This is a genomic window from Aminobacterium mobile DSM 12262, from assembly GCF_000526395.1.
Lineage (GTDB): Bacteria > Synergistota > Synergistia > Synergistales > Aminobacteriaceae > Aminobacterium > Aminobacterium mobile.
In genome coordinates this window covers 173,774-404,459 of sequence record NZ_JAFZ01000002.1, presented here as the reverse complement: position 1 = coordinate 404,459, position 230,686 = coordinate 173,774, and the positions used below count along the sequence as shown (strand labels likewise).

The window sequence follows — 230,686 nt, the reverse complement described above, 5'->3', positions numbered from 1 at the left end:
GAGCCGTGACTGGAAAAACCACTTCCGTTTTTATGATGGAGGCCTGCTTTCTCAGCTTCTTTCTTTGGACGGTTTTGATGTTACCCTCGTCCCGTGTGCTTTAGACGCGTCATGGGTAGAAAATAGCGAGCGGGGAGAGTTTAAATGGAAAATTTCTGGAATTGAAGCTCTGATCCCATCTCAAATTTTGGGAAGTCTTTCCACTTCTCGATGGGATTATCGAATGATTATTCCTGAGCCTCTTGTTTTTGCCGCAGGGATTAATCTTCCTAACATGGAGGGGCTCCCTATAGAAGAAGAGATCTTAAGTGAAATATCAGCAGATTTCCCTCTAACACAGCAAGAACTATTCTCCTTGCTGAAAGGTCCAGTTTCTTTAACTGTAGGGGGAAACAGCAAAATCCTCTTTTTCACCCTCCCTGGTTTTCTTGTCCAATTCCCAGAGCGAGGTGCGGTAGGGCAAAAATTAGCAGAAGCATTTTGGGATCAGGAATGGAGAATGCTTGTTCCCTCTGTTCATCCTCTTGAAGGATTCCCCGCAGGGGGAACTACAGACATTCCCTTTACTATTGTAGGAGTGGCAAATGATAATTTGGCAGCCTTTGGTGTGATCCAGAAAAATGATGTTAAGGAAGGGAGAAAGGCAAGTATTGTAATCCCTTCCCTCAAAGGGACTTCTGAAGCTTTTGCGTGGTTATATGGCGACGGTCAACGTTTGGCAGAAGCTTTGGAAATGATAGCAAGGGCTTCCGCTTTAGCGGGGAAAATGGGAAGTGAAGTAGGGCATAGTGCTGAAGAGCTTGCTCAGATTGCTGCAAACCTTCGAAAAGTAGGTGAAATATCTATAGTTATGCCAAATATTCACGAGGGGCATGTACGATGGTCGTTCCCCGCGAAGAGCGAAACGCTTGAGAACGACTCAAATATATAAAGGAAGTATAGGAGGAAAAGTGCAATGGAAAATGCTTTCCACGTTCTTCAGGAACGGGGTCTAATCGAATGGAGCAGTCATCCAGAAGAATTGGAAGACTTGTTTAATAGTAAAGAGATGCTCACGGCATATGTGGGTTTCGATCCTACGGCAGACAGTCTTCACGTAGGCCATTTGATCCCTATTATGACATTGAGCTGGCTTCAACGCTTAGGCCATCGCCCGATCTGTCTTGCTGGTGGTGGGACAGGTATGATTGGAGATCCTTCAGGAAAAAGCAAGGAACGTAATCTCCTTTCTCCCGATATGGTGAGAAAAAACATAGAGGGTGTACGGAAACAACTCGAACATTTTATGAATTTTGATTGTGGCGAGAATTCGGCAATTATCGTAAATAACTACGATTGGCTGCAGCATATAACTGTCCTTGATTTCCTGCGAGACGTGGGAAAATATTTTTCTGTTAATTATATGATTAACAAAGAACATGTGAAATCAAGATTGGCGGACCCAGAAAAAAGTATCTCCTACACAGAGTTTTCTTATACACTTCTGCAAGCTTACGATTTTATGCATCTTCTAAAGACCTACAAGTGTCGTGTGCAAATGGGCGGGAACGATCAGCAGGGGAATATCGTTTCAGGTATTGATTTAATTCGAAAATGTACAGGAGACCAGGTTTTTGGTTGGACGAACCCCTTACTATTGAATTCCTCGGGAACCAAGTTTGGTAAAACAGAGGGCGGTGCGGTATGGCTTGACCCGAAGCGAACGTCCCCATACCGTTTCTACCAGTTCTGGATCAATACCGAGGACGAAATGGTAGATCGTCTGTTACGGTTCTTTACTTTCCTTCCTCTAGAAGAGATTCATGACATCATGAAGAAGCATGAACAGTCACCAGAGCAGCGGGAGGCTCAGAAAAGGCTAGCATGGGAAGTAACCTCTCTTGTCCACGGCACTCACGCAGCAGAAACTGTTCGTCAAGCCAGTGAGATTCTCTTTGGTGGAGATGTGTCCCACGATGAAATGACGGGAGAGCTTATGGAGATGCTGGCAGGAGAAGTTCCTAGCAGCATGATAACGGAAAGGTTGCCACTTTCTCTTGTTGATGTTTTGGCTTCTTCTGGAGCATGTCAAAGCAAGGGAGAAGTTAGACGTCTTATTCGAGGTGGAGGAGTCTACCTTAATGGAGAACGAGTTTCTGACGAAAACACCGTAATAGATGAGGAGCATCTTATAGCAGAGCGTTTTGTTTTTGTGAGACTTGGCAAGAAGCGATTCCATCTTCTGGAAGTGAAACATTAGCTTCGGCGGTGTTGCGTGTGAACATGTGTGGGGACTCTCTTGTTTGGCTTCTTACAAGCTCTCTGCCTGTTTGGGAATTGGCAGTCATTGGTTCCCTTGTGAGAGAGCTTCGGGGGCGTTTACCTTACTTCAGGTTCTTTGCTCTTAAAAATGACCAATGGTTAGATTTCTCAACGCCAGAATTATGGTCCTCTCTCTCATGGAGAGATAAAGCGTTGCTGTTTGCGACGAAGGGAAGGATTTGGCATGTATGGGGGACACCACCTCCCTGGTGGCCTCTTGTTGGTGTCCACGCCAAAACGATTCAGAGCACGAGCGGATTGAAGGCCTCTTACCGGGGGCTTTCCCAAAAAAGTTTTTTTATACCACCTGCTTTTGAATCAAAAATTTCATGGGCTTTAGCTGAAGAGGGTTTTAAATGTAGCGGGGCACCGGCTCTTTTTATAGCCGGCGTCCCTAATGAAGCAACTGGCTATTGGTTATCTATCCTCTTGAACCAAAATATGCCCATTTTTAAAGTGCCATTTCCCAAACAGCAAGAGTGGCCTGGAAAAACTCTTTCTCACTCTTCATATATATTGCCGCTTATGGGTCAGAGAGGGGGAGTGTTGTTGCTTTTATCAGATCACCCCTCTTTGGCTTTGCTGGCAGCACAAGCTTCTATTCTCGGTGTTCCCGTTTTGAGCCCCCCTTCTGCCTTTCTCGACCGACTTTTAGGCTCTGAAGGGTATGTGAGGGTTCAGAAATCTTCTGACGGCCCTCTTTTGTTTGAAGAAATTCTTTTCTCTTCTTTCTCTTCTCAGGGGAAAAACACGGCTGTAAAAGCCCGAAATTGCCTTCTTAACGTGTGGACGCCTCAAGAGAGTGTGGACGCCCTTCTTAAAATTTACTCTCAACTGGATGGTGCATTGAAGTGAGCTCTGGTTCTATTTTGTTAAAAATATTTCAAAAGTGCGCTGCCCCAGGCTGGCGTGCCACAGCGATGGCCAAACTAGTTCATCGTCTCTTGTGTTCTATTGCCCCTCGAAAGGGAGTAGCACTTTCTAATATGGAAAATTCCTCTTTCCCGTCATCAGAAAGCTGGCGTAATGAAACTCTTTCAGGTGTGTACAATCATATAGCCTGGATGCTTTCGGAGTATCTTGTATTGGTAGATAACCCCCGTCAGGCTCTTGATTGGGTTGTAGATATAGAAGGAGAAAGTATCCTCCAAGACTTGTTCATGCGGCAAAAAGGAGCGGTCATTCTTACAGCTCATTTGGGAAACTGGGAGTTGTTGGCTGCATGGCTTTGTCAGCGAGGATACCCTCTCTATGCGGTGGTACGAGATCCCGATGATAGTGATATTGCAGATTTAATTGAAGAATACCGCTCTCGCGTAGGACTTCGAACCCTTAAAAAGAGATTCATAATGAAAGAGGCTGTGAGATTAGTGCAATCGGGGGCTTTTCTTGGTCTTCTTGCCGATCAGGATGGCGGTCCTTCCGGCATTTCTTCAACGTTCTTAGGGAAAAAATGCTCTACTGTCAACGGACCGGCTGCTATTTCTCTTATGGCTGACGTTCCCATTGTGCCTGTTATTTCTTATCGCATTGCTCCCTTTCACCATCAAATCATTGTCTCTCCTCCGCTGCTTCTTCCAGAGGAAGGGAAGCGTAAAGAAAGAATAGAAGCTATTACCCTTACTGCCGATACCGTCATAGAGAAGATGGTATATCGCCATCCGGAGCAGTGGCTCTGGCTCCATCGACGTTGGCACACCTCTTTACCTTGATAAGATTATTCCCTCGTGGTATGCTTTTTAGAGAAAGGAGGGGGTAATAGTGATCTATGAGCTGATGTCTTCGGGCAACATCGTCAGGCTTCCGGATACGATGACAGTGCCTGGTCTTCCAAAAACTGATGCTCCACGGGTCGTTCTCCTCCTGCCATATAATAGGATCCTTATTGGATCTTCCTCTATCCTTAACGATGAAAAATGGGTATGGGGCAAATTAGGGGATGTGGAGATGACTGAGGTCTTTTTGTACCAAAATAAACCCCTTTCTCTGGCTGTAGAGAGCCTTCATACTATTTTTCTTAGTGCGGAGATAGTGTCCGAGCTTCGGAGGAGCTTGTTAGGGCAGATGGAACCTCCTGGCGAGCATGTACCAGCGATACTCATTCTTAAAGGGTTGCTTCGTAACGACATGGTCGATCTTTTAACAGAAGAAACCTTGCAAGATGAACATTTTATTCTAGAACTTATAGAAAGAGACCAATCTGTCAAACAGGCCTATTGGGGTGTTCGTTTCGCTTTAGCTCGAAATGATTATTCCTCAGTAGCGCGAATTAAGACATGGCTTAAGAGTGCTGGAGGTGCTTTTAGCGATCAGAGTCATCAACCCCAGATCTGGTTTTCTCTTACAGATTTGCCGGGAGGAAAGGATATGGCTGAGCTTGAAACACTCTCTTTCACTCTTGATGATCTACAGCGCATGACGTCTCAACGTTCTCGCCCGGTAGTTCTCTTTAGTCGAACTGGATACCTTATTTTATCGGAACAATCTTTGGATAAAACTGAAACCATCTTCCGTGTGTGGCTTTATCTGCCCTTGCCTTTGTGGAATGAGCTGAGGGAAAAAGGAAAGTTGTCAATACGGGAGATTATATCTGCGTCGTGGGGGTATTTAGAAGCTCGGGAAGCGATGAGGGAAATGGAGTATTATGGCAGAAAAAGACAGGCTACTACGTATCCGAACTAAACAAAATAGGGGAAGGAATTGCAATGTTCCTTCCCCTATTTTATCTCTTATCGGACTTGCCAGCGTTTCTCCAAAAACTGGAGACCCAGGCTTGTAAAGCTGGTGAGGAAAAGGTAGATAAGACCTACCATTATAAATGTCTCAAAAGATGCATACGTAACGCTTCGAACTTGTTGCCCTACCATGGTCAAATCGGCGATGGCCAATGTAGATAGAAGTGACGATTCTTTTATAAGTGTTACGAATTCATTCCCGAAAGCTGGAAGCATATTCCGTATGGCTTGAGGCAGAATAATATAGCGCATAGTCCCCAGATAAGAAAGACCTAATACTTTTGCTGCTTCCCATTGTCCCTTGGGGACTGCCTCTATCCCACCTCGAACAATTTCTCCAACATATCCTGCAGAGTTGATGGAGAGTCCAATAATCCCGGCAGCAAAAGCGGGTAAATTAATGCCAAGGGAGGGTAATCCAAAATAGATGAGGAAAAGCTGAATTAAAAGGGGTGTTCCTCGTATTACATAAATATAGGCTGCTGCTAAAGATTTTAAGGGTGTGAAGGGTACAACCCGTAAAGCTCCTACAAACACGCCTATAATGGCTCCAAAGATCACAGCTAACATAGAAGCTTTTACCGTGATGGATGCCCCCGTCAAAAACATGTGCCAATATGGAGTAATAGCCGTAAAATCCAGGGTCATTAACATTCGCCTCCCCGTTCAGGTATTTCTTCTCCGAAATGGGCAAGCATGCGCTGTAAAAATGCTTGCGTCCTTGGGTGAGAAGGCCTCGTCATAATATCACTGGGGGTTCCCTCTTCCACTATATTCCCATCAGCCATGAAGACAATTTTATCAGAGACCTCTTTGGCAAATGTCATTTCATGGGTAATAATCATCATAGTCATTCCTGTCTCGGCGAGCTGTGCTATAACATCAAGCACTTCGCCTACAAGCTCAGGGTCAAGAGCACTGGTAGGTTCATCAAAAAGCATAATTTTAGGCTGCATAGCCAGAGCCCTAGCTATGGCTACCCGTTGTTGTTGCCCTCCAGAAAGCTGTGCAGGTTTGGCTTGAACTTTATCTCCGAGCCCTACTCGTTCCAGAAGACGAACAGCCAGTTCCTCTGCATCGCTTTTTTTCATCCCCTTGATTTGAATAGGACATAGTGTAATATTATCAAGAACTGAAAGGTGGGGAAAGAGGTTAAACTGCTGGAAGATCATTCCCACAAGACTCGCTAATTCTTTATTCGAGTGTTTCCCTCCGTCGACACGTTGCCCATAAAGGTAAATCTCTCCTTCATTGATATCTTCGAGACGACAAATACACCGGGCCAACGTACTCTTCCCTGAGCCGCTCGGGCCGATGACAGATACGACCTCTCCTTCACTAACAGACATGGAGACTCCTTGCAACACATGAAGGTCTCCGAAGGATTTATGTAAATTTTTTACTTCTATTGCAGTTTGCAATAATCTTCACCTCCTGTTTAACGCGGGCATTATAACTCAACTTTAGGTTACTAGCAAACGTTTTTCTGAAAAAAAATTGAAAAACATGTACTCAAGAATGAAGAAAGGCATAAAAAATGGGGCCTCAAGGCCCCTCCTGTTTGTAAAAACACGAAAAAACAAGCTATGAACTATGAATCGTATCGGCACCGATATAATTCATGATTAAGATCTACCATAGCGTTGGCAAAAGCATCTGTCTGTTCGTTACGCTGTTTTACATGTCCGCTCTTTATGGCTTTTTTCAGTTTTTTGCTATCCATTCTACGCACCTCCTGAAATAGCCCTTTCGAACCATCTATGATTTATTTTTTATTGGTTCGAACCATTAGCTAGAACATTCTAGCATGGAGAAAAGAAAAAGCAAAGTATTAGAATATACTCGAAAGGAGGTTTTATATCTTATGGAGATACGAGAATTGACAGCGCAGAGTTGCTTTATCCCAGGGCGAGTGAATATAGGGTTATGGAAAGATGGGAATGGCGGTTGTTTCCTTATAGATAGTGGGGGGGATGAGACATCTGGGCGAAGATTATTTAAATTATTGCAAGAGCATAATTTGACGCTCCATGGAATTATTAATACTCACTCCAATGCTGACCACATAGGAGGGAATGCTTATCTCCAGAAAAAAACTTCTTGCGCTATTATAACAAGCTCTCTTGAAAATGTTTTGACACAAAATCCTTATCTCGAACCTTTTCTTTTATGGGGAGCGTACCCATTTAATGCTATTCGAGGAAAATTCCTTGAAGCAGAGCCGTCGAAGGTCACTCATGTTATTCACCCTGGTGAAATGGTTCCTGGCACAGAGCTTGAGGTTGTGGGGCTTCCAGGTCATTTTCTCAATATGGTAGGATTAAAGTCGAGAGACGGAGTTTTTTATGTAGCCGATAGCGTCTTTTCCCAAGAGATTATAGAGAAATATCGTTTTATAGTCTCTATGGACGTAGAAGGGGTTCTTCGAACGCTAGATATGCTTCAGATGTCAGAAGCTAATTGGTTTGTACCAAGCCATGCCAAGCCGGTTCAAAATATTACCTCTTTGGTGGAAGCCAATCGAAAGGGCGTTAAATATTTAAGTGAGGCTGTATTGAATCTTTGTAAAACTCCTCATTCCAGAGAGGAGATTCTTGCAGCATTGGCCAGAGAATGGGGCATAGAAATGGATTCTATTCAATATGTGCTGAACAGCGCTACTATTGCTGCCTATTTATCTTTTCTTGAGAGAAAGGGATGTATCGTTCCTTATATAAACGAAGGCTATTTATTGTGGAAAGAGAAAGTTTAAAAAAGGAAAGGGCATGAAAAATGCCCTTTCCTTTTTCAAATTAGTACGTCCACTGAAAATCGGAAACTCCTACTGCTATCATGCGTTTTTTCATGTCTTGCGTAATAAAGTCCAGATCTTCTTTTGTCTTGCCCTCGCATCTTGTCACTAACACGGGCTGGGTGTTAGAAGCCCTTACCAAACCCCATCCCTGAGGATATAAAATTCGTACTCCATCGATAGTGATAGCTTTGTACTCTTTAAGAGCTTCCTCTTTAATTTTTTCGATGACTTGAAATTTCTTATTATCGGGACAGTCTACTCTAATCTCTGCAGTACTGTAATAAATGGGATAATCTACAAGCATGTCAGACAGAGTTCGGCGATCATTTGAGAGGATGCGCAGGAGGCGGCCAGCTGCGTAGAAAGAGTCATCAAAGCCATAAAACTCGTCGGCAAAGAACATATGTCCAGACAACTCGCCTGCGAAAAGAGCTCCTATCTCTTTCATTTTCGCCTTAATAAGGGAATGCCCAGCTTTATAATAAAGAGGTTTTCCTCCTAAGCGACGGATCTCGTCTTCAAGGGCTTGAGAGCATTTTACTTCTATGATAGCATCAGCTCCTGGATGTTTAGGCAAGATTTCTCTCCAGTATAAGGCCATGAGTGTGTCTCCCCATACTACAGAACCCTTCTCATCGACAACTCCTATTCGGTCGGAATCCCCATCAAAGGCGAAACCTACATCGGCTTTTTCTCGTTTTACTGTCTCAATGAGGGAGACGAGATTTTCACGTTTCAGAGGATCTGGGTGGTGGTTGGGAAAGTTCCCATCAGGTTGGCAGAACAGAGGGACAACACGGCAGCCTAACCCTTCTAAAAATTTTTGGATAAAGAGCCCTGCTGTTCCATTCCCAGCATCAGCAACTACTTTGAGTTTTCGTGGCCCCAATTTTATTTTCGACAAGAGCATCTGGATATAGCCAGACCAAATATCTTCTCTTTTTACAGAGCCCAATGTTTGCCCAGGTACCATATCATCTTTTTCAATCATATTTAAAATAGATTGAATCTGCTCTCCATACATAGTACTTTTCCCTAAAGCCAGTTTTAAGCCGTTCATGTCTTTAGGGTTATGACTTCCTGTGACCATAACTGCTCCATCAAAGTTAAAATGGAACTGGCTCCAATACAGAAGAGGCGTAGTTACCACCCCTAAATCTATTACGTTAACGCCGGCCCATATGACCCCGTCGATAATATTTTGTCGAATTCTTTCTGTTGAAAGTCTCACATCTCCTCCTATTGTTATAGTGGAGATTCCTTCTCTGCGAAGCAAGGTCCCATAGGCTTTCCCGATAGCTGTTACTACATATGCAGTGAGCTCTGTATCGGCTACGCCACGAATATCATATTCTCTAAATATATGTGACGGAACTTGCATCAGGTGTCATCACCTTCCTCTTTTATCATTTCATAATCATTATATAACAAAGCACCTTTTATAGTATTGAAGAGATATAATAGTTTGTTAAACAGAGAGGAGAGATCGGTTGTGGGCTGCTTTTTTATTGTTCTTCCCATCGTTACTATTATATCTATTGGTTGGTTCATTCGCCAACGAGGTTTTGTCAAAGAAGAAGCTTTTGTTGGAATGCACTTTATTCTTTACTGGATCGCCCTTCCATCTCTGCTTTTTCGGGTTACCTATGGGGCAGATGTAAAGGTACTGATGGGGGGAAACTTTGTGAAAGCTGTTTACGCGTCTTTGCTTCTTACTCCCTTATTAGCATGGAGTTTTGGGCGCTTTTTTTGTAAAGAGCGCGGGAAAGTGGCAGTGATCGCCATGACGTCCATTCGCTCCAACAATATTTTTATGGGGGTACCGGCGGTATCAGTTGCTATGGGGGAGAGTGGTCTTCAGGCCCTTTCTTTATATCTCGCTGTCGTTATGGCAGGATATCAACTAATCTCTGTGGGGTGGGGGCAAGTTGTGTTGTCGGGAAGTTTAAGTTTACATGCTCTTAAAGATACGTTTAAAAAACTTTTTACGAACCCCCTTATTATAGCCTGCATATCCGGGCTTTCCTGTGCTATCGTAGGGGCTCCTGCATTGCCTTTATGGCTTGACGAAGCCCTTAAGGTGTTGGGAAACGTGGGAAATGGTCTCGCTCTTTTGTCTCTCGGAGCTTCTCTTAATTTTAATCGAACGTTTGCGGCATTGAGAGATACATGGGAGGTCATCTTATTTAAACTTATTCTTTTTCCCCTTATTGTGATGGGGTTTATCTCTCTCTGGCCTGTAGAGAGTATATTGGCTAAAACAACGATCCTTGTTTCAGCCATGCCTATAGCGGTTAACTCTTTTGTTGTTGCCAAGGGGATGGGAATGGATCAAGTCTATACAGCTGAAGCTATAGCTGCAACCACGCTCTGTTCCATTATCACCATACCGCTCTGGGCCGCATTCCTTGGCGTTGTGTCTTGATTTTCTTTAAATGGTAGAGTAACATATTTTTAAAATAATAGACCTCCGAGCCCAAAAACCTAAAGAAAATTCCATGGTTCAGGGCCGTTAGGGTTTCCTCGGAAACGGGAAAGCCTTCCGTGTTTGAAAAGGAGGAACAAAAGCTCTTTTTATAGTATGTGAAAGAGGCTGTTTCTCCTTGTGAGCAATCGCCTCTTTTTTGTGTGATCTATTTCCCGTTCTATTCTGTAATAGATCAGCCGGGGGATCTGCACGGAGCAGATCCCCTCCCCCAACTTCCTTGTGCTTTTTATTAAAAAGGGTCGAAAGTACCAGTAAAATACAGGCCTTGCCGAAGCGAGCCTCTGATATGCCTATGTTAATATACACTTTGTCTGAGTACTTTATTTATCTGAAGTTGCAGAGGACAGGATAATAATATGCCACTTATTGTCACAAGCGACCATCTTAAGCCTGGAATGCGCCTAGCTAAGTCGGTATGGGCCTGCGAAGGACAGCAGTTATTGCTTAGTAAGGGAGTTATTTTTAACAATCAGCTTATCACCCGTCTTGTACGACGGGGAATAGAGGCATGTTTTGTCTATCTTCCCGGGGAAAATGCAGTGGAAGATGATTTTTTGTGTTCTGTTGTTCCTGAACATTTGGAACGACAGGTTCGTGCTGATGTTGCATAACGCGTTCCCGGAGAGCCACGAGCGCGCAGTAATGAGTGCAACCTGCGCGGGGCATTTAGAGCCATCGGCGCGCAGGTCGGGAGCCACCTCTCTCTAGTGAGAAATGACTCCGCCTGACAATCGGTTATCTAGATCAGTTTACGCATGGAATCCTTCCCTTTGATGATGATTTTGTAGGCCTTGGATGCTAAACGATCGGTCACGGCTTCGGCGGCAACCGGAATGGGGATCTGGTCGAGCCACTCAGCCGGTTCATACTGAGACGCAATAATCGTGGCCTTGTGATTATGTCTCCGGTCAATAATCCAGAGCAACTGCTCCGTATCGGCTTCGCTGATCGGAAACAAAAGCCACTCGTCGATAATGAGAAGGTCATACTTGATGAACTGTTTGCGCAGCCGCAGCAACGCTTCAGGCCCTTTTGATCTGGCCAGACTGAGTTCGTCAAATAAATCGGACAAATGAATATACCGTGTGGAAAGCAAGCGCCGGCAGGCAGCCTGTCCGAAAGCCTGGGCCAGATACGATTTTCCAGCTCCGGTCGGACCGACAATGATGACATTTTCAGCATGCGGAATATAGTTGCAGGATGCCAGCTCAAGAATGAGGTTGCGATCCAGATGCCGGTCCTGCAGATAGTTGATATCTTCAACACAGGCTGACGAGTTCTGGAATTTGGCCGCATGAATAAGCCGTTGCAGACGATTATGCTGACGCCGGCTGAATTCCCGGTCGACCAGAAGACCCAGCCGTTCGCTAAAGCCCAGCTCCTGAAAAACAGATTCATCTTCCTGCTGCTGCAATGCATCGACCATACCGTTCAATTTCATCTGTTTAAGTTTGTTGACGGTTTCATGATTCAACATGGCTGGCACCTCCAAAATAGTCTGCACCACGCTGGAATCCACGTCTGGCAGGTTTTTCAGATGCTTTTGTCTCTTTTTGTGGTTTGGGAACATCCATATTTTTATCAAGGATGCTCTTGAGCTGACGATAGGTCGGAGCGGACGTATGCGAGAGAATGACCTGACTGGCTTTCTCCAGTCGATTCGCGCTGTATGTGTCATGCAGATTCAGAACACCGAAGCACGATCGGTAGGCCTGTTGTTCAATAACCGCACGGTCAAGGATCGCGGCAATAACTTTTTTTGTCGCTGGTCCGATTGTGTCAGCCCAAGCAAGAAACCGGTCCCGGTTCCAGTCTGCGAAGAAGAGCTTATCCGGCGGCATGTGCTCGACAATCGTTGCATAATCGGACTGACCCCACAGCCTTCGATGTGACGCGATCCGCTGATGGTGATAGAATATTTCTATCGTCTGCTGAGTTGCCCGGACATCGATTTCTTCGCCCAGATACTCAAATGGGACAGAATAGTATTTACGCTGATAAGCAATATGGCAATTCGGCTGCACCTTGGCTTTACTCCATTGAGCCAGTTCATAGGGGGACGCGGGAAGCGGGAGCATATAGTCCTTTTCTTCGGCAAGATAGGATGACCATCGGCTCTCGTTTTTCCCTGTCAGGGGTGCTTCATTAACCTGATTCAAGGCGATCTGGACACGTTGCTGCAGATCCTGAAACGACAGGATTTGCACATTGCGCAGCTTGGCCATGATTTTTCGGGACGCAATCAGGACACTGTTTTCAACCGAGGCCTTATCCTTTGGTTTTCTTACCCGTGCCGGTAAAATCACGGTTCCGTAGTGAGCGGCCATTTCCTGATAGGTGTGATTGAGTTCCGGTTCGTAAAATCCGGATTGCCTGACTCCGGTCTTCAAGTTATCTGGGACCAGTGTTTTGGGAACACCGGCGAAATAATGAAAAGCATGAACATGGCCGGCGATCCATGACGGCATCTTTTCATCCCGAAACGGCTGAGCGTAGATGAGCTGACTGCAGGGCAAAACGGCAACAAACAACGAGGCTTCTGCCAGTTTTCCCATTTCAGTGTCAAAAAATCCAAGCTTCGTGCCGGCCCAGTCGACCTCCATCGACAGCGCAGGTTTATGTTCCAGTCGGATAGTGGCTTTGTGGACTCGGGCGAATTTGTGATAGTACTGTCGGAACTGTGTCTCCATGTAAAACCGTTCGCCGTTTTGCTGGCAGGCTTCGACATATTCCTCCCAGAGCAGTTTCAGCGTGACATGGGGTTTGGCCAGTTCCTGATGCACGTACTCATAATCCGGCATTGTGAATGTCACATCACGCGTCGAACTCGCTGTTTTATTCAGCTTTTCTGATATGGCGGCATTATCCACAGATTCCAGGTCGTCCAGGGTCAGCCATCCACTGGCTTTTGCTTGTCGGACAAGAAGCGCTACGGTATTTCTTGATACCTTATGGGTCGCTGCCACTTGTCGCTGGCTGAGTCCACTGTACACAGCCCTGATGATTGTTACATAGTCGGTCATTCTCTTTCCTCCTGAGATGAATTCTACCTGACGGCAGTAATTCAATTCTACAGAAGTATAGTGAGAATGGCTCTCGCTATCCGCGGCGGGTGGCTCTACAGTCGCGCGCTGATTGCTCTAAGCCTCCGCGCAGGTGGTTCTGATTCGCCGCGTTTCGCACTGATGTGGCACATATTGTAGAATGTGTAGCTCAGAACAGGTCTCTCCGCAACAGTTTATTTCAAAATCTCCAAGAAAGTGTCTCTAGCATTATTTCTGTTATTTTTGAAGACACCACTGCTTTCCATTATGGTTTAAAGAATATCAGCAAACATGACGAGTATACTTACGAGCATATGATCGGTGTAATGACGGTTTCATTGCTCATCGCAAAGGAAGGTGAAGATACAGGACTTTTTTCTTTTTCTTTTCAAGATAAAATTAATTTGGGCCTCGGCGCTCTTTTTCACGATATTGGAAAACTAATGTTACCTTCCTCTCTTCTGAATAAGAAAGGTCCCCTGAACGAAAAAGAGTGGGAGCTAATGAGCAAACATCCCTACGATGGCTTTAAGATAGTGCGGCAATTCCCATGTATGAACCCTATGGCTAGGGCCATCGTGTTAAATCACCATCAATATTGGAACGGCGAAGGTTATGGGCGAGAGGCGGCTGGCGGACTTGCCGGAGAAACCATCCCTCTTTTAGTACGTATCGTTTCAGTAGCTGATACATACGATGCTCTTGTAAGCGATCGTCCCTATCGCCGAGCATTTTTGCCAATAGAGGCTTTAAAAATTGTTCAAAACGAGTCTGGAGTCAAGTTTGATCCCTCTTTAGTAGAATTTCTCCCCCAAATAATTGATCCGTACCCTATAGGAAGTGTTTTGTTCCTTTCTGATTGGACTCTTGCCGCAGTTACATCCATCTCTTTGGGAGAACCCCAGGCCATGGTGCTTGCAACATTCCGCAAAGAAGACGCAAATAAAGTGGGGAATGTATTTCCCCTCCAAAAACATGGAGCCCATATCGTAATAGGTGCTCCTTCGCTAGATCACCTAGCCGAAAAATCAGCAGAGATACTAGCATCCCCAAGTAAAAATGATAGCCCTCTCCGCCATTTCCTAAGCAGTCTGTGTACTGCTTTCGTAGAAAAGCGAGCTGACCTCAATACCGTCCCTTGTTGGGAATCGTTAATAAAAAAAGGGTTTTTCCCCTCTTTGTTAGAAAGCCTTCGAGTTCAGGGAAGTTAAGACGTGGCCTCTTTCTTTTTTTCTTTGGAGCGTCTGAGGCGGAAGTCTAGCCACCACACACATACAGCGGTGGTAATAGGTATCGTAAGAAGTAATCCAATTGTACCAGCTACGCTTCGGACGAGTTCCTGTGCAATATAAGGATCGTTTATAAGAGCCAGTGGATCAGCTCCAGAACTTGTAATAAGAATAGTGAGAGGAAGAGCACTTCCCAAATAGGCAAGAATAAGAGTGTTAATCATGCTTCCCAATACCTCTCGCCCTACGCCAATGCCAGCCTGCCACAGTCGAGGCCCTGGAATTTTAGGATCATAGGAGAACATTTCGGCGAGGGTAGACGTGACTGAGACGGCAACATCAAGGACTGCCCCTATGGAGCCGATCATAACAGCAGACAGAAGAAGCCCTTCCATTGAAAGATTAGGTATTGTTGAGGCAAGGAGGCTAGCACTATCGCTAGCAAGCCCAGAGAGTTCCCATAGAGTCACCATAGACCACCCTACAGTGGAGGCGGCGATAGCTCCTCCAAGAGCTCCAAGAAAAGCTACGATCCAAAAAGCCGGCCTTCGTACCACCAATAGTACTGTAACGCTGGATACGGCTCCTATAGCCAGGATAGCGAAAGGTACGGGAGGTATTCCATTTGCTAAGGCAGGTATATACCAACCTAAAAGCACGGCTAGCGAGAGGAGTAAACCTGCCAAAGCCCGGACTCCTGCTTTTCCAGCCGAAGCGATGAGCCCAGCGCAAGCTAAAATGAGGAAAGCGACAACCCAAGGAACTCGATAGCGATCGCTGATGGAATATTGTATAGTATTATCTTCAAAACGATCAGAGACGAGAAGATACCTCCTTTTAGGATGGAGCTCCAGAGAAGAAGTGGACAGCTGCGTAATAAGAAGGTCTTTGCTTGTCCCTTTATCATCGCCATTTAAAAAGGTTACCGTTACATCTATATATTCCGTCAGCCACGGTGCTTCTTCTGGCGAGGTTTCCTGAGAGGGGGATTCCTGTTCTCCTCCGTTAAAGCCCAAAGGAGCTTCGGTACTTCGTATCGAACCAACGCGATCTATACGGACAATTACAGATTCTTCCGTGTTCCATGAATTTAAAACAATCTTATCGGCAGAAAAAGCCGTTATAATAGCAAAAAGAGGTACTAAAATGAAAGTAAGACAGTACATCCGCACATTGTGAGTCATTGTTCTTAACTCGTCCTTTCTTTCAAAAATTACCTATCTGTAGTATTGTCTTTCATTTCCTCTTTTTGGTCCAGTGACACAGGAGGTTCTTCTAGAGCGATTCCATCGAGAAGAGTTTTATAGACTCGTGCTACGTGGTTGCTCATACAACGACGAACTTTTTTTATATCTCTGGAGAGAATAGCTTGATAAATTTGGTTATGTTCCTTTAAAAAAAGTTCTTTATCATCAAGGAGAGAGTATATACGCTCGTGAGTTGCCATAATAAGATTAAAAGTTATTTTTACTATATTGACAAAAATAAAGTTGTGGGTTGCTTCAGCGAGGAGAAGGTGAAAATCATAGTCGCATTGAGCACGATGTTCCAGAGACTCTACATCTTTGCTGGTAAGGGTTAGAATTTTTCTAATTCGCGTAAGATCTGAAGGATCAGCGTGTTTGGTCGCCTCTACTGCTATGGCAGGCTCTAGGATCATTCTCGCCTCTACCAATTCTAATATAGCTTCATCTTGTAGTGGCATGTGGGCGTGATTGGATTCCAAGCGTGACTTGCGAACAAAACGTCCTTTCCCAGGGATACATTCTATAAGCCCTACTAGCTCTAAAATGCGAAAGGCTTCCCGCAGGGAACTTCGACTTACGTCGAGCTTCTCTATAAGCTGTCGTTCCGGAGGTAAAGGGTCTCCCTGCTGGAGTTCACCTTGTGCGATGAGGACTTTGAGCTTTTCTGCCACTTGCTCATAAATTTTTGTAGATTTTGTCTTCGACATATTTCTACTCTGCCCTCTCTTTAATTATAGGTCTCCGTAGGAGTTTTGACGGGACATTATAAGAATATAGTATCATTAGCATATTATATATACAAAAGTAAATGGCATTTGCTTTTTTGTAAAGGAAGAGGTGAGGTTTAATGCCATTCAATGTCCAGATCAAAGGGTATAAAAATTGCTCGTGTTCTAGTCCTGTAACAGGGAAGGATGTTCTTTCTATTGCAGATATAGACGGGGCTTCCCAAATAGTGGCTTGGAGAGTTAATAATTATCTAAGACCACTAGGATGGGTTGTTGATGATGACGCGGAAGTAGAATTTGTCGATACTTCCTCTTTTGAGGGAATGGAAGTTTATCGTAGATCTTTAAGTTTTTTACTTGTTTTAGCTGCGCAAAGAGTGTTTAAAAAAAATATTCTTATCAGACACTCTATTAGTGATGGATATTATTGGGAGATTTCGGATAGAGATGTTACGGAAGAAGATGTGGAACGGATAAGTAAAGCTCTTCGAGATCTTGTTAGCCGAGATGTTCCAATTTCCAGAGAGATCATTCCTCTTGATAAGGCTCGAAGAATTTTTGAGAGGCAGGGGAATTCTGAAAGTGCACGACTTTTTATGTGGGCAGCAGAAGATCCTGTGGAACTTTATAGATGTGAGGATAGCTACGGTTTTTATTATGCCCCGCTGGCCCCTTCTACGGGATATCTGAAGTTTTTTGAGCTCAAACATTTCCCACCAGGGATGGTATTGCAATTTCCTACAGTTTCTTATCCAGACAGTATCCCCCCTTTCCGAGCTTCAAAAAAACTTTCGGAAGTTTTTCTTGATTATGCGAAGTGGTTGGATGTTCTTGGCCTCAGCACTATGGATAGTTTTCACGCTAAAATTGCCCAAGGGAAAGGCTTGGAGCTCGTGCTTGTGTCTGAAGCCTTTCATGCTCAGCGGCTGAGCCGAATAGCTGAGGAAATATGGGGGAGAAAAGGCGTTAAGGTTATTGTCATCGCAGGGCCATCAGGGTCAGGAAAGACCACTGTAGCCAAACGTCTTAAGATTCAGCTGCAAGTGTGTGGTATGAATCCTACCATTATTTCTTTGGATAATTACTTTGTAGATCGAGAGAGAACACCTCGGGATGAACATGGGAATTACGATTTTGAAGTGTTAGAGGCAATTGATTTGGATTTGTTGGAAAATCACCTTTCACTTCTTCTCAAAGGGAAAGAAGTGAAGATTCCGGAATTTGACTTCATTAAGGGGAAAAAATTCCCTGGTCCTACGTTGCATCTTAACGATAGAGATGTTCTGATTTTAGAGGGGATTCACGGCTTAAACGAAAAAGTAACGGAAGTGGTTCCAGAGGCTATGAAGTTTGGAATTTTTGTCTCTCCACTCACGGGCATCAATCTGGATCAACACAATAGAACAAGTACTACTGATAACCGTTTGTTGCGACGGATGATTAGAGATTTTCGAACGAGAGGGCATTCAGCAGAAAGAACTCTCGACCTTTGGCCTTCTGTAATTAGAGGTGCCCGAGAGTATATATTTCCCTATCAGAGTCGAGCCGATGCTATGTTCAATTCGTCCCTGCCGTATGAATTGGCGGTTCTCAAGGGATATGTATTGCCTCTCTTACATACAGTTTCCGAAAATTCTCCTATGTACGGAGAGGCCCGTCGGCTTCTTTCTATGTTGAAGTTTGTCCCTCACCTCCCTTCAGAATATGTTTCATCGAATTCTATTTTGAGAGAGTTCATAGGTGGCGGATGTTACGAAAAGTAGTACTTCATAAGGGGATGTGCCGATAGTGAAGGTTAAAATGGAAGATGTAGCGAAATTGGCAGGCGTCAATAAAGCTACAGTAAGCAGAGCTTTAAAAGGAGACTCTCGAATTTCTTCTGCTACGAGGGAAAAAGTTTGGGAGGCTGCCAGATCTCTTGGATATCAACCGGATGCAGTGGCGAGAGGCCTTTCCAGTAATCGAACAGGTCTTTTGGGGATTGTTTTTGAAGATCTGACAAGTCCTTGGACAGGCGAATTTCTTGGTGGTGTTGACCGCGTCGTTTCAAAACAGCATTATAGCTTGCTCGTAAAATGTTCGGGAAAAACAGAAGCCCAACGTCTATTGGTAGCCAGGGATTTAGCCTCTCGAAATGTAGATGGGATTATCTGGATTGGCCGTCCATTTTTTCCTATCGCTATAGACGGGCCTCTTGTGGTGGTAGATAGCGATCCTATAGACGTGGAAGGAATTCACGTTGTTGTTGATGTAAAGCGTGGAGCTGAAAAGATTTTAAAGATAGCTGAAGGAAAAAGGTGTGAAGTGGAGGAGGGAGAAAAGTCTTTCTTTAAGGGGTTGGCCCCCCTGTTGAAAGGTAACGAATCTCTTTCTGATTCGTCGTTGCCTTTTCGTATTATAAATTCTTTAAACCTGACAACTATAAAAGGGTGCCAAAAGGATGTGCTTCTTTGTGGTTACCCTCATCTTGCCCGTTTACTCGGGTACTATTGTCTTGATTGGCCAGCTTTTGAGCTGGGAGCCGTAGCAGGGCGTCTCTCCCTCAACGTTATTCAGGGGAAAGGAGTTCGACCAGAAAAAATAGTGGTTGTTCCTCCTCTTTATAGCCCTGAAGGGGATGTTATTTCCCTTTAATACGATGTGTTCGGCAAGCTTTGCGTCTTTTTGTTTCTGCCTGAAGGGAAAACTAGAGTTGGATAGGAAAGATTACAAGAGGGTCTTGTACCGAACAATTAAATAGAGACTGCACAGGCTCAGCGCAATAAAGACACTGAACATGCCTGTTTTCAAAAAATCTTTGAAAGAAATAGGGTGTCCGAACCGCCCTGCTACGTCAGCTACTACAACGTTAGCAGCTGCCCCGAGAAAGCTTCCGTTGCCGCCAAAACAGGCTCCCATGGCCAGTGCCCAGAAAAGGGGTTCCGGCGATATGCCTACCTGTTTTGCCAGCTCATCGATAACGAAAACAAAGGTCGCAGTGAAACCGATGTTGTTTACAAAGGAACAGGTAAGGCCAGAGAACCATAGCACGGCCAGCATGGCACCCAAGGGATGTCCTTGGAGATGTTTTCCTAAAAATAGCGCCAGCTGAGAAATAACCCCGTTTTCTTTAAGAGCTCCAACAATAATAAAAAGCCCGGCAAAAAATACGAGCGTAGGCCACTCGATGTCTTTATGAATAATCTCATCTCCGTCCTCAGGAATGACAGCGAGAAGAGCGGCAGCTCCAGCAAGCGCCACAACGGCGGCTTCTATATGTAAAATTCCATGAGCGAAGAACCCGACCATAATACATCCCATAACGAACAATGCTTTTTTAAGCGTGGGAATATCTTTAATGGCAGCATTTTCATCGACTTTCAATATTTTTTCGTACTCTTCTTTGCGAATTTTAAAAGAGTTAGGATCTATAAGTACCAAAAGGGCAATGGTGAACACAAACACCACTATAGTAATAGGCGTCAGATTGATAATAAAATCTATAAAAGAAAAGTTTGCATGGGAACCGATAATAATGTTTGGGGGATCACCTATCAAAGTAGCGGTTCCTCCAATATTTGACGAAATAGCTTCTGCTATTAGTAAGGGGACTGGGTTAAAGTCCATAATATCGGCGAGAGACAAAATAATGGGGCTGACTAAAAGCACAGTAGTCACGTTGTCGAGTACTCCTGATAGTATTGCTGTTGTGGCTGTAATAGCAAAAACAGTGACGACCCAATTCCCTCCCGTCATTTTCAGACTTCGGATCGCTACATACTGAAATACTCCAGTTTTCGAAAGAACCCCCACAACAATCATCATCCCCATAAGAAGGCCGATGGTGTTAAAGTCGATAAAACGGACGGCTATTTCTGCGGGAAGAATCTGAAAAGACATCAGGAAGGCTGCTCCAAGAAGGGCGGCGACGCCTCGAGCTATTTTACCCATACCTATAGCTATCAATGTAAATGTAAATACACAAAGGGTTATCCAGCCTTGATATGCCATATCTATCGCCTCCAAAGAGACTTTAAACTATACAACGATTCGTGAATGTAGACAAGAGAGATGTTCGACTTGACGCTCATATACGTGAAGAGTATAAAGAAAGAGCTTGAAATCTGGTAGGGGAGGATTCATGAATGGTAGATGAGATGTGCTCTCATGAAGCGTGCGGTAAATCTTCTTGTGAAGGCTGCAGCGGATGCGCAAAAAAGAAAAAAAACGTTAAGCATGTAATAGCAGTTGGCAGCGGTAAGGGAGGAGTGGGAAAAAGTTCCATATCTTCTCTTTTGGCTGTAGCTCTTGCACAAAAAGGTTATTCAGTAGGAGTTTTGGATGCTGACATCACAGGGCCGTCGATCCCCAAACTTTTTGGCATAACGGATACTCCGCTTGGACGCCCTGAAGGTATAATTCCTCCAGCCTCTCCGGTTTTTGATGTACGAGTTATGTCCATCAATCTTCTTCTTGATGATCCCACAAAACCTGTTGTATGGCGAGGCCCAATAATAGGGAATGTCATCAAACAATTTTGGGAAGAAGTGGCATGGGACGATAGGGATTTTGTAATAGTGGATCTTCCTCCTGGAACTGCTGATGCTCCTCTTACAGTAATGCAGACTATAGATCTGGATGGATTCCTTGTTGTTACATCCCCTCAGGAACTTTCTGTAATGGTAGTGGAAAAAGCTCTCAATATGACCCAAATGATGGAAGTCCCCCTTTTGGGAGTAGTGGAGAACATGAGCTATCTTACATGCCCTGACTGCGGAAAGGTCCTGGATATTTTCGGACCCAGCCATGTGGAAGAAATAGGTGAAAAATATCAGATCCCAGTGATTGGCCGTTTCCCTCTTGATCCTGAACTCGGACAATTAGCTGATAGTGGGCGTATAGAAGAGTATAAAAACCATCTTTTACTGGAGACTCTTGCTGAAGGAGTGCTCGAAAGGCTCAAAACAGCAGTGCATTCTTAACGTTTCGCCAAGAGGGTCTTTAAAAAGACCCTCTTGGCGTTTTTATGCAAGATGAGCATAAAGAGATTGGATGAAGTCCTGACTTGTAATCTTTTCGTTTCCACTGAAAAAAGAAATTCCGAAATGTATATGCGCCTTATCGGCCATAACATGGTCGCTCCCGGCATCCTTGCCGTACCTCGATAGGCGTAAAGCGAGTTCTTTTGCGCCGTTCTGAGGTGTCTCTGGCATAAGAACAATAATCTCTTTTGCTCCCATACGCATACATAGATCGCATTCCCTCACGTTTTCTATAACGTATGTGCCGAAAGAATCTAAAAAATCTTTTTCGTTTTCTTCCATATCCATAACATTATTGCTTCCATAGTGGAAATCTAACTTAAATAAAGCTGCAGATAACCAGCGTCTATATCGTTGGGCCCTGTCCAGTTCTTCGGCTAAACGCCTCTCTCCAAAACTCTTTGTATAAAGCCCCGTAGCTGGATCTAGAATAGAAGAAATAGGATCTGAAGTAGAGGTTTGTTTATATTCAGTATTTTCTTCCGTGAGAAAAAAGAAGAAGAGGTCGTCTCCTCCCTGTTTTTGTTGAATATCCCAGCTTTTCCCCCCAAGAGCTACAGTATCGCTATTGAGAGGAAGTGTCTCTGAAATACTTTCTCCGATTACTTTCTTCGATGATTCTGGAGGCATGAGAGACAAAAAAGGATCATTTGCCGAGAGGACCGTCCCTTTGCTGTTTGCGATGAGAGAAGGAAGGGGAAGGCGGCTTATATCTGGAATAGAATGGCTTTCTTCAGTTGTTTTTGAAGACTGAACAGGTGCTGCAATAGGAGTTTGGCGATCCGATTGTGAAAACATGTATTGATTAAAAAACAAAAGGATTCCTACTGTAGCCATGGCTATTCCTACCCAGTTGAGGAAAGCTGGATTTCCGAAATGTTGTGTTAGGAAAAGTATCAGCGTTCCCTGAGCTATGAGATGGAGGGAGAAAAATCCCTTTTCAATCCTCCTTACAATAGAGACAGCATAGAGGAGGGTGAGAACAGAATACATCACAATAAATAAAGCCCAGAAAGGAGGGCTAATGATATGCTTCTCATCCCCACTCGCCAATAATGCAGAAAAGATAAGGATAGGGATAGATACGAAAGGGGGCAGAGTAGACCACGGCAGCATTTTATATCTCCAACGAGAAACCAGCAGGAGCCCAGTCTACGTTATTTAATGTCTCTCCAAGAATAAAAGCAGCCTTAAAGCCAGTACAATGACATGGCCTCCACAATTTTACTGAAAATCGGGTGGAAAGTTCGTGAGCAGAACGCTCTAAAAATTCCCTGCTTTGTCCTCGGAAATGCATCCCTCCCATAACAGTGTAAAACTCTCTGGTTTTACAGAGAGCGGCAGCCCGTTCCATAATATTGACAACCCCTGCATGGGCACACCCTAAAATGACGCTATAGCCGTTAATTCCGTGAAGGAGGAGAGAGAGGTCATCTTCCATAGAGTCCTCTTGAAAAAGATCGCCTTTTACTGCGATGAGGTCTGGTGTAGAAGGAACGAATTTTGAATCCCGAAGACGGCAAGGCACAGTGAAAGCCTGTACTCCCTCTATAATTTTTGAACACTCCTCTACTGGGTGAAAGTCAAGATTTTCTTTTCGAAGTAGCGATCCGGCCATAAATTTCTTTCCCCCAGTTACACTATATCGTGGCATATCGAAAAGGGGGGAGGCCCAAACAGGGAGATTTCCTTCCCGTCTGAGAATCTCTGGCAATCCCCATGTATGGTCGAAGTGTCCATGGCTTAATACAATCCCATCTACGTTCCCTATGGGAATTCCCATAGCATTTGCGTTAGGATAGAGAGCTTCTCCTCGCCCTGTATCGAAAAGTAACCGCCCCCTCGGAGTTTCTATAAACATACTTAATCCATGTTCTCCCAGGAGTTTAGAGCCACCACAATAATCATCTACTAAAACGGTAACATACATATTTATGTCACTCCTGTCTAATGTTCTAAGAACCAGATTTCTTTATCGGCTGGATAGGATATTTGATAAAGAACGGTTATCTTTTTTTGTTCTCCAGGTTTTAACGCTATTTTCCACGATAGAAGACCTTTAGCTTGATCTTTTTCAGTAGGGGCGGGATCTACAGTCCCTACCTCCACTGTTATCTTTTCTTGAGCTGAAACAGGAATCCGGTCTTTAACAACGATCTCTTCAGTTGTGGGAAGACCATTGGTGAGAGTGATCGTATATCCTTTTGCGACCCTCCCTTTCCCGACCCAATTGCTTCCCCCTTTAGAGATTACGTCTTCTCGTTTTGCCGTGATCGAAGGAGTTTGTCCAAATGCGGTAGTTATTTTTTCTCCTCTCGATACCGCGCGCATAAAGGTCTGCCCCGACGGCAGGTCATCAACAAAAAGGGAAGCCTGTCCGCCCAGAAGAGGTTCTTGAACTTCATCTGTAGTGACGATTATCCACCCTTGAGGTGAAAGAGATGGAATGCTCTCTATAGTAACAGAAACGGGAAAAGAGAGTGCCGCCACTTCAAGATTGACTGGAATATTGTCTCCATCGACGCGTCCTTGCGCTTTTAATACCTGATCGGTGAGGGTTTCTTCCATTGGAAATACCGAAGAAGTTTTATCGAAGGTGATGCGTTTTCCCATTGTCATATTAATGGCCTGTGAACGAAGTTCCTCTTCTCTGTAGTCCACCACGAGAGGAGGGAGTTCCGGTGTAGTTACGGTACTTATAGGTTGGGCTGTGTGAAGATATAGGGGGCCGTTCCATGGTATGCCTGTATTTTGACTGACCTTCCCTGTCATCTTTCCCGATAGAAGATGGTCTTTTGTTGAGAGATACAGATAATATTCCGGAGCCCACCATGCTCTATCTGTCCAGGCATCAACAAACAGCTCCCCTTCTCCTTCTGTTTCATAGGTGATCGCTATAACTTTCCCATCTGTTTGAGGCATTTTTTCTGCTAATTCTTTTTCTAAGTCGGCAATGGTTTGTTTTAGCTCTTCTATCCCTTTTTTTAATATCGCTTTTTCTGTCTCTTTAGCCCTTCGCATATCTTCTGCGGACTGCAAATATTTTTCCATATTATTAATGGTAAGGTCGGAAGGAGTTGTACTCTCCATAACAGTTGACCACTGCTCCAAGGCTGCTAATTGAGCCTCCATAGAGATGAGCTCTTCTTTTTTGTCTTTTATAAGTCCCTGCAGAACGTGGAATGCGGGAGGAACCCAGTCCGAACGAGTCTGCCGAGATATTTGGGCTCTTTTGAGGGTTATTCCCTTGCTGGGCACAAGTTGTATCTTGCTAGCATCGAAAGTGCCAGGAAGCACGATTGTATTATGCCCTAAGGAAGGGGCTTTTATGCGTACTTGAGCTCCGTTGGGATAAATATGGGCAGAATCGAACTCTATTTCGTCACCATAGAGCGGAGATGTCAGCATGAATGCCCCAATAAGGATCATTGCCCAAAGATAGAGAAATCTTTTCATAACAAAGAACCTCCTTCTCTAATTTGCGGTTGGCACCGCGGTATAATACGATTATAATCCATGCGCGCTATAGATACAGAATGAACGAACAGGAGGAATGTCCTCATGCTAAAGTGTGGAATAGTCGGGCTGCCTCTTTGCGGGAAAAGCACGATTTTTAACGTTATTACTCGAGCTGGAGCGGAGGTTAAGCCCTACGCCAGTGGAAAAACAGATCCGAACCGTGCCATGGTTCCAGTTCCAGATCTGCGGTTTGATCACCTTGTGCAGGTCTTTGAGCCGAAAAAACAGTCGCCAGCTACAGTGGAATTTGTAGACTTGGCGGGACTCTCTAAAAATGCCAGCAAAGGAGAGGGCCTTGGTAATGCCTTTCTTTCTTTTGTGGCGGAGTCCGATGCTCTGGTTCATGTTATTCGGGCCTTCGATAATCCCGATGTCCCTCACCCAGAGGAAACTATAGATCCTGCGCGAGATTGGCAGATTGTGGAAATGGAGCTTATTTATCGTGATTTGAGCGTTATCGATAACAGGCTCTCCCGTTTGGCAGCAAAAAAACGCCTGTTGCCAGAAGAAGAGGAAGAGAAAGAGGTTCTTGAAGGATGTCAATCGTGCCTCATGGATGAAAAACCCCTTCGAGAATATACTTTATCGGAGGAAGAGAAAAAACAGTTAAGTGGTTTTGCCTTTCTAACTCTTAAGCCTGAGATGATCGTTCTCAACCTCGATGAAACTCAGACAGGCCCTAATGTGCCGGGATATAAGGAGCTCTCCTCTATTGCCCAAGAGCGAGGATTAGGGCTGGTGGAAGTTTTTGGACGTATGGAGATGGATATGGCAGAACTTTCTTTAGAAGAACAAAATGAATTCATGGCAGATCTCGGTATTAAAGAAGCTGGGCGAGACAGGCTTATTCGTAAAGCTTACGGTCTGCTGGGCCTCATTTCCTTCTTCACAACAGGAAAAGATGAAGTAAAAGCATGGACACTGAAGAAAGATGCGACTGCCGTAGATGCTGCAGGGGCTATTCATACCGACCTAGCCAGGGGATTTATTCGGGCGCAGGTAGTCCACTACAAAGATTTTGTCGCTTGTGGAAATTCTATGGCGGTGTGTCGTGAAAAAGGTGTTTTACGATTGGAAGGGAAAGAATATAGAGTAGAAGATGGCGATATGATTGAAATTCGGTTCAATATTTAGCCTTTTTATAAGAATTCAATGTGTGTTAGAATAAAAAATTGAATTTGATTTGTAGAGAGGGGGATTTATGTTATGCCCATGCAGATAAGTCTTGACGAGCTTTTAAGTGTCTTATTGGCTCGAGTTGATAGTATGGCCATGAATGAAGAAAACCTTAAAAGCCGTTTCAATATTATGTTCAGAGTGCTTTATAAGAAAGGGCTTATTTCTGATGACGACATTATGGAGTCTATTCGTGACGAGCACCGTCTATTGAAAGAGCTTGGACTTATGAAAGAGGAACCTAGCGACGATATTGTAAATTCTATTGCTGAAGGTATTCTTCTCTGGATCAAGGGAGACGCAAAAAAACTTAAGGAACAGATAAAAGAATACGAACAGAAGATGAAAGAAATGGCCGCAGAAGAGGCAAAGAAGCCCAAAATTGATGTGGCCTCTCCAGCAGTGCTTCAGCAGCTTGATCAGCTTGGCGGTCCATCTCGTCAGGGTGGCGGACGTAAAATTATTATTTAGCAACGATAGAGGGAAAAACAAGAATTTCCCTTCATTCCTTTTATCTTAAAAACGAATCCCAGCTATTTTCTCAGTAGCTGGGATTCGTTATATAGATCGTATGGAGAACCTTTCCTGCGGAAAGGGCCCTTTATTTTGCCTCTTTAATAAGCTTATTAAGAGCCTGGATCAAAGGCTGTATTTTTGCACTCGATGCTCGACGATCGAGGGCCTGAGCCGCTGTTATAGTTTTCCCCCAATACACATGGTTGGCGTTGTCATCTACATTCACCGCTGCCCCTTCTAAAGACATGCCTGCAAAAAGTCCTTTTGCTATGGAGTAGCTATAAATAGAAGCTTTTAATTTAATATCTGTTCCGAGCTCTCCGCGCCGTCCAACTGGGCCTGCGGCTACGCCAATATCTCCCCCAAGCTTAAAATTGTTCCCCTTGAAACCTTCAAGTCCGCGCTCGTTGGTGATGACGAGGACCAGACCTATGGATTCAGCCCCTATCTGAAGTCCCCACGATGCTCCGGCGATAGTGGCAAAACTAGGGCCGTACCATCTTCCCGAAGCAGTATCTCTTCGAAGAACCAAGCCTTCACCATATTTCCCGCCAAAAACGAATCCTGCTTTAATAACGGAGGGGAAAATAGCCACCCCTTTTGCTTGTTCCAGTAGATCAGCCATAGTTCCTACATCAGATTGTTCCTGCATTTCATGAAGCAGTTTTACAGCTCCAGATATGCGCTGCTCTGGTGTTTTAGCCAAGGCCTGTTGCGGAGCACATATTCCACTCCATAGAAGGAACGCTAATGTGACTATAATTGAAATGCCGTATCGTGCATGTTTTTCCCGCAAATTCATCTTCATCTCTCCTTTCGACGTGAGCTATATATTATTGTATCTTAAGCTGATATAAACTATCGTGCAAGATGTTCCATAATTGACGGAGATCTACTTTTTCGCTTAAACTGTTTGAACAAAAGCTAACAGTATTTATTTGAAATTGGGAGGAGCCTATATGTCGTATTCAGAATCAGAAATAGAACGAATAGAGGAATTACTTGATAGAGCGTATCAAAGTGAGGATCTAGAGGAGATAGCTTCTTTCGCACGGCAAATTCTTGAGATGGATTCAGATAACCCAGAAGCTCTCATTCTGCTTGCAGATTCACTAGACTACTCAGAAGAGAAACTTGAGCTTCTGCAAAAAGCCCGTGGTCCGCTTCGGCAGGCAGTTGAAGAAGCTGGTCTTTTGGGGAGCGAGTCTCTTATGGACGAAGAAGAGGGCATTCTTTATATTGGTCTGCTTCAACGACTTGGCTTTGCTCTTCTATCTGAGGCTAGGACGGAAGAAGCTTTAGAAGTAGCACAAGACATAGTTTCTTACGATTCCGAAAACCTCACTCTAGGAAAAACTCTTGTATATCGTTGCCTTATAGATCTTCAACGTTTTGGAGAAGTTCTGGAACAAGCTATGGGCGATGATGAAGTGACTCCAGCCAGACAACATGCTGTTGCGATATCTACGTTTATGCTATCTGGTGCAAACCGTGCTTCTTACAAAGCATTATGGGATGCGTTTAAAGTTGGTCCTAACATCCCTTTTTATATCCTTGGCTATATTCCTGAGCCAGACCCGGAAGAGATGAGTGAGGAAGAAGAGGAAGATTTCAATTTCTCCATTCTTTTCGAGGATGCATGGACCCTGAGCAGAGAGCTTTTTAACTGGTTCTCCTCGGCGACCATTCTTTTTGGTCTTCTTACCGATCGTTTCCTTGAAGAGGATAAAGAGAGCTTTTTTGTCCTTCTCGGCTCTCTCAACATTCGTTCTTATTATGAAGATGCCCTTCAAAAAATTGGGCCCCATGATAGATATACAGACGCAGAAGTTCTTGATGAAGAGGTCCTTTCCGTTCTTCGTGCCGGAACTTTTCTTCCGCTGGACTAGACAGGGAGGAATTTTCGTTGTTGGAAGATTTTTCCCAACATCTTCTGGATATAGCCGAGAATAGTATGAACGCTGGAGCGTCCATAGTGGAGATACTATTGACAGAAGATCGTTGTGGGGGGTGGTTTTATTTCGAAGTTCGAGATAACGGGAAAGGCATGAGTGCGGATGTTTTGCAAATGGTGGCAGATCCTTTTTTCACGAGTCGCACAACGCGTCGGGTAGGATTTGGTCTCCCCTTTCTAAAACAGTTGGCAGAACTTTGTGAAGGAGAGATGGAGGTACAGTCAGAACCTGGAAAAGGGACCAGGGTCTGGGCTTCTTTTCGGTATGATCATATCGATCGTCCGCCGTTGGGGAATATTCCTGCCTCTCTGGTATCTCTTCTCGTTGCTCATCCAGAGGTTCGACTCATCTATCACCATCGTATTAACGAAGAAGAATTTACCTTTGATAGTAGTGAGTTGGCTCGAGTATTAGAGGATCCCGGGGAAGTTCAAAAACCAAAGATAGCTCGCTGGCTTCAGGAATATTTCAGCGAAAATCTGAAAGCCCTCAATCAAACGACGGAATAAGAGATCTTTTGAGGAGGGATTTTTGTATGGACTATAAAACGCCTTTTGAACTGGCTAAAACAGCATGTACTGCATCGCAGACAAAAGTATCATGGTCAATTTCTCAGATGCTTTTGCTCGGCATTCTCGCCGGAGCCTATATTGCTTTTGGTGGATGGCTTATGGTATCGGTTACATACGATGTTCCAGGAGGATTGGGGAAGTTCTTGGCAGGGGTAGTATTTAGTGTCGGTCTTATATTAGTGGTTATAGCTGGCGGAGAGCTTTTTACCGGTAACTGCATGATGCCCTTAGGCGCTCTGGTAGGATGTACTCCAATGAAAAATATCATGAGGGCGTGGTTTTGGGTGTATATAGCAAACCTTATAGGGGCCACTCTCGTTGCTTACTTGCTCTATTTTACAGCTCTCTGGAATGGTCCTATCGGAGCTAAAACCCTTTCCATTGCGGCGGGGAAGATGGGGCTTCCCTTTGGACAGGCCTTTGTTCGGGGTATTTTATGTAACTGGCTTGTAGTTCTTGCTGTATGGCTGAGTATGGCAGCTACAGATATTACAGGTAAAATATGGGCGATCTTTTTTCCCATAATGGCCTTTGTCGCATCTGGCTTTGAACACTCTGTAGCAAACATGTACTTTATGGCCATGGGGCTCCTATTAAAAAAATCTCCAGAAATGATCCAAATGGCGGGGCTTTCTGATGCACAGCTCCAATTTGTGAGTATCGGAGGATATATACATAATCTTGTTCCAGTTACTCTAGGCAATATTGTAGGGGGCGCCCTATTTGTGGCCACTTTCTATTATTGGATCTTTAAAAAGAAATTGAAAGAGGCAGACCTGTAGGCATCTGGCTTTGAGGTGAGAAGCGCCTATATTTATGCTATAATATGCATAGGAAAAGTAAAAACGACCCTGCGGTGTACGTGATCATGCACTTAGTCTTGAGCCAACACTCGATCTTAGTGGGGTCGGAAGTTCGAGCCGGCAAAGAAGACGGGAAACCGTCATCAAAGCTAAGGCACGACAGACCTCAAGATATTAGGACCGGGTCAAGACAACCATGACACGGCATTGCGGGGAGGTTGTGAGGGACGCAAGGTTTTTCTTGCGTCCCTTTTTTCTTATTGCTATAAAGATAAAGAGGCTAATGCCCTATGAGGAGGCTAAAGATCATGAATAAAATTCAACCTCCACATTGGCATCCTGTCCAATGTGCAGGATTTATTCTTGATTGGGATGGAGTCTTAGCAGATACAAAGCTTGATTTTTCAGAGATACGATCAAAATATTTTCAAGGTCGTCCAGTTCCTCTCCTTGAAGGGATGGCCATGTTTTCAGAGAAAGAAAAGAGCGAACTTTGGCATGATATTTACGAGCTGGAGATGAACGGAGCAGAACAGGCTACACCTGTTCAATATGCTATGGATTTTGTAGAATGGCTTAATCAAAAGAGTATCCCGTGGGTAGTTGTTTCTCGAAATTGCGGAGATTCCATTCGTCTGGCAGCAAAAAAAATCAACTTTCCTCTCCCCGATAAAGTTTTTTGCAGAGACGCAGGGCCTGTGAAGCCGGATCCGAAAGCCTTATGGCTTGCAGCGAAAGAATTAAACTTGGAAGCTCAACAGTGTGCGATGGTCGGAGACTATGTTTACGATCTTGTCGGTGCTCGCAGAGCTGGAATGAGAGCCCTTTTAGTGCAGAGGCCACAAGCAGAGTGGCGACATTGGGCTGATGCCGTTTTTCCTACAATGAAAGATCTCCTGGAAGCCTTGCAATCTCCGTTGCCTCTCATTCCCTGGGAATATACATCGTTGGTGGAGCAAAAGGGAGAGAGATGGCTGATAAAAGCATGGCTCCTTTCACTTCAGATTCCTGACGATGCCCCTGATATCGGCTCTCTATGCGAGGAAGCTGCCCGTCTTGGCGCAGGTTCTCTCGTGATTTCTCCATCCGTTAGCTTATCTCCTGCCCAGTGGAAAAATTGGCCGGGTCTTTCGCCTGTCTATCTTGGCATGGAGCAGGGGGCTGTTATTCGGGAGGTTCTCAAAAAGAGGTTCCCCCTCATCTCTATCCGCGAAGGGACAGATGGTGTCCTTCTTTCTGGTGTGCCTCATCTCGTGGAAAGGGAGATGGAGGCACTCTTAAAATGATGAAGAACACTTTATGGGAACGGCCACTTGCTGATCGCATGCGCCCTGTTACACTCGATGATTTTATAGGGCAAGAGCATCTTCTTGGACCGGGGATGCCCTTGCGGCAGCTTTTAGAAAAGGGGAACGTGCCAAGTTGTATCTTGTACGGGCCTCCTGGTGTGGGAAAAACAACTCTTGTTCGTCTTATGGCTACAGTTACCGGAAGAAGCCTTCTCGAGATCAACGCTGTTTCTGCTAAAGTTTCGGAACTTCGTGATCTCGTAGAAGAAGCTGGTAATTTAAAGGCCTTGGGGGGATTTGCCGCTATTGCTTTTGTAGATGAAATTTATCATTTTAATAAGAGCCAGCAGAATACCCTTCTTCCCTCTGTGGAGAAGGGAGATATTATTCTTGTAGGAACTACGACAGAAAACCCATGGTTTGAGATCAATAAAACATTGCTTTCCCGTCTCATTGTTTTTCAATTGAACCCCTTAACAGAAGAGAGTTTGGTACACATCCTTTCTCGTTCTTTCTCTGATAAAGAGAAGGGGTTGGGAATGTTAAACCTCACCGCTACAGAAGAAGTTTTCCATGTTCTAGCTCGCCTTGCGGGAGGGGACGCCCGCCAGGCTCTGACTCGTCTTGAAATATTGGCGACTTCTGCGGCTACTGCCGGTTCTCAAAAGCTGACTCTCGACCATATTGAGCGCCTCGTTCCATCGGCATCCATTCGTTTTGATGCAAAGGCAGACGATCACTATGCTATTATCTCGGCTCTCATTAAAAGTATGCGAGGCTCTGACCCTGATGCAGCCGTCTATTGGCTGTCCCGCCTCTTAGAGGGAGGAGAGGACCTTCGTTTCATTTGTCGCCGCCTTTTGATTTTTGCTGCTGAGGATGTTGGATTAGCTGATCCTCAGGCATTGCAAGTAGCTGCCGCGGCTTCCTATGCTTCAGATATGACAGGAATGCCTGAGGCACGTATCATTCTTTCAGAAGCGGTTTTGTATCTTGCTTCCGCCCCAAAGAGCAACAGCGCATATATGGCTGTGGATAACGCCATGCAGTCCATTCGAAAAGGGAATCTTCAAGAAGTGCCTGAACACCTTAAACCTGGTGGGAAGGGATATATCTATCCTCACAGTGACCCGCGACATTGGGTTCCCCAGAAATATGTATTAAAGCCCCAACGTTTCTATTTTCCAGGTACTCTTGGTAAGGAACGAAGTATTTTAGAAAGGTTGAAACGTTTCTGGAGGCGTTTCTCCTCAGACAAAGAAGAATAGTTAGGGGCCGCCTGTATATAAATCGGCCCCTTCTATTATCAATATCAGGTTGTTTAAATACTATTCGCCGGTGAAATCTCCAGGATTTTGCTTTAGGAAGGAAAGAAGACTGACTTTCGTGTCTTCAATATGATGAGCCATTTCTTCTTTTGCTTTCTCACAGTTGTGTGCCAGCACGGCATCAATAATAGCAAGGTGCCCTTTTAAGAAGAGGCTCATGACTGTGGGTTCAGATCGCATAGAGTAGGGACGACATAAGTTGATGAGATCTACTATGTTGTTAAGGGTTTTATGAAGATAAATATTCCCACTTGCTTCATAAAGAAAAAGGTGGAAACGCCGATCTTCAGAAAGATATTCTTCGTGGGGAGTGGCGCTTGTCATTCCGCCAAAAATCTCTCTAAAAAGTTTAAGTTCTTTCTTAGGTGGATTCTGACAGACATTTTCAATAGCTATTACTTCCAGAGCTTGTCGCAGCACGTAAAGATCCGCCGCATCCTTAAGGGAGGGGAGCGTTACATAGGCACCTCTACGGGGGGTTAAAGTAATAAGCCCTGTCTGGCTTAGCTGTCGTATGGCCTCGCGGACAGGAGTCCGCGAAACAGCCAACTGCTCCGCTAGCTCGATTTCAGATAACTTTGCCCCAGGTTTAAAAGCTCCGCTAACAATGGCTTCTTTTAATTTTTCGTAGACAATCTGCCTCAACCCCTGGTTGGTAGCCGGGGTTAGTGGTTGTTGGTTCATATTCACAATCCTCCTCAAAAGCGAGCACTTTGCACCCATTATACAACTTAAAGGGATTCTTCATTCCTTATTGCGTGGTCATACCATAAAGAAAGGGCATATATAGCATCAGAGAGACGGTTGATATACGTATAGCCTTCTAGAGGAAGTTCTTTTGTACGATATAGCTTAAGAGCCACGCGTTCTGCTCTTCTTGCCACAGTCCGCGCTACATGTAAAGCGGCACCTGTTTTAGAATCGCCGGGGCGTATGAAACGAAATTTTTGACCTGTTATGGTTCCCACCTTTTCCACTATTTCCTCTAGAGCGTTTACATCCGGGCAAGAGAGTCCAGGATAGAGGGAAATATACCCCATCAAAAGCCCTAATTGCTCTTCCATCCAATATAAAGTATCATAAATTTCCTTAAGCTCACAAAAAGCCCTCGCCATGCCGACATGGGCCTGGCATTCATCAAGAGTGCCGTATACTTCCACTCTCAAATCATCTTTAGGGACTCGCTTACCGTTCCCCAAACTTGTTTCTCCAAAATCCCCACTTTTTGTAGTGATCCACACCTTCGACATAAGCCACATTCCCCCCCTTCTTTTCATATTATGAACACATTATACACAACATCGTGAAAGGTGTAACTCAAAATTGTTTGCTGAACGCTATGCTTTTTGCTACATTCTTTTTTTTCCTTCTATTGACCGCTTCTTTGAACTCATTTATTGTAAGATAAGAAAAATTGCTGGAGGGACTATCCTTATGTTTGGCTTGCACCGCAATTTGCCATCGAACCAATCAATGTTTTTCCAATCATCTCTTTTTAAAGATATGTGGATTTTGACACTGGGAAATTCAATAGGCCAGATAGCTTTGCTCGCAGTGATGCCTTTTGCATCCAGGCTTTATTCCCCTTCAGATTATGGTGCGTTAGCCCTCTATACGTCGGTGCTGCTTACTGGCGTAAGTCTTGCGGGGCTGGCGTATCATCAGGCTATACCTGTCCCCTCTAAAGATGGCGATGGCACTGCGCTTCTGATACTAAGCCTTTTCATTGAAATTCTTCTGATCGGTACGGTAAGTGGTGTTGTTTGGATAGGAACACGTTTTGTTCCACCTCTTGCCTTTCTGGGGACCTTCCCCATAAGCTTTTGGCTTTTTCCCCTCGGAATTCTCTGGGCAGGTATTTATAAAATACTCATAAGCTGGTGTACTCGAGCAGGGCGTTTCACAGAACTCGCCCTATCAAAAGGAGTTCAGGGAATAGGGAGTGCTTTTGTAACAGTGGCCATGGGAATGGCTGGTTTTCGTCCCCTCGGGCTTATTGCAGGGTATATAGTGAGCCAGAGCTTGGGAGTCGTGTATATTCTTCAAAAAACCATTTCCTTTCGTCAGGTTCAAGCAGCTTCCCCTTTGCGTCTTCTGCATGTGGCAAAAAAGTATCGCCGATTTCCTCTCTACAACACGTGGTCAGATCTTATGAACACCTTAAGTAGTCAGTTAACACCTATTATTCTCGCTTCTCTCTATGACCCTCGCACCACTGGTTTTTTTGCGCTTTCTTTTCAGGTTATCAACCTTCCTATGCAGTTTATTGGCATGGCTATTCAACAAGTGTTCTTTCAAAAAGCCAGTCAGGCTTACTACCATAACTCCCTTGATGAACTGACACGATCAACTTTCGCTCTCTTGGTTAGGATAGGTTTTTTGCCTTTCCTTTATCTCACCTTAGTGGGGCCAGAGCTTTTTGCGTTCTTATTTGGAGAGCGATGGCATATGGCAGGTATTTATACACAATGGATGTCTCCCTGGCTTTTTACAGTTTTCTGTGTGGCTCCTCTCTATTCCATCCTTTATATTCTGGAAAGACAAAAGCAAAATACTCTCTTTCAAGCCTTTATCCTTCTATCTCGTGTTGGAGCACTCTACTTTGGAGCATGGTGTGGGGGGGCGTTATGGTCCATTGCCCTTTTTGGAGGCGTAGGCCTCGTTTTGTGGATTTTTCTTTTAACATGGATCATGTGCCTGAGTGGCAATATTCCAACAGCGGCAGCAGAAATACTCTTTCGTGAAGCAAAAAGGTGCGCACCTGTAGTTGTAGCCCTTCTTATAGTCAAATTTTCATTTCAATCTTACGGCGTCATAACTCTTCTTTCGTTACTCTGCGTGGCGGCCTTTGCATTTCATAGTTTCGAAAGAAAAGAACACTCCTTAAAAACGTAGCGGCATACATGCTTTAGATAGGGTACGTTTGACTCTGAAACCTCGAAGGGGGATAAGGGGTTATAGTTTCCTCACTGGTAATGCGATATTCTCGATAATTATTGAAATTGTCTATCGCATCATTTGACTATAATAATTTGAACTGGTTTTTGTGAAAAAATAGAATACCATCATCTCTAAGTTTTGAAAGTTCTGCTGACATGGCGCTGCGTTCGACGGAAAGATAGTCTGCAAGTTCCTGACGGTTAAATGGAATCGAAAAACGGCTGCTCCCCGATTTCTTCGCTTCAGCCGAAAGATAGGCCAAAAGCTTTTCACGGGTGGTACGTTTCGAGGTGATTTCGATTTTTTGAGTCAAAAATATATTTTTCATTGATACGATATCCAGCATGTTTTGAATAAGCTTGCCATGAAAGCCGCATGCCTTGCCGCACGGGGAAGCAAGTTTGTGACAGCCGATAAAGAGAAGCTCGCTTCCTGTTGTCGCGATTACACTCACTGGAAGCGTGTTTATTTTCGCACAGGCAAAGGATTCCCCAAACAGACCCCCTGTGTCAATTTTTGCAAGAATACTTCTGTTCCCATAATAGTCATCTTGAATGATCTGAACTTGCCCCGACAAAACGATACCGAATTGCTCGATGCTCTCTCCACTGAAAAATACAGTTTGGCCTTTTTCGTAATGATTTGACTTTGCAGATAGACACGACAAAAGACGAAGCAGATCTGATTCGTCTATGTCTCTGAATAAATTTGCTGTTTTTAGTACATCCAAATATTTCTCCATAAAATCCTCTTTTGTTGGAATTCCAACAGACTTATTATTTTAATAATAGTAAACTTGAAATGTAAAGTCAATAATAAAGATAAACAACTCACTCAAAGAAAAGATGGGCAAAATATTCTCTGTTGCGGAGGGTGGGAGAACGCCGTTGAAAAGGCACCCGCTCCAAAAAGTTGAGAAGGGGAAAATACTGTGAATGTAAGGAGGAATCAAAATGGGTATGTTTTGTTATCAGTGTCAGGAAACAGCAAAAAATACCGGTTGTACAATTAAAGGTATATGTGGGAAGAATGAAGAAGTTGCAAAACTTCAGGATCTTCTTATTTACACACTCAAAGGAATTTCAGATATTGTTATAAAAGGAAAAGTCGATATAAGTGAAATTGATGTGACTAACTATGAGGTTCTCAGTAGTTTATTTATGACCATCACAAATGCGAATTTTGATGATGTTTCAATTGAAAAACAGATTACAAAAGTGCTCACTCTTAGAGATGCACTTAAAAAGTCTTCTTCTGTTAGTAATTTACATGATGCTGCAAGCTTTACTGTTAATTCAAGAGAGTCTATGCTTAAAAAAGCTAATTTCGTTAACGTATTGGCCACAGAGAATGAGGATATTCGTTCTTTGCGAGAAATGATAACGTATGGTCTTAAGGGTATGGCAGCTTACGCTGAGCATGCAAAAAATATAGGCAAAGAGGATCTTGGTATTAATCATTTTATTTACGAGGCACTCGCAGCGACCTTAGACGATTCTCTTACAGCAGATGATTTGGTAGATCTGACACTTAAAACTGGTGAATATGGCGTGAAGGTTATGGCTCTTCTTGATGAGGCGAATACTACCAGATTCGGAAATCCAGAAATCACAAAAGTTAATATTGGTGTTAGAAAGAACCCTGCTATACTCATTTCCGGACATGATTTGACTGATTTAGAACAGTTATTGGAACAGACCAAGGGAACTGGTGTTGATGTATATACACATGGAGAGATGTTACCTGCTCATTACTATCCAGCTTTTAAAAAATACGATAATTTTGCGGGCAACTATGGCAATGCCTGGTGGAAGCAAATTGATGAATTTGGCCCCTTCCATGGCCCTATCCTGTTTACCACTAACTGCATTGTTCCGCCCAGAAGTGAAGAGATCAGACGTAGAATTTTTACTACAGGGTCTACAGGTTTCCCTGGTTGCAAACATATTAAGCCCGATGAAAATGGGAAAAAGGACTTCTCTGAAATTATCGCACTTGCTAAAACACTTCCCGCACCTGAAGAAATAGAGACGGGGAATATTGTTGGCGGCTTTGCTCATAATCAGGTAATTGCTCTAGCAGATAAAATTGTTGATGCTGTTAAATCCGGGGCGATTAAAAGGTTCTTTGTCATGGCCGGTTGCGATGGGCGCATGAAATCAAGGGAGTATTACACAGAATTTGCCAAAAAGCTACCGGAGGATACCGTCATTCTCACTGCTGGCTGTGCAAAATATCGGTATAATAAACTGGATCTTGGCGATATTGGCGGGATTCCGAGAGTGCTTGATGCCGGGCAATGTAACGACTCTTATTCATTGGCGGTTATTGCTCTGAAGTTCAAGGATGTGTTTGGCCTTGATGACATCAACAAACTTCCAATCGCCTATAATATTGCCTGGTACGAACAGAAGGCTGTCATTGTGCTTCTTGCGTTATTGTATTTGGGCGTGAGAAATATTCACCTTGGTCCTACGCTGCCAGGGTTTTTATCACCTAATGTGGCAAAAGTTTTAGTTGAAAAATTTGGAATTGCGGGCATAGGAACAGTTGACGATGATATAAAACTGTTCATGAATGCTTAATATAAGAAGGGGGTTAACATATGAAAGCAACTATAGATAAAGAAGGTTGTATTTCCTGCGGATTATGCGCATCGATTTGTCCACAGGTATTTCGTATGGGTGAAGATGGTCGCGCCGAGGTTTATGTAGACCCTATTCCTGAATCTGTGGAAGATGCGGCAATGGAAGCACGAGATAATTGCCCTGTCTCTGTTATTACTATAAAATGAACAACTTGCGCCCTTCTGAAAGTCAGAAGGGCGCTTCTTCAGTAGATGGGGCGGTCCATCTACATGGAAATACGTTAAATCGCTGGACATCATCCCCTTTCTGTGATAAAAATATTGGCGTTGCCGGAGTGGCGGAATGGTAGACGCAGCGGACTCAAAATCCGCCGGGCCTTGGGTCTGTGGGAGTTCGAGTCTCCCCTCCGGCACCATATAAGAAAGAGTAAGGGACTTCAATGCTTTGATGTGTTTGAAGTCCTTTTTTTATTGTGGCTAAAATGGTAGAAGTTTGCCAAAGGTAAAGATAAAGCCCTTCGAAGAACATTCTGCGGAATATTGTTGAGGGGGAAGAGTCTATGGATTATAGTGTCGATCGATTTACTCTCTTGAGCCGAGATTTTGAGCCAGCATATCTTTCTCTTTTGTATAGTGGAGAATTAAAGCGACGAGCGGAACGGGCTCTAGCTGATCTCGAAAGTTGTACCCTTTGTCCCCGTTGTTGTGAAGCGAACCGTCTGGCAGGCGAGACAGGAATATGTAAAACAGGACTACTTGCACGAGTTTCAAGCCACTTTGCACATTTTGGAGAAGAGGATTGTTTACGTGGGCAAAATGGGAGTGGCACGATTTTTTTTGCTTTCTGCAATTTAAATTGTGTTTTTTGTCAGAACTATGAAATATCCCATTTGGGAAATGGTGTTGAAATTACTCCAGAACAGCTTGCTGCCTTTATGTTAGAGTTGCAACTTGCTGACTGCCACAATATAAATGTAGTAACTCCATCTCATGTGGTTCCACAGATTATTTCAGCGGTGTCAATTGCTGCTGAAAAAGGGCTTCGCCTGCCAATCGTTTACAATACTTCAGCCTATGATTCACTCTATAGCCTGCGACTTCTTGATGGGATCATTGATATTTATATGCCAGACTTCAAAATATGGAGCGCCGCTCAGGCTTTTCGTTATCTCACGGCTGCTGATTATCCAGAAGTTGCGTGCGAGGCAATTATGGAAATGAATCGCCAAGTGGGAGATTTGAAGCTCGACGAACATGGTTTGGCGAAACGAGGTCTCCTTGTGCGCCATTTAGTTATGCCTGGAGAAGTTGCTGGCAGTGAGGCCATTCTCCGTTTCCTTGCAGAGAAAGTTTCTCCTTATACCTATGTTAATGTAATGTCTCAGTATCATCCCGCGGGAGAGGTATCGTCCGATACTTTTCAAGAGATAAACCGTTGCCCAACTCATGCTGAATATCTCAAAGTTATCCACATTGCCCATAATCTTAAACTACGGCTTGATGTTTGCCGTCAAATGTAACTATTGCCTAATAGACTCAATTTTTTCAGGCTACGTGTGCCTTCTTTATTCTTCAGGAATAAATTTCAAAGCAGCTGAGTTTATGCAATATCGCATTCCAGTAGGTTCAGGCCCGTCTGGAAAAAGATGTCCTAAGTGAGCGTCACAGCGGGCGCAAAGAACTTCTGTTCGTTCCATTCCGAAAGAGAAATCTTGTCTTGCTGTTATAGGAGCATCTTTTACGGTTGCCCAGAAGCTTGGCCAACCTGAGCCCGAATCAAATTTTTCTTCTGAAGAAAAAAGCCAAGCTCCACAACAAGCACAAACATACGTTCCTTTTTCGTGTGAGTTCCAATATGCTCCTGAGAAAGGAGGTTCTGTCCCCTTTTTTCTGGTGATAGCGTATTGTTCCGGCGTGAGGATGGCTTCCCACTCATCATCGCTCTTTTCCTCTCTTTTTATGGTTGCGGCATACGTTTGTGTTGCCATGAAAAATATAATCGATCCAACAAGCAATGACAGCAACGTACATCTCATAATGTCACCCTCTTTTTTCTCTACCATACTTTTTCATCATAAGTATAGATATCTCTCAGTATAACGAAAAGATGAGAGTAAAAATAGTTTTTAAATTTTAACATGGTGCAAAAGCAAATTAGGAACGTTATTATTATATTGTTCAACGAAAATAAATATTATATAATAATTTAAACTGTTATTCATGGAGGTGGTGTTTTGAGAGGCAAATTCAGGTTTAATGATGATTATGTTTACAAAATGCCGGTACATTTTGGAGGATATCCTTTTTATCCGGTGAGAACAGAGTATGGAGATATGACGAGTATCAGTGTGAAGTATGAAACAGAACAAGAGGCTTTACTACAACTTATTCCGGAGGACTTTGAGCTTCGACAGCCTTTGGTAAGTGTTCAATTTGCAAACTGTCGTGATGTAGATTGGATGGCAGGTGGGGAATATCGCCTCATACAAGTTACAGCACCTGTTCGATATTTGGGTAATTCAGAAGGGCTTGTTGGTGAATATGTGTTTGTAATTTGGGAAAATCACGCCTGCGCCATTATTGGGGGGCGCGAAGAGGACGGTATGCCTAAAGTTTTTGCTGATATTTCTGCCGAACATCATGTTGGTAGCCATTGGTATACGAGTGCAAGCTATGAAAATAATAATTTCCTCAAGGTTGATTTTCTAAGAAAAAGCGAACTTTGCGAAAAGGATGTTAATGAAATAAACAAAGATTACAAAACAAATTACTTTGGATGGCGTTATTTGCCCAATCTTGGCAAAGGTGGCGCTACGTTGAGTCACGCAACTCTTTATCCACAAGAGATGATGGCGAAGCGGGTTTGGGCGTGTGAAGGCGGAATTCAATGGACAAAACTCACTCAGGAGCAGCATCCGCTACAGTTCAAGATTATCAGTACTCTTGCAGATTTGCCAATATTAAAACATGTTAGCGTGGCAATGGCAAAAGGTACTGCTAGGCTCAACGTTGGCGATTCAAGAATTTTGCCGTAGAGGATAAATGGGGTGTGATATGAGTGGATATTTTGAAAATAAAGTAGCAGTGGTAACAGGAGCTGCTTCTGGCATAGGCTTGGGAATAGCAGAGCATTTGCTTGCAAGGGGCGCTATGGCAGTCTTTATGGGGGATGTAAACGAGACAAATCTTGAAAGGGAATCTAGACGGTTGGGTCTCGCATATCAAGGAAAAGTTTTTCCTCAACTTGTAGATGTTACAAATCTCGAGCATGTTACGAAACTTATTAGCGCAGCAAAAGCCTTTGATGGACACCTTGATTTCGTATTCAACAATGCAGGAATGGGGATGACACTTCCTACAGAGAAGATAACCTTCGATATTTGGAGATTTATTATTGACTTAAATTTAATGGGTGTTGTTTACGGAACATATGCTGCGATACCTCTTATGCGAGAGCAGGGGTTCGGACACATTATAAACGCGGGGTCCATAACAGGGCGAATTCCTGTCCCTTATCAAGCGGTATATGCTGCAAGTAAAAGCGCCGTTATCTCTATGACCGAGAGCCTACAATATGAGCTGGAAGCTGATGGTCTGCAATTTAGTGTATTTTGTCCTGGCAATGTTCGTACGCCAATATTTGGGGAATTAACACCGCCCCCAGATTCTATCAGTGTAGATGATGCAGTTGACTATATTTTTGAGGAAATGGAGAATAAGTCTCTTGTAATTATTTTCCCTCAAATTATGCGCGATGTAGATGCTCTTTATAGGGGGAACAGAGAAGAATTTGACAAGACCATTCGCAACCTGGCACGTGAGCGTCGTGAAAACTATCGTACAAAGGGGACTTATTTTTAGGGTGGTTAGTTGGTACCCTCTGCCCTTATCTTATCGATAAGAGACAATATATGTAATAAATATAAAAGGATGCATCCATTTGCAGTAAGGATCACGCCAATAATTTGTCCTGGAATCAGGTGGGAAACAAACATCGATACACCAAAAAGAATAGCCACTAGATTCATCGCTAGTTGAGTTACATAAAGTTTCACCAGAATTCGAGGCGTAGGGAGATGTGGATTCCTTCCTTTTTTGAAGAGGGGAAGACATGTTTTCCCTAATGTTGTGATGCCACCAATTATGTTAAGGGCTCCGATGAGCACTGTTAATGGCGAGACTAAAATTTCAGGAATAATGCAGGATATAATTCCGAGTGCAGCAAATATAAAGCCGAATAAAATCATGAGCCATGAACGGAAGAATGGCCCGATTGGTGTATTTCCGAATGCTAGCATTTGTACTGCAAAAATAACCATCAGAAGTCCAAGTTGTGCACTTCCGGAAAAAGGAAGCAACCCCCAATTTACCGGAATCAGCAGTATTCCAAGAAGCTGCATAAAAATAGCTGTCACTAAAATCATAGCTTTATCTGAAGAAAGATCTATATCCCCCTCACGTGATTTTTCTGCTTCTGGATACATGCGATATATTCGTCGAAGAGTTTCTGCAAGATAGACAATTGCTACCCCATAAATCAGAATGGTTACGGCTGTTATAGACGTTGAAAATAGGCTGTGATCCCAAATAAGCATTCCAATCAACATGGATAATAGATACACTGCTCCGCACCCGAAAATGAGGTGGTGGAAACTTCTTCCATATTGTAACCATGGTCGGAGTTTTTCTTTGGAAAAGACCATTTGTATAAGAAGCAAAACCCCCCCCGGGCCAAAGCAGAGGGACAACAGTATGCGGGGAATTGGGTTGAAGATATCAGGAATAAAGCATGTGACAATACCTATTGATGCAATTACTACGCCGATAATAAGTAAAAGCTTTGATTGGCGCATTTCTCGAAAAGGTGTTTTCCCAAGGGTGATCATCTGTAAAGCAAAAATGAACAGCAGCAATCCATACAAGCCATTTTCATAGTAAGGGAGTATTCCCGCAGATACTGGGAAAAGCAATGTACCAGTAATCAACATTATCATCCCGATAATGAATAAAATTATTACATCAAGAGAAACATCTGCCTTATTAAGCATACTGTATTTGGCCATATCATGAGACCTCTCTAGATATCGTTTTCGCAGCACTTCCTAGATTATGTTTTCTAATGTTTTACGTGCTTCAAAATATCCCTTTTCAATGAGGGCTTCTGTTTGTCCTGTATCGATCATATTGAAAGCAAAAAGATCTGGTTTAATGAGGATATCGGCTTCTTCAGTCTGTAACTTTGTGGCTGTTTTCAATGCAATATCGAAAGATCTCAGTAACACTTCAATAATATTCTCAGGTCTTTTTTCTCCGTGTTTAGCGTTAAGATCGACACCAATAATCAAATCAGCTCCCATCTCTTTTAGTGGAGTTATAGGGACATTTTCAACTATCCCGCCATCCACAAGAAGTTGATTATTTATCTCCACAGGCACGAAAACACCTGGAATGCATGTACTTGCCGTTACGGCAGTTGCCACATCCCCTTTTTTAAGCACAACTTTTTCTCCACTTGTAATGTCTGCTGCTACCATAGCTACGGGAATATGAGCCTCGTCGAAAGTAACGTTCCCAAGATTTTCAATAATGAGTTTACCTAGTTTTTTATTTGAAAGCAATCCAAATTGTGATAGGGATATTCCTGAGATATCAAGCCAATTCAAACCTCTTGCAATTTCCCTAATTTCTTCCCATCTCTTGCCAAAAGCAAAAAAAGCGGAGATGAACGCTCCAATACTTGTTCCAGCTATATAACTTACGGGGATGTTACATTCTTCAAATGCTTTTAATACTCCTATATGGGCAGCACCAAGAACAGCCCCACCTCCAAGGGCGAGTCCAATTTTTTTGTTCCCAATGAATGTTTTCATTGCATTTAATTTCTCCTCAATCTGTGAGTTCTTTAACTTTTACATCCTTTAGAACTATCATTGTTATGTATTTTCTTTTGTTCGTCAATTGTGTAAGAATCTATTTGGGATAAGATGTTAGGGAAAATGCCAGCGCCGGCCACAACAACTTCCATTTCAATGTCAAGTTCATAATTGATGTCAAGACTGCGATGTATTCCCAGCGCTGGAAGGATGTCCTCAAAATTACGGAGTGTCAATAGGAGGAATATTTTTTGTAAGACAGAGGTATTCCCAAATGTAATCTTTTTGTTTTATTATTATGTTTACGGTTTATTAAGATACAGTGTTTGGGCGGTAAGCAGGATCTGTGGGAAGTAAAATTATTTTATATGTGAGGAGGAGTTTCGAAATGGCCTATCAGTTTTTGAGTATTGCTCCTTGCGTGGTAGATGATATTAATAATTTCCTTTCCGACCCTCGAAACGATGCCGTGTCTGACTTGAGCAGGGTAGTTGCAAAGTATGGAACAGTAGACGAAATCAACAAAAAAGCGCATGAAGCGGGGAAAGTAGAAAACCATATGAAAAAGCTAGAGCGAATAAGATCTCCCTACATAAAAGATTTGGAATGGCTTCAGAATGCCAAAGATAGCGGAAGTTTTATTTCTCTTTCAGAATATCGTTCCCGAGTTGCCCCAGATCGCCCGATATGGGACTATGACGAAACAAAGGCCCCAACTTTAGAGATCAGTGCCCTCCAATATTTTCCGTGGCTCGTAGCAGAAGTTAAGCAGGCTATTGAAAAAGGGGAAGTTCTTCCTGGACGGTTTATTCGCGTGAGAAAAATGAAGGAACAAGAAGCTGAAAACGAAGATTTGCCCGCAGTGCGGGCTGCTATAAAAATTTTAGGTGCAAGTTGCGTAGAAACTCTTGATACGAAAGGGACTGATGGTTCTAACATCCACCTTGGAGGCCCGAGCACTATTACGGGATATTTTGGTGGAATCGGGCAACCTAACAGCCATCCCTTACGGTGGATTGATGAATTCCTTTATTACTATGTAAATTACGGTGTTGATGAAGTTCTTAATATTAATCCAGGGACGGTTTTTTTGGGGTACCTTCTTTATCGCTTAGGGGTGAATATTAAGTTTAAAATCTCAGTTTTTATGGGGAACGATAATCCGTATGCCGTTTTATGGACATTGCTTGCTGCTCGGCTTTTTGCACGGGAGGATGGATCTACGCCTCTGGCTGGATTTAATCTGTCTAACTCTATTGATGCCGAACATCTTGCCCAAGCAGCAGCTATTCGCAAGGAGCTTAAACTAGAAAACCAAGTCCGTATAGAACATCATATTACGGAAACATGGAAGAGTATTGTTCAGCAGCCTTATAACCGAAGAGATGACTTGTTAGAACTCGTAAAAACGATACCTAATATTTCAGCGAAACATGAAGGTGGAAATCCAGAGGATGAGCAGCAACTTGCCCATCCCTCGGATATTCTTGATTATTTTAGAGATAAAAAGGAAATAGAGGCTTCTGGAGATTGGGACGCCCTTTCTCGTAATTATCTTTTGAAACATAAGGCTGTAAATAGCACTGCCGAAGCTCTTACTAAGGCTGGATTTTCTTTTATTGCGGCAGGAGTGCACCGTCTTTAACCAGCTTTGTTACAATAACAAAATTTGCGTTTCTTTCAATAACTTTACTGCCCTGTCTGTTATTTTGTTTTTTGCACGTGGTGTTCCTATGAGCAGGGGAGAAGAAGGGGTGTGAAGTTGTATGTTTTTGTAAACAGTCTCATCGCTTGTGTTGGCATAACAATAGAGGCAGCCGTGAGAGCAGCTATTGTATGCTCCTATATCGATGCTTTCCATGCACCCACATTCGGGGCGCTGATTTTTGTCGTTTGTCCCTTTGAGAGGGTATCCTGTAATTTTTTCTATAGTTCTCTTATCAATGCATGAAGCATGTTGTATGCCATACTGACTCAAGGGGATTTTTTCGGAACATGTCTCAAGCGAAATATTCCATTCTTTTGCAATTTCAGAGAAACCGTAAGCAATTTTATGCATATTTTGAATGCCGATCTCTCCTACTATTTCTTGTGCTCTTCGTTTTATTTTGGCATATAGATCTACGTAACTAAAAATACATTTGGACGTATAGCCAGAAAGCAGCTTGCTCAGTTTGTAAAATGAGCGAAGATGATGTTCAATGAAAAGGTTGTTATTGATGATAACAGGGTCATAGCGCCAGATAACCCTTTCTTTCCCGATTGTATCGCTTAACTTTTTAAATCCTTTTATAATTTCTTTTTTGTCGCCTACTCTTTTTTCGATGCTGTTATCATAAGGATTGAGGGTGAAGAGAAAATAATATCTGAACCCCATGCGATTTATAGCGTCAAGATGGCTTATCAGAGGAATTGCGTTTTTTGTCCAAAAAACAATACAATCGACGACTTCTTTATTGAGTGGAATGTTGCTGATTTGTTTGAGGTTCATAGGGTTTTGCACATAAACGAATCCCTCTTTCAAGCGAGTTATGAACCACGTGGCATAAAAAGCTGGTATGTCTGTACGTCTACTGGCACTTATAATCACAGCACTGCCCCCTGAGACTCATTCACTAAATTAAAAGTATCCAGAGTTTTCCCTAGTATAATTTTTTAACTTTCGGTTATAAAAAAGATGGACATTTAGAAGCGGTCTTATGTATTTTACGTTATAGCGACGCTTATGTGGAGAGTAGCTTTTTTAGGTTGAATACGAAGAGTTGCTATGATAGGTTAGCCATATCAAGGGAGGGAATGGCATGGGGTTTCGTTTTACGAGACGCTTTAGAGTTGCTCCTGGTATTTCCATTAATTTGAGTAAATCGGGAGCTTCTGTTTCTGTAGGGGCAAGAGGTGCGAAGGTAACGGTAGGTCCTCGCGGAGTAAGGAAGACAGTAGGTATTCCTGGGACGGGTCTTTATTACACGACTATGAGCTCCTGGAAAAAAGGTTCAGGCTTAAAAGAATCAGGTTCGCGTTCTATTGCGACGCGGGAGGAAATTATAAAAAAGAAACTCTCTCCTGGCTTTTTTAGAAGATTTTTCCTGTCGCAATCAGAAGAAAACTTTATAGATGGCTTGAGGGCGTATTTAGAGTCTAACGAAGACAAAGCTTTAATTTGCTTTTGCCAATCTCTAAATATAGCAGATTCAGCCTTTATGGCTGGGCTTATAAGCCTTAGCGGGAATAATCCTCAGCAGGCGGTTGTTGCTTTTCGTCAAGCGAAGGAACAAAAGAATTCTCTAGGTTCCCTTTTTAAGAAATTAGGTGTCTGCATGTCGCTTCACTTACCTCTTTCCGAAGAAGTAAACGTGGAAATATGGCCAGATGAAAAGGGAGTTTCCCTTGCTTTAGTAGAAGCCCTGCAGCAAGTGGAGGAGTATGACGAAGCTGTTGTTATACTTAGAGAGCTTATGACAGAAAGTCCCCACGATGTGTCTCTTCGCCTTTCTTTAGCGGAGCTGCTTATAGAAATATCGAAAAATATCCCTGATGAGGCAGTTGCTCTTAAAGAAGTGATAGAGATCAGTGAGGGTATAAATAACGAAACAGCTCTTCATAGCGCTTTGTTGTTATATAGGGGCAAAGCTCTTAGAAAACTCGGCTATTTCTCTGCTGCACGCGATGTGTTGACTGCGGCGTTACGTCGAAAGAAAGATAGACCGACAGATTTGCTTTCAACCATTCGATATGAACGAGCCTGTGTGTATGAAGAGTTAGGGCAGAAGAAAAGGGCTAAAGATGAAATTGAGATCGCAACGGCTGAGAAAGGGGCTTTAGTATAAAGCAATTATTCTTGTTTTTAAGTGCCTATTGCCCTTTCAGCAACGCTATAAGAGATCCTGTCAGTACTAAAATTCCACCAAAATATTGCGAAAAGCTCAGATGTTCTCGAAAAAAGACAATAGAGAGGATAACGGTTACAAGTGGTTCTGTCATGCTAAGAATGGCAGCGATTGCGGGAGTCGTTAGTTTTACACCAAGGAAAAAAGAGAGGAAACCAGAAACGGAAACAAAAGAAATGAAACAGAAAATAAGCCACACAGATGGAGTATGAGAAAGCAACAGATTATGAGTAGTTACGCCAGCTATTAGAAAAGACAAAGCAGAAAAGGAACAGACATAGGCGACAATAATCTGGTATGAGATATTTTTCATAAGAGAGTTCCCGTAAAGAATATATGAGGTGTAAGAAAAAGAAGCGACTCCAGCTAAAAACACTCCTTTTATACTAATTGAATAGATGATGTCCCCTGTAAGAAAAAAAAGGCCTGCCGATGACAAAATAATGGAGGCGAGGAGCATTTGAGTAATAGGTTCCCTATTTATGTATACTGTTACGATGGCAACGACAGCAGGGTATGAATAAAAAATGAGAGTAGCCATGGACGCTGGTATATATTGAAAGCTTGAAAAATAGCTAAAACTAGTAAGAGTAAAGAGAATGCCTCCAAGTACAAACATATGCAGGAAGTCTTTTTTCCCCAATAAAAAGCATTGGTAACCTTTTTTGCGGAAGAGCAAGGCGAAAAGAGCAATGGAAGCAAGAGTGAACCGAATAAAATGAAATGTTATTACATTAACCCCTTCTTTATAGGCATATATAGCGAGGATAGGGATAAAACCAAATAAAAAAGCGGACAAGAGAGCAAAAAATGTCCCTTTCACATAGTTGTCAGAAATAGATTGCTGGTTTTCTCGAGGTGTCTTCATTTTAACTAAGCCTCTCTTTCCATATAATGGCTCTAAGATACATTATTCCCTTGAGACAAACTAGTCTTTGTTTTTTTATTTTTGTATATATTTTGTATATATTAATTTTTTAGTTTTTATGCTCTCATAAAAGCGCTGCTGAGTTTTTGTAAAGGAGAAGTCGCCCAAAAGGTAGTTCTTCCTTTTATTAAGGGGGTATGAAAAATGATCGGCGGATACCGTGTCTTTTTATAAAGTCTTAACGGGAGAGATCAAATACCCCTGCAGGAATTACGAGAGTTTCCGATAGTTTACCTTGAGAAACGTTGTGAAATATTCAGATCTGATGATGGGAAATATCACTTTTTATTAGGGGAAGAGAGTTATTTTAACTGACAGAGACTGTATAATTTACAAGAAGGCCTTGGATTTCTATTTTTTGCTATATTAAAGCACGACGAAAAGTTAAGGAGGGAAGCTGTGGAGGAGAGAAAGGACTTTTTTAACTTATACAATCATAATTTTGTACGTGTTGCTGCGTGTATTCCCGAACTAAAGGTAAGTGACCCTGAATACAATGGGGGCAAGACTATAGATTTGGCTCGGAAAGCTTATGACCAACACGCGATTTTAGCTGCTTTCCCAGAGTTGGGATTGTCCAGTTATACGAATGAAGACCTGTTTTTTCAGGATGCATTGCAAAAATCAGCGTTGTCCAGCCTTGGTATGGTCCTTGAGGCCACTGCTTCAATGGACATGATTGTGATTGTAGGCGCACCTCTTAAAGTTGTGAATGGGCTTTTCAATTGTGCTGTAGTCATACTTAAAGGGGTAATCCTTGGCATTGCTGTCAAGAGCTTTTTGCCAAACTATCGAGAGTTCTATGAGCTGCGCCATTTTCGTCAAGCGAGTGAACTTTTAGTAAATTCCATAGATATTTTAGGACAGAGGAATGTTCCCATAGGGACGGACCTGATATTTGAAGCGGTAAATATTCCAGACTTTAGGCTTTTCTGTGAAATATGCGAAGATCTGTGGACACCTATTCCTCCCTCTAGCTATGCTGCCTTGAATGGTGCTACTATTATCGCCAATTTGTCAGCTTCTAACGTTACTATTGGTAAAGAAGAATATCGTCGCTCCCTAGCGTCCAACCAATCGGCTCGGTGTATTTCTGCCTATATATACACAGCGTCGGGGCCAGGGGAATCCACTACAGATCTCGCTTGGGATGGACATGCCATGATCTATGAAAATGGGGAGCTTATGGCAGAATCGAAGCGATTTTCTTGGGATCCCCAAGTTGTAATGGCAGATGTGGATCTTGGCCGTCTTGCTAAAGATCGAATGATCATGACAAGTTTTGTGGAGAAGAGGACGATGAAGGGGGGAAATAGTGAACCTTTTAGAAGAATTAAATTTTCACTGAAAGTTCCTTCAGGAAAAATTACTCCTGTTCGTACGATTCCCCGATTCCCTTATGTTCCTATGGATGTGGAGCTTCGAGATAAACGTTGTTATGAGATTTTTAATATTCAGGCTCAGGGGCTTGCTAAGAGGATGAAAGCTGCAGGGCTTACAAATCTTGTAATTGGGGTATCGGGAGGGCTTGATTCGACTCATGCTCTCTTGATATGTGCAAAGACGGTGGACATGCTAGGACTATCGAGAGAAAATGTGAAAGCGTATACTTTGCCAGGCTTTGCGACGTCTGAAAAAACCTTGAAGAATGCTTATAATCTTATGAATTCTCTTGGAGTGCAGATTGGGACGATCGATATACGTCCGAGTTGTCTTCAGATGTTAAAGGATATTGGTCACCCGTATGCTGCGGGAGAAAATCTGTACGACGTAACTTTTGAGAATGTTCAAGCCGGGCAGAGAACTTCGATTCTCTTTAGGCTTGCAAATTGTCACCGCGGAATGGTAGTGGGAACTGGGGATTTGAGTGAGCTAGCCCTCGGATGGTGTACGTACGGGGTGGGAGATCACATGTCTCACTATAACGTAAATGCAAGCCTGCCTAAAACTTTAATTCAATATATTATTCACTGGGTTGCATCTAGAAAGCTTTTAGGCGCGGATGTTTCTGTTTTTCTTGAAGATATTTTGAATACGGAGATAAGCCCTGAACTTATTCCAGGACAAAAAGGGGATCAACCTGGTCAAAGGACGGAAGCGGTTATTGGTCCCTATGAGCTTCAAGATTTTAATATATTCTACATAACACGTTATGGTTTTCTCCCTTCTAAAGTAGCGTTTCTTTCTTGGTGTGCATGGCATGATGTTACACTAGGAGAGTGGCCTGATATTTCATTAGAGAAAAGGCACCAATATACTTTGTCTGAAATCAAATATTGGCTAGAGATTTTTATTCATCGTTTTTATAAAACGAGCCAATATAAGCGGTCATGCGTTCCAAATTCTCCCAAGGTAGGGTCAGGAGGTTCTCTGTCACCACGAGGAGACTATCGAGCTCCTAGCGACAGCGAAGAAACTCCATGGATGGAAGATTTGCAAAACATACCTGATGAAAATATGTAGCTAAAATTTTTTTGTAGGAGGAATAGAATTCCCTCTCCACAAAATAAAAGGTTTGTGGTGTGGAACATCTGATCCAGCCCTCCGGTGCTACGTTCCCTCTCTACAATGTAAAAGGGTTGTCCTTTTTAAAGGAGGTAGTTTTTTTGAAATTGCTTCAACAGCTTTTGATCGTTCTTGTCATATTTTTTATAGGACAGGCACTGCAATTTTTTACAAAGCTCCCTATCCCTGGGAGTGTCATAGGAATGATGCTCTTATTAGTGCTTTTATGCAGTAACATTATTTCTATAGAATCCTTAAGAGAGTTAGCTGATTTTTGTTTAGGCAATCTGGCTTTTTTCTTTGTACCGGTCATTTTAGGAGTGATTACAAGCAAAGACAAAATTATGCATGTCGCCTCTCAATTTATATTTATTGTTGTTGTCTCAACGTGCCTTGTAATGGCAGCTACAGGAGTTACCGCACAGTATCTGTTGCGAAGGAAAGAGAGAAGATCGAATGGAAACCTTTCTTGATATATTTCGTACCCCTCTTTTTGCTATAGTTCTTACGGTGGGAACGTATGTTCTTGGGGGCTGGGTTCGCAAAAAGACGAGATTGGTTGTTCTGATGCCAGTCATTTTTTCAGCAGTGACCATTGGGCTTATCATAGCAATGACAGATTATAGTTATGAGGATTATCGCAGTGGCGGCGATGTTATATCCATGTTCTTAGGACCTGTGACTGTTTTGTTGGCGGTTCCGATATATCGGGAATTTTCGCGACTAAAAGAAAACCTTTTATCTATTCTAATCTCTATAGGTGTAGGGATTCTGACGGCTTTTATAAGTGTGTGGTCGCTCTGTGGTCTTTTCAATTTTGGAGAGGATTTTTTCCTATCCATGGTTCCAAAATCTGTAACAGCACCAATTGGTATAGAGATAGCCCTTATTATAGAAGGAGTGGTCCCTATTACAGTTCTTGCAATAATTGGTGCAGGAGTTTCAGGAGCTATTATTGCTCCTATTTTGTGCAAAATAGCTTGTATACATCATCCGATTGCACGAGGATTGGCTATAGGTACCAGCTCTCACGCTGTAGGAACGAGCCGTGCTTTTGAAATGGGGGAGATAGAAGGGGCATTTAGTAGTCTGGCTACAGGCCTTTGTGGGGTGTTGACTGTTTTAGCGGTTCCTTTGTTACTTCGAATTGTTTCTTTTATTTCTCAATAGAAGATCCGAATAGTGAGAGAGAGTGCTATAATCTCCTTTGTGAATTCTTGGAGAAGGAGGTGGGGTAGATTATGTCAAAAGTACAGGAACTTGTTGCTAAGATAGAAAGTACGTCTAGAGATCCGAAGGCCACCGACGCAATAATAGATGGACTTCTTAACGAAATGGTAAGTCTGCTGAACAAGGAGCCGGAGGCATGGGATTTATGTACAGACAAGGTTCGTTTCTTGTTAAGTGAGCGCTTTTGTTACACGGGGCCTATGTCTTTCGGATCATATCGTTGAATCGACGATCTACCAACAGCCTCCAGATGGAGGCTGTTTCTTTTTGTTAGGATGAAGGGAGCTATCTTTTCGGCGTCGAGTGGGGGACTGTAGTAGTACCCTTGGATACTTAGGTTGGAGAGACCTAAGTCCAGGCTGTTAATTTGCTCGTTTGTCTCAACGCCTTCTATAACAATATGTTGAACTAAGCTATGGGCCATGCGAATGAAAGAATTAGCAAAGGTTTTTTCTCTCGCAGAGCGAGGGGCATTTGTTATGATCTCTCGATCAATTTTTATTCCATCGAAGGGAAAGCTTTTTACAAAATCTATAGACGAATAACCTTTCCCGAAATCATCTAAGTAGATTTTTACCCCATGGGAACGAATTTCTCCCATGACCTTCTCAAAAAGGCCATGACGATCTCGCAGGGTTTTTTCTGTTATTTCCAGTGTAAGCATTGAAGCTGGGATACTTGTAAATCTAAGTAATTTTTCTATCTCTTCTTTTAAGTGTCGATCTTGATAAATTTGAACAGGAGAGATATTTACTGATATGTTTAATTGGATACCTTGTTTTATCCATTTTTTGGCCTGTACAAAAGCTTCTTGGAGTACCCACCTCCCAATATCTATCATAACAAGGGAAGTCTCGGCCATGGGAATAAAATCGTTAGGAAAAATAACTTCTTTGTAGCCACGATGCCAACGAAGAAGAGCCTCTACGCCAATAACGTTAGATGTTTTTATATCTATTTGTGGCTGGTATTGCAAAAAAAGCTCTTTCCGTTCTAAAGCTCTGTAGAGGTCTTTTTTGAGTCTTAAAACTTTTTTAACTTCTTCCTCAATGTTGTTGTTATAAAAGATGACATCGTTTGAAATTTTATTTTGCCTAGCTTGATGAAGCGCCATGTCTGCGCAACGCATAAGTTGTTCCGCTGAAGCTGCATTCTGGGGAAAAAGGCTTGCTCCTATATGGGTTGAGATTTCAAATGTTTCATTATCTACAATTATAGGTTGGGAGAAAATCTTTTTAATTCCTTTTATAAGGGAAGAAAGGCGTTCAGGTTTTTTTAGAGGAACAAAAAGGGCGAATTCATTATTTCTCGTTTTAAAGAAAAAATCTTCTTCAGTCAACAAGGCAAAAAGTAATCGGATAGTTTGGATAAGAACCTGTTTCCCGCTAAAAGAACCATTCCCATCTTTAAGAGTTCTGAAACGATCAAAATTAACAATAATAAGAGCAAAAGTGTCGCTCGAAAGTTTTTTCTTAATGCGTTGTTTTAAAAGAAACATAAGCGTTGTACGGTCAGAAATTTGGTATGGCAAGTTAGGATACGTTTCCCCCTTTGTAATGTGAGGCGTTCCTCCCTTTTCAATTCCTGCTCTGACAAGGTATAATTTTCGCTTGTTTTTGCTTATAAGTTGTTGAATAGAAATCCAGTATCGATGGAGTGTTCCATCGTCTATTACGGCGCCTTCCCAAGACCCGTAATTTTCCACCGTTTCCCACACGGCTTCAGGGATGTTGTTTTCTAACAAAGAAAGAATAGAACAGTTTTCTTTATGAAAAGATTTTGTAAGAGAAGGGCTCCCTATTTTATCGGAAAGAAGAACGTTGGTAGCGAATGTTTTTTTGTTTTCATCTAGAAGGATACTATGCTCTTCAACGTAAAATTCTCTTTGCATAATGAGCCTCACTTTATCTATAAAGAAAGGTTTGTGCGTTTGGCACAAGCTCTCTACTATAACGTATTGTTTTTTCACGACCCCTGAATTTTTATATCAGCGAGAGTGTGCTTAGGAAAAGAGGAGGAGGCGTTGATCGATGAAACAAAACTCCCCAGTCCATGGTCGCTAACGGGGTCGGTTCTTGGAGGAAGTAAACAAAATACTGAAAAGATATCCAGAAATAGATAAAAATATTAAAGTATCAACTTTTATTAATATTAAACGACAAATTGGATATGCACAAGGGGTTTTCCTTTTTTTAAAAAAATAAAGAACGATAAATATCTTAAATGATAATTTTTATAGCCAAAGAGATTATTGAGTTATCTATTCCAATGGATACAGTAGTCCATAAGGGCTTTTTTATTAAAGAGGAGATAGGGATGATCGGGCACAGGATAAAAGTAGTTCGACGCAAAAGAGGCTTAACTCAGCAGGAGTTAGCGGAGATTATTGGAGTCACGAAGCTAACAATTTCTCGATGGGAACGAGGAGAACGTTCCCCAAACGCAGAGATGGTATTTGCTGTGGCAAAGGCTTTGCAAACAACTTCCTCTTATCTTTTGGGTGAAACAGATTGCGCTGATGGCTATGAAAAAGAGAATAGTTTTATGTTGCGGGCTATGCGGCAATATCTAGAGCTAAGTTTGTATGAAGCGGCAGGTATTCTAGGCATTTCTCCGCAAACCTTAGAGTATTTAGAAAGAGAGGAAAGTAGAGGATCTATAGAAGATAAAACTTTAATTATAAAAAAATATGGTATCTATATGGCTCGTCTAGATAATGATTCAGGTGTTTATCAAGAGAAAAAACAGAGTGCTATGGACTTTGAGGTATTGTTAAAAATCATGGCATCATATGATCCAGATATAGTTCTCCACTTACGCAGCCTTGCAAAAAATGTTGAAGAGATTTCTGAAGAAGACTGGGAATTTTTAGCTAACCTTCTGAAAATTTCCTTAAAGCGTATTTTGAAAAAATAGAGCGATATTACGTCATCATATGAGGTGTCCTTTAAACTGACTTATATATAAATGGTAATAAAATCCTTGACGTTGTAATAACTCTTCATGGGTTCCTTTTTCAACAAGTTCTCCTTTGTTTATTACAAGAACCTGGTCAGCATTGCGGATTGTACTTAAACGGTGAGCGATTACGAAACTGGTCCGTCCTTCCATAAGATGTAGAAGAGCGTTTTGAATCCGAATTTCAGTACGTGTGTCTACGTTGCTTGTCGCTTCGTCTAATATTAAAATTCTTGGATTGGCGAGGATAGCACGAGCGATAGAGAGAAGTTGACGTTGTCCTTGGCTAAGGTTGCTTCCTCGTTCTGATAGTAGTGTGTGATATTCTTGTGGCAAGAGGCCAATGAAATGATCTGCTTCAGCCATTTTTGCGGCAGTTATTACTTCTTCGTCAGTTGCGTCTAAGCGCCCGAAACGGATATTTTCCATAACGGAATCGGAAAATAAAAAGGTTTCTTGTAGTACGAGGCCGAGTTGTTGCCGCAAGCAAGATTTGGGTATAGTGCGGATATCTACCTTATCGATGGTAATTCGCCCTTCTTTAATTTCATAAAAACGAGTGATGAGATTAGTGATAGTGGTTTTTCCGGCTCCTGTAGGTCCTACTAATGCTACGGTTTCTCCTGCTTTTGTTTCAAAAGAAAGATTTTTAATGATTGGTATCCCAGGTTTATACTCAAAAGAAACGTGGTCGAAACATACATGTCCACGAAGTGGTTGCCCAGGAACAGTACAAACGTTGTCTTCACCTTCTGGTTCCATATCTATAATTTCGAAAACTCTCTCTGCGCCAGCTAAAGCTGCCTGAAAAGTATTGTATAAGTTCGATACCTGGCGAAGTGGCTGAATAAAGTTTTGCCCATAATTGATGAACGTAGCGATCAAACCTACAGTAGCAAGTCCCTTTAATGCCAGCCAACTCCCTAAGCTCACAAGGATGATAACAAAAAAATTTCCGAGTACGCCTGTTAGGGGCATCAATAAAAGGGCATAGGTGTTAGCGTAAATTCCTGCCGTATATACCCTTTGGTTATGGAGTAGAAACATTTCTGTTACGGCTCCTTCTTTGCGAAAAGCCTTGATGACTTTAGCTCCGCTAATAGATTCTTCCATCACGCTGTTAAGAGTACCCAAGTCTTTTTGTAACAGTTGGTATCCTTTTCGAGTGTAGCGAGCTACAAATTCTGAGAACCCAAACATAAGTGGTACCACGAATAAGGAGGCCAAGGCTAATTTGGTGTCTAATATAAACATGGCTATTAAAATGCCTGCCATTGATAACATGCTGGCAAGCAGAGATGTTATATTTAAAGATATGGCTTGGCTAATAGCATCAATGTCATTTGTGAGGCGACTCATTAAGTCTCCTGCAGGGGTTTGGTCAAAAAAACTGAGAGGCAGAGATTGAAGATGTTGAAAAAGATCCTTACGCATTTGTTTGAGAGCTTTTTGAGAAATATTGCTCGTGACTCTATTGGCAATAGCTTGAAATATGTTATTTAATACATAAACGATGAGCATGAGTGAAGCGATGTTAACTAAACCTTTCGTAGTTTTAAGGGAAATGTAGAGGTCTATGGCAACTCCCATAAGGTAGGGGGCAAGGAGGCCTAAAATAGAGTAAAGAACTATAAGAGTGCATACAAATATTACAGAGATTCTATAACGGTTGAAATAGAAAAAAAGTCGAAGTAGTGTATTGTGCGGATTTTTAGCTTTTTCTATGTTGCCGATATTCCGCCTTCCTCTAGGGAGCATGTACGTTCGAATCTGATTTCTCCCAGTAGTGCGGGAATCCTTTTCACGCGCCATCTTTATTATACCTGTCTTTCTTGTCCACTTTTTTCGCCAAGCTGTGATATGTAAATTTCTTGATAGATAGAGTTTGTCTGTATCAATTTGTTATGAGGCCCCTCTGCTACTATATGTCCGTTATCTAAAACTATTATTTTATCGGCATTTAATACGGTAGAGATGCGCTGAGCCACTATAAAGATGGTTTGTTTTGCAGCAAAAACTTTAATAGCGTTCTGTATTTTCGTTTCAGTTTCTATATCCACTGCACTGGTGCTGTCATCGAGGATTAGAATTTGAGGACGAGGAAGAATGGCTCGAGCAATGGCGATACGTTGTTTTTGGCCGCCAGACAAGTTCATGCCACGTTGCTCAATATAAGAATTGTATCCTTGGGGGAGACCCATAATAAAGTCATGGACTTGAGCTATGTGGGCAGCAGTAATTATCTCTTCATCAGTAGCATGGGGCGAGCCGTAACAGATGTTATCTCGTACAGTTCCTGAAAAGAGAATAATTTCTTGAGGAACAATGCCTATATGGGCGAGCAACGAGCTATGTTGAATAGTCTGTATATCAAGTCCATCAATTAAAATTCGACCGGCAGTAACGTCATAAAATCTTGGAATTAAGTTGACGAGAGTGGATTTACCAGATCCAGTAGCGCCAAGAATAGCCACTGTTTCTCCTGGAAGAGCTTCAAAATTGATTCCTTTTAAGGTTGACTCCCTAGAGTTGTCGCTATTATAGCTGAAAGAAACATCTTCAAAAACAATATGCCCCTGAATTGTAGGGGGCAGTGCTATTTTTTCTAATCGCTTGCGTGTGTCTGGTGATGTTTCCATGATTTCTTGTATACGCTGAGCTGAAATAATTCCGCTTGCCCAAACATTCGATAGCATTGTCATCATTACAAGAGGGGTCATGGTAGTGAGAAGGTAATTCGTGAAAGCCACTATTTGTCCTGTGGTTATATTTCCTTGAGCTGCCTGAAACCCTCCAGTCCACAGTACTATTACTATGCCGATGTTTACGAGAAGCGTTAGTATGGGTGCCATGTAAGACATGAGCATCATAACTTTAACGGATTGATCGAAGAGTGCTTCATTGCAGACCTCAAATCGTTGACTTTCTGAATGAGCTCGCACAAAAGCTTTGACTAACCGTATTCCGCTGATGTTTTCTTGTAAAACAGTATTAAGTCGGTCTAGCTTTTGTTGTATAGATTGAAAAAGGGGTTCTATTTTAAGTATGAAAAAAAATAGAACTCCTGATGTAAGCAGAAGAAGGGGCAGAATGGTGAAGGCCAGCTTTTGACTTGTTTTAAACATAAGGATGAGACTGCCAATCATGAGCAGCGGTGCTCGTGTCCCTATACGTAAAGACATTTGTACAAGACCTTTTATTGTGTTTACATCGCTGGTAAGGCGCACCATAATTTCTCCTGTCTTTTGCTTGTCGAGGTCGCTGAAAGAATAGTTTTGGATCTTGAAGAAGAGATGTTCTCGTAGATCTCGAGCTACACCTTCTCCAACTTGTATGGAAAAAAAGTTGTTCCCAATGGCGGTGAAGGCACCTAAAACAGAGAGACTGACCATTAACAAGGCCGTATGAATTACAATTTGACGATTGCGAGCTGTTATGCCGTAATCAATGATTCTTTGTATAAGTCGAGGAATAAAAAGGTCCATTACAACAAGAGATACGAGTAGAAGAAGAGCTATAAAAGATTGTTTCTTATATGGTTTTAAAAAAGAACGGAGCTTTAAAATGTAATCCATTTTATTCTCTCCTTGCTATGTCCCCGAGTTGTGTAAAAACTGGTGCTTGTTATTTAGCGTTATAGAGGAACGTGTTATCTTCTCGCTGTGGATACACTTGCATAATAGTACGGGCTATAAAGGTTTTACCCTCAATATCATGTCCGGCAAGCCAAAAATCAGAGCGGCATGGAAGTGCTTTTTCTGTAAGCTCTCGGACTCGGAAACGAAGAGTCCAGAGACCATTCTCTTCCAGAAGACTTTGGTCTATAGGCGTTGCCCATAAAGTATGGTTGAGCCCCCCCTGTCCCATAAGAATTGATTTCTCTACGGGGTGTCGGCCTTTTAAGTTGAAACGGACAACAAGCTCGGTAGATCTATCTCCCTTAAATATATTTGTGGCGCTTGTTAGCAGTGAGATGGGAGCAAAGGGGGCGAAAAACTTTTCCAGCTTTTCTGCTGTTTGTCGCGAAATAGTTTCCCCCCATGCGGTAAGAAGCGTTCTGGCCTCCTCTTTTTCTCCAGAGAGCATCAAAGTTTCAGCTTTCTGGCGTATTTCTTCCTCTTGTTTCATAAGAGAGTCTTCATAAAAAGAGATCCAATTTTGTAAAGAGGGATGGATATCTTTATAAAGCAAGTCTGTAATTATTTGTTGTTGAGTAATATTCCACCATTTTTTTGAGTCTATATCAAGGAGAGACATATCCGGTTGACAATGCTCTTCCAGAGCAGGAATAGGTCTTTTTATGGGGGAAAGTCCTTCTGGTAAAGAGAGAATGCCGCCATGTAATGGAATATAAGGGTGAGAACAAGGACGGCCGGGGGCAATCCAAAGACAAGTGAGCTCTGGATATTCATGAAAGGCGGCTATAATCCCTTCTACTGTTGTTCCAGTGCAGATCCGCCGTAAGGGAGTATAGTGAGGAGAGAAGCCTGAAAAATCCATACGTAAATCATCAGCTGTACCTTCATAGTGGCTACGGAAAATAGCCTTGATTTTATCAAATTCTATTTTTTTACCTGGGTGCACTGTCATTGGGAGCTCTTCATTGACCCCCCATTCCCTGCCAGTGAGAATCGAAAGAGCATGACGTTGACGAAATGTATTGAACTTATGACGCCACCGTTTAGGGTTTTGGAACGCTTTCGCAAAATCAAAATCTTTTTCTTCTAACACATGGGGCGATACCCAGCCTTTTTGTGAGGCGTAATTCAGAAGATCTTTTGAGCAATAAAACTTTCTATTATTTAGATCGCCTTTACGGATGGTGTAATGGTTAGGGATGAAAGCGGCTTCATCGTCTCGTATTTGTACGGCACAATAGTGTTGGCCATGAACTACTTGTATCATCCATGCTTCGTTAGCATCGGCAATAATATAGCATCTACCTGAATCTCGGTATCCATATTGTTCTAATAGCTTCATGGCCAATATTACGCCATGGTCAGCACTGTAAGCTTGTTCAGCTAAAGCGCGGCGGAGGCCATATCCAATCCCGCCAGCTATGCAATCGGGCTCATGATCAGATCGTATATGTCGACAGCTGTCACTAAAAATACCAACACCGTGGTCGTTATAGAATATATCTGCATTTGAAAGGCCACGTTCACCTCGGACTTCACTCCAGAAAAAACCAAAAGTATGGGGTATTTGTGGGATATGGGCAGATTCCTCTTCGCATGTAAAAGTTGTTCCAGGCTTGTGGTCTCTTGGGGGGACAAGGGCGTGTCGCACTAAAAGACGATCACTATCGTCTTCATTATGAGCAACAAGAACTTTCCCTGTAGGGGAAACATCTTTCCCTAATATAAGACCGCTACAGGCACTAGCGCGACGAACAGGAACTAAGATGCCAAGAAGAACAGAAAGAATTAAGAAGGTAAAAAACACTATAAAAACTCCTTTCCTACTCTTTTAGTATTTTGAGGCCCTCTTCTTGAGAGTTATTTTTTATAATATCCTATTCTCTGTCTATTATGGTAACGGCTTTTTTGACGAACTTTAAAAAATAATAGAAAACTAAAAGTGTACATTTCGCCCCCATTAAAAAAAGAGATGCTCGAGGGCATCTCTTTCGAAACTTTTTCCGTAAGGGGTGTTACGGTAAGTTTATTTGTTTCTATTAATTCAGTTTCTGTATCGAGAGAAGAGCTTTTTCATTTTTTCCTCGTTAGGAATCTCTCCAGAAAAAAGTACTTTCCCATCTACAGCTACGGCTGGGATATGCACCATCCCAAAATGTTTGATGATCTCCCTTGTCTCTGTTACGCGCTCAATGTCATTAACAATATTAAGGGTAGTCAGAGTCTGTTTGGTCATCTCGAAAACCTTGTCACAATCTGGGCATATTCGCCCAATGACCTGAATCTTCATTTTTCTCTGCCTCCTTTTCCTCTCAAAAGTACTGGCGCCAGCGAGGGTTTTTATTAAATATTTTCAATAATCAGCATAGCACACAATTCGTATTTGCAAAATGGAGATTTAGGGTAACTCTGTTGATTACAAATAGTTAAGAGCTATTTTTATTGAATATTCATTGTTATCCTGAAAAGATTATATCTTTTCATATCTTGTTTCTAGTTTATATAGAGGATTTGGGATAAAGATATTTTTTATAAGTAATTAAAGAGGCATTTCTTTTTTGAGGAGAGGCTGAGAAAAATGTAAGGAGAGTTGTAAAAGACCCAAAATAATCATTAGTAATTTAGTAGGGTTTATGCTAGCATAATAACCGTGTAAATAAACGAATTTATACATAAAGGAGCGATAGTGATGAGTCAGAAAATATTCGAGAAGGGAACAAAATTTGAGGCTGAAAAAATGGTAGAAGTTCAAGTTGGCTCAGTGGTAAGCCGTACACTTATTGATCATCCTACCGGCACTGTAACTCTTTTTGCTTTTGATAAAGGGCAGGCTCTAAGTGAGCATACAGCTCCTTACGATGCTTTGGTTCAAATCCTTAATGGGAAGGCAGAGATTAGTCTTGGAGGTGTATCTCAACTTGTAGCTCAAGGGGAGTGGCTTATTATGCCCGCCAATGTTCCTCATGCTTTGAAAGCGGTAGAAGCTTTCAAAATGGCATTAGTGATGATTCGTTCTTAAATGAAAAAAAGGTCTCCATTTCTGTGGGAGACCCTTTTGAATATATTATTCAAATCTCCATATATTTCCTGATACATAAGATTCTTTTTCCGTGTATAAATTATAGTGTTTGTGATTCCAGATAACCTGCTTGTAACGTTCTCTATCTTTTTTTGCTTTGCAAAAGGGGTTCTTTCAGGAAATATATTTAGAAGGAGAAGAGTGATGAAGAAACGTCTTTGTTTTTCTTCTGTTTTTCTATTTTTATGTTGGGCAAGTCTCGCTCAAGGAATAGAGGCAATACCAGTAGCGGAGATTTGGGATCTTAATAAGTGTGTAACTATGGCCCTTGCTCACCACCCCGATCTTAAAAGTGCGCAAGGAAAAGTATATGTTGCTGATAGTCGAATAGGCCAGGTCAAATCAAAATTGAAGCCTCAAGTAGATATTGCTACTGGATATACTCGGCAAGATAGTTCTTCTACCAGAGATAGAGAAATTTATTCGAGTAGCGCTGGGGCATCACAACTTATTTCAGATGGTGGTAAGACAGATGTGGAAATAGAAGTTTCTTCGCTTCAGAAAGAGAGTGCTTTTTATACTCTGAAGGAAACGGAACTTTTGATTGTATATAACGTAAAAAAGTCGTATTTTGATCTTCTTGAAGCACAAAAAAATGTCGAGGTAGCAGAGGAAACATTGAGACTTTACCAGTTGCTTTTAGACCAGGCCCAGGGATTTTATTCAGTCGGATCTGTTTCTAAGTATGATGTTACAACTGCTGATGTAGATTTGAGTAAGGCTCAGTTAGGTGTTATTACAGCGAAGACAGCCGTTAAGAAGGCAAAAACAGCTTTGGATAATGCCATGGGAATTACTACTCCTATAGATTATTCCCTGCAAGATATAGTGTCGACGCAAGAGGTGTCTCTGAATCTAGAAGAAATACAGAAAAGAGCTTTTTCGTCCCGGCCAGAATTACAGGCAAAAAAAACAGATAGTATGGCAGCATATCAAAATATTCGTTTAGCGGCGAAAGAAAACTCTCCTGAATTGAAAGCGTCGGGGAAATATACTGTTGGCGGCAGCTCTTTTACAGAGGATGACAATTGGTCTATGGGAATGACCGTGCAGTTTCCCCTTTATGACGGAGGCTTGCAGACAGAAAAAATAAAACAAGCAAAGGTGGAGCTGGAGATAGCAGAATCAGAAGTTGAATCTCTTCGTTCTGACGTTCAGAAAGAGGTAGAGCAATCTTATTTAGAATTCACAGATTCTTTCGATGTTTTGAAGGTGGCAGAAAAAGTGGTGTCTCAATCAGAGGAAAACCTGGATATTGCTCAAAATAGATATAGAGTAGGAGTAGGATCTCCTATTGAAGTGGCTGACGCGACTGAAAAATATAAGGAAGCTAGAAAGGAGTATTGGGCAGCTCTTTATGATCATTGGCGAGCTTGGACTGCCCTGGAAAAAGCAGTTGGAGGTTCTTTAGAATGAAAAAGTTCGCGGCCTTTTTTGTGGTGATGGCTCTTATCGGTAGTTATTTTTTCTTTCGCAGAGGTACGTCCCCAATTTTTACTGTAGAGACTGTACCTATAGTGAGAGGCGAAATTGTGAAGACTGTTTCTGCTACTGGCAGAGTGGAGGCTGTTAATACGGTGAATGTAGGAACGCAGGTGACGGGCACTATTAAGGCTATCTACGTGGATTTTAACTCTTCAGTGAAAAAAGGTCAGCTTATCGCTGAAATTGATCCGTCTTTGTTACAGGCTAATGTTGAGTCAGCAGAGGCTGACGTTTTAGCGGCTCAGGCCAATGTCTTGAAAGCAGAAACTTCAGTGAAAGATACGAAAAAGAGTAGGGATAGGAAAAAAGAACTTTTTTCCCGAAATCTTATTGCGGAGAGCGAACTCGATGAAGCACAGACAGAATATGATACAGCAATAGCTCAACTAAAAGCGGCGCAAGCTAATGTAGAGCAAACTAAAGCGAGCTTAAAACACAAAAAAATTAGCTTGGGATACGCGAAAATAGCGTCTCCTATTAACGGAGTGGTTATAGACAGAGCAGTGGAAGTGGGGCAGACAGTGAATGCCACCCAATCTGCTCCAACTCTTTTTACTATAGCGGAAGACCTGACACAGATGAAGGTAGAAGCAGATATAGACGAAGCAGACATTGGCTTAATTCAGGCAGGACAAGGCGTGCAGTTTACGGTGGATGCTTATGCTGATGTAACGTTCCACGGTTTCGTGGAGGAAATTCGTTTAGCTCCTAACACCGAAGGAAATATCGTAACATATACGGTCATTATTAAAGTGCAGAATCCAGAACTCAAACTTATGCCTGGCATGACAGCTAACGTGATAATAGAGACAATTAAGAAGTCTGGTGTATTGAAGATCTCTAACGCTGCCCTCCGCTTTAAACCAAATTCAGAATTGGGAGTTTTTAACGGAGAGGTACACAATACATCTGCACCCTCTTCTCCTCATTCTTACACTAAAAACCTTTGGCTCTATGATGGGAAAGCTTTACAGCCAGTTCCTATAACTATAGGGATCTCAGACGGTATGGATACCGAGATTTCAGGAGAAGTAAAGGAAGGTATGAAAATTGTTACGGGAGTTGTATTCGGCAAGGAGACTACGACTGGAAGGGGGTCTCCCTTTGTGCCTGGTCCGCGTCGATAATATTCATAAATCTTATGTCATGGGAGAAGTGGAAGTCTGGGCTTTGAGAGGCGTGACTTTTTCTGTAAGAAAAGGAGAGTTTCTTTCGATTATGGGAGCTTCGGGGTCGGGGAAATCCACTTTAATGAATATTTTAGGATGTCTCGATATCCCAACGGAAGGACATTATTTTCTTAATGGTACTGACGTAAGCTCTTTAGATAAAGATCAATTGGCTGAAATTCGTAAAAACACGATTGGTTTTGTTTTTCAGGGATTTAACCTTCTGCCTCGAATGACTGCGCTTGAGAATGTAGAGCTTCCTATGCTATACAGAGGCATACCAGCGAAGGCTCGGCACAAACAGGCTCTCCATGCCCTCCAAATTGTAGGGTTAGAAGAAAGGGCCGGTCATCAACCTCAACAGCTTTCTGGCGGCCAGCAGCAACGAGTCGCCATTGCGAGAGCATTAGTTAATGATGCCCCTCTTATTCTTGCTGACGAACCCACGGGCAATCTTGATAGTAGAACAGGCGAAGATGTTATGGATCTTTTCGTCCGGTTGAATAAAGAGACGGGCAAAACGATTATTCAGGTAACTCACGAATTGGATATGGCTCGTTTCGGGACGCGGATTATAACTTTTAAAGATGGGATTATGATAAGAGACGAAGAAGTGAGGATTGCATGTTAAGTCTGTATGAGACTATAAAAATATCTTTTCGATCTCTTCGTGCCAATAAAACGAGATCGGCATTGACCATGTTGGGAATCGTTATTGGGGTTATGGCGGTTATTATTATGTTTGCTATAGGATCTGGCGCTAACCGCGAGATAGCTGACAGATTTTCTAGCCTTGGCAGTAACATGATTATAGTGCGACCCAGTACAGATAGGTCAGTAGGTGGAGTGCGAAGTTATTCGGCATATACACTGACAGTGGAAGATGCGGAGGCTATCCGCGAAGAATGTAGCGCAGTTGCCTATTCTGCACCTACTTACGGGGGCACGCTTCAGGCTGTTTATGGTAACGAAAACTATCCTGGGCAGGTTACGGGAACTACGGCCGATTACCTTTTTGTGCGGGATCTTTCTTTGGTTTCAGGCAGGACCTTTGTGGAACAGGATATTCGAAGTGCTACGAAGGTGTGTATTATCGGAGAAACAATTGTCGAAAATTTGTTTGGCAGCGAAGATCCTTTGGGGAAGGTAATACGTTTAAAAGGTGTACCTGTAATGGTAATTGGTGTTTTGGCGAAGATTGGGGAAAGTCCTATGGGGCGTGACGAAGACGATATTATATTGGTTCCTATTACAACAGTTCAAAGAAGAATGATCAGTCCCCCTAAGATGGGGATGACTTCCTCAATTTCCGTAAAAGCACTTTCGGAATATCATTTAGATAGAGCGCAAGAGCAAATTGAAAGCCTTCTGGCGCAGCGTCATCGCATTAAACCGGGAGAAGGCAGCGATTTTACGGTTCGGAATTTAGCGCAAATGGTGGAAAACGCTAAGAGTGCTACTCGAGTAATGAGTCTGCTTCTTACAGCTGTAGCGGGAGTTTCTCTCGTAGTAGGTGGTATTGGCATTATGAATATTATGCTCGTATCAGTGACGGAACGAACGCGGGAGATCGGTATCCGGATGGCTATAGGAGCTAAAAAGGCGGATATTAGACTTCAATTTCTTATGGAAGCTCTTATCCTCTCTCTTTTGGGAGGCGTTGTTGGTATTGTTCTGGGAGTTGCGGGGGCTGAGTTTTTTTCGAGAGTCTTGGGATGGACTACTGATATTTCAGTGCTTTCTATAATTCTTTCTTTTGGGTTCTCTGGATGTGTGGGTATTTTTTTTGGTTTTTATCCAGCCTACAAAGCCTCTTTGCTCAATCCTATAGATGCTCTGAGATATGAATAACAGGGAATTATCAGTGTGTGCTGTCATTTCTTTCGTTCGGTTTAAAGGAGTAGCAAAGCGAAATAGAAACTTAACGAGATTTGTCCGTACAAATTTCAAAAACTTTCTTGACTATTATCATTTTCTCCTGTAAACTTACTAAGTTGCAAAATAACAGCAGCACAATAACATTTTTAGGAGGCAACATTTTGACACAAGGAACAGTAAAATGGTTTAACGGCAGCAAGGGCTATGGTTTTATCACCGGCGAAGATGGGAAAGATTATTTTGTCCATTTTAGTGCTATTCAGGTTGATGGCTTTAAGACTCTTGACGAAGGGCAGAAGGTTTCTTTCGATGTTGAGTCTGGTCAGAAAGGTCCACAGGCTAGCAACGTTAGACCTCTGTAGGAGTTCCCTTTAATACAACTTGAAGGATAAAGGTGGGTGTCCCGTAAGGGGCATCCACCTTTTTTAATTGAATGATCCTCTCTAAAGGCATCTTTTTCAAGAAGCTGTTCTTTATCGAGCTAAAGCAATGAAATGCGAAAACAATTTGTTTAACTATTTATGATATTATTTATCTACGCTATTCTTAAGGGAGGGCTCATGTCTATTTATGTAACAGGCGATAAACATGGAACAGTGGAGATAGATGAACTATTGCCTTTTTATTATACAGTGGGGAAATATCTCACCCCAGAAGATCACCTTGTAATTATGGGTGATTTTGGCCTTTTATTCGATCCTTGCCTTACGGAACGAGAACAAAAGTGGCTTACCTGGCTTTCTTCCATGCCATGGAATACCTTATTTATTGATGGAAATCACGAAAACTTTACACGTCTTGATCATCTTCCAGAAATAGAACGCTTTGGAAATTCCGTTGGAGTTGTATCTGACAATATATTCCATCTAAAACGAGGATATATATACACTATAGAGGGATTTCGCTGTTTTTGCTTCGGAGGGGCTTTAAGTCTCGATAAAAATATGCGGAGACCTGGTATTTCATGGTGGGAACGAGAAATTCCCTCAGAGGAAGAGATGGCGAGGGGGTGGCAGTCTTTAGATCAGGTTCAATGGAAAGTTGATTATGTTTTTACCCATATGGCCCCAAATCTAGTATTAATAGAGCTTTGCCATAAGAAATATATCGGCGCAAAGCTGAAACTTGCTCATGTGCCCAGGGATCCTGTAGCTATTTATCTCAATACAATTGTTTCTCGTCTCTCTTTTCGGAGGTGGTACTTTGGCCACTTGCATGTCCAAACTCCACCTTTTTGTATAGATGTTGTTCCTCGGAAGTGTTTCCAAGCCTTATATCGCTTCGTAGTGCCTATTGAGGAAGGGCTTACTTCTTCTGGCAGTTTGCCTCTTAAAGAACCTCAAGAAAAAAGCCTTACCCAGATTTTACTTCAGTCTCAATCTCTTCTTGACGTTATAGATAACCACGGAGACCTGCTGAATGCATGGCTGAAGTATGGGAAAACTCTTGATGGCAGGGATGTCATGTCTTTCCAAAGGCTAATTCGTCGGGCAACCCCGCAAAATATGGAAATAGCCATAGAAAATGCTCAGAAAAAAGGATATTATTACCTTCTAATAGCTCTAAAAATGGAATATAAAGAAATGACATGTTAATACCTTCCTTTTTTTCACAAACATCAATGCTTTCCTCTAAAAAATGCGATTTCCGCATTTAGGACCATTATTTTGGCTATATCTCAGCTGATAAGATACGGGAATCGTTGGTCTTGCCATTGCAATAGTCGCATATTATGGCTATCTTTAGTGTACGATTATGTGACACTTCTTTTATAGTTTATAGAGTGAAATGATGGGAGGATATAAAATGCGACTTCGTTCTGAACGAGAAGCGATAGTGGAATATTGTCAAAAAATGGTTACTTCTAGGTTGACAACAGGAACAGGAGGCAATATTAGTATTTTTGATAGAGTCCGTGGAGAAGTAGCCATTACCCCGACCGGGATCGATTACTTCGAGATGGAACCAGAAGATGTTTTGGTGATGGATATTGAAGGGAATATTATAGAGGGTGTAAAAAAACCTTCCAGTGAAACTGCTATGCATCTAGCTTTATATCATAAAAGGAGCGATGTTTGTGCCGTTGTGCATACCCACTCTGTTTTTGCTACAACTATCGCTTGTTTAAGATGGGAACTTCCTGCTGTTCATTATCTCATTGGATTTTCAGGAAATAAAGTTCCTTTAGCGTCTTATGCCACCTATGGAACTCCAGAACTTGCTCATAACGTGGCAGAGTCCATAGGACAATATAATGCGGTTCTTATGGCCAATCACGGATTGCTTGCAGTAGGTGCGACTCTTCCCGGAGCTTTTGGTACTGCAGAGGAGATAGAGTTGGTGTCTGAGATTTATTATCGAACGAAGTGTATTGGAGAGCCAGTGATTCTTCCAGATGAGGAAATGGCTGAGGTCGTTCGCAAGTTTGCAGGGTATGGACAACAATAGACCAATGATACAAGGGGATATGACGCACCTTCTTGCTTTTGACCTCGGCAGTTCGACGGGAAGGGCTTTATGGGGAACTTACAAAGATGGCCAGCTCTCTTTTGAAGTGATCCATTCTTTTCCTAATGGCCCTATTCGACTCAACGGTTCTTGGTATTGGGATATCTTAAGAATATACGATGAAATGTTGGTAGCTCTAAGAAATGCGGGACAGTTAGCGCAAGGAGCCCCCTTTACTGTAGGTATAGATACTTGGGGCGTCGATTGTGCTTTTGTTGATAAAACAGGACAACTTATGGCGCCAGTACATCACTATCGAGATCCGAGGACAGAAGGGCTTTACAGTGAAATTTTTCAAAATGTTGCGCGGGAAGAAATTTATTCTCGTACAGGTATTATGTTCATTCAGTTCAACTCTCTTGTTCAGCTTTTTGCCGAAAAGAAAAGCCGACCTTGGCTTTTAAATCAGGCAGAAAAACTCTTATTCCCTCCAGATTTATTTACATATTTTCTTACAGGCCAATATTTTAACGAGATTACAATAGCGTCTACCTCTCAGTTTCTTGATCCAGCGACGCGGTCGTGGGATCGAGGACTTTTAGAGTGCCTAGAGATTCCTCACCATTTCTTGTGCCCTTTAATATCTCCAGGAACCATTATTGGGCCGCTATCTCCCTATGTACAAGCTGAAACCGGATTGGGCAGTGAGGTGACAGTGGTGGCAGTTGGCGGACATGATACGGCTTCAGCTCTTTCTGCTGCACCCACGGAAACGTCTGCTTCGGCTGTGATCAGTGCCGGGACCTGGTCGCTCTTAGGGCGAGAGCTTGATAGTCCAGAGCGAAGTTCTCATTCTTTAAATGCTAATTTTACCAATGAGTGTAGCGTGGGAAATAAGATTTTTTATCATAAAATTCTTTGCGGCTTGTGGCTTATTCAAGAGTGTCGTCGTATTTGGGAGGAGGAAGGGAAGGAGCTTTCCTATAGTGAAATCCATGAAGCAGCGGAGATGGCGAAGCCGTTACAGCATATTTTTTATCCTGACGACCCCCGCTTTATGAATCCACTTAATATGCCAGATGAAATTAGGGGGTTCTTTCTAGATAGGGGAGAGGATGCTCCAGAGGGCGTGGCCGAAATGGCGCGTTCCATATATGAAAGTCTTGCTTTAAACCACGCTTATGTGCTCCAAGGCATAGAAAAAACGTTAGGGACAGCTATAGACGTAGTGCATATTGTGGGGGGAGGGTCTCAGGCAGAATTCCTTTGCCAATTTACGGCGAATGCTTCCGGTAAAACTGTTGTAGCTGGACCAATAGAAGCGACTGCGCTGGGAAATATGCTAGCTCAGCTGAAGGCACAAGGGCTTATATCTGGTCTGGAAGAGGGACGGCGTATAGTCCGAAATTCTTTGAATCTAAAAGTTTATAAACCTCAAAACATGTCTTTTTGGGTAGAAGCTTTGAATGTTTTTATGGAAAGGCTGTGAGGTGGAAGGGAACTTCCCCCTTTAACAAGTAATTACATAAAATCTAAAGGAGTGTGGACAGCATGAAAAGAGTAACACGAATCATGGCTTTAGCCTTAGCCCTAGCTCTAGTATTTACAGGCTGTGCTTTGGCTAAAGAGCACGAAATCGCAGTAGTGGTTAAAATTAATGGAATTCCTTGGTTCAACCGCTTGGAAGAAGGCGTGAAAAAAGCTGACGCAGAGTTTGATGATGTAAAGGCCTATCAGCAGGGACCTTCCGATGCAGATCCGGCACAGCAGGTAAAAATTATAGAAGACCTTATCGCCAAGGGTGTAGACGCTATTTGTGTGGTGCCCAATGATGCGAAGGCTCTTGAACCTGTCTTCGAGAAAGCCAGATCCAAAGGCATCATTGTTTTAACTCACGAGTCGGACAAACAGAAGGGTGCCGACTATGATATCGAGCTTATCGACAGCAAAAAGTTCGGAGAAGAAAACTTCGAGACTCTTGCCCAGGCTATGGGAGGCAAAGGAGAATTTGCTCTTTTTGTAGGTGGCTTGACTGTGCCTCTTCACAACTATTGGGCTAATGTAGGTCTTGAATATGTAAAAGCTAAATATCCGGAAATGAAACTCGTTACCGATCGTATCCCTTGTGGAGAGAGCGTTGAGGAATCTTTCAAAAAGACCATGGAGCTTACAAAAACCTATCCGAACCTGAAGGGTATCGTTGGTTTTGGAAGCCTTGGCCCCATCGGCGCCGCCCAGGCTCTTAAAAAGAAAGATATGAAAGGCCAGATTGCTGTGGTTGGAACAGTTATTCCGAGCCATGCTGCTCCATATCTTAAGGAAGGATATATTACCCACGGCTACCTTTGGGATCCAGCAGATGCAGGATATGCTATGGTGGCAGTAGCTCGAGAAATTCTTCAGGGTAAGACCATTACCGATGGCATGGAAATAAAAGATCTTGGAGCTATCCAGCTTTTTGAAGATCCAGAGACGAAGGGCAAAGTACTTAAGTTCGATAAAATTCTCGATATTACGGCAGAGAACGCCGAATCTCTCGGTTTTTAGCCTGAATAATAAAAGACAAGGTGCGGGCCTTTGTTCGACCCGCACCTTTATCTTGTAAGTGGGGACTGATGGGTGTTGATGGAGCTAGAAAAATTCCTTGAGCTGAAAAATATTCGTAAAAATTTTGGCGGAGTTCAGGCCTTAAAAGGTGTGGATTTCGATTTATATAAGGGGGAGATCCATTGCCTTGTGGGAGGGAATGGGTCAGGTAAGAGCACTCTTATTAAAATTATATCTGGGGTATATCAGGCGGAAGAAGGAGCGGAAATTCATATTAATGGGGAGATTCTTTCCCATTTAACTCCTTTGGAGTCTATAAATAAGGGGATCCAGGTTATTTATCAAGACCTGTCTCTTTTTCCTAATTTATCTGTAGCGGAGAATATTGGTATTGGCCAATATTTAGAGAAAGGCCGCATGTTTGTAGACCGGAAGAATTTGATACAGCGTTCTGAAGCGGCGATGAATAAAATAGGAATCTCTCTTCCATTAGAGAAAACGGTAGGAGAGCTCTCCATAGCAGATCGACAGTTAGTGGCTATTTGTCGGGCTATAGCCAATGAGGCGAGGCTTGTCATTATGGATGAACCGACAGCTTCCCTTACGCGGAATGAAGTTGATGCTCTCTTTCGGGTAGTTCGGGATCTTCAATCTCGAAAAATCACGATATTATTTGTAAGCCACCGGCTCGACGAAATTATGGAGATAGCCCAACGAGTGACAGTTCTTCGAGATGGAGAGAAAGTCGGGGTCTATGAAGCCTCAGAATTAGATGATCATAAACTGGCGTTTTTAATGACAGGTCAGCAGTTTAAATATGAGGTGAATTGCTCTCCATATAATAAGGAAGAGGTTATTTTAGAGGTAGAAAACCTCTGCAAGGAAAAGAACTATAAAGATATCTCTTTTTCTCTTCATGAAGGGGAGATTCTGGGGATTACAGGTCTTTTAGGATCCGGGCGCACCGAATTGGCTCTCTCGCTTTTTGGGGCTAATCCTCCAGATAGCGGAGAGATTCGTCTTGATGGGAGGCCGGTTTCTCTATCTAATAAAAGAGATGCTATTGCAGCTGGCATAGGGTATGTGTCGGAAGATAGGCTTTCTTTGGGGCTTATTCTTGATCAGCCGGCAGATAATAATATGATTTTAACGATTATGGATCAGATTCTCGGGAAGGGAAATCTCATTGACCGGGAGAAAAAAGCATCGTGTTTTAAAAAATGGGTTAACGAATTGAATATTAAGGTCTCGACTCCTGACATAGCTGTGAAAACCTTGTCTGGCGGCAACCAGCAGAAGGTAGTTTTATCAAAGTGGCTGGCTACGTCTCCCAGAATTCTAATTCTTGACTCTCCTACCGTAGGTGTGGATATAGCTGCTAAGAATGGGTTGTATCAGGTTGTGAAAGATTTAGCCTTGCAGGGAATGGGGATCATTATAATATCAGATGAAGTTCCGGAGGTTCTTTATAATTGCCATCGTGTTTTGGTCATGAGAAAAGGACATATTGTTGGAGAATGCTTTCCCGCTCAAATTACAGAAAAGGAGTTGACCCAGAAGATCAATGAATACTAAACTACTGAACTTTATGAAACGTGGAGAATTTTATTTGCTCGTAGTGTTGTTTCTTATGGGGGCATTCCTTTCTGTAGCTACTGAAGATTTCTTTTCTCTCGAGAATCTGTTTGATTTGCTCGTGAGCTATTCTTTTGTAGGCATTATGGCTACCGGTCTGCTTGTTGTCCTTATATCGGGTGGTATCGATATTTCTTTTACGGCGACAGCTACAGTGGCCCAATATGTGGTGGCTATGTATATTATCAAACATGGTGGAAGCTGGTTTACTGCTTTTGCCATGGCTGGAGCCATTGGTATAACTTTGGGAGCGATTAACGGTCTGCTTGTTCACTATTTAAAGGTTTCGGCCATTATTATCACTATTTCTACCCTTAATATTTTTTATGGATTGCTTATTTTTATTACTAAGGGTAAATGGCTGTATGATTTTCCTGAGTGGTTTGTGAATGGGTGGGAACTCTTCAGATTTCAAAGTAGTTCGGGGAATATTTATAGCCTTTCCATGCCAATAGTGGCTCTTATAGTAGCCTTTGCCGTTACTGCATTTCTATTAAATAAAACTGTTTTAGGACGTGGAATTTACGCTATGGGCGGTCATCAGGAGGCTGCCAAACGCATGGGGTTCAATATATTAGGTATCCATGTTTTTGTTTATTGTTATATGGGTTTGGTAGCGGCCTGGGCTGCTATTATCCAGGCTCAGGTAGTTCAAACAGTAGCACCGAACTCTATTGTGGGGCGAGAGCTGGAAGTTCTGGCAGCTGTTGTTCTGGGGGGAGCTAATTTAGCAGGTGGTGCAGGGTCTTTGCTAGGGACCTTTCTGGGTGTAGCTTTAATTGCGGTGCTTTCCAATGGATTGACGCTCCTGGGGGTTTCATCCTATTGGCATCAAATTGTCATCGGTTTTGTGATTCTAATCAGTGTTAGTGTTACCGCTTGGAACAGCAAAAACAAGGAGCGGAAGGGAGCGGATATTGATGTGGAAGCGTGATCCTTTACTTCGTAATTTACTTTTGCTTCTCATCGTGCTGGTAAGTGGCTTTTCTCTAGTTCTTCATGGCCAATTTTTTAGTATGGCAAATCTTCAGTCTATGGCCTTTCAGCTCCCGGAATTAGGCATTCTTGCTATAGCCATGATGATAACTATGGTGAGTGGCGGTATTAACTTATCTATTATTGCTACGGCGAATGTAGCGGGAATATCGGCAGCGTATATACTCACCTCTATGCTCCATGAAGGTATATCTGCCAGTGGTATGGTCTTCGTTATTTTGCTTGCTTTTAGTGCGGCTCTTTTCGTGTCCTTTATAGTAGGAGCTATTAATGGATTTGTTGTCTCTTATATAGGGGTATCTGCTATTTTGGCCACATTAGGGACCATGACTGTCGTAGAGGGACTAAGCGTTTTGATCACCAAAGGATCTGTTATTTCTGGGTTCCCCGCTCCGATTCTTTTCATTGGAAATGGAACTATCGCAGGTATTCCTGTTCCTCTTTTTATCTTTGCCTTTTGTGCGATAGTCGTGTCTATATTTCTCGAGAAAACACCTTTTGGCGTGGGTGTGTATATGATAGGTTCAAATATTAAAGCTACAGATTTTTCTGGAATAGAAGTAAAAAAAGTCCTTGTAAAGGTTTATATCCTTTCAGGTATATTGTGTGGCATTGCAGCTCTTATAATGATTTCCCGTTTTAATTCGGCTCGAGCGGGATACGGTAGCTCCTATCTCCTTGTAACAGTATTGGCTTCTGTCCTTGGAGGTATCAATCCAGATGGAGGTTTTGGGAAAGTTGCGGGGCTTGTGATAGCTCTCGTGGTTTTACAGGTTATATCCAGCGGATTAAATTTGTTGGGCATGAGTGCTCACTTAGCTATAGCTTTGTGGGGAGGAATCCTTATATTTGTTATCTCTTTAAGCGTTTTAAAAGATAAATTTTCAAAACCACAAGCTAAAGCGTAGAGAAGAAGGGGGCATTTCCATGGGGTATTTAATAGGTCTTGATATAGGGACGTCAGGGACGAAAGCCATTCTTCTAAGCGAAAAGGGGCAAATAGTGGCTTCCAGTCATGCCGAGTATGGAGTGGACCAACCGAAGCCTTTATGGGCGCAGCAGGACGGGGAAATTTGGCTTGATGCCACATGTAAAGTTCTTCGTGATCTTCTCTTTGTAGGAAGGGTTCCTCTTGCAGACATTGTAGGTATGGCTATTAGTGGGCTTTATGGTGGTTCCGGTATCCCTGTCGATAGTCAAATGAATCCTCTGGCGCCTTGCCTTATTTGGATGGACCGACGCGCCTCTCGTCAGGTGGAATGGGTTAAAGAACACGTACATTTGGAGCGTCTCTACGAGATCACGGGCAATACAGTGGATTCCTATTACGGTTTTACTAAGATGATGTGGGTACGTGACAATTGGTCAGATGTATGGCAAAAAACGGCTGTTTTTTTGCCTCCCAACGCTTGGGTTATATATAAACTCACTGGGGAAGTAGCTATCGATTATTCATCAGCTGGAAATATCGGTGGTATTTTCGACCTCGGGAAAAGAGGTTGGTCTGACGAAATGTGTTCTATCTTAGGGGTTCCTGTATCCAAGCAGCCTGAACGTTTAGTAGCTTCGTCAGATATAGTGGGAAAGCTCTCTCCAGAAGGAGCTGCTCTTACGGGGCTTCTTGCTGGGACTCCTGTTGTAGCTGGTGGCATAGATGCAGCGGTAGCTACGTTAAGCGCGGGAGCTTTTGAGGAAGGTAATCATGTAGCCATGGTAGGAACATCTATGTGCTGGGGGTTTATTACCGAAAAGGCGAATCTCACCGACCGATTGATCAGTTATCCTCACGTTTTGGATCCTCTTAAAAAGAATTACACTTTTGGAGGAGCTGCTACAGCTGGTGCAGTTATTCAGTGGTTCAGAAATAATTTTGGAACTCTTGAATTGGAGACCCAGAATCGTCTCGGAGTCAGTGCATATTCTTTGCTGGAACTTCAAAGTCAGGATGTCCCTGCTGGTTCAGATGGCCTCGTATTTCTTCCGTATATGATGGGCGAGCGTTCCCCTATTTGGGATAGCAGTGCCCGTGGAACGTTGATGGGGTTGAGCCTTTATCACGGCAAAGGTCACATATATCGAGCCTGTATGGAAGGGGTTGCTTATGCCCTTCGTCATAATATGGAGAGCATCTTAGGAACGTCTGTGAAGCTTGATCCAGAAATGGTTCTTGTAGGCGGCGCGGCGAAATCCTCCCTTTGGACATCTATTTTTGCCGATGTAAGTGGTTATCCAGTGAAAGTCCTTCAAGAAGATGTAGAAGCTCCTCTTGGAGATGCCCTATTGGCAGGTCTTGGTACGGGTGTTTTTGACAGGCCAGAAATCTTGAAGGAGTGGCTACATTTTAAAGAGCCCGTCTATCCAGTAACTGAACATACGGAAGTTTATAATGAGCTGTACTCTGAATATAAGGCAGTTTATCTGGGGTTGCGAGATTCCATGAAGCGCCTTTATAGTGAAGGTAGAGAAGAATAATCAAAAGCGGTGTTTGGGATGTGAAGTGCGCTCAAAAAGTTGGACATAGAATCCAGCAAAAGGGGTGCTGAACAGATGTCCCAGCACCCTTTTTTTATATAACAAATTACATATCCGTTCTCTTATATAGTGGCTCAAAATCAGGTTGTGTTTGCAATTGCCTTTCGTAATCATTAAGAACTTTTACTACGACTCCAGAGAGCAAAAGAATGCCAACAAGATTCAATAAAGCCATTAATCCATTAAAAAAGTCTGCCAACTCCCATACGAGTGGTACAGAACTTACGGCTCCAAAAATAATCATACCTAAAACGGCGATTCGATACGAAAAAAGCAAAGGTCCCTTTTGTGCTTGCGGGAAAAGGTACATTAAATTACTTTCACCGTAATAGTAATTTCCAAGAATAGATGTCCAAGCAAAAAAAGTAAGGGCAATAGCGATAAAAGCTGGCCCCCAAGAACCTAAAGCTGTTTTAAGAGAAAGTTGCGTCAACTCCACTCCAGTTTCGCCACTGCCGAGCTGTCCAGAAATAAGGATAAGAGCAGCTGTAGCAGTGCAAATAATAATAGTATCTGTAAAGACACCTATCATGGCTACAAAACCTTGGCGAGCTGGATGTTTTACGTCTGCTGTAGCGTGGGCATTGGGGGTGGATCCCATCCCCGCCTCGTTAGAGAAAAGCCCTCGAGCCATACCGTAGCGGAATGCTTGAGCCACTGTATGCCCGAGTATACCTCCTGCCACTTGTTTTATTCCAAAAGCGCCTTTGAAGATAGTAACTAAAATGGCGGGTAACTGCTGTATATGGATAATAACTACTACTAAGGCAATAAGAATATAGAACAAAGCCATAAATGGAACCACGACCTCCGCTACGTGAGCTATCCGTTTTAGTCCACCGAAAATAACAACAGCAGTGAGGCCAGCTACGACAATTCCCAAGTAGAGTTCAATGTTTCCTCCTTCTTTTACATTAGAGAAAAAAGCTCCTCGCAATCCGGCAACAATAGAATTACACTGAACGGCGTTAAAAACAAAAGGCATAGCGACAATAATGCTTATCGCAAAAAGGACTCCCATCCACCGTTGTCCTAACCCCTTTTCCAAGTAATAAGCAGGACCACCACGATATGTGCCATCTTTATTTTTGACCCTAAACAACTGGGCTAGAACGGCCTCTGCAAAAATAGTTGCCATCCCGACAAGGGCGGTTACCCACATCCAAAAAACAGCGCCAGGTCCTCCCGAAACAAGTGCTGTTGCAACACCTGCTATGTTGCCAGTACCTACTTGGGCTGCTAGTCCTGTACATAAAGCCTGAAAAGACGTAATACCACCCTCTTCTGACCTCCTGCTCCCAAACAATACCTTAAAAGTGTGCCTAAAATGGTGGAATTGTGGAAATCCTAACCGGATACTATAAAAAATCCCAGTTCCCAGAAGAAGCCACGTCATAAGCTTCCCCCAGAGAATTCCATTAGCAAATTTAACTACTTCCATCAACACAAGAAACACCTCCATATGTATAACGTTACTGTAGTGCCTTCTTAAGGGAACCTCCTTTGCTTTTATTCGATAAGAAATATGTATGCACAACATAAAGTCAAAATTCAAACTGAGGGTTGATAATAACACCTGTTAAGTTGTGGAACAAGATCGGAGGAGATAATGGCGGGCATTTTTCGAGGTGTACCCCAAATGCCAGCGTTGCGTCTGACATTTGGGGTGCTGAATATTTTTTCTATGTCAACCTAATAATTTTTTCCCTATTTCGGTTAAATCTAGCTCAGAGAGTTTTTCTTTAGTCGGGACCCCTTGACTATCCCAACCTTTTATTTTATAAACCAGCTCTAAAAGCTTGTCTTGATCGACGACTTGTCCTTTCCCTGGTCCATCTGGCGCTGGCCCAGTACTAAATCGCTGAGGGAGATAGTCGTCTTTTTTCGAAAATCCCTCGCGAATATTGAAAAGCCGCTCTATATTGATAACTCGTTCGCTTGCTTTAAACAAGTCTATATAGCTGTACTTTCTTCCAGATCCATTGCTAAAAAGCTCTGCCCATGTCCTTCCTTTTACGGCTAGGGTAATACTAGCGAACAAGCATACGCCAAGCAAATTTGTGGCCATAGAGAGCTCTTCAAAAGGCTTGAACCAATCTTTGTTTTCTTCGCTGAATGGATCTACACGTTCGGTAACGCCAAGTTCTTCTTCCAGGTAGCCGAAAGCATCGAAAGTAGCACCATATGGGCGTAAATGGTCTGCCCCTCGTGGAGAAAGCATATGAGATAGAGCTTCTCCCTTACTGCTTCGCACTCCATCTGCGGCCATTTCTTGTCCTTTCACGTGCATAACATATTTCTCTGCGTCCCCTCCGATACTTTGTGCAGCTCTGAGAGATCCCTCTCCGAGGAGTGTGGCAAAAGTACCTTGCCGCCTAGCAATGCGTTCTACTATCTCCACAATAGCATCGCTGTTTCCCCATGAAAGAACAAGTCCGTCGGTTTTGTTTTGATCGATAATTCCTTTCTCATACCACTCCATGGCCGTGGCTATTACTTGCCCTGTCGAAATAATATCAAGGCCGAGGTCGTTTGCAATATAGTTTGCGGCAACGATGGAGTAGAGGTCCTTATTTCCCAGTTTTTGCCCAAATGCAGCTAATGCCTCATATTCAGGTCCCGATCCGGAACGACCCTCATATTTCCCTTTTGGAATGCGCGTGAGGCGAACACAGCCAATTGGACAGTTGTAACATCGATCCTGTTTTACCTCCAATTTTTCATGGTAGGCTTTATGTCCGAGACTATCGTTGAAATTCGTTGTGGTTCGTTGCCAGTTATAAGCTGGTACAAGACCAAGGCTGTTCATGGCATCAAAGAAAGAAGGGGTACCATATTTCATAAGCTCTTCCCGAATAAAGGCTTCATTGTGAAGTTCTTGTATGGCTTTTTTTACAGCGTTATTAAATTGGTCATTATTATGTATTTGCGTTCGTGCTTTTGTTCCATAAACAGCAATTGCTTTAAGCTTTTTCGCCCCCATTACAGCACCGCCACCCCCTCTTCCGGCAGCATGTTCGTTCCCAACCATTATGGTTGCAAAGCGCACAAGCTTCTCTCCTGCCTCGCCGATACATGCGATTTCTGCTTCGGGATTCCCCAGTTCTTGACGGATTATTTCCGTCGTTTCCTTTGTAGTTTTCCCCCAAACTTTTTCTGCAGAATGCAGGGTGATCTCATCGTTATTGATTGAAAGATATGTTGGATTTGGAGTTTGCCCATGAACAACAAGCATATCGAATCCCGCCCTTTTGAGCTGGGGGGCCCAAGCTCCTCCCACATTGGAAGCTCCGATGGTTCCTGTAAGGGGAGACTTGAACATAACCACAGTTCGGCCACAACAAGGGGCCTTTGTATCAGTTAAAGGGCCACATGCAAAAAGAAGCTTGTTTTCTGCTGATAGACCATCAATTCCTTTAGCTAAAGATTCAGCAAGATAAATAGCTCCAAAACCTTCTCCTCCAATATAGTTTCGGACCCAATTCTCGGATAAAGGAACTGACCATATTTCCCCATTTGACAGGTCTACATGTAGAATTTTCCCAGCATAGCAGTCAAACATATAGTTCTCCCTCCTTAGTTTATAGTAAGGGATTCCTTTCCAAACGCGGGAGGCGCAGCAGTTTCCCGCTACGCCCTATAGGCTTGAAGCCATGTTCTCTATAGAATGCAGGCTATCAAGCTCGGGATCCTTTCTTCTCGCGGGAATATATATGTATTTTATCCTGAATATTTAAACTTTTACAAGTATCCATTGCATCAGACATGTGATAATGCTGTTTATTTTTTTACTTTCAGGGATATTTCAAAAAATACTACTATGAAATAGAGCGATAAAAGATTTTCTTGATAATTTCTGCACTGAGGGTCATGCACATTATAATGACAAAAAGTGTCCATAAAAGAAAAGAGGGAAGAGGAGAAAAGCCGAAGAGTGTGGCAAGGGGAGTAGCGGGGAAAAGAAGAATAAAAAAGAGTACACCTATTGTGGCTATAAGAAGTTTGAAACCAGGTAGAGATTTGAAAAAAGGTCTCCTGCTCCGTACAACCAATACGACAAGGCAAGCCGAAGCTATGGATTCCAGAAACCACCCAGTTCTGAATTGGGAGATTGGAGTATGGAAAAAGAACAAAAGAATTATAAAGGTAATGTAGTCGAAAAATGAGCTCATAAGGCCAAAAACGACCATAAATTTGCGAATGAAAGATATATCCCATCGTTGAGGCTTTTGGATGAGTTCTTTATCCACGTTGTCCATGGCAATAGTCATCTCTGGTAGATCTGTCAACAGGTTCATAAGTAAAATTTGTTTGGGTACTAAAGGAAGAAAAGATAAGAAGAGCGAGGCTCCAGCCATACTGAACATGTTGCCAAAATTAGCACTCGTGGCCATAAATATGTATTTCATTGTGTTTGCGAATGTTCGTCGTCCTTCTATAACGCCTTCAGAAAGTACGGCGAGGCCTTTTTCAAGAAGTACTATGTCAGCGGCTTCTTTGGCTACATCTACTGCTGTATCTACCGAAATGCCGACATCTGCATTATGAAGAGCTGAAGCATCATTTATTCCATCTCCCATAAACCCTACACTGTTCCCGGATTTTTTGAGGGCCATAATGATTCGTTCTTTTTGATTCGGCTCTACTTCTGCAAATAGAGAGCATTGATTGGCAAGGTGGAAAAGAGCTGCATCACTTATTGATCGAAGGTCAGCACCAGTTATAACGCGAGGTGCAATAATGCCCACTTGTTGCGCTATGTTTTTGACTACATGTGCATTGTCTCCGGAAATAATTTTTAAGGAGATGCCTAGTTCAGAAAGTTTTTGGATGGCTTGAATAACTCCATCTTTGGGAGGATCGTAAAACGTTAAAAAACCTATAAACGTCATGTTTTTTTCGTCTTCTTTTGTGAAATGTATCAAGGAACCAATGTTTTTAATGGCTACGCCTAGAGTTCTTAGCCCCTGAGAGCTTAATTCGTTATACAATTCTATAATAGAAGGCAAATAAGACTCTATAGAAAAGGTGTTTTTCTCATGTCCCATATCTATAGAGCTGCAAATAGAAAGAATTGAATTCACAGCTCCCTTGCTGACAATAAGGTTTTGTTCGTTATATTCCAGAAGTACACTCTGCCTTTTTCTAACAAAGTCGTAGGGTACTTCGTCGTATTTTTGAGCTTCTTTATATGAGATGGGGTGTGCGTTTTTTATTGCCGTGTCAATAGGATTATTGAAGCCTGTTTCTAATGCTGAGTGCATGGCAGCTACGTGCAAGACATACTCTGAAGGAGACCCATCTGGTGCAAGGGCGGTATGAAGCCGTACATTTCCTGCCGTGAGTGTTCCGGTTTTATCACAACAGAGGATGTTCATGCTTCCAAAATTTTCTATAGCTGAGAGTCGTTTGACGATAACCTTACTTTTTGCCATTTTTTTAGCGCCATTGGCTAAATTAACGCTTACTATTGCTGGAAGAAGCTGAGGAATGAGGCCTACAGCCAAGGCGAGAGAGAATAAAAAAGAGTCTAAAACAGGCCTGGAGAGTAAAACATTGAAAGCAAAAATAAGAATAACAAGCAATAATGTAACCTCTACTAGAAAATAGCCGAAACGTCGGATCCCTTTCTCAAAATCTGTTTCTATGGGGCGGATGCGGAGTTGTTGGGCAGTCTTTCCAAACTCTGTTTTTTTGCCTGTATTTACGACGATCCCTCTTCCTGTGCCGCTAATGACGTGAGTGCCCAGGAAAAGGGTGTTTGTTCGCTTGTTCAACGAAGTTTGCGGGGCCAAAAGGAGGGGGATTTTTTCTATAGGGTATGTTTCGCCAGTGAGGGACGCCTCATCTACAAAAAGATCTTTGCTTTCGATGAGAAGACAGTCTGCTGGAATAATATCGCCGGCGGACAGTAAAACAACGTCTCCGGAAACAACTTCCTCTAGGGGGATATTCGTTGGCTCTCCCTGTCGTATAATTTTCGTTTTTATTTGAACCATTGCTAAAAGTTTAGAGGTAGCTTCCTGTGCCCCTTTTTCTTGTTGAAAAGATAAAAAACTGCTTGTTAGCACAATCGCTAAAATTATAAGGGCATCAGAAGGATTATGAAGGAAAAAAGAAATGCAGGCGGCGCAGATGAGAATAAATACGATAGGGGTTCGTAACTGAGCCCAAAAAAGTCGAGTCAGTGTATAGCTTTTTTTAGCTTTAAGTACGTTAGTTCCAAGTTTTTCTCGCCGTTTTTTTGCTTCTTCCCACGAAAGGCCGGTAGGTTGCGTTTCAAGGGCTTTAAAAGCAGTCTCAACACTCCAACTCCAATAGGCATTAGGATCTTCCATTGGATACCCTCCCTTCTTTGTTGCTTCAAAGGTATATTTCCCTCACAACGCAAAACGATGAAGTGCAGAGTATCTCTAGTATTGTAGTCTTTTAACCTAATCCCCCCCTATGTCCGAAGGTAGATGGCATAGCTACGTAGAGTGTCTCTGTATTGTAGCCTTTTAGCTACGTAGAGAATAGGCTGGAGTATAGTTTTGGCAGAAGGGGAAGAAGTAAAATAAAAATATTTTTCTCAATATTAGGGCCTAGATTAAGAACAAAAATAGTTAAGAATTTTCTGTTTAGTTGCATCATGCTAGATTCATGATACAAATTGATATCCTTTTTGTATATTAATAATATCTCGTAATAAGGAGGCTGCGGCTGATGTCGTTCCAGAAGCCCCTCCTATTATCGTGAGTTCTCCCAGCGAGTCAGATATAAATCGCACGGCTTTGTTTGTTCCGTTGACTGCGTAAAGAGGATGAGAAGAATCTATAGTTTCAGATTGTACTGATAATATCACGTCGTTTCCGGTTTTTCTGGCTTTCCCTATTAATTTGATTCGTTTTCCATCTCTGCGCACCTCTTGTATTTTCCCCGCAGAAATGGTTGTGATCCCTTCAACACATATATCGGAGAGTTTTTTATTTTCTCCCATCAATACATTGACAAGAATTAATAGCTTTATTGCAGTATCCCATCCTTCTACATCTAAAGTGGAATCTGTTTCAGCTATGCCCATTCCTTGAGCTTTCTTAAGAGCGTCTAGATAAGAGGTTCCATTTAATTCCATCTCTTGAAAAATGAAGTTAGACGTGCCATTTAAGATACCCTCTATAGATGATATAGAGGCCCCAGCCATATCGAAAAGGCCAGCATTAATTACAGGAAGAGCCCCTCCAGTGGTGCACCCTATAGCAAATTGTACGTGGTTCCGTTTCGCCATGACGTACAAATCTCTATAAGCGAGGAGAACTGGCCCTTTGTTAGCCGTAACGACATGAATTCCTGAATTGAGGGCTTCTGCGATATGGGTTAACCCAGGTTCCCCTGTCTCCTTATTGGTAGGCGTAGCTTCCACAAGCAAATCCACATCTCGTCGTTTTATAAGGGATTGAAAAGTTATGGCAGGATTGAAGATGAGACTTGAGGAATTAGTGATACCCAAAGGATCATATACTCCGCCTTGACTGCGGATAATGTAGGTAAGAGAAATAGAAATATTTTTCCGGTTCAGTTCCTCTTTTTTTTCTTCCAGAAGGCGAGTAAAAGCTTTCCCTACCCCTCCAAAACCTATAAGAGCAATACGCATGCACTAGCTCCCCCTATCTTCCCCGATTGTTTTTACGTTAACATAAAAAATGGGAAAATCCTAGAAATTATCTCTCTTAAGGTTCTATTGGAAGATAAGACAGATTAATATACAATATAGACGACATAGAAAAAGAAGGGGGGCTATATATGTATAATCGTAGGGGAATGCCGATGAATCCTTATTTAGCTGGAAGTTTGGCAGGAGCGCTCTCTGTCCTATCCACATGGTTTACTGGAAAGTATTTTGGAGCATCGACTTCTTTTGTAAGATCTGCCGGTTTTGTGGAGAAGATTTTTAGCCCTGAGAAAGTAGCCCAAATGCCATATTTTATGAAAGAAATCCCCCAAATAGACTGGCAATTTATGTTTGTTATAGGTATCTTCCTTGGTTCTCTTGTAAGCTCTCTTTTTACTAAAACGTATAGAGTGCAATGGGTCCCCATTACATGGCGAGATCGTTTCGGCAAAAGCTCGTTACGCCGTGCTGTTACCGCTTTTGTAGGAGGTATTATAGCCATGTTTGGAGCGCGACTCGCAGATGGCTGACCGAGTGGTCACGGACTGAGCGGTACGCTTCAGTTAGCTGTTAGCGGATATGTTGCCCTAGCCCTTTTCTTTGGAGCAGGAATTCTTGTTGCTCGTTTATTATATGGGGAAGGTGACAGGTTGTGAAAACAGAGCTTGTTTTGGGGTTGCTGACGGGTTTTATTTTTGGCATATTGCTTCAGCGATCTGAAACTGTTCGTTATGACAGACAATTAGGTGCCTTGAAGCTGAAGGATTTTACCATTTTGAAGTTTATGCTCTCTACTATTACTGTGGGTATGATTGGGACTTATTTTTTATTTGACCTTGACATAGTTAAGCTATCTATTAAGCCTACTGTTTTGGGGGCTTTGCTGCCCGGAGGAATTTTATTCGGAATAGGATGGGCTCTGCTGGGATATTGTCCTGGCACGTCTCTAGGGGCTATTGGAGAAGGGCGACTTGATGCTATTTGGGGAATTTTAGGAATGTTATCAGGTGCAGCTCTGTATGCTGAAGCGTACCCTTTTTTGCAAAGGACGATTCTCGTCTGGGGTGATTTGGGGAAAATAACAATTCCCCAGATTCTAGGTACAAGTCACTGGATTATTATCGGTATATTTGTAGCCCTTGTTTTGATTTTTTTCCGATACATAGAGAGGAAGGGGTTATAAAACCCCTTCCTTATAAAAAGCTAAATTTAACGTAAAGCTCTAAGCCTCTTGACGTGCTGCTACAGACTGAGTTTTATCCTGTGTAATGGTACCGTCTGCTTTTCTCCAGAAAATACCTATGCCAGCAAATGTCATAAGGAAAGCTACGATAGGATTTAGCCAGTTGAAGAAGGCGTAGGGCATAAAAGTGAAAGATCCTACCCCGAGCACATTGCTCATGAAGGCTCCACAAGCTGTCCAGGGGATGAGAGGGGAAGAGATAGTGCCGCAATCCTCCAAAGTTCTTGAAAGCATACGAGGAGCAAGTCCCATCGCTTCATAAGCGGGTTTGAAAGTCCTTCCCGGAACGATAATGCCGAGGAATTGATCGCCAAGAAAGAAGTTGCTGAGGTAACTGGAAATGAGAGTGATTCCCACAAGAGAGTGTACGCTTTTGAGATATTTGCTGAGATGGGAGAGGATGCTTTCGAGAAATCCGCAGCTTTCCATAATGCCTCCAAATGAAAGAGCGCAAACGATGAGAGAAATGGTCCACATCATGCTGTCAAGTCCGCCTCGAGTTAACAGATCATCAACAGCCTTGACTCCAGTTTCAGATTCATATCCATAATGGACGATGGAAATAAGGTCTGATATTCCTTGTCCCTGCATGAAGAAGGCTGTGAGACAAGCGAGAAAAATTCCAATCATAAGAGAGGGGATAGCGGGCCACTTTTTCCAAGCGCTTACTATAATAAAAATAGGCGGGATTAACGTAATAATATTGATTTTATATGTCTGAATCATTGTATTAGAGATGATAGCTATATCCTCTAAGTTTCCTGTATCTCCACTAAAACGAAGGCCAATAACGATATAAATAATAAGAGCTATGATGTATGTAGGAGCTGTGGTCCAGACCATGGCTCGAATGTGGTCAAAAAGTTCACCGCCAGCCACTGCTGGGGCTAGATTCGTCGTATCAGAAAGAGGCGACATTTTATCTCCAAAATAAGACCCAGAAATAATGGCTCCGGCTGTCATGGGGCTGGGGATACCAAGCGCCCCGCCTACCCCCATGAGGGCGATTCCTACTGTTCCTGCGGTAGTCCAGGATGTTCCGGTTGAAACAGCAACAATAGAACAAATAAGCAAGGTTGCAGCAAGAAAGTATCTAGGTGATAGTAATTTTAATCCATAATAGATAAGAGCAGGAACTGTTCCCGAAGCAATCCAGCTTCCTATAAGAAGGCCAACAAGCATAAGGATAATAATAGGTATAAGCGCTAATTGTATGCCATTCACAATGCCGTTTTCTACATCTTGCCATGTTTTCCCGAGGAAAAACATAGCTACGGCAGCACAGATCGTGGCGGCAATGACCATGGGAATATGAGCATCAACGCCTAGTTTCATAATGGAAAAACCAATGACGAATGCGCAAAGGGCAAATGTGCCTAACGATAGACCAAGTGGAGCGAGTTGTTTTTCTTTGACTTCTTTTGATTTTTGAGTCATAAGATCCCCCTCCTATTTTTTAGATTACGTAATAAAGCACACATGAAATCATGTCACTGTATGCATCATAGTGTCTAGATATATAATATGTCAATAAGATTCGTGAAAATATGCTTTGAAAAAATTTTTAATAAACGCGAGGATAAAAGAAGAAAGAGCAATAATGATCGGCACTATTAGTAAGGACATGATTGGTTCCGCTATGTAAGGAGACTCATAGGACTGTATTTTTAGTGGGAGATATTCTGACACACATGCATGTTAAAAAGGTTCTATGACAGAGGGACCTTTGGAAACCCCAGTAGAATTTTATAAATGTATAGTATTATTGTTAGATAAAAAGTTGACCAATATTGTAATAAATTTTAAAATAAAATATCAATAATTTGTACTTTATTTAGCAAACACTATTGACATGTTTGCTCATCGGGAGTAAAATTTTACTATACTTGTTTGATAGGGTATAAAGGTTTTGAGTGGGATACAAGAGGTGATTGTAATGTCCTTATTTTTAATTTTGGCAAGTTTGGCGGTAGTATTTTTCCTTTCTATGTCGGACGGTTCGGTAGAAGCGTAGGGTTTTGTTTAAAGTGATATTTAAAGCCAGGGATTTTTCCCTGGCTTTTTTTATTATATTAAGGGGGGAATATACTTCTCTTCTCTTTCTTAAAAGAGGTTTCAATTCAATGTTGACATAAATTAAACTAGGCGTCGAGCTTAAGCAGCTACTGCAGACCGGTATTGAGTGTTGTCATACATTAGACTGGGAGCTTAATGAGCCCCAGTCTTATTACGGTAAGAGAGATAAGGGAAACAAGAATCCATAATGTTATTGCTTTCAGCAATGATCCTCCGCCTATTTTTTTTAGATCTTCTCTAGTGAGACCGGCTCCAACAAAAAAGAGAGTTGTAACCATAAGCTTTTTACCGCTTATAGCCAACAGATGCCATAGGTCCTCCATCCCTGGGAAGAGGGAACGGATCAGAGCTGCAAGAAGGAAGCCAAATAAGAACCACGGCACCTTTGCCTTGCTATCACTTTTGTTAAGCTTCGCCCCTAAAAAAGAAAGGGGTAATATCCATAGGGCACGTGTGAGTTTTATAGTTGTGCCAATAGCCAGAGCCTCTGCTCCGTAAATAGCGGTTGCCCCTACTACGCTGCTTGTATCATGAATAGCCAATGCGGCCCACACCCCGAAGTCAGCTTGATTAAGGCCTATAAGGTGCCCCAAATGGGGAAAGACGAGAAGGGCAATTCCGTTGAGTAAAAAGACCACAGCCATAGCAATAGCGGTTTGTCCCTGAGACGCGCCAATAGCAGGAGCCATAGCTGCAATAGCGCTTCCACCGCAAATAGCCGTACCACTGCTGATGAGAATAGAAACACTCCGCTCCACTTTAAATAATTTTCCTAAAACCCAACCTAGAAAAAGTGTTGTGGAAATGCTGAAAAAAGTAATGCCTATGGAAGAATAGCCGACTTTCAATATAACATTAAGCTGCAAACCGAACCCAAAGAGAATAACAGCAAGTTGCAGAAGATATTTTGACAGCATCCCCGTAACTTTTTTGGCAGGATTTCCCCATAAAAGAGCAATGGCACTTCCAAAACAGAGAGCAATGGCAAGAGACTTTGTTAAGAGAGTTAATGCTAAGCTTGTTATGATCCAGAAATATGGAGATTGAAGTATTATCATCAAAGTATAACCCCTTTAAATTATGATAAATTCCAACGTAGATGCAACATACTATAACCAGACTGTATTATTGATTCCAGCTTATTATTATGATAATTTCAATCAATAAAAATGATGAATGAGGTTTAAGTATGGAAATAATGACATTTCGCCAATTAGAAATTTTTGTGCAAATAGCGCGTTATGAAAATTTAACGAGGGCTGCTAAAACACTTTTTATAAGTCAATCAGCGGCGAGTATGGCTTTAAGAGAATTCGAAAGAATTATAGGAGGCCCTGTTTTTCATCGAGTAGGAAGAGGGCTGGTTTTAAATGATCGTGGGCGGATGCTGTTTCCTGAAGCAGAGAAGATTCTTGCTTCAGCTAGAGAATTAGTGGATATGGCTAAAAGTGAAGAAGGAGATTTAACAGGGGAACTTTTCATAGGGTGTAGTACAACTATAGGAAATTATTTTTTCCCTTCGTGGCTGAAGATTTTCTGCGAGGAAAATCCCCAAGTAAAGGTGACTTTAAATGTAGGCAATACTAAAGAAATTGCAAATCTTGTTCGAGAGGGGGCTCTGGATATAGGCCTAGTGGAAGGAGCTATAGACGGCTGTGACTTATATGAAGAAGAATGGCTTCGGGATGAACTGGTGATAATAGCGTCGCCTTCCCATTCTTTTGCTGGGGCTCGTCCCGTGGTTTCTGTAAAAGAGATAGCTAATGAACAATGGATTTTGAGAGAGCGAGGTTCTGGTACTTTGAGTACATTTGAAGCAGCGTTGACTCATAAAAACATTCGCTTGCATAACGTACAAGAGATTGGGCACACTGAGGCTATTAAGCGAGCAGTAGAGGCTGGTATGGGGTTGAGCTGTCTTTCACGTATGGCAGTAGAGGAGGAATTATTAGATGGACGTTTGGAAGAGGTTGCTACGGACCTTATTATAACAAGATGGTTTCGTATTATTTCTTTGCCGGAGCAGTATCGAAGCAGACTTTTTCAACATATGATGACGTGGCTTCGTACTCTTTCTTCTCGCTTTATAAATGAGAAAACGGCACGTTCATAATGCGAGAACGTGCCGTTAAAGTTTCTTTCATTTAAGAAGAGGAAGGATCGCATCCATATCTTTGTCTCCTCGCCCAGAAAGATTGACGAGGATACTTTCCCTCCGGGTAAGTTTGGGAAGTAGTTTAAAAGCGTAGGCTAACGCATGAGAGCTTTCAAGAGCGGGGATGATCCCTTCTTTTTGGCAGAGCAGTTTAAAGGCATCAATGGCTTCTTGATCTGTGACAGACACATAGTTTACCCGACCGCTGTCTTTCAAATAGGCGTGTTCTGGGCCAACGCCAGGATAATCAAGCCCTGCTGATATAGAGTATACATTGGCTGGTTCCCCGTTTTCTTTTGTAAGTACGTAACTCTTGAACCCATGAATAATAGATGGTTTCCCTACAGACAATGTAGCTGCATGCTCCCCAGAGGCCAACCCCTTCCCGGCTGGTTCCACTCCGAACAACTTCACGTCCGAGTCGTTGAGAAAACCTGCAAAAAGACCAATAGCGTTACTTCCACCACCTACACAGGCCAAAGCATAGTTTGGTAATGTACCTTCGCGGTCCAGAAATTGTTGTCTTGCCTCTTTACCGATAATACTTTGAAAATCATGAACCATAGTAGGATAAGGATGAGGTCCTACAGCTGAACCTAACAAATAGAAAGTTTCAGGTCGTTCTGCAAAAGCTTTCAGAGCTGCATCAACGGCTTCTTTAAGAGCTTTCTGTCCTTCCTCTACAGCTATAATTTCTGTTCCTAATACTTTCATACGGGCTACATTCGGGGCTTGGCGAGCTACATCAAGAGCTCCCATATATACAGTGCACTTCATTCCCATAAGAGCCGCTACGGTGGCACTGGCTGTGCCGTGCATTCCAGCACCTGTCTCTGCTATGAGTTCCTTTTTCCCCATACGTTTAGCTAGAAGAGCTTGTCCTAACGCATTATTTATTTTGTGGGCGCCAGTGTGATTGAGATCTTCTCGTTTCAGAAATAGTCGTCCTCCCCCAAAGTATTTTGATATATTTTTACACTCTGTAAGAGCCGATGGCCTCCCCACATATTCTTTTAAAGTCGTTGTAAATTCTTCGGCAAAAGATTGATCATGACGGGCGTCCTCATAAGCTTTTTCCAGCTCATTGAGGCGAGATTGCAATGCTTCCGACACAAAACTACCACCATATTCTCCAAAGAATCCTTTCTTATTCTGTTTCATGAACAATACCTCCCTTGTTTTATATAAAAAAAGGGACCTCTTCCTTTTTGGGAAGAAGCCCCTTTCTTCGAACTCTGTAAAAGATAGCGATAGATCAAAAGAAAAGGGGCTGCGGTTTTTTGCCCCGCAGCCCCTGAAAAATCAGGCCATACCTGCGGCGGCGCTAACAGCGCCACCACCAGAACTTATTGATAGAATTAAAATCTCTGAGATGTTTCATTGTTTTTTTCATGGAGATACCATAGCAATATCCTTAGTGTTCTGTCAAGGGCCCTAAATGATATACTTTTTTAAGTGTTTCTATGGAGGTGATAAGTAATGAAAATACTTGCTCTGTTAGGAAGTCCTAGAAGAAAGGGAAACACAGCAGCGTTATTGGAGAAGTTTGTAGAGGGAGCCGCTTCAAAAAAAGTTGTAGCGGAGACTGTTTTTCTTCACGATTTACATATAGCTCCATGTACAGCATGTAATGCCTGTAAGCGAAAGCAAGGTGCCCCTTGTGTTATTGATGATGATATGAGCTCCTTGTATTCCAAAGTATATGAGGCAGATGTTCTTGTTTTAGCTACACCTATCTATTGGTGGAATATCTCGGCCCAGTTGAAGTTATTTATGGACCGCTTGTATGCAGCGGATTATGAGAAACTTAAAGGTAAAAAAATCTTTCTTGTTATGACTTATGGGGGGGAGTTACCTAATTTAGGTCCAGAACTTGTTGAGAAAATGTATGTTGATATTTGTGATTGGCTAGAAATGGATTTTGGTGGGGTCGTTGGGGCTTGTTCCGAGTTGTTGCCTGTTGCTCAAAATCAGGATGCCTTAAACGAGGCCTTTTCGTTAGGAGCGTCGGTGAAGGGCTAAAAATAACCGTACTGTATAGTGATGAATTAGAGCAGATGCGTGTTTCTGTTTGAAGAAGAACAGTGGTAAGACCGCTCGAAAGGATCTCGTTAGATCGTTCATTTCGAGCGGCCTTTTATAACCATAAACGCTATCGTTGCTCATTCTTTAAAACCTCTCGATAGGCGAAGGAAAGTCCCTCAAAATCAAATTCATTTTCCTTGGGATCGTATCTTTTGTCTATTCTAGTCAGAGAAGCTTTTTTTTCATTTGATTTCGCCATGATAGTTATCTCCTTTGTATTTTCTGTTTCTAACATTAAGCCACGTGAAGCACTCGAAGAGCTTTCCCTTCATGTCTGCCAAGGGCTTCGGGATCTTCTATTCGTACGTTTACTCGAATGCCTAGGTTCTCTTTCAGAACGCAAATAGCCTGTTCCATTAAGAGTTTCTTTTCTGTTTCAGCAAGAATGTTTTGGGATTCACAAACAACTGTTAGATCGGGCATACCATTACGGTCACAGACTTCAATGCGGTAGTGAAGAGTAATCCCCCCTACATGGGCGAGAGCCACTTCTACTTGAGAAGGAAAAATATTTACGCCGCGAATAATGAGCATGTCGTCATTTCTTCCAGCGACACGATTGATGCGTTTCCCTTTTTGTCCGCATGGACAAGGCTCCGTGCGCAGCGACGAAAGGTCTCTTGTGCGATACCGAACAAGGGGGAAAGCTTCTTTAGTCAAGGTCGTAACAACCATCTCGCCTAAATCTCCATCAGGAAGAGGGGTGCCTCTCTTGGGGTCTATAGTTTCTATATAAAAATGCTGTTCATTAAAGTGCATGCCTTGTTTTTCGGGACATTCCATCGCTACTCCAGGCCCCATAATTTCAGATAGTCCATAAGAGTTTATAACAGTAACCCCTAACATATTCTCTATCTGCTCTCCTAAATCTTCAGTCCAAGCTTCTCCCCCGAGAATGGCTAATCTCAGGCGAAGACGAGCTCGAAGATTTTCTTTCTCTATACGCTCTGCTAAGTAGAGAGCATAGGACGGGGTGCTAGTAAAGACAGTGGTTCCAGCATCTTCCATGAGGAGGAGTTGTCTATCTGTAAAACCTCCACCAGAAGGAATAACCATGGCACCTAATTGCTCTGCTCCATAATGAAAACCGAGAGCCCCGGTAAATAGGCCGTAACCGAGAATAATTTGGAATACATCGCTAGATCTTACGCCAGCTGTTTCTAGACGTTCTGCCATGCATTTTCTCCACATGTCTATATCTTTTTGAGTGTAAGGAACGAAGGTAGGTTTTCCTGTAGTGCCTGAAGAAGCGTGAAGTCTTACAACCTGTTCTTTGGGACGTGCTAGCATGCCGAGAGGGTAGGAGTCTCGTAAATCCTGTTTCGTGGTAAGGGGGAGTTTTTTAAAATCGTCCATAGATCTAATGTCTTCTGGAAGAATATTTAATTCTTCCATTTTGCGCCTATATAAGCTATTAGAATCCCAGACCCTTTGTACTACGCGTTGAAGTTGCTGCAAGACTTGTTCCTTAATATCATCCATTTGTTATCTCCACCTTTTCTTGTAGTTAAAAGCATAAAAAAAGGGCCAAGCTCCCTATGAGTAGGGAACCCGGCCCTGGTAAAAGCCAACACGCTCTAGGCGTCGGCCCTCCAGTAGGGTCCCACGCTGGCGTAATAATATCCCAAAAAGCAGTTAGAAGAAGCAATCTTTTGCAATTTCAACATCTTGATTAGATCCTCCAAACTAGCTGAATATTGTTAAAACTTATATCATGGAAAATTATAGAAGTCAAATAGACTTTTATCACACACAAACAGTCTGTAGAGTGAGATAGTATGATAAAAAATATTTTAACGACGTTGCTAATCCTTTCAAAGGGAGAGAAGGAGTTGACCAAAACTGATGAATAAATTATATGTGTCTATTAACAAGTTACCCCCCCTTTTTATTGTGCTCTTTTGTGTCGTGTCTCTTTTTATTTTTGCTTTTCTTATTGTTTGCTCAGCAGAAGCTAGCGGAGCAGATAAAAATGTTTCTGGCCTAGAATTTATGAGTCAGAGCCCTTTTTGTACTATTTCTAGGGATTATTCAGAGCGCCTTATAAGTGAAGAAAAACAAATGGCATGTAACCGTTATTTTGATGAGAAATTTTTCGCTCCATGGTCCCAAGATAAACCTGTCGGGGGTGTAGATTTGCTGCTTTGGGGATTTCGGGCTTTTTCCAGAAGAAAAGTTTTTGGGGAAAATCGGCAGCCTCGATCAAGGGAATGGTTTGGAGTTCAGCATGATAATGCTTCTATTGAATCTTTTGGTACTCTCAATCGTAAGGCCATAAGTGTGGAAGAGGCGGACCTGCGAGTTTTCCCTACACAGGATCCTCTTTTTTATTCTTTCGATGAGCCTGGAGAAGGGTATCCCTTCGACTACCTTCAAAACTCTACTGTTCAACCAGGAGAACCCCTTTTTGTCTCTCATATCTCAAAAGATGGCATGTGGGCTTTCGTTAATGCCTCCACTGCTTCTGGATGGATGGATATACGTCGTTTGGCTTGGATTTCAGAGGCTCAGATTGAGGAATGGAAAAAACATAGTTTATGTGTAGTAGTGAAAGATAATGTTCCTCTTCTCGATAGTGAAGGAGTTTTTTATGCTCTGTCTAAAGTGGGAACTATATTGCCTATTTCCCGAGACAGAACTTTGGCAGATTGCTACGAGGTATTAATAGCCATTCGAGGAAGCGGGGGAAATGCTCTTTTCAGGAGCGTGTCTTTAGATAAAAAAGCTGCTGTTGCCAAACCTTTTCCCATGACAAAATGGAACGCCGCTTTTATTGCGTCTCAATTTATAGGGGAGTCTTATGGGTGGGGCGGATTAAATTTAAAACGAGATTGCAGTGCCACGACTCGAGATTTTTTTACAGTATTTGGCATTTGGCTTCCAAGAAATTCAAAAGCTCAGGGGCAAATAGGGCAAAAAATAGATGTACAAAATCTTTCAGTATGTCTAAAGGAAAAGCGAATAAAAGAAGAGGGCATTCCTTTTCGTACTTTAGCGACTATGCCAGGGCATGTTATGCTTTACATTGGAGAGTATTATGGCATGCCTGTTTTCCTGCACAACGTCTGGAGATTTCGCTTTTTAGAGGAAGGGAAAGAATATTCGCATATTGTGGGAAGGGCTGTTATTACTCCCTTAAACCCAAGAATAAAAAGTGAAAAAGGAGAGCTTATAGAGACGAGAATAGGAGAAAGGGTATCTCATTTTGTTATTTTAGGTGATAAATAAGATAAGCCGCTCTGGGGATAGAGTGGCTTATCTGAAGGGGAGATCATGAGGCGTTACTGTAAAACTATTTCCTTGTTCAACATATTGAGAATTTCATATGTGAGAGTTCCGAAAGTAGGGTCAGATCGCTTTCGAGGCCTTGGTATATTTATGTTTATAATTCTTTTTATTTCACCTGGCCTGGCACTCATGAGAACAATTTTATCGGAAAGAAACACTGCTTCATCTACGCTGTGAGTTACAAAAAGAATTGTTTTTTTATGAGCTTCCCATATGCGAAGGAGTTCTTGTTGAAGCAAAATTCTCGTATGAGCATCTAATGCTCCAAAGGGTTCATCCATAAGGAGCACTTCAGGATCATTAGCCAGAGCCCGCGCTATAGCGGCTCTTTGGCGCATCCCTCCAGAAAGCTCATGGGGGAAAGCTTTCCCAAATTTCTCAAGTCCCACAAGTTTAAGGTACTCCATACTTTTCTGCTGTTTTTCTTCAGTGGATTTTCCTGCAAATTCCAAACCAAGGCCGATATTATCGAGTATATTACGCCAGGGGAAAAGTGAGTATTCCTGAAAAACCATCCCACGCTCTCTTCCTGGACATGAGATTAACTCCCCTTGGTAAGAGACTTCTCCGGAAGTTGCTTTTTCTAGGCCAGCTATAATGCGCAACAGTGTGGATTTGCCACATCCAGATGGGCCTACTATACAGACAAAATCATTTTTCTGTATTTCGAGGTTAATATCTACAAGTGCACATATTTTTTCGCTCTGACTCGTAGAAAATGTTTTTCTGAGATTTCTTACGTGGATAATTGGTATCATAATTCTCTCCTATTTAGCTACATGCTGCCAAGCAAATCTCTTTTCTTCCATATATCTAAATCCAAGATCGAGCAGGGCGCCAATAACGCCAATGCAAATCATACCTGTAATGACGATGTCGACACGAGCAAGCTCATATGCGTGAGTTATAAGATATCCCACGCCAGACAAGCTTCCGGGTAACATTTCGGCGGAAACGAGACAACTCCAAGCAGAACCTAACCCGGTTCTCATGCCGTTCATTAAAGTAGGAGCAGCTCCAGGAAGAAGAACCTTCTTAAAAATATCTGTTTTCCCGGCACCGAGTACGCGGGCAGAATCAATATAGGTTTGGGGAACGTTTTTTACAGCATGGATAGCACTAGTAATAATGGGGAAGAAAGCTCCCAGAAAAATAATATAGACCATGGATAATTTAAAATTACTGAGATACACGTACCAAGGACCCTGTCGAACACCAAAAAGAGTAGCGAAGCTGGATAATCCAAGCCAAGCCAAAATTAAAGGGACCCAAGCTATAGGTGGGACTGGACGGAAGAGGCCTATAAATGAATTAAAAAAATAGTATACTTTGTTGTTGTATCCCATAAGAATGCCAAGGGGAAGAGCTATGAATACTGCAGTTATATATCCAAGGAATACACGAATAAGGCTAACCGCAATATTTGTCATTAGAGAGCCAAGACCTATAAGGCTTTCTTCAGGAGCGAGAAATTGTTTTAAAACATCCGTCGATGATGGAAGAATCATGGGATTAGCAACATTATTAGCAAGGAGTCCCCACATGAGCAAGACTGAGAAGGGTAAAATAAGAGAAAATCCGGTTTTGATGGCGAATTTTTTCATTTCAATCACTCCTGTTTTTTCTTGAGAATGAGGGGGGATCCCCCCCTCATTCTTTTATTTCACTTTGTTAATAAAGCTAAAGTCAAAGAAAAAATTCCGTATATCATTAAAATCTTTACCCTTCATTTCGCCATTAAACTTGCCGAGATCGTTTAATACGTCTACGTACAATTTAACCCCTTCCATCCATTTCTCTGTAGGAGTGGTTGTGAACACAATGGTAGCTGCTTCTACAGCTTCTTGTGGAATACCAATAATATCAGCATTTATTTTTGCAGCTTCTCTTCTGTTTTCCATAGCCCAATTGGCACTGTTGTGGAGGAGTTGTGTCAGTGCCTGGTAGATTTCTGGATGCGCTTTAATAGAGTCCTCCCGTGCGGCGAGCGTACAACAGGGGAAATCGTACCACTGACCTTGTGGAGGAAAGTCTTTTAGGTTCAACACAATCTTTCCTATTCCTTGAACCTCTGCTGTTTCAGGATAGTGAGACGGACCGACCCATCCATCTACCTGACTTCCTGTAAAAGCTGGCAATAAATTTCTTGACCCTTTTAGATCTACAAGTAAAACTTCAGCATCAAAATCATTCGGATTTTCTGTCACTTTCAAACCAGCTCTCTTCAAGGCTGTTTCGAGAACAACGCGTGGGGCACTGGCAGGAGAATGATACCCTAAGCGAACTGGAGTTTTCGATTCCTTAATATATTTTTCTACAGCATCCCATCCGTAAAAATCTGTCTTTGGGGGGAAAACAAGACCAATCCCATCTACGTGAATTGGACATAAAATTTGTACGGGCGTTCCCTGATCGCGGGCAAACATCATTCCTGTTATAGAGTTGACGCAGCAATCGATTCTTTTCTGACCGAGTAGAACAGCTGATTCAGAGCTCCCCTTTGTTACCACCATTTCAAGAAGTGCTAGTTTTTCCCCGTTACTATAAAGTTCATATTGCTGTTTTTCTACAAGAGGTTTCAAATAAACGCCACTATCTTTAAAAGCTTCTCCTCGAGCTGTAGCCACAAGAAGAGCTCCCGCATGAAGATCAAAATCCCATGCAAAGTGAATAATAGGGACTTCTGCTGCAGCATAAAGAGGGACGTTCATAAAAAAAACAAATAGGGCAATTACAAAAACAAAGGATGACAAGCACACGCCGTGTGCTTTTAAAGAACGTAATTTCATAGGATAGCCAACCTCCCTAATAATGGAATAAATCTTATTACTTTTTATCATGTGCATGCACTATTGAATATTACCATTGAGTTCTTGTGAAATCAATACTAAAGTTTAATAGAAATAGAAAAGGGAAAAGGTTGGCTTGTAAGCTATAAATTTATAGCTCCAAGTCTTTCCTCATAGACCCGAAGAGGTTGCACTCTACAATTACTGTTATCTTTTTGGGGGTTAACGTAGAATCTATTTTAAAAATATCTTTTTGTCCGCCGAACTCTTTTTGATCGGTATACGTTCTTTCCTCTAGAAGTTTCCCTTCTACCTCAATACGAATTTTTTTAATAAAATGGCGTTGAGGATTATCTACGAAGTGAGTTACATATACTAAGAGTGTTTTATTTACATCATCCCATTCCAAAATAATGCTTTGTGGTGGGTGAGCAAAAATAATAGAAGGTGCCCACATCAAAAAAATCGAAAATATGATAAACTGAACAATCTTTTTCATTTGCAGCTTTTCCTCCTTTGCCTCCCCTTTTGTTCAAGAAATCTAAATGATAGATAACAGAGAATTATTTTATAAAAGATTTATGCGACCGTGGTTTCATGAAAAAAATCAGACTTTTTGTTATTGTATTTTTAGTTTTTTCTCTCGTCAATAAAAAGCAGAAAGTCTTCGGGGGGATATTTGGGGGTAGAAGAGAGAAGAGGAAGGAGAGGGGGAGTTTTATATATGTCCATAAGGCCAGTAGGTTTGTTTTATGTTTATGCTGGAGCTGGGCATAAAGCGGCTGCCGTCGCTTTACGAGAAGTTTTTGATGAGAGGCACGTTTCGAATGTACTTACCGATATTCTTGTCTTTTCAAATAGGTTCTTTAAATGGGTCTACAGCAGCGGGTACGATATTATAAGCGAGCATGCTCACCTTGCTTTGAAGGGAGTATTTCGACTTACTGATCAATCTAGAGGGGACAGCAACGTTGTTCAATTTATTGATTATATGAGTATGCTTAATGTGGAGGGATTTGTTCAGTATATGCGGGATAATCCTTCAATGACTGCTATATGCACTCATTTTTTCCCTGCCAATGTCTTATCTAACCTTAAAAAAAATGGAGTATATAAAGGGAAACTCTACGTGGTGGTTACGGATTATGGCTTCCATAAAATGTGGTGCAATGAAGGTGTAGAAAAATATTTTGTAGCCAGTTCTGTAGTAGAAAAAGGTCTTTTATCTCTTGGTGTAGAGAACGAACGGATTTTAAAGACAGGCATACCTATAGAACAAAAATTTCTAACCGAAGTGACAAAAAAAAATATTTGGAAGAATCTATGTCTGCCCCAATCCCGTTTTACCTTGCTCTTTGTAATGAGCGCTATCCCCGATATTCATGTTACACGAATACTTGAAAAGTTGTTTCGTTCGAATATGGAAATGAATCTTATTCTTATAGCTGGTAGAAATAAAGATCTCCTTGGAAAGTTAGAACACTTTAACTCGAGCGAAAAAATTTCCTTAAAAAAATACGGTTTTGTGGATAATATGAATGATTTTTTGTCTGTTGCTCACCTTATTTTGACAAAGCCAGGAGGGCTTACAATTAGTGAAGCCTTAGTCAAAAAAGTTCCTATATTGATGTTTGATCCCATCCCTTATCAAGAAACCGAAAATGCCAATTATATAGAACAACAGAGAGCTGGAATATTGGCTAAAACAGAGGAAGAGGTGGCGGATATAGTAGAAGAACTTTATGACCAACCTTTTAGATTAGAAGATATGCGAGGGCGGGCTGGAACTATATCTTACCCTCATGCAGCTTCTTATATAGTCGACTATATCTTGGGAGAAGGCATATGAATAAAAAGGAGGCTTTTTATGCTTATGAACCATTACTCTATTCTACTTAATGGTTTTATTGTACTTGTCTCTTTTTTAGACGACTTTACTTTTATGGGCTTATTTTTCCCAGGAACAGTTATTTTAGGTCTCGTTGGTTTTTTTGCTTCAAGGTGGAGTTCAAATTTCCATGCTCTTTTTGTTTGTGCCTTGCTGGGTGCTCTGATGGGTGACAGTGTTAGCTTTTTATGGGGAAGACTTTCAGAGAAAGATATTGTGAGGAAACGTTTTCTTGTTGTGCGTTCTCTTTATCAGAAAAACCGCTTATCTTTTGAAAATAACAGAAAAAAAGCACTTCTCTTATCTAGATTTATGGTTCCTAAAGGCATATTTATTTCTTTTATCGCCGGGTTTAAAAAAATGCCACCAGTCCTTTTTTTGCTATGGGATTTTATAGGGACTTTTTTATGGGCGGGAAGCTCCCTTTATGGTGGTGTAATGATAGGAAGAGTTTGGCAGATAGTAGAAGTTTGGGGTACTTCTATATGGTTTTGGATTGGTGGTTTTTGCCTCCTTTTCTTTTTGTTTCATATGGTAAAAAAATTTATGCTGCTATATGGTGAATATATATTGAGGTTTTTAAAAGATATAAGGATAGCTGCGGCGAATGCCATAAGGAAGAACCCTGAGATAGAGCAGTTCGTCGAAAATCATCCCCATCTTTTAAGTTTTATACAGAGGCGTTTTGATCGACGAGTTTTTAGTGGATTGCCGCTTACCGTTCTTTCCATTTCGTTTTTCTACATAGTGATCCTTTTACTCGGCATTATTGAAGACGTTGTTACTTCAGAGCCTGTTTTTGCCGCCGATATCCGTATAGCACATTTTGTTACCTTGCTTCGTCATCCCTTTTTAAGTCGTATTTTCTTTTGGATTACCCTACTAGGCAATGCTTTTATAGTAATAAGTTTGGCTTTTACTTTAAGTCTGATTGCATGGTTTTGGGGGAAGAACAACTTTATCTTGCCTTTATGGTTGACCTTAGCTGGAAGTCAACTTTTTACTACATTAGGCAAAATGGCTTTCCATCGTCCAAGGCCAGATGTTGCTATGTATCTGGAGCATTCTTTCTCTTTTCCAAGTGGCCACGCTTCTTCAGCTGTAGCTCTTTATGGTTTTGTAGCCTACGCGTTAATACGGATTACCCATGAATGGAAAAAGAAAGTAGATATTTTTTCTGGAGCACTTCTTGTTGTTTTAGCAATCGGTTTTAGCCGTCTTTATTTTGGAGTACATTATGCAAGCGATGTTTATGGTGGGTATTTAATCGGTTTAATGTGGTTGATTATTTCAGTGGGTTTTTTAGAGCAAATTTCGGCAGGAAGTCAAAAATTGAAAAAACATTTTTCTAAACACGCTAAACGTTATTCCTGCCTCAGCGGTCTCTTTTTCATCGTGTTTTATGTATTAATGGGATTCTTTTATTATCCTTCAAAAATAACTATTTTAAAAACGCCTTTGCAAGCTCCAAAAGTGATGCATTTTGAAGAAGCGCCTTTTTTCACGAGCGATTCTTTCCCTTGTTGGAGTGAGACAATAACGGGGGGGCGGCAGGAGCCTATTAGCTTTATATTGTATGTTGAAGATCCTCAACATTTAATAACTATTTTCAGAGATGCTGGTTGGTTTGTTGCCGATAAGGTTAATTTTATTTCTTTATATCGTGTGGCTTGGTCAGCACTCTCTAATTCTGAATATGATACAGCTCCAATGACCCCATCTTTCTGGAATGAGGATGTTAATGATTTAGGTTTTCAAAAACCTACAGAAAAGAGAAGTGTTCGTAGAAGACACCATGCTCGTTTTTGGAATACAGGTTACGTGTCGAAGGAAGGTAACTTTTTATTTGTAGGAACAGCTAGTTTTGACAGTGGCATTAAATGGGGCATTACTCATCATATAGAACCTAATATTGACTCAGAAAGAGAATATCTTTTTCAAAACCTTCAGGATTATGGGCATGTTAGCCAGTTTAAGAAAATACAACTTGTCGACCCAGTTTTAGGTAAAAATTTTATAGGAGATCCCTTCTTTTCCGATGGAAAGGCCTATATTGTATATCTTTCTCCTTGACTGGAGTACCTTAAGCGTATCGAGATGGTGGCTTCTCTTAGTGGTGACTATCTAGTAGTAAATAATATAAATAAAAAATGAGGAGGAGAGGAATATGAGCATAAGTTTGGTAGTTATTATCGGTGTAGGTGTTGTTACTACTCTTTTGTTGAAAACCCGTAGAGTGGAAGCCCATTGTGACACGTTAGATGGTCCTGTAGTACAGGCAGCTCGAAAGGCTTTGGCCGATGGAAATGTTTTGCATGCATTGAAATGGGTTCGGCACGATGATGAAGAGGAAGTTCGAAAAGCCTTTGAACTTGCTCGGAAAGTCTCAACCTTGGGGATGGATGCTAAAGAGGTAGCTGAGAGATTTTTTTTCGAGACTTTAGTGAGAATTCATAGAGCTTCTGAGGGAGAACCATACGAAGGGTTAAAGTCAAGTGATACAGTTCCACCTGTGATTCGATTAGCAGATGAAGCCCTTGATACGGGAGATGTGTCTCAACTTTCAACACGTATGCCAGACCACGTGAAACGGGCTATAGAAGAAAAGTTTCATCGAGCGTGGGAGTTAAAAGGTCACGCTGAAAATTCTCTAGAAGCTGGCCGTGAGTTTGTAGAGGCATATATAACGTTTATTCACTATGTGGAGGGTATACATGCCCTCACTATGGGAGTTCACCCTCATAAACATCTCAGATGAAGAAACGATCTTTATGAGGTGAGAAGAGACATACAATAAAGATGATAACGCGCAATGTAAGGCATATATTGGGAGGATGAAATATGATTGCTGAATTGTTTGACGTATTCTTTTTGGATCTTGACGGAGTCGTTTATATTAGTAGAGAACCGACATATGGTGCCATAGAAGCCCTAGATAGGTTAAGAAAAATAGGCAAGTCTGTTCGATTCCTGACGAACAATCCCACGGGGAGAAACTTTATCGCTCAACGTTTGAACAGAATGGGTATTGAGGCTGATGAGAGAGAAATAGTGACTTCTGGTTGGGCTACTGCACGTTTTTTAGCAAAGAAGGGAGTTTCTAAAGTATGGGTATTAGGCGATGAGCCTTTAAAAAAGGAGATAGAACAGGCAGGAATAAGCATAGTGGATCAATTACCTTGTGACGCAGTTGTGACTGGTTGGGGAGACGCTATTACGTTGAGGGAATTAAGGAGGGCAGCTCTTGCTATTCGTAACGGCGCTCTTTTTGTGGCTACTAATGTAGATAAAACATTTCCCTCTGCGTATGGTCCTCTTGCGGCTGTAGGAGCTGTGGTAGAAGCATTACGAGTCGCTTGTGGACAAAATCCTGTTGTCATTGGTAAACCTTATCCGCCTATGTTTTACGAAGCGATGCAGACGGTATCTTCTGATCGAGTTGTGATGATAGGAGATAGCCCTGAAGTAGACATTTTAGGGGCTCATCAAGCTGGAATTTCTGCTATTCTTATGGGGGATCACATGCCTTTCCCCTTTGAAAAAGACTTTAGAAATGCTGATGCTCGTATTCACTCTCTTATAGATCTTTTTAACCCTCAGGTGCTTATAAAAAAGTGGTCTTTACCTTCTTTTCCTTGGCCAGAAAAAGTGGAACCAGGAGTAGCAGGCATAGTTTTTGATGATCAAGGACGAGTTCTTTTAATGAGAAGAGCTGATAATGAACTATGGGGCATTCCTTCAGGACATGTAGAACCCGCAGAAAGGGTGGACCAGGCCATTGTTCGAGAAATATTGGAAGAGACAGGGCTGAGGGTGCGAGTAAAGCGGCTTATTGGTGTTTATTCAGATCCTTTCTCACAAATTATATGCTATCCAAATAAGTGTACGTCTCACTTTATAACCATCTGTTTTGAGTGTGAATTAATAGGGGGGCACATAAAAAGAAGAGGGGTTGAAACCCTAGATGTAAACTTTTTTAGCCCCCAGGAATTGCCTTCAGATTTAATGCCGATGCACCCCCAGTGGTTAAAAGATGCCTTAATAAAAAGTAGAAATTCTTTTATTCGCTAAAACTAAAAAGTTTTAAAGCGGGGGACCGTTGGTGGTTCTTTCGTATAGTACGAAAGACCTCTTTACGTAAAAGAGGATAGGAAGAGGAGGGGCAGAGATGGTTATACGAGAAGCGGTGACTCAGGATCTTGGCCGGATATTGGATCTTTTAAAAGAGCTGGATTCCGAATCTTACATATCCTTTGAAGAAGCAAAACATATTTGGTACAAAATGGAACAGTACTCTTATTACAAGTTTTTTGTTGCTCTTGATGATCATAAGTATGTAGTCGGTGTTTTTAGTCTCTTAGTAGCAGAGAATTTAGGACATAGCGGATCGCCTTTTGCTGTAGTTGGAAATGTAGTGGTAGATAAAGATTATCGTCATAGAGGGATCGGTACTATGATTATGAAAAGAGCCATGGAATTGGCTATGGAAAAGGGATGTTATAAGTTAACTCTTTCTAGCAATATCAAGAGAGAAGAAGCTCACGACCTTTACCGGAAGTTGGGTTTTCAGGAACATGGCCTCAGCTTTTATATAGAATTGCCTCGGTAGCGTATACGCCGTCTGGTTGAGTGCGCTCCTTCATACGAGGTACCAGATGCCAGACGGCGTATCAAAAGTTAGATATATTTAGGTAGAGATTCGAATAGTGTCTCTATAGTAGTTAATTTTTCAGCCTCGTATAAACCGCTGGCAATGGAAAGGTCGGTAGTAATGCCCTTCTCTATAAGAGGCGCAAAGAGGTTGGCTCCGCCATAAATGACCATGAATCCTTTATTCCGATCCCTTGAGCTAATGCGATATGAGGGAGGGATAAGTCCGCTATGGTAAAGAAGGCCTGAGAAAATAGAAGGGTCAAGATCTTCCAGTGCAGCTTGAAGCTCTTTATACAAAAAAGACGGAAATGTTTTAATTGCGGCGGTTACCAGACCATTCCCTTTTTCTGTCAATTGGCTTACAGATGTGTATTTCCCGCGGATAAGTATTTCCCCAGGGCTCAGGGTTGTTCCTGTATGCGATATAATTTCGGTAAAGCCACGAGGGGATTGATTTTCAAGACGATATAAACCTGTGGCCGTCGTTTCAATATAAATGCCCATTTTTTGAAGGATAATGTCGTAGTTTCTGGAAGAGACACATACGAGTCCAACATAATCTTGAGAAATATCACAATTCCAAATTTGCCTTGGCTCTGCAATAAGCCCAACGAGCGGCGAAACAAAAACATCGTTTTTTATAACTTTTCGAAGTTCTGTCAAGGCTTTTTTTACTTTATTTTGTTCCAAAAGCAGACAATTCACTACGATACGTCCCTTCTTTTTCTTTTTATCGTAAGAATATTGAGAAGAGAGCTTTTCTGTCTCGAAAGAAGGAGTCCCAATCCTATCGAAAACAAAGAGCATCTTCGCTTCCTTTGTCCCCTTTTCAGTAAGTAAAGCGCCTCTATTTCCTTTCCGTTTTATCAGTTCATCGTCTTCCATATTGGAAAGATGATAGCGAACAGTTCTAGAGTCGAGCTCAAATCCTCGTTCTTCCAATTGAGAACGGATAACGCTGGATGGTTGAAGTCCCTCTGAAAAATAGAGGATTCTAAGAATTTCTATTACTGTAGATGGATACCTTTCATTGGAAATCATGAAAAAAACTCCTTCCATAAAATGTTTATATTTATAATTATACGTTTAAAAGGTTTAAAAATTTTCGGAAGCGTTTGTCCGATAAATAAATAGAAATAGCATATAATATTTCTATTTATTTTGTTTATAGCGTAATAAAACCTTTTAAAGAGGTTTTTAAAAGGTTTTATAGGGTGTTTTATTCAAATAATACTAGGTTGACAAAATCGTATTAATATATTAACCTATAACAAAACGGAAATCAATTTCCGAAAAAAGAGGAGGGAATGTTGTGGAGAAATGTTCACTTCTCGTGTCTACTGGTAACTTAGGAGACAACATTATTGAGGAGGAATCTTTTTACGAAGGGGTGAAACATCATATTGATTGTTTTGCCGCTGATGCTGGAACTGCTGATGCCGGACCTACTTTTTTAGGAGCGGATAAACCGCATAATCCAATTGAGTGGGAAAGACATGACCTTGAAGTTATGCTTGTGGAGTCTAGGAAGAAAAACGTACCAATGATTGTAGGGTCATGCAGTACTACAGGAACTGATCGGACTGTAGATTTGTATGGAAACCTTATTCGTGACATTGCGAAGGACCACAGCTTAAAACCTTTCAAAATGGCTCTCATTTATTCCCAAGTTGATAAGGAAGAGCTTTTAAGACGAGTTGAACGAGGCGAAACAGAACCCCTTGAAGCAGATTTTCCCCTTACAAAAGAAGTTATCGATCAAACAACAAACGTGACTGCTAGTATGGGGGTCGAACAGTTTCTTTATGCCTTGGAACAGGGCGCAGATGTGATTATTGCAGGACGAGCCTGTGATGACGCTGTATTGGCCGCATATCCTATTTTTAAGGGGTTTCATAAGGGAATTAGCCTTCATATGGGGAAAGCAGCAGAATGTGCCTCTCTAGTCTGTTGGCCTCAAATGGTAAAAGAATCTATTATTGCTACCGTTCATCATGACCATTTCACTATTGAACCTATGCACCCGAAACAAAGAGCGACCCCTCATAGTCTTGCGGCTCACTCTATGTACGAACGTACCAATCCTTTTGTACAAGGATTACCCGGTGGAATTCTCGATATGCATGAGAGCGTATATGAAACTGTGACAGATAGAATCGCTAAGGTTTCTGGAAGCAAGTTTGCTCCATCTCCTGATGGCTCCTATAAGGTGAAACTAGAGGGAGCTGGAGAGGCTGGACATAGGGTGTATCACTTTGTTGGTATTCGCGATCCTCGAGCTATAGAACATATTGATATGATCATAGAAGATACGAGAAAAAAAGTTTCTCATATTATCGGCCCATCTAGAGATAAGGATTATCAGCTGTTCTTCCACGTCTTTGGTCGTAATGCGGTAATGAAAGAATATGAGCCTGTGATAAAAACCCAGTCCCATGAATTGGGAGTTTTTATTGAAGTTATTTCTCAGGATTTAGAACTGGCTACTACAGTAGCTAAGTGTGCTAAATTCCGTTTCTTTTACATGAGTTACCCTGGACAGATGAATTCTTCCGGTGGCTCTGTAGCCCTTCTTACCGATGAACCTCTCTTCCCTCAAAATAAGTGTTATCGCTGGACTATTGATCATCTTTTAGCTCTGGAAGATCCCCTTGATAACAAAATTTTCCGTTATCACTTTGAGATGGTGGGAAAAAACAAATGATAGGCGATATTGCCTTGGATCAGACCTATCTTTCCCAACTGAGCCGGTTTTATGTAGAAAAAGGGAAACATTGTATGACTCCTGAGGTAATAAATAAGGCTCGGCGTGTACTTGTGGATTTTCTCTCTGAAGTTGCCGTGGGATTTCAGACGGGTACTTTTCAGTCACAGTGTGCATCGTATCTCCACCATATAGGTGGAGCGAGGGAAGCTACTATCCTTTGCCACGGGAATCAAGTCCCAGCTATGCATGCAGCTTTAGCTTTGGGTGTGTTAGGTCATTCCATAGAGCTAGATGATGGGCATAGGTGGGGAACGTGCCATCCAGCAGTAGCCATAATTCCTGCAGTTCTCGCCATGTCTGAAAGAGATAACGCTTCCTTTACGAAGCTTCTAGAGGCTATCATTATTGGTTACGATGTGATGCTGAGAGCAGCAAGAGCTATTAATCCTTCTCATCTCAAGCGAGGGTTTCACTCTACAGGTACATGTGGCGCCCTCGGAGCAGCAGCCGCATGCGCATACCTTAAAAATTTCGATGCCCAACGTTTTGCTTACTCCGTATCTCTTGGAGGATTACAGAGTGCTGGCTTACAAGAAATGCTTCACGATCATCCCGGTATAAAACCTCTTCAGCCAGGGAAAGCTGCTTTGGGCGGAGTATTAGCAGCAGATTTAGTAGATCGAGGTGCCAAAGGTCCTCGCACTCTTTTTGAAGGCGAGCATGGGTGGTTAAAAGCCATGTGTAACAACGAGTTTTCAGAAGAGGCTCTTCTGGGAGCTTTAGGGAAACGATGGGAAATTATGTACACCTATACGAAGCTCTATCCCACGTGCCGTCATTGTCACGCAGCTGTAGATCTTGCTAGAGAAGGGAAGAAAAGACTGGGGTTGTCCGTTGAAGACGTAAAGTCTATTCATGTTAAAACCTATGCTTTAGGTATTGCTGAAGTGGGAAAGATTTTTGTTCCTCATACGTTTGAAGAAGCCATGTTTAGCCTTCCTTTCTCCGTGGCTATAGCTCTTGAGCGTGGAAATGTAACGTTGCAAGATTATGATGCAAAAACATTGGCTGATCCTGTTTTGAGAGAAACAGCTCTTAAAGTGCGCATAGAAGAAGATGAAGAGATGAATCGAATCTATCCAGAAGAACGAGGAGCATGGATAAACATTACTCTTCATGATGGTCGACAGTTTGAAAAAGGGATTCCAGTAGCTAAGGGCGAACCTGAAAATCCAGTTACAGATGAAGATTTAGTGGAAAAACTGGCCGGTATGGTAGGTCCCTACTATCCCCAAGAGTTTTTTAATGGGCTATGGGAGCTTTGTGTGAAAAAGCCCCAGGACGAAGTCTCCTATGGGGAAATAGTTAACCACTTCGGGAGGTTTCACTCATGAAAACAAAAAATATATGTAATTTGGCACGAACGGTGAGGAGCAAGAATGCCGGGAGTTTCATGATTACCCTGGAAATTATTTTTGACGACCGTTCAGTATATGAAAAAGTGAAAAAAAGTGGAGTTATTACTCAGGAAGCTATAGCTCAGGCTTATGATATCCCAAAAGACAAAGTTTTAGACTTCATGTTCTTTGATCCGGGTATGGGGATCAAGGCCAATATACGAAGATCTATAGCGAGCGGCGGGCCCAGTGAAACGGATGTATACGGTTGTCAGCAATACGCCCCGCTTTTCTCTTTGGAGGTTCCATGGGATGGAGAGTAAGACTACTCTTTCCAGAGAACTTGCGAAGTTTGCTATAACGGCTTCTTACGGTGATCTTCCAGAAGCCGTTATTCACCAGGCTAAACGATGTCTCTTAGATACGATTGGGGTCATTATTGCTGGGGCGGCCTTAGCTGATTCAGCAAAAGTTATTCAAGACTTTGTTAAAGAACATGGAACAGCAGGAAATGCCACAGTAATTGGGGCATCTCAAAAATTGGAGGCATCTTATGCAGCTTTGGCTAATGGGGTTGCAGCTCATGCTCTTGAACTTGACGACGGATCTAAATATGCTACCTATCACCCAGGGGCTTCTATGATCCCCACTGCTTTAGCATTGGGGGAACAATGTAATGCTAGCCTTGCAAATATTCTGTTAGCCCTGGCTTTAGGGTACGAGGTCTCTTTACGTATAGGAACGTCCGTAAACCCTTCTCATTATTTAAAGGGTTTTCATCCGACAGGAACTGTGGGAACCTTTGGAACTACAGTGGTAAGCTCTAAGCTGTTGGGGCTCTCTCTTGAAGAGTTAATTTCTGCAATGGGAATTGTGGGAAGTTTGGCTTCTGGCATTAACCAATACGAAATTGACGGATCTTTTGTAAAACACCTTCATCCTGGAAATGCTGCGAGGAATGGAATTTTCGCAGCATATCTGGCCCGAAAAGGCTTTACAGGCCCTCAAGAAATTCTAGAAGGGCGTTTAGGGTTTGCCCATTGTTTCTCTCATGCCTTTACCCCTGAAATAGTAGATCGAAATTTAGGAAAAGAGTGGGAATTCCAGAAAATTTATTTCAAGCCTTATTGTTCCTGTCGTTACGTCCATTATGCTGTCGAAGCCGTACAGAATATTCAGAATGAGCATGTTGTTACGCTCGAAGATATAGAGAGCATACGGGTTCGAACCCACCAAAATGCTAAACAGGGTTCCGATATCCCAGACTATCAGACAGTGCTTCACGCTCGGTTGAGCATACAGTATGGCATAGGTTCCATGTTAGTGAGGGGGAAAGCTGGGCTTCAGGAATATACGGAAGAAAACATTAAAGATGATCGTATCAAAGCTTTAGCCCAAAAAATAGTTATAGAGGAAGATCCTGTGATTCAAGCCTCTTATCCTGAAAAGCGCACCACTATCGTGGAAATCAGAAATAAAGACGGTCAAATATGGAGTTCCACTGTAGATTACGCCAAGGGAGACCCATTAAATCCCATGTCTGACGAAGATCTACGGGAAAAATTTAAAGAAGTTACACATAATATTTTTTCTGGTGAGAAAGCAGACAAGGTTATGAACTGGGTTATGAGTGGAGACCCAACAGAAAAACCAATAGTGGATCTTACCAAAATGCTGTCATATTAGGGAACCAGAAAAGGAGGAGAGCATTAGATGGCCACGGCAGACAGAATTAACGATAGTCTTTCTCAGTTTATAGTGAACCTTAAGTACGAGGATATCCCTCAAGAAGTTGTGTTCCATCTTAAAAACGTACTTCTTGATGCTTACGGTTGCGGGCTTTTCGGCTCCACTACGCCTTGGATGAAGATTTATAGAGATGTTCTTCTAGAGAGAACGGATAGACAGGAAGCCTCTATATGGGGGACCAGCCAAAAAACATCTGTAACAGCAGCTATGATGCTCAATGGCGCTGCTATCAACTCTTTCGAACTTGATGATACTCATACTGATGGCATTATACATGTTGCCACCGGAGTTCTTGGATGTATTACCGCTTTCGCGGAAACTTTAGGCAATGTTTCTGGCAAAGATTTTCTTACATCTGCTGTTCTAGCTTTTGAAGTTGCTTGTCGAATAGCTGCTCCTATTGGCACTGAATTGGCCCACCAAGGTTTTAATAATACGGGCTCATGTTGTCCTTTCGGTTCTGCCGCTGGGGTAGGCAAAATGTTGGGGCTCTCTAAAGAACAAATGGTTCATGCAATGGGAATTACAGGCAATTGGTCAAGTGGACTTCAGGCTGTTCAGTTCGCCTCTATGGCCAAACGAATTGTACCTTCTAAATCTTCTGAGGGAGCTATCTTGGGAGGTCTCCTTGCAAAAGAAGGTTTTACCGGTATTGAAGATGTTTTTGAAAATAAGTTTGGTGGATTCTATAATTGTTTCACAGATGATGTATACGATATAGAGCGTACAGCTGGGGAACTTGGCAGTCGTTGGGAGTTACTGGGTATTGGGCTGAAGTTTTACTCGACCTGCCGAAGCAAGCATACAACTATAGATGCCTTGCGAAAATTCAGAGCGGACCATCCTGAGATAAAATCTGAAGATATAAAGAAAATTAGGGTAGGAACCACGTCTATCACTCACAAATATTCTGTTCCTGCAGATGAGATAACGAGTGTTGTATCGGCACAGTTGAGCCATCCGTATGTGTGTGCTGTCACGTTTCTTGAAGGCAACGCCTTTGTAGAGCAGTTCACAGAAGAAAAAATACAGGATCCTAAAATTCTTGATTTAGCGAGAAAAGTGGAAGTTTATACCAATCCTGATATAGAGAATCTTCCTCGAGAGCTTCGTTATACCATTACCGTTGAGATTGATTTGAATAACGGTCAGACATTCCATCTAAAAAATGAGTATCCCAAGGGGCATCCGCTTAATCCTTTCTCGAAAGAAGAACTTCTTTGGAAATTTAATTCTCTGGCAGGTCGAGTATTTGAAGACGAAGAGCGAAGAAAGAAAATAGCTGACACTGTTTTGAATCTGGAAGAAGTAGAAAACATCAGACACCTCACCGCTTTGTTAAGAAGAGATACGTAATCGTAGCAATGAAGGTGGGAGCATAAATATGACCAAAGGGAGAACTATTGTTGAAAAAATTATATCTTCTCATTGCGGTCAGGACGTGCGGGCGGGGGACTTTGCTATCGTGAACGTAGATATGGCTATGGCTCATGATAGCACGGCCCCTCGGGCCATACAGGCATTTCTCGAATATGGAGAGAAGAAAATATGGGATCCATCGAGGTTCGTTCTTGTTCTTGATCATGCCGTACCTTGTCCCAATGAACAGGTAAGTTTTCTTCATGCGATGATGCGCTATTTTGCCGAAGAACAAGAAGTACGTCTTTTTGAAGGCGGAGAGGGAATATGCCATCAGCTTATGGTAGAGCAGGGCCTTGTTACTCCGGGGGAAATAGTAGTAGGTTGTGATTCTCATACCTGTACTTATGGTGCTGTGAATGCCATTGCGTTTGGAATAGGTTCTACAGATATGAGTGGAGTGATGCTCACAGGACAGCTATGGATGAAGGTCCCTGAAACTCTCAAAATTTCTTATTATGGATCCATGGCCCAGGGGACGTACGCTAAAGATCTGATACTTTATACTATAGGCCGACTGGGGTCAGATGGAGCAGACTATCTGGCGCTCCATTTCGCTGGGGAAACTATTAATGCAATGGATGTTTCTCAAAGGCTCACCTTGTGCAATATGGCAATTGAGTGCGGGGCGAAAGTGGGGATTATGGAGTGTGACGAGAAAACAGAGGCATACTTGGCAGAAAGAACTCAAAAAAACTATTCTCCTGTCTTCGATGATGATAATGTTGAGTATAAGAATACTATAGAAATAGCAGCAGACTCTATTGTTCCTCAGATAGCATCTCCACATGCGGTTGATAACGTATGCCCTGTAGAAGAACTTGCGGGAACGGAAATCCATCAAGTTTTTGTAGGTACGTGTACGAACGGTAGATTAGAAGATCTTAGAATTGCTGCGGCTATATTGAGAGATAAAAGAGTACATCCTCGTTGCCGCTTACTTGTAGCGCCAGCATCTCGCCATGTTTTAGTTTCAGCCTTGCAGGAAGGGATTATAGAAACTCTTGTTCAGGCCGGCGCCGTTATTATTCCTCCAGGGTGTGGCCCGTGCCCTGGCACTCATTTAGGAGTTCCTAGCGATGGAGAAGTGGTACTCTCTACAGCTAACAGAAATTTTAAGGGCCGTATGGGGAATAATAAAGCTAATATTTATCTGGCCTCCCCTGCTACTTGTGCTGCCTCGGCGGTAAAGGGACGTATTACTGACCCTCGACAGTTTTTAGAATGAATAGGGGGGGAATTTTATGGTTCAAGGAAAAGCTCATAAATTTGATGACAATATAAATACAGATTACATTATAGCTGGGAAGTATACAAAAACTCTCGATTACAATTTTTTAGCAGAGCATGTCTTTGAAGATATTTCTCCGGGATTTTATAAAAAAATGGAGCCAGGAGATTACGTGGTGGCAGGCTTGAATTTTGGTTGTGGCTCTTCACGGGAACAGGCAGTCCTTGCTCTGAAGTATGCAAAAGTTGGTGCCATTTTAGCGAAATCTTTTGCGCGTATATTTTTTAGAAATGCTATTAATTTAGGCCTCCCAGCTCTTATTTGTAATACTGATAAGATACAAGATCAAGATTTATTGGAAATAGACTTATCCTCACAGAAGATTTATAACCTCACAACAAACCAACAAATCCATATGGAATCTCTTCCAGAAATAATGATTAGCATTCTTTCTGAAGGAGGCCTAACGCCCTATCTGAAAAAGAACAAAACCTTTACGTTACCTGTAGCGGAGTGATAGCAGAACCTTAAAAAGGGGGGGATGAAAGGCTACTCGTTACTAAAAAACAAAAAAGGCCCGGGCTTTTCCTTAGATCGTATTTAGGAGAACAAGATCTTTGGAATGAAACGACCAAAGTAAAAAAAGGGGGAACCACAATGCAGAAAAATTGGAAAGTGTTATTTGTGTTATGTCTGCTGGTGATCTTCTCTTTCGGGATCGTTGGCGCAGGATATGGGAGCGAGACCAGTTTGAACATGGGAAGTACCTCTTCTGCCTCTGGTGTTTACGCATGGTGCGTAGCTACTGCCAACGTAATTAATAAGGCCAATGTAGGGCTTAACGTAACGGTAGTTGAGAGTGGCGCCGGTATAGATAATCTTAAAAAGGTACGCGATGGAGTCTTTGACTTTGCTCTCTGTATCGATTTGCCATCTACTCTTCAGCTTTATGAAGGCAAGGGAGCTTTTGAAGGTGAAAAACCTTATACAAACGTTCGATGGCTCTTTTTGAGAAATGTATTTGCCGATCGTCTCTATGTAAGAAAAGATGCTGGCATAAAATCTTTTGGGGATTTTGCAGGGAAGAGATTTTGTCCAGGCATCCCAGGATCTGCTTCTGCTTCTTACATTATGCAGTATAACGATATTTTGGGCACGAAAATTAATCTTATGCCCATGGCGTATGGAGACGCAGTAAATGCGCTGAAAGAAGGGCGTATAGTAGGGCTTCAGAAATCCAGTGGGTTAAATTCTATGGATGCTTCCCTGATAGAAGTCAATATTACGAACCCATTAACAGTTATTGGATATTCAGAAGAAGATGTGAAAAAAATACGGGAAAAGATTCCCAGCATGAGCTTTTTAAAGACTGAAAAAGGAACTATCTCTCAACTTCCCGATGTAGGCCCTATATGGGAAGAGTGTCCTATAGCAGGGGCTGTAGCTACTGCGGATATGTCTGAAGAGGTGGCTTATAACATTATTAAATCCTATATGGAAGGTTTTGAAGAAGTGGCGGCAGCTTACTCTCCTGTAAAAGGATGGGATCCTGTGGCAGACTACTTTAAATATGCGCCAGAGGATGCCTTTATTCCTGCCCATGCCGGACTCATTCGTTATGCGAAAGAGAAAGGTATAGAAGTGCCAGAATATTTTATTCCACCAGAGTATAAGTAAAAAATCCTATAGTAAAAATGGAGGTAGGATTTTTTCCTACCTCCCGCACCCTCGAAAAGAGTAAGTTAACAAGGGGGGTAGAACAGGGTGGATTTACAAAACTTTTTCAAAAAACACGTAGATAAGATTTTGTTCTGGAGCGGTATTATTTTTTCTCTCACGCAATTGATTGTTCCCATGTTTTTTCAGCACTTACTCGATATACAAGTGAGGGCTCTTCATGTTGCCCTCGGGGTTTCCATAGCGTTACTCCACTGCCCTTTCCGTCAAGGGGAGGAGAACAATAATGATCGTTCATATCTTTGGGATATATTCCTTATCGCAATTATTGCTATTGCATGTATAAATGCCATAAGTAAAGCTCTTGGAATTTACATGAATCCTGGCGGAGCCACAACGTTCGATCTTGTTTTAGGAACAGCACTTATGATTATTGTTTTAGAAGCTGCCCGTCGAACTGTAGGACCAGCTATTCCTATTATTGTCACTTTGCTTTTCCTCTATATATACGTAGCTCCTCATTTAGGAGGAATTTGGAAGATACGAGGATTGTCCTTTGAGTTTATTATGAACTCTATATATTTTTCTCCCCTCGGGTTGTTCGGTAGTGTCACCGGTATGTCCGCTACCTTTATAGCTATGTTTATTATCTTCGGATCATTACTGTCTGCTACAGGAGGAGGTAAAACCTTTATTGATTTAGCGCTAGCTCTTACAGGCCGTTTTGTTGGAGGACCGGCGAAGGCGGCGGTAGTCTCAAGTGCCCTTTTTGGAAGCATTTCGGGCAGTTCTGTAGCAAATGTTATGGTTACAGGAAGCTATACTATTCCGCTTATGAAGCGCCTTGGATATCGCCCTGAATTTGCAGGAGCGGTAGAAGCCATAGCCTCTTCCGGAGGAGGCATTACTCCTCCAATTATGAGTATTACGGCTTTTATGATGGCTGAATTCCTGAATATCTCTTATATGAAGATCATAGGTTACGCCATACTACCATGCTTCCTCTTTTATACGGGCGTATTCAGCGGTGTTCATTTTCAGACGAAGCGGAGGGGGCTCTCTGCCGTCCCTGAAGAGGAAATTCCTAAGTGGAAAGATGTCCTTACTTTTGAGCGGATGGCGGGACTTATTATCCCCACCGTTATTCTTCTTTATCTTATAACAGTGGGACAGCCTCTTCTTAAGGCGGGTTTTTACGCGAGTATCTCTACCATAATAATATTGGCCATATGTGATTTTACGAAAGGGAAAATCAAAGAAACACCCCAAAAAATTTTATCGGCGCTTGCTGAGGGTGGAGCCGATGTAGCAAGAATTGTTCCAATTCTTGTCTCCGTCAGTGTGTTGGTGAACCTCATTGGAATTACTGGCATAGCTCCTAAAGTAAGTGGCTTGATATTAAAGCATGGAGGATCCAATATTTTTATAGCTCTTCTTGTTGCTACAATTGTTCCGTTTATTTTAGGTACATCCCTACCGGTAGTTCCTACTTACGTCCTTTCTGTCTCTATTCTCGTTCCTCCGTTGTTGAAAATTGGCATTGATGAGGTTGCTGCTCATCTCTTCTTTATTTATTGGGCGATCTTAGGAGGGGTAACTCCTCCTACCTGTACCGCAGCTGTTGCTGCAGCCAGTATTTCTAAGGGGGACTGGGTAAAGACTGGGCTTAATGCCATTAAACTTGGAGCTGTAGCGTTTATACTGCCTTATTTTTTTGCGCTCAATCCATCTCTTGTGGGCAGAGGACCGCTCCCTTCTATTTTATGTCATGGAGTTACTGGTTTTGTGGGTTCTATAGCAATAGCGTATGGTTTTTTCGGGTTTGGAAAGGGCGTTGTAGCTTTAATGAGCCGAGTTCTTTTTTTAGCAGGTGGTATTTTGCTCCTATTCCCAAACGTTGGAGTTTCTATAGCTGGTGGAATAGCAGTGGTTGTGGCTTTTATATGGAACAGGGCACTTTTAAAGCGAGAACGTATTCTTATTGATGGGGGAATTAACATTGAGAAAAACAACCAGTCTTAAAAAAATGATTTTTGAAAGAAGAGCACTTGTTTGTCCAGGAGCCCATGATGCCATTTCTGCAAAACTTATAGAAAAGGCTGGTTTTGAAGCTCTTCAAGTGAGTGGTTTTGGGCTATCTGCCACGTGGCTTGGTTTGCCTGATATGGCATTTCTTTCTTTCGGGGAAATGTTGAGTTTTACCAAAAATATAGTGAATGCGGTGGATATACCTATTATGGCTGATGCCGATACGGGGTTTGGAAGTAGTATTAACGCCATGTACGTGACGAAAGAATTGATCCGTATTGGTGCTGCTGGTATGAATATTGAAGATCAACTTTTCCCTAAGCGATGTGGGCACCTTGAAGGGAAACAGATTATTTCTAAGGAAGAAATGGTTCTGAAGATCGAAGCTTGTGTCGCTGCGAAAAATGAACTGGATCCCGACTTCGTTATTAATGCTCGTACAGATGCTATTGCTGTAGCTGGAGTTGATGAGGCTATAAAAAGAGCTAATGCTTATGCAGATGCAGGAGCTGATTTAATTTTTGTTGAGGCTCCACAATCAAAAGAGCAAATTCAAAAAATTATTGATGAAGTAAAAGCCCCAATTAGTATCAACTTATTCGATGCAGTGAGTGGAGGAAAAACCCCCCTTATCCCCATTGAAACTTTGAAAAAGATGAAAGTTGGTCGAGTCAGTATTCCTGTCGGTCCGTTATTTGCAGCTATTAAGGGAATGACAACATACCTTGAAGCGATAAGCGGGGATAAAATAGCAGAAGGGCGAAATGATTTAGTGGCACCCTTTAAAGATTTTAAAGAACTCGTAGGTTTTAATATTTTCAGAGAGTTGGAAAATCAGTACTTACCTCAATCCTAACAAGATTTTATAGAGTGGAATGTGCACGTTGTACTAAGTGTATGTAGCAAGTAGAAGAAAGAGTTTTTGGGGTGCTCTATTTTTTTAAGAATGAAGGAGGTAAAGACTCCTCCATTCTTATCAAAAGGAGGCATTAAAATGAAGCGTTTAATAGTGTTAATGACGACTATAACGGTTCTTTTTAGTACTTCTGCTTTTGCTGCAGTCCCTTCAGATGAAGTGATTTTTTTGCAAGGATCAGCAGCTGAAGTAGGGGCAATGTGGGGAGAAGTCAACCGAGATTCTATTTTAAGGGCATACAATACATTTATGTCACGAGCTGAGGGTAAAGAAGACCAGCTAAGGCAATTCGCGAAGCTTTCAATAGACCTTTCCAAGAAGATTAATTGTTCTTATTGGATCGATGAGCTTAACGCTATTGCTGATAAGGTTGGAATAGATCGGGAGCTTTACATTGCTTTCACTTTTGGAAGATACAGGGATTTAGCCCTTTTTTATGAAGGAGTAGGATGTACTTCATTTGCAGTTGCTCCACCGGCAACAAGGGATGGACAGATTATTTTTCATAAAACGAGGGAAACCGCTGTAGATCTACAATCAGCCTATCTTAAGAAAATAACAAAAGTGCCTCCAGGTGATAAAAAACCGTATAAGTTTTTCGGAGAAATGGGTACTGCAGATACAGGAGTGTCGTTTTTTGTTAACGAGAAAGGTCTTGCAGGAGGCGCAGATGTCCCAGCCCAGTGGCAACATAAAGAATGTTATGTTGGTCCTTACGAGGGAGAGCTACCCTACGTTGATCCTCCTAAATATGACGGATTTATGAATCACTACATTCCCCGTTATATCGCTGAGCACTGTAAAAACATTGACGAAGCAAAAGAAGTTCTCCATTCTTTTGCAGAGAAGGGATATATTGCCAGTGGAAAGTTAGGGACTAATTATTTGTTTGTTGATGCAAGAGGGAAAATTCTTCAGATAGCGGATAATTGCTATAAGATTATAGAAGAAAGAGAGAGTCCTCCCCTTGTATATGCAGGGGATGAATATGAGGGGATATATTTCACTGTCTCTAGGGAAAATGATTATGGTTCGCCTGAAGATGCCCTTGTCACAAACTATGGGAATATAACTATTGAATTAGTTAATTCACCCAAGGTTTCAAAACACTCTGCCTTGTGGAATTTTGCCCGAGCACAGTCGAGCGCCACGATTTTAATTGATCCCGAAAACCCAGAAGCTTTGACGACTATTTTTGTAACATTACCAGCCTACGGATATTCTATTCCTTTCCTGATGGGGGCAAACGCTACACCTAAAGCTCTCGTTGATGGAACAGTTTATGAAGCTCAAAGGGGAAACTTTAAATATAACGAATTCTACGAGGCTGGGGTCAATGACGAATGGAGAAAATTTATTTATACCGTGAGGGAAAAAGTCAAAAAGGGAGAAGATGCAACAAAAGATATGAATGATAACTTCCTTCAAATGGTCAACTTGGTGCTCTCTATGAACCAATAATGGTACCAGATCTTGAAAATGAGCCCGTTGCACTAGGTGTATGTAACCGTCGTCTGTCATTATGATTAAGTATCACCTTTATTGACTTTGCTTCTTATCTTACTGTATAATTCCACAAAATGGTGAACAGGCGGCCTTTATATAATAAAAGGTGCAGCTGGGCCTTCATGAGGCAGCGGGAACATTTATTCCCCCGCGGGACGTAGATATAGATCTTATGTCCTAGCGGGGGTTTTTCGTATGCTGACGTTTTTGGGGCGGAAGTTGTTATACCCACTTCCCGTGCAAATCTGGCAAGAATCCTGTCTTTGTGAGGAAGCGAGGAGAAAAATATGACTGAAATTAAAGACCTGTTTCAAGCAGCTCAAATCCAGGGCTTATCTGAATCAGAAGTAGATCACCGTCAGAAAATAGAAGGTTTTAACGAACTCCCTTCCACCGCACATAAAAGTTTCCTTCACATAGTTATAGAAGTGGGTAAAGAGCCGATGTTTTTGCTCCTTGTCGCTTGTGGAATTCTTTATCTTCTCTTGGGAGAAAAGCGTGAGGCGGCATTATTGCTGTTTTTTGTTTTTGCAGTTATGAGCATTACCATCTATCAAGAACGAAAAACAGAACGAGCTCTTGAAGCCTTACGAGATCTTTCTAGCCCGAGAGCTCTTGTTATGCGGGAAGGTGAGCAAAAGAGAATACCTGGCCGAGAAGTAGTACGAGGTGATGTCATAGTAGTTTCGGAGGGAGATCGTGTTCCTGCCGATGCGAGGCTCATTGCAGGTGTTAATCTTTCCGTAGATGAATCTATGCTTACAGGAGAGTCTGTTCCAGTTCGTAAAAAACCGTGGGACGGCCATTTGGAAACAGGTCGCCCAGGTGGAGACGATCTACCCTTTCTTTATTCAGGTTCCTTGGTTGTCAAGGGACAAGGTGTAGCTGAAGTTACAGGCATTGGTATCAATACAGAAATGGGCACAATCGGCAAGGCCCTCCAGTCTGTAAAAGAAGAAGACACATTATTACAAAAAGAAACAAGCCGAATAGTTAAGGATTTCTCCATTCTCGGATTGATCTTTTGTTCCGTCCTTGTCGTTGTATACGGGATGCTTCGAGGAAACTGGTTAGAGGCTATTCTTGCAGGAATTGCATTAGCCATGGCTACCCTTCCGGAGGAATTTCCAGTGGTCCTCACGATTTTTTTGGCCTTGGGAGCCTGGCGAATTTCTCAGAAAGGCGTGCTTACTCGACGAGTTCCAGCAGTTGAAACTCTTGGCGCAGCTTCTGTTCTTTGTGTAGATAAAACTGGAACCCTCACACAAAATAAAATGTCCATAGGAAAATTATGTGTTGTAGGGGAGTGCTGGGGGCCGGAACAGGACGATGATCCATTCCCTGAAACATATCATGCTTTACTGGAATATGCCATGTTGGCCAGCCAAAAAGATCCCTTTGATCCCATGGAGAAAGCTATTTTGCGTTCTGGAGAGAAGTTATTGGAAGGGACAGAGCACCTTCATGCCAACTGGGCGCTTGTAAGAGAATATCCTCTCTCGCCAGAGTTGCTGGCCATGTCGAATGTATGGCATTCACCAGATAGATTAAGTTGGGAGATAGCAGCTAAAGGAGCTCCTGAAGCCATAGTAGATTTGTGTCATATGGATGAGAATGCAAAGGCACAGGTAGAGAAGTGGGTAGAGAAGATGGCCGATGAGGGGCTGCGAGTTCTTGGAGTTGCAAAAGCCCAATTTCAGAAGGAAAAGCTTCCAGATATTCAGCATGATTTCTATTTTGAATTTGTCGGACTTGTAGGCCTTCTTGATCCAGTCCGTGAGGATGTAGCTGCTTCAATTCAGAGCTGTTACTCTGCAGGAATTCGTACTATCATGATTACTGGAGACTATCCTGGCACGGCTAAAAATATAGCCCGGACTATTGGACTACGCAATCCAGATGCTGTTATCATTGGCCCAGAGCTGGAAAATATGACTGACCAAGTGTTGAAAGAAAAAATACGTTCTGTCAATATTTTTGCCAGAGTTGTTCCAGAACAAAAATTAAGAATCGTAGAGGCTCTTAAATCAAACGGTGAGGTCACAGCTATGACAGGGGACGGAGTCAATGATGCCCCGGCTCTTAAAAGTGCTCATATTGGCATAGCCATGGGTGGACGTGGTACTGATGTCGCTCGAGAATCGGCAGCCCTCGTGTTAGTGGATGATGATTTTTCTTCTATTGTAAAAGCTGTGCGAATGGGGCGGCGTATTTTTGATAATATTCGAAAAGCTTTGGCTTTTGTCGTGGCTGTCCATGTTCCCATTGCTGGCTTGTCACTGATCCCTGTTTTCTTTAAGGAATGGCCGTTAGTCTTATTTCCTGTTCACATAGTATTTTTGGAATTGATTATTGATCCGGCCTGTTCAGTAGTATTTGAGGCAGAGCAGGAGGAAGAAAATATTATGGATCGAAAGCCTCGAAATCCTTTGAAGCCTCTTTTTGATAGAGCAACTGTAACTTTAGCCGTGTTGCAGGGGCTGGGTGTCCTTGCCCTTGCACTTGGAGTTCTCATAGCTTGTGTCTTCGCAGGATTTTCTCCAGAAAAGACACGAACTATCACTTTTGCTGTTTTGGTTCTCTCTAATTTAGGTCTTATTATGACCAATAGATCATGGACACAAGGGACGTTAACTATTTTCAAAATCCCTAATAAGGCTTTTTGGCTAGTGGTAGCAGGAGCTTCTTTAATGCTTATCTCTACTATGTCCATCCCGATTTTTCGCCAGATTTTTCACTTCTCTTCTTTGGATTTTATGGATGGAGTTATCACCTTTTTGTTGCCTTTGCTCAGTTTAATGTGGTTTAAACTGATAAAGTTGTTTTTGAAAAGCAGACTTTCTTGATAACAAGGGAAGACGAGCATGTTTCATAATGAAATTTGTTTAGCCCGAGATGAAAGTATGGACATTCTCCTTTTCTTTGAAGAAGGGTAAGGGTTTCTACATGGTATGTATTGGGGAAAAAATCATAGGGTGTGATGTGTTCTACGAAATACCCGTTTCCTTCAAAAAAAGCGAGATCTCGTGCTAAAGTGCCAGCATTGCAAGAAAGATAAGCGAGGCGCAGAGGGCGATATTCCGTAGCGAGCCAATGCCTAACGTCTGGTTCTAATCCTACACGAGGAGGATTGACATAGGCTAATCGGTGTTGAAGGGGCGTGTTTTTTGCCCATTCGTTGAGTTGAGGAATGCGAAGGGAACATGTTCCTCTTAAGATCTGAGCAAGAGGAGCGTTTATAGAGGCGTTTTCTACAGCTTCTGCTGATATTTCTACGCCTATAGTTCGAGCCCCGAAAATTGTCCATAGCCTAAGACTTGCTCCACTTCCACAGTATAAATCTATAATACTATCATTTTTTTGAGGCGTCAGGAAATCCTGGGCCTCTCGAAGAGATTGTATATAAAGATTGGGAATAAGTTGTTGGAAGGCTGTGGGGCCATATATTAGGCCCATTTCATTATATGATCGAGGTTTACCCCACAGAAGATGCCAATTTCTTTTCCCGAAAAGGCGACGACCAGCGGAAGGATGAAGATGAAGCCAAAGCCCCTCAATTCCTGTTTGAGAAAGATATTTTTCGTGTTCGACTAACCAGCAAAGATCGGGTTTTACATTTGTTTTTAGAATAAGAGTTGCCTGTTTTCCTGTCTGTGCATATAAAGATAGAGAAAATATTTCTGGAGTAGGTATTGATTCTGAAATCCAAAGAATCATTTTACGAACCCGTTCCGAGTGTATAGGACATGTCTGGAGATTGACAAAATGCTTGCAAGCTATCATTCCTATTTGCCATCGAGCTTCTTGACTCCATTGGGTTAAAAGACTTACTTTCTCTCGATATCCCCATCGCTCTTGAGCTAGGGGAGTTTTGATGGAGCGTAGCTCCTTTCCCCAAGGAGATAGCGCATGGGCTAGCCATGCCATCTTTTGTTCTGCACTTTCTTCGCTTGTTATATTTCTGTGAGCGCAGGCACGACATAAAGAATTGCAGCCCTTTGGTATGTTTTCTTGCATAAAGAGACCCCTTCCCTAATGAGCGTCTTGTTTTTGAACTGTCAGAACAAAACCATATTTCATTTTATAAAGGCAAAATTGTAAGCTGTCTAGTAAGAGCGAAAACCAAACAGCTAACGACTTTATCGCGCTATTTAGCGCTATGTATGTTTTTTCTGGGAGTTCCTAATGAGGCATCATTCCAGGGTAATGTTATACTATTTAATAAGATTTGGACCCGTTATTGTAATTATAGAGATGCTGTACATATTTTCTCTTTGAGCGAAAGCTTCCAATTTATCTAGAGAGGTACTGGTTAATTACATGATGGATCGTGAGAAGGCTCTTTTAAACAATCTCTTTGATAATATTGAGGATGCTATAGTGCTAGTGAATGCGCTGGGGGCAATACAGCGTGCCAATGAAGCTTTTTTGAAGCTTTTTCAGTATGCTACGCATGAGCTTTTAGACCAAAATGTTATCGACATTGTAGTTCCAGATTTTTTTAAGAGACGAGCGGTCTCTATAGCTCGAAGCATCAATAGAGGAGATGAATTTGCGAGAACTATTGTGCAGTGTGTCCGCAAGGATGGAACTTTCTTCCCTTGTGAGTTCTCTGTGGTTCCTTTTTTTTCAGGCAAAGATGTGGAGAGTGCATTCTTAGTTTTTCACGATTTAACACGTGAACATGATAGAGATGAACAATTATATTATGCTATGACCGTGGTGAAAGAAAGCTCCGTAGTTTTGTTTCGTTGGAAAGCAGAGGAAGGTTGGCCCGTAGAGTATGTTTCTGAGAATATAAGCCAGTGGGGGTATACTCCGGTGGAGATTAAAGGAGAGAAAGGTCCTTTCCTCTCCATCATTAAAGAGGAAGATCGTCAAAGGATACTTCAGCAGGTTCAGAAACACGAAGAAGCTGGGGATGAGGAATTTTCTCTGGAATATCGCATTGTAACGAGAGACGGGAAGAACATCTGGGTGGATGCACGTACGACAGTATTGCGAGATAAGAAGGGGAAAATCATTTACCTCCAAGGCACAATATCTGATGTCTCCTTTCGAAAAGAGGTAGAGCTTGCCGCCTCGCAAAATTTCAGTAAAGTTTTACGGGCTTGGGAGCAGACTATAGGAGTTATGGCGCTTATAGCGGAGAAGAAAAATCCTTTAACTTTGGGGCATCAAAAGAGGGTAGCGATTCTCTCTCGTGCTATAGCGGAAGAATTGGGGTTGCCTGATGAGGAGATTGGAAATATAGAGAAAGCTGCTTTAATACATGATATAGGAGAGGTAGAGATTCCCTCGGAGATTTTAAGTAAACCAGGTCCTTTGAACGAGGTGGAATATAATCTTGTTCAAACCCATGCAGAAGCAGGATACATTATTCTTAGCCGCATAGAGTTCCCTTGGCCCTTGGCAGAGACTGTGTATCAGCATCATGAACGTCTCGATGGTTCTGGGTATCCTCGAGGTTTAAAGGGAGATGAAATATTGTTGTCTGCCCGTATCATAGGGGTAGCAGATATAGTGGAAGCAATGTGCTCTCATCGGCCATATAGACCAGCTCTTGGTTTAACAGAAGCTCTAGAGGAGTTGGATCGGTTAAAGGGTTCGGCTTTAGATCCTCAAGTAGTAGATGCTTGTGTCTGCCTTTTCAAGAAAAAGGGGTTTAATATAACGATCGAATAAAAGTAGGCATCGCGAGAAATACGGTTGTTTTTCATGAGATTCTGGTTTATAAATGCATGGCAGAATAGAACTAGAAAGGAGGGGTAAGGAGTGACGCGAAAAGAAAAGGTTTTTTGGGGTATGTTTGTCTTTTGTTTGGCTATATTAATTGTGGCGAGTCAACCTATATTTGCGGAGCCTCGGGATGTTCGAGTAGATTTAGGTGCAGATGAGAACAAGCTGAGGTGGTATATGGTAAAGGTTGATGAGCTTGATTCAATGCCTCTCACTACAGTAAGAGTTTATTATGCAGCGGCGGCTGGAAAGAAACAGATGGTGGAGGCGTTAGTAGCAGAAGCTGGTTTGGAGGAAGCTAAAGCTCAAACCTTGTATTTTAGTGAATATGATTATGTTTTTAATTCTGCAGAGAAAAAATATGCTATTAAAGCAGCTCGTCATTACGATACAGGAGGGAACCATCTTTTTGGAGCAGACGTTAGCTTTGAAGAGTTGCAGTGGATGGATTCGACAAAAGGCTCTATACCCTCCAAAGCATTAGAAGCATATACAAAGCTTTAAGCGTTTTTATTACAAGGGAGAAGATCTAGAGTTGGAAAATTCAAAGTGCTCTTCTCTAAATAAGTTTACGCAGCATGATACGACAGAGGGGTCATAAAGATGTCCAGCTCCTCTGTCGATTTCGTCTAAAGCCTTTTCTATAGCGTAGGGACCTCTGTGAGGACGAGGGGATGTCATAGCTTCCACCACATCCGCCACTGCAATAATCTTTGCCTCTAACAGTATTTGGCTGTTTTTTAGTCCCTCAGGGTAACCAGATCCATCCAGCCTTTCGTGATGTTGAAGGACTATTTCAGCTACAGGCCATGGGAAATGAACTTGTTTCAGCACATCAAAACCAAATCGAGGGTGCTGTTGAACGATTTGATATTCTAGCGAGGAGAGCTTTTCTGGTTTTGTAAGAATTTCGCTCGGGATATACAATTTCCCCAAATCGTGAACGAGGGACGTATTATAGACTGCTTCTTGGATAATGGAAGAACATCCCATTCTCTTTGCTATAGCAAGACTCAGTTGAGCGACTCGTCCTTGATGGCCGGAAGTGGTATGGTCTTTCATTTCTATAATATGGCCGATAGTAGCAATAGTAGATTGAAATGTCTCTCTCAATCTGGAGATAGTATGGAGCAATTCATCTTGTGTTTCTTTCTTTTTATATGTTTCTCCGATGGTGCTTGCAAGCACTTCGAGAACAGAAGTGTTAATAGAAGCCCACGTGTGAGTTGTTTCTTGATAGAGAAGCATAAGAACCCCATTTCTGTTCTCTCTTGTTTTGAAAGGGAGGGCAGTAGCATTTAGGCCGGAGAGAAAACTATTCTCTATTGGAAAAGTGACAGGGATCTCTTTTTTTATATATTTAATGTGTTCTTCTTTAAAAGAAAATGTAAAAAAATCCGAGGGCGTTCCCTCATAAATAGGAGAGAACCACTTTTTCCCAATGTGAAATACGTTTGGAGCCTCTATTTTACTTTGATATAATCCACATCCTAACAAACCTAAACGTTTCCCTATTTCCTGAAGGGCATTTTGTATAGCATTTTCAAAATCCCTGGAAAGAACAAGTTGGGAAGAAACGGTGGAGAGGAGAGATTCCAGGTGAAATTGTAAGGCCAAAGCCCTTTCCTGCGCTTTTTTACGGGTTAGATCTTGAAAAAGTAAAAAAGCTTCTTTTTCCCCACTCAATCTCTCCACAGGAAATCCACTCATAGAAACAGGCAGAGGAGTTCCGTCCTTTTTATTCTGGAACCGCTCTATGTTTTTGAAACGTTTATTTAGGGATAATTTTACGAGCTCAGATGTTTTCTGTACTCGTTCTTCAGATGTTGAGATATATTGAGCGAGATTTTCCCCTTGAATAGAGCCCTCCTTATAATTAAACATTTTGCAAAATTCCTTATTGACTCTTGATATATATCCTTCCCCATTTAAAAGAACGATTCCTTCAGGTGCCCCTTCTATAAGTCCGCTAAGAGATTCTTTGTTCTCCATAAGAGCGGCATTAACATGGTGGCGGTGCATAATTTTACTGAAAAGGAGAATGCTCAAAGTACCTAATGTAGCTATAACAAGAAGGTTAGCTACGATGAAATGGTAATGTTCCTTAATTTCCTCTAAAGGATCATTCACTATAGTACTGTTGCTGGGGAGTTGCGATGTGGAGATGCCGAACTTTTTTATCTCGCGATAGTTAAAAAGCCAATGTATTCGTTGAGATTCTCGAATGGGAATATCCTTAACGGCCCGTCCAGAAAGAATTTGTAGCACCATCTTTGCAGCTGTATGGCCGAACTCTTCTCCATGATTGATAGGGCCTCCGAGAACTCCATTAAGCAAAGGGACTCCGTCTAAATGAGAGTAAATAGGAAAATCCCCCATAGAACGGATAATATTTATTCCTTCCTGTAGCGCACAGTTTTCTCCCTGGATGTTTAGAAAATAAGACGTAATGATAATAACTGTACTTTTGCTTTCTTCTGAAAGAGCATTTTTTAATAATTCAAAGGTAGGGGAGATAAGAAATAAAGACTCGATATAATCTTTTTGCCTCGTTAAAATTTCTTTGAGCTGTTGAACATCTTTTTCTCCCGCCGTTGTTGTATCCCCAATGACAATAATTTTTTTGACGGTAGGATGTAACCGCATAATAACATCCACCATTGCTAAAAAAGGTGTATGTTGAGCTGTACCGGTGTAATTCCTCAAAAGGGGTTGCTGGATAGGTGATTTTATATTTCGAATCCCTGTAAAGACTATGGGTATGCCGGGGAAAATCTTTGGTCCATAAAGAGAAAGAAAATTGAAAGCTTCATCACCAGAACACACAATAGCTGCGAGAGGAGTTTGAGAATATTTTATGGGGTAAAGTTTGCTTAAAGAAGGATAGAGCTTTTGAGAAGATAGCCGTCGGGAATCCATGTACTCTATGTAGGGTGTTGTTTTAATTGAGGCATTATGAAGCGAGGTTAGGATACCCTTGATAACACTGTCGGTCCAAGGGTATCCCTTATGGTAAGAGTCGAGAATTAAAATAGGAACTCCACCCTCATTTTCTCTAGAAAAGACGCCGAAAGGGCACAACACAAGAGAACAAATACAAAAGAAACATATCCCTGCTCTTTTTAAGGCTTTTTCCCTTGCTCGTTCCATGGATGGGGCTCCACCTGCCTTATCAAGTCACTTTTTTTCATGGATAGAGAGATTCTTTTCCTCTCTATATCAAGTGCTATCACCATAACTTCAACCCGTTGGCCTGGAGAAACAACTTGCTGGGGAAATTTTATAAAATGATCGGAAAGGGCACTTATATGGATAAGCCCATCTTGATGGATGCCAATATCCACAAATGCTCCAAAAGCCGTGACATTTGTAATAATCCCCGGTAAAATCATCCCTTTTCGTAGATGCGATATATCCGTTATATCTTCAGCAAAAACAAAGCTGTCAAACTTTTGGCGTGGGTCACGCCCGGGCTTTTCAAGTTCAGCCATTATATCTTGTAAAGTTGGGAGCCCAATTTCCCCTGTAACGTACCGATCTAAGCATATATTTTTGCGAAGTTTGTTGTCTGTTATGAGCGCATGGATAGTAGTCTCCAAATCTTGAGCTATTTTTTCTACGAGTCCATAATTTTCTGGATGAACGGCACTCGCGTCAAGAGGGTTGTTCCCTTCAGGGATACGAAGAAAGCCCGCACTTTGTTCAAAAGCCTTAGGGCCTAAACGAGGGACTTTTTTCAGATCTTCTCTTGTTTGGTATAAGCCGTTTTCTTCTCGATATCGTACAATATTTTCTGCGAGTTGAGAGCCTACTCCAGAAACAAAAGTAAGAAGTTCCTTACTTGCAGTGTTAACGTCCACTCCAACAGCATTAACACAGCTGGCTACCACATCGTCAAGAGCCTGCTTCAATGCTTTGGGGTCTACGTCATGCTGATATTGCCCGACGCCTAAAGAGCGAGGATCTATTTTGATAAGTTCAGATAACGGATCCATTAAGCGTCGTCCTATAGAGATAGCTCCTCGTACTGTTACATCATAGTCGGGAAACTCCAGTCTTGCAATTTCAGAGGCTGAATATACAGAGGCTCCACTTTCGTTGACCATTGCAATAATTGGTTTCTTCGGAAAAGATATGTTTTGTATGAAACTCTCTGTTTCTCTTCCTGCGGTTCCATTCCCGATTGCAATGGCCTCAATAGAGAAACGTTTCATCATATCTAGGACCTTTTGAGCAGATTCTTCTTCCCGTTTCTGTGGGGGGTGAGGAAATATTGTCTCTGTGTGAACAAGCTTTCCTTGACGGTCAAGGCACACAACTTTGCATCCAGTCCGAAATCCGGGATCGATAGCGAGAATATTCTTATGTCCGAGAGGAGGGGCCATGAGTACTTCTCTGATATTCTGAGCGAAAACGGTAATAGCCTGTTCATCAGCCTTTTTTTTAAGGGCATTTCTCAGTTCTGTTTCCATAGAGGGGGCAAGAAGCCGTTTATACCCATCCTCTACTGCTTTTTCAACAATTTTACTTTCCTCATTTTGAGAGCGTACGAAGTGTTTTTTTATCTCCCGTAAGCAACGGTCATCTTCTGGGCGTATTCGTAGAGTTAAGTACCTTTCTTTTTCCCCTCTGAATAAGGCTAAAATACGATGGGATGGAGCGGCAAGCGCTTTTTCCTTCCATTCGAAATAGTTTTGGTATTTTATCCCCTTTTCTTCCATCCCTTTTGCTACAGATGATACAACTATACCTTCTCTTACAAAAATGCGGCGGATGCACGAACGTGTCGCCCTATCTTCACTTATTTTTTCGGCCAGAATGTCCATAGCCCCTTGTAGGACTTCGTCAACGGAGTTGATGCCCTTCTCTGGATCAACGTAATCCTGGCTATAAGAAAAGGGAACTCCTCCCTCTTGTTTCAGGATTTTTTCAGCGAGAGGAGCCAAGCCTTTCTCTGTGGCGATGCTGGCACGTGTCCTTCTCTTAGGACGATATTGAAGGTAGATGTCTTCGAGAACTATAAGATTGGGAGCCCCCAAGATAGCTGTTTTAAGTTCTTCCGTCAGCAGCTCTCGTTCAGAAAGAGATTTTAGGATAGACGTTCGACGTTTCTCCATTTCCATAAGCTCGTTCTTTTTATCTCGAATGCGAACTATCATGACTTCGTCAAGGCTGCCTGTCGCTTCTTTCCTATATCGGGCGATGAAAGGAATAGTACAACCTTCGTCTAAAAGAAAGCTGACAGCTTCTACTTGAGATACAGAAATATCCAGTTCTTTTGCTATGGGAAACGCCGTATTTGAAGTTGATGCCGACATCTTCTTGTTCCTCCTATACTCTGCTAACTCTTTGTATGGTACCATGTTTTCCTAGTTACAATTTGGTATAAAAGTGGTAAAATTTCAAATAGTCTAGAGGTGATGTGTATGGGAACATGGAAAAAAATTGTTTTTCAGCTGTTTGATATGCTCTATATTCCTGATGATTTAACGCATCTGAAGAATAGAGCTTTTTTGCATGTTTCCGATACCCCATCATCGTTCTATCCTGTTCTTAAGAGGCTTATTAAATTCTTTAACCCTCGTGCTGTGATTCATACAGGAGATTTGGCGGATGAAATAAAACTTGGCTTATATCCTTTCTCTTTACCACAGTATTGCCAGAAATTATACTCTCTAGCCCCTATTCTGGAAGAGGATGGAGAACGAGATGTTATTATAGTGTTAGGGAATCATGATAATGGAGAGAATGTAAAAAAGGTTTTTAAACGTAGTGAGACGGTAAAATGGAGTGGTAAGGTGACTCTTAAAGGATTACACTTCAATCTCAGCCATGATTATAAGGGGTTACCTCGGAGCAGTGGTGCATTAAATCTTTTCGGGCACGACCAATACATGCCAGAATGTGTTGGCAGGGAAATATATCTTAATGGTTTACTTTCTATTCATCTCATAGATCCTGATGAGGGGAAAGTTTATCATTTGCCATATCCTAGATTTGTGGATCAAAATCGCCTTCTGCGGAGAAAAAGAGGATTATAAAAAAATAATAGTTAATGAAACTATTGATTAAATTTCATCTTTCTTGTTGCTAAACACTTGCCAAAAGACTTACAATGCTACTATACTTGTTTCAAATAGTGAAACTTTTGTATTTTAAGCAAAAGAACAAGCACTTTACTATATTCTTGCGGCGCTTATCAAGGGAGGTCGAATTTTATGGAAGTTCTCAAAGTCTCTGCAAAATCGCAGCCCAAGTCCGTAGCAGGAGCCATAGCAGCTGTTCTTCGCGAGAAGGGGGCGGTAGAGGTCCAAGCTGTTGGAGCTGGCGCAGTGAACCAGTCGGTGAAATCGATTGCCATTGCAAGGGGGTATGTAGCTCCTAATGGGATTGATTTAATCTGTATTCCTGCTTTTGCGAAAATTGAGATTGATGACGAAGAAAGGACAGCTATCAAATTCCAGCTTGAATCTCGATAGTTTTTTGTTTTATGTGCCGTAGGAAACAGACAGGCGTAACGGCAGAATAAGGCCGTTGCGCTTTTCTTTTTTGCCCCCCTTATTTTCCCACTGGAGAAATTTGCAGTGAGTGTTTATACTTACCTGCATAATGTATAAAACTACATAACGCTTACAATTGATATTTGATATATACACTATTCCTCATAAATAGGAGGTAGGCTTTATGACAGATATAAAGGCACCGAGAGGTGTGAGGGATATACTCCCTGAAGAATCGTGGAAATGGGCATATGTCTTGAAAACAGCATCTGAGGTGGCCAGGAATTTTAGCTACTCTGAGGTTCATCTGCCAATTTTTGAACAAACAGACCTTTTTGCCCGTGGTATTGGAGAAGCGACGGACGTGGTAGAGAAAGAAATGTACACTTTTGAAGACCGCGGAGGCAGAAGTTTAACGCTTCGTCCAGAAGCTACGGCTTCTATGGTCCGTTGTTATTTGGAACATAATATGAACGGCACTATTCAGCCGGTAAAACTATGGTGTGCTGGCCCGATGTTTCGATATGAGAGACCACAGAAAGGACGATACCGTCAGTTTTGGCAACTGGACTTTGAGAGCCTTGGCGCCTCCAATCCTATGGTTGATGTTGAGGTCATCGGTCTTTCTCTTGAGCTTTTCCATCGCCTAGAGTTGCAGAACTTGGAAGTAGTAATAAACTCTGTGGGGTGTCCTGAATGTCGTCCTGTTTATAGAGAGCGGCTAAAAGAGTACTTTGCTCCCCGAATGGATAAGCTCTGTAAAACCTGTCAAAATAGGTTTGAGCGCAATCCTCTCCGTATTTTAGACTGTAAGGAGGCCGGGTGTAAGGAGATAACAGAAGGTGCGCCAGATATCTATTCGAGCTTATGTGATGAGTGTCGTGAGCATTTTGACGCAGTCTTGCAAGGGCTTGATAGAATTGGTGCTCACTACCATATAGATAAGCGTTTAGTAAGAGGATTAGATTACTATACAAAGACGGCTTATGAAATTCTTTCTGGGGCTCTTGGCGCGCAGAATGCTGTGTGTGGTGGAGGTCGATATGATAATTTGGCCGAAACCATAGGTGGCGCAGCTACTCCTGGGGTAGGTTTTGCCGCAGGGCTTGATCGTATTATTCTCGTGATGGAAGAGCAGGGGTGTTCTTTCGGTTCGAGTCCGTCTTTGGATGTATATGCCATCGGCCTTGATATGGAGTCTCGTTTTGAACTTCAGAAGCTTGTTTCTGAGTTGCGTCACGCAGGGTTCTCTGCCGATATGGATTATCTTGAACGAGGAATGAAAGCACAGTTCAAATCGGCAGCGTCATCAGAGGCCTCTTTTGCCTGCATTCTTGGTGGAAATGAATTAGAGAAAGGTGTAGTGAATGTAAAGGACCTCAAATCAGGCGAGCAAGTAGAGGTCGATCAAAGTGCAGTTCTTGCATACATACAGGAAAAAATAAAACGATAAAAAAGCAATTTTGCATGCGTTGGAGGTAATAGAATGAGTAGCAGGTCGGATCACTTTGATGGTTTTTGGAAACGGACTCATTTCTGTGGTACCCTTGGCCTTGAAGAGGTAGAAAAACCAGTAATTTTAAATGGATGGGTTCGGCGCCGCAGAGATTTAGGCGGCCTGATTTTTATAGAGCTTTGGGATTATACAGGAGTTGTACAGGTTGTTTTTAATCCAGAGCTAGTCCCTCAAGTGCACGAGCGAGCGAAGGCTCTACGTAGTGAATTTGTTGTTGGCGTTCGAGGAAGGGTTCAAAAGAGGCCAGAGGGAACAGAAAATCTCTCAATGAAGACCGGTCAAATAGAAATAGCAGTGGAAGACTTCCTTCTTCTATCTCCTGCTGCTCCTTTGCCTTTTGAAGTTTCTGAGGCTACAGACAAGGTAGATGAAAATCTTCGTTTACATTATCGTTATCTCGATTTAAGACGAGATAAGATGCAACGTAACCTTAGAATGAGGGATAAAATTATCCAATATACTCGAACATTTCTTTGGAGTCATCGATTTGTAGATATAGAAACACCAATGCTGACTAAATCGACTCCTGAAGGGGCAAGAGATTACCTTGTGCCCAGCCGTGTTAACCCGGGGACCTTTTATGCTTTGCCTCAGTCCCCTCAAATATTCAAACAGATTCTGATGGTAAGTGGTTTCGATAGATATTATCAGATAGTTAAATGTTTCCGAGATGAGGATTTACGGGCAGATAGGCAACCTGAATTTACTCAGATCGATATGGAAATGAGTTTCATCACGGAAGAAGATGTTTATGCCCTTATAGAAGAATATATGGCAGGGTTGTTTCAAGAGATGTTAGGTATCCATATCCCTACCCCTTTCCGAAGGATAGATTATTGGGAAGCTATGGATCGATTTGGCAGCGATAAGCCGGATTTACGAATTCCTTTCGAAATCCACGATCTTGGCAGTGTTTTTGAACAAAGTGATTTTGCACCCTTTAAAAATATTTTAACTAAGGGCGGATATGTTAAGGGATTGCCGTTGCCTGGCGGAGCGGCTCTTTCAAGAAAGAGTGTTTCTGAGATAGAAGAGAGAGCAAAGAAATTAGGAGCAGCCGGGCTTGCTTGTTTCCAGCTTAAGGAGGGACAATTAAAGGGGCCTCTTGTGAAATTCCTTTCCGCGGAACTGCAGCAGGCTCTTGTGGAGAAAGGTGACTTAAAAGAGGGAGATGCTCTTTTTGTTTTGGCAGATTGCGATAGAGTGGTCACTTCTACAGTATTAGGCCAACTTCGCTTGGATTTGGCCAAAGAACGTGATCTTGTACAAAAAGATGCGTGGGAATTCCTTTGGGTTATACACTTCCCTCTCTTTGAAAAAGACGAGGAAGAGCATCGTTGGGTAGCTGTACATCATCCCTTTACGTCTCCAGTGATGGAAGATATACCCTTGATGGATACAGACCCTGCAAATGTGCGATCCCGTGCGTATGACTGCGTCCTTAACGGAAATGAAGTAGGCGGTGGATCTATACGAATTCATGACCCTCAAGTTCAGGAGAAGGTTTTTGGATGCTTGGCTTTCACTCCGGAAGAGGCTCGTAAGCGTTTTGGGTTCCTTCTTGATGCTTTGAGCTTTGGAACACCTCCTCATGGAGGACTTGCTTTTGGTTTAGACCGTCTTGTAATGCTTCTTTGCGGAGCCTCTTCTATACGAGAAGTTATGGCTTTCCCGAAAACACAAAAGGCTCAATGTCTTATGTCGGGCGCTCCGTCAGATGTAAGCCCTGAGCAGCTTGATGAACTGAAAATAGAGAGCCTGGCTGATAGCGAAGACCAGGAATAGGGTTAAAAAAGGCCGGAGTACGAATGCTCCGGCCTTTTGTTTATACAGCTCTGTTGGAGAGGCACGCGGAAAGATTTAGCTGCATCCATGCAGAGCGAAAGGAGATGATGTAAAAATGGTACGACTTCGTTTTTTAGGCCATGCTGCTTTTTTGATTCTGGGTGAAGAATACAATTTAATTATTGACCCCTTCATATCGGGGAACCCGCAGGCAGCGTTGACTCTAGATGACTTGCCCCAAATCCATTATGTCTTTGTCACTCATGGCCATGGAGATCATTTAGGTGATACGGAAGAGATTTGTCATCGTTTCAAATCAACTGTAATTACGAATTTTGAAATTTCAAATTATCTGGGGAACCGAGGAATATCCTGTCATTCAATGCATATAGGCGGAAGATTTACTTTTCCTTTTGGCAGGGTAAAGTTAGTTCCAGCTCTTCATGGCTCTGATATAACTCTTCCTTCCGGCGCTATGATTCCCGGAGGAAATCCCTGTGGTTTCCTTATAGAAATAGAGGGGAATAAAATATACCATGCAGGAGACACCGGCTTATCTATGGAGATGCATCTGTTGAAAGACGAAAAAATAGACATAGCTTTACTTCCTATAGGGGGTAATTTTGTAATGGACCCATTAGATGCTGCGAAAGCAGTGGATATTATCCAACCTGCGATGGCAGTACCTATTCATTACAACACTTTTGACCTGATTCAGGCCGATCCTTCAGACTTTACGGCTCATATTACAGTGTCGACAGACGTAAAAGTGCTCAAGCCCGGAGAAGAGCTTCGATTGAGAGCGAAATGTTAATATCGTAACTCGTAGGTCGGATAGTAAACTCTTTCGTCATGAAGTCCCTCAGCCTGTTTTTTGAGAGCTTTTTCCCCCTCTTCTCCCATGTTGACTGCTAGTATAGACGTTAGTATATGAATGAGAAAAAGAGGACCGATAATAGAGCTTCCGAAGGTGGGGCTCATATCACTGGCAAAAAAAGATACGTCGGCGAATTTACAAACGGGAGCAGCCGGGCTGTCTGTAATGGTGATGATATGAGATTTTTTTTCGGAAGCGAACTTAACAGTGTCTGTTACCTCAATAACGTAGCTAGGAAGTTCACATACAATGAGAACATCGCCTTCTTCAACGGCCCGAGCTTGTTCTATAAGAGCCATTGATCCTCTTTTCATAAGAACCCCTTTCAGACTGAGTTCAAGAAGGCGAGTATAGAGGGATTCTGCTACAAGAGCAGATATTCCCCATCCCACGCTAAAAATGGTTTTAGCGTGGAGTATCATAGTACAAAATTTTTCTACCTCCTCAGCCCGTATCCTGTTCCATGTGTCATCGATGTTAGCGTGCTCTAGCCGATATATTTCTTGTGGCAAATTTTTGTGGCCGTTCATAATACGAGAGAGCATGGCTGAAGGGTTCACTTGTTGCAGTACGGTTTCTTTAAGAGCGTCTTTCAATGCGGCATAACCATCAAACCCGAGCATCCTTGAAACACGCACGAGCTGAGCTTTCGATACATCAAGTTTCCCTGCAACTTCTCCAATGGAGAGAAAAGCAGCTTCTCTAGAATTGGCGAGAATATATTCTACAACTCTACGAGCTTTATTCGGCATCCCATCGACTTTTTGTCTCAATAGTTCCAAAAGCTGGATATCTGACATTAAACAACACCTCCATGGACCTTAACCATCATGCCAGAAATTGGGCTTGTGTACTAGAGTTTATTTCATAGGTTTGCTTTAGTCAATATTGAACAAAAGTTAGTATGGGGCTCTGTCCCATATGTAGACACGAGACCAAGCGTCTTCTGGAGTTAATCGTGTCTTTTCTGCCAATAAGTTCAAACCAAAGTTATGGTGTCCTTTAAGGAGAGAGATATTTTTTTTGCCAAGACCCCAAGGCCCATAAGGAGAGTTCTTTAGCAACGTCAAAACTAAAGATACACTTTTAGCAAATTCCCCAAAGGAAGGATGATGAGGACCAGCTATTACGGCATCATTTAGGCTTCCTGTCTCCTGTAAACCTATTCGTTGTACGTGAAAGCCCAATTTTAAAGCATGGAATAAGAGGGTTCCAGCCCATAGTACTGCTTTGGAAAATGAGAGAGGGGTATATTTACCCTCTCTCATTTTTATTTCAAGGCGAGTATTTTTCAATACTAAACAAGGATAAATTCGAAGGGTCATATCTTTGGGCCCTTTGAGAAAAGCCAATTTTTGTAAATCTTCTATACTGCTTTGTATGCTTTGGTCGGGGAGTCCAATCATCATTTGTGCGCAAGCGGAAATGCCTGTATCTTGAATCATGGAAAGGGCGAGAAGAGCTTCTTGTGCTCTATAACCTCTATTGCAGTGGTCCAAAACATGGTTGTCAAGAGAGGATATTCCTAACTCTATCATAGAGATAGGGTATTTCTTTAACCAGTTAAGGAGGTCTCTATTCATACATAGAGGGTGAGTGGAAAATCTTACGATGCTTCCACAAGGGGCATCTTTAATTACTTCTAAATATTGCTCTTGTATATATTGTGGCTGGCATGTAAAACTTCCTCCAAAATAACAAAGTTCTACAGCAGAGTCTTCTGTCCCTAAAAGAGAGCGGACATGGTCTGGCGAGGGATAGGAATGCTCTCCAGTTATAGCCCCCTGATCGCAATAGACACAGCGATGGGGGCAATTTTTCATGGGAAGAAACACTGCACGCCGCTTCATTTTTTAAAAATCACGCTTCTTCTGTAACTTCTTTTTTTGCCCAAAATGAAATAGCAGTATCTATTAGTCCTCGTATAAAAAGAAGTTCCTTCTGATCGAGTTGTTTGCTTTTGTACCAAATCTCCAGATTCTCGTGGTTTTCTAGTACTTCTTCGAGATGTATTCTCCCAGAATCATCGGTGGGGCTTGCTTTAACAAGATCCGTCACCTCTACGGCGAGAGCTTGAGCAAGTCGTCCTAGAAGTTTCATCGATGGGAGTCTTCTATTGCTCTCAAGAGCTTGAATATAAATTCGACTCACGTCAGTTTTATCGGCGAGGGCCTGTTGTGTTAGATGTGCGGCCTTTCTTAAAGTTTTAATACGCGTTCCTAAACTCATAGAGTAAAAACCTCCAATCGGTATTGTAGTCGTATAATATATATAATAAAAACCGTGATTACAAGTAGTGGAAAATGTTGGACGATTCCCTTACTTGACTGAATTTACCTGCTGAATGATACTACAGGAAAGCTAAAAAGAAAGAGTGCATCTTATAGCTACGGCTAGATACATGAGAAAGGAGATTGGAGACGTGGATTTTAGACAGCTTGAAAGCCTTGTAGAGATTCTTGAAAAAGGAAGTATTTCAGGGGCAGCAGCTTCTCTTGGAATATCCCAACCAGCCGTAAGTAAGCATATCGCTAGACTTGAAAAGGAACTTGGCATCAAAATTTTTGTTAGGGGACAGAAGTGTTCCAAACTTACAGTGGAGGGCGAGATTTTATATGCTTTTGCTAAAAAAACAGTCTCTTCTCTAGGTGACATCAAAAGAGAAATGTCAGATGCTTCTTCCGAAGTGGCAGGTACAGTAACGATTAGCGCAAGTTCTATTCCGGGAGACTTTGTATTGCCGCCACTTTTAGTGGAATTTCATGAGAAATATCCCGCTATTGATATTGAGGTTTTTATATCTGATTCTCGAGAAGCAATAGAAAAGTTGGTAACTAAAGAAACAGATATTGCGGTAACTGGATTTAGCCGCAGTTCTTCTGGTTTTGAATCGTGCCCATTATGTAATGACGAACTTGTGTTGGTGGTATCTCCAACCCATCCCCTAGCTGGGAGAAAAACTGTCACAATGAAAGATCTTGATGAACTGGACCTGGTAGGGCGTGTAGAAGGGTCAGCTACAAGACGAATCTGGGAAGATGCTTACAAGGAATACAGCGGTGGTGATGAAAAAGAGGTTGGACTTTGTTTCGGTCATGTTTCCGCTGTGTTGAACGCTATAGAAGCGGGAGCTGCGGGAGGGATTGTATCGAAAATAGCTGTGGAAAAAAATCCTCGTTTGGTCCCAATTCCTTTTTCCCCAGCATTAATGCGCTCTTTTTATATTACCTATGGCACCATCTCTACTCGAGCAATGGAACTGTTGCTCTCTTTTTTACGGAAAAAGGCAGAGAATAAATAAAATCAGGAGGTGTAGCAGGTGTCTACTGGAGCGGACTTTGATCCTATAGACAGGGTTAAATCTTTTTTGGATAATCATGGCTATAAGGGAGAAATAAAAATAAGTCATGAGACGATTTTTACCGTTGAAGACGCGGCAAAGGCAGTTGGAGCTCCTGCAGAGCATATTTTGAAGACTTTGGTCTTATTAGCTGATGAAGAACCTGTTTTAGCTCTCATGTCTGGCCCTAACAAAGTGGATTTGAAGAAAATAAAGCAAAGGCTTTGTGTTCGAAAAGTTAAAATGGCTTCTCCCGACTTTGTTTATACTTACTCTGGATATAGAATAGGAGGGGTTCCGCCGATAGGATATGTAGAAAAGATCCCCGCCTTTCTTGACGAGGATCTTTTTCAGTACGATTTAGTTTGGGCTGCAGCTGGAACTGATCACGCCTTTTTTCCTATTTCCCCAGAGGAACTTATGGCAATTGCAGCAGGAGAAAAGGCTGACATAAAAAAGTAGCAGTACTTCCCTTTAACATTGCATATTGCATGTTTGGCTGAAGCTATAGTCTTTTTTCAGGGGCGAGTGCCTCAAACCATTCATCGAACTCTCTGTTTAGATAAATAGTTTTTAAGGGAACGAGGCATATCTCCAAATTGTGGTACGTAATTGCCCGAAGGATGTGCCCAGCAAGGCATGTGTGATCTGGGCGGCTAAGAACAGCGTGAATGTGGGGGTAAATGCCTTCTTTTTTGTAACTGATATTCCCCCCTAAGGCCGAGAGTTCCAGTACTTCGTTATAGGAAGCTGTCTCGTACTCTCGTCCGTTGAACCAGCCGAAAGTAACGCTTCCCACCATGCCTGCTGCTGATACAATTACTGCCGAATCTACATCACGTTCTTTGCAGACATAACTGATGGATCCATGGAGTTCTTCGCCATCTGTGAGTCTTATAACGATCATTTCGTCAGTGGCTGCATACTTCATTTCTTCACCTCCCGGTGGGAAATAGTTTCTTTTTGATTGTATCATGAAGTTGGAATTATTTTTAACTATAAATCTCGTATTACAATCGGAGCATAAAAAAGATGAGTTTATTGGGCGGATGTCTTTTATTTCTAGCAGGAGTAATTTCTGGTTTCGTAAATGTGACGGCAGGAGGCGGAAGTATGTTAACCCTTCCGCTCCTTGTTTTTTTAGGAATGGACATGAGTGTTGCCAATGCTACGAACCGCATTGGAATTTTGATGCAAAATATTGTGGCTTCCAGCAAGTTTTATAAAGAGAAAACTTTCACCCTAAGGGAAGCCTTCTTTTTTGTTCTTCCAGCATGTTTAGGATCTGTAGCAGGAACATTCTTAGCGTTAGAGTTGAATGAAGCAGTGTTAAGAATTGTAGTATCTATACTTATCTCTATTATGGCTGTTCAGCTTGTAATGAAGCCTAAAATGTGGGAGAGGCAGTTTCAGCGTAAAGTTCCCCCTTGGGTCCTTCAGATTGTTTTTTTCTTTATAGGGGTATATGGTGGCTTCATTCAGGCGGGTGTTGGTTTCTTCTTCATCTGGGCTTTAGCAGGCCTTGCCGGATACGACCTTTTACACTCTAATGCTATTAAAGTTGTCGTTATTTTAAGTTACACATGCATTAGTTTGCTTCTTTTTGCCTCGCGAGGACTTGTTCAGATAGGCGCTGGAGTGGCGATAGCTTTGGGAACGATGATAGGTGGTTTTATAGGAGCCAAATTTAGCCTCGTTAAGGGGAATAAGTGGCTCCGGTGGATTTTAGCTGTCGTAGTCTTTATTTCCGCCGGTAAGATGATATATGATGTCGTGTTCATGATTCGGTAAGAGAATAAAACAGCTGCCCTGAAGCCAGGGCAGCTGTTTTTTTACAAGTCAAGCAAATATTTTTGCAAATCGTTTCCTTTTAATCCTGCACCAAGAGCTACTGCTAGTTTCAATCTGGCTTGGACAGGTTTCAGGCTTCCGCCATCATAGGCCCCTAACTCGAGTAAACGGTCAAGGCTTCCTTCGAAAGTGTAAGAAGGACGGGTCCTCCCCTTTATGCAACGGGAAGTAATAACTATTGGAATATTGTCTCTTAGTATTTTCCGCAGAAAGGGTATCCATGACGGAGGCACAGAGCCGTCGCCAAATCCGGCTACTACCAATCCGTCTAGATCCTTTTCAGATGTTTCTGCTAGCAGCTTGAGGACAAGCTCTCCGCCACCTAAACTTGACGTAACAAGCTCTACGTTTCTTGCGGGGGCGAAAGAGCCTGCTAAGACCTTTCCCCTCTTATGAAGGCGAAGAATATCAATGTTTTTCCCCATAACTTCTCCTACTGGCCCTCGATCAGGTGCTAGAAAAGCATTTCTTCTATGATTTGCACTCTCTGTAATTTCTGATGCGGCAAAAAGCTGATCCTGCATACAAACAAGTACTCCAAGTCCCCAGCATTTTTGAGAAGAAGCAGCGATTACAGCTTGAGTGAGATTGAGCACGGCATCAGACCCGATCTCTTCATACGGGCGAGTAGCAGCTGTAAATATAACAGGCTGAGGATATGTCCACATAAGATCTGCAAGATATGACATCTCTTCAAGAGTGTCTGTACCACTGGAAACTACAATGCCGTCGATCCCATCTACAACCAATTTATTGAGAATCTGAACGAGGTCGGTAGTCATACGCATTGTGTAGTGACTGCTAGGTTGATGACTCCAGTCAACTAATATGATTTCAAAAGGCAAATCTTTTGGAAGCCAAGAAAGCATGGTCTCTCCACTTTTAGAGGACTGGCGGCTTGTTTCTTCTTCCCCCTTTAGGCTCATCTGGCCTCCAGCTACAACCAATGCGATCTTTCCTCTTTTGGGCATTAAGTCATCCCTCCTTAAGTTCGTTAAGTTTACACGAGAAATAGAAAGAATGCATTAATGCATTCATATGCAAAGGAGGGGGTGATATAGAAATGGTACTTAGTACCCAAGAGATTCCCCTACCACTATAACGTGAGTTTTTCGACCTGTTGTAGGTCGCTCAAGAATGAGAACAGCTCTGCATACTCGTTGAGGGCTATCGCAGTTTACGCAATGGCCTACATGTGTACACGGTGTGTCAATGTGGAGTCGCGTTGCATTGGGAGGAGTGGCGTTATTTCGTATGCGAACCAACGCACTGTCTACATCTTTAGCTATTTTATTAATTCCTACTACGAAAATGAGGGTATTTGTTCCCCATGCCATGGCACTAACACGGTTCCCTGTTCCGTCTATATTGACGAGCATTCCATCTAGTGTCAGGGCATTTGAGCTTGTCAAAAAATAGTCGGATAAGAATTCTCGCTTGAGTACTTCGTTTTTTTGTTCTGGTGTTAAAGAAGGATCCCAGTGATGGGCGATAGTACAGCCGCGTTCCATTAATTTTTCCAGAGCGCCAATTTGCCTAATAGTCACACTGCCTGGAATTCCCACTGTCGTTTTTTCTGGAATGAGCTTGAGAACCTCTTCAAGAGCTTCTTCCTTGGTGTTGACAAATACGGCATTAAACCCTTTTGATGAAAGAGCCTTTACTGCGCTAAGCCCCAGTTGTCGGTTGCTAGCGTTTTGAGCAGCGATAAATGGATTTTTCGTATCAGACATAGTAACGCCTCCTTTTAAGCCCTTATAGAACTGAATAATAACTCTATGATTGCAAGAAAGAGGATTTTTGTCTAGACTTTATGTAAAGAAAAAGATCTTGACACCTATAAAGGAGCGACGTATAATCGCTCTGTTTTAAGAGGAGGATAATGAAATGGATGAGGAAGATCTTCTTGAACGACGGGTTTATTTGAACAAATTATACGATCTTTATTCGCCACTACTTACGGAAAAGCAGAGAGAGGCTTATGAATATCATGAGTTTTCTGATCTCTCTGTTTCCGAAATGGCGGAGCGCTTGGAAACCAGCCGTCAGGCAGCTTTCGATCTCCTTTCTCGAGCTCGATCTAGACTGAGTGAGTTAGAAGGACTTCTTGGTATCTGCAGTCGAATAGAGGAGCTCGAGAAGAGAATTCAGCGCCTGGAAGAACGATGCTGGGACAAATGATGTCCGCCCTTTTTGGTGGGAGGAATTGAACAATGTTTGATGCATTGAAAGAGCGTCTTGAAGCAGTATTTGACAAACTTAAAGGGAAAGGGAAACTTTCTGAAGAAGATGTAAATGCTGCTTTGAGAGAAGTGCGGCGAGCGTTGCTTGAAGCTGATGTGGATTATAAAGTAGTAAAGACTTTAGTAGAATCCATTCGCCAGCGCTGTGTTGGCCGAGATGTTCTTGAATCTATTACGCCAGGCCAGCAAGTTATAGCCATTGTTTATGAGGAACTTGTTAATCTCATGGGTTCTGAAGTTGCCCCTTTAGTGATTTCTCCCAAGCCACCAACGCTGTTAATGATGGTTGGTTTGCAGGGAAGTGGTAAGACTACGAGTGCTGTAAAATTAGCCAGGCGGTTGCAGAAAGGGCACAGCCCTCTCGTGGTAGCTTGTGATCTTCGCCGTCCTGCGGCTATAGAGCAGCTCAAGGTTTTAGCAGAACAAAGTAAAGTTGGATTTTATGGACCGAAAGATAACACTCAAGACGTTGTCAAAGTAGCAAAAGAGGCTTTGTCTTATGCAGAGGGTCACTTAAACGACGTTATTATTTTAGATACAGCAGGTCGTCTTCACGTAGATGAAGAGCTTATGGATGAGCTTTTCAAACTGAAAAGCAGCGTGCAACCTCACGAGATTTTATTGGTAGTAGATGCCATGACAGGTCAGGAAGCAGTGAAAGTGGCTTCCAGTTTCCATGAGAAACTCTCTCTCTCTGGGGTTATTTTAAGTAAACTTGATGGCGATGCTCGTGGAGGTGCCGCTCTTGCCATTCGCGCAACTACACAAGTACCTATTAAGTTTGCGGGGGTAGGAGAAGGAACAGAGGCCCTTGAGCTTTTTGACGCTAAACGTATGGCCCAGCGCATTATGGGTATGGGCGATGTGATGGGGCTGGCGGAAAAAGTTCAGCAAGTAACATCTCAAGAAGATGTAGAAAAGATTTCTAAAAGCCTTAAAAAAGATAAGCTGACTATGGAAGATCTGCTTTTACAGTTTGAACAGATAGAGAAGCTCGGTCCTCTCGACAAGGTTATTGATATGCTGCCCGGCTTCGGGAAAATGAAAGACCTAAAAAATGCTGAGCTCGACCCTAAACGACTTAAACAGTCGAAAGCTATTATCCAATCTATGACAATTGAGGAACGTCGAAATCCTCAAATTATTAAGGGGAGCCGACGTCGACGAATTGCGGAAGGTTCAGGGACGAGTGTCCAGATGGTAAACCAGCTTCTTAAGCAATATGATCAAATGAAACAGCTTTGGAAATATATGGGAAAGGGTAAAAAAGGATTCCATCTCCCGAAAGGTCTTTTCGGTGGTGGTGGAGGATTCCCCTTTTAGAAAAGGGTATAAATAGAAATTCTATTTTTTATGAAAACAGGAGGTGTCTTACTCTATGGCAGTTCGTATTCGCTTAGCTCGATTTGGGCGCAAGAAAAATCCATATTATCGGCTTGTAGTAGCTGACTCTCGTTCTCCGAGAGATGGGAGGTTCATCGAACTTCTTGGTACATACAATCCTATGTATGACCCTGCGGAGATTAAGATCGATGAGGAAAAAGCTCTGTATTGGCTGAAGAACGGTGCTTCTCCTTCTGATACAGCTCGTGGAATACTGAAAATGGCTGGTGTGTGGGAGAAGTTTGCAGCAGAACAGACTTCTGCTGATTAATGATGCCCAGCTATAAAGAACTTGTACAGTACATAGTGGAGCATCTTGTCACGGAGCCCGAAAAAGTTGAAGTTACATCTGAGGTGAATGACCGAGGTATTGTAATGGTCAATGTACGCGTTGCACCGGAAGATGTGGGGCGAGTGATAGGGAAACGAGGCGCAACGATCAACGCTATACGCCTAGTGGCTAAGGCTGCGGCTGTAAAGGCTAATGAGCGGGTAGAAGTGGATATTGACGCTGATTGAGGTGAATGAGCGTGAGTAACCGAGACCTGATAGCTATTGGTAAAATCGTTGGGGCGCATGGAGTGGCTGGTGGAATTAAAATTTTTCCTCTTACTGATTTCCCCGAGCGTTTCCGATTGATGGCAGAGCTTGTGGTCTACGGAGAAGATTTGACGCAAATAACCGTTCTTACTGTTCGAGAGCTGAAAGTTATAGCAGGAAAAAGCATTGTAGTAGCTTTAACCGAGGAACTGAAAGATCGCGAAAGTGCTGAAGCCTTGAAAGGCAACTTGATCATGATCCCTCCAGAGGAGCGGATAGCTTTGGAGGAGGGAGAGTATTGGGTGGACGATCTTATAGGTATTCGGGTCTATGAAAAGAGAAGTAGCCGTTACCTTGGAAAAGTTCATTCCGTGCTTGCTACTGGCCCTGTCGATGTTTATGTAATCCTTGATGAGGACGGGAAAGAACACTATATTCCGGCAGTTTCAGAATTCATTAAAAATGTGGACATTGACAATCAGGTTATGGAAATAGAGTTAATAGAAGGATTGTGGGAATAATGCATGTTACTATCATTACGGCCTTCCCAGAATTTTTTCAAGATTTCTTATCTACAAGCATTATTGGAAGAGCTATTGAATCTGGAGTAATTCAGGTAGATGTAGTTAATCTCCGAGAGTATGGATTGGGCAATTATCGGCAAATTGACGATTATTCCTTTGGAAGCGGCGGAATGGTCTTAATGCCAGGGCCTCTTGTAAAAGCTTTGGATAAAGCTAAAGAGCGAAGCCAGAATTCGTGGGTTGTATATCCGAGCCCTCAAGGGGCAATGTTAACTCAAGAAATGGTAGAGTCTCTCGCTTCTCGGGAAGATATTGTTATTATTTGCGGCCATTATGAGGGGATAGACGAACGTTTTGTAGAAAAGTATGTAGATCTTGAAGTTTCTCTGGGGGATTTCGTTCTGACTGGAGGAGAAATTCCTACTATGGCCATTATAGATTCTATGGCCCGTCTCGTCCCAGGGGTTGTAGGTCGGGACAAAGCAGTGGAAGAAGACTCTTTTTTTAGAGGGATGTTGGATTTTCCACACTACACTCGTCCGTCGGAATGGAAAGGGGTAAAAGTTCCACCAGTGCTTCTATCAGGTAACGAAAAAGAAATAACCAAATGGCGGGATCTCCAGGCAGTACAAAGGACATTGCGACGACGCCCGGATCTTTTAAGTAGAGCCAATATTACGTCGTACCTTCAAAAGGGAGTTTATCTGGCATTAGTTCATCATCCAGTTCTCAATAGGGCAGGGGAAGTGACTACAGCTGCTATTACAGGGCTAGATCTCTCTGATATAGGCCGTTCTTGCAAAACCTATGGCGTTCGAAAATTTTTGGTTGTGACGCCATTAAAAAGCCAGCGAGAATTGGCAAAGACTATGGCAGACCATTGGATGGAAGGTTATGGTGCTCTCTTTAATCCTAGCCGAGCAGAAGCCTTTAAAGAGATGAAAACAGTCGCTACTTTAGAGAAGGCTATTGAGTGGATCGTAAGCAAAGAACGTGAAAAACCCACTATTATTGGAACAACAGCCAGAACATTTCCTGGATCGGTGCACTGGTTGGAAGTGAAAAGGTCTATTCTGGAAGAACAAAAACCGGTTCTTTTCCTTTTTGGAACAGCTTCTGGTCTTCCGGATGAAGTATTAGATCAATGTTCAGAAGTTTTACAGCCTCTCTCTGGAGGTTATGAAGATTATAACCACCTCTCAGTCCGAACGGCCGTCGGGGTTATTCTCGATAGGTTCTTCGGTTGGAGATAAAGACATTTTATTGTGAGTAAGGAGGGTTAGCTATGGATGCCATTAAACTGGTTGAAAAAAAATATATGAAAAGCGAAACACCAGAGTTCCGTCCTGGAGATACTGTACGAGTCCACGTTAAAGTTACAGAAGGAGCTCGAGAGCGTATTCAGGTTTTTGAAGGGGTTGTTATTGCCCGTAAACATGGTGGGGTCAACGAGACTTTTACCGTAAGAAAAATTTCTAATGGGGTCGGGGTGGAAAGAATTTTCCCCTTACATTGTCCTACCGTTGACAAGATTGAAGTCAAACGTCTTGGTAAGGTTCGTAGGGCGAAGCTATATTACCTGAGAGATTTAAGTGGAAAGGCTGCCCGTATTAAGGAGAGAAGGGAATTTTAAGCTTTTTTCTCCCTCTGTATTGACTTAATGGGCAAGGCCCATTATAATAACCGTCGTTCTGCGGGGGTGGCGGAACGGGTAGACGCGCAAGGCTAAGGACCTTGTGGCCGCGAGGCTGTGGGAGTTCGAGTCTCCCCCTCCGCACCATTTTAGAAAAGAGATAGGGAATACCTTAAGGTATTCCCTATTTTTTTATTCTTTTAGAATCGTATATGATTCAGTTACGCTTATTTTTAATCATTCAAAATTTCTTCAAGCCATTTTTGGACTGTTGGTATGGCAAATTCGGTTAGATAGCGATGGATAGCTTTTTCAGAGTAAGAAACGTTTCCATCCTCATCTACGTAGTTCCCGCTTAAAACACAGTCCAGTTGTCTTTTTCCTCTTTCCCAAGGGATGCCTAAAAGCTTTTCTATCTCTCGATTCTGACTAATATGTTGTAAAGGCATTTCCAAAGGAAGAGCAAAGGTGTTATATAGTTCTCTATACCCTTCAAGCGCTATTCGAAGTTGGTTGATCTTAATAACGCCGTCATGTGATTCCCTTTCTCCTGTTATAACAGGAACTTTCCCCAAAGAGAGAGCCAGCGGAATTCGAAGGGCATGAAGATAAAGATGGCAACCTATACACGGTGAATAAAAACCATATCTGGACAGCGACAAGGCAGTAGTGGCTCCGCAAAGCATGGCCCATAAACGAGGGGCCCCCATAAGCACTGGAGGATATATTGAAATGTAAGTGGTAAGAAGACGGCCTTGGAGATATTTGATATTATCAAAAAGACAGTGCCAGTCGCCGAACTCGGTTCCAGTATAGGCGATGGTAGGAAGTATTCCATCAATGTCATGAGATCCCATATATTTAAATAGAGCAGCAAAACTATCCCGCCCAGCTATTTCCAAGATTACAAGATTTTTATTTTTGTTCATGCGTTCAAGAGATTCAGGAGAGATCATCCAAGAAGGGAATTTACTGACTAGATCTGGTTTTTCCATCAGAATTTTTTTCATCCGTTCGTCCATGACACTCACCCTTTCAATGGGATATATGGGCCTGGATAATAGGGCTGATCTACGGGGGAGTCCATAAGTCCTCCCAGTTTCCCGCGATCGAGAAGGTTTAGGATCATATACATAAGTTCGTGTTGGCGTAAAATCCCCAAACCTCCAAGAGCACAGCTTATTTCATCGAATGTATCTACACTATCTCGTCGCGTATATTTCCCTTTCATCACGATGGGAACTGTTTCTCCAGAGTGAATCATGTTTCCTATGCTAGCAGTGGAATGGTCAGAAGTGACGACTAAAAGAACGTCTTCGTCGGGGATAAAGACGTCCCTTGCAAATTTAAAAGCGTGATCGAGGGCTTCTATGACTCTTATTTTCAAATCTGGTTTTCTTTCATGGGCGGCTTCATCTGTAGCTTTAGTGTGGACATAAATAAAATCGTAACCTTTTGCTTCATAAGCTAAACGGAGGCGCTTTTCCAAATCTTTTCCAGGGTCTTCTGTATCTTGCACGTGTAAAACATCCATGCCTAGTGTGGAACAAAGGCCATAATAAATTGCTCCGGAAGCAATGCAGAGAGCCTTAAGTCCCCATTTTTGAGAGAAAGGAGTGAGAGGTTGATGTTGTCCCGCCCGTTGAAGGCCTATGAAGTTGATAGGAGGGGTATGCTCCTTTTCCCTGGCCTTATTTATGGGGTGATTTGAAAGAATATTGTAAGACCAGAGAAGGTATTTATTAAGTATTTCTGCAGTATAATTGGCTGCAGCGGGGTTTTTTGCGTCTTGGCGAGGTAGGACTTTCATGATAGGGCGATTTTCGTAAATAGGATTGGAATCGGTAATCTCCGCAGATAATCCAGGGCCTCTCATAATAGATAGTCCAGCGATCCCTTTAGTGGGAATAAATTCTATTTCCACGCCCTTTTCGCAGTAGAAGCGTATCGCTTTATGGAGGGGGGCCAGGGTTTCTTTGTCAATATTCATTTTTTCTACCTTCAGAATGAACATCTCTTTTTCCTTTTTCACAGAGAAGGTTCGAGAAAGAAGGGCTACATCCCCGGAATGGACTGGAAAACCTTCAGCACGCATTTCTATATACCCTCGACCTGGAAATTGAGCGAGGTCATAACCAAACATGACGAAATGGGCCATTTCGCTGGGCATAGCTTGCCCCTGAAGACAACTATGATATAAGCCACATACCCCTGCTGCCGCAATCTGATCGAGATTCGGAGTCCGGGCAACTTGAAGGGGCGTGTGACCTCCTAAAGCAGGAATGCCTTTATCGCCAAGTCCATCAAGTATCACTAATATGCATCTCATAAAATAATTATAATATACAAATATTTTTATGACACGAGAAAGAGGGTGAAGAGGTGGAGATCCGGATAACATTTTATGGGAATCTTGATTTCTTCCTTCATCCTATCCTTAAAGAACCACCACAAATGATGCATGTCATTAGACGATCCACATCGGTGAAAGATGGCATAGAAGCATGTGGAGTTCCCCACACAGAAGTAGGAACTATTTATGTAAATGGAGTTTTATCAGACTTTGACCGAATAATAATAGGAGGAGATTTCGTAGATGTTTTTCCTATAACTCCCCCCATGGATGTGACAAAAAAGTCGTTCTTGCGCCCTGACGCTCTCGAAATGCCACGTTTTGTTGCGGATGTCAATGTGGGGAAGCTGGCTTCTTTGCTCCGGCTTATGGGGCTTGATACTGCTTATGAACAGGAGTGGAAAGACAGTCAGATAGCGGAGTTAGCGCTGCGAGAAGATCGTATTGTCTTAACGAGAGATCGTTCGTTGCTGAAACGTAAAACTGTTGTTTTTGGGCACCTGGTACGTACCGAATCTCCTTGGCAACAATTGCAGGAGGTTATTGATTTCTATTCTCTTTTTCAGTGGCTCCAGCCTTTTTCCAGATGTACATATTGTAATAAAATATTGCGCATGGTATCTAAAGAAGCCATACTTGATCAGTTGGAACCTCTAACTCGAATGTTTTATCATGAATTTACTCAGTGCCCTTCTTGTGGGCGAGTATTCTGGCCTGGTTCTCATCGAGAGCGTATCAAAAATAGAGTCATGAATATCCTGAAGAAAAGAGGTAAGTTGGGATTGCAGGATAATATCAATATTGGTACACTTTTTAATGATATGTAAAGTGGAGATTTGTTGAAGATTAGTAGAAAGGGGCACTTGGGGTGAAAAAAAGCTTGGAAGATTGGCTTCGCGAAGAAACGATGGAAGTGTCGCATTCCAATAAGAACCTGGGGCTCCTTGTCGCCTCTATAAACAGAAGTCACGAAAAAAACGAGGTTTCTGCGAGAGAGCTGAGAAGTTTGGGGCTTCCTGTGGTGGCTTTGGCTTCTGATGCAGAAGAAGAGGAAATGGAAGCTGAGGTTGTAGAGGAAGAACTCTCTTTGGAGTTAAAAGAGGGGAAAGAGTTCTCTGAGAGTTTTTTAGAAGGACAGGGTCTTCCTGAAGCGTGGGATTTATTGGCTACTTCTGGCTTGTCTGAGGAGTTAGAATATGCTGAAAATTTAGAGGAGCATATTGAGCCTGAGGAATTGATAGATCAGATATATGGGGAAAAATCTGAAGTAAACAATGTCCTTAGTGAAGAACTTCAGTTAGACGAGCAAGGCGAGGAAAAGAATTTTAGTGAGCCTTTAGAGATAGTAGAAGAATCTGTGAAGCAGCCTGTTGAGAAAAAACGTGGCGAAGCTTTTGTTTTTCGGCATAGAACAATAATTGGAGCGGCTTTAGGCGCTACTGCTGTTGGAGCTTATTTTTATTATACACATACGACTCCCGAGGTTTTGTTGGACCGCGGAAATCGCTACTTTAACGACGGACAGTATGAGCGAGCTCTTAATTATTACAACTGGGCGTTAAAGAAAGAGCCTTATTTTATAGAGGCTCTTTTGGCGTTAGGCAGAGTTTTGGAGAACGCGGGAGACAAGGGGGAAGCTATAGATGCGTATTTTCGTGTTCTACAACAAGATCCTGAAAATAGTATAGCTTATCTTAGGTTGGGAGACCTCTTTTTCTCGCTTAACTCGAAAGAGAAGGCATTACAATCGTATAACGAGGTTTTACGAAGAGATCGCACTAATCTGCAGGCTCTGCTAGGGGCGGCTCATTGCTTTTTTGATAAAGAGGACTTCAAGAATGCCCTCCCTTTATACCAAGAGGCCTTACAATTACAACCAGAGAATGAGGAAATACTGAAGAAGATTACATCTATTCAACAGTTTTTTTTGAAAGAAGAAGCGATGGAAGAAGAGAAGTTACGTACTGCTCTTATAGAAGAAAGAAAAGGACTAGCCAAACGGGCTTTGCTATTTCAACATTACAGAGAGGCAGAACAGTATTATCGAGAAATTTTGGAATTGAGTCCTGACGATGATGATGCTCTTCGAGGGCGTGCTTTTTGTTTTGAGAGTATGGAAGACTATGGAAAAGCTCTTGAATTTTATGAAGTGTTACTTGAAAAGCATCCTGATGAAGAGGCTCTTTCTCAATCTATAGAAAAACTGAAAAGATCAATGCAGGAAAAAGAAAAAAGAAGAGAACATGAAGTAACAAAGATGAAAGAGGGAGAAATCGATCTCCTTCCATCAAAGCCATCCCTCCCTGAAAGAGGGAAAAGAGTGCCAGTTTATTCTGGGAAGTCAGACCTTAAGAAATTTTTTGCTCCTCAATCTGTAGCTCTTTCAGTAGAAGCAGAAAAGAAGAGGAATAGTCGTGACGTACTTATAGAACGTATGAAAGAGCTTTGTCAGCAGAAGCAAAATCAGGAGCTTTTAAGAACTGGCTGGGAATATCTTTTTACTCTGGAAAAAGCTTCTCAGCCGGAAGGAGTTTCTCTGGTGGTTCCATTGTCTTTCCCGAAGTCTAAAACTTTTCTTCCAGTGCGTTACTCGTATGAAGCGATATCCCTTGGTGGAGATGTTATGATTCAAAACCAGGTAAAGAGGTTGGACTCACTACGTCGAGCTATAGAAATAAATCCAGGAGACAGACAGGTGTACTTGATGATGTGTCAGGCATGGGATGCTTTGCAGAATGAGCAGGTAGAAAATAGCGGAAAATCCCAAAATATAGTTGTGAGTAACGAAGCTTTTTATTCTTCACTTTTAGCTCATGCGGCTTTTCAGGCAGATAGACCCAAAGAGGCTTGGGAAGCTATAGAGAGAGCTCGAAAGTTGGCACCTGATAACCTTTTTATAGCTCGTTTTAGATTGGTTCTTGCGAATTCCCTCAATATGGGGGATAAAATGAGTAATCCTTTTCAAGAAGGTTGATTTAATATATACTACAGACGGCTTTACGGCCTCTGTCTCAACAAAATAGCTATGGGGGCCACGTATTTCAGTGGTGCAGATGGGATAAGATCTATCATTAATAGGCGGTGATTAATGAATGGAAGGTCGGAAGGCTGAAGAATGGGGAAGGGTTTATTTAGAAAAGCTTTCCCTCTATGAAGAGTTTACAATGCGTGTTAAAAATCTTGTTCAAGACTTGATTAGACAAGACGATATGGCGGTTTATGGGGTTCAAGGGTGGGCGAAGAATCCTGATGACTTTATGTCAGAATTAATGGGAAGAGGAGAAGATGTTATTTCTTCTCTTGACGCATTTCCTGATCTCTCTCAGATTCGTGTGTTGCTCCATTTCCCAGAAGATGTTCGCAAGGTCGAAAAAATTCTTCAACAAGAGTTCCTTGTGGATTTAGCTCATTCTGTTACCACTTCTAGCTTGGTAGATGATCCGGAGAGATTTGGTTATCCGGCAATTTCTTATGTAGTCTCTCTTTCTTCTGAACGTTCACGACTTCGTGAGTGGAGTCAATATCGGGATTTGAAATGCACGGTGCAAGTCAGAACAGTGATTCAAGAGGCCTGGGCTAGTATAGCTCCCAAAGTCAGCCATACCGCCACTGACTCGCTTACTCAGAAAAAACTGAAAAGAAAGTTACTTCGTCTCAGCGCTCTTTTGGAGGAGGCGGATGAGGGGTTTTTAGATTTATGGGAATCAACAAAAGAATCAGCAGTACCTGTAGCGCCTGTTCGGACAGAACCTTTTTCAGCTTCAGAACTGGAAAGTCGTCCGTTGACTCGTCAGGCCTTAGCTGATTATTTTAAAGAACATCTTGAAATCCCAGAAGAGTGGGCTGCTAATGCAGTAAAGGCAGGGTTCCCGGCCTATTACCCCACAGAAGAGTATTTAGCTGAGAGCTTCACGTATCTTCATAATATTTTACAAGCAGCAGAAATTAATACTATAGAAGATCTGGAGGACTTTCTTGAAGAGGTAAGGAAAGATGGGTATGGCATAGAGCAGCTCGAAACAGTGGGGAAAGCTTTTGAGAAGGAAAATGCGGATTGGAGAGTTGATGGTTTTTCTGCCCTGTTCCTGTTGGTCTTGAACTTAAAATGGGATATTCTGCAGGGTAAGGATCTTGTTGCTTCAGGCATTAAAAAGGGTTCTGATCGAATTAAAGGTTTGGGGAATTAGATCCCTTATTTTCAAGAGAATGAAGGAGAGGGAGAGCGAAGAGCTCTCCCTCTTGCTTTTGTTCCGAGTGAGGATTTGGATGTGTAAAAACAGGCCAAGCTCAACGAACTTGGGTATGTAGTTTAGTAAGATATCTATAGTATGATAAAACGTATCTCTTCTCTCCAAGTAAATGTACAATAACATCAAATATTATCGGGAATACGGATATTATGCCTATATATAAGGGGGCTCTTCTCCATGGTTTCTGAAGTAAATTTTGAAAAGTTATTTAATCCATGTTCCATAGCTTTTATTGGTGAAGGAACGGCTTGGAGCGGAGCTTGTCGTCGTGCATGGGAAAGATTGCGAACTTTTAATGGGACTCTTTTTGAAGTAAAAAACGAAAGAGATCTTCCGTCAGGTGTAGATTTGGCTGTACTGGATGTACCTCCTTTACGTTCTTCCCATTGGTTTCATCTTTGTGCTGATAGAAATGTTCCTTTTGTTCTCCAGCTTGCATCTGAACAGAGCGGAGAATGGAGATTACCAAGAAAAGAAATTTTTACAGTCAAGCAGCCTAAAGCGCTTTTTCGTGTGTTGGGGCCAGATTCCATGGGATTTATAAATCAGAGAGATCACATTGTCATTTCTCCCTTTCAGGGCTATTTAGAACAGGGAGAAAATCTACGAGTAGCTCTCGTTTCTCAAAGTGGAGATCTGGGATTTTCTATAGCTTCTGCAGCTTGTCAAGCGGGCACAGGCTTTAAGTATGTGGTGACAACTGGAGGCACTTCAGATGTCAATGTTGTTGAAATAGGAGAATGGATATTAAGAGATCCAAACATTAAACTTCTTCTTTTTTGCCTTGAAGGGCTACAAGATGGAATTGCCTTTTTGAGGTTGGCCCGAGAGGCTAATAGGCGAAAGGTTCGAGTAGGGGTTTTAAAAGCAGGGCGAAACGTCTCTTCTCGCCAGGCGATCCCTAGCCACGTAGCAGCTCTTCCCGGGAATGCTGCTATTTGGGATGCAGCTTTTAAGCAGTTTGGCATTTTTTCTATACGAGATACTGATGAGATAATAAATTTTGCTGCTATGTATAACTCTTTTGATTCGCCTCCTGGCAGAAAAACTGCCATAGTCTCTTCCTCTCGCGGTGCCGGTATTGCTCTCTCTGATTGTTGTTTTGAAGAAGGTCTTAAGGTACCAGCTGTGCCGGAAGACTTGCAGCGAGAATTAAGAAAGAAGTTGCCTCCTAGTGTTTATGTGAATAACCCTATCGATATAGCGTCTTTAGGGGCTAATGGAACGGAAGAAATTTCTTATTTACTTCGGCGGTTGATGGATTCTCCCAATCTAGATATGATCGCTGCTGTTTTAACAGAAAGTTATGGGCAGGAAACGAAGAATATTTTGAGAGCTCTTTTAGGAGTGGCCAGATTGCAGAAACACCCTGTAGTCTGTTGCGCCATGGGAGGGCTTGAAGAAGAGTCCCGAGAAATGTTGAGGGAAGAAAAAATCCCCTTTTTCCTCAGCACTCGGCGATGTGCCAAGGCATTATCAGCTCTCAGTGCTCCTTTTATGCAATTTGATGCGCATATGCCTGTTAGCTGTGAGGATTGCTCTGTTATTAAGGGAGAAGAGGCGTTGCTTTCCTTGCCAGAAAAAATGACGGAGTATGATGCTAAACGTCTTCTAGCCTTTCATGGAGTAGACGTAACGCGGGAATATTTATGTCAATCTCTTGATGAAGCTTTGGAAGCGGCAGAGATTATAGGCTATCCAGTGGCCTTGAAAGTCATGTCACCTAATATAGTTCATAAGAGCGAGGCCAGAATTATTGCATTGAATCTTGAAGGGGAAGAGGAGTTGCGTAATGCCTATGGTAGGACGTTAGAGAAAGCGCGTCTTGCCAACCCTGAAGCGGAAATTCGGGGAGTTCTTGTTCAAGAGATGTTGCAGGAAGGGATAGAGTGTGTTGTTACTATAAAATTAGATACCCTGTTTGGGCCCGTTCTTTCAGTGGGGCTTGGCGGTGTTTATGCAAGTGCCGTGAGAGATTACGTTCTCCGTATCGCCCCAGTAGACGAGGTAAATGCAATGGCTATGATACGAGAGTTAAAAGGGTACTCTCTTTTGCGGGGAGCGTGGGGACGAACGAGCTATGATGTAGGAGCTTTGGCCCAGATGCTTACTAAGTTGTCTCGTATAGCTTGCACTGAAAGTCAACTTATACAATTGGAAATCAACCCTGTTTTTGTAAATAAAAAGGGTGCAGTAGTGGTGGATGCTTTCGTGTTGAGGAGGTAGAGAGATGTCTTACTGGCTTTGGATATTCGCTGCATATCTCACTGGCTCCTTCCCTACAGGTTATGTATGCGCTAAAGTCTTTCGAGGCGTAGACATCCGAACATTTGGTTCGGGGAATATTGGTGCAACTAATGTAGGTCGTTTGATGGGAAGACCTTGGGCAATAGGAGTTACTATTGTAGATATGCTAAAAGGGGGAATAATACTTATCATAGCGAGAAAGGCTGGTATTGAGAGTCCTGTGGTTTTGGCTTCTATCGCTTTCGCTAGCATTTGCGGTCATAATTTCCCTCTATGGCTGAATTTTAAAGGAGGAAAAGGTGTAGCGACAACATATGGAGTTGTCTTTTTTATGGTTCCGCCTTGGAGCTCTGTCGCAGCCCTTATAGCAGGGGGAATTTGGTATATAGTGATGCGCTGGTCCAAGTACGTATCAGTAGCTTCTATTTTATCTCTTTTTACCCTCCCTCTTCTTTTTTTGCTTTTTCACCTCCACGTGTCCAACATTTTAGCCGTTTCCTTCATGGCTATTCTTGCGCTAGTTCGTCACCGGAATAACATTGCGAGGATACGCAGAGGAGAGGAAGGCCGGGTTGGTGAAATATCTCCGTCAAAAAAAGACGATGCCTCTTTGTAATCTTGACTAATACTGACCATATATCTACAATAAGAAGCATAGAAGAATTTGAGTAGGAGGTTTGTGTAATGCCCAGCCTGACTGAGATAATAGAAGATTATATAATGAGGCTTTTAGAGGAAGAAGAGGAAGAATCAGCTGTTTCTTTACGTCGGAAAGATTTAGCAGAAATTTTTGGATGTGTTCCCAGTCAGATCAACTATGTTTTACGAAGTCGTTTTACTCCGGAGAGAGGATATCTCGTCGAAAGTCAACGAGGTGGCCATGGATATATTCGGATAGTGAGAATTTGTTATGACATGCCTGAAGAGAAAGTAAACCATATAAAAGAAATTATTGGTGATTCTATTACAGAGCAAGATGCAAAACGATTTCTTTCAGCTCTTCAAGAGAGAGAGTTAATCTCTTCTCGAGAGCGACTTCTTATAGAGGTTGCTTTGCGTTTTGTCGATGAAGTGGCAAGTTCAGATTTCGATCTTTCACCGTATAAACGTAATGTATTACAGGCAGAGCTCTTAAAACGCCTGCTTCGTAGCTTAGCTCTTGCGTAGCTGCAATCTAAAGAGAGTGGAAGATTGAAAGTATTTTAGGGAAAAAGGAAGGAAAGAGGGCCATGTGGCAATTTTTTACGGAACGAGGGAAAAAAGTAGTGCAGCTGGCTCATCGTGAAGCTCTTCGTTTAGGTCACGATGTAATTGGCACAGAGCATATTCTTCTTGGTCTCCTAGTAGAAGGCGAAGGAGTAGCAGCTCAAATTCTCTCTTCCCTTGGTGTTAACTTCCAAGAAGTACGTCGGCAAATAGAGGAGATGGTAGGGAAGGGGCAACCGATATTAAAGCCTATAGATCTACCTCTTAGCCCTCGGGCAAAACGAGTTCTTGACCTTGCTATTAAGGAAGCCAGAAATATGGGTGTCAACTATGTAGGAACAGAACATGTTTTGCTTGGTTTGTTGGCAGAAGGGGAAGGAGTAGCAGCTCAAGTTCTTTTTTCAATGGGAATAGATTTAACTGTGGTACAGAGAGAGATGAGTCATTATATCTCTAACAGCGAAGCTGAGGGAATGGTGCAGTCAGATGTTCTTGGTGATAACCAACGAGGCGGGCAGACCAAGACGCCAACTCTCGATCAGCTTGGTATTGATCTTACAGAAAAAGGGAGAAAAGGAGAACTGGACCCTGTAATTGGAAGGGACAAAGAAATTCAGCGAGTTATTCAGATTCTTGCTAGAAGGACGAAAAATAATCCGGTTCTTATAGGAGACCCGGGTGTAGGCAAGACTGCGATTGTTGAAGGATTAGCACAGAAGATACAAGATGGTGATATTGCCGAAATTCTTCGAGGGAAGAAGGTTGTTCAGCTTAATATTGGTAATCTTGTTGCTGGAACGAAATACCGAGGAGAATTCGAGGAGCGCATGCGAAAGCTCATTAAAGAGTTGAGAGAAGCGGGAGATGTAATTATCTTCATAGATGAAATCCACTCTATTGTTGGCGCTGGCGGAGCAGAGGGAGCCGTAGATGCTGCGAATATACTTAAGCCGAGTCTGGCCCGGGGTGAATTTCAGGTTATTGGAGCTACAACTCTTGATGAATATCGAAAACATATAGAAAAAGATGCGGCTCTGGAGCGGCGTTTTCAGCCTGTTTCGGTAGAGGAACCAACAGTAGAAGACTCTATACGGATTCTAGAAGGGCTTCGTGATCGATATGAGTCTCATCACCGAGTTAAAATTGCTGACGAAGCCCTTGTCGCAGCTGCTCGCCTTTCTGCTCGGTATATTACGGAAAGGTTCCTTCCAGATAAAGCGATAGATCTTATAGATGAAGCGGCAGCTCGTGCCCGTTTAAAAATTATGGAACCGCCAGTAGACATTAAAGAAGTAGAACGTTGTTTAGAAGAGGCTCGAAAAGAGAAAGAAGCGGCAGTTACGTCACAGGAATTCGAGAAAGCTGCAAATCTTCGAGATGCTGAGCGGCAACTCTCTGAGGAATTAGAACAGAAAAAGAGAGAATGGCAATCTAGACGTCATCAGGAGCAACCTTTAGTTACAGATGCGGATATAGCCATCATAGTAAGTGAATGGACAAGTATCCCTGTGACACAGCTCACGGAAGAAGAGTCACAACGGCTCCTTCGTATGGAAGAAGAGATACATCACCGTTTAATTGGGCAAGAAGAAGCTGTTAGTGCTGTGGCCCGTGCTATTCGTCGGGCGAGGAGTGGTATGAAAGATCCGAAGCGACCAATAGGGAGTTTTTTGTTCCTCGGTCCTACAGGGGTAGGAAAAACAGAGCTGGCACGATGTTTGGCCCAGTTTCTTTTTGGTAGCGAAGAAGCCATGATTCGTCTCGATATGAGTGAGTTTATGGAACGACATGAGGTAGCGAAATTGATAGGCGCTCCTCCCGGCTATGTTGGGTATGAAGAGGGAGGTAAACTCACCGAAGCTATTCGCCGCCGCCCTTATTCTGTCGTTTTATTCGATGAAATAGAGAAGGCTCACCAGGATGTTTTTAATATTTTGTTGCAAATCTTGGAAGATGGGCGGCTTTCTGACGGTCAAGGACATACCGTAGATTTTCGCAATGCCGTAATTATTATGACAAGTAATGTTGGAGCTAAAGATGCAGCTAGAGGAACGTCTCTCGGTTTTTCCATCACTGGCGAAACAGATGGCTTTTTCAACTGGAAAAAGACGCGAGGAGATATCTTGGACTCAGCAAATAAGATGTTCAGACCGGAATTTATCAACCGAATTGATGAGATGGTCGTGTTCAGGCCTTTGAATAAAAAGGAGATGCTCTCTATTGTCGATATTATGTTGCAGGATGTAAGGGCACGCTTGCTTCTCCAGGGTATAGATATTTTAGTGAGCGAAGGAGTAAAACTTCTTATCCTTGAGAAAGGATATAATCCGAAATTTGGAGCCCGGCCTTTGCGTCGTACTATCCAACAATTAATAGAAGATAAACTGGCAGATTTGCTTCTGGAGGGCAAAATGACTCGTGGAAGTCGTATCTCCATTGATGCGGAGAAAGGGGAGACGACTTTTAAAAAGATGTCGAATAGGAAGCATAAAAAAGCGGCAGTATAATGCTGCCGCTTTTTTTATAAAATATGCACTCATAAATAAAATATTTATGATTTTTTAAGCTGACAGGTAGAGTTGTCCCTTGTACAATAAAAAGACATCGTTCTCCCATTGGGGAAGGAGGAGATGCCTTATGAATACTTCCAATTTCTGGCTTTTATTTTTTCTGTTCTTTTTTATTTATCCTCAGTTAAAACAACAACTTTTACAATGGCGAAGGATAGCAGCACTTCGCTCTTGTGAGAAACGTCGGAAAACGAGAATTATCACTTTAATTCATCGCCAGGAAAGCATGGGATTTTTAGGGATGTTTTCCCGTAATTTCCTGAATATAGAGGATTCTGAAGAGGTTTTGAGAGCTATCCGCCTTACATCTGAAGGGACTCCTATTGACCTTATTATTCATACACCAGGCGGACTTCTCCTTGCTGCAGAACAAATAGCATATGCCCTAAAGAAGCATCCGGCGAAAGTTACAGTAGTAGTACCACATTATGCTATGTCCGGAGGAACTCTGATAGCTTTGGCTGCAGACGAAATATTAATGGACAAGCACGCGGTACTTGGACCGGTAGATCCACAAATAGGGCAATATCCAGCAGCATCTATCTTGAAAGCCGTAGAAGAAAAACCAGTAGCAGAAATAGATGACTCTACACTTATCTTAGCGGATGTAAGTCGTAAAGCGGTGAAACAGACGCGATCTTTTGTCGTTCATTTGTTAGATGACAAGATGGAAAAAGAAAAAGCTGAGGAGCTGGCTAAAATTTTGACTGAGGGGCGCTGGACTCATGATTATCCTATCACAGCGGAAGAAGCTCAATCTTTAGGGTTGCCTGTCAATACAGACCTTTCTTCTCAGATTTGCAATATTATGAAATTATACCCACAATCTGGGATGGGACGTCCTTCTGTTCACTACGTTCCAATTCCTTATCCATCTGCCCCAGATGGAAATCACACGACGAACATAAGGCGCTGAAGGAGGCGTGAATCATGAGACGAAAAATCATAGGAACGAATCTACTCCTATGTTTGTTTCTGATAATGTTTATGGGGGAAGCTTGGGCAGGAAATGGTACCCCAATTGTTAAAGTAGAAAGTGAGACTATCAACATTGATGAACTTTTATCGTTGGTACGTCAACATACTAATGATGATGAAGCTTTAGCGGCTCTTGTAATTCAACAAATGAGCGACAGAGACCAGCGGGAGCTGTTACGTCAGATTACAGATATGCTTGTCCTGGCAGATAGAGCCCAACGTAAAGGACTTTATTATAATTCAGATGTAGCGGCACGTTTAAAGTGGGCTCGATTAAGTATTTTAGCAGAAGCTTATGTTTCTGATGCCTCAAAACATTGGGATTTGAGCGAATCTGCCTTAAAGACTTTTTATAAAACCCACCCTGATCTTTATACTGCAGAAGAAGCGTATCATTTTCGCCAGATTTTAGTAGGTACTGCTTCGGAAGCTCGTTTTATACTCTTACAGATATTAACGGGCAGGCCTTTTGAAAAAGCCGCAGCTGAAACGAGTCTGGATTTTTCTACTTCAAAAGAAGGAGGGGATATGGGATGGATGTCTAAAAAGGAACTCCCAGACCCCTTTAAAGATGCCGTTTCAATGAAACCAGGAGAACTCCGTGGTCCAATAAAAACTGATTATGGTTACCATATCCTTCAGCTCATAGAAAAAAAGGGAGGGAAACTTGCTCCCTACGAAGAGGTTGCTGAAAAAGTTCAAAAAGATCTAGAAGACGTTTATTTAGAAAAAGAAATAAAGGAGCTTAGTAAAAATACTGAAATTATGAATAATGTAGACGAGTTGAAACGAATTCGGATCCCCTAAAGAGAGGAGCGTCTATAACCATGGGTGATCGGCTGACAGTTTCTTCGTTTTCTTATCCGATGTGGGCAAGAATAGCTTCTTTGATAGTGGGTTTTTTGCTTGTATCTATAGGTATGGGAAAAATTTTTGCTCGTTCCATAACAGACCTAAAGTTGTTGCTTCCATATGTGTGCGTAGGGGTTATTTGTCTTTATATGGGCGGAATAAATGTAAGATTTTTTTTGTCAGATCAGGGGGTAGTACGAGAGTTCTCTAGCTGGGGGAAAAAAAAGGAAGAGCTCCTTCCGTGGAACACAATAATAGCTATTGATACTATTCAAAGAAAAAAGATTTTTAGTGCTTTTTTTATGAAGGAAACAGGAAAAGGATGGCAAGTTACTTTCCCTGTTGTTTTATGGGAAGATTTTCTGACAACGGTGAAAAAAGCTCGTCCAGATCTTTCTATACAAATCAAAAACTGAGGAGGGGCTATATGGGACAGATTAAGGCAGCATTCCCTTTTGCCCATCAAATAATGGTAATTATAGGTATTATTATAACGTGGTTTATTGTAAACAAAGTTGCTTTATTGGCTATTTCCAGGGGTTTTTCTTTAGTGTACAGATCAGTTGAGAAGAACGGGAAAAATGGTAATCGGCCGGTAGCTCTTCAGAGAATTGAAACATTAAGGGGAATTACGCTCAATATAGTGAAATGGGTGATAGGCGCTATTTTTGTTCTAAGCATAATAGGTAGTTTAGGGTTTAATATCACCCCGATTTTAACAGGTGTCGGGCTAGCGGGCCTGGGAGTTTCTATGGCTGCCCAAAATATTATTCGTGACTTTATAAATGGAATCTTTGTGGTAATAGAAGACCATTATGGGGTTGGAGATTGGATCCAAACAAATATGGGTAGTGGAACGGTTGAGAAACTAACCCTTCGCACCACCCATTTGAGAGATGTAGATGGGAATCTTATTATTATGCCAAACGGGAGCATTGATGGAGTTACAAATTACACAAAAAATTGGTCCCGAGCAGCTATTAAAATCAGAATTCCCTTTGATGCAGATACGCGAAAAGCCATGGCTATTATGGAAAAGGTAGCATTTGATTTAAAAGCAGAAAATCCGACGCTTTTTATTGGCGAACCTTCAGTTCAAGGGATCTTAGATTTTCTTGACAGCTCTACTCTTTTGAGAACGCTTTTTGATACCACTCCAGGCGACCAATGGGCTATGTCAAGAGAGTACCGTCTTAGAGTAAAGGAAGCCTTCGATAACGCTGGTATCCCTTTGGCAATTCCGCAAACTGGTGTGAGGCTTCAAACTTCAGGAAGCACACCTTCCTTTACGAAACGGGAGATCCCTCCCCGCCAGTAGTGCTGGGTGCGAAAAAGATTCCATAAGGGAGAGGTCTCTCTCTTCCCCCAGGAATGGCATTAATAATTTGTCCTTTCCAAACAAGTTCGGAAGACCCTCCTCCGTCAAGGTTCAAAACGGTGGATAGGCCGAGGTCGTTAGCGAGGCGAGCTGCTTCTAGAAGCGTTGCTCCTCCACTGTGCCATGGGTTACGACCATCTATTACTATCCACCATACCTTTTGTCCGTCAGTTCCTACTATAGTGCGTGGATGTTTCTCTTCTCTCAGCTTTTGAGAGAACCCTTCATTGCGTGTCTGAAGTTGCCCATCTTTGAGAAGCATTGGTCCACCTTGCAGGGCATAATATGATCCATCCATAGAGGGGTCTCGCCACTCTATTTCCATAGAAATAGTTTTTCTTTCAGAGATGAAAGATTTAATCATATCTATGCCTATTCCGCGAGCGGCGAGAAGAAGGCTGTTATCTGGAACAGCTCGCTGAGAACGAATGAGAGATCCAGCTTCCGAAATACTGTCATTTCCGAAGAGATAAAGAACTGAATCTAGAGGAAGAGGTTTAAAGAACTGTCCTGCTATGGAAGAAAACAGCCCTAAACCATTCTCTGGAGGAACAGAATTAAGATCGGTTATAGGGGCTATACGATATTCGTCTCTTAATAGGGCACGGAATTCTCCATTCCCCCAGAAAGTAGCCCCTTCTTCGGTCCATCCCATAGCAGAACGCTGTGCATACGAGGGAGAAAGAGGAATGCCACGAACAATGAGGGTTCCTATTGGTTTTCTCGAAGAGAAAAAGCCACCATTAATAGCAGCTTCAGCTCTTGTTTTGTCGGTCATGTGTTTAAGAGGCAAAAGTGGTTGTCCTAAAGATGGAGCTGTTATGATGGTTGATGTTTTCTGGATACCCTCTGTTTGAAGAGCTGCCCAAAAAAGGGCCTCGCTTTTTTGTTGACTGTGAGGAACGATTTTAGCGCCCAACTCCGTAGGTAAGGTTTCGAATATTTCCCATGCTTTAACAAAATTAGAGTATGGTCCTGTGTAAACAGTGTAGGTAGTTTCAGAATTAATAATAAAAGCAGAGAGCCCTTTTTGAGATAACTCTGCTTCTATTTTTTGTGCAGCAGTTGCATCTGGTGTTTCTGTTATAAAAATAGCCCAGGAAATAGGTGGTGTTCCGACCTTTTCTCTATGTATTCGAAGACTCGTGTGTTCTCCATAAAAAGTTTGATCCCAGATCATAGAGCGGCGGCATGAATAAAGCCAGTTGGCTAACTCAGCAAGGTCTTCTCTCTCAAGGTTTTGTCGGGGAAAGTTGATGAAGGGTTGTGGAGCCAGAGGAGAACAAAGAGCCCCTAGAGATAATGAAGGCAACATAAAAGGAGGGATATCTTCGTTTTCTTGAGGAGCCAAAAACTGAGCGATTTCTGCTTCGTGAGACCATCCCATGGCTTTGAAAGCAAAATGGAGAGCTTCTATTCGTGTGGCCTCCAAATCCGGGTGAAATTTTTCTCCGGGGAAAATAATCCCATAAGCTCGAGCTGTTTCTATTGCAGAAAAAAATGGATGATCTGTGGGCACATCGGAAAAACGATCTTGTCCTGTCCATCGAGGGAGATCTAATGTTTTAATTATGACCTCAGCCATTTCTCCACGACTAACAGCTGAAGCAGGTTGTAGGTTTACGCAAGATATGAGGAATAGAAGACCAATTAGCAATAGTGATGTCGTTTTTCTTCTCACAATTATCAAGACTCCTTTTATGTGTGTGTTTGGGTATTATTACTAGCTGCGACATTTAATGTAATTATTCAGCTCATGGCGAAATTACTTTATGTATGTTGCTATAAGTATTTTCTCATTGCCTCTTAGGGGAATCAATCAGACTCAGGGAGGGAAGTTGAAAGGGTATCTAGTCCTTTTTTCACGTGATAGCTTTCCCTTAATATTTTTAAGGTGTAGATGAATGTTCGATACTGTAGAATAATATGGAATTACCTAATTCTTCAAAAAGGAGGCGATGTGGTGAGGAATAGAATTATTTTGATTGCATTAACTGGCATCTTTGTTTTATGTGGCCTATCGTCATGGAGTTTTGCTGGAGCGAGTGTGGAGTTTGAGGCGAATTTTACTATAAATATCGAGGGAGAAGAAACGGAATCAGGACGTATTTATGTAAAGGGCCAAAAATTTCGTCAGGAAGTAGAGGAGGACGGGGTAGCACGAATTGTTATTTCTGAAGGTCTTCAAGGGAATGTTCTCGTGATTTTGCCGGAAGAAGAAGCGTATCTGAAAATACCTTTGGATGGATGGAACGTAGCTATGGACCAAAAGAGCGCTGAAGAAACTTTACAAGGAAAAGCTGTCATGGAGAATCTTGGCAAGGAAAAAGTGAATGGATATGACTGTAACAAATATCGCTACACATACCGTGATCCTGATATGGGTGTTATGATAGTGTGGTTTTCTGAAAAACTTCAAGCCTCTATAAAGCATATTCAGACAGGCCCTTCTGGTACATCAGAGATGATACTTTCAGATATAAAAGAACATACAATACCTGATCACCTTTTCGAAGTTCCGAAAGGATACCAGGAGATGAATATTTTTGCTCCGGGAGGGGAATAACTGTTTTAGAGGTTGACAGAAGCTCTAGAGCTACTTATAATACTCACGTTCTGCGATGTGGGGCTATAGCTCAGCTGGGAGAGCGCTTGAATGGCATTCAAGAGGTCAGGGGTTCGAATCCCCTTAGCTCCACCAGATTATATAGCGGTCTATCTTTAAGGAGATAGGCCGTTTTTTTATCTCCTTATTCTTATATCTAAATCAAGAAAATTTATAAGAAGGGTTTTTATTGTTTTTATTTTCTTATGTGTTTTTTGCTCTTTTTGTAATATACTTATCCCACTTGAACCTAAGGTATGGTTGTTAGGCGTAAAGAGGAGGAGGGTACATGTCACCAAAAGGATATCACTTTATTGTTGAAGCTTCTGGGTGTGGTGATGTTATCGGACAGGTAGAGAAACTTCAGGAGATACTTGTAGAAGCGGCGAAGAGAGCGCATACTCAGGTTTGGTCCGTATCCTTTCACAGATTTCCTCCTAATGGGGTAAGTGGCGTAGTAGTGATCAGCGAATCGCATCTTTCTGTTCATACTTGGCCTGAAGCGCAGTATATGGCTCTCGATATATATACGTGTGGGGAACATAGCATGCCGGAAGCAGCGGTTCAGTATGTACTTGAGCAAATAGAGGCTACCCATACTCACATTACAGAGATAACTCGAGGAATTGACGATGGAGATCAACTCTATTATCACTCGTTTATCACTTGGGAAGAGAGACTAAAAGAGGGAAGCGAAGGGTAGAAAATTAGTTTTAAATAAAAAGGGGAAGCAAAAGCTTCCCCTTTAGTTTTCCCGTGCCCTCTTATCGAATCTTCTCGCTAAGCAACACGTTTATAATGGTAGCCCCAACGGGATTCGAACCCGTGTCTCCACCTTGAGAGGGTGACGACCTTGACCTCTAGTCGATGGGGCCTTTTTTACTGGCTGGGGAACCTGGATTCGAACCAGGATTACCTGATCCAGAGTCAGGCGTGCTGCCGTTGCACCATTCCCCAATCATATATATCCAATATCTGTGTCCATCACAGCGAAGGGTATATTATCATGGTCTTTATGAAACTGCAACCCTTTTCTTTTTAGAGTAACGAGAAGATCGATTTGAATTTTTTAAGAATACCTCTTCAGGAAAGAGCTTTGAAATATTTAATGAAATAGAATTTGACAAGTCTGAAAATAATATATAAGATAGCGCTACTTTCAAGGATACAAAATACACTAATAGCAAGGAGGGGAACGCAGTGAATATCAATTGGAATATTTTAATTAACATAATAATTATACTCCTAGTTATTATTAGCTGCGGGTCCTCTTCCGGAGCGCCTACTGGCATTTGATTTTTTAGCCGGCAGACTTTTCGGGGTCGGACCCTTTTTAGGGCCCGACCCCTTTTTTTATCCGGTTATCATAATCATATTAAATTTTTAAAAAGCTAAATATTTAAAGATATAAATGAGGCTTATCACTGCGCGTCTTTCTTTTTTTGAATATTCAAATATTGATAGGAGGGGTTTTTGTGAAACAGGAAGAAACGGAAAGGGAACAATGGGGAAGCCAAGTTGGTTTTCTCCTCGCATCAGCAGGATCAGCAATTGGTCTTGGTAATATTTGGCGTTTCCCCTACATTACAGGGAAAAATGGAGGAGCAGCTTTTCTAGTGATATACGTTATTTTGGCATTCACTATTGGAGCGTCAATAATGCTGGCAGAGTTTGTCATCGGGCGTGCGGCGAAAAAAAATGCAGTGGGAGCTTTCAAGGAGCTAAAGGGAGGGGCCTGGCCTATCGTTGGTTGGATGGGACTAGTTGTGGCTTTTATTATCCTCTCGTACTATGCAGTTATAGGGGGATGGACTTTCGCTTATATTTTCAAGTCGTTCACAGGCCTCATGTCTCTTCATGATACGTCGGCTGCTCAGAATGCTTTTCTAGGCTTTATTGCCAATCCCACTCAAGTTCTTTTTGCTTTTTTTGCTTTTATGCTTATGGTTGTTCTTGTAGTGTATAAAGGCATTGGACAAGGTATTGAGCGGGCCAGCAAAATCCTCATGCCAGGACTTTTTGTCATCATACTCATTCTTGTTGCCAGGGCTTTGACGCTTCCCGGAGCATCGAAAGGTGTTGCTTTTTATCTTAAACCCGACTTTTCCAAAGTTACTGGGGGCACGATTATTGATGCTTTGGGACAGGCTTTTTATTCCCTTTCTCTCGGCATGGGGGTCCTCATTACTTTTGGCAGTTACATTGGCAAGAATGAAAATATTCCAAAATCAGTTGCCATAGTTACTCTTCTTGATACCCTTGTTGCTTTTCTTGCAGGATTAATCATTTTCCCTACTGTTTTCTCTTTTGGTATTGATGCGGGAGCAGGTGCAGGCCTTACTTTTATAACTTTGCCCGCAGTCTTTTCGAAGATGTGGGGTGGTATGGTTTGGTCGGGGCTCTTTTTTGCACTTCTTTTTATAGCTGCACTTACCTCGTCGGTATCTCTTTTTGAGGTGGTCGTTTCTTACTGTAAAGATGAATTGGGCTGGAGCAGAGGAAAGAGTTCCTTTCTTATGGGAACGGCTATCTTCCTTCTTGGAATTCCATCAGCTCTCTCCCAGGGTGCCTATCCCATTAATCTTTTTGGTAAGAGTTTTCTCGATGCCATGGATTGGATCTGCAATAACATTCTTTTAACTACAGGCGGTCTTTTGATCTCCCTTTTTGTAGGATGGGTTGTAACAGATAGAATCAAAGATAATGTTTCCAATAAAGGCAGACTCAACTTTGCCTTTATGTCACCGTGGCTTTTGATACTGCGTTTTTTTGCTCCTATAGCTATTGTTCTAATTATGTGGAATGGCCTTCGTTAGGGGCTTTTCATAAGTAGAGAGGACATCTTAATTTTATAAGATGTCCTCTCTTTTTTTTAGTTGAAAACCTTGTGGTATAGTGTATCGTATATCATCCTATGGGAGTCTACCTTTGAGATAGAAAATTAATGAAAATTGTACAAGGAGCGTGACAACGGATGAGAACGAACAGCGCCTCATATAAGGAGATGCTGAAAAAACGCCCTCTGAATGTTCAGGCTTTGTGGGGAAATGAAGAAGTTGGATTAGTCAGTGGTCGTGATATTGTTCGAGCTTTTAGAGAAGCGAATGCTATTATTCTTGCTGCTAATGCACGAAACCCCTTGACGGTAAAAGGAGTTTTCAGAGCTGCTAAAAAATTGAATGCTGCTGTTTTTATCGAGATTGCAAAGTCAGAATCGACATATTGTGCTGGCAATTTTGATAACCTTCCAGAATATGCAGTGAAAACATCTTCCGAGTTGGGGCATGGTGTAATTTTTGGCCTTCACGTCGATCATTATGCTATTAAATCCGAAGCGGATCTTTTTAAGGCAGTGAGTCACATCCCTTCGGTTATTCAAAAGGGATGGACCTCTGTTGCTATAGATGCATCTCATCTGCCAGATTGGGAAAATTTGTGCAATACTCGAGATGTAGCTATGCATATTCCTGCCTATCTTGGCTTAGAAGTGGAAGTTGGCGAGATAAAAGGGCCAGGGGAATTGACAACAGTAGAAGAAGCAAAATTCTTTATCGGTGGCCTCAATGCTTGGGGAATTTTCCCTGATTTGCTTGCTATATCCAATGGAAGTCTTCATGGGACTTACGATACAGGACAACAAGAGGGTATCGACCTTGATCGAACGTTGGAAATAGCTCAGGCAATCCGCCCTTATGGTGTTTCCATCGCACAACATGGTATCTCTGGAACTCCTATAGAAAAAGTTGCCAAATTTGCCAAGTATGGGATTAACAAAGGGAATGTAGCTACTCTTTTCCAAAATATAGTATTTGGAATCAAGATGGATCCAGATACAGGAAATGCTATAACAGAAAAAGGTTCTTATGTAAAAGAATCTCACCGAGGTGTTTCTGAAGAGACATGGAAGAAAATTGTGGAATGGTGCGATGCTCAGGGCTACAGCCGTAAAGATGGAAATTATAAAAAATCCAACCTTCCTATGGGCAAGTATATTATGAATGAATCTCCTGAGATCATCGGGCGTATCATAGATGAAACTGAAGAGTGGGCTACGCGTTTTATAAAAGCCTTTAATGCAGAAAACTCAGCGGAAAAAGTGCTGGAAGTAATTTCTCGACGGCAGGATTATAACGGGGCTCCTGAACAAGCTATTTTGGGAGCTCGGGCCAATTATAATAAAGAAACAGCGCCAGATCTTAGCAAAAAGGATAATAAAGACTATTCCGACTAGCTTCGCCGCAGGGTAGAGCGGAATCGCGAGTGAAGCCCACATCCGCTCCGGGGCTGGAGTGGTGTGGGCTTTTATGTATAATATAACGCCGAGAGGAGGGGGAGATAGTAGATGCCAAGATTAGGGATCCTTTGTCGATATGAACAGCATCTTCCATTGACGGAGGCCACTCCTCGTATATCGCTTTTTGAGGGGGAAACGCCTCTTTTCCCTCTACGCCATCTCAGCCGAGAACTATCAGTGGTTCTTTGGGCAAAATTTGAGGGTCTGAATCCAACGGGGTCTTTTAAAGATCGCGGAATGGTTATGGCCGCTGCTAAAGCATTAGAGGAGGGGAGTAGAGCCTTTATTTGCGCCTCTACAGGTAATACCTCTGCTTCTGCAGCTGCTTATGCGGCACTGGTAGGGCTGCCTTGCTTCGTGTTGCTCCCGGCAGGGAAGGTGGCTCTTGGTAAGCTGACACAAGCTCTTATACATGGAGCCAAAGTTGTAGCGATTCGAGGAAATTTTGATGAAGCCTTGGAACTAGCTCATCAAGGAGCTTTAGCGAAAAAACTTACGCTTGTTAACTCTTTGAATCCTTTCCGCCTTTTGGGACAGAGAACTGCTGCATGGGAGATTTGCGATGAATTGACAGATATGCCTGATTGGATTGTTCTTCCAGTAGGCAATGCGGGCAATATTAGCGCCTACGGAGCAGCCTTGGAGTATTATCGAGAAATAGGTAAAATTCATAAAATACCTCGCCTTATAGGGGTACAAGCAGAGGGGGCAGCTCCTCTTGTCTTGGGACATACGATAGAGAACCCAGACACTATAGCTGCTGCTATACGCATAGGAAACCCCGTGAATAGGGAGAAAGCTTTGCATGCAGTAGAAATAAGTCGAGGGCAGTTTTTTTCTGTTTCTGACGATGAAATTCTTTCAGCACAGAAAGAATTGGCTTCTCATGAAGGCCTTTTTGCCGAGCCCGCATCTTGTGCTCCTGTGGCGCTACTCTGCAAACTTAAAAAATTAGGCAAGCTTCCGGAGGGCATTCAAATTGTGGTGGTCCTTACAGGGAATGGCTTAAAAGATCCAGATGCACCTCTCCAGGGGATTCCCGATCTAAGTGTAGTCGATGGAACCCTAGAAGCTCTTGGAGGCATATTGGGCCTATGAGACACCTTTTTCGAGTTTGTGCGTCTGATCCGAAGGGGACTATCGGAGAAGATGCCCCAACTCGTGTGTTCTATTTTTTCGAGGCATAGAATCCGTTTTCGTTTTTTTGTTTTGTCGGAAGAGAGTGAAGGATTTTGTCTCTTATAAAATAATAACAGTCGGGAGGTTCTCATAATGCAAAATATAAACAGAGAAAAGACCTCAAGTCTCATTTTTCTTGATCTGGATGTGGCGAAAGTAGCCCTCCTTGGAGTGCCAGATATTCCAGGCATAGCAGCCTCCCTCTTTGCAGCCCTTGCTGAAGTGGAAATCGATGTAGAGATGATTGTTCAGAGCGTTATGAGAGGACAAGTGAATGATGTAGCTTTTTTAGTGAGAAAAAGCGGGCTTGAGGGAGCTATCCGTGTTTGTCGGGCTGTTTCTATGGAGATTGATGCTCAAGGGGTTATCTTCGATACAGAGATAGCAAAGATATCTGTTTCTTCGTTGCCCTCTGATAAGAGGGATTTCCCTGCTAGGGTTTTTAGCGCTCTAGCCCATCAAGGAGTAAATATTGATATGATTTTAGCTCTTCCTTCTAGCGTAACGTGTGTTGTAGCTGCAGCGAAGGTAGAAGAGGCTTTCGAAGCGTTGAAACAAGAACTTGGGGGCTGTGAGTAGATAAGTTTAGATTATGTCTCCGGGCTTGCCATGCGAGAGCGTGAAAAGGTAGAATAACGGCGGCATTTGAATGTCTAATTTTTTTCTTAGAATGGTGTGAGTGGGATGCATAAATGCTTAAGACAGCTAAGGTTATTCGTCCCCTTTTGTTTCCTTTTAATTTGGTCGGGGGTTCTTTGGGGAGAAGAAGCCCGGATAACAGCGGAAAATATGTCTTATGATTCCAAAACGGGGGCTTTTGTAGCGGAAAAAAATGTTCGAATAGAGCGAGTGGAGTTATTTATTACAGCTCCGCGAGGAGATGGAAATCTCAAGAGTCGAAAAATAACCCTCAGTGGGGGAGTTCATATTGGCGGGAAGTGGGAGCAGGAGCCAGTTGATCTTTCCTGTAATTCTTTAGATGGTGATTTGTCTCAGGATGGTGAATATATTCTTCGAGAAAAGGTTTCCGGATACTTCGGCACTCGTTCCATTGACGCTGATGAGCTTAATATGAGTAAAATAGCTTTCTCTTCAAAGAAAGTGCGGAAATTTGAGGATAGCCAGCAGAAAATTTTTGTTTCAGCTGAATCGGTGAAGGGTACCATAAAAGAAGGACAGACCACAGATATAAACGCTTCAGGAAATGTGGTGATAATTTTTACCGGCACAGATGGGCAAAAAACCCGTATCACCGGTTCCACGGCTACCTATTCAAAAGCTCAGGACTTGTTGCGAGTACGTGGGAACGCAGTAGCTCTGCAGTTGGATCGCACTTTACGGGCAGAAGAGATCTTGTACTCGCCAGGAACAGGTAAAATGGAGGCCTCAGGGCAACCGCAGGTTACTTTTCAGCTTCATGAAAAGAAAGGGAACGATGCAAATGAGCGCAAAGACTCTTAAAGCTCGAGAGGTCTGCAAAGCATACAAGGGAAGAACTGTGGTCTCTTCTGTCGATATTGATGTGCATATGGGAGAGATTGTGGGGCTTCTTGGTCCTAATGGGGCTGGTAAAACTACGACATTCTATATGATTGTAGGTCTTATAAAGCCAGATTCTGGACGGGTTATGATTGATGAAAAAGACATCACTTCTCTTCCGATGTATCGCCGAGCAAGAATAGGAGTAGGCTATCTTCCTCAAGAGGCATCAGTTTTTAGAAATCTTTCAGTGCAAGAGAATATAGAACTTGTTTTACAGGAACTTGGTCGGCCTAAAAAAGAGATAGAGAAAATGGTGGAGCACATTCTTGACGAACTGGGGCTTACCGATCTGGCAGATGTTCCAGGTTATGCTCTCAGCGGAGGAGAGCGACGGAGGGTAGAAATCGCACGGTGCCTTTCTATCATGCCGGATTTTGTTCTGCTAGATGAGCCCTTTAGTGGTATTGACCCCATAGCAGTCTACGATATCCAGCAAATCATACTAAGCCTGAGAGCGAAAGGGTACGGTATATTGCTTACAGACCATAATGTGCGCGATACTTTGGCGATTACTGATCGTACATACTTAATTCACCAGGGCGAAATTATTATTGAGGGCCCACCTGATGAAGTAGCTCAGAGCGAAGTCGCTCGCAAATTCTATTTAGGCGATCGCTTCTCTTGGTAAAGAAGAGGGATATTTTTCCATTTGCCAGAGAGTAGCAAAGATATAAGTTCTAATGCTGCATTTTGAACTGGCAGAGAAAGGGAATCACCCAATTCTTGCGAATATGGTTGTATTCCGATAAAAATAATAGGTATTTCTTGAGCCTTTTCTTTTAACAACAGATCTAAGGGGAGTCCGTGAGTGCTAAATGTGGCATTTTGTATTTCTTCAAAGGGTATCTGACGTGTGGATCCCGGAGGAAGCCCCATATCGGCTGCGTCTACTATAAGCAGCAGGTCTGGGTGTTGTCGTTGCAAGTCGCCAATATAATTTTCCGGAGTTGTTTCGCAATTAATAGCGCAGATGGGATGTTCCATCTCTTTTTTCTGTAAATATTGGGCGACAAACGGACCAACTCCATCGTCACCAAAGAGGGGATTTCCTGTACCCCAAAGAATAATAAAGCTCATATAAAGTACCTCATTTCCTTGTTGTTCAGGAGGCGTCGTTCATGTCCTCTCGTGTTTCCAGAATGGTTCGCCACGCATTAGTTATGATGGTGGGAACTTTTGCCAGCCGAATTTTAGGGTTGGCTCGTGAAATTGTTACGGCAGCTCTTTTTGGTGCATCGAGCGAACTCGATGCTTTTTATATTGCTTATACTTTAGCAAATTTATCCCGACAAATGTTGGCTGAAGGAGCTTTGTCGGCGGCATTTGTTCCTGTTTTTTCTCAAAGCTTGGCTCAAAAAGGCAAAGAGAGGGCAGCATATCTGGCGAAACAAGCTTTTTCTATTCTCCTCATTGCCGGATTTTCAGTGGTCTTAGTGGGGATATTCTTTTCCCCCCTTCTTGTGAAAATTATGGCCCCTGGCTTCGATGCTGTCAAAGCATCTCTCGCTGTCTCAATGACGCGTTGGCTGTTTCCGTTCCTATTACTTGTTTCTTTAGCGGCTTTGGCCATGGGAGTGCTAAACAGTCTCGATTCTTATTTTGTCCCGGCCATAGCGCCAGCTCTTAGTAACGTTGTTTATTTATTGGTTCTGTTTCTGTTGGTTTCTCGTTGTGGGATATGGACCCTTGTTGTTGCTGTTTTGGCTGGAGGTGTTTGTCAATGGGGGCTTCAATGGTTTTGGAGTGCCTGGAAAGGTGTTCCTCTTGTACCAGCGAAGCCTGATCGTCATGATAAAGATCTGAGAAAAATGATGACACTCTTTTTCCCTTACGCATTAGGACTTTCCCTTAACCAGGTCAATCCGGTAGTGAGTCGGATGTTAGGGTCTTTTTTACAGGACGGAGCCATCTCAGTATTGAACTACGCCAATAGAGTAATACAACTCCCGTTAGGACTTTTCGTCATAGCAATCTCCCAAGCTGTTTTGCCAGAACTTTCACGATGTGCAACTGGTGATAACCACGAGTTTAAAGAGACTGTTCAGGACTCCGTTCGTTTTGCTCTTTTTATAGTACTTCCGGTAACAGTGGGACTGATTCTTGTCTCCGACGAAGTTGTTAATTTTCTTTTTTATCGAGGTGCTTTTGATAGTTGGGCCTGGCATGCCACTGGTAAGGCTCTTGCAATGTACGCTTGGGGGTTACCCGGCATGGCTTGTACTACCATTTTTTTGCGGGGACTTTATGCTCAGAGCAGCCCTCGGGCAGCTTTAATGGTCACAGCTTCCAGCGTGGTATTCAATATTATATTCTGTCTTCTCCTAATCAAACCCATGGGGTTTTCAGGGCTTGCTCTTGCTACTTCTCTCGGGTTTACGGTCTCAGCTATTGTAGGTGGATATTTACTTTCGAAAGTTATGGAAAAACCTCTTCATATCTTTACCGTACAATGGAGCGGCCGAATAGTAGGAATTTTAGCTATTATGTCTGGTGCTGTTTGGCAATACCGGAAATTTTTACTCTACCCAGTTGGAGCTTCTCTTCCCATGAAAGGTATCTGGATTTTAGCAGTTTTCATTATTGGAGCAGTGGTATATGGAGGCTGTACATGGTTCTTTAGTTTTAAAGAATGGGGATGGCTTATGGGGGCTTTCTCTAAAAAACGTTCCTTCAGAGGAGAGAACATGGATGACAAAAAATAGATCATTAAAGTTGTTTTTACTCGTGATATGTGGATTCACTTTAATTTCTTCTTGCTCTTGTATTGCAGAAGCAAAAGAGTTGCAGCAGCTCATGGATGAGCGAACCGTTTCCTTCTGGATTGAAGGTGAAGTTTTGGGAGATATGGTCATAGGGGCCAGGGCGCAAGTTGCCCTCGTATATATTGATGGAACCCTCTCTAAGGCTCTGGTCTCTGATCCCCAGGCTCCTGAGTGGCTAAAATGGCATGCTAGCCATTTTAGCAGTAAAGATTTGAAGGGAAGGGCTCTCTTTGCTATGCGTTATAAAACTCAAAAACGATGGAATTTTGAGCCCAAAATGTTACAGATCGGTGATTACGTAATAAAAGATGAAGATGTTTTAACGAGCAAAGATTTTATGATAGTAGGGGACATTCCTCCAGATACTACGGGAACTTTAGCTTTTTCCGTCCCGGGGAAATACGTAAAAAAAGGACAGAATATAACTGTAGTCTGTGGAAAGGATTCGGAAGTCTTTGCCGTCCCAAAGAGGTGACAATAGTGAATTCTAATTTTTTGACCTTGGGAATAGAGAGTAGCTGTGACGATACGGCTGTTTCTGTTCTAGAGGGGCAACGTAATGTTAAAGCAGATTTTATTTCAAGCCAGATCAAAGAACATGCCCCTTTTGGAGGTGTTGTTCCGGAATTTGCATCGAGAATGCATCTCGAAGCGATTTTACCCCTTATACAGGCGGCCTTTAGCCAAGCTGGAATTAGTTCTCCTGCTTCAGAACTTTCCCTGATAGCAGTTACCGCAGGTCCGGGACTCATGGGATCGCTCATGGTTGGAGTCATGACAGCTAAGGCCTTTGCCCAATCATGGGGAGTACCTCTATTAGGAGTTAATCATCTGGAAGGCCATCTCTTTGCTAATGTAGTGGCTTCTGAAGATCTTCTTCCTCCTTTTATCTGTCTCATCGTTTCTGGGGGGCATACTGAAATTATACTTGTAGAAGATTGGGGTCAATATCAGCTTCTCGGAGAAACAAGAGATGATGCCGCTGGAGAGGCTTATGATAAGGTTGCAAAACTCTTAGGCCTCGGATATCCTGGGGGGCCTGTTATTGATAGGCTGGCACAACAAGGAAATCCAGAGGCTTTTCGTTTTCCTGTTCCTCTTAAAGGCAGTAATGAAATTGCTTTTAGTTTTAGTGGTTTGAAAACGGCGGTACTTTGGACAGTAAATGAGTTGCAAAAAAGCAAGACAGATCTACCTGTTGCAGATATTTGTGCCTCTTTCCAGCGAGCGGCTGTTACGGCGTTAGTTTCCAAACTGGAACGGGCCACTGAAGTGACGGGGATTCAGAAAATAGCTATATCAGGAGGAGTAGCTGCTAACAAGGGTCTCAGAAAAGAGTTATTGAAGAGGAAATATTGGGAAGTATTTATCCCGCCTGTGATTAGATGTACTGATAATGCCGTTATGATAGCTGCTGCTGGATATAATAGCTTTCAGCGAGGGAATATTTCAGATCTTTCTCTTGCTCCTAACCCTTCTTGGCACCTGCTTTCGTAGTGATGAGTATCAAAAACTGATAAAAAGAGAGATATAAAGAGATAGTATTGTATTTATAGGTATAAACTCTATTATTTATGATTATTTATCCTTGAGATAAAAAAGCATGAGAATTAATATTTAAACCGTTCAGTTAGCACTCGACACGAAGGAGTGCTAACATCTTAAAGGATAATATTTCAAGGAGGGATTTTCGAATGAACTTAAAACCGCTTGGTGATCGTCTCGTTGTTAAGGTCATCAATCAGGAAGAAAAAACCAAGGGAGGCATCGTTCTTCCAGATACTGCCAAAGAGAAACCCCAGGAAGGGGAAGTTATAGCTATTGGAACTGGGAAAGTGCTTGAGAACGGACAGAAGCTTCCATTGGAAGTTAAAGTTGGTGACCGTATCATATTCAGCAAATATGCCGGTACTGAGATTAAGCTTGACGGAGAAGAGTTTGTGATCTTCAGTGAGCGAGACGTTCTTGCTATTGTAGAGAAATAAGAGACGAGATAACTAAGGAGGAATGTAAAAATGGCGAAGATCCTTACTTTTAATGAAGATGCACGCCATGCTATGTTGCGTGGTATTGATAAAGTAGCCGATACAGTTGGTGTGACCCTTGGGCCTAAGGGGCGCAATGTAGTTTTGGAGAAAAAATTTGGATCCCCTACTATTACGAACGATGGTGTTACCATTGCAAAAGAAATAGACCTTGAGGATCCTTTCGAGAACACAGGGGCACAGCTGGTCAAAGAAGTTGCTTCTAAGACCAATGATGTAGCTGGTGACGGTACCACTACAGCTACAGTACTTGCCCGAGCCATTATCCGTGAGGGAATGAAAAACGTAGCAGCTGGTGCTAATGGCATGTTGATGCGCCAGGGAATTGAAAAGGCCATTGATTTTGTAGTGGACGAACTGAAGAAGATGGCTATTCCCGTGAAAAATCGAGATAAGATTGCTCAGGTTGCCGCTATCTCTGCTAATGATTTTGCTGTTGGACAGCTTATTGCTGAAGCCATGGAGAAAGTGGGACAGGATGGCGTCATTACTGTGGAAGATAGCCAGACTGTAGGAACGACTCTTGAGATGGTAGAAGGACTTCAGTTTGATAAGGGGTACATTAGCCCTTACATGATCACTGATCCTGAGAGAATGGAAGTTGCTTTTGATGATGCGTATATCTTGATTCATGATGGCAAGGTAAGCAACATTAAAGATCTTCTTCCTGTTCTTGAAAAAGTTGTCCAGACTGGAAAGCCTCTTCTGATCATTGCTGAGGATGTGGAAGGAGAAGCCCTTGCCACTCTAGTTGTGAATAAGCTGAGAGGTGTCATGCAGATAGCTGCCGTTAAGGCTCCTGGCTTTGGCGAGCGTCGCAAGGCAATGCTGAACGATATTGCCATTGTGACTGGTGGCCAGGTTGTGAGCGAAGATCTGGGCATTAAACTTGAAAGCGCTGACATCTCTATGCTTGGTAAAGCTAAAAAGATTCGTATCACAAAAGAGGAGACCACTATTGTAGAAGGTGCTGGTTCCTCTGAAGAGATCCGCAAACGCGCAGCTCAGATTCGAAAAGAGCTTGAGGAATCCACTTCTGAGTACGATAAAGAGAAACTTCAGGAACGTCTTGCCAAACTTGTGGGTGGCGTAGCCGTTGTTCAGGTCGGTTCAGCTACAGAGACGGAGCAGAAAGAACTGAAGCATCGTATAGAGGATGCGTTGAATGCAACAAGAGCAGCTGTCGAAGAAGGCATTGTAGCTGGCGGCGGAGTTGCTATCATCAACTGCATTTCTTCTCTTGATAAGTTTATAGGGAACCTTGAAGGTGATGTGAAAACTGGTGGAACGATTATTCTCAATGCTCTCACGGCACCTCTTCATTTGATCGCCCAGAACGCAGGGTATCAGGGTGATGTGGTGGTAGAGAAAGTTCGCGGTCTAAAAGCAGGTCAGGGACTTGACGCAGCTACTGGCGAGTATGTGGATATGATTGAGGCCGGCATTATCGACCCTGTAAAAGTAACGAGAAGTGCCCTTCAGAATGCTGGTTCTATTGCTGCCATGGTTCTCACCACAGAGGCTATTGTGGCTGACAAGCCAGAACCCAAGAGCGCTGCTCCTATGCCTGGTGGAGCAGGAATGGGTGGTATGGAGGGAATGTACTAGGAGTAAGTTTTCCACTCCAATAAGTTGTTATAAAAAGCCCCCTTTAGGAGCGGTCAGATAGGGATTTATAATCTCTGAAAAATTCGGCATAGTCGTTAATAGCGGCTATGCCGTTTTTTAGTTTAGTTTGGTAAGTTAATTGCGCCAATGCAGTTATAGAAAATCTGAATCTTCTGGGTTCTGCGACCATCGACTTTTTCAGCCTTGAATACAATAATTTTGTCAATGAACTCTCGGATAATTTCTGCATCCAGTTCTGTAATTTCTGTATACTTTTTAACCAGTGCAAGAAAGCGGTCAGTATTGAGGGACTGTTCATTTGTTGTATCAATAGTACGCTTTAATTTGGTTATCCTTTCTTCCAGCGCCTTCTGCTCGGCTTCATATTCAGCGGACATCTTGTAAAAACGCTCTTCGGGAATTTTGCCCATCACATTGTCTTCATATAGCTTTCTAATGATTTTGTCTATGTCAGCAATGCGAGTCTGTGCTTGTTCGTACTCCTTTTGACTTTGGCGGAGTTCTTTGGCAAGTTCCTTTTCTGAGTTATTCATAACTATACGGATGAATTCCTGTTCATGGTCTTTGGCAAAGGAGGTTACACGTCTTAAGTCTTCTAGCAAGAGCTGTTCCACTACAACATTGCGTATCTGATGTGAACTGCACATACCCTTTTTCTTGCGGTAAGTAGCACAAACGAAATATTCCTTATCGTGTGTCCATCCCTTGCCTCTAACCTGATACAGCTTTGCTCCACAGTCGGCACAAAACATCATGCCAGAGAGCATTCCCATTTCACCTAATCGCGATGGTCTTCGCTTGCCATCTCTGATTTTCTGCACTGTTTCCCAAGTGCCCTCATCGATAATTGCTTCATGGGTATTTTTGAAAACCAGCCATTCTTCTGGATTGTTCATTATCTTGACTTTGCTCTTGTAGGACTTTTTAGAAGTCTTGAAATTCACTGTGTGACCTAGATATTCCATTTTAGCCAGAATATCTGCTACGGTACGAGCCGACCAAGCATATGGGTTTTCAGGCGGTCTTGCTGGAGTGTTAATACCCATTTTGCGAAGATGAACCGTAGGTGTATCAATGCATCGCTTTTCAAGTTGCTTTGCTATCTGCGTAGGTCCAAAGCCAGCCATGCACAGTCGGAAAATATCTCTGACCACCTCGGCGGCTTTCTCATCTATAATCCAGTGCAACTTATCCTCAGGGTCTTTAATATAACCGTAAGGCGGATTGGTGCAGAGCGGCTTGCCAGACTGTCCCTTGGATTTGAACACAGCACGGATTTTCTTGCTAGTATCCTTAGCGTACCATTCATTAATAATGTTAAGAAACGGTGTAAAGTCACTGTCTGCTTGGTTTGCACTATCAATACCATTGTTAATAGCAATGAATCGTACATCTGCTTCAGGAAACATAATCTCGGTATAATAACCTACTTTAAGGTAATCCCTGCCGAAACGGGACATATCCTTGATGATAATCGTTCCGATTCTACCGGACTCTACATCTGCAATCATGCGGTTAAAGTCTGGTCTATCAAAAGTTGTACCGCTGACCCCATCATCCACATAAAATTCGATGTTGCGAAAACCGTTGTCTTCAGCATATTTTTTAGAATTGCCTTCTGGTTTACTATACTGTTGCTGTCTCCTGCAAGCTCATCATCACGTGAAAGCCTGCAGTACAGGGCAGTAATTTTTGCTTCTTCAAATGCTAATGTTGATTTACGTATAGTGCTAAATGTTGACTGTCTATTCATTTTTATCCTCCATTTCCGACAGTCTTCAAGCGGTTTAGCACTATGTATATTACCGTACTACCTTGAAGAAGTCGAGTTGAATTCCGTAGGTTTATATGAACTATCTGATAACTTTGAAAGACTTTTTGCGTTGACCGTAATCAGTCGTTTCAGCTTGGAATATGCACTTTCCTTTGCTGAATCACTTACTCGTGATTCCACCACATAGACCGTACCTCCGATATCGGATTTGGTTGTGCGACTGTTAATTTGGTTTTCCATATCGTGACCTCCTGTCCGATGTTTTGAAGGAACTGGCACTGAGCCAAATTGATGACTCAGTGCCTAATCCATTATTTAAGCTTTTATTTGTAATATTTTCAGAGCATCCGGTTGAATTAGCTTCCCATCCAATCTTTCGTAAGCAGAAAAGCCAATCTGCCCCTGCAATGCATATAATTCACTTAATTTCTTTATTGTTATTGGCTGACGCTCAATCAGCCAGTAGTATGATAAATCTCCAAATACAATGCTTTTTGCTCCTGCTGATACTGTAGGCATATATGGAGAGGTAACTACAGGCTTTCCGAAGATGGTGTTATCTGAAGAATTCCACAGATAACTGCCGCTTGTATCCTTAAGGGTTCTAAGAAGCATGGCTGTATTATCGTGCATGATAAATACAGCGTTATTTCGGTATTCATCTTTTAATGAAAAGTACAGAGAGATAATCTCGTCAAAAGAGATAGTAGCACTATCTGCTGTAGTTACATCTGCATCTGCTGTAAGGATACCTGTTGGCTGTGTTGTGCCATTTCCATTAAGCAATGCATTTTCCTCAGCCTTGCCAAAACGCTTCGCAAAATCACCAATCAGATATTTTTCAAGATTAAAGTTCATATCGGTGACGAATGAGCGGTTTAGCTTGACAAGAGATGCCAGCTTGTATGATTTCACCAGAAACTGTGTAAATGTATCGGCGCTTTCGGGGATTGGATCTCCGTCTTCAACCCAATCTGCTGTACCCGTTGAGGATACCGCTTGAATTTTACCTTCTGCAGAAGATAGATTGATAACAGTAGCAAATCTGCGGAATATATTTTCCTTTGCCAAAGCAGTGTTAAAGCCTTCTCTGAACTCATCTGGTGCGACATAGGCTCCTGCATTATCAAAGCCCTCGCTTAGATTTTGATTATTTTCTTCTTTTCCTTTCATAACATTCCAAAACGCTCTATTATAAGTTGTTGATGTTGCCATAATCGTTTACCTCCTAAATTAAAATGGATTGTGGGGTATATACCCCGTTTGAAACCGCGTTTTTTTACGCGTTGCCCCACGCCCGTTGTCCAGATGAAAAGGTGTGGAGATTCGACCTCCCCTAGGGGGTAGGTATTAACACACGGAGTTGTATCCAGTGGCTTCAGTGGTATTAAGCTTTGTAGCAAGATGTAGCAGGTAAAAACTAAACTCTCTATACGAGAGCGATTTTTTATATAACCTGTTTTTCTTGCTACAAGCTGCTACACTGTGTTTAAATAAGAAAAAATTCTTCTTCTGTCAGCTTATATCCGATAAGCATTGTGGTCATTCCACCACCAGAACGTGGTCGTTTCCGTTCTACACGAGCGATAGCTGTTAAGGCTTGTTTGAAGTTTCTTGCATTCTCTGAATAACAGCCATTGGCACTGCACCAACACTGATACCGGGCATACACTTCGGATGTCCGCACCTCACTGTTGGGGCTTTCCTCCAAGGCATCCTCGAAAAATAATGCTATTTTATCGCTGTCACGCTTATAAGCCTCCGTTGCTGTCTTAACGGAATCAGGTAAAGTCAAGCCTTCCTTTTTTAACAGCTGATAGCCTTCAATTAGCCAGTTGAGGATAGCACTCTGATTCTTCGGTTTGGCAAATTCACGTTTTAGGTTTTTATCCTGCTCGCTTTCATCAAAGTGTCGTTCAAAAGGGATAATTACCACTCTGCCGCTGGAAAACAGCGTCATATCCGTAATGACGGGCAGATAATTAGTGTTGATATACAGCTTAAACTTTGGTGAGAAGTCAAAAGAATTCTCGTGCAGAAACCTTGCATTGATGGTGTCACCACCTGTCATACTTTTTACCTGTGCGGCATTTAGGACAAGTCCTCTGCTAGGTTCGGAAATATTCACAAAGCGTACTCCTGCAAGCCGGGCAATATCCTCGCTGGGACTTGAACTGTTATTGTTATTTTTTAGACTGATTGTCTCCGGTCTTGCAGTACAGCCGTAGCTGCCTAATACCTTAAGAATGCTCTCGCATAGCGTCCCTTTACCGTTTCTCGTTGTGGCACCATAGAGAACAAATAGGCATTCATACCGAGTGTCTCCGCTGATACCATATCCGAAGGCTTTTTGTAGGAACTTTGCCTTTTCCTCATCTCCGCTCATAATTTCACGAATAAATGCATCCCATCGCTCGCTTTTTGCCTCAGGGTCATATTTAACGCTGGATATCTTTGTGAGTCTGTCCTCGCTGTTGTGGGGACGAAAATCCATCGACTTTAAAAACAATGTTCCATTAGTGCAATTTAACACAAGAGGATCTTGGTCAAATTCAGCCATCGAAATGGGATATACGCTCTGTGCATCCTTAAGTACCGTTTCCCTGTATCTTCTTAATTGCCATTTTCGGCAATAGTCAATGTATGCCTTTCTCTGATGTTCATCCTGAATAGTCAAAGCATAGGTTAGCAGTTGGTTAGCCAATGATTTACACATTTCCATTACTTTTAGATTACCGACATCAGGAATCCAAATACCATTCTCATAGCAAAACCACATCTTCCTTTCGGGAACAAAGCGGGCAAAAGACTTATAATAATCAGCAAACAGCCTGCTTGCCCCAATATCCGTCCAAGGGTAGCGATCGTTACTCTCAGGCTTAAAGCCAGTAAGAGAACATTCACCAAAATCCTCTGTAGCTGATGAACGCTTGCCACCTGGTTTATATATTTCAGTAGCATTTGCGATAGCTTTTTCTATGGTTATTATTCCATAAGTACTGCCGGACTGTGGTCTATTCCATTTATCCCGCATTAGGCCGCTCTGCCGGAAAAGTCTGTCAATCTGTCCAATATCTCTGCCACACCAAAATGCCAGCATACCGCAAAGTGCCAAATCAGCTTCACTGGCAGAAGCATAGCCTGATGTATCCCCTTGCCATAATGCTTTGAACCTTTCTCCATTTGCCGATTTTAAAGCCTTCTCAATAACAGACTTGTCAGACAGATAGGATTGACTTTCTGTATCCAGAAGTTGCTTCACAGTGGTAGGACGTAGCATATACTTGTCTAGTATCATCTGTAGTTCATTCGATTTCTCCGCTATATCACCATCTGCATATACATTGCCTGTTACGGTAACAAAACGATTTGTTGCTCCGCCCACATAGACCTCAACTCCCAGCTTTCTGTTGTTGATATAGTATTTTGTTTTGTCAAAGTTAAAGCCTGTGGCCTTAAAGAAAATATGAAGCCCTTTTTCAGATGGACTGTGTTCCATATAACAACCACTAAAAGCCTCTACAACAATTTGGGTAACAGGCTTAAGCTTACCACCACTATCAAAGCAATCATCTAAGTCGATAACACATATGTCATTACCCACCAAAAATCCGATACCATCATAATCACTTATAGCAGCTACCGCCGAACTAAAATCTTTAAATGTACCACGTTGATTTGGTTTTGCCCTTTTTCTCGTTACTGGGTTATAGGGAACTTTGGTTTTTCTACCACTTCGCTCTTCATATTTCCAACAGCAAAACTGTGGCTTAATTTTGAGTATCTGTGGCAAGTTATCATATTGTGGTTTCAGTTATTTCACCTCCTTGCCTGTTAAAAATGACCCGAAACGCTACTGTTCCAGAGGGTTTGCCTTGTTTGACACAACCTCGTTATCTTTCAAGGAATACGCTCGGAATTATCGTCATGGCATATTCACCTTGAAGTATCTCTTGCATTTCGGGGTATTCAGTTGTCAAGGAGCAGTGAGAGAAAAACTATGCTTTCATTGGGGGATTATTTTTCCTCTCACCTTATAGCCACGGTAGGGCACATTAGTTGAGGATTTTCCAAAAATAATTTTCTTCCTCATCCATAAGCGAAGAATTCTATTGATTCGAACCCCTTAAAATAAAAAAACAGCCTGTCTTTTTTCTAAGGTAAAGACGGCTGTAATGTTTATGCTTTTGCTCAAATTTGAGCGAAAGTGGTATTAAATTTAAGAAGGCTGAATGTTATAACTTTGCCTTTGGTTTTACAAATAGACTTACAGACATTTTTGTCTAAAAGTATTTATTTAAATCAAAAATAAAGGCATACACAACTATCATTATCTTTGTTAACATTGAAAAATTACTTCACAAACACAGAATTATCATGTTATTTTTGAAGAAAATGTGCTATAATGGAAAAAACATATATAAAGAGGTGACCAAGATGACCGTTAGCTATAAAAAGCTTTGGAAATTGTTGATAGACCGCGATATGAAGAAGAAAGATTTGCAAGCTGCTGCGGGAATAAGTCCATCGTCAATTTCAAAGCTTTCTAAAAACGAATATGTCAGTATGGATGTTCTTGTAAAGGTTTGTACGGCACTTGGCGTTGATTTTAAAGATATCATGGAATTAGTGCCTAATATGGTTGAAGAAAGGAAGTAGAGTTATGGAAAACAACAGAAAAGAACAGGAACGGGCGGAATTACACCGCACGATATGGAATATGGCAAATGATCTAAGAGGCAGTGTAGATGGATGGGACTTTAAGCAATATGTTCTAGGAATGCTGTTTTACCGCTACATATCTGAAAATATTACTGCCTATATTAACGCCGGAGAATGGGAAGCTGGCAATACGGAATTTGATTATGCTAAGTTATCCGACGAAGAAGCAGAACAGGCACGAGAGGATTTAGTTAAGACAAAGGGCTTCTTTATTTTACCCAGCGAACTTTTTGAAAATGTCCGAGCTCGTGCAAAGGACGATGAAAACTTAAATGAAACACTGGAACAGGTTTTCAGTAATATAGAGGCATCTGCCCAAGGAACAGAGAGTGAAGATAATTTCAAAGGTCTGTTTGACGATATTGATGTTAACAGCAATAAGCTAGGTAACACTGTAGTAAAGCGTAATGAAAAGCTGGTTAAGCTAATGAATTCTGTTGGAGAAATGAAGCTGGGAGATTACAAAGACAATACCATAGATGCATTCGGTGATGCTTATGAGTTTTTAATGGGTATGTATGCATCCAATGCAGGAAAAAGTGGTGGTGAATACTATACGCCGCAGGAGGTTTCTGAACTCCTTACCCACTTAACATTAGTAGGAAAAACTGAAGTCAACAAGGTATATGACCCCGCCTGCGGTTCTGGCTCTCTACTGCTAAAGTTTGCAAAAATCTTAGGAAAAGAAAATGTACGTCAAGGTTTCTTCGGTCAAGAAATCAACATTACAACCTACAACCTGTGCAGAATTAATATGTTCCTGCACGATATTGATTATGACAAATTTGATATTGCCCTTGGGGACACACTAACAGATCCGCAACATTGGGATGATGAGCCTTTTGAAGCCATTGTATCAAATCCACCTTACTCTATTAAATGGAAGGGCGACAATGATCCTATTTTGATTAACGATCCCCGTTTTTCTCCAGCGGGAGTATTGGCTCCTAAGTCTAAGGCAGACCTTGCTTTTATTATGCATAGTCTCTCTTGGCTTGCAACAAACGGAACAGCGGCTATCGTTTGTTTCCCCGGTGTAATGTACCGCGGAGGCGCTGAAAAGAAAATCAGGCAGTACCTGATTGATAATAACTATATCGACTGTATCATTCAGTTACCGGATAACTTGTTTTATGGTACCAGCATTGCTACCTGCATTATGGTGCTGAAGAAGTCTAAATCAGAAAATAGCACCTTATTTATCGATGCATCAAAGGAATTTGTAAAGGTTACGAATAACAACAAGCTTACACAAGAAAATATTGAGACCATTCTTAACGCATTCAAAGATAGAAAAGATATAGAGCATTTTGCTAGGCTTGTGCCAAACAGTGAAATAGCTGAACAAGATTATAACCTGTCTGTTTCTACCTATGTTGAACAGGAGGATACCAGAGAAAAGATTGATATTGTTGCCCTCAATGCTGAGATAGAAAAAATTGTGGCGAGAGAGCAGATTTTGCGGGAAGAAATAGATAAGATTATTGCGGAAATTGAGGTGGGCAAATGAGTAAGTTAGATGAATTGATTGCTGAACTTTGTCCAGATGGAGTGGAGTTTGTAACAGTGGAAGAAATTTGTGACATTACACGTGGGAGAGTAATGTCCAAAAATTATCTAAGAGAAAATACTGGTGTTTATCCCGTTTATTCATCACAAACAGCAAATAACGGTGTTTTTGGCTACATAAATACTTTTGACTATGACTGCGAATCCGTAACATGGACAACAGATGGAGCAAACGCTGGTTCTGTTTTTTATCATATTAACGAAAAATTTAGTATAACAAATGTTTGTGGATTATTAAGGGTTAAAAATAATGAACTGGTAAGTACTAAGTTTCTATTTTATGTTTTGCAAGTATATGCAAAAAAATATGTTAATGATGGTATGGGTAACCCAAAATTGATGAGCAACGTCATGGCAAGGATTTCTGTTCCCCTTCCCCCTCTAGCTGTTCAGCAGGAAATTGTCCGTATTCTGGACAATTTCACAGAGCTTACAGCAGAGCTTACAGCAGAGCTTACAGCAAGGAGAAAGCAGTATGAGTATTATAGGGATTTGCTGCTTACGTTTGGTGATGAAGTGCCACGAGTGGCTATTGATGATCTTTTTAATATTCGTAACGGATATACACCATCAAAATCCAACAAGGAGTATTGGGAAAACGGAGTAATTCCTTGGTTTCGGATGGAAGATATACGCGAAAATGGAAGAATACTTTCAAATGCATTGCAACATGTTTCAATAAATGCTGTTAAAGGAAGACCATTTCCTGCAAACTCTATAATTATTTCTACTTCTGCAACAATAGGTGAACATGCACTAATACAAACCGAGTTTTTAGCAAATCAAAGATTTACAATACTCTCACTTAAAAATGAATATCAAGATGTGAATATAAAGTACCTATTTTATTATTGTTATATACTTGGTGAATGGTGTAAAAACAACTTAACACTTGGGCATTTTGCTTCTGTTGATATGGTTGCTTTTAAGAAATTTAGAATTCCCCTCCCCCCTCTCAAAGAACAAGAGCGCATCGTAGCTATCCTCGATCGCTTTGACGCTCTCTGCAACGACTTAACCAGCGGCATTCCGGCCGAAATCGAAGCACGGCAAAAGCAATATGAATATTACAGGGATAAACTGTTATCTTTCAAGGAGGTGACGGCATGAGTATATACAACATCGTTGCCAGTACTGATGAAGCAACAGTTGTTGCTGAATATGCAGCTGAATATAATGTCCGACCTGAAAAGTATCAGAGCGAGGCAGAACTTGAGCGGGAGTTTATCAGGCAACTAACTTCACAAGGATATGAATATATTTCAGTACACAATGAAGCTTCATTGATAGAAAATCTCCGAAAGCAACTTGAACTGCTTAATGATTTTACATTTACTGATAGTGAATGGGATAAATTTTTCACAGAATGTATTGCCAATACAAATGAAGGAATTGTTGAAAAGACCAGAAAAATTCAAGATGACCATATCCAGATTCTAAAACGTGAAGATGGAACAACAAAGAACATATACCTTTTGGATAAGAAGAATATCCATAACAATCGTTTGCAGGTTATTAATCAATACGAAGAAGCAGGCGGCAAGCATGAAACTCGATATGATGTAACAATCCTTGTCAATGGACTTCCACTAGTTCATGTGGAGTTAAAGCGGCGCGGTGTTGCTATCCGAGAAGCTTTCAACCAAATAAAAAGATACCAGCGTGACAGCTTTTGGGCGGCTTCTGGTTTATTTGAGTATGTGCAAATATTTGTAATCTCAAATGGCACTCATACAAAGTATTATAGCAACACCACAAGAAACGCACATATCAAGGAACAAAGCAGTAGTGAACGTCGAAGAAGTAAAAAAACAAGCAACAGTTTTGAGTTTACCAGCTTTTGGGCAGATGCAAATAACAAAATTATTCCTGACCTTGTGGATTTTACTAAAACTTTTTTTGCCAAACATACCCTCTTAAATATACTAACAAAATATTGTATTTTCACATCTGAAGATCTGCTCCTTGTAATGCGTCCTTATCAAATAGCTGCTGCAGAACGTATATTATCACGTATTGTAGTATCAACCAACTACAAGAAGATGGGCACAACTGCAGCTGGAGGATATATCTGGCATACAACAGGCTCTGGTAAGACTTTGACCAGTTTTAAGACAGCCCAATTAGCTTCTGCCTTGCCTTACATAGACAAGGTTCTGTTCGTTGTTGACCGTAAAGATCTGGATTATCAGACGATGAAGGAATATGATCGCTTTGAAAAGGGGGCAGCTAACGGTAATACGTCCACAAGAGTTCTTCAAAGACAATTGGAGGACAGGGATGAAAAAGGAAATCCTCATGAATACAAAATCATTGTAACCACTATTCAGAAGTTGGATATATTTATACGTAAAAACAAACAGCATGATATTTATAAGAAACATGTGGTACTGATTTTTGATGAGTGTCACCGTTCCCAATTTGGCGAAATGCATCAAGCTATCACGAAGAGTTTTAAGAACTACCATATCTTCGGCTTTACGGGAACCCCGATTTTTGCTGCGAATGCCAGTTCAGGCGGCAACCCACTGCTCCGCACAACCGAGCAGGCTTTTGGAGAAAAGTTGCATACCTATACCATTGTGGATGCCATCAATGATGGGAATGTTCTGCCTTTTAGGATAGATTTTATTAACACCATCAAGATGCCTAATTACGTTAATGATAAAAAAGTCTATAGCATAGATAGAGAAAAAGCCTTAGCAGATCCACAGCGAATCAGTGAAATTGTTTCTTACGTTCTTGAACACTTTGATCAAAAGACGAAGCGCAATAGTTATTACACATTCTCTGCGAAATGGGAAGAAGCAGATAAGCACAACCCTAAAAAGATGATAGAAAAGCGTGAAACAAGGCGAGTTGCCGGTTTCAACTCCATATTTGCTGCTGCATCCATCCCAATGGCAATCAGATACTATAATGAGTTTAAGAAGCAGATAGCGGAAAAGAACCGTAACCTTACCATTGCAACTATTTTCAGTTTTAGTGCAAATGAGGAGGAGCCAGATGGACTGTTGCCTGAAGAGGATTTTAATATGGAAAACCTTGACCAGAGCTCTAGAGATTTTCTTGAGGCGGCTATCCGAGATTACAATTCCACATTTTGTACAAATTACGATACTTCCTCGGATAAGTTCCAGAATTATTATAAAGACCTCTCTCTTCGCGTAAAGAATCGGGAGATTGATATATTGATTGTTGTCAATATGTTCCTGACAGGCTTTGATGCAACAACCTTGAATACGCTATGGGTAGATAAAAACCTGAGACAGCATGGACTGATTCAGGCTTTTTCAAGAACTAACCGCATCCTAAACAGCGTTAAGACCTATGGTAATATCGTTTGTTTCCGAGATTTGAAAGAAGAAACAGACAAAGCTATTGCACTATTCGGCAATAAGGATGCTGGCGGTATTGTACTGTTAAAAACATACGAAGAATACTATAACGGCTATGATGATAAAGGTGAGTATAAGCCGGGCTATGCTGAACTGATTGCAACTCTTACAACACAGTATCCCCTTGGCCAACCTATTCTCGGAGAAGAAGCTGAAAAAGACTTTATTCGGTTATATGGAGCAATACTCAGGCTCAGAAATATTCTTACTTCCTTCGATGACTTTGAAGGAAACGAGATTTTATCTGAAAGGGATTTTCAGGACTATCAGAGCATTTATATTGACCTGTATCAGGAATATAGAAAAGGTGCTGATGGTGACAAAGAAACTATCAATGATGACATAGTTTTCGAGATTGAACTGGTCAAACAGATAGAGGTAAATATTGACTACATCCTTATGCTTGTAGCCAAATATCAACAATCCAACTGTAAGGATAAAACCATTCTTACAACTATTGATAAGGCTATCAATTCAAGTATTGAACTTAGAAGCAAGAAAGAGCTTATCGAGCGTTTTATAGAGCAAGTCAATGTATCGACCAAAGTGGATGAGGATTGGCGAAAATTCCTCCACGAGCGTAAAGAAGCGGATATTTCAGCAATTATAGAAGAAGAAAGATTAAAGCCCGAAGAAACCCGCCGTTTTATCGACAATGCATTCCGAGACGGAATGCTTAAAACGACCGGTACAGATATTGATAAAATCATGCCACCTGTATCCCGCTTTGGCGGAGGCAGAGCTGCGAAAAAGCAAGGAATTATCGAAAAACTGATGTTATTCTTCGAGAAGTATTTAGGTTTGATATAGATTAATATCAATCACTAATTCAAAAAAATATCTTTAATAAAAAACCAGTCACTTCAAGCATTCATGCCTGATTGTGACTGGTCTCTTTTTGCCCCGCTTGAAGCTGTTCATTCAAGTTTTTCTTCAATCCCTAAGTGAACGCTTCTTTTGGGGGCTTTTTCTTTCCCCTCTTCTCTCTTTCTGGTAATATAAGCGATGTTGACGATTTTGTTTTTTTCGGGGGAATGTAAATGGATAATATAATAATTCTTGACTGTGGTTCTCAGTTTACTCAATTGATTGCCCGCAGGATTCGAGAGATGAAAGTGCATAGCGAAATTCTCCCCTGGGATACTTCTATTGATGAAATCAAGAAGAGAACTCCTCGGGGCGTCATTATCTCTGGAGGTCCGCAAAGTGTTCATGACGAAGGAAGCCCTACCGTATCCTTAGACCTTTTCGATCTAGGAGTTCCAGTTCTGGGGGTCTGTTATGGTATGCAACTCCTAGCAAAAATTTTTGGTGGACAGGTAGAGTCGGGAGCTAGTCGTGAATATGGACGAACTGCCATAGTGGTAAAAAATCCAGAGGCAACTCTTTTTATGGGCATATCAGAATCTTTTGAGGTGTGGATGAGCCACGGAGATCATATTGCGTCTCTACCAGAAGGGTTCCAGCTCGTTGCCGTTACAGATAAAGGAGTTCCTGCAGCCTTTGAAAATAGAAAAAGAAAGATATGGGGGCTTCAATTTCATCCAGAAGTGGCCCATACTCAGAATGGTACGGCTATCCTCTCTAAATTCCTCTTCGATGTTTGTTCATGTTCTGGAGACTGGGATCTTGGAAACTGGATTGACACTATGGTGGCACGGATACACAAAAAAACGAAAGGTTGCCAGGTTATTTGTGGGCTTTCTGGCGGGGTTGATTCCACTGTAGCGGCTGTTTTAACTGCTAAAGCCATAGGTGACCGCTTAGAGTGTATTTTTGTAAATAATGGCTTGTTGCGACATCTGGAGGCTGAGAGAGTCCTTGAGCGATATAAGGCGCTCGATTTGAATGTTCATTACGTAGATGCCAGCCATCAGTTTTTGCAGGCCCTTCGAGGCGTGACAGATCCAGAACGTAAGAGAAAGATTATTGGGGAGACGTTTATTCGTGTTTTCGAAGCGGAAGCCTCTAAAATAAAAGATGCTGAATGGTTGCTTCAAGGGACCTTATATCCTGATGTCATTGAAAGTGGGCATAAAGGGAAAGGCGCTTCGGTTATTAAGAGCCATCATAATGTAGGCGGATTACCTGAAGATATGAAACTAAAAGTTCTTGAACCGTTAAGGGATCTCTTTAAAGACGAAGTCCGCGCTATAGGAAGACTCTTAAGCGTACCTCCCGAGATAGTGGATCGACAGCCTTTCCCCGGTCCGGGACTCGCTGTTCGCTGCCTTGGCGAGGTTACAAAAGAGCGCCTTGATACGCTGCGGGAAGCGGATGAGATTTTTAGGGAAGAGTTCTCAAAAAGTGACATTTATTCTTCTGTTTGGCAGGCTTTTTGCGTGTTGCTCCCAGTGAGAACTGTGGGAGTTATGGGAGATTCTCGAACATATTCAGAGGTGGTGGCCCTTCGAGCCGTAGAATCTGCAGATGGGATGACGGCTGATTGGGTACGAGTTCCGTATGATGTTCTCGATAGGACAGCAAGACGAATCTGTAATACTGTAAAGGGGATCAACAGGGTTGTTTTAGATGTAACAAGTAAGCCACCTTCCACTATTGAATGGGAATAACAGTAACGAATATATTTCTGTTGTAAAACCCTTGAAAACAGGGCGTTTCAGAGATTTGAAAGCATGAAAAACTCTTGAATGATACTGTTTTGATAACTAAAAATGTGAAAAAGCAGGGTCAAAAGGGAGTTGTTGAATTTAGGTGAATTGTTTAGAAAGCCTTCCATCGTTTTGGTGGGAGGCTTTTGTTCACATAACAGAAGTTGTCAAATTGATATTTGTAAGTGCTTTGATTGTCTAAAGATACCGTCAAAATTTGTACGGATATTGTAGGGTAAAATATACTAAAGACCTCTAAACTATAATCGAAAGGAGGAAGTCGTGATGAATATTATTAAGTCGTTTAATAACACGATAGACTATATCGAAACAGTCATAGATGATGAAATAGACGAAAAGAAAATAGCTTATTTATCAGGGTTCTCATATCCTATGTTCAGCCGGTTGTTTTCTATATTAACTGAAACCACACTGTCAGAGTATATAAGAGGGAGAAGACTTACCGAAGCAGCTATATCATTAAGAGATACAGATAAAAGAATAATCGATATAGCTATGATGTATGGTTATGAATCATCGGATTCATTTGGAACAGCTTTTAAGAATTTTCATGGATTTACTCCTTCAGAGGTAAGGAATGGGAAACCATTCAAATTAGTTTCTAGAGTGCAATTAGCGCTGAGTGTAAGAGGAGGTAGAAGTATGAACATCACAATCCAAAAGAAAGCAGCATTTACAGTAGCAGGTATCAATGAACAAAGTATCAATTCATCTTTATGTCCGAGTGTATGGGATAAGCTATATTCAAAATATAGTCATGACGAATTAGCAAAACTTGGTGGAGGACAAAGTCTTGGAGTTTGCCATGATGTGGAAAATCCGAACACCATCAATTATATGGCTGGTTATATTGTTGCTGACAAAGCTAAAGCTAAAAAAATGGATCTGGATATTTTAGAAGTAGAAGAAGCTGAATATGCTGTTGTTGAGCTAAGGGGCAGTATTCCGGAATGTATTCATCAGGGTTGGAAATACGCAATGGAAGTGTTCTTTCCAGAGCATGGATATGTTCATTCAGGAAGTCCGGACTTTGAATATTATTATGAAGGAGATATGCACAGCAAAGATTATAAGATGGAATTATGGATTCCAATAGTTAAGGCATAATTTTCAACAATACAAAACCTTATTTGTTTGAATAACTTATATAGTTTTTAATTATAAAAGCACATGACTTTAAGATTGTAAAAATCTTTCAGTTATGTGCTTTTTCTGTGTTTATTTAATATCCAGCGGAACTTTAGCTCCTATCCAACCCTTATAAAATTTCACATTGCTTTCTTCAAAAGGTACATAATCCTTTTCAAGACATGATTTTGGAGAGATATATAGTGTGAATGGAGAAGATTTTATAAAACTTAATTTACAGGTGAGATTCAGATAATGAAGAAAAATAAACCTATGACCAGAAACGAAAACATGGCAAGAGTTAAAAGTAAAAATACAAAGCCTGAAATTTTTTTGAGAAAGCTTTTATGGCACAAGGGTTTCAGATATAGGGTAAATTATAAGGAATTGCCGGGAAGCCTGGATATTTATATTTCTAAATATAAGGCAGCGATATTTGTAAACGGTTGTTTTTGGCATATGCATGAAAACTGTAAATATTCGTCTATACTTAAGAATAATCACGACTTTTGGAAGAAGAAACTTGAAGGTAATGTCGAAAGAGATAAGCAAAATTACAGTAAACTTGAAAATATGGGCATTAAAGTAATAGTGGTTTGGGGATGTGAAATTAAAAATATGATGAAAGATGAAGTGTTTTCAGAGGAGTTACTTAATACTATTTCATACGAAATTATAAATAGAGTACCAGACAATACCTGATGAGGAATTGAAGCAATATAATTTCAGCGATTAGGCGGGTTATAACCTGAATGAAGTTAAATTATGTAAAATAGTATATTTTGATGAAGAATTTTTAATAAACTATATTCAAATATATGGGGAGAGATTAATGTCGATAAAAAAATTAAAGATAAAAAACTTCAAATGTTTTTCAGAATGGTTTTCTGTTGATTTTGATGATGGCATTAACATACTGGTCGGCAATAACGGGACAGGTAAATCTACAATTTTAGAAGCGATTAACTTAGTATTAACCGGAACGTATCATGGGAAAAATATTAGGAATGAACTTTCTCAATATCTCTTCAATAAGTTTGTAGTAAAAGATTATTTCGAAAGAATAAATGATGGTATAACGATAGAACCGCCAGAAATAGTTATTGAAGTTTATTTCAACGAAGAAATACCAAGTTTTTTAGGTGATGGTAACTCTGAAAGGACTAAAGATATCTCTGGAATTATTTTGTCAATTAGTTTTGATAAGAAATATAGTAATGAGTATAAAATACTTTGCGAGAATAAAATAACATCATTACCAATAGAGTATTATGAAATAAACTGGAGGTCTTTTGCTAGGGAAAATATAACGGCAAGAAGTATTCCTGTGAAATCTGCAATGATTTATACCACTAGTTATACACCAAATAGCGGTTCAGATATTTATATTTCAAGGATAGTAAAGAACCTTTTGGATGATGATGAAATTATTGGCATATCGCAAGCACATAGACTTATGAAAGAGCAATTCTCTAAAGATGAGAGCGTTGCTAACATTAATAAAAAATTAGCTGAAACATCAAACAAAGAATTGTCAATTTCCGTGGATTTTGGAACTAAAAATTCATGGGAAAGCAGCTTGGTTACACAATTGGATGATATACCATATAACAACATAGGGAAAGGTACACAGTGTGTTATTAAAACGCAATTGGCATTAAGTGATAAGAGAATGAAAAATAAGCAAATTGTCCTACTTGAAGAGCCGGAGTGTCATTTATCATATTCGAATTTGAATGTTTTACTTGATTGTGTCAATAAATCAAATAATGAGAAACAAATAATAATTACTACGCATAGTAGTTTTGTATCAAATAAATTGGGCTTGGAAAACTTGATTTTGCTTAATAGTGGTAAAACGTTGCGATTAGGGGATCTATCTAATGAAACAAGCAAGTTTTTTAAACGAGTTGCAGGTTATGATACATTACGATTATTATTGTCGACAAAATCTATTTTAGTTGAAGGTGATTCAGATGAACTAATTGTGCAAAGAGCATATATGGATTCATATAATGGGAAATTACCTATTTATGATGGAATAGATATAATTTCAGTTGGGACATCATTTCTTAGATTTTTAGAAATTGCAAAAATATTAGACCTATGTGTGACTGTAGTGACTGATAATGATGGAAATATTGATGCTGTAAATAAAAAATATAGTAGTTATTTAGAAGAAAATCGTAGTGGAAATATAAATGTATTTTTTGATGATGTAGAGTATGAGTATAAAGGCAACTTAGAGAATTACAACTATAATACTTTAGAACCGTGTATATATAGAGCGAACTCTTTAACTGTTTTGAATGAAGTGCTTAATAAGTCGTATATTAATGAAGATGATTTGCTTAATTACATGAGACAACATAAAACAGAAGTTGCTTTAAAAATTTTTGAGAGTGATAAAAATATAAATTTCCCCAAATATATTAAAGAGGCTATTTCAATATGAGTGGGAAATTATATATTGCTGCAGCAGGTTCTGGTAAAACTAGAAAAATCATCAATGATTCAATTTCGACGGACAAGAATGTGTTAATTTTGACGTATACTATTACAAACGAGCAACAAATTATTAGTAGAATAAAGGAACAGATGGGCATAGTTCCAACTAATATCACGATTTGCACATGGTTTTCTTTCTTGTTAAAAGACGGTATTAGACCTTATCAAGGGAGTAGATTTAAAGACCGAATTGATGGAATTATATTTGTAAACGGACAAAATAATACGTATGTAAAGAAAACATCTAACAAATACTTTGAGTCAAACAATAAAATATATACTGATAAACTATCTGATTGTGTTATAGAGTTAAATGAAAAGAGCGATGGGAAAGTTTTTGAACGAATTTCTAAAATGTATGACTACATATATGTTGATGAAGTTCAAGATATGGTTGGTTATGATTTGGAGATATTAAAGCGGTTAATAGCCACCAAAACTAAAGTTATTATGGTTGGTGATCCTAGACAATGTACATATTCTACTCACTTCGAAAGAAAATATAAGAAATATGGTTGTGGGAAGATAGATGAATTCTTAAAAAATGAATGTAAAAAGTTAGATATTGTAATTGATGAGGGCACACTTAGCTGCACTCATAGAAATAATAATTTAATCTGTGAATTTGCAAATAGCCTGTATCCAGATAGAACTCCTGTGGGGTTTATTCATAAAGCAGATGATGAATCAAAGGGTGTTAAAATAATTGATCCCAAAGATGTGGATTTCTATTTAGAAAATAATCAGGCTGTGCAATTAAGAGAAAGTGTAAAGATAAAGGTTAACAACAATTATCCTTGTTATAACTTTGGAGAATCAAAAGGGTTGGAATTTGAAAGGGTACTAATCTACCCAACTAATCCCATGTGGAATTGGATAATTGATAATTCTTCGGAATTAAAAGAACAAAGTAGAGCGAGGTTTTATGTTGCAGTCACAAGAGCGATTGATAGTGTAGTAATTGTAAGAAAAGATAAAAGAATTTGTGATTTGCCGATTATAAAGTTTTAGAAGAAGTTTTATTGAAGGAGTGATGAGTTCAAAATGTCGTATGAGGAAGTTTTCAATATATCTATTCCAAGTGATAATGATGGTTTTGTTCTTTTAAAATGTCCAAGCTGTAATGAAAAATTTATGATACAAGTTGACGATATAGAAGACGATAGCGTGATTGATATCTGGTGTCCTCATTGTGGGTTAAAACATGATAGTTATTTAGACGATAATGTTAATGATTTGGCAGAAAAAATAATTCAAAATCATGTTGCAGATTTATTAAATGATTTTTCAAAAGATATTGAGAAAATTTTTAAAAATAATAAAAATGTTAAATATAAAGCTGGTAAAACATTAGAAAAAGAATCTGAAATACCAATAGGTAGAAAAACTGGAGATTATGATATCAAGAATTATTTGTGTTGTGGCAAAACAGCAAAAATAAGAAGTATAACAAAATTTGAAGGTGGATATTGTCCATTTTGTGGAGAAATAGTAGATGGAGATTAATAAAAAAGAACTTAGGAAAATTAGTAGACGGTTTAGAACGTTAGCTTCAAACGTAATGAATGCCTATTATGCAGAACAGAATGATAGTCTTAAAGAATTATTAAGCTACATAAATCAAACTTTATTAATAAAGGACTATATTCAAAGCTTGGCTTATGACATAGATGGATTAGATGAGTTAATAATAGATATCAGCTCATCTTATGGACAAAAAGCTTTAGATTTAGGCAGTGACAGCCATAAAAAAACTTATTTGCTATATAAAACCTTTTTATATATAGTAGAAAATAATATAGGTACATTTAATTTTGGGTGGTACTATGCTAACAGTAAAAAATATCAAGATATGGCAAAAGCTTTTGGAGATAGATTAATTTATCCATTTGTTATGGAAATTGAAGAATATATAAAAGATATCTCTACTGATATGGGTTTTGATAATGACAATTCATACAATATAACTATTAACAGCGCAGGAGTCCAAGTTAATATAGCTGAACATGGAAGTACAATTAATGCAGAACAAGGAAATAAAATTAATACCGAAGAAATCGCCAAAGCTATAAAGAAAGTTGAAGCTATTATTGAAAAAGTAGAAAATGAAGAATCAAAATTCATTCTTAAGCAGAATTTGGATATTGTAAAGAATGAGGTCCAAGAAAAGGACCCTAAAAAGGCAACTTTGATTTCTTGTTTAAATACAATGAAATTTATTGCGACATCAATTGCGTTATTACCGGATTTAACAACGGGAATAGGAATGATTGCATCATTGATAGGAATAGCTGTTTAATTATAGAATATAACGAAAAATGAATATATTTAAAACAGATATTTTTCTTTTGTTAGTATCAAGCTTGATACTGTTTTGATACTAAAAAGCTCTAAAACCACAAAAATCAGGCATAAAAATGCCTAAATTTAGGAACTAAAAAGATACTAAAATGAAATAAAAGAAACAAATATGCTGTGGTGATTGTTGAGTTTGAGTAAAAGCAAAGGGACAAGAGAAGAAGCAGTTAAAACTGCTTCTTCTCTTGTGACATATAAGCGAATGAGTAAAGGGAGGGATCATAAGCTGACGTATCAGAGTAGGCGACCTTATAAAAGAATTAGAAGCTTTTTCTTACCCTTTACGTTGATTTTTTTTGCTCTGGGTTCTCTTACCTATCTCGTTTCTTTCAGTCTTTTGCGTCCTCTAGCCTGGTCTGCCATCTTGTCTTTTTTTGTATATCCATTTTACGCGTATCTCTATGAGCGTGTTTTATCTAAAAGGTTTGCTAATGGAGCAGCAGCTGTTACAACTGCTGCGATCGTTCTTCTTATAGTAGTACCCTCTATTTTGGTGGGGACTGTAATGGCTCGAGAGGGAATTCGAATATATGGCTATTTGTCCGATGTTTTTTCAGATGTGAACGTAGAGCAAGGTCGTACTTTTGTGTCTCTCCTTTTTCCAGAGGCAATAATGGAAAAAATACGTCCTTATCTGGTGGAATATCCGTTCCTTATGACGGTCATTCGACAGATTGGCTCTTGGAGCATCTCTACGCTGGCAAACATATCTAAGTCTTTTTTAGGAGATACAATTCGAATTATTTATCAATTAGTAGTAATCGTTGTCTCTTCTTTCTTCTTTATTCGGGATGGACATGTTATCTTAGACTACATTGATGATATTGTTCCTTTACCACCTAAGGAGAAAAAAGCTTTTTTTGACAGGGCTAAACAGATTCTTCAAGCCGTAATTTATGGCATTACCTTGACAGCAGGCATACAGGGAGTATTGGGGGCTTTCGGCTGGTGGTATGTGGGACTTCCTAGTCCGGCTCTTTTCGGGGCGATCATGGCCCTTCTTGCTATGATCCCATTTATAGGAACTCCCCTCGTATGGGGGCCTGGAGCTATTTACTTATTCTATGTGGGTAATATTAAGGGAGCCATTATTCTGGCGGTTTGGGGCATAATGATAGTGAGTACTGTAGATAACTTTATTCGTCCAGTCTTCATTTCTGGAGGAGGCAAAGTCCATGTTTTAATGGTTTTTATTGGAGTTGTAGGTGGATTGGCTACATGGGGCTTCTTAGGGCTTTTCTTAGGGCCTCTTATTATTAGTTTGTTTATCTTCCTTCTCGACAGTTATCGTAACATCTGGAAAAGATATACTAGTGCCTATATTCCTAAAACACCATCACCGAGCAGTTCTGGAGAAGGAGAGTGACGAGAGGGCATGGCTTTTGTCTTTTCTGTAGCTGGCTTGAAGAATAGTGGAAAAACATCTTTATGCATGGCTCTTATTCCTCATCTTAAAAGAGAAGGGCTGAAGATTCTCTATATAAAGCATACTCATGAAAAAATAATCCCTTCGAGTAAAACTGACACGGGGAAAATATTGGAACTCAAGGTCCCTACTGTTTTTTGGGGGGAGGAAGGAGTACGCATAGAGTCTGCGAAAATCTTGTCCTTATCGGATTTTCAGTATAAGATGGGCTACGATTTCGATCTTTTTCTGTTAGAAGGAGGCAAAGAACTCCCCTGTCCGAAAGTATGGCTAGGTTCACCTGAAACATGCCCCACATTTGTGCATGGAGTGGTTGCTTATTACAGTGCCAACCTCCAGAGCGGGGATGATAAGGGGGAAAAAGATGTTTTTTTTAAACCAGGAGAAGAATTGCTTCTTGCCAAACGAATAGCGTATTTGTGTCGTCAATCTCAAAGAGGTGGTGTATCTCTCTGGGTTGATGGACAGGCGGTCCCTTTGAATGCTTTTGTTTCGGATTTTTTAGCTGGAGGAATAAAAGGGATGTTATCTGCCCTGAAAAAAATAGAACATCTCGATAAGGATATTGACATTCATATATCAATAGAAAAAAGGGAATAAATTTTTACTTGTCTTTAGTATGGCTCCTTACTATAATTGACGGAGTTTTGGGAAGCCGCCCGCCTTCGAGGCGGGCCGTCTTTTTAAAGTTTGTAGAAATTAAGGGAGGTTTCGGTGTATGGATTCTCAGGCATTTTGGATTATTGTTGGGGCTGGGATACTGGCTCTGGTCTATGCCATTTTTGCCTATGGCAAAATTAAGGCATTTAAGGTGGATCATGAAAGGGTCAATGAACTTTCAGAGATCATTCATCGTGGCGCAATGGCTTTTCTTTCAAGAGAATATCGATGGCTTTTCCCCTTTGCTTTATTGCTCGGTGGCGTTCTCTGGTTCAAGATAGGAAGAGGGACGGCTGTTTCTTTCATATGCGGGGCCCTTTTTAGTGCTATGGCCGGATACGTGGGTATGGTTGTGGCCACCCGTTCCAACGGAAAAACCTCTTTTGCTGCTACCCGTGGAGTAAATGAAGCTCTCGGCATTGCTTTTAAAGGTGGCAGCGTCATGGGGATGTCCGTGGTGGGCCTTGGTGTGCTTGGTATTATGCTCTGTTATGTTCTTTTCAAAGACCCCAATATTGTGACAGGATTTGGTTTGGGAGCCAGCTCTATTGCTCTATTTGCCCGTGTAGGAGGAGGAATCTACACGAAGGCTGCCGACGTAGGTGCAGACCTTGTGGGTAAAGTTGAAGCAGGAATCCCTGAAGATGACCCTCGTAACCCAGCTGTTATTGCAGATAACGTTGGCGATAATGTAGGGGATATTGCAGGTATGGGTGCTGACCTCTTCGAATCTTATGTAAACTCTATTATTGCAGCAATGGCTATTGGTCTAACAGTGTACGGTTCTCAAGGAGTCTTTTATCCTTTGGTCCTGTCTGCTCTTGGTATAGTCGCTGCTATTATCGGAACCATGTTTGTTCGTGTAAAAGAAGGCGGTAATGCTCAGGTGGCCCTTCGTATAGGAACCTTTGTTACTGGTGGTGTAATGATCATTGGTTCTTATTTCGTGACGAAAGCTGCCTTTGGTGAACTGACCCTTTTCTGGTCCGTTCTTTCTGGTGTTGCGGTGGGTGTTCTCATTGGTTATGTCACGGAGATCTATACTTCTGGAGACTATGATTCTGTAAAACAGATAGCTAAATCTTCTCAAACAGGCCCAGCAACTGTTATTTTATCTGGTTTGGCAGTAGGTATGAAGTCTACTGTTATCCCTGTGATCCTTATCTGCGTGGCGACTCTTGTAGGCTATAAGTTTGGTGGTCTTTATGGTATTGCTTGTGCAGCTGTAGGCATGCTTTCCATAACCGGCATGACTTTGAGCGTAGATGCTTACGGTCCCATAGCGGATAACGCTGGTGGAATTGCTGAAATGAGCCACTTACCTCATGATGTTCGAGAGATTACCGATAAACTCGATGCCGTAGGGAACACTACTGCTGCCATGGGTAAAGGACTTGCAATTGGATCTGCTGCGTTGACAGCCTTAGCGCTTTTTGCAGCATATGCTCATGCAGTTAATCTTGATGCTATAGACCTGAAGAACCCTCAAGTGATGGTAGGACTCTTTATCGGAGGAATGTTGCCTTTCCTTTTCAGCGCGCTAACTATCCAGGCTGTTGGACGTGCAGCTCAGTCTATGATAGATGAAGTACGAAGACAGTTCCGGGAAATTCCTGGCATTATGGAAGGGACTGGTCGTCCAGAATATGAGCGTTGTGTTGATATTTCTACAGCTGCGGCTTTGAAAGAAATGATCATCCCTGGTGTTCTTGCTGTCGTTTCTCCTGTAGCTGTAGGGCTTATTCTTGGGCCTGAAGCTTTGGGTGGTCTCTTGGGTGGTTCCATTGTGACTGGCGTAATGATGGCTATCTTTATGTCTAATTCTGGTGGAGCTTGGGATAATGCCAAGAAATACATTGAAGAAGGAAACTTCGGAGGGAAGGGCACAGATAATCACTCAGCTACTGTAGTAGGTGACACAGTGGGGGACCCCTTTAAAGATACTGCAGGGCCGAGCCTTAATATTCTGATCAAGTTGATGTCAGTTGTGGCTCTGGTTTTAGCTCCTCTCTTTCTATAAAAGTTATACTGATTTTTCTCGATAGGTGTATATTCGGAGGGGAAGGATTATGTAATCCTTCCCCCTTTTAGTGCGTTTTAAGGAGGTGTTTTTATGGACGATGGGGCAGTTCGACAGATTAAAGAGCGTTTAGATATTGTGGATGTTATAGGGGATTATGTCCGTCTCCATAAAACTGGCAAAAATTTTAGAGGGTTATGCCCTTTCCACCAGGAGAAAACACCTTCTTTTTTCGTCTCTCCAGATCGCCAGACGTTCCATTGTTTTGGATGTGGAGAAGGCGGAGACATTTTTTCTTTTGTAATGAAGATCGAGGGGTTAGAGTTTAAAGAAGCTTTGGATTTTCTGGCTCAACGGGCAGGTATCCCTCTCCCTACCTGTTCTATGGGGGGAAAAGTGGATAAAAGCAAACCTTCTCTTTACGATATTATGGAACGGGCCCTGTCTTTTTTCCGAGCGTCTCTTAAAGACGTGGCATCTGGTCGTTTAGCACGACAATATTTAGTTTCGAGACAGATTACGCCAGATGCAGCTACGCTTTTTGAAATTGGCTGGGCTCCTTCCTCTTGGGACTCTTTGTGGAGCAAGTTACAAGAAGAGAAAGTGCCCTTTAAAGAAGCTCTTGATAGCGGGCTCGTTTTAGAGGGGCGAAAGAAGCCTTATGATCGTTTTAGGGGCCGGATTATGTTCCCTATTAGGGATGTTTCTGGTCGTCTCTTGGCTTTTGGAGGGCGAATTATAGATGGAGATGGAGCCAAGTATATTAATAGCCCTGAAGGGATTTTGTACAGTAAAAGGCAAAATTTATACCTACTTTATCAAGCGAAACAGAGTGTTCGAGAAAAAAATCGCTCCATTCTTGTAGAGGGGTATATGGATGCGATTCGTCTTCATTTATGTGGATATACAGAAACAGTTGCGTCTTTAGGAACATCTTTGACAGAGGATCAGGCTCGTCTCTTAAAGCGCTTTTCCAATCGTTGTTTTATTTGTTATGACTCCGATACTGCTGGGATTGAGGCTACCGTTCGAAGTATGTACGTATTGCAGCAAAATGGGGTTGATGTTCGAGTGGTAGAATTGCCAAAAGGTAAAGACCCAGATGATCTTTTGTCTCAAGAAGAAGGGAAGAAGCTTTTTCAACGATCTTTGGATAAGGCCTTGCCTCTCGTGCTTTTCCATTTAACCTTACGCCGCACTCAACTAGAGCAGGAAGAAACGCGAAGATCTGCAGCGGATGATCTTCTGCGAGGAATAGCTCAATTGAGTCCTATAGATGTAGCGCCATATCTTCCGAGAATAAGCGCAGTTTTGGGAATATTACCTCACGAGTTGCAAGAAGAATTAGATGAGATTCGTTCTCGAAATGTCCAGGGGAATAAAGAGGGGCAGGATCGAGACTCTTCTTTTCCTATAGAGAAAGAAAAATCTATACAAAAAAATGAAGAAATCGAGCCATTAGAGGCGGCTTTAATTTATTGTTTATGGAATGATAGTTCGTTACGACAAAAAATACATCCCCATGATATTTTCCCTTTAGTAGAGAGTCTTCCTGCCAAGGAAGTTTTGGCCGCTGTTTTTTCTGGCCATTCTCCAGAACGTTTGGAGGAACACTGGCGAGATATGGGGGAAGATATGCCGTTCTCCATACTCGCTATGGGTGGCGCTTTTTGTGAGTCTTTTGGAGAAGATCAAGATTCTTGGGAAGCTGTTTCTTCTGCCTTGGAGCGGAAAAGAAATGAACAGAAATTCCAGGCTCTTCATAAAAAAATGCTTAAAGGAGAGGCAACGAAGGAAGAATTAGCGCTTTACTGGGGAATTGCTAAAAAGCTGAAGAAGCGTTAATTTCTTTGTGAAAAAAACCATTGTGTTGATCGATTGTCGCCTCTTTTTGTTATACTAAGCACTAAGTTGAAACGTGGAGGGACTGTATGTGAGGCTCGATAAGTTTTTAAAAGACGCTAGACTTGTAAAACGCAGAGTAGTTGCTCAGGAAATGATAGAGGTTGGAGCCGTTCGTTTGAATGGTCGTCAATGCCGTTCTTCTGCTCTTGTAAGAGTCGATGATGTAGTGGAAGTAGCCTATCCGACGAGAATCTTAACTGTTAAAGTACTGGTCGATGACGAAAAAGTCATAAGAAGAAAAGGCATAGTTTCTTATGAACTTTTGAAAGAGCGTCGTGTCAGTGGGGAAGAAAAACCGTGGTGAGGCTCTTATTTTTGTGAGATTGGAGATGATAGATGATGGGTATCATCGCAGGTGTATATGGAAGAGAAATTCTTGATTCTCGAGGGAATCCCACTATAGAAGTGGAGACGTGGCTTGACAATGGAGTCATCGGAATTGCTGCTGTCCCTTCAGGAGCTTCTACCGGTACTCATGAAGCATTGGAGCTTCGTGACGGTGGGAGTCGCTATATGGGCAAAGGAGTTTTAACGGCGGTCGATAATGTAAATAATAAGATTGCTCCAGAAATTGTTGGGCTTGATCCTTCTGATCAAACTGCTATAGATGAGATAATGTTAGATCTTGACGGTACACCCAATAAATCGGTGCTCGGGGCGAATGCTATCCTCGGTGTTTCCATGGCAGTTGCCCGTGCGGCTGCAGAAGAGCATGATTTGCCTCTTTGGGCCTATTTAGGTGGGATTAAAGCATATCTTTTACCCACTCCCATGATGAATGTCATAAATGGAGGAGCTCACGCTGATAATAATCTTGATATCCAGGAATTCATGATTGTACCCCACGGAGCAGGGTCTTTTGCAGAAGCTCTTCGTATGGCTGTAGAAACCTACCATACTCTCAAGAAAACGTTGAAAGAAAAAGGGTATAGCACGGCGATAGGGGATGAGGGAGGGTTTGCACCTAACCTTCAAAGCAACACAGAGGCTCTTGCCCTTATATTGGAGGCTATTGAACGGGCAGGATATACCCCTGGAGACCAGATAAGCTTGGCACTTGATGTCGCAGCCTCAGAACTCTATAAAAATGGGCATTATATTTTTGAGGGGGAGAACCGTACTTTTTCATCAGCAGAAGAAATGGCCCAGTATTATAAGGATCTTTGTGACGCCTATCCTGTCCTTTCCATTGAAGATGGAATGGCGGAGGACGATTGGGAAGGGTGGGCTACACTTACTCAGACGCTGGGGAAACGGATTCAGATTGTAGGGGATGACCTTTTTGTTACGAACATCCATCGCCTGGAAGATGGAATTCTCAAGGGAGTAGCTAATTCTATCCTCATAAAATTAAATCAAATAGGCACTGTATCAGAAACAATGCATGTTATCGATACGGCGGTAAGACATGGATATAGTACAGTTATTTCTCATCGCTCAGGAGAGACAGATGATACCTTTATCAGCGATCTCGCTGTCGCCGTAGGTGCGGGGCAAATAAAGAGCGGAGCTCCTGCTCGAGTGGATCGAGTTGCCAAGTATAATCAGCTTCTTCGCATAGAGGAAGAGGTTGAAGGATTTGGATCAGGCTATGCTGCTTTAACTCGATTTAACATTCATCGGTAGGTTGGGAAGTTTCCCCAAAAGCAAAGCTGAAGGACGTGAAAATATGAAGATAGCAGAACCTACAGTAGAAAGGCTTGTTCAGTATCATCGATTATTAGAACAGCTTTATAATGAAGGGCAAAAGGTGGTTTCTTCCCAGGAAATAGGGGAAATGCTAGCCTTTAAGGCCAGCCAGGTGAGGAAGGACCTCTCTTATTTTGGCGAGATAGGCAAAAGAGGAGTAGGGTATCATGTTGAGAAGCTATATAGACACGTGGACCAGATTCTTTCTTCTCCTCATCGTTGGCCTATCGCTCTTGTGGGCGTAGGGCGGCTTGGTGAAGCCTTGCTCGGACATAAAGCCTTTAAGAGCAGTAAATTCGACATTAAGGTCCTTTTTGATGTGGATCCAGATAAAGTGGGGACCCAAATAGCGGGCATCCCTTGCTACCATATGGATGACATTGATCAGGTGATGCGAGAGAATGGCATTGAGGTAGTGATTCTTACAGTTCCTTCTTTGGTAGCGCAGGAATGCGTTGACAGAATTGTAGCGGTAGGGACGGTCAAGGGGATATTAAACTTTTCCCCGTTGGCTATAGTAGCGCCAGATGATGTCTTGGTCTATAGTGTGGATATATCTGTAGAGCTCGAAAAACTTTTGTTTTACCTCAAGCACCGTGAGGAATAAATTACCCCCTTTAACAGGAAAAATATTCTGTTAGAATAACCGTGTTGAAATCTATGGTTTGAATTAGTAGAGGAGGCGTTTTGTTTTGAATCAGCAATGTGGACAAACAACAGGAGCGGGTGGAGCCCAGGGCGGAGTTTTGGGGATGTTTTTCCCTCTCATAATATTTGTGCTTATTTTTTATTTCTTTATCATTCGTCCTCAGAAAAAGAGACAAAAGCAGCACGATGATCTTTTGGCTTCTTTGACTCGTGGAGATCAGGTCATTACCGCTGGTGGTTTCTTTGCTACTGTGCGAGAAGTAAAAGATGACAGCCTTATCGTTGAGATCGCTGATGGAGTTAAAGTCCGTGTCCTCAAAAGTTCCATCGTTAACAAACGTTCTTCAACTCCTTCCGAGCCTGTAAAGGAAAAAACTACTGAGGAAAAGGGAAAAGCTGAGGTTGAAGCAAAAGCTGAGGTTGAAGCAAAAGAAGAGGAAGAGTAACTGCTTGCTTTTTAATATGCAAATGGAGTGGGCTTTCATGTCCGCTCCTTTTTCTATGATTTTCAGGTTTGTAGGGAGGTTAAGTCATGTTGAAAAAAGACCGTTGGCGGCTTGGCATAGTACTTCTAGTCGTAGTAGCTGCCCTGGTAGCGGTGTTTCCCGTTAAGGGGAGGATGAATCTGGGCCTTGACTTAAAAGGAGGAGCCCATATTGTCCTTCAAGCAAAGGGGACACCAGGGAACCCTGTAACTGACGATAGTATTGAACGGCTCTTAGCTGTTTTGAGAAATCGAGTAGATCAATATGGGGTAGCTGAGCCAGTTATACAAAGAGAAGGGAAAGATCGTGTTATTGTAGACCTTCCTGGTATCGAGAATCCTGATGCAGCTCTTGAACTTATTGGGAAGACAGCTCTTCTTGAGTTTCGCAAAGTACTAGGTGCGACTATGAGCGTACCTCCTGGGCCGGAACGCCCAAATTATGACAGTGAAGAAGAGTATAAAACAGCTCTTTCCCGCTGGGAAGAAGCGAAAGCCCAGGTAGAAGGGATGAAAGGGGAGCTAAAAAAGAAATCTCAAGAAACAAAGGAATCTATCGTAGCTCAAGACGAAGAGGGGCGTTATTTCCTTTTAGGGCCAGCTTTAGTAAGTGGAAAACATTTGGTAGATGCTAAAACCCAGTATGATAATCTTGGCCGGGCCGTGGTTACGATAGAGTTCAATAAAGATGGAGCACAGCTTTTTGACCAAGCTACAGTTCAGAATGTAGGTCAGCAGATAGCGATAGTCCTTGATGGGAACGTGGTATCAGCACCAGTGGTTCAGGAAAGGATTTCTGGAGGAAGTGCTCAGATATCTGGCAGATTTTCTGTTCCTGAAGCACAGCGTCTTGCTATTATGTTGCGAGCAGGTGCTCTTCCAGTTTCTGTGGAAGTGGCGGAAAACAGATCCATAGGTCCCAGCCTGGGAGCCGACTCTATTAATGCAGGATTGAAGGCTGGTCTTATTGGGACGCTTCTTGTTTTAGCCTTTATGTTTATTTATTATCGGTGGTTAGGTATAGCGGCGGATGTAGCTTTGGGCGTATGTATCCTCCTTATTTTTGCTGCCCTGATTGGTTTAAAGGCGACTCTGACTATGCCTGGTATAGCTGGTATTATTCTTACCATAGGAATGGCTGTTGATGGCAATATTTTAATTTATGAGCGTATTAGAGAAGAAGCTCAGTCTGGCAAAACTCCTTCTGCTGCTGTGGATGCTGGTTTTAAAAAGGCTCTTGCCACTATCCTTGACTCGAACATTACGACGCTTATCGCAGCTGGAGTGTTGTACTACTTCGGAAGCGGTCCAATCCGAGGGTTTGCAGTGACTTTAAGTGTAGGCATTATAGCCAGTGTCTTTAGTGCTGTCGTAGTGACGAGAGTGCTTCTTCAGGTTCTTATGCACGGTCCTATGGCTTCGGTTTTTGCCCGCCGTTCATAAGAGGGGGAGGTTTTCAGTATGATATCGAAAGAATTCTCATTTAACTTTATGAAGCATCGGAAGAAAGCCATTCTTCTGAGCTTATTGGCTATAATTGCGAGTCTAGTTTGTCTTATGACGCGAGGTCTGAATTTCGGCATAGACTTTACAGGTGGCAATGTCATTCAGGTCGAGTTTGAATCGTCAGTGCCGGTAGGAGATGTACGAGATGTCCTTGCAGATATCGGTCAGAATCAAGCCGTTATCCAGGCGTACAGTGATCGAGGAGTTATTATCCGAGTCAATGTGGATACGGAGGACGCGAGAAAGGAATTGGTACAGGCTTTGAAGAATAAGTATCCTTCGATGGAAGTTCTTCGCCATGAAAAAGTTGGGCCTGTAGTAGGTGAAAAGCTAAGACGTGAAGCCATGTTGGGGTTAATGTTGGCTTTGTTGGGGATCTTAGGCTATATTACTGTTCGTTTCCAGTTTCGGTTCGCTGTAGTTAGTGTCTTAGCCTTGATGCACGATTCTATTATTACGTTAGGGATGTTTAGTCTTACGGGGAAAGAAATCTCTTTACCCTTTGTTGCGGCAATTTTGACTATCGTTGGTTATTCTCTTAATGATACAATAGTAGTGCTCGACAGAGTAAGGGAAAATTGGAAATATCTCCGAGAAAAAGGGATACTGGAGATTCTTAACATGTCTATTAATGCTACATTGTCTCGGACTATTAATACTTCTTTGACAACGTTCCTTCCTGTTTTAGCGCTATTTATTTGGGGAGGTCCAGTTATAGCCAATTTCTCTTTTGCCCTGCTTGTTGGAATAGTAGTTGGAACGTATAGCTCTATTTATATCGCAGGTTCTCTCTTGGCAGAATGGTACTTGAAGACCCCAGGGAAAAACTAATATTATTCAGATCGAATCTTACAAATATCATATATCTAAAACATGGGGCAAGAGGGTATACCCTCTTGCCCCATGTTTTAGAACGAAGGGCTTACTTTACTGAGTATAAATACTATATTAAAATAAGAGATGATTTGCTATTGTGCAGGTAAACGTAGAAAAATATCAAAAATCAGTTAAAGGAGATGATGATGGTGGCCATTTCTGTGATAAATAAGGCGAAAGGGCTCTTTTCCCAGAAGGCCATCGAAAGAGCCGCGTTAATGTTTCGGAGAGGAGATGACAAACAGCTTATATCTCTTCTGAAAACTATAGGGAGCATTGCTCCAGCTCGCTATCATCGTGAAACCTTCAAACAGTTAGCTGAAATGGTGGAAAAAGATGACCCTTTTGTAGGTGTTATCAAACGTATTGTTTTAGAACTTAACCCACATTGCCTCTCTAAACTCATTCAAAATCTTATTGTCAATTTTATGGTTCTTGGTCGCGGTATTCGTGATAAAAAGGAAAAAGAGTATCACGTACACTTACCTAATTTTATGGTCATCAGTCCTACAATGAGATGTAATTTGCATTGTAAGGGGTGTTATGCGGGAGAATATGACACCACTGGAGAGTTAACGTTTGATGAGTTGGATAAACTCCTCAATGATGCGAAGGAGCTAGGGATGTTTTTCTTTACCTTTTCTGGTGGAGAGGCCTTTTTCCGTAGAGACCTTCTCGACTTGTGGGAAAAACATGGAGATTGCTATTTTCAGGTTTATACCAATGGAACTCTTTTAGACGAAGCCATGGTCAGTCGTCTCGTGGATCTTGGGAATGTTATGCCCATGATTTCGGTGGAAGGGAACAGAGAGGAGACAGATTTTCGACGAGGTTCGGGTATTTATGATAAAGTAATTAACGCATATCAGAGGCTCTATGAAGCTGGTGTTATGTTTGGTTTCAGTGCAACTTGCACTCGTTCTTCGGCAGAATATATGTCTCAAGACGAATTTATCAGAACAATGATAGAAAGAGGCTGTAAAGTCGGCTGGTTTTTCCAGTATATTCCCATTGGCGCTAACCCAGATATGAGTTATATGGCTACGCCAGAACAGCGGGCTTTCCTTCATAAAAAAGTGGAGGCATGGCGGCATAGTAAAGATTTCCCCATTTTTATTGGAGACTTCTGGAACGATGGCCCATATGTAGATGGATGTATGGCGGCTGGTGAGCGCTACTGGCATGTCATATCTGATGGGCGCGTAGAACCATGTGTTTTTGCCCCCTTTGCTGTAGATAATATTCGTGAGAAGTCGCTAGTGGAGATTGCAGGAAGTCCTTTCTTCACGTATATTCGTAATCAACTTCCTTACCATGGGGAAGATAATTTGTTAAGACCATGTATGATTCTGGATCATCCAGATGTGCTTCGTGACGCAGTTCATAAGTTTGGAGCTAAACCGTGTCATTGTGGTCTTGAAAAAATTCTTTCAGGAACTATCCCAGAGGGTCTTGATTCTTATGCAAGACGAATTAAAGCGATTTATGATCCTCTTTGGGAGGATGGCGAGAAAGAGAAGTATCTCAAGAGCCTTGAAAAAGAGGATAAGAAGGAACTGCTTGAGAGAATGAATCTACCGACGAGCTCTCGTTCTTAAAATGGGACGGGAAGCTGGGTCCCACGAGGAGGGGGTCACATGAGAAGCTATGCGTTGGCTATAGGACTGGCCATGCTTTTATCTGCGATATATGCCTTTCAAAATACGGGCGAAGTGGCGGTCAAATTTCTAATATGGACACGACAAGTTCCCCAGGGAATCTGGGAAGTTGCCGTTTTTGCAGGAGGTTGTGTCCTCATGTGGCTAGTCTCGCTGTCCGCGGCCTTTGAATTCCGTGGTAAATATAAAAAGAAGACCCGGGAGCTGGAAGAACAGGTAAAAAAGCTAGAAGATGAGCGAACTTCTCTTCTAAATGCTTTAAATGCCACTTCCCATCCTTCTACGAAAGAAGAAGTAATCCAGTTGGTAGAGAGCGAACCTCAAGAGCAGAATAAAGAAATCAAACCAAGAGAGGAAAATGAACAGCAGTGACTTCTTTTTGTTTACAATCGAAACTTAACATAATAGTTCCGTCAAACTCTACTCGTTATATTGCTGAACAGCTTGATTGTCCACCTCTTGTTGCGGCTGTTTTAGAGTTGCAGGGGCGAGTTTCCCCCCATAATATAGACAAGGCTCGGGCCTGGCTCTGTCCGAGCCTTGATTTCTTGCTCCCTCAATGTTATTTGGGAGCTTCTGCTGAAGAAGCAGCTCGAATGTGGCATCGTTTACCTTCTTTAGGCAATGTAGTGGTGTATGGTGATTACGACGTAGACGGTGTTGCGTCTACTACTTTGGCTATGGAAATTTGTTGTTCCCGTGCGCAGGGGGTGCGTTTTTATATCCCTCATCGTCATCTTGAAGGCTATGGGCTTCATCGTCAGGCTCTCCTTCAGCTTGTCGAGGCTGGGTGTAATACCCTGATGGTCGTTGATTGTGGAACAAAGGATACGTCCCTCTTGGCTGAGGCCAGATCTTTAGGTCTCAATGTCTTTGTTTTTGATCACCACCTTCCGGATAGAGAAGACATTTCAGACCCCTATGTGGTCAATCCTCAAATTGATGGTGATATGGAGACTCGACGGCTTTGTGCCACTTCTGTGCTTTGGCTCTGGGCTTTTCTTTTTGATATTATGCCCAAAAAGTGGCTTTATGAACGGCTTGATCTCGTAGCTCTCGCTACAATCGCTGACTGTGTTCCTTTAGAAATGCTTAATCGTTCCCTTGTCAAGGAAGGTCTGGATGTAATGCGCTCTACACCGCGCCAGGGGCTTCGACATCTTTTCAGTCGTTTGGGTCTTGCTCCTTATTATTTAAATGAAGAACAGCTCGCTATGAAGGTGATTCCTTGCCTAAATGCTGCTGGGCGTCTTTCTTTTGCTGATTTAGCTGTGAAAGTCCTTGTAGGAGAAGAGCCTGGCGTTCAGAATGTGGAAGAACTAGTTTCTTTAAATCGGAAAAGGCAAAACCTTTCCAGCCGAATCACTCGTGAAGCTTCTAAGGTAGCAGAAGAGAAAGATCGTCATGTCCTTTTTCAAGAGTCGTGGCCTATTGGAGTTTTAAGTGGAGTTGCGAGCCGACTTTGTTCTGAGCGAAATGTTCCAGTTGTGCTAGCAGCACCTGTTCGAAATTGGATACGAGGGACATTGCGTATGCCTGCTGGAGGAAATGCAGTACAGGTACTTGATTGTATTTCAGATCGTCTCGAAGCTTGGGGAGGGCATAAGCAGGCGGCAGGATTTTCTGTCTCTAAAGAAAACTGGCAAGACATAGAGATAGATCTCGAACGCATGCTCTCCAATGTAGAGTGCGAGGAACCTGAAATTTCAGCTATTAACATCCACCCCTCTCAGATTAATATGAAAACATGGCAGTCTGTTGCAGACCTTGGTCCCTTTGGGATTGGGAATCCGTACCCCTTGTTATTTTGTGAAAAGAGTGAAGATGAGAAAATCTTACCTTTGGGGAAAACAGGAACCCATTTAAAAATACAATGTGGCGAAGATTCCCTTGTGGCTTTCAACGGGGTTCATGTTCTTAATTCTATTGCCTCTTCGAATATTGCTGGCTGGGTTTATCATCCTCGGTTCGATTATTGGCGAGGACAGCTTCGACTTCAGTTTATGCTCGATTACGTTATTATCGAGCCTTAATTTGGAAGGTATCGAGCCATGGTAGAGATACATACAGATTCATTAGAGTATGAAATAGATCCTTTTGATCCCAAAGAACAGGAACGGCATCTTAAAAACCTCGGTCTTGACAGAAAAAGTCTTGGGAAACTTCGGGATAGTTATATTGGTCGGGTTCCAGAATCAGAGAGAACTATTTCCGTTAAATTTGCTTGGCATGAATTGTGGTCAAAGGTGAGCTGCTATTTTACAAAAGATGAGCTGAAAAAAGTCGGTGAAGCCTTGGTGGTAGCCGCAGAGGCTCATGGAGAGCAGAAGAGATCCACAGGGGATCCTTATATTGTTCATAGCATCAACGTCGCGTCGATTTTAGCTGACATGCAGCTAGATCTGGTAACCCTCCAGGCCGCATTACTTCATGATGTTCTTGAAGATACAGCCCTTTCTGCAGAGAAAATAGGAAGCAGCTTCGGTAGTGAAGTGCTCACACTTGTGGATGGCGTAACAAAATTAGGGAAACTCCCCTTCAAGTCTTTTGAAGACTATCAAGCAGAAAATCTGAGAAAAATGTTTCTTGTCATGGCCAAAGATATTCGTGTAGTCCTCATTAAGTTAGCAGATAGGTTGCATAATATGAGGACTCTTGGGGCTTTGCGTCGAGATAAACAGCTTCGAATAGCTCGCGAAACATTAGAGATATATGCTCCTCTCGCTCATCGCTTGGGAATCTATCAAGTGAAGAGAGGGTTGGAAGACCTAGCTTTTAAGTATGCAGATCCTGATATGTATTATGAAATTCGACGGCGAGTTCGTAAAAAACTGCCGGAACGAGAAGATATTATTAAGAAAGCCATCGAAATATTGCAAGAACGGCTTAAACAAGAGAGTATCCACTTTAAAGTGAAGGGAAGAGCCAAACACTTTTACAGCATTTATGAAAAAATGAATAGGAAAAAACTTTCTGTAGAGCAACTTTATGACCTCCTTGCTCTAAGAGTTATTGTAGATGATGTGGCTTCTTGTTATACGGTATTGGGGATAGTCCATACTATATGGAAGCCCATTCCTGGCCAGTTTGATGATTATATCGCCAACCCGAAGTCGAATATGTATCAGTCTCTTCACACCACTGTTGTAGGGCCTACTGGAGAGCCTCTGGAAGTTCAAATAAGAACAGACGAAATGAATAGCCTTGCGGAATACGGTATTGCTGCTCATTGGCGATATAAAGAGGGAAGTGTAGGACTGGATGAATTGGATGCTCGCCTTACATGGATTCGACAAGCTTTAGAGGGAGATCATGAGGGGGGACCTTCTGAATTTCTTGAACGACTCAAAGAGGATGTTCTCACGTCAGATGTTTTTGTTTTTACGCCTCAAGGGAAAGTAGTTTCTTTGCCCAAGGGGTCTTCCCCTATTGATTTTGCTTACGCTATTCATACGCAAGTAGGAAACCGATGTGTAGGCGCTATGGTTAATAATAGGATTGTTTCTCTTTCTTACGAATTAAGAAATGGCGATATTGTTAAAATTATTACATCTCCTCAAGGTGTCCCTTCTCGAGACTGGTTGAAAATGGCCAGGAGTGGTAAGGCTAAAAGTAAAATCCGGTCTTTTTTCCGTCAACAGGAGAAAGTAGAAAAGCAAGAGAAGATGCAGCGGGGGCACGAACTTCTGGAGCGAGAGTTGAAACGTAGGGCAGTAGAAGAGATAAGTCCTGTATTAGGAGATATGATCCCTCGCCTGAATAAAATATCTCGAGACATTGGGCATGCGAATGGAGAAGATATTTTAGTGGCTTTGGGGAGTGGCTCTTTGAATGTGTCTACTGTCATTCAAAAATTATTAGGCAAAGCACAAGCTCCTCTTTTAGAAATCCCAGAGGAACCTTTAACGGGTATAAAAAAGACAGACTCCGATATTATTGTGGAAGGGGCAGAGGGAGTACAAGTTGTGATAGCGAATTGTTGTTTGCCTGTTCCGGGAGACGAAATTGCAGGGTACTCTACTCGAACACGAGGAATTACCGTTCATCGAAAGGATTGCCCTAATTTGAATGATGCGAGCGAATCTCGGCTCATCCAGGTGTCGTGGGGAGCGGGAACGTTAGGGAATCGTTATACGACGCGACTTAAATTAGAGGGAATGGATCGTGCTGGGCTTTTTACTGATGTGGGACAAGCCATAATGGCTTGTGACGGGAGTATTGTGGGTATAAAAGCCCATGTAGTAGGCGGGACCCTCGCTCGAATGAAAATAGAGATACGAGTTCGTGACGTAGAACATCTTTATGCTGTTGTTGCCAAGCTGAATGGGGTAAAAAATGTTATAGAAGTAAAGCGGGGGTGACAGAAAAGTGAGAGCAATCGTACAGAGAGTCTCATCGGCTTTTGTAGCTGTAGAGGACCAGCAAGTTGGGGCTATTGATAAGGGGCTCCTTGTTTTGCTGGGAGTAACTGGAACTGATAGTGATGTTGATGCAGAGTGGCTTGTAGATAAAATTATTCACTTGAGAATTTTTGAAGATGAAGAAGAGAAACTCAATCGATCCCTTCTTGATGTTGGCGGGGAGCTTCTTGTTGTATCTCAGTTTACTTTATATGGGAATTGCCGAAAAGGAAGACGACCTTCTTTTGTAGATGCGGCGAATCCGGAACTGGCGAAGAGGCTTTATGAAAAATTTATAGCACTGGCGCAAGAAAAAAATGTGCCGGTACAAACAGGTGTTTTCCAGGCGCATATGATGGTTCATCTCGTTAATGATGGGCCAGTTACCCTTATTATTGATACACCGGAGGGAGCGTAAATGGAATATAAACGATTTCCCCTCGGCCCTTTATGGACGAATGGATATCTTTTCTACGATAGTCAAGGGAAGGGCTTTTTTGTCGATCCAGGTGGGGATCCTGCCGATGTATTGACCTTCTTAGACGAACATTCAATACGACTTGAATGGATCCTTTTAACTCATGCGCACATTGACCATATTGGAGGTATTCCAGAGCTGGCACCACTGGCTTCTCTCGGAGTTGCCCTTTCTAAGAACGACTCTGAATTGTTACGAAACCCAGATTTAAATCTTTCCCATTGGATGGGCCTTGATTTTCCTGGCTGGGAACCTGCAAAACTTTTAAGTGATGAAGATGAGCTTAACATTGGAGAGTTTATAGTAAAAGTAATAGCCACCCCAGGCCATACGCCAGGGAGCGTGTGTTATCTCATCTCTTTAGGTGAAGAGCAGCTTCTAGTATCAGGAGATACTCTTTTTGCCCGAAGTGTAGGGCGAACAGATTTACCGGGAGGAGATGGGAGACAGTTAACCTCTTCCCTTAAGAAACTTGTGACATTGCCTGATGGAATGTTAGTTCTTCCTGGTCATGGTCCAGAAACAACGATAGGGCAGGAACGGGAAGCAAATCCTTTCTGGCCGAAAGGGTTACAGTAGGAGTGAAGTTAAAATATTTGCCACCATCGGAACGTCCTCGAGAAAGACTTTTCCGAAAGGGTGTGTCGGTTCTTTCTCATGTTGAAATTTTAGCAGTATTGCTTCGCACAGGCAGTGGGGGGAAAGATGTTTTAGAACTTTCGGCGGAACTCCTCCATGTTTTTGGAGATATTAAGGGGCTATCTCGTGCTTCTGTTTCGGAGCTCATTAATATCCAGGGAATGGGACGAGCTAAAGTAGCAGTCCTTATAGCCGCTTTTGAGCTTGCGAAAAGGTTATTAGCTTGTGATGTGGAAGCCTCTCAGGAACGTAAAGAGTGGGAGAAAGATCTTCATCTTCTATGCCATGCTCTTTCAGGAGAGGATAGGGAGTTCATAATTTCTCTTTTTCTTGATGGAAAAGGAGGCGTGATTTCCCAGGAAAGAGTATCATATGGGGGAATTGGCGGAGCCTTTCTTGATGTAAAGTATTTATTTCGACAGGCCGTACGGCTTAATGCAAAAGGGATGGTTATGGTGCATAATCATCCCGGTGGAGTTCTAAAGCCAAGTCGAGAAGATATTCTTTTAACAGAATATGTGGAACAACAACTAGAACTGCTTAGTATTCATTTAGTGGGGCATTTTATAGCAGTGGGAGGGGAATTCGTAAAAGTCCCCTCAAGGCATACCGTATGAAGGTGGGGAGTGTACAAGTGTTTAGATTTCTTTCGGGCGTGTTTGGTACCGATGTGGGCATTGACCTAGGAACTGCCAATATCGTTGTATATGTGAAAGGGAAAGGTATTGTTATCAACGAACCTTCTGCTGTTGCCATTCGTAAAAAGACGAAGGGTGGCGGTAATATTGAAGTCATAGCTGTAGGTGGCGAAGCAAAAGCTATGGCCGGGAAGACTCCTACTGGCGTATATACCATTTGGCCTATGCAGGATGGTGTTATCGCCAATTTTGAAATGACGGAGGAACTTATTCGCCATTGCCTTAGAAAAGCAACGGGTGGAAATATGGTTCTCTCCCACCCCCGGGTCGTTATTTCCGTTCCAGCGGAAGTAACAGAGGTAGAGAGAAAAGCTGTAATAGATGCAACGTTAGGTGCTGGGGCCCGAGAAGCCTACGTTGTGGATGAGCCTGTTGCCGCAGCTCTTGGCGTGGGGCTTCCTATAAAAGAACCTCGAGGAAGTATGATTCTCGACATAGGCGGAGGAACGAGCGAAGTAGCGGTTCTCTCTTTAGGTGGAATAGTGGTAACGAACTCTCTTCGTACGGCGGGGAGAGATATGGATGAGGCTATTATCGCCATGCTTCGTCAAAAATATGCTCTTCTTATTGGCGAGACTACTGCTGAAGAAGTAAAAATCGAGATAGGCTCAGCTCTTCCGTTGGAGAGCGAGTTAGAGATGGCTGTGAAGGGCCGGGATCTAGCTGACGGTCTTCCCAAAGCAGATGCAGTGACTTCTTCTGAGGTACGCGAAGCTCTTGAACCCATCGTTCGTCGAATTGAAGATATGGTTAAAGTTGCATTAGAACAAACACCGCCAGAGTTATCTAAAGATATAGTAGACCAAGGCATTATTTTGTCAGGTGGAATTTCTTTGCTGAGAGGGTTGTCTCAAAGACTCTCCAGGTCTCTTAGTACGCCAGTTATTGTAGCGGAAGACCCTTTATTTGCTGTTGCACGTGGAGTGGGGAAAATTCTTGAAAATCTTGATGATATGAAGAAGGTTCTTCTCTCTGTAGAAAAAGGAGCTCAATAGCTCCTTTTAGGAGCTTTGACTATGCGGAGGCCTCTAAAAGGTAACAATTTTAGTGGGGAATTAATTCATGGATTAATAGCTATTGCTATAAGCCTCTTGCTTTTGGCTTTTGCCCCTCGTGCAGGAGAGGTATACAGAATTCCAGCAGACGCGGTGGGTAAGTTTCTCTATTATCCTGAATACCCGGCGGTTTTCTTAAATGCTACTTTTAGAAAGCTCTCCCTCTGGTTTACAGAGCGAGCGTCTCTTATTTTCCAAATTCAATCTCTTTCTCGAGAAAACTGGTTATTAAAGGTTGCGGCTGGTCAACGTAAGGTTGCAGAGGAAATTATTGTGTTAGACTCCTCAATAGTAAATACGAGAGTAACATTGCGATCCCCAGAGAACTGGTGGACAGAAATTCGGTTGAACAAAGGACAAGAAAATGGGTTAAAACCAGGGCTTCCAATGCTCCAAGATGGTTATCTTATAGGACGTCTTTCCAGAGTTGAATCAGGGTACTCTTGGGGGGACCTTATTACTTCTCCTTCTCTTCTTATCCCTGTAGTTGTAGATCAAACTCGAGATCTAGGAGTAGTGACAGGAGATGGGCAGGGGAGTGTTTGGCTTCAATATGTTCCTGAAGGTCGTTTTATTGAAAAAGGAATGACAGTGAGTACTGCTCTTGTCAGTGAGAGTCTGCCTCCAGGTCTTCCCATAGGAATGGTTACAGGTGAGACGAGACGTCTTTCAGGAGATGTAGATGCTTATAAAATACAGCCAGGGGGAGATTTTGTCCGTCTTTACACTGTGGAAATACTAACAGAGGAGAAGAAAAAACCGTGATGACCTATTTCATATCGTGGTATATCCAAGATTTCCTTCGAGTTTTTTCTTCGGGACATTTTCTGGTTCCAGAGATATTTCTTCTTGCACTTCTCTATATTGCTCTTGTAGACGAAGAAAAAGGAGTATTATCTTTTTGGATCGGCTTTATTGGAGGACTTCTATGGGATCTTCGATGGCCAGGTGTTCCAGGTCTTTCTTCTGGTGTTTATGTGTTTTCAGTTTTGATAGTGCGCTGGGTATGGTTTTCTCTTCCATCCCCTGGCCGAACAGTACCCGTCTTTGGCTTGCTTCTTTGGAGTGGACATTTGCTTATAACTTTTATTCGGCTTCTTATGTGGGGGCTTCGAGAACAAGAGATATTGAAGACTTTTGTGGTACAACAGGCGGTTCTTATCCCGATGGTAATGTTAGCCTGTCTTCTATATGCATGGAGGATGAACCAAGACGATGTCTAATGTTCGTGGTGACATCGATAAGAGGCTCCGTATCTGGAGAGTCGTAATGCTCTGCGTCATGGGTGGATTGGTGATAGCTCTTTATTTTTTTCAGATCATTCACGCAGACACCTATGTAAAGCTTGCGGCAGGAAATAGACTCCGATTTATTCGACTAGCCCCATCGCGAGGGAATATTTTCGATAGAAATGGAGCTCCTCTCGCTATAAACATACGTACATTCGATATTATGGGATATCCTCTTGATTTTGAAAATGAAGATTTAGCCATGCGTACTTCAGCTATTTTTCGTAAACATGGGATTCCTCTTTTGCCAGAAGAAATTACTGCTGCTGTGAAGCGGCAATATTGGGCTCCTTATAGAGTTGTACGCATTGTTTCAAATCTTACCTTAACTCAAATGGCTGAACTTTTGGCGGATCCGGAATTCCCTTCCCAACTTTTCCCAGTTCCAGTATGGCGTAGGATCTATCCTTCCGGAGCTCTCACAGCAAATGTGACAGGGTATGTAAGTGAAATAAGTGAAGAAGAACTCCATGTAAAACGAGAAGGAGATTATGTTGGTGGAGATTTGGTTGGTAAGTCTGGCATAGAATATACATATGAAAATATACTTCGTGGTTCTCCTGGAGTGGAAGCGATAGAGGTAGATGCTCGAGGAAGGCGGATTCAGGAGATAGATTTCAGGCCTCCACAAAAGGGGGAAAACCTCTATCTGACCTTAGACCTTGGTGCACAACGGTTGGCTTCTGACCTTATGAAAGGATTACGAGGTGCGGTAGTTGCTCTCGATGTTCATACTGGAGCAGTGCTCGTTCTTTACACTGCCCCCTCATACGATAACAATCCATTGGCTTGGGGAGTTTCGGCTCGAGAATGGAAATCTCTTCTCAACGACCCAGAACGGCCGATGATGGATAGATCTATTGCAGGAGTTTATCCGCCTGCGTCTACTTTTAAATCATTAGTTGCGCTGGCAGCTCTTTCTGAAGGAGAGATAACCGCTAAAACTACTTACTTCTGTGGAGGAGCTTTTCAATTGGGGCGTCGCACGTTCCGATGTTGGAAACGAACAGGACATGGAACTTTGAATATGAAGGAAGCATTGAAAAATTCTTGCGATATATTTTTTTATCAGGTAGGCATAAAAGTTGGGATTGACAACCTTACCAAGTGGGGGCAAAAGCTTGGAGTGGGGGAACTTACCGGAATAGACATTCCTGGCGAGCTTTCTGGAAACAGAGCTGGACGAGAGTGGAAAGAAGCGGTCGTGAAAGAGTCGTGGTACAAGGGAGATACTGTAAATTATTCTATAGGGCAAGGATATTTGCTTATGACCCCCATCCAGCTTGCTAGAATGTACGCTGTTTTTGCTAATGGAGGGAAGCTCGTAACCCCATATTTAAATGAAAAAAGTGCTGTAGTTCCTAAAGATTTACAGATTTCGAGTAGCTATTTGAAGCTGGTCAACGATGGATTACAAGATGTTGTGAAGCGTGGAACTGGTTGGCGGGCTGGTACTTTTAGTGTGTCAGTAGCAGGTAAAACTGGAACAGCTCAAAATGCCCATGGGGCAGATCATGCCCTTTTTGTAGGGTATGCTCCTGCGGATAAACCTCAGTATGTGGTGGCTGTTGTTGTAGAAGCAGGAGAACATGGTAGTTCTGTAGCAGCCCCCATATCGGGGGAAGTTTTGGCTTATCTTGTAGAACGCCAGTCTCAGAGCATACCTCGACAATAAAGGAGGAGGGGGCCATGGAGACTTTTCATACGCCGATACAACTTAAAGGGACAGGAGGAGGTTTGCGTCTTTTTATTCCAGAGGAACTAGCTGAAGAAGAGATTATGTTGGAGCTGGAAAGAATCTCTAAAGAAGCCGGCGCCATACTGGGGTTACAGGTTATTCTTGATTTCCAGGGGCGCAAGCTTAGTCAGAGTCTTGTCGGGAAAATCGTTACGGACTTTATTTGGGCGCGAAAAGTAGTGGTCTCATCGTGGATTACATATGACGTTGAGAGTCAGAATCTTTTGCGTTCCGTAGGAATCTCTATAGGAGAGCCGACAAAAGATTTCTTTCCACGAAAAGGGAAAAATTGTGATACTCTTTTCTTGGTGCGTTCTCTTCGATCCGGCCAGAGAATAGAGCATGGCGGAGATGTAATTATCATAGGGCATGTCAATGATGGTGCAGAAGTTATTGCATCTGGAAATATTTGTATATGGGGACGATTAAAAGGCCTTGCTCATGCAGGTAGTGATGGCGATGAAGGGCAAAGTATAATTGTAGGAGATTTTCAGGCGAAGCAGGTGCGTCTCGGTCATAAAGTTGGGAGTTATCTGGATAGTTCAATGGAATGGTGGGGACGCTCAGTACTAGTTTCATTAGAAAAAGACTCGTTATTTGTGCGGGAATTAAAGATATAACTCACTTTCGGAATGGAGGGATCCCCGTGGAGCCTCGTGTTATTGTTGTAACGTCAGGGAAAGGCGGTGTTGGTAAAACAACAACTACGGCTAATGTCTCTTTTGCGCTGGCGAAGGAGGGCTATAAAGTAGTAGCAGTCGACGCTGATATCGGGCTCAGGAATCTCGATGTTGTTATGGGCTTGGAAAATAGAGTTGTTTATAATTTTATTGATGTGATTGAAGGAACTTGTCGTCTTCCTCAAGCTCTTATTCGGGATAAGAGAGTTGATAATCTCTTCCTTCTTCCTGCTGCTCAGACTCGTACCAAAGATGCCGTCAACCCTGAGCAAATGATAGAACTTTGTAACATGTTAAAAAAAGAAGATTTTGATTTTATTCTCCTTGATAGTCCTGCAGGAATAGAAGGTGGCTTTAAAAATGCAGCGGCTGGGGCTACAGAAGCGTTGGTAGTGACCACTCCAGAGGTCCCTTCTGTTCGTGATGCAGATCGTATTATTGGTCTCCTTGAATCTATGGGGAAAAATCCTATTCGACTTGTTATAAACCGCGTAAAGGCGAATATGGTTCGAGAAGGGGAAATGCTTGACGTACAAGATGTCCTTGATGTACTCGCTGTGGAATTGATAGGCATCGTTCCTGATGACGATAGTGTGGTGAAGTCTGCAAATAGAGGGGAACCTCTCACATATGGAGATTCATCTCCTGCAGCGCAGGCTTTTCGAAATATTGCCAGCAGGCTACTTGGTAATGATGTCCCTTTCATGAAGCTAGAGAGCCAGGAAGGATTAGGATTTTTCTCCGGCCTCAAAAAGTTATTGGGCTTCTAGGTAGCCGGGAAGAGAGGACGATATGATGGGAATACTGCAAAAGCTGTTTGGCCGGCAAGGCTCAAAGAAAGCTGCGAAAGAGCGGCTTCAGATTGTTTTGATTCATGATCGAACCGATATTTCCCCAATGTTAATGGAGGAGCTGCGGAAAGATATGATCGATGTCCTTTCCAAATATATGGAAATTGATGCGGAGAACATCGAAATGGATCTTGATAAAGCAGATCACTCTGTAGCTTTTGTAGCAAATATACCAGTTGTGCGTATTAAGAGAAGAGCATAAACAAAAGGGTATGGACGACAAAAAATTAACTTTTAAAGAGTTTTGGGAACATGCGGATACACTGCTTTTGGTTTCGGTAGTTATGCTTTTTGTTCTTGGCGTTCTTTCAATATACAGTGCTGAAATGAGCGTAAGTCGTAGGTCTGGGGGCTTTGCTCTTCGACAGATTGTTTGGGGTCTTATTTCTTCTGGTGTTTTCTTTGTAGTAGTCAAAATAGGGTATCGACGTTTACTTCGTTGGGCATACCCTATTTATTGGTTATCAATAGTCTTGTTGTTGATAGTGCTTCTTATGGGGCTTACGGTGAAAGGTGCACAGAGCTGGTTGAGTGTAGGCCCATTGCGCCTACAACCTGCTGAAGTCGGTAAAATAGCTTTAGCTCTTGTCCTTTCAAAGCACCTTTGTCGCTACCCCCCAACCACCGCTTCTCGATATATAGGTGGATTGGGGATTGCTGCTATTTCAGGTCTATTGATATTCGTGCAGCCAGATTTAGGGAGTACCATAGTATATGGTCTTATGGTTTTCGTTTCTCTTATTGTGGCTGGAGCGCCTAAACGTTATACTTTAACCCTTTCAGGGGTAGGAATGATGCTGCTCCCTGTAGGATGTTTTTTTTTAAAGGAGTATCAAAAGAAAAGGCTTCTTGTTTTTATAAATCCAGCTTTAGATCCTTTAGGAGCAGGCTATAACGTTATTCAATCACGTATTGCCGTTGGATCTGGGGGGCTGTTGGGGAAGGGGTTTCTTCAAGGTCTCCAGAGCAAATTGCGTTTTTTACCTGAACCTCATACGGATTTTATATTTAGCGTTTATGCAGAAGAGTTTGGATTTGTAGGAGCTCTTTTGGTCATAACGCTCTTTTGTCTTGTCTTTTGGAAGATAATCGATGCAGGACTTCGATGTAAAGATATACGTGGAAAGGTTCTCGTTGCAGCTCTTTCTGCATGGATATGGTTTCAAGTTGTTGAAAGTATAGGGATGAGCATGGGCCTTCTTCCCGTAACGGGGCTTCCCCTCCCTTTTTTAAGTTATGGAGGCAGCTCTCTTCTTGCAGTGACAGTGGCCGTAGCTCTTGTTGTAAGTGTATATCTTTCAACAATTAAAGATTATGAATAGATTTCTGCGGGGAGGAATTTTATGAAATTCCCGGAATTTGATGATGAGCTGTGGCCTTTATTGGCCCAGACTTCACGCCCCTCTCGATATGCGGGGTGCGAGTGGGGGCCTGTGGCTCCCAAGAAGGGGGGAAAGGGCGATCTCGTGCGATTTTGCCTTGCATTCCCTGATGTTTATGAAATAGGAATGAGTTATGTAGGATTCCAAATTCTTTATAGTCTTCTAAAAAAACAGCCTCTTGCCGACGTAGAACGGGCCTATTGTCCATGGGTGGATATGGAGCACTTGTTGCGTAGCCATAAACTCCCCTTGGGGTCTATCGAGACGGATAGACCTCTTTCTGCTTTTGATGCTGTGGGTTTTACTCTTCAATATGAGTTGAGTTTTACGAATATTTTAACCATGTTGAACTTAGGCGGCGTTCCTTTCTACTCAGAGGAAAGAAAAGAACAAGACCCAATAATTTTTGCTGGAGGGCCGGGGGCTTTAACACCAGAACCTATCGCTCCTTTCATAGACGCTTTTTGTCTTGGAGCGGGGGAAATCTTACTTCCTAAAATGGTGGCCGTTCTGTCTGAAACGAAGGGGATGAAACGATCTCAACGTCTTGAGACGTTGGCTCATATAAAAGGAATTTATGTTCCGTCCCTTGTAAATGCCCATCAGGATGGAGATGCTGTCCATTTTTCTTCAGCGTTATCTCTCCCGATCAAACGCCAAATAGTGGAAGATTTTCGAGGTTCTTTTTATCCAGAGGAACTTATTGTCCCTACAGCTAATGTGGTTCATGATCGAGTTCCCATCGAAATTTTTCGTGGGTGTTCTCGTGGGTGCCGTTTTTGCCAGGCTGGGATTATTTATCGTCCCGTGAGGGAACGGACGGTAGAAGAAATTGTGAATTTGGTTTCTAACTTGACAAACACCTCTGGTTGGGAAGAGGTGGGGCTTATTTCCCTTGCTTCCTGTGATTTTTCTGGCTTAACAGAGCTTCTTCAGAAGATCGAGCCAATAGTCAATGGTAAAGGGATCAAAGTCAGCTTGCCAAGTCTCAGAATGGATAGATTTTCTGTAGATTTAGCGGCTTCTCTTGAGGTCATGCGCCGTGGAGGACTGACTTTTGCTCCTGAAGCAGGAACGCAGAGACTTCGAAATGTTATCAATAAAGGAGTGTCTGAGGAGGATATAGAATACGCCCTTAACGCTGCCTTTAGCCATGGATGGGATCGCGTGAAGCTCTATTTTATGATGGGGTTACCTACCGAAACGGAACAAGATCTCGATGGTATCGTGGATATTGCCCTTCACGCACTCTCCATCGGGAAATCATGGAAGAGAAGAACAAATATAGCAGTGTCTGTAGCAGGTTTTGTCCCGAAAGCCCATACCCCATTCCAGTGGGAACCTCAAAATTCTATAGAAGAACTACGGCAGAAAGGACAATATTTGAAAAGTAAGATCTATAACCGAAGAATCTCTCTTAAATATCATGAGCCGGAACAAAGCTTCTTAGAAGGTGTTTTTGCCCGTGGAGATCGGCGTTTAGCCTCAGTTATTGCTTTAGCATGGGAGAAAGGGGCTCGTTTTGACGGATGGAGTGAGACCTTTTCTCTCCAGCGTTGGTTCGAGGCTTTTGAGGAGAAGGGAATAGATCCTAGCTCCTTTAATTTGCGATCTCGCGAAGAGAAAGAAGGTTTCCCTTGGGACCATATAGATACAGGGGTATCCCGCGATTTCCTTTGGAGGGAACGAGAAAAGGCCATACAAGGTCTTTTAACGCCTGATTGTCGCTGGTCTCATTGTCATGGGTGCGGTTGGCAGTCTTATGGCTGTCAATGGTCGCAGGGAGGCGTTCACTAATGTTCCGGGTGAGAATCACTTACTCAAAACGGGGACGAGGGTGTTTTATCTCTCATATCTCTATGCCTCAAACGCTTTATCGAGCAGGAAGAAGGGCAGGTTTGGATTTTGTCCTTACAGAAGGATTTTCTCCCAGACCAAGAGTGAGCTTAGGTCCAGAGCTTCCGGTGGGGATCATAGCTCTTTCGGAACCTGCTGACATTTGGGTGAGGAATTGGAATGATGACTTTTTAGAAAGCTGGAATAAAACTCTTCCATCTGCTTTCACTATTACAGGTGGTGCTATTTACGAAGGACCTTCCATTAGTAAAAGCTGCAATGCTTCAGGATATCTTATAGGTTTTCGTTCCGAAAACTCATTGCCGAAATTAGTACGCCAGCTGGAGGATCAAACTTTTTTTCCAGAGAAACTACTCAACTGGACGCTCTGTTCCCCTTTTGCTGAGTGCGTTTTTTCTGATCCCTACAGCTTAGGCCCGGGCGCTTTAATAAAGGAGTTAGAGCGAATAGGCCTTATACAAGGGTGGGCTGACGTTAAACTTGTACGGACCACTGTGGGAAAATGGAACGAAGGGAATCTTGAACCCCTTGTTTTTCAAAAGAATCCTCCTCGTTTACCAGCTCAATTTATAAGAGGTGAGGGGGTAGTTTAATGACTGATAGAAAGATCGTGGCCAACATCGTCGACCCGGAAGAGATGAGAGTGGCTATTATTGAAAATGGCCGCCTTGTGGATATCTTTATTGAGCGAATGTGGGAGCGACAAAAAACTGGAGAGGTATATAAGGCCCGAGTGGATAGTGTGTTGCCTGGAATACATGCGGCTTTTGTAAATTTAGGCGATGGTAGAAATGCCTTTCTTTACTTAAATGATGCCAAGGGACTCGACCTTAAACCGAATATTGAAGTAGTGGTTCAAGTTGTTAAGGCCGCTCGTAAAAATAAAGGAGCTCGAGTTACAGCAAGGATTTCTCTCCCCGGACGATACCTTGTATTTGTTCCTGAGGGGCAGGAGACGGGGGTTTCAAAACGTATTACAGACGAAGAGGAGCGAAAACGTCTTCGCGCCCTCGCCAAGAAACTGAGAGATGAAGGCAATGGATATGGAGTTATTATTCGTACGGCGGCAGAAGGTGTTGATGAAGAGGTATTAATGCATGAACTTCATAACCTTCAGGATCTTTGGGAGGAAATAAAGCATAACGCTCAGGTACAGTCGGCACCATGCCTTATTTATCGGGATATAGGTCTGGTGGGACGGGTTCTTCGTGACGAGCTTACTGGGGATGTAAGTGAGATTATTATTGATAGCGAAGAAGAGTATGAAAAAGTAAATGATTTCCTCGTGAGGCTTTTGGAAGACAGGGCTCCTGAGGTAGAGCTATATCAGGGGAATACCCCTATTTTTGATTTCTATGGCATAGAGAGAGACCTAGAGACAGCCCTCGATAGAAAAGTGTGGTTAAAATCCGGAGCGTATCTCATCATAGACCATACTGAAGCGCTTACAGTTATAGATGTGAATACAGGGAAATTCGTAGGAGATACGGATCTTCGTCACACAGTCCTCGATACCAACCTGGAGGCGGCAGATGAAATAGCCCGCCAGCTTCGGCTCCGAGCTATCGGTGGTATTGTTGTGATCGACTTTATAGACATGGAATATGAAGAGGATAGACAAAAGCTTCTTAAGCGTCTCGAAGAAGTCTTTCAGAGCGATCGATACCGAGCCAGAATATTTGGAGTTTCCCAGCTTGGTCTCGTAGAGATTACCAGGAAACGGGCTCGTCCCGATGTCCGTTCAGTGATGACCCGAGGTTGCCCCTTTTGTGGTGGATATGGTTGGGTTCTTAAAGAGGATAGCGTCGCTATGCATATCAAGCGCTTTTTACGGAAAGTTGCGCTTTCCAATAAATCAGAAGCCATGCTTCTTGAGGCTCATCCAGCTATTGCCCAATATATAGCAGAAACATATCTTCTTCTTTGGGAGGAAGAGTTTGGGCGAAAAATCTTCATTGCCGGAGCTCCGGAGTTTGCTTGGAGTAAATACAGGTTAGATGTTCAAGGAACGTTGGATCTTGTGGAGCGTAAAGTAGAACAGATGGAGCAGTGGGAGGCAAAAATTCGTGTTTATCGAACGGCTTCGTCTTAAAGGATTTAAAAGTTTTGGAGGAGAGCATGAACTTCTTTTTTCTCCAGGATTCACTGCCATTGTAGGCCCTAATGGCAGTGGCAAGAGTAATATTCTCGATGGGTTGCGCTGGGTCTTAGGAGAAGGGAGCCCTAACCGTCTGAGAATTACCAAACAGAGCGACCTCCTTTTCCAGGGAAGTGTTAGTGTTCCTTCAGCTGGGGAAACTGAGGTCCTTCTCTCTTTGCGAGAAGATCCTCAGATTTGTACTATTAGAAGAGAGTTCTCCCCAGAAAGTGGGACGACTCTTTCTGTTGATGGGGTGCGTATTCGTCTTCAGGACCTTGATGAGATTAAACGTGAATGGCATCTTGAAGGTGAGCAATTTGCCTTTATTGGGCAGGGAGAAGTAGCTGAAGCTATTCGGCAGAGGCCCCTTCAGCGTCGTACAGTTCTTGAAGCGCTCTTTGGTATTGATCGATATAGAAGAAAAAGAGAGGATGCCAGTCAGAAACTTAAATCGGCTACAGATGAGCTAGCGAGGCTTCAAACTCTTGTTTTGGAACTTACAATGCGTCGAGATGAAATTTTACCCTTGGTATCTATAGCTGAAGAAGCCAGGGGGATTCTCCATGAGCTTGAAGGGCGGCGACGGGATTATTATTTTTTGAGGAGAACTTTTCTTGAGAAAGAGATTGTATCTTTACAACATCATGTAAGCAGCGTAGATAGTCGGAAAGCGCAAGCCATAGAGTGGGAAACTCTATGGGAATATGGTCTTCGTTTTTACCAATCGAAAATAGAGGGATTGAAACAAAATAGCCGATCTCTCGGCGAAACTCTCGTTGCGTTGGATTCTCAGAGAGACTCTCTTCATCGGCAATGTTTTGCTGTGGGCCTCTCTGTTAAGGGAGCTCGAGAAAGACTATGCTCTCTGGCTGAAGATACTAAAATATTAGAGGGGAATCTCAAAGAGGTACGAGGCGAAACTGCAGTTACGAAAAAAGCGTATGTTTCGTTTTGTAATGAGCTAAAAGAAAAAGAAGGGGTTATTTCATCTATTTCTGAAGAATTTTCCAAACTGCGTACATCTCTCCATGAGGAAAGAAAACGACGTCAGAAATGCAGAGAAGAAGTGGCTCGTTTGGAAATGGAGAAAAATCGTATAGACGCACGTCTTAAGGCTAGAAAGGCTGCCTTGGAAGGGAGTCTCCGAGAGCGCGATGAGGCAGAAAAAAAGTTGCAAG

At 42.1% G+C, this 230,686-nt stretch carries 207 protein-coding genes, 5 tRNA genes, 1 pseudogene and 3 riboswitches (2 of these 216 cut by a window edge); of the genes and pseudogenes, 153 read left to right on the top strand and 60 right to left on the bottom strand.

Features of this window, described 5'->3' with window-relative positions; genetic code table 11:
* The 5 genes from K360_RS0108750 to K360_RS0108730 all read left to right on the top strand — a co-directional run.
* A protein-coding gene (locus K360_RS0108750; protein WP_024822786.1) for a hypothetical protein crosses the window boundary here: on the top strand, window positions 1-931 show its 3' portion. It extends 581 nt beyond the left edge of the window; 931 of the gene's 1,512 nt are visible here — the last part of the coding sequence; the start codon falls outside the window, past its left edge; it ends in the stop codon at window positions 929-931.
* Between the two features lie 24 nt (window positions 932-955).
* Window positions 956-2,239: a tyrosine--tRNA ligase gene (gene tyrS, locus K360_RS0108745; protein ID WP_024822785.1), complete on the top strand. Its 1,284-nt coding sequence runs from the start codon at window positions 956-958 to the stop codon at window positions 2,237-2,239.
* A 17-nt stretch (window positions 2,240-2,256) separates the two neighbouring features.
* Window positions 2,257-3,156 (top strand): hypothetical protein, encoded by a 900-nt coding sequence (locus K360_RS0108740; protein ID WP_024822784.1) that lies wholly within the window; start codon window positions 2,257-2,259, stop codon window positions 3,154-3,156.
* A 65-nt stretch (window positions 3,157-3,221) separates the two neighbouring features.
* Window positions 3,222-4,013 (top strand): lysophospholipid acyltransferase family protein, encoded by a 792-nt coding sequence (locus K360_RS0108735; protein ID WP_156923390.1) that lies wholly within the window; start codon window positions 3,222-3,224, stop codon window positions 4,011-4,013.
* A 49-nt stretch (window positions 4,014-4,062) separates the two neighbouring features.
* Window positions 4,063-4,983, top strand: a complete 921-nt coding sequence (locus K360_RS0108730) for a hypothetical protein (RefSeq protein ID WP_024822782.1) — start codon at window positions 4,063-4,065, stop codon at window positions 4,981-4,983.
* A 47-nt stretch (window positions 4,984-5,030) separates the two neighbouring features.
* Here K360_RS0108730 and K360_RS0108725 read toward each other — a convergent pair whose 3' ends face one another.
* The 3 genes from K360_RS0108725 to K360_RS11505 form a co-directional block, all read right to left on the bottom strand.
* Window positions 5,031-5,684: an amino acid ABC transporter permease gene (locus K360_RS0108725; protein WP_024822781.1), complete on the bottom strand. Its 654-nt coding sequence runs from the start codon at window positions 5,682-5,684 to the stop codon at window positions 5,031-5,033.
* Window positions 5,684-6,457 carry an amino acid ABC transporter ATP-binding protein gene (locus K360_RS0108720; protein ID WP_024822780.1) on the bottom strand — a complete coding sequence of 258 codons (774 nt, stop codon included), beginning with the start codon at window positions 6,455-6,457 and terminating at the stop codon, window positions 5,684-5,686. Before K360_RS0108720 ends, K360_RS0108725 begins: the two co-directional genes overlap by 1 nt.
* Before the next feature lie 170 nt (window positions 6,458-6,627).
* The gene (locus K360_RS11505; protein WP_274532069.1) at window positions 6,628-6,759 is read right to left on the bottom strand and encodes a hypothetical protein; all 132 of its coding nucleotides are present in this window, start codon (window positions 6,757-6,759) and stop codon (window positions 6,628-6,630) included.
* A gap of 141 nt (window positions 6,760-6,900) precedes the next feature.
* On the opposite strand from K360_RS11505, the gene K360_RS0108710 reads away from it, so the two are divergent.
* On the top strand, window positions 6,901-7,788 hold the full coding sequence (locus K360_RS0108710) for an MBL fold metallo-hydrolase (protein WP_024822779.1): 888 nt from the start codon (window positions 6,901-6,903) through the stop codon (window positions 7,786-7,788).
* Between the two features lie 40 nt (window positions 7,789-7,828).
* On the opposite strand, the gene K360_RS0108705 is transcribed toward K360_RS0108710, so the two are convergent.
* Entirely contained in the window at window positions 7,829-9,211 is a 1,383-nt protein-coding gene (locus K360_RS0108705) for a phosphomannomutase/phosphoglucomutase (RefSeq protein ID WP_034326885.1), read from the bottom strand.
* Between the two features lie 111 nt (window positions 9,212-9,322).
* Here K360_RS0108705 and K360_RS0108700 point away from each other — a divergent pair, with 111 nt between their 5' ends.
* A complete protein-coding gene (locus K360_RS0108700; protein ID WP_024822777.1) occupies window positions 9,323-10,255 on the top strand; it encodes an AEC family transporter in 933 nt (310 codons plus the stop codon).
* Between the two features lie 31 nt (window positions 10,256-10,286).
* Window positions 10,287-10,405, top strand: a riboswitch (molybdenum cofactor riboswitch).
* A 269-nt stretch (window positions 10,406-10,674) separates the two neighbouring features.
* Window positions 10,675-10,929, top strand: coding sequence for a hypothetical protein (locus K360_RS0108690; RefSeq protein WP_024822775.1), 255 nt, complete (start codon window positions 10,675-10,677; stop codon window positions 10,927-10,929).
* A gap of 128 nt (window positions 10,930-11,057) precedes the next feature.
* Here K360_RS0108690 and K360_RS0108685 read toward each other — a convergent pair whose 3' ends face one another.
* Window positions 11,058-11,795, bottom strand: a complete 738-nt coding sequence (locus K360_RS0108685) for an ATP-binding protein (protein ID WP_024822395.1) — start codon at window positions 11,793-11,795, stop codon at window positions 11,058-11,060.
* Window positions 11,782-13,341, bottom strand: coding sequence for an IS21 family transposase (gene istA, locus K360_RS0108680; protein WP_024822396.1), 1,560 nt, complete (start codon window positions 13,339-13,341; stop codon window positions 11,782-11,784). Before istA ends, K360_RS0108685 begins: the two co-directional genes overlap by 14 nt.
* 164 nt (window positions 13,342-13,505) lie before the next feature.
* Between istA and K360_RS10815 the strand changes: the two genes are divergently transcribed.
* Complete coding sequence (locus K360_RS10815) at window positions 13,506-14,573, top strand: HD-GYP domain-containing protein (protein ID WP_024822774.1); 1,068 nt, start codon at window positions 13,506-13,508, stop codon at window positions 14,571-14,573.
* On the opposite strand, the gene K360_RS10810 is transcribed toward K360_RS10815, so the two are convergent.
* On the bottom strand, window positions 14,570-15,775 hold the full coding sequence (locus K360_RS10810) for a YibE/F family protein (RefSeq protein ID WP_024822773.1): 1,206 nt from the start codon (window positions 15,773-15,775) through the stop codon (window positions 14,570-14,572). The genes K360_RS10815 and K360_RS10810 overlap by 4 nt on opposite strands.
* A 29-nt stretch (window positions 15,776-15,804) precedes the next feature.
* Window positions 15,805-16,545 (bottom strand): FadR/GntR family transcriptional regulator, encoded by a 741-nt coding sequence (locus tag K360_RS0108665; RefSeq protein WP_024822772.1) that lies wholly within the window; start codon window positions 16,543-16,545, stop codon window positions 15,805-15,807.
* Window positions 16,546-16,685: 140 nt separating this feature from the next.
* On the opposite strand from K360_RS0108665, the gene K360_RS0108660 reads away from it, so the two are divergent.
* Both K360_RS0108660 and K360_RS11090 read left to right on the top strand, forming a co-directional pair.
* Window positions 16,686-18,329, top strand: a complete 1,644-nt coding sequence (locus K360_RS0108660) for a nucleoside kinase (protein WP_024822771.1) — start codon at window positions 16,686-16,688, stop codon at window positions 18,327-18,329.
* A 25-nt stretch (window positions 18,330-18,354) separates the two neighbouring features.
* Complete coding sequence (locus K360_RS11090; protein WP_024822770.1) at window positions 18,355-19,200, top strand: LacI family DNA-binding transcriptional regulator; 846 nt, start codon at window positions 18,355-18,357, stop codon at window positions 19,198-19,200.
* 72 nt (window positions 19,201-19,272) lie between these two features.
* Here the strand turns inward: K360_RS11090 and K360_RS0108650 are convergent, their stop codons facing one another.
* A complete protein-coding gene (locus tag K360_RS0108650; protein ID WP_024822769.1) occupies window positions 19,273-20,556 on the bottom strand; it encodes an ArsB/NhaD family transporter in 1,284 nt (427 codons plus the stop codon).
* Between the two features lie 134 nt (window positions 20,557-20,690).
* On the opposite strand from K360_RS0108650, the gene K360_RS0108645 reads away from it, so the two are divergent.
* Window positions 20,691-21,527 carry an Mrp/NBP35 family ATP-binding protein gene (locus K360_RS0108645; RefSeq protein WP_024822768.1) on the top strand — a complete coding sequence of 279 codons (837 nt, stop codon included), beginning with the start codon at window positions 20,691-20,693 and terminating at the stop codon, window positions 21,525-21,527.
* A 42-nt stretch (window positions 21,528-21,569) separates the two neighbouring features.
* Here the strand turns inward: K360_RS0108645 and K360_RS0108640 are convergent, their stop codons facing one another.
* The 3 genes from K360_RS0108640 to K360_RS0108630 are packed head-to-tail and all read right to left on the bottom strand — an operon-like array spanning window position 21,570 to window position 25,043.
* A complete protein-coding gene (locus K360_RS0108640) occupies window positions 21,570-22,703 on the bottom strand; it encodes a diguanylate cyclase (protein WP_024822767.1) in 1,134 nt (377 codons plus the stop codon).
* Between the two features lies 1 nt (window position 22,704).
* Window positions 22,705-23,517: an MBL fold metallo-hydrolase gene (locus K360_RS0108635; protein ID WP_024822766.1), complete on the bottom strand. Its 813-nt coding sequence runs from the start codon at window positions 23,515-23,517 to the stop codon at window positions 22,705-22,707.
* A 17-nt stretch (window positions 23,518-23,534) separates the two neighbouring features.
* Window positions 23,535-25,043 carry a DUF4139 domain-containing protein gene (locus K360_RS0108630; RefSeq protein WP_024822765.1) on the bottom strand — a complete coding sequence of 503 codons (1,509 nt, stop codon included), beginning with the start codon at window positions 25,041-25,043 and terminating at the stop codon, window positions 23,535-23,537.
* A gap of 105 nt (window positions 25,044-25,148) precedes the next feature.
* Here K360_RS0108630 and ychF point away from each other — a divergent pair, with 105 nt between their 5' ends.
* Both ychF and K360_RS0108620 read left to right on the top strand, forming a co-directional pair.
* A complete protein-coding gene (gene ychF, locus K360_RS0108625) occupies window positions 25,149-26,240 on the top strand; it encodes a redox-regulated ATPase YchF (protein WP_024822764.1) in 1,092 nt (363 codons plus the stop codon).
* 72 nt (window positions 26,241-26,312) lie between these two features.
* Window positions 26,313-26,753: a hypothetical protein gene (locus tag K360_RS0108620; RefSeq protein WP_024822763.1), complete on the top strand. Its 441-nt coding sequence runs from the start codon at window positions 26,313-26,315 to the stop codon at window positions 26,751-26,753.
* A gap of 130 nt (window positions 26,754-26,883) precedes the next feature.
* Here K360_RS0108620 and K360_RS0108615 read toward each other — a convergent pair whose 3' ends face one another.
* Window positions 26,884-27,600, bottom strand: coding sequence for a lipid-binding SYLF domain-containing protein (locus K360_RS0108615; RefSeq protein WP_024822762.1), 717 nt, complete (start codon window positions 27,598-27,600; stop codon window positions 26,884-26,886).
* A gap of 157 nt (window positions 27,601-27,757) precedes the next feature.
* Between K360_RS0108615 and K360_RS0108610 the strand changes: the two genes are divergently transcribed.
* The 5 genes from K360_RS0108610 to K360_RS0108590 all read left to right on the top strand — a co-directional run bounded on the left by K360_RS0108610 (window position 27,758) and on the right by K360_RS0108590 (window position 32,685).
* A complete protein-coding gene (locus K360_RS0108610) occupies window positions 27,758-28,687 on the top strand; it encodes a hypothetical protein (protein ID WP_024822761.1) in 930 nt (309 codons plus the stop codon).
* A gap of 17 nt (window positions 28,688-28,704) precedes the next feature.
* On the top strand, window positions 28,705-29,262 hold the full coding sequence (locus K360_RS0108605; RefSeq protein WP_024822760.1) for an ATP-binding protein: 558 nt from the start codon (window positions 28,705-28,707) through the stop codon (window positions 29,260-29,262).
* Between the two features lie 26 nt (window positions 29,263-29,288).
* A complete protein-coding gene (locus K360_RS0108600) occupies window positions 29,289-30,107 on the top strand; it encodes a formate/nitrite transporter family protein (protein ID WP_024822759.1) in 819 nt (272 codons plus the stop codon).
* A gap of 329 nt (window positions 30,108-30,436) precedes the next feature.
* Window positions 30,437-31,414, top strand: a complete 978-nt coding sequence (locus tag K360_RS11085) for an HAD family hydrolase (RefSeq protein WP_024822758.1) — start codon at window positions 30,437-30,439, stop codon at window positions 31,412-31,414.
* Window positions 31,411-32,685 (top strand): replication-associated recombination protein A, encoded by a 1,275-nt coding sequence (locus K360_RS0108590; RefSeq protein ID WP_024822757.1) that lies wholly within the window; start codon window positions 31,411-31,413, stop codon window positions 32,683-32,685. Before K360_RS11085 ends, K360_RS0108590 begins: the two co-directional genes overlap by 4 nt.
* Window positions 32,686-32,745: 60 nt before the next feature.
* Here the strand turns inward: K360_RS0108590 and K360_RS0108585 are convergent, their stop codons facing one another.
* Together K360_RS0108585 and K360_RS0108580 are read right to left on the bottom strand one after the other, a co-directional pair.
* On the bottom strand, window positions 32,746-33,429 hold the full coding sequence (locus tag K360_RS0108585) for a GntR family transcriptional regulator (protein WP_024822756.1): 684 nt from the start codon (window positions 33,427-33,429) through the stop codon (window positions 32,746-32,748).
* A 47-nt stretch (window positions 33,430-33,476) separates the two neighbouring features.
* A complete protein-coding gene (locus K360_RS0108580) occupies window positions 33,477-33,995 on the bottom strand; it encodes a cob(I)yrinic acid a,c-diamide adenosyltransferase (RefSeq protein ID WP_024822755.1) in 519 nt (172 codons plus the stop codon).
* Between the two features lie 184 nt (window positions 33,996-34,179).
* On the opposite strand from K360_RS0108580, the gene K360_RS0108575 reads away from it, so the two are divergent.
* A complete protein-coding gene (locus K360_RS0108575) occupies window positions 34,180-35,640 on the top strand; it encodes a lipopolysaccharide biosynthesis protein (protein ID WP_156923389.1) in 1,461 nt (486 codons plus the stop codon).
* A gap of 127 nt (window positions 35,641-35,767) precedes the next feature.
* Here K360_RS0108575 and K360_RS0108570 read toward each other — a convergent pair whose 3' ends face one another.
* Complete coding sequence (locus K360_RS0108570; protein WP_024822753.1) at window positions 35,768-36,427, bottom strand: Crp/Fnr family transcriptional regulator; 660 nt, start codon at window positions 36,425-36,427, stop codon at window positions 35,768-35,770.
* 211 nt (window positions 36,428-36,638) lie between these two features.
* Between K360_RS0108570 and hcp the strand changes: the two genes are divergently transcribed.
* The 4 genes from hcp (at window position 36,639) to K360_RS0108550 (ending at window position 39,792) form a co-directional block, all read left to right on the top strand.
* Complete coding sequence (hcp, locus tag K360_RS0108565; RefSeq protein ID WP_024822752.1) at window positions 36,639-38,270, top strand: hydroxylamine reductase; 1,632 nt, start codon at window positions 36,639-36,641, stop codon at window positions 38,268-38,270.
* A gap of 20 nt (window positions 38,271-38,290) precedes the next feature.
* Complete coding sequence (locus K360_RS0108560; RefSeq protein WP_024822751.1) at window positions 38,291-38,479, top strand: ferredoxin; 189 nt, start codon at window positions 38,291-38,293, stop codon at window positions 38,477-38,479.
* Window positions 38,480-38,601: 122 nt separating this feature from the next.
* Window positions 38,602-38,688, top strand: a tRNA-Leu gene (locus K360_RS0108555).
* A gap of 144 nt (window positions 38,689-38,832) precedes the next feature.
* On the top strand, window positions 38,833-39,792 hold the full coding sequence (locus K360_RS0108550; protein ID WP_211235535.1) for a radical SAM protein: 960 nt from the start codon (window positions 38,833-38,835) through the stop codon (window positions 39,790-39,792).
* Between the two features lie 45 nt (window positions 39,793-39,837).
* Here K360_RS0108550 and msrB read toward each other — a convergent pair whose 3' ends face one another.
* On the bottom strand, window positions 39,838-40,308 hold the full coding sequence (gene msrB, locus K360_RS0108545; protein ID WP_084043934.1) for a peptide-methionine (R)-S-oxide reductase MsrB: 471 nt from the start codon (window positions 40,306-40,308) through the stop codon (window positions 39,838-39,840).
* Window positions 40,309-40,506: 198 nt separating this feature from the next.
* Here msrB and K360_RS0108540 point away from each other — a divergent pair, with 198 nt between their 5' ends.
* Together K360_RS0108540 and K360_RS0108535 are read left to right on the top strand one after the other, a co-directional pair.
* The gene (locus K360_RS0108540) at window positions 40,507-41,307 is read left to right on the top strand and encodes an acetoacetate decarboxylase family protein (RefSeq protein ID WP_024822748.1); all 801 of its coding nucleotides are present in this window, start codon (window positions 40,507-40,509) and stop codon (window positions 41,305-41,307) included.
* A 19-nt stretch (window positions 41,308-41,326) separates the two neighbouring features.
* On the top strand, window positions 41,327-42,133 hold the full coding sequence (locus K360_RS0108535; RefSeq protein WP_024822747.1) for an SDR family NAD(P)-dependent oxidoreductase: 807 nt from the start codon (window positions 41,327-41,329) through the stop codon (window positions 42,131-42,133).
* A gap of 5 nt (window positions 42,134-42,138) precedes the next feature.
* Here K360_RS0108535 and K360_RS0108530 read toward each other — a convergent pair whose 3' ends face one another.
* Complete coding sequence (locus K360_RS0108530) at window positions 42,139-43,335, bottom strand: hypothetical protein (protein WP_024822746.1); 1,197 nt, start codon at window positions 43,333-43,335, stop codon at window positions 42,139-42,141.
* A 39-nt stretch (window positions 43,336-43,374) separates the two neighbouring features.
* Window positions 43,375-44,142 (bottom strand): patatin-like phospholipase family protein, encoded by a 768-nt coding sequence (locus K360_RS0108525; protein WP_024822745.1) that lies wholly within the window; start codon window positions 44,140-44,142, stop codon window positions 43,375-43,377.
* 391 nt (window positions 44,143-44,533) lie between these two features.
* Between K360_RS0108525 and K360_RS0108520 the strand changes: the two genes are divergently transcribed.
* Window positions 44,534-45,790, top strand: coding sequence for a hypothetical protein (locus tag K360_RS0108520; protein WP_024822744.1), 1,257 nt, complete (start codon window positions 44,534-44,536; stop codon window positions 45,788-45,790).
* A 9-nt stretch (window positions 45,791-45,799) separates the two neighbouring features.
* Here the strand turns inward: K360_RS0108520 and K360_RS0108515 are convergent, their stop codons facing one another.
* Window positions 45,800-46,735 (bottom strand): DUF1848 domain-containing protein, encoded by a 936-nt coding sequence (locus tag K360_RS0108515; RefSeq protein WP_024822743.1) that lies wholly within the window; start codon window positions 46,733-46,735, stop codon window positions 45,800-45,802.
* Window positions 46,736-46,946: 211 nt separating this feature from the next.
* Here K360_RS0108515 and K360_RS0108510 point away from each other — a divergent pair, with 211 nt between their 5' ends.
* Window positions 46,947-47,972: a DUF4236 domain-containing protein gene (locus K360_RS0108510; RefSeq protein ID WP_024822742.1), complete on the top strand. Its 1,026-nt coding sequence runs from the start codon at window positions 46,947-46,949 to the stop codon at window positions 47,970-47,972.
* A gap of 25 nt (window positions 47,973-47,997) precedes the next feature.
* Here the strand turns inward: K360_RS0108510 and K360_RS0108505 are convergent, their stop codons facing one another.
* Window positions 47,998-48,900, bottom strand: a complete 903-nt coding sequence (locus tag K360_RS0108505; RefSeq protein ID WP_024822741.1) for a DMT family transporter — start codon at window positions 48,898-48,900, stop codon at window positions 47,998-48,000.
* 459 nt (window positions 48,901-49,359) lie between these two features.
* On the opposite strand from K360_RS0108505, the gene K360_RS0108500 reads away from it, so the two are divergent.
* The 4 genes from K360_RS0108500 to K360_RS0108485 all read left to right on the top strand — a co-directional run bounded on the left by K360_RS0108500 (window position 49,360) and on the right by K360_RS0108485 (window position 52,919).
* A complete protein-coding gene (locus tag K360_RS0108500; protein ID WP_024822740.1) occupies window positions 49,360-51,423 on the top strand; it encodes an NAD(+) synthase in 2,064 nt (687 codons plus the stop codon).
* A 143-nt stretch (window positions 51,424-51,566) separates the two neighbouring features.
* The gene (locus K360_RS0108495; protein WP_024822739.1) at window positions 51,567-51,938 is read left to right on the top strand and encodes a CidA/LrgA family protein; all 372 of its coding nucleotides are present in this window, start codon (window positions 51,567-51,569) and stop codon (window positions 51,936-51,938) included.
* The gene (locus K360_RS0108490; protein WP_024822738.1) at window positions 51,922-52,635 is read left to right on the top strand and encodes an LrgB family protein; all 714 of its coding nucleotides are present in this window, start codon (window positions 51,922-51,924) and stop codon (window positions 52,633-52,635) included. Before K360_RS0108495 ends, K360_RS0108490 begins: the two co-directional genes overlap by 17 nt.
* Before the next feature lie 71 nt (window positions 52,636-52,706).
* Complete coding sequence (locus K360_RS0108485; protein WP_024822737.1) at window positions 52,707-52,919, top strand: hypothetical protein; 213 nt, start codon at window positions 52,707-52,709, stop codon at window positions 52,917-52,919.
* On the opposite strand, the gene K360_RS0108480 is transcribed toward K360_RS0108485, so the two are convergent.
* The gene (locus K360_RS0108480; RefSeq protein ID WP_024822736.1) at window positions 52,883-54,586 is read right to left on the bottom strand and encodes a putative bifunctional diguanylate cyclase/phosphodiesterase; all 1,704 of its coding nucleotides are present in this window, start codon (window positions 54,584-54,586) and stop codon (window positions 52,883-52,885) included. The genes K360_RS0108485 and K360_RS0108480 overlap by 37 nt on opposite strands.
* Window positions 54,587-54,918: 332 nt before the next feature.
* On the opposite strand from K360_RS0108480, the gene K360_RS11250 reads away from it, so the two are divergent.
* On the top strand, window positions 54,919-55,611 hold the full coding sequence (locus tag K360_RS11250; protein WP_286846035.1) for a helix-turn-helix domain-containing protein: 693 nt from the start codon (window positions 54,919-54,921) through the stop codon (window positions 55,609-55,611).
* Window positions 55,612-55,626: 15 nt separating this feature from the next.
* Here the strand turns inward: K360_RS11250 and K360_RS0108465 are convergent, their stop codons facing one another.
* The 4 genes from K360_RS0108465 to K360_RS0108450 all read right to left on the bottom strand — a co-directional run bounded on the left by K360_RS0108465 (window position 55,627) and on the right by K360_RS0108450 (window position 61,581).
* Entirely contained in the window at window positions 55,627-57,465 is a 1,839-nt protein-coding gene (locus tag K360_RS0108465; RefSeq protein ID WP_024822734.1) for an ABC transporter ATP-binding protein, read from the bottom strand.
* A gap of 5 nt (window positions 57,466-57,470) precedes the next feature.
* Entirely contained in the window at window positions 57,471-59,228 is a 1,758-nt protein-coding gene (locus K360_RS0108460; RefSeq protein ID WP_051461148.1) for an ABC transporter ATP-binding protein, read from the bottom strand.
* A 49-nt stretch (window positions 59,229-59,277) separates the two neighbouring features.
* Entirely contained in the window at window positions 59,278-61,098 is a 1,821-nt protein-coding gene (locus K360_RS0108455) for a C69 family dipeptidase (RefSeq protein ID WP_024822732.1), read from the bottom strand.
* 237 nt (window positions 61,099-61,335) lie between these two features.
* Complete coding sequence (locus K360_RS0108450) at window positions 61,336-61,581, bottom strand: thioredoxin family protein (protein WP_024822731.1); 246 nt, start codon at window positions 61,579-61,581, stop codon at window positions 61,336-61,338.
* Window positions 61,582-61,980: 399 nt separating this feature from the next.
* Between K360_RS0108450 and K360_RS0108445 the strand changes: the two genes are divergently transcribed.
* The 14 genes from K360_RS0108445 (at window position 61,981) to K360_RS0108380 (ending at window position 77,000) form a co-directional block, all read left to right on the top strand.
* The gene (locus K360_RS0108445) at window positions 61,981-62,310 is read left to right on the top strand and encodes a cupin domain-containing protein (protein WP_024822730.1); all 330 of its coding nucleotides are present in this window, start codon (window positions 61,981-61,983) and stop codon (window positions 62,308-62,310) included.
* A 204-nt stretch (window positions 62,311-62,514) separates the two neighbouring features.
* A complete protein-coding gene (locus K360_RS0108440; RefSeq protein ID WP_024822729.1) occupies window positions 62,515-63,786 on the top strand; it encodes a TolC family protein in 1,272 nt (423 codons plus the stop codon).
* The gene (locus K360_RS0108435) at window positions 63,783-64,982 is read left to right on the top strand and encodes an efflux RND transporter periplasmic adaptor subunit (RefSeq protein ID WP_024822728.1); all 1,200 of its coding nucleotides are present in this window, start codon (window positions 63,783-63,785) and stop codon (window positions 64,980-64,982) included. The genes K360_RS0108440 and K360_RS0108435 overlap by 4 nt, the downstream gene beginning before the upstream one ends.
* Window positions 64,960-65,655 carry an ABC transporter ATP-binding protein gene (locus K360_RS0108430; RefSeq protein ID WP_274532068.1) on the top strand — a complete coding sequence of 232 codons (696 nt, stop codon included), beginning with the start codon at window positions 64,960-64,962 and terminating at the stop codon, window positions 65,653-65,655. The genes K360_RS0108435 and K360_RS0108430 overlap by 23 nt, the downstream gene beginning before the upstream one ends.
* Window positions 65,649-66,875 (top strand): ABC transporter permease, encoded by a 1,227-nt coding sequence (locus tag K360_RS0108425; protein WP_024822726.1) that lies wholly within the window; start codon window positions 65,649-65,651, stop codon window positions 66,873-66,875. Before K360_RS0108430 ends, K360_RS0108425 begins: the two co-directional genes overlap by 7 nt.
* A gap of 185 nt (window positions 66,876-67,060) precedes the next feature.
* Window positions 67,061-67,264 carry a cold-shock protein gene (locus tag K360_RS0108420; RefSeq protein WP_034327014.1) on the top strand — a complete coding sequence of 68 codons (204 nt, stop codon included), beginning with the start codon at window positions 67,061-67,063 and terminating at the stop codon, window positions 67,262-67,264.
* A 198-nt stretch (window positions 67,265-67,462) separates the two neighbouring features.
* On the top strand, window positions 67,463-68,497 hold the full coding sequence (locus K360_RS11080) for a metallophosphoesterase family protein (protein WP_051461147.1): 1,035 nt from the start codon (window positions 67,463-67,465) through the stop codon (window positions 68,495-68,497).
* Window positions 68,498-68,708: 211 nt separating this feature from the next.
* Window positions 68,709-69,350 carry an L-fuculose-phosphate aldolase gene (locus K360_RS0108410; RefSeq protein WP_024822723.1) on the top strand — a complete coding sequence of 214 codons (642 nt, stop codon included), beginning with the start codon at window positions 68,709-68,711 and terminating at the stop codon, window positions 69,348-69,350.
* Window positions 69,351-69,369: 19 nt separating this feature from the next.
* Window positions 69,370-70,839 carry a rhamnulokinase gene (locus tag K360_RS0108405; protein WP_034327010.1) on the top strand — a complete coding sequence of 490 codons (1,470 nt, stop codon included), beginning with the start codon at window positions 69,370-69,372 and terminating at the stop codon, window positions 70,837-70,839.
* A gap of 62 nt (window positions 70,840-70,901) precedes the next feature.
* Entirely contained in the window at window positions 70,902-71,897 is a 996-nt protein-coding gene (locus tag K360_RS0108400; protein ID WP_024822721.1) for an autoinducer 2 ABC transporter substrate-binding protein, read from the top strand.
* A 78-nt stretch (window positions 71,898-71,975) separates the two neighbouring features.
* Window positions 71,976-73,472, top strand: coding sequence for a sugar ABC transporter ATP-binding protein (locus K360_RS0108395; RefSeq protein ID WP_024822720.1), 1,497 nt, complete (start codon window positions 71,976-71,978; stop codon window positions 73,470-73,472).
* Window positions 73,473-73,515: 43 nt separating this feature from the next.
* Window positions 73,516-74,466 carry an ABC transporter permease gene (locus K360_RS0108390; RefSeq protein WP_245587107.1) on the top strand — a complete coding sequence of 317 codons (951 nt, stop codon included), beginning with the start codon at window positions 73,516-73,518 and terminating at the stop codon, window positions 74,464-74,466.
* Window positions 74,453-75,436 carry an ABC transporter permease gene (locus K360_RS0108385; RefSeq protein WP_024822718.1) on the top strand — a complete coding sequence of 328 codons (984 nt, stop codon included), beginning with the start codon at window positions 74,453-74,455 and terminating at the stop codon, window positions 75,434-75,436. The genes K360_RS0108390 and K360_RS0108385 overlap by 14 nt, the downstream gene beginning before the upstream one ends.
* 19 nt (window positions 75,437-75,455) lie before the next feature.
* Complete coding sequence (locus K360_RS0108380) at window positions 75,456-77,000, top strand: FGGY-family carbohydrate kinase (RefSeq protein WP_024822717.1); 1,545 nt, start codon at window positions 75,456-75,458, stop codon at window positions 76,998-77,000.
* Between the two features lie 106 nt (window positions 77,001-77,106).
* On the opposite strand, the gene K360_RS0108375 is transcribed toward K360_RS0108380, so the two are convergent.
* The 4 genes from K360_RS0108375 to K360_RS0108360 all read right to left on the bottom strand — a co-directional run bounded on the left by K360_RS0108375 (window position 77,107) and on the right by K360_RS0108360 (window position 84,693).
* Window positions 77,107-78,501 (bottom strand): alanine/glycine:cation symporter family protein, encoded by a 1,395-nt coding sequence (locus tag K360_RS0108375; RefSeq protein WP_169728671.1) that lies wholly within the window; start codon window positions 78,499-78,501, stop codon window positions 77,107-77,109.
* 246 nt (window positions 78,502-78,747) lie between these two features.
* Window positions 78,748-80,622, bottom strand: coding sequence for an aldehyde ferredoxin oxidoreductase family protein (locus K360_RS0108370; protein ID WP_024822715.1), 1,875 nt, complete (start codon window positions 80,620-80,622; stop codon window positions 78,748-78,750).
* Between the two features lie 16 nt (window positions 80,623-80,638).
* Window positions 80,639-80,761, bottom strand: a riboswitch (molybdenum cofactor riboswitch).
* Window positions 80,762-80,878: 117 nt separating this feature from the next.
* Window positions 80,879-83,398: a magnesium-translocating P-type ATPase gene (mgtA, locus tag K360_RS0108365; RefSeq protein WP_024822714.1), complete on the bottom strand. Its 2,520-nt coding sequence runs from the start codon at window positions 83,396-83,398 to the stop codon at window positions 80,879-80,881.
* Between the two features lie 302 nt (window positions 83,399-83,700).
* Window positions 83,701-84,693, bottom strand: coding sequence for a homoserine dehydrogenase (locus tag K360_RS0108360; protein ID WP_024822713.1), 993 nt, complete (start codon window positions 84,691-84,693; stop codon window positions 83,701-83,703).
* 149 nt (window positions 84,694-84,842) lie between these two features.
* On the opposite strand from K360_RS0108360, the gene K360_RS10785 reads away from it, so the two are divergent.
* Both K360_RS10785 and K360_RS0108350 read left to right on the top strand, forming a co-directional pair.
* The gene (locus K360_RS10785; protein WP_245587101.1) at window positions 84,843-85,241 is read left to right on the top strand and encodes a YeeE/YedE thiosulfate transporter family protein; all 399 of its coding nucleotides are present in this window, start codon (window positions 84,843-84,845) and stop codon (window positions 85,239-85,241) included.
* Between the two features lie 122 nt (window positions 85,242-85,363).
* Window positions 85,364-85,894, top strand: a complete 531-nt coding sequence (locus tag K360_RS0108350) for a YeeE/YedE thiosulfate transporter family protein (RefSeq protein ID WP_024822711.1) — start codon at window positions 85,364-85,366, stop codon at window positions 85,892-85,894.
* 39 nt (window positions 85,895-85,933) lie between these two features.
* On the opposite strand, the gene nhaC is transcribed toward K360_RS0108350, so the two are convergent.
* Window positions 85,934-87,391, bottom strand: a complete 1,458-nt coding sequence (nhaC, locus tag K360_RS0108345) for a Na+/H+ antiporter NhaC (protein ID WP_024822710.1) — start codon at window positions 87,389-87,391, stop codon at window positions 85,934-85,936.
* A 758-nt stretch (window positions 87,392-88,149) separates the two neighbouring features.
* The gene (locus tag K360_RS0108340) at window positions 88,150-89,088 is read right to left on the bottom strand and encodes a YeiH family protein (protein ID WP_024822709.1); all 939 of its coding nucleotides are present in this window, start codon (window positions 89,086-89,088) and stop codon (window positions 88,150-88,152) included.
* 131 nt (window positions 89,089-89,219) lie between these two features.
* Between K360_RS0108340 and K360_RS0108335 the strand changes: the two genes are divergently transcribed.
* Window positions 89,220-90,143 carry a LysR family transcriptional regulator gene (locus K360_RS0108335; protein ID WP_024822708.1) on the top strand — a complete coding sequence of 308 codons (924 nt, stop codon included), beginning with the start codon at window positions 89,220-89,222 and terminating at the stop codon, window positions 90,141-90,143.
* A gap of 27 nt (window positions 90,144-90,170) precedes the next feature.
* On the opposite strand, the gene trpB is transcribed toward K360_RS0108335, so the two are convergent.
* On the bottom strand, window positions 90,171-91,346 hold the full coding sequence (gene trpB, locus K360_RS0108330; RefSeq protein ID WP_024822707.1) for a tryptophan synthase subunit beta: 1,176 nt from the start codon (window positions 91,344-91,346) through the stop codon (window positions 90,171-90,173).
* 318 nt (window positions 91,347-91,664) lie between these two features.
* Here trpB and K360_RS0108320 point away from each other — a divergent pair, with 318 nt between their 5' ends.
* Window positions 91,665-92,207 carry a flavodoxin family protein gene (locus K360_RS0108320; protein WP_024822705.1) on the top strand — a complete coding sequence of 181 codons (543 nt, stop codon included), beginning with the start codon at window positions 91,665-91,667 and terminating at the stop codon, window positions 92,205-92,207.
* A gap of 130 nt (window positions 92,208-92,337) precedes the next feature.
* Here K360_RS0108320 and K360_RS11500 read toward each other — a convergent pair whose 3' ends face one another.
* Both K360_RS11500 and K360_RS0108310 read right to left on the bottom strand, forming a co-directional pair.
* Window positions 92,338-92,469, bottom strand: coding sequence for a hypothetical protein (locus tag K360_RS11500; protein WP_274532067.1), 132 nt, complete (start codon window positions 92,467-92,469; stop codon window positions 92,338-92,340).
* A gap of 35 nt (window positions 92,470-92,504) precedes the next feature.
* Window positions 92,505-93,752 (bottom strand): phenylacetate--CoA ligase family protein, encoded by a 1,248-nt coding sequence (locus K360_RS0108310; RefSeq protein WP_024822704.1) that lies wholly within the window; start codon window positions 93,750-93,752, stop codon window positions 92,505-92,507.
* A 363-nt stretch (window positions 93,753-94,115) separates the two neighbouring features.
* On the opposite strand from K360_RS0108310, the gene K360_RS10775 reads away from it, so the two are divergent.
* Window positions 94,116-95,498: an SH3 domain-containing C40 family peptidase gene (locus K360_RS10775; protein ID WP_024822703.1), complete on the top strand. Its 1,383-nt coding sequence runs from the start codon at window positions 94,116-94,118 to the stop codon at window positions 95,496-95,498.
* A gap of 53 nt (window positions 95,499-95,551) precedes the next feature.
* Here K360_RS10775 and K360_RS0108300 read toward each other — a convergent pair whose 3' ends face one another.
* The 4 genes from K360_RS0108300 to K360_RS0108285 form a co-directional block, all read right to left on the bottom strand.
* Window positions 95,552-96,316 carry an ABC transporter ATP-binding protein gene (locus K360_RS0108300; protein WP_024822702.1) on the bottom strand — a complete coding sequence of 255 codons (765 nt, stop codon included), beginning with the start codon at window positions 96,314-96,316 and terminating at the stop codon, window positions 95,552-95,554.
* 9 nt (window positions 96,317-96,325) lie between these two features.
* Complete coding sequence (locus K360_RS0108295; RefSeq protein WP_024822701.1) at window positions 96,326-97,162, bottom strand: ABC transporter permease; 837 nt, start codon at window positions 97,160-97,162, stop codon at window positions 96,326-96,328.
* Between the two features lie 54 nt (window positions 97,163-97,216).
* Window positions 97,217-98,347: an ABC transporter substrate-binding protein gene (locus K360_RS0108290; RefSeq protein WP_024822700.1), complete on the bottom strand. Its 1,131-nt coding sequence runs from the start codon at window positions 98,345-98,347 to the stop codon at window positions 97,217-97,219.
* Window positions 98,348-98,498: 151 nt separating this feature from the next.
* Window positions 98,499-98,846 (bottom strand): hypothetical protein, encoded by a 348-nt coding sequence (locus K360_RS0108285; RefSeq protein WP_024822699.1) that lies wholly within the window; start codon window positions 98,844-98,846, stop codon window positions 98,499-98,501.
* A gap of 225 nt (window positions 98,847-99,071) precedes the next feature.
* On the opposite strand from K360_RS0108285, the gene K360_RS0108280 reads away from it, so the two are divergent.
* The 5 genes from K360_RS0108280 (at window position 99,072) to K360_RS0108260 (ending at window position 104,844) form a co-directional block, all read left to right on the top strand.
* Window positions 99,072-100,196, top strand: a complete 1,125-nt coding sequence (locus K360_RS0108280; protein WP_024822698.1) for an MGDG synthase family glycosyltransferase — start codon at window positions 99,072-99,074, stop codon at window positions 100,194-100,196.
* An 18-nt stretch (window positions 100,197-100,214) separates the two neighbouring features.
* Window positions 100,215-102,308, top strand: a complete 2,094-nt coding sequence (locus K360_RS0108275; RefSeq protein ID WP_024822697.1) for an LssY C-terminal domain-containing protein — start codon at window positions 100,215-100,217, stop codon at window positions 102,306-102,308.
* A 94-nt stretch (window positions 102,309-102,402) separates the two neighbouring features.
* The gene (locus K360_RS10770) at window positions 102,403-102,993 is read left to right on the top strand and encodes a DUF6448 family protein (RefSeq protein WP_024822696.1); all 591 of its coding nucleotides are present in this window, start codon (window positions 102,403-102,405) and stop codon (window positions 102,991-102,993) included.
* A gap of 83 nt (window positions 102,994-103,076) precedes the next feature.
* Window positions 103,077-104,306 (top strand): HAD-IIA family hydrolase, encoded by a 1,230-nt coding sequence (locus K360_RS0108265; RefSeq protein ID WP_024822695.1) that lies wholly within the window; start codon window positions 103,077-103,079, stop codon window positions 104,304-104,306.
* Between the two features lie 97 nt (window positions 104,307-104,403).
* Window positions 104,404-104,844 (top strand): GNAT family N-acetyltransferase, encoded by a 441-nt coding sequence (locus K360_RS0108260; RefSeq protein ID WP_024822694.1) that lies wholly within the window; start codon window positions 104,404-104,406, stop codon window positions 104,842-104,844.
* Window positions 104,845-104,912: 68 nt separating this feature from the next.
* Here the strand turns inward: K360_RS0108260 and K360_RS0108255 are convergent, their stop codons facing one another.
* On the bottom strand, window positions 104,913-105,929 hold the full coding sequence (locus K360_RS0108255) for a DUF128 domain-containing protein (protein WP_024822693.1): 1,017 nt from the start codon (window positions 105,927-105,929) through the stop codon (window positions 104,913-104,915).
* Between the two features lie 271 nt (window positions 105,930-106,200).
* On the opposite strand from K360_RS0108255, the gene K360_RS0108250 reads away from it, so the two are divergent.
* The 12 genes from K360_RS0108250 to K360_RS0108195 all read left to right on the top strand — a co-directional run bounded on the left by K360_RS0108250 (window position 106,201) and on the right by K360_RS0108195 (window position 122,364).
* On the top strand, window positions 106,201-107,592 hold the full coding sequence (locus K360_RS0108250; protein ID WP_024822692.1) for an acyclic terpene utilization AtuA family protein: 1,392 nt from the start codon (window positions 106,201-106,203) through the stop codon (window positions 107,590-107,592).
* A complete protein-coding gene (locus tag K360_RS0108245) occupies window positions 107,589-108,989 on the top strand; it encodes an MmgE/PrpD family protein (RefSeq protein WP_024822691.1) in 1,401 nt (466 codons plus the stop codon). The genes K360_RS0108250 and K360_RS0108245 overlap by 4 nt, the downstream gene beginning before the upstream one ends.
* Entirely contained in the window at window positions 108,986-109,315 is a 330-nt protein-coding gene (locus tag K360_RS0108240; protein WP_024822690.1) for a DUF4387 domain-containing protein, read from the top strand. Before K360_RS0108245 ends, K360_RS0108240 begins: the two co-directional genes overlap by 4 nt.
* Window positions 109,305-110,678, top strand: coding sequence for an MmgE/PrpD family protein (locus K360_RS0108235; protein ID WP_024822689.1), 1,374 nt, complete (start codon window positions 109,305-109,307; stop codon window positions 110,676-110,678). Before K360_RS0108240 ends, K360_RS0108235 begins: the two co-directional genes overlap by 11 nt.
* A gap of 27 nt (window positions 110,679-110,705) precedes the next feature.
* On the top strand, window positions 110,706-112,097 hold the full coding sequence (locus K360_RS0108230) for an MmgE/PrpD family protein (protein WP_024822688.1): 1,392 nt from the start codon (window positions 110,706-110,708) through the stop codon (window positions 112,095-112,097).
* Window positions 112,098-112,125: 28 nt separating this feature from the next.
* Window positions 112,126-113,388, top strand: a complete 1,263-nt coding sequence (locus K360_RS0108225) for a 3-isopropylmalate dehydratase large subunit (protein WP_024822687.1) — start codon at window positions 112,126-112,128, stop codon at window positions 113,386-113,388.
* A 16-nt stretch (window positions 113,389-113,404) separates the two neighbouring features.
* Complete coding sequence (locus K360_RS0108220; protein ID WP_024822686.1) at window positions 113,405-113,908, top strand: 3-isopropylmalate dehydratase small subunit; 504 nt, start codon at window positions 113,405-113,407, stop codon at window positions 113,906-113,908.
* Between the two features lie 140 nt (window positions 113,909-114,048).
* Window positions 114,049-115,068 carry a TAXI family TRAP transporter solute-binding subunit gene (locus K360_RS0108215; RefSeq protein WP_024822685.1) on the top strand — a complete coding sequence of 340 codons (1,020 nt, stop codon included), beginning with the start codon at window positions 114,049-114,051 and terminating at the stop codon, window positions 115,066-115,068.
* A gap of 87 nt (window positions 115,069-115,155) precedes the next feature.
* Window positions 115,156-117,090 carry a TRAP transporter permease gene (locus K360_RS0108210; protein WP_024822684.1) on the top strand — a complete coding sequence of 645 codons (1,935 nt, stop codon included), beginning with the start codon at window positions 115,156-115,158 and terminating at the stop codon, window positions 117,088-117,090.
* Window positions 117,068-117,952 carry an isocitrate lyase/PEP mutase family protein gene (locus K360_RS0108205; RefSeq protein ID WP_024822683.1) on the top strand — a complete coding sequence of 295 codons (885 nt, stop codon included), beginning with the start codon at window positions 117,068-117,070 and terminating at the stop codon, window positions 117,950-117,952. The genes K360_RS0108210 and K360_RS0108205 overlap by 23 nt, the downstream gene beginning before the upstream one ends.
* Window positions 117,953-118,090: 138 nt before the next feature.
* On the top strand, window positions 118,091-119,473 hold the full coding sequence (locus K360_RS0108200) for a carcinine hydrolase/isopenicillin-N N-acyltransferase family protein (RefSeq protein WP_024822682.1): 1,383 nt from the start codon (window positions 118,091-118,093) through the stop codon (window positions 119,471-119,473).
* 112 nt (window positions 119,474-119,585) lie between these two features.
* Window positions 119,586-119,679: riboswitch (NiCo riboswitch) on the top strand.
* Between the two features lie 126 nt (window positions 119,680-119,805).
* A complete protein-coding gene (locus tag K360_RS0108195; RefSeq protein ID WP_024822681.1) occupies window positions 119,806-122,364 on the top strand; it encodes a cation-translocating P-type ATPase in 2,559 nt (852 codons plus the stop codon).
* On the opposite strand, the gene K360_RS0108190 is transcribed toward K360_RS0108195, so the two are convergent.
* On the bottom strand, window positions 122,324-123,535 hold the full coding sequence (locus tag K360_RS0108190) for a class I SAM-dependent RNA methyltransferase (protein ID WP_024822680.1): 1,212 nt from the start codon (window positions 123,533-123,535) through the stop codon (window positions 122,324-122,326). The genes K360_RS0108195 and K360_RS0108190 overlap by 41 nt on opposite strands.
* Before the next feature lie 303 nt (window positions 123,536-123,838).
* On the opposite strand from K360_RS0108190, the gene K360_RS11075 reads away from it, so the two are divergent.
* On the top strand, window positions 123,839-125,203 hold the full coding sequence (locus K360_RS11075; RefSeq protein ID WP_024822679.1) for an HD domain-containing phosphohydrolase: 1,365 nt from the start codon (window positions 123,839-123,841) through the stop codon (window positions 125,201-125,203).
* Between the two features lie 90 nt (window positions 125,204-125,293).
* The gene (locus tag K360_RS0108180; protein ID WP_024822678.1) at window positions 125,294-125,761 is read left to right on the top strand and encodes a hypothetical protein; all 468 of its coding nucleotides are present in this window, start codon (window positions 125,294-125,296) and stop codon (window positions 125,759-125,761) included.
* A 9-nt stretch (window positions 125,762-125,770) separates the two neighbouring features.
* On the opposite strand, the gene K360_RS11070 is transcribed toward K360_RS0108180, so the two are convergent.
* Together K360_RS11070 and K360_RS0108170 are read right to left on the bottom strand one after the other, a co-directional pair.
* Window positions 125,771-128,407 carry an ABC transporter substrate binding protein gene (locus tag K360_RS11070; RefSeq protein ID WP_024822677.1) on the bottom strand — a complete coding sequence of 879 codons (2,637 nt, stop codon included), beginning with the start codon at window positions 128,405-128,407 and terminating at the stop codon, window positions 125,771-125,773.
* Complete coding sequence (locus K360_RS0108170; protein ID WP_024822676.1) at window positions 128,380-130,575, bottom strand: Tex family protein; 2,196 nt, start codon at window positions 130,573-130,575, stop codon at window positions 128,380-128,382. Before K360_RS0108170 ends, K360_RS11070 begins: the two co-directional genes overlap by 28 nt.
* Before the next feature lie 108 nt (window positions 130,576-130,683).
* Here K360_RS0108170 and K360_RS11065 point away from each other — a divergent pair, with 108 nt between their 5' ends.
* The 5 genes from K360_RS11065 to K360_RS0108145 all read left to right on the top strand — a co-directional run bounded on the left by K360_RS11065 (window position 130,684) and on the right by K360_RS0108145 (window position 135,872).
* Window positions 130,684-131,298 carry a metallophosphoesterase gene (locus K360_RS11065; protein WP_024822675.1) on the top strand — a complete coding sequence of 205 codons (615 nt, stop codon included), beginning with the start codon at window positions 130,684-130,686 and terminating at the stop codon, window positions 131,296-131,298.
* Between the two features lie 177 nt (window positions 131,299-131,475).
* Window positions 131,476-131,736, top strand: a complete 261-nt coding sequence (locus tag K360_RS0108160; protein ID WP_024822674.1) for a stage V sporulation protein S — start codon at window positions 131,476-131,478, stop codon at window positions 131,734-131,736.
* Between the two features lie 205 nt (window positions 131,737-131,941).
* On the top strand, window positions 131,942-133,210 hold the full coding sequence (gene hisS / locus K360_RS0108155) for a histidine--tRNA ligase (protein ID WP_024822673.1): 1,269 nt from the start codon (window positions 131,942-131,944) through the stop codon (window positions 133,208-133,210).
* Between the two features lie 33 nt (window positions 133,211-133,243).
* A complete protein-coding gene (aspS, locus tag K360_RS0108150; protein WP_024822672.1) occupies window positions 133,244-135,058 on the top strand; it encodes an aspartate--tRNA ligase in 1,815 nt (604 codons plus the stop codon).
* A 115-nt stretch (window positions 135,059-135,173) separates the two neighbouring features.
* Window positions 135,174-135,872 (top strand): metal-dependent hydrolase, encoded by a 699-nt coding sequence (locus tag K360_RS0108145; protein WP_024822671.1) that lies wholly within the window; start codon window positions 135,174-135,176, stop codon window positions 135,870-135,872.
* Here the strand turns inward: K360_RS0108145 and K360_RS0108140 are convergent.
* The 3 genes from K360_RS0108140 to K360_RS0108130 all read right to left on the bottom strand — a co-directional run bounded on the left by K360_RS0108140 (window position 135,869) and on the right by K360_RS0108130 (window position 138,164).
* Window positions 135,869-136,735, bottom strand: a complete 867-nt coding sequence (locus K360_RS0108140; RefSeq protein ID WP_024822670.1) for a MurR/RpiR family transcriptional regulator — start codon at window positions 136,733-136,735, stop codon at window positions 135,869-135,871. The genes K360_RS0108145 and K360_RS0108140 overlap by 4 nt on opposite strands.
* Before the next feature lie 99 nt (window positions 136,736-136,834).
* Complete coding sequence (locus tag K360_RS0108135; protein ID WP_024822669.1) at window positions 136,835-137,785, bottom strand: radical SAM protein; 951 nt, start codon at window positions 137,783-137,785, stop codon at window positions 136,835-136,837.
* Between the two features lie 10 nt (window positions 137,786-137,795).
* Window positions 137,796-138,164, bottom strand: a complete 369-nt coding sequence (locus K360_RS0108130; protein WP_024822668.1) for a helix-turn-helix domain-containing protein — start codon at window positions 138,162-138,164, stop codon at window positions 137,796-137,798.
* Window positions 138,165-138,357: 193 nt separating this feature from the next.
* Between K360_RS0108130 and K360_RS0108125 the strand changes: the two genes are divergently transcribed.
* Both K360_RS0108125 and K360_RS0108120 read left to right on the top strand, forming a co-directional pair.
* The gene (locus K360_RS0108125; RefSeq protein ID WP_024822667.1) at window positions 138,358-139,236 is read left to right on the top strand and encodes a LysR family transcriptional regulator; all 879 of its coding nucleotides are present in this window, start codon (window positions 138,358-138,360) and stop codon (window positions 139,234-139,236) included.
* Between the two features lie 18 nt (window positions 139,237-139,254).
* Window positions 139,255-139,737, top strand: a complete 483-nt coding sequence (locus tag K360_RS0108120; RefSeq protein WP_024822666.1) for a YbaK/EbsC family protein — start codon at window positions 139,255-139,257, stop codon at window positions 139,735-139,737.
* A gap of 43 nt (window positions 139,738-139,780) precedes the next feature.
* Here K360_RS0108120 and K360_RS0108115 read toward each other — a convergent pair whose 3' ends face one another.
* Window positions 139,781-140,206 carry a PPC domain-containing DNA-binding protein gene (locus K360_RS0108115; RefSeq protein ID WP_024822665.1) on the bottom strand — a complete coding sequence of 142 codons (426 nt, stop codon included), beginning with the start codon at window positions 140,204-140,206 and terminating at the stop codon, window positions 139,781-139,783.
* Between the two features lie 101 nt (window positions 140,207-140,307).
* Here K360_RS0108115 and K360_RS0108110 point away from each other — a divergent pair, with 101 nt between their 5' ends.
* A complete protein-coding gene (locus K360_RS0108110; protein ID WP_024822664.1) occupies window positions 140,308-141,066 on the top strand; it encodes a sulfite exporter TauE/SafE family protein in 759 nt (252 codons plus the stop codon).
* Between the two features lie 41 nt (window positions 141,067-141,107).
* Here K360_RS0108110 and K360_RS0108105 read toward each other — a convergent pair whose 3' ends face one another.
* Together K360_RS0108105 and K360_RS0108100 are read right to left on the bottom strand one after the other, a co-directional pair.
* A complete protein-coding gene (locus K360_RS0108105; RefSeq protein WP_024822663.1) occupies window positions 141,108-142,097 on the bottom strand; it encodes an asparaginase in 990 nt (329 codons plus the stop codon).
* Between the two features lie 99 nt (window positions 142,098-142,196).
* Window positions 142,197-142,859, bottom strand: coding sequence for a lactate utilization protein (locus K360_RS0108100; protein WP_024822662.1), 663 nt, complete (start codon window positions 142,857-142,859; stop codon window positions 142,197-142,199).
* 154 nt (window positions 142,860-143,013) lie between these two features.
* Between K360_RS0108100 and K360_RS0108095 the strand changes: the two genes are divergently transcribed.
* The 8 genes from K360_RS0108095 (at window position 143,014) to K360_RS0108060 (ending at window position 147,596) form a co-directional block, all read left to right on the top strand.
* On the top strand, window positions 143,014-143,307 hold the full coding sequence (locus K360_RS0108095) for a sigma factor-like helix-turn-helix DNA-binding protein (protein WP_024822661.1): 294 nt from the start codon (window positions 143,014-143,016) through the stop codon (window positions 143,305-143,307).
* 32 nt (window positions 143,308-143,339) lie between these two features.
* Entirely contained in the window at window positions 143,340-144,692 is a 1,353-nt protein-coding gene (gene ffh, locus K360_RS0108090) for a signal recognition particle protein (protein WP_024822660.1), read from the top strand.
* 55 nt (window positions 144,693-144,747) lie between these two features.
* Window positions 144,748-145,023, top strand: coding sequence for a 30S ribosomal protein S16 (gene rpsP / locus K360_RS0108085; RefSeq protein ID WP_024822659.1), 276 nt, complete (start codon window positions 144,748-144,750; stop codon window positions 145,021-145,023).
* 2 nt (window positions 145,024-145,025) lie between these two features.
* Window positions 145,026-145,271, top strand: a complete 246-nt coding sequence (locus K360_RS0108080; RefSeq protein WP_024822658.1) for a KH domain-containing protein — start codon at window positions 145,026-145,028, stop codon at window positions 145,269-145,271.
* An 11-nt stretch (window positions 145,272-145,282) separates the two neighbouring features.
* Window positions 145,283-145,813, top strand: a complete 531-nt coding sequence (rimM, locus tag K360_RS0108075; RefSeq protein ID WP_024822657.1) for a ribosome maturation factor RimM — start codon at window positions 145,283-145,285, stop codon at window positions 145,811-145,813.
* A complete protein-coding gene (gene trmD, locus K360_RS0108070; RefSeq protein WP_024822656.1) occupies window positions 145,813-147,069 on the top strand; it encodes a tRNA (guanosine(37)-N1)-methyltransferase TrmD in 1,257 nt (418 codons plus the stop codon). Before rimM ends, trmD begins: the two co-directional genes overlap by 1 nt.
* 32 nt (window positions 147,070-147,101) lie before the next feature.
* Window positions 147,102-147,449 (top strand): 50S ribosomal protein L19, encoded by a 348-nt coding sequence (gene rplS / locus K360_RS0108065; RefSeq protein WP_024822655.1) that lies wholly within the window; start codon window positions 147,102-147,104, stop codon window positions 147,447-147,449.
* Between the two features lie 60 nt (window positions 147,450-147,509).
* Window positions 147,510-147,596 (top strand) — tRNA-Leu (locus K360_RS0108060).
* Window positions 147,597-147,682: 86 nt separating this feature from the next.
* Here the strand turns inward: K360_RS0108060 and K360_RS0108055 are convergent.
* Together K360_RS0108055 and apgM are read right to left on the bottom strand one after the other, a co-directional pair.
* Window positions 147,683-148,471: a hypothetical protein gene (locus K360_RS0108055; RefSeq protein WP_024822654.1), complete on the bottom strand. Its 789-nt coding sequence runs from the start codon at window positions 148,469-148,471 to the stop codon at window positions 147,683-147,685.
* A 5-nt stretch (window positions 148,472-148,476) separates the two neighbouring features.
* Window positions 148,477-149,778 (bottom strand): BPG-independent phosphoglycerate mutase family protein, encoded by a 1,302-nt coding sequence (gene apgM / locus K360_RS0108050; RefSeq protein WP_024822653.1) that lies wholly within the window; start codon window positions 149,776-149,778, stop codon window positions 148,477-148,479.
* A 53-nt stretch (window positions 149,779-149,831) separates the two neighbouring features.
* On the opposite strand from apgM, the gene K360_RS0108045 reads away from it, so the two are divergent.
* The 11 genes from K360_RS0108045 (at window position 149,832) to K360_RS10750 (ending at window position 163,223) form a co-directional block, all read left to right on the top strand.
* Window positions 149,832-150,629, top strand: a complete 798-nt coding sequence (locus K360_RS0108045) for a Mut7-C RNAse domain-containing protein (protein WP_024822652.1) — start codon at window positions 149,832-149,834, stop codon at window positions 150,627-150,629.
* Between the two features lie 41 nt (window positions 150,630-150,670).
* Window positions 150,671-152,776, top strand: coding sequence for a tetratricopeptide repeat protein (locus K360_RS0108040; protein ID WP_024822651.1), 2,106 nt, complete (start codon window positions 150,671-150,673; stop codon window positions 152,774-152,776).
* 118 nt (window positions 152,777-152,894) lie between these two features.
* Window positions 152,895-153,989: a RelA/SpoT domain-containing protein gene (locus tag K360_RS0108035; protein WP_024822650.1), complete on the top strand. Its 1,095-nt coding sequence runs from the start codon at window positions 152,895-152,897 to the stop codon at window positions 153,987-153,989.
* Between the two features lie 240 nt (window positions 153,990-154,229).
* Window positions 154,230-156,278 carry an acetate--CoA ligase family protein gene (locus tag K360_RS0108030; RefSeq protein WP_024822649.1) on the top strand — a complete coding sequence of 683 codons (2,049 nt, stop codon included), beginning with the start codon at window positions 154,230-154,232 and terminating at the stop codon, window positions 156,276-156,278.
* A 4-nt stretch (window positions 156,279-156,282) separates the two neighbouring features.
* Entirely contained in the window at window positions 156,283-156,915 is a 633-nt protein-coding gene (plsY, locus tag K360_RS0108025; protein WP_024822648.1) for a glycerol-3-phosphate 1-O-acyltransferase PlsY, read from the top strand.
* Window positions 156,916-156,983: 68 nt separating this feature from the next.
* Window positions 156,984-157,466: a CtsR family transcriptional regulator gene (locus tag K360_RS0108020; RefSeq protein WP_024822647.1), complete on the top strand. Its 483-nt coding sequence runs from the start codon at window positions 156,984-156,986 to the stop codon at window positions 157,464-157,466.
* Between the two features lie 62 nt (window positions 157,467-157,528).
* The gene (locus K360_RS0108015; protein ID WP_024822646.1) at window positions 157,529-160,012 is read left to right on the top strand and encodes an ATP-dependent Clp protease ATP-binding subunit; all 2,484 of its coding nucleotides are present in this window, start codon (window positions 157,529-157,531) and stop codon (window positions 160,010-160,012) included.
* A 130-nt stretch (window positions 160,013-160,142) separates the two neighbouring features.
* Window positions 160,143-160,991 carry an SDH family Clp fold serine proteinase gene (locus tag K360_RS0108010; protein WP_024822645.1) on the top strand — a complete coding sequence of 283 codons (849 nt, stop codon included), beginning with the start codon at window positions 160,143-160,145 and terminating at the stop codon, window positions 160,989-160,991.
* 14 nt (window positions 160,992-161,005) lie between these two features.
* Window positions 161,006-161,860, top strand: coding sequence for a peptidyl-prolyl cis-trans isomerase (locus K360_RS0108005; protein ID WP_024822644.1), 855 nt, complete (start codon window positions 161,006-161,008; stop codon window positions 161,858-161,860).
* 20 nt (window positions 161,861-161,880) lie between these two features.
* Window positions 161,881-162,321 carry a hypothetical protein gene (locus K360_RS0108000; protein ID WP_024822643.1) on the top strand — a complete coding sequence of 147 codons (441 nt, stop codon included), beginning with the start codon at window positions 161,881-161,883 and terminating at the stop codon, window positions 162,319-162,321.
* A gap of 11 nt (window positions 162,322-162,332) precedes the next feature.
* Window positions 162,333-163,223 (top strand): mechanosensitive ion channel family protein, encoded by an 891-nt coding sequence (locus K360_RS10750; RefSeq protein WP_024822642.1) that lies wholly within the window; start codon window positions 162,333-162,335, stop codon window positions 163,221-163,223.
* Here the strand turns inward: K360_RS10750 and K360_RS0107990 are convergent.
* The gene (locus tag K360_RS0107990; protein WP_024822641.1) at window positions 163,192-164,964 is read right to left on the bottom strand and encodes a phosphodiester glycosidase family protein; all 1,773 of its coding nucleotides are present in this window, start codon (window positions 164,962-164,964) and stop codon (window positions 163,192-163,194) included. The genes K360_RS10750 and K360_RS0107990 overlap by 32 nt on opposite strands.
* 282 nt (window positions 164,965-165,246) lie before the next feature.
* On the opposite strand from K360_RS0107990, the gene K360_RS0107985 reads away from it, so the two are divergent.
* The 3 genes from K360_RS0107985 (at window position 165,247) to speD (ending at window position 166,591) form a co-directional block, all read left to right on the top strand.
* The gene (locus K360_RS0107985) at window positions 165,247-165,849 is read left to right on the top strand and encodes a DUF4412 domain-containing protein (RefSeq protein WP_024822640.1); all 603 of its coding nucleotides are present in this window, start codon (window positions 165,247-165,249) and stop codon (window positions 165,847-165,849) included.
* Window positions 165,850-165,908: 59 nt separating this feature from the next.
* A tRNA-Ala gene (locus K360_RS0107980) sits at window positions 165,909-165,984 on the top strand.
* 193 nt (window positions 165,985-166,177) lie between these two features.
* Window positions 166,178-166,591 (top strand): adenosylmethionine decarboxylase, encoded by a 414-nt coding sequence (gene speD, locus K360_RS0107975; RefSeq protein ID WP_024822639.1) that lies wholly within the window; start codon window positions 166,178-166,180, stop codon window positions 166,589-166,591.
* A gap of 96 nt (window positions 166,592-166,687) precedes the next feature.
* Here the strand turns inward: speD and K360_RS0107970 are convergent.
* Together K360_RS0107970 and K360_RS0107965 are read right to left on the bottom strand one after the other, a co-directional pair.
* Window positions 166,688-166,763, bottom strand: a tRNA-Glu gene (locus K360_RS0107970).
* 8 nt (window positions 166,764-166,771) lie between these two features.
* A tRNA-Gln gene (locus tag K360_RS0107965) sits at window positions 166,772-166,845 on the bottom strand.
* A gap of 518 nt (window positions 166,846-167,363) precedes the next feature.
* Here K360_RS0107965 and K360_RS0107960 point away from each other — a divergent pair.
* The 6 genes from K360_RS0107960 to lptB all read left to right on the top strand — a co-directional run bounded on the left by K360_RS0107960 (window position 167,364) and on the right by lptB (window position 173,531).
* Entirely contained in the window at window positions 167,364-168,704 is a 1,341-nt protein-coding gene (locus tag K360_RS0107960; RefSeq protein WP_024822638.1) for a sodium-dependent transporter, read from the top strand.
* 158 nt (window positions 168,705-168,862) lie between these two features.
* A complete protein-coding gene (locus K360_RS0107955; RefSeq protein ID WP_024822637.1) occupies window positions 168,863-170,119 on the top strand; it encodes a class II fructose-bisphosphate aldolase in 1,257 nt (418 codons plus the stop codon).
* A gap of 111 nt (window positions 170,120-170,230) precedes the next feature.
* Window positions 170,231-171,280: a threonine synthase gene (thrC, locus tag K360_RS0107950; RefSeq protein ID WP_024822636.1), complete on the top strand. Its 1,050-nt coding sequence runs from the start codon at window positions 170,231-170,233 to the stop codon at window positions 171,278-171,280.
* Between the two features lie 174 nt (window positions 171,281-171,454).
* On the top strand, window positions 171,455-171,940 hold the full coding sequence (locus K360_RS0107940) for an ACT domain-containing protein (protein WP_024822635.1): 486 nt from the start codon (window positions 171,455-171,457) through the stop codon (window positions 171,938-171,940).
* A gap of 105 nt (window positions 171,941-172,045) precedes the next feature.
* A complete protein-coding gene (locus tag K360_RS0107935) occupies window positions 172,046-172,822 on the top strand; it encodes an LptA/OstA family protein (RefSeq protein ID WP_024822634.1) in 777 nt (258 codons plus the stop codon).
* A complete protein-coding gene (lptB, locus tag K360_RS0107930) occupies window positions 172,803-173,531 on the top strand; it encodes an LPS export ABC transporter ATP-binding protein (protein ID WP_024822633.1) in 729 nt (242 codons plus the stop codon). Before K360_RS0107935 ends, lptB begins: the two co-directional genes overlap by 20 nt.
* Here the strand turns inward: lptB and K360_RS0107925 are convergent.
* The gene (locus K360_RS0107925) at window positions 173,504-173,980 is read right to left on the bottom strand and encodes a hydrogenase 3 maturation endopeptidase HyCI (protein WP_024822632.1); all 477 of its coding nucleotides are present in this window, start codon (window positions 173,978-173,980) and stop codon (window positions 173,504-173,506) included. The two genes, lptB and K360_RS0107925, sit on opposite strands and share 28 nt — an antisense overlap.
* A gap of 41 nt (window positions 173,981-174,021) precedes the next feature.
* On the opposite strand from K360_RS0107925, the gene murJ reads away from it, so the two are divergent.
* From murJ to groL, 5 genes are all read left to right on the top strand, one after another.
* Entirely contained in the window at window positions 174,022-175,605 is a 1,584-nt protein-coding gene (gene murJ, locus K360_RS0107920; RefSeq protein ID WP_024822631.1) for a murein biosynthesis integral membrane protein MurJ, read from the top strand.
* Window positions 175,592-176,140 carry a hypothetical protein gene (locus K360_RS10745; protein ID WP_024822630.1) on the top strand — a complete coding sequence of 183 codons (549 nt, stop codon included), beginning with the start codon at window positions 175,592-175,594 and terminating at the stop codon, window positions 176,138-176,140. The genes murJ and K360_RS10745 overlap by 14 nt, the downstream gene beginning before the upstream one ends.
* A gap of 5 nt (window positions 176,141-176,145) precedes the next feature.
* Window positions 176,146-177,162 (top strand): tRNA (adenosine(37)-N6)-threonylcarbamoyltransferase complex transferase subunit TsaD, encoded by a 1,017-nt coding sequence (gene tsaD / locus K360_RS0107910; protein ID WP_024822629.1) that lies wholly within the window; start codon window positions 176,146-176,148, stop codon window positions 177,160-177,162.
* A gap of 197 nt (window positions 177,163-177,359) precedes the next feature.
* Window positions 177,360-177,650: a co-chaperone GroES gene (gene groES, locus K360_RS0107905; RefSeq protein ID WP_024822628.1), complete on the top strand. Its 291-nt coding sequence runs from the start codon at window positions 177,360-177,362 to the stop codon at window positions 177,648-177,650.
* A 30-nt stretch (window positions 177,651-177,680) separates the two neighbouring features.
* On the top strand, window positions 177,681-179,318 hold the full coding sequence (gene groL, locus K360_RS0107900) for a chaperonin GroEL (protein ID WP_024822627.1): 1,638 nt from the start codon (window positions 177,681-177,683) through the stop codon (window positions 179,316-179,318).
* A 122-nt stretch (window positions 179,319-179,440) separates the two neighbouring features.
* On the opposite strand, the gene K360_RS10740 is transcribed toward groL, so the two are convergent.
* The 5 genes from K360_RS10740 to K360_RS0107880 all read right to left on the bottom strand — a co-directional run bounded on the left by K360_RS10740 (window position 179,441) and on the right by K360_RS0107880 (window position 184,906).
* Entirely contained in the window at window positions 179,441-180,901 is a 1,461-nt protein-coding gene (locus K360_RS10740) for a recombinase family protein (protein ID WP_245587099.1), read from the bottom strand.
* Complete coding sequence (locus tag K360_RS11435; RefSeq protein WP_211235531.1) at window positions 180,847-181,092, bottom strand: hypothetical protein; 246 nt, start codon at window positions 181,090-181,092, stop codon at window positions 180,847-180,849. The genes K360_RS10740 and K360_RS11435 overlap by 55 nt, the downstream gene beginning before the upstream one ends.
* Before the next feature lie 57 nt (window positions 181,093-181,149).
* On the bottom strand, window positions 181,150-181,353 hold the full coding sequence (locus tag K360_RS11550) for a transposon-encoded TnpW family protein (protein ID WP_024822626.1): 204 nt from the start codon (window positions 181,351-181,353) through the stop codon (window positions 181,150-181,152).
* A 75-nt stretch (window positions 181,354-181,428) separates the two neighbouring features.
* Window positions 181,429-182,328 carry a phage major capsid protein gene (locus K360_RS0107885; protein WP_024822625.1) on the bottom strand — a complete coding sequence of 300 codons (900 nt, stop codon included), beginning with the start codon at window positions 182,326-182,328 and terminating at the stop codon, window positions 181,429-181,431.
* Window positions 182,329-182,602: 274 nt separating this feature from the next.
* Window positions 182,603-184,906: a phage/plasmid primase, P4 family gene (locus K360_RS0107880; protein WP_024822624.1), complete on the bottom strand. Its 2,304-nt coding sequence runs from the start codon at window positions 184,904-184,906 to the stop codon at window positions 182,603-182,605.
* Window positions 184,907-185,550: 644 nt separating this feature from the next.
* Here K360_RS0107880 and K360_RS0107875 point away from each other — a divergent pair.
* The 41 genes and pseudogenes from K360_RS0107875 to smc form a co-directional block, all read left to right on the top strand.
* Window positions 185,551-185,772 carry a helix-turn-helix domain-containing protein gene (locus K360_RS0107875; protein ID WP_024822623.1) on the top strand — a complete coding sequence of 74 codons (222 nt, stop codon included), beginning with the start codon at window positions 185,551-185,553 and terminating at the stop codon, window positions 185,770-185,772.
* Window positions 185,773-185,776: 4 nt separating this feature from the next.
* Window positions 185,777-187,345, top strand: coding sequence for a type I restriction-modification system subunit M (locus K360_RS0107870; protein ID WP_024822622.1), 1,569 nt, complete (start codon window positions 185,777-185,779; stop codon window positions 187,343-187,345).
* Window positions 187,342-188,514, top strand: a complete 1,173-nt coding sequence (locus K360_RS0107865; RefSeq protein ID WP_024822621.1) for a restriction endonuclease subunit S — start codon at window positions 187,342-187,344, stop codon at window positions 188,512-188,514. The genes K360_RS0107870 and K360_RS0107865 overlap by 4 nt, the downstream gene beginning before the upstream one ends.
* Window positions 188,511-191,612, top strand: a complete 3,102-nt coding sequence (locus K360_RS0107860; protein ID WP_024822620.1) for a type I restriction endonuclease subunit R — start codon at window positions 188,511-188,513, stop codon at window positions 191,610-191,612. The genes K360_RS0107865 and K360_RS0107860 overlap by 4 nt, the downstream gene beginning before the upstream one ends.
* A 230-nt stretch (window positions 191,613-191,842) precedes the next feature.
* Window positions 191,843-193,375: a glutamine-hydrolyzing GMP synthase gene (gene guaA, locus K360_RS0107855; RefSeq protein ID WP_024822619.1), complete on the top strand. Its 1,533-nt coding sequence runs from the start codon at window positions 191,843-191,845 to the stop codon at window positions 193,373-193,375.
* 324 nt (window positions 193,376-193,699) lie between these two features.
* Window positions 193,700-194,542: an AraC family transcriptional regulator gene (locus K360_RS0107850; protein ID WP_024822618.1), complete on the top strand. Its 843-nt coding sequence runs from the start codon at window positions 193,700-193,702 to the stop codon at window positions 194,540-194,542.
* Window positions 194,543-194,744: 202 nt separating this feature from the next.
* A pseudogene (locus tag K360_RS11545) lies at window positions 194,745-194,819 on the top strand (HpaII family restriction endonuclease); the annotation flags it as partial.
* Entirely contained in the window at window positions 194,819-195,265 is a 447-nt protein-coding gene (locus K360_RS0107845; RefSeq protein ID WP_024822617.1) for a very short patch repair endonuclease, read from the top strand. The pseudogene K360_RS11545 and the gene K360_RS0107845, both read left to right, overlap by 1 nt.
* 130 nt (window positions 195,266-195,395) lie before the next feature.
* The gene (locus K360_RS0107840; RefSeq protein ID WP_024822616.1) at window positions 195,396-197,018 is read left to right on the top strand and encodes an ATP-dependent nuclease; all 1,623 of its coding nucleotides are present in this window, start codon (window positions 195,396-195,398) and stop codon (window positions 197,016-197,018) included.
* Entirely contained in the window at window positions 197,015-198,082 is a 1,068-nt protein-coding gene (locus tag K360_RS0107835; protein ID WP_024822615.1) for a UvrD-helicase domain-containing protein, read from the top strand. The genes K360_RS0107840 and K360_RS0107835 overlap by 4 nt, the downstream gene beginning before the upstream one ends.
* A 33-nt stretch (window positions 198,083-198,115) precedes the next feature.
* Window positions 198,116-198,577 carry a hypothetical protein gene (locus tag K360_RS0107830; RefSeq protein ID WP_024822614.1) on the top strand — a complete coding sequence of 154 codons (462 nt, stop codon included), beginning with the start codon at window positions 198,116-198,118 and terminating at the stop codon, window positions 198,575-198,577.
* Window positions 198,567-199,370 carry a hypothetical protein gene (locus K360_RS0107825; protein WP_024822613.1) on the top strand — a complete coding sequence of 268 codons (804 nt, stop codon included), beginning with the start codon at window positions 198,567-198,569 and terminating at the stop codon, window positions 199,368-199,370. The genes K360_RS0107830 and K360_RS0107825 overlap by 11 nt, the downstream gene beginning before the upstream one ends.
* A 192-nt stretch (window positions 199,371-199,562) precedes the next feature.
* Window positions 199,563-200,795, top strand: coding sequence for an AI-2E family transporter (locus K360_RS0107820; RefSeq protein ID WP_024822612.1), 1,233 nt, complete (start codon window positions 199,563-199,565; stop codon window positions 200,793-200,795).
* 9 nt (window positions 200,796-200,804) lie between these two features.
* A complete protein-coding gene (locus K360_RS11060) occupies window positions 200,805-201,455 on the top strand; it encodes a molybdopterin-guanine dinucleotide biosynthesis protein MobB (protein WP_024822611.1) in 651 nt (216 codons plus the stop codon).
* 118 nt (window positions 201,456-201,573) lie between these two features.
* A complete protein-coding gene (locus tag K360_RS0107810; RefSeq protein WP_024822610.1) occupies window positions 201,574-203,535 on the top strand; it encodes a sodium-translocating pyrophosphatase in 1,962 nt (653 codons plus the stop codon).
* A gap of 93 nt (window positions 203,536-203,628) precedes the next feature.
* Complete coding sequence (dnaG, locus tag K360_RS0107805) at window positions 203,629-205,380, top strand: DNA primase (RefSeq protein WP_024822609.1); 1,752 nt, start codon at window positions 203,629-203,631, stop codon at window positions 205,378-205,380.
* An 88-nt stretch (window positions 205,381-205,468) separates the two neighbouring features.
* Entirely contained in the window at window positions 205,469-205,744 is a 276-nt protein-coding gene (locus K360_RS0107800; RefSeq protein WP_024822608.1) for a S4 domain-containing protein, read from the top strand.
* 35 nt (window positions 205,745-205,779) lie between these two features.
* Window positions 205,780-207,066: a phosphopyruvate hydratase gene (eno, locus tag K360_RS0107795; RefSeq protein WP_024822607.1), complete on the top strand. Its 1,287-nt coding sequence runs from the start codon at window positions 205,780-205,782 to the stop codon at window positions 207,064-207,066.
* Window positions 207,067-207,109: 43 nt separating this feature from the next.
* Window positions 207,110-207,736 (top strand): redox-sensing transcriptional repressor Rex, encoded by a 627-nt coding sequence (locus K360_RS0107790; RefSeq protein ID WP_024822606.1) that lies wholly within the window; start codon window positions 207,110-207,112, stop codon window positions 207,734-207,736.
* A gap of 85 nt (window positions 207,737-207,821) precedes the next feature.
* The gene (yajC, locus tag K360_RS0107785; RefSeq protein ID WP_024822605.1) at window positions 207,822-208,223 is read left to right on the top strand and encodes a preprotein translocase subunit YajC; all 402 of its coding nucleotides are present in this window, start codon (window positions 207,822-207,824) and stop codon (window positions 208,221-208,223) included.
* An 86-nt stretch (window positions 208,224-208,309) separates the two neighbouring features.
* Window positions 208,310-209,704: a protein translocase subunit SecD gene (gene secD / locus K360_RS0107780; protein ID WP_024822604.1), complete on the top strand. Its 1,395-nt coding sequence runs from the start codon at window positions 208,310-208,312 to the stop codon at window positions 209,702-209,704.
* 18 nt (window positions 209,705-209,722) lie between these two features.
* On the top strand, window positions 209,723-210,598 hold the full coding sequence (gene secF / locus K360_RS0107775) for a protein translocase subunit SecF (RefSeq protein WP_024822603.1): 876 nt from the start codon (window positions 209,723-209,725) through the stop codon (window positions 210,596-210,598).
* A 263-nt stretch (window positions 210,599-210,861) separates the two neighbouring features.
* Window positions 210,862-212,241: a radical SAM/SPASM domain-containing protein gene (locus tag K360_RS0107770; RefSeq protein WP_245587098.1), complete on the top strand. Its 1,380-nt coding sequence runs from the start codon at window positions 210,862-210,864 to the stop codon at window positions 212,239-212,241.
* Window positions 212,242-212,280: 39 nt separating this feature from the next.
* Window positions 212,281-212,673: a LapA family protein gene (locus K360_RS10730; protein ID WP_024822601.1), complete on the top strand. Its 393-nt coding sequence runs from the start codon at window positions 212,281-212,283 to the stop codon at window positions 212,671-212,673.
* Window positions 212,670-214,334 carry a single-stranded-DNA-specific exonuclease RecJ gene (locus K360_RS0107760; RefSeq protein WP_024822600.1) on the top strand — a complete coding sequence of 555 codons (1,665 nt, stop codon included), beginning with the start codon at window positions 212,670-212,672 and terminating at the stop codon, window positions 214,332-214,334. Before K360_RS10730 ends, K360_RS0107760 begins: the two co-directional genes overlap by 4 nt.
* Window positions 214,335-214,352: 18 nt before the next feature.
* Window positions 214,353-216,662, top strand: coding sequence for a RelA/SpoT family protein (locus tag K360_RS0107755; RefSeq protein WP_024822599.1), 2,310 nt, complete (start codon window positions 214,353-214,355; stop codon window positions 216,660-216,662).
* A gap of 7 nt (window positions 216,663-216,669) precedes the next feature.
* Complete coding sequence (gene dtd / locus K360_RS0107750; protein WP_024822598.1) at window positions 216,670-217,119, top strand: D-aminoacyl-tRNA deacylase; 450 nt, start codon at window positions 216,670-216,672, stop codon at window positions 217,117-217,119.
* Window positions 217,120-217,758: an MBL fold metallo-hydrolase gene (locus tag K360_RS0107745; protein ID WP_024822597.1), complete on the top strand. Its 639-nt coding sequence runs from the start codon at window positions 217,120-217,122 to the stop codon at window positions 217,756-217,758.
* Between the two features lie 2 nt (window positions 217,759-217,760).
* The gene (locus K360_RS0107740) at window positions 217,761-218,435 is read left to right on the top strand and encodes a JAB domain-containing protein (RefSeq protein ID WP_024822596.1); all 675 of its coding nucleotides are present in this window, start codon (window positions 217,761-217,763) and stop codon (window positions 218,433-218,435) included.
* Window positions 218,432-219,511, top strand: a complete 1,080-nt coding sequence (gene mreB / locus K360_RS0107735) for a rod shape-determining protein (RefSeq protein ID WP_051461145.1) — start codon at window positions 218,432-218,434, stop codon at window positions 219,509-219,511. Before K360_RS0107740 ends, mreB begins: the two co-directional genes overlap by 4 nt.
* Before the next feature lie 21 nt (window positions 219,512-219,532).
* Window positions 219,533-220,336: a rod shape-determining protein MreC gene (locus K360_RS11055; protein ID WP_024822594.1), complete on the top strand. Its 804-nt coding sequence runs from the start codon at window positions 219,533-219,535 to the stop codon at window positions 220,334-220,336.
* Window positions 220,333-220,794: a hypothetical protein gene (locus K360_RS0107725; RefSeq protein WP_024822593.1), complete on the top strand. Its 462-nt coding sequence runs from the start codon at window positions 220,333-220,335 to the stop codon at window positions 220,792-220,794. The genes K360_RS11055 and K360_RS0107725 overlap by 4 nt, the downstream gene beginning before the upstream one ends.
* Window positions 220,787-222,535, top strand: coding sequence for a penicillin-binding protein 2 (gene mrdA / locus K360_RS0107720; RefSeq protein ID WP_024822592.1), 1,749 nt, complete (start codon window positions 220,787-220,789; stop codon window positions 222,533-222,535). The genes K360_RS0107725 and mrdA overlap by 8 nt, the downstream gene beginning before the upstream one ends.
* Window positions 222,536-222,549: 14 nt before the next feature.
* Window positions 222,550-223,218 (top strand): septum site-determining protein MinC, encoded by a 669-nt coding sequence (minC, locus tag K360_RS0107715; protein ID WP_024822591.1) that lies wholly within the window; start codon window positions 222,550-222,552, stop codon window positions 223,216-223,218.
* Window positions 223,219-223,244: 26 nt separating this feature from the next.
* Window positions 223,245-224,048, top strand: a complete 804-nt coding sequence (gene minD / locus K360_RS0107710) for a septum site-determining protein MinD (RefSeq protein WP_024822590.1) — start codon at window positions 223,245-223,247, stop codon at window positions 224,046-224,048.
* A gap of 25 nt (window positions 224,049-224,073) precedes the next feature.
* The gene (minE, locus tag K360_RS10720) at window positions 224,074-224,331 is read left to right on the top strand and encodes a cell division topological specificity factor MinE (protein ID WP_034326862.1); all 258 of its coding nucleotides are present in this window, start codon (window positions 224,074-224,076) and stop codon (window positions 224,329-224,331) included.
* Window positions 224,332-224,341: 10 nt separating this feature from the next.
* The gene (gene rodA / locus K360_RS0107700) at window positions 224,342-225,451 is read left to right on the top strand and encodes a rod shape-determining protein RodA (protein WP_024822589.1); all 1,110 of its coding nucleotides are present in this window, start codon (window positions 224,342-224,344) and stop codon (window positions 225,449-225,451) included.
* 21 nt (window positions 225,452-225,472) lie between these two features.
* Window positions 225,473-227,308 (top strand): TIGR03960 family B12-binding radical SAM protein, encoded by a 1,836-nt coding sequence (locus K360_RS0107695; RefSeq protein ID WP_024822588.1) that lies wholly within the window; start codon window positions 225,473-225,475, stop codon window positions 227,306-227,308.
* Window positions 227,308-227,961 (top strand): TIGR03936 family radical SAM-associated protein, encoded by a 654-nt coding sequence (locus tag K360_RS0107690; protein WP_024822587.1) that lies wholly within the window; start codon window positions 227,308-227,310, stop codon window positions 227,959-227,961. The genes K360_RS0107695 and K360_RS0107690 overlap by 1 nt, the downstream gene beginning before the upstream one ends.
* Entirely contained in the window at window positions 227,961-229,460 is a 1,500-nt protein-coding gene (locus tag K360_RS0107685) for an Rne/Rng family ribonuclease (protein WP_024822586.1), read from the top strand. The genes K360_RS0107690 and K360_RS0107685 overlap by 1 nt, the downstream gene beginning before the upstream one ends.
* On the top strand, window positions 229,435-230,686 hold the beginning of the coding sequence (smc, locus tag K360_RS0107675) for a chromosome segregation protein SMC (protein WP_051461144.1). 2,165 nt of this gene lie beyond the right edge of the window; 1,252 of the gene's 3,417 nt are visible here — the first part of the coding sequence; the start codon lies at window positions 229,435-229,437; its stop codon lies off the right edge, out of view. Before K360_RS0107685 ends, smc begins: the two co-directional genes overlap by 26 nt.

Bases quoted from the DNA above. Each gene is read 5' to 3' on its own strand.
- K360_RS0107865 (WP_024822621.1), top strand. From the start codon at position 187,342: ATGAGTAAGTTAGATGAATTGATTGCTGAACTTTGTCCAGATGGAGTG.
- K360_RS0108220 (WP_024822686.1), top strand. From the start codon at position 113,405: ATGGTTCAAGGAAAAGCTCATAAATTTGATGACAATATAAATACAGAT.
- K360_RS0108610 (WP_024822761.1), top strand. From the start codon at position 27,758: ATGTCGTATTCAGAATCAGAAATAGAACGAATAGAGGAATTACTTGAT.
- ychF (WP_024822764.1), top strand. From the start codon at position 25,149: ATGCTAAAGTGTGGAATAGTCGGGCTGCCTCTTTGCGGGAAAAGCACG.
- rpsP (WP_024822659.1), top strand. From the start codon at position 144,748: ATGGCAGTTCGTATTCGCTTAGCTCGATTTGGGCGCAAGAAAAATCCA.
- minC (WP_024822591.1), top strand. From the start codon at position 222,550: ATGGAGACTTTTCATACGCCGATACAACTTAAAGGGACAGGAGGAGGT.
- rplS (WP_024822655.1), top strand. From the start codon at position 147,102: ATGGATGCCATTAAACTGGTTGAAAAAAAATATATGAAAAGCGAAACA.
- K360_RS0107745 (WP_024822597.1), top strand. From the start codon at position 217,120: ATGGAATATAAACGATTTCCCCTCGGCCCTTTATGGACGAATGGATAT.
- K360_RS0108585 (WP_024822756.1), bottom strand. From the start codon at position 33,429: ATGAACCAACAACCACTAACCCCGGCTACCAACCAGGGGTTGAGGCAG.
- K360_RS10785 (WP_245587101.1), top strand. From the start codon at position 84,843: ATGTATAATCGTAGGGGAATGCCGATGAATCCTTATTTAGCTGGAAGT.
- K360_RS0107850 (WP_024822618.1), top strand. From the start codon at position 193,700: ATGAATATTATTAAGTCGTTTAATAACACGATAGACTATATCGAAACA.
- K360_RS0108660 (WP_024822771.1), top strand. From the start codon at position 16,686: ATGCCATTCAATGTCCAGATCAAAGGGTATAAAAATTGCTCGTGTTCT.
- K360_RS0108525 (WP_024822745.1), bottom strand. From the start codon at position 44,142: ATGAAAACATTCATTGGGAACAAAAAAATTGGACTCGCCCTTGGAGGT.
- groL (WP_024822627.1), top strand. From the start codon at position 177,681: ATGGCGAAGATCCTTACTTTTAATGAAGATGCACGCCATGCTATGTTG.
- K360_RS10810 (WP_024822773.1), bottom strand. From the start codon at position 15,775: ATGACTCACAATGTGCGGATGTACTGTCTTACTTTCATTTTAGTACCT.
- K360_RS0107940 (WP_024822635.1), top strand. From the start codon at position 171,455: ATGCAAAATATAAACAGAGAAAAGACCTCAAGTCTCATTTTTCTTGAT.
- K360_RS0108310 (WP_024822704.1), bottom strand. From the start codon at position 93,752: ATGGATGATATTAAGGAACAAGTCTTGCAGCAACTTCAACGCGTAGTA.
- groES (WP_024822628.1), top strand. From the start codon at position 177,360: ATGAACTTAAAACCGCTTGGTGATCGTCTCGTTGTTAAGGTCATCAAT.
- K360_RS0108240 (WP_024822690.1), top strand. From the start codon at position 108,986: ATGAAAACAAAAAATATATGTAATTTGGCACGAACGGTGAGGAGCAAG.
- K360_RS0108685 (WP_024822395.1), bottom strand. From the start codon at position 11,795: ATGTTGAATCATGAAACCGTCAACAAACTTAAACAGATGAAATTGAAC.
- K360_RS0108370 (WP_024822715.1), bottom strand. From the start codon at position 80,622: ATGTTTGACTGCTATGCTGGGAAAATTCTACATGTAGACCTGTCAAAT.
- K360_RS0108630 (WP_024822765.1), bottom strand. From the start codon at position 25,043: ATGAAAAGATTTCTCTATCTTTGGGCAATGATCCTTATTGGGGCATTC.
- K360_RS0107695 (WP_024822588.1), top strand. From the start codon at position 225,473: ATGAAATTCCCGGAATTTGATGATGAGCTGTGGCCTTTATTGGCCCAG.
- K360_RS0108490 (WP_024822738.1), top strand. From the start codon at position 51,922: ATGGAAACCTTTCTTGATATATTTCGTACCCCTCTTTTTGCTATAGTT.
- K360_RS0108380 (WP_024822717.1), top strand. From the start codon at position 75,456: ATGGGGTATTTAATAGGTCTTGATATAGGGACGTCAGGGACGAAAGCC.
- K360_RS0108635 (WP_024822766.1), bottom strand. From the start codon at position 23,517: ATGTATGTTACCGTTTTAGTAGATGATTATTGTGGTGGCTCTAAACTC.
- K360_RS11500 (WP_274532067.1), bottom strand. From the start codon at position 92,469: ATGGCGAAATCAAATGAAAAAAAAGCTTCTCTGACTAGAATAGACAAA.
- K360_RS0108705 (WP_034326885.1), bottom strand. From the start codon at position 9,211: ATGCAAGTTCCGTCACATATATTTAGAGAATATGATATTCGTGGCGTA.
- K360_RS0108260 (WP_024822694.1), top strand. From the start codon at position 104,404: ATGGTTATACGAGAAGCGGTGACTCAGGATCTTGGCCGGATATTGGAT.
- K360_RS0108395 (WP_024822720.1), top strand. From the start codon at position 71,976: ATGGAGCTAGAAAAATTCCTTGAGCTGAAAAATATTCGTAAAAATTTT.
- K360_RS0108620 (WP_024822763.1), top strand. From the start codon at position 26,313: ATGCCCATGCAGATAAGTCTTGACGAGCTTTTAAGTGTCTTATTGGCT.
- aspS (WP_024822672.1), top strand. From the start codon at position 133,244: ATGAGTAGCAGGTCGGATCACTTTGATGGTTTTTGGAAACGGACTCAT.
- K360_RS0108640 (WP_024822767.1), bottom strand. From the start codon at position 22,703: ATGCTGCCGTGGTCTACTCTGCCCCCTTTCGTATCTATCCCTATCCTT.
- K360_RS0108385 (WP_024822718.1), top strand. From the start codon at position 74,453: ATGTGGAAGCGTGATCCTTTACTTCGTAATTTACTTTTGCTTCTCATC.
- msrB (WP_084043934.1), bottom strand. From the start codon at position 40,308: ATGAGATGTACGTTGCTGTCATTGCTTGTTGGATCGATTATATTTTTC.
- K360_RS0108725 (WP_024822781.1), bottom strand. From the start codon at position 5,684: ATGACCCTGGATTTTACGGCTATTACTCCATATTGGCACATGTTTTTG.
- K360_RS0107810 (WP_024822610.1), top strand. From the start codon at position 201,574: ATGGATTCTCAGGCATTTTGGATTATTGTTGGGGCTGGGATACTGGCT.
- K360_RS0108010 (WP_024822645.1), top strand. From the start codon at position 160,143: ATGAATACTTCCAATTTCTGGCTTTTATTTTTTCTGTTCTTTTTTATT.
- K360_RS0108280 (WP_024822698.1), top strand. From the start codon at position 99,072: ATGTCCATAAGGCCAGTAGGTTTGTTTTATGTTTATGCTGGAGCTGGG.
- K360_RS10745 (WP_024822630.1), top strand. From the start codon at position 175,592: ATGACAAAAAATAGATCATTAAAGTTGTTTTTACTCGTGATATGTGGA.
- trpB (WP_024822707.1), bottom strand. From the start codon at position 91,346: ATGAAACAGAATAAGAAAGGATTCTTTGGAGAATATGGTGGTAGTTTT.
- K360_RS0108690 (WP_024822775.1), top strand. From the start codon at position 10,675: ATGCCACTTATTGTCACAAGCGACCATCTTAAGCCTGGAATGCGCCTA.
- istA (WP_024822396.1), bottom strand. From the start codon at position 13,341: ATGACCGACTATGTAACAATCATCAGGGCTGTGTACAGTGGACTCAGC.
- K360_RS0108360 (WP_024822713.1), bottom strand. From the start codon at position 84,693: ATGCGTATTGCTCTTATAGGTTTTGGAGGGGTAGGGAAAGCTTTTACT.
- K360_RS0108665 (WP_024822772.1), bottom strand. From the start codon at position 16,545: ATGTCGAAGACAAAATCTACAAAAATTTATGAGCAAGTGGCAGAAAAG.
- K360_RS0108435 (WP_024822728.1), top strand. From the start codon at position 63,783: ATGAAAAAGTTCGCGGCCTTTTTTGTGGTGATGGCTCTTATCGGTAGT.
- K360_RS0108560 (WP_024822751.1), top strand. From the start codon at position 38,291: ATGAAAGCAACTATAGATAAAGAAGGTTGTATTTCCTGCGGATTATGC.
- K360_RS0108340 (WP_024822709.1), bottom strand. From the start codon at position 89,088: ATGATAATACTTCAATCTCCATATTTCTGGATCATAACAAGCTTAGCA.
- thrC (WP_024822636.1), top strand. From the start codon at position 170,231: ATGCCAAGATTAGGGATCCTTTGTCGATATGAACAGCATCTTCCATTG.
- K360_RS0108650 (WP_024822769.1), bottom strand. From the start codon at position 20,556: ATGGCATATCAAGGCTGGATAACCCTTTGTGTATTTACATTTACATTG.
- K360_RS0108575 (WP_156923389.1), top strand. From the start codon at position 34,180: ATGTTTGGCTTGCACCGCAATTTGCCATCGAACCAATCAATGTTTTTC.
- K360_RS0108230 (WP_024822688.1), top strand. From the start codon at position 110,706: ATGGCCACGGCAGACAGAATTAACGATAGTCTTTCTCAGTTTATAGTG.
- K360_RS11505 (WP_274532069.1), bottom strand. From the start codon at position 6,759: ATGGATAGCAAAAAACTGAAAAAAGCCATAAAGAGCGGACATGTAAAA.
- trmD (WP_024822656.1), top strand. From the start codon at position 145,813: ATGCATGTTACTATCATTACGGCCTTCCCAGAATTTTTTCAAGATTTC.
- K360_RS0108055 (WP_024822654.1), bottom strand. From the start codon at position 148,471: ATGGACGAACGGATGAAAAAAATTCTGATGGAAAAACCAGATCTAGTC.
- K360_RS0108550 (WP_211235535.1), top strand. From the start codon at position 38,833: ATGGATTATAGTGTCGATCGATTTACTCTCTTGAGCCGAGATTTTGAG.
- K360_RS0108275 (WP_024822697.1), top strand. From the start codon at position 100,215: ATGCTTATGAACCATTACTCTATTCTACTTAATGGTTTTATTGTACTT.
- K360_RS0108710 (WP_024822779.1), top strand. From the start codon at position 6,901: ATGGAGATACGAGAATTGACAGCGCAGAGTTGCTTTATCCCAGGGCGA.
- K360_RS0107770 (WP_245587098.1), top strand. From the start codon at position 210,862: ATGTTTCGGAGAGGAGATGACAAACAGCTTATATCTCTTCTGAAAACT.
- K360_RS0108580 (WP_024822755.1), bottom strand. From the start codon at position 33,995: ATGTCGAAGGTGTGGATCACTACAAAAAGTGGGGATTTTGGAGAAACA.
- K360_RS10730 (WP_024822601.1), top strand. From the start codon at position 212,281: ATGAGAAGCTATGCGTTGGCTATAGGACTGGCCATGCTTTTATCTGCG.
- K360_RS0108255 (WP_024822693.1), bottom strand. From the start codon at position 105,929: ATGATTTCCAATGAAAGGTATCCATCTACAGTAATAGAAATTCTTAGA.
- K360_RS0108535 (WP_024822747.1), top strand. From the start codon at position 41,327: ATGAGTGGATATTTTGAAAATAAAGTAGCAGTGGTAACAGGAGCTGCT.
- K360_RS0108105 (WP_024822663.1), bottom strand. From the start codon at position 142,097: ATGCCCAAAAGAGGAAAGATCGCATTGGTTGTAGCTGGAGGCCAGATG.
- apgM (WP_024822653.1), bottom strand. From the start codon at position 149,778: ATGAGATGCATATTAGTGATACTTGATGGACTTGGCGATAAAGGCATT.
- K360_RS0108445 (WP_024822730.1), top strand. From the start codon at position 61,981: ATGAGTCAGAAAATATTCGAGAAGGGAACAAAATTTGAGGCTGAAAAA.
- eno (WP_024822607.1), top strand. From the start codon at position 205,780: ATGGGTATCATCGCAGGTGTATATGGAAGAGAAATTCTTGATTCTCGA.
- K360_RS11080 (WP_051461147.1), top strand. From the start codon at position 67,463: ATGTCTATTTATGTAACAGGCGATAAACATGGAACAGTGGAGATAGAT.
- K360_RS11055 (WP_024822594.1), top strand. From the start codon at position 219,533: ATGCGGAGGCCTCTAAAAGGTAACAATTTTAGTGGGGAATTAATTCAT.
- K360_RS0108020 (WP_024822647.1), top strand. From the start codon at position 156,984: ATGCCCAGCCTGACTGAGATAATAGAAGATTATATAATGAGGCTTTTA.
- K360_RS0108300 (WP_024822702.1), bottom strand. From the start codon at position 96,316: ATGATACCAATTATCCACGTAAGAAATCTCAGAAAAACATTTTCTACG.
- K360_RS0108590 (WP_024822757.1), top strand. From the start codon at position 31,411: ATGATGAAGAACACTTTATGGGAACGGCCACTTGCTGATCGCATGCGC.
- K360_RS0107830 (WP_024822614.1), top strand. From the start codon at position 198,116: ATGTCGTATGAGGAAGTTTTCAATATATCTATTCCAAGTGATAATGAT.
- mreB (WP_051461145.1), top strand. From the start codon at position 218,432: ATGAAGGTGGGGAGTGTACAAGTGTTTAGATTTCTTTCGGGCGTGTTT.
- K360_RS0108295 (WP_024822701.1), bottom strand. From the start codon at position 97,162: ATGAAAAAATTCGCCATCAAAACCGGATTTTCTCTTATTTTACCCTTC.
- K360_RS0108215 (WP_024822685.1), top strand. From the start codon at position 114,049: ATGCAGAAAAATTGGAAAGTGTTATTTGTGTTATGTCTGCTGGTGATC.
- K360_RS0107755 (WP_024822599.1), top strand. From the start codon at position 214,353: ATGGTAGAGATACATACAGATTCATTAGAGTATGAAATAGATCCTTTT.
- K360_RS0108030 (WP_024822649.1), top strand. From the start codon at position 154,230: ATGGTTTCTGAAGTAAATTTTGAAAAGTTATTTAATCCATGTTCCATA.
- minE (WP_034326862.1), top strand. From the start codon at position 224,074: ATGGGAATACTGCAAAAGCTGTTTGGCCGGCAAGGCTCAAAGAAAGCT.
- murJ (WP_024822631.1), top strand. From the start codon at position 174,022: ATGTCCTCTCGTGTTTCCAGAATGGTTCGCCACGCATTAGTTATGATG.
- K360_RS0107885 (WP_024822625.1), bottom strand. From the start codon at position 182,328: ATGGCAACATCAACAACTTATAATAGAGCGTTTTGGAATGTTATGAAA.
- K360_RS0107685 (WP_024822586.1), top strand. From the start codon at position 227,961: ATGACTGATAGAAAGATCGTGGCCAACATCGTCGACCCGGAAGAGATG.
- K360_RS0107690 (WP_024822587.1), top strand. From the start codon at position 227,308: ATGTTCCGGGTGAGAATCACTTACTCAAAACGGGGACGAGGGTGTTTT.
- secD (WP_024822604.1), top strand. From the start codon at position 208,310: ATGTTGAAAAAAGACCGTTGGCGGCTTGGCATAGTACTTCTAGTCGTA.
- K360_RS0108290 (WP_024822700.1), bottom strand. From the start codon at position 98,347: ATGAAATTACGTTCTTTAAAAGCACACGGCGTGTGCTTGTCATCCTTT.
- K360_RS0108600 (WP_024822759.1), top strand. From the start codon at position 29,289: ATGGACTATAAAACGCCTTTTGAACTGGCTAAAACAGCATGTACTGCA.
- K360_RS0108130 (WP_024822668.1), bottom strand. From the start codon at position 138,164: ATGAGTTTAGGAACGCGTATTAAAACTTTAAGAAAGGCCGCACATCTA.
- K360_RS0108485 (WP_024822737.1), top strand. From the start codon at position 52,707: ATGTCAAAAGTACAGGAACTTGTTGCTAAGATAGAAAGTACGTCTAGA.
- K360_RS0108015 (WP_024822646.1), top strand. From the start codon at position 157,529: ATGTGGCAATTTTTTACGGAACGAGGGAAAAAAGTAGTGCAGCTGGCT.
- dnaG (WP_024822609.1), top strand. From the start codon at position 203,629: ATGGACGATGGGGCAGTTCGACAGATTAAAGAGCGTTTAGATATTGTG.
- K360_RS0108480 (WP_024822736.1), bottom strand. From the start codon at position 54,586: ATGCAAAGAGAATTTTACGTTGAAGAGCATAGTATCCTTCTAGATGAA.
- K360_RS0108450 (WP_024822731.1), bottom strand. From the start codon at position 61,581: ATGAAGATTCAGGTCATTGGGCGAATATGCCCAGATTGTGACAAGGTT.
- K360_RS0108615 (WP_024822762.1), bottom strand. From the start codon at position 27,600: ATGAATTTGCGGGAAAAACATGCACGATACGGCATTTCAATTATAGTC.
- K360_RS0108235 (WP_024822689.1), top strand. From the start codon at position 109,305: ATGGAGAGTAAGACTACTCTTTCCAGAGAACTTGCGAAGTTTGCTATA.
- K360_RS0108195 (WP_024822681.1), top strand. From the start codon at position 119,806: ATGACTGAAATTAAAGACCTGTTTCAAGCAGCTCAAATCCAGGGCTTA.
- tyrS (WP_024822785.1), top strand. From the start codon at position 956: ATGGAAAATGCTTTCCACGTTCTTCAGGAACGGGGTCTAATCGAATGG.
- K360_RS10770 (WP_024822696.1), top strand. From the start codon at position 102,403: ATGAGCATAAGTTTGGTAGTTATTATCGGTGTAGGTGTTGTTACTACT.
- K360_RS0108245 (WP_024822691.1), top strand. From the start codon at position 107,589: ATGATAGGCGATATTGCCTTGGATCAGACCTATCTTTCCCAACTGAGC.
- K360_RS0108520 (WP_024822744.1), top strand. From the start codon at position 44,534: ATGGCCTATCAGTTTTTGAGTATTGCTCCTTGCGTGGTAGATGATATT.
- K360_RS0107875 (WP_024822623.1), top strand. From the start codon at position 185,551: ATGACCGTTAGCTATAAAAAGCTTTGGAAATTGTTGATAGACCGCGAT.
- K360_RS0108335 (WP_024822708.1), top strand. From the start codon at position 89,220: ATGGAAATAATGACATTTCGCCAATTAGAAATTTTTGTGCAAATAGCG.
- mrdA (WP_024822592.1), top strand. From the start codon at position 220,787: ATGTCTAATGTTCGTGGTGACATCGATAAGAGGCTCCGTATCTGGAGA.
- mgtA (WP_024822714.1), bottom strand. From the start codon at position 83,398: ATGGAAGATCCTAATGCCTATTGGAGTTGGAGTGTTGAGACTGCTTTT.
- plsY (WP_024822648.1), top strand. From the start codon at position 156,283: ATGTCTTACTGGCTTTGGATATTCGCTGCATATCTCACTGGCTCCTTC.
- K360_RS11550 (WP_024822626.1), bottom strand. From the start codon at position 181,353: ATGGAAAACCAAATTAACAGTCGCACAACCAAATCCGATATCGGAGGT.
- K360_RS0107925 (WP_024822632.1), bottom strand. From the start codon at position 173,980: ATGAGCTTTATTATTCTTTGGGGTACAGGAAATCCCCTCTTTGGTGAC.
- K360_RS10775 (WP_024822703.1), top strand. From the start codon at position 94,116: ATGAATAAATTATATGTGTCTATTAACAAGTTACCCCCCCTTTTTATT.
- K360_RS0108095 (WP_024822661.1), top strand. From the start codon at position 143,014: ATGGATGAGGAAGATCTTCTTGAACGACGGGTTTATTTGAACAAATTA.
- K360_RS0107790 (WP_024822606.1), top strand. From the start codon at position 207,110: ATGAAGATAGCAGAACCTACAGTAGAAAGGCTTGTTCAGTATCATCGA.
- ffh (WP_024822660.1), top strand. From the start codon at position 143,340: ATGTTTGATGCATTGAAAGAGCGTCTTGAAGCAGTATTTGACAAACTT.
- K360_RS11075 (WP_024822679.1), top strand. From the start codon at position 123,839: ATGATGGATCGTGAGAAGGCTCTTTTAAACAATCTCTTTGATAATATT.
- K360_RS0108410 (WP_024822723.1), top strand. From the start codon at position 68,709: ATGCGACTTCGTTCTGAACGAGAAGCGATAGTGGAATATTGTCAAAAA.
- hcp (WP_024822752.1), top strand. From the start codon at position 36,639: ATGGGTATGTTTTGTTATCAGTGTCAGGAAACAGCAAAAAATACCGGT.
- K360_RS0107845 (WP_024822617.1), top strand. From the start codon at position 194,819: ATGAAGAAAAATAAACCTATGACCAGAAACGAAAACATGGCAAGAGTT.
- guaA (WP_024822619.1), top strand. From the start codon at position 191,843: ATGGATAATATAATAATTCTTGACTGTGGTTCTCAGTTTACTCAATTG.
- K360_RS0108135 (WP_024822669.1), bottom strand. From the start codon at position 137,785: ATGAAGCGGCGTGCAGTGTTTCTTCCCATGAAAAATTGCCCCCATCGC.
- K360_RS0108115 (WP_024822665.1), bottom strand. From the start codon at position 140,206: ATGAAGTATGCAGCCACTGACGAAATGATCGTTATAAGACTCACAGAT.
- K360_RS11250 (WP_286846035.1), top strand. From the start codon at position 54,919: ATGATAATTTTTATAGCCAAAGAGATTATTGAGTTATCTATTCCAATG.
- lptB (WP_024822633.1), top strand. From the start codon at position 172,803: ATGAGCGCAAAGACTCTTAAAGCTCGAGAGGTCTGCAAAGCATACAAG.
- K360_RS0108320 (WP_024822705.1), top strand. From the start codon at position 91,665: ATGAAAATACTTGCTCTGTTAGGAAGTCCTAGAAGAAAGGGAAACACA.
- K360_RS0108170 (WP_024822676.1), bottom strand. From the start codon at position 130,575: ATGTCGGCATCAACTTCAAATACGGCGTTTCCCATAGCAAAAGAACTG.
- K360_RS0108100 (WP_024822662.1), bottom strand. From the start codon at position 142,859: ATGTCTGATACGAAAAATCCATTTATCGCTGCTCAAAACGCTAGCAAC.
- K360_RS0107840 (WP_024822616.1), top strand. From the start codon at position 195,396: ATGTCGATAAAAAAATTAAAGATAAAAAACTTCAAATGTTTTTCAGAA.
- K360_RS11060 (WP_024822611.1), top strand. From the start codon at position 200,805: ATGGCTTTTGTCTTTTCTGTAGCTGGCTTGAAGAATAGTGGAAAAACA.
- K360_RS0108530 (WP_024822746.1), bottom strand. From the start codon at position 43,335: ATGGCCAAATACAGTATGCTTAATAAGGCAGATGTTTCTCTTGATGTA.
- K360_RS0108140 (WP_024822670.1), bottom strand. From the start codon at position 136,735: ATGTCAGATATCCAGCTTTTGGAACTATTGAGACAAAAAGTCGATGGG.
- K360_RS0108400 (WP_024822721.1), top strand. From the start codon at position 70,902: ATGAAAAGAGTAACACGAATCATGGCTTTAGCCTTAGCCCTAGCTCTA.
- hisS (WP_024822673.1), top strand. From the start codon at position 131,942: ATGACAGATATAAAGGCACCGAGAGGTGTGAGGGATATACTCCCTGAA.
- K360_RS0108465 (WP_024822734.1), bottom strand. From the start codon at position 57,465: ATGGCGCGTGAAAAGGATTCCCGCACTACTGGGAGAAATCAGATTCGA.
- K360_RS0108735 (WP_156923390.1), top strand. From the start codon at position 3,222: ATGGCCAAACTAGTTCATCGTCTCTTGTGTTCTATTGCCCCTCGAAAG.
- K360_RS10750 (WP_024822642.1), top strand. From the start codon at position 162,333: ATGGGACAGATTAAGGCAGCATTCCCTTTTGCCCATCAAATAATGGTA.
- K360_RS0108225 (WP_024822687.1), top strand. From the start codon at position 112,126: ATGACCAAAGGGAGAACTATTGTTGAAAAAATTATATCTTCTCATTGC.
- K360_RS0108265 (WP_024822695.1), top strand. From the start codon at position 103,077: ATGATTGCTGAATTGTTTGACGTATTCTTTTTGGATCTTGACGGAGTC.
- K360_RS0107835 (WP_024822615.1), top strand. From the start codon at position 197,015: ATGAGTGGGAAATTATATATTGCTGCAGCAGGTTCTGGTAAAACTAGA.
- K360_RS0107860 (WP_024822620.1), top strand. From the start codon at position 188,511: ATGAGTATATACAACATCGTTGCCAGTACTGATGAAGCAACAGTTGTT.
- K360_RS0108460 (WP_051461148.1), bottom strand. From the start codon at position 59,228: ATGGATTACATTTTAAAGCTCCGTTCTTTTTTAAAACCATATAAGAAA.
- K360_RS0108570 (WP_024822753.1), bottom strand. From the start codon at position 36,427: ATGGAGAAATATTTGGATGTACTAAAAACAGCAAATTTATTCAGAGAC.
- K360_RS0108425 (WP_024822726.1), top strand. From the start codon at position 65,649: ATGTTAAGTCTGTATGAGACTATAAAAATATCTTTTCGATCTCTTCGT.
- K360_RS0108110 (WP_024822664.1), top strand. From the start codon at position 140,308: ATGAGTTTATTGGGCGGATGTCTTTTATTTCTAGCAGGAGTAATTTCT.
- secF (WP_024822603.1), top strand. From the start codon at position 209,723: ATGATATCGAAAGAATTCTCATTTAACTTTATGAAGCATCGGAAGAAA.
- K360_RS0107955 (WP_024822637.1), top strand. From the start codon at position 168,863: ATGAGAACGAACAGCGCCTCATATAAGGAGATGCTGAAAAAACGCCCT.
- K360_RS0107825 (WP_024822613.1), top strand. From the start codon at position 198,567: ATGGAGATTAATAAAAAAGAACTTAGGAAAATTAGTAGACGGTTTAGA.
- K360_RS0108405 (WP_034327010.1), top strand. From the start codon at position 69,370: ATGACGCACCTTCTTGCTTTTGACCTCGGCAGTTCGACGGGAAGGGCT.
- K360_RS0108375 (WP_169728671.1), bottom strand. From the start codon at position 78,501: ATGGAAGTAGTTAAATTTGCTAATGGAATTCTCTGGGGGAAGCTTATG.
- K360_RS11435 (WP_211235531.1), bottom strand. From the start codon at position 181,092: ATGAATAGACAGTCAACATTTAGCACTATACGTAAATCAACATTAGCA.
- K360_RS0108160 (WP_024822674.1), top strand. From the start codon at position 131,476: ATGGAAGTTCTCAAAGTCTCTGCAAAATCGCAGCCCAAGTCCGTAGCA.
- K360_RS0108145 (WP_024822671.1), top strand. From the start codon at position 135,174: ATGGTACGACTTCGTTTTTTAGGCCATGCTGCTTTTTTGATTCTGGGT.
- K360_RS0108440 (WP_024822729.1), top strand. From the start codon at position 62,515: ATGAAGAAACGTCTTTGTTTTTCTTCTGTTTTTCTATTTTTATGTTGG.
- K360_RS0108035 (WP_024822650.1), top strand. From the start codon at position 152,895: ATGGAAGGTCGGAAGGCTGAAGAATGGGGAAGGGTTTATTTAGAAAAG.
- K360_RS0108645 (WP_024822768.1), top strand. From the start codon at position 20,691: ATGGTAGATGAGATGTGCTCTCATGAAGCGTGCGGTAAATCTTCTTGT.
- K360_RS0108510 (WP_024822742.1), top strand. From the start codon at position 46,947: ATGGGGTTTCGTTTTACGAGACGCTTTAGAGTTGCTCCTGGTATTTCC.
- K360_RS0108200 (WP_024822682.1), top strand. From the start codon at position 118,091: ATGAAGCGTTTAATAGTGTTAATGACGACTATAACGGTTCTTTTTAGT.
- K360_RS0108190 (WP_024822680.1), bottom strand. From the start codon at position 123,535: ATGCAAGAAAACATACCAAAGGGCTGCAATTCTTTATGTCGTGCCTGC.
- K360_RS0107935 (WP_024822634.1), top strand. From the start codon at position 172,046: ATGCATAAATGCTTAAGACAGCTAAGGTTATTCGTCCCCTTTTGTTTC.
- K360_RS0108285 (WP_024822699.1), bottom strand. From the start codon at position 98,846: ATGAAAAAGATTGTTCAGTTTATCATATTTTCGATTTTTTTGATGTGG.
- speD (WP_024822639.1), top strand. From the start codon at position 166,178: ATGTCACCAAAAGGATATCACTTTATTGTTGAAGCTTCTGGGTGTGGT.
- K360_RS0108005 (WP_024822644.1), top strand. From the start codon at position 161,006: ATGAGACGAAAAATCATAGGAACGAATCTACTCCTATGTTTGTTTCTG.
- K360_RS0107870 (WP_024822622.1), top strand. From the start codon at position 185,777: ATGGAAAACAACAGAAAAGAACAGGAACGGGCGGAATTACACCGCACG.
- rodA (WP_024822589.1), top strand. From the start codon at position 224,342: ATGGACGACAAAAAATTAACTTTTAAAGAGTTTTGGGAACATGCGGAT.
- K360_RS11085 (WP_024822758.1), top strand. From the start codon at position 30,437: ATGAATAAAATTCAACCTCCACATTGGCATCCTGTCCAATGTGCAGGA.
- K360_RS11065 (WP_024822675.1), top strand. From the start codon at position 130,684: ATGGGAACATGGAAAAAAATTGTTTTTCAGCTGTTTGATATGCTCTAT.
- nhaC (WP_024822710.1), bottom strand. From the start codon at position 87,391: ATGACTCAAAAATCAAAAGAAGTCAAAGAAAAACAACTCGCTCCACTT.
- K360_RS0108505 (WP_024822741.1), bottom strand. From the start codon at position 48,900: ATGAAGACACCTCGAGAAAACCAGCAATCTATTTCTGACAACTATGTG.
- K360_RS0108000 (WP_024822643.1), top strand. From the start codon at position 161,881: ATGGGTGATCGGCTGACAGTTTCTTCGTTTTCTTATCCGATGTGGGCA.
- K360_RS0108080 (WP_024822658.1), top strand. From the start codon at position 145,026: ATGCCCAGCTATAAAGAACTTGTACAGTACATAGTGGAGCATCTTGTC.
- K360_RS11070 (WP_024822677.1), bottom strand. From the start codon at position 128,407: ATGGAACGAGCAAGGGAAAAAGCCTTAAAAAGAGCAGGGATATGTTTC.